Annotated in this window: 181 protein-coding genes, 1 tRNA gene and 1 pseudogene (1 of these 183 cut by a window edge); 36 read left to right on the forward strand and 147 right to left on the reverse strand. The window is 49.7% G+C overall.

Features of this window, described 5'->3' with window-relative positions; genetic code table 11:
* The 5 genes from ABC831_RS05070 to ABC831_RS05090 all read right to left on the reverse strand — a co-directional run.
* On the reverse strand, window positions 1-225 hold the 5' end (the start) of the coding sequence (locus ABC831_RS05070; protein ID WP_343247161.1) for an ATP-binding cassette domain-containing protein. The gene continues 1,269 nt to the left of window position 1, outside the view; only the first 225 of its 1,494 coding nucleotides appear in the window; it begins with the start codon at window positions 223-225; its stop codon lies off the left edge, out of view.
* Window positions 215-1,264 carry a sensor histidine kinase gene (locus ABC831_RS05075; protein ID WP_343247162.1) on the reverse strand — a complete coding sequence of 350 codons (1,050 nt, stop codon included), beginning with the start codon at window positions 1,262-1,264 and terminating at the stop codon, window positions 215-217. Before ABC831_RS05075 ends, ABC831_RS05070 begins: the two co-directional genes overlap by 11 nt.
* A 124-nt stretch (window positions 1,265-1,388) precedes the next feature.
* A complete protein-coding gene (locus tag ABC831_RS05080; RefSeq protein WP_343247163.1) occupies window positions 1,389-3,020 on the reverse strand; it encodes a response regulator transcription factor in 1,632 nt (543 codons plus the stop codon).
* 224 nt (window positions 3,021-3,244) lie between these two features.
* On the reverse strand, window positions 3,245-4,408 hold the full coding sequence (locus ABC831_RS05085; RefSeq protein ID WP_343247164.1) for a D-alanyl-D-alanine carboxypeptidase family protein: 1,164 nt from the start codon (window positions 4,406-4,408) through the stop codon (window positions 3,245-3,247).
* Between the two features lie 165 nt (window positions 4,409-4,573).
* A complete protein-coding gene (locus ABC831_RS05090) occupies window positions 4,574-5,317 on the reverse strand; it encodes a 4'-phosphopantetheinyl transferase family protein (RefSeq protein ID WP_343247165.1) in 744 nt (247 codons plus the stop codon).
* A gap of 265 nt (window positions 5,318-5,582) precedes the next feature.
* On the opposite strand from ABC831_RS05090, the gene ABC831_RS05095 reads away from it, so the two are divergent.
* The gene (locus ABC831_RS05095) at window positions 5,583-6,185 is read left to right on the forward strand and encodes a TetR/AcrR family transcriptional regulator (protein ID WP_343247166.1); all 603 of its coding nucleotides are present in this window, start codon (window positions 5,583-5,585) and stop codon (window positions 6,183-6,185) included.
* A 19-nt stretch (window positions 6,186-6,204) separates the two neighbouring features.
* Window positions 6,205-7,167 (forward strand): D-2-hydroxyacid dehydrogenase, encoded by a 963-nt coding sequence (locus ABC831_RS05100; RefSeq protein WP_343247167.1) that lies wholly within the window; start codon window positions 6,205-6,207, stop codon window positions 7,165-7,167.
* Window positions 7,168-7,287: 120 nt separating this feature from the next.
* On the opposite strand, the gene ABC831_RS05105 is transcribed toward ABC831_RS05100, so the two are convergent.
* The 10 genes from ABC831_RS05105 to ABC831_RS05150 form a co-directional block, all read right to left on the reverse strand.
* Entirely contained in the window at window positions 7,288-8,172 is an 885-nt protein-coding gene (locus ABC831_RS05105) for a DMT family transporter (protein ID WP_343247168.1), read from the reverse strand.
* The gene (locus ABC831_RS05110) at window positions 8,162-9,016 is read right to left on the reverse strand and encodes a helix-turn-helix domain-containing protein (protein WP_343247169.1); all 855 of its coding nucleotides are present in this window, start codon (window positions 9,014-9,016) and stop codon (window positions 8,162-8,164) included. The genes ABC831_RS05105 and ABC831_RS05110 overlap by 11 nt, the downstream gene beginning before the upstream one ends.
* A 332-nt stretch (window positions 9,017-9,348) precedes the next feature.
* A complete protein-coding gene (locus ABC831_RS05115) occupies window positions 9,349-10,083 on the reverse strand; it encodes a DNA alkylation repair protein (protein ID WP_343247170.1) in 735 nt (244 codons plus the stop codon).
* A complete protein-coding gene (locus tag ABC831_RS05120) occupies window positions 10,076-12,064 on the reverse strand; it encodes a fructose-1,6-bisphosphatase (RefSeq protein WP_343247171.1) in 1,989 nt (662 codons plus the stop codon). The genes ABC831_RS05115 and ABC831_RS05120 overlap by 8 nt, the downstream gene beginning before the upstream one ends.
* Before the next feature lie 66 nt (window positions 12,065-12,130).
* Window positions 12,131-12,754: a phosphate-starvation-inducible PsiE family protein gene (locus tag ABC831_RS05125; RefSeq protein ID WP_343247172.1), complete on the reverse strand. Its 624-nt coding sequence runs from the start codon at window positions 12,752-12,754 to the stop codon at window positions 12,131-12,133.
* Window positions 12,755-12,838: 84 nt separating this feature from the next.
* Window positions 12,839-13,789 carry an ABC transporter permease gene (locus tag ABC831_RS05130; protein WP_343247173.1) on the reverse strand — a complete coding sequence of 317 codons (951 nt, stop codon included), beginning with the start codon at window positions 13,787-13,789 and terminating at the stop codon, window positions 12,839-12,841.
* Window positions 13,786-14,883: an ABC transporter permease gene (locus ABC831_RS05135; protein WP_425524566.1), complete on the reverse strand. Its 1,098-nt coding sequence runs from the start codon at window positions 14,881-14,883 to the stop codon at window positions 13,786-13,788. Before ABC831_RS05135 ends, ABC831_RS05130 begins: the two co-directional genes overlap by 4 nt.
* Entirely contained in the window at window positions 14,876-16,405 is a 1,530-nt protein-coding gene (locus ABC831_RS05140) for an ABC transporter ATP-binding protein (RefSeq protein WP_343247174.1), read from the reverse strand. Before ABC831_RS05140 ends, ABC831_RS05135 begins: the two co-directional genes overlap by 8 nt.
* A 144-nt stretch (window positions 16,406-16,549) precedes the next feature.
* Window positions 16,550-17,779 carry a BMP family ABC transporter substrate-binding protein gene (locus ABC831_RS05145; protein WP_343247175.1) on the reverse strand — a complete coding sequence of 410 codons (1,230 nt, stop codon included), beginning with the start codon at window positions 17,777-17,779 and terminating at the stop codon, window positions 16,550-16,552.
* A gap of 270 nt (window positions 17,780-18,049) precedes the next feature.
* Window positions 18,050-20,059 (reverse strand): ATP-dependent helicase, encoded by a 2,010-nt coding sequence (locus tag ABC831_RS05150; protein ID WP_343247176.1) that lies wholly within the window; start codon window positions 20,057-20,059, stop codon window positions 18,050-18,052.
* 194 nt (window positions 20,060-20,253) lie between these two features.
* Here ABC831_RS05150 and ABC831_RS05155 point away from each other — a divergent pair, with 194 nt between their 5' ends.
* The gene (locus ABC831_RS05155) at window positions 20,254-21,069 is read left to right on the forward strand and encodes a metallophosphoesterase (protein WP_343247177.1); all 816 of its coding nucleotides are present in this window, start codon (window positions 20,254-20,256) and stop codon (window positions 21,067-21,069) included.
* Window positions 21,070-21,188: 119 nt separating this feature from the next.
* Window positions 21,189-22,457, forward strand: coding sequence for an MFS transporter (locus ABC831_RS05160; protein ID WP_343247178.1), 1,269 nt, complete (start codon window positions 21,189-21,191; stop codon window positions 22,455-22,457).
* Window positions 22,458-22,519: 62 nt separating this feature from the next.
* Here ABC831_RS05160 and ABC831_RS05165 read toward each other — a convergent pair whose 3' ends face one another.
* From ABC831_RS05165 to ABC831_RS05180, 4 genes are all read right to left on the reverse strand, one after another.
* Window positions 22,520-24,943: a M56 family metallopeptidase gene (locus ABC831_RS05165; RefSeq protein WP_343247179.1), complete on the reverse strand. Its 2,424-nt coding sequence runs from the start codon at window positions 24,941-24,943 to the stop codon at window positions 22,520-22,522.
* Window positions 24,933-25,310 (reverse strand): BlaI/MecI/CopY family transcriptional regulator, encoded by a 378-nt coding sequence (locus ABC831_RS05170; RefSeq protein ID WP_343247180.1) that lies wholly within the window; start codon window positions 25,308-25,310, stop codon window positions 24,933-24,935. The genes ABC831_RS05165 and ABC831_RS05170 overlap by 11 nt, the downstream gene beginning before the upstream one ends.
* A 127-nt stretch (window positions 25,311-25,437) precedes the next feature.
* Window positions 25,438-26,409 (reverse strand): HAAS signaling domain-containing protein, encoded by a 972-nt coding sequence (locus tag ABC831_RS05175; protein WP_343247181.1) that lies wholly within the window; start codon window positions 26,407-26,409, stop codon window positions 25,438-25,440.
* The gene (locus ABC831_RS05180; protein ID WP_343247182.1) at window positions 26,409-26,729 is read right to left on the reverse strand and encodes a PadR family transcriptional regulator; all 321 of its coding nucleotides are present in this window, start codon (window positions 26,727-26,729) and stop codon (window positions 26,409-26,411) included. Before ABC831_RS05180 ends, ABC831_RS05175 begins: the two co-directional genes overlap by 1 nt.
* Before the next feature lie 382 nt (window positions 26,730-27,111).
* Between ABC831_RS05180 and ABC831_RS05185 the strand changes: the two genes are divergently transcribed.
* On the forward strand, window positions 27,112-27,936 hold the full coding sequence (locus ABC831_RS05185; protein WP_343247183.1) for a hypothetical protein: 825 nt from the start codon (window positions 27,112-27,114) through the stop codon (window positions 27,934-27,936).
* 182 nt (window positions 27,937-28,118) lie between these two features.
* Here the strand turns inward: ABC831_RS05185 and ABC831_RS05190 are convergent, their stop codons facing one another.
* Window positions 28,119-29,006, reverse strand: coding sequence for a CPBP family glutamic-type intramembrane protease (locus ABC831_RS05190; protein ID WP_343247184.1), 888 nt, complete (start codon window positions 29,004-29,006; stop codon window positions 28,119-28,121).
* 321 nt (window positions 29,007-29,327) lie between these two features.
* Here ABC831_RS05190 and ABC831_RS05195 point away from each other — a divergent pair, with 321 nt between their 5' ends.
* Complete coding sequence (locus tag ABC831_RS05195) at window positions 29,328-30,095, forward strand: MSCRAMM family protein (RefSeq protein WP_343247185.1); 768 nt, start codon at window positions 29,328-29,330, stop codon at window positions 30,093-30,095.
* On the opposite strand, the gene ABC831_RS05200 is transcribed toward ABC831_RS05195, so the two are convergent.
* From ABC831_RS05200 to ABC831_RS05240, 9 genes are all read right to left on the reverse strand, one after another.
* A complete protein-coding gene (locus tag ABC831_RS05200) occupies window positions 30,092-32,416 on the reverse strand; it encodes an alpha-L-rhamnosidase C-terminal domain-containing protein (RefSeq protein WP_343247186.1) in 2,325 nt (774 codons plus the stop codon). The two genes, ABC831_RS05195 and ABC831_RS05200, sit on opposite strands and share 4 nt — an antisense overlap.
* Window positions 32,373-33,689 (reverse strand): MFS transporter, encoded by a 1,317-nt coding sequence (locus tag ABC831_RS05205; protein ID WP_343247187.1) that lies wholly within the window; start codon window positions 33,687-33,689, stop codon window positions 32,373-32,375. Before ABC831_RS05205 ends, ABC831_RS05200 begins: the two co-directional genes overlap by 44 nt.
* A gap of 112 nt (window positions 33,690-33,801) precedes the next feature.
* Window positions 33,802-35,223 carry an ABC transporter substrate-binding protein gene (locus ABC831_RS05210; protein WP_343247188.1) on the reverse strand — a complete coding sequence of 474 codons (1,422 nt, stop codon included), beginning with the start codon at window positions 35,221-35,223 and terminating at the stop codon, window positions 33,802-33,804.
* Between the two features lie 84 nt (window positions 35,224-35,307).
* On the reverse strand, window positions 35,308-36,135 hold the full coding sequence (locus tag ABC831_RS05215; protein WP_343247189.1) for a carbohydrate ABC transporter permease: 828 nt from the start codon (window positions 36,133-36,135) through the stop codon (window positions 35,308-35,310).
* Between the two features lie 3 nt (window positions 36,136-36,138).
* Complete coding sequence (locus tag ABC831_RS05220) at window positions 36,139-37,050, reverse strand: carbohydrate ABC transporter permease (RefSeq protein ID WP_343247190.1); 912 nt, start codon at window positions 37,048-37,050, stop codon at window positions 36,139-36,141.
* Window positions 37,051-37,062: 12 nt separating this feature from the next.
* Window positions 37,063-40,173, reverse strand: a complete 3,111-nt coding sequence (locus tag ABC831_RS05225) for a glycosyl hydrolase (RefSeq protein ID WP_343247191.1) — start codon at window positions 40,171-40,173, stop codon at window positions 37,063-37,065.
* Window positions 40,170-41,273 (reverse strand): iron-containing alcohol dehydrogenase family protein, encoded by a 1,104-nt coding sequence (locus ABC831_RS05230; RefSeq protein ID WP_343247192.1) that lies wholly within the window; start codon window positions 41,271-41,273, stop codon window positions 40,170-40,172. Before ABC831_RS05230 ends, ABC831_RS05225 begins: the two co-directional genes overlap by 4 nt.
* A gap of 74 nt (window positions 41,274-41,347) precedes the next feature.
* Complete coding sequence (gene dapA / locus ABC831_RS05235) at window positions 41,348-42,271, reverse strand: 4-hydroxy-tetrahydrodipicolinate synthase (RefSeq protein ID WP_343247193.1); 924 nt, start codon at window positions 42,269-42,271, stop codon at window positions 41,348-41,350.
* Between the two features lie 54 nt (window positions 42,272-42,325).
* Window positions 42,326-43,201, reverse strand: coding sequence for a dihydrodipicolinate synthase family protein (locus tag ABC831_RS05240; RefSeq protein ID WP_343247194.1), 876 nt, complete (start codon window positions 43,199-43,201; stop codon window positions 42,326-42,328).
* A 567-nt stretch (window positions 43,202-43,768) separates the two neighbouring features.
* Here ABC831_RS05240 and ABC831_RS05245 point away from each other — a divergent pair.
* The 4 genes from ABC831_RS05245 (at window position 43,769) to ABC831_RS05260 (ending at window position 46,750) form a co-directional block, all read left to right on the forward strand.
* Window positions 43,769-44,842 carry an iron-containing alcohol dehydrogenase gene (locus ABC831_RS05245; RefSeq protein WP_343247195.1) on the forward strand — a complete coding sequence of 358 codons (1,074 nt, stop codon included), beginning with the start codon at window positions 43,769-43,771 and terminating at the stop codon, window positions 44,840-44,842.
* 5 nt (window positions 44,843-44,847) lie between these two features.
* Window positions 44,848-45,207 carry a CidA/LrgA family protein gene (locus ABC831_RS05250; RefSeq protein WP_343247196.1) on the forward strand — a complete coding sequence of 120 codons (360 nt, stop codon included), beginning with the start codon at window positions 44,848-44,850 and terminating at the stop codon, window positions 45,205-45,207.
* Window positions 45,204-45,893 carry an LrgB family protein gene (locus ABC831_RS05255; RefSeq protein ID WP_343247197.1) on the forward strand — a complete coding sequence of 230 codons (690 nt, stop codon included), beginning with the start codon at window positions 45,204-45,206 and terminating at the stop codon, window positions 45,891-45,893. The genes ABC831_RS05250 and ABC831_RS05255 overlap by 4 nt, the downstream gene beginning before the upstream one ends.
* Before the next feature lie 146 nt (window positions 45,894-46,039).
* On the forward strand, window positions 46,040-46,750 hold the full coding sequence (locus ABC831_RS05260) for a FadR/GntR family transcriptional regulator (protein ID WP_343247198.1): 711 nt from the start codon (window positions 46,040-46,042) through the stop codon (window positions 46,748-46,750).
* A 108-nt stretch (window positions 46,751-46,858) separates the two neighbouring features.
* Here ABC831_RS05260 and ABC831_RS05265 read toward each other — a convergent pair whose 3' ends face one another.
* The 22 genes from ABC831_RS05265 to ABC831_RS05370 all read right to left on the reverse strand — a co-directional run bounded on the left by ABC831_RS05265 (window position 46,859) and on the right by ABC831_RS05370 (window position 69,570).
* Window positions 46,859-47,179 (reverse strand): aldo/keto reductase, encoded by a 321-nt coding sequence (locus tag ABC831_RS05265; protein ID WP_343247327.1) that lies wholly within the window; start codon window positions 47,177-47,179, stop codon window positions 46,859-46,861.
* Window positions 47,180-47,300: 121 nt separating this feature from the next.
* Window positions 47,301-48,647, reverse strand: coding sequence for an RNA-binding domain-containing protein (locus ABC831_RS05270; protein WP_343247199.1), 1,347 nt, complete (start codon window positions 48,645-48,647; stop codon window positions 47,301-47,303).
* A 94-nt stretch (window positions 48,648-48,741) separates the two neighbouring features.
* Window positions 48,742-49,107, reverse strand: a complete 366-nt coding sequence (locus ABC831_RS05275; protein ID WP_343247200.1) for a hypothetical protein — start codon at window positions 49,105-49,107, stop codon at window positions 48,742-48,744.
* Window positions 49,108-49,118: 11 nt separating this feature from the next.
* Window positions 49,119-49,766 (reverse strand): hypothetical protein, encoded by a 648-nt coding sequence (locus ABC831_RS05280; RefSeq protein WP_343247201.1) that lies wholly within the window; start codon window positions 49,764-49,766, stop codon window positions 49,119-49,121.
* 218 nt (window positions 49,767-49,984) lie between these two features.
* Window positions 49,985-50,986, reverse strand: coding sequence for a TIR domain-containing protein (locus ABC831_RS05285; protein WP_343247202.1), 1,002 nt, complete (start codon window positions 50,984-50,986; stop codon window positions 49,985-49,987).
* Window positions 50,987-50,990: 4 nt separating this feature from the next.
* Complete coding sequence (locus ABC831_RS05290; protein ID WP_343247203.1) at window positions 50,991-54,101, reverse strand: ATP-binding protein; 3,111 nt, start codon at window positions 54,099-54,101, stop codon at window positions 50,991-50,993.
* 324 nt (window positions 54,102-54,425) lie between these two features.
* Window positions 54,426-54,659 carry an NADPH-dependent FMN reductase family protein gene (locus tag ABC831_RS05295; protein WP_343247204.1) on the reverse strand — a complete coding sequence of 78 codons (234 nt, stop codon included), beginning with the start codon at window positions 54,657-54,659 and terminating at the stop codon, window positions 54,426-54,428.
* A gap of 552 nt (window positions 54,660-55,211) precedes the next feature.
* Window positions 55,212-55,712 (reverse strand): lactoylglutathione lyase family protein, encoded by a 501-nt coding sequence (locus ABC831_RS05300; protein WP_343247205.1) that lies wholly within the window; start codon window positions 55,710-55,712, stop codon window positions 55,212-55,214.
* A 109-nt stretch (window positions 55,713-55,821) separates the two neighbouring features.
* On the reverse strand, window positions 55,822-56,814 hold the full coding sequence (locus ABC831_RS05305) for an ABC transporter permease (RefSeq protein ID WP_343247206.1): 993 nt from the start codon (window positions 56,812-56,814) through the stop codon (window positions 55,822-55,824).
* A gap of 1 nt (window position 56,815) precedes the next feature.
* Complete coding sequence (locus ABC831_RS05310; protein ID WP_343247207.1) at window positions 56,816-58,348, reverse strand: sugar ABC transporter ATP-binding protein; 1,533 nt, start codon at window positions 58,346-58,348, stop codon at window positions 56,816-56,818.
* A 65-nt stretch (window positions 58,349-58,413) separates the two neighbouring features.
* The gene (locus tag ABC831_RS05315) at window positions 58,414-59,586 is read right to left on the reverse strand and encodes a sugar ABC transporter substrate-binding protein (RefSeq protein WP_343247208.1); all 1,173 of its coding nucleotides are present in this window, start codon (window positions 59,584-59,586) and stop codon (window positions 58,414-58,416) included.
* A gap of 285 nt (window positions 59,587-59,871) precedes the next feature.
* On the reverse strand, window positions 59,872-60,216 hold the full coding sequence (locus ABC831_RS05320; RefSeq protein WP_343247209.1) for a winged helix-turn-helix transcriptional regulator: 345 nt from the start codon (window positions 60,214-60,216) through the stop codon (window positions 59,872-59,874).
* A gap of 37 nt (window positions 60,217-60,253) precedes the next feature.
* Window positions 60,254-60,958 carry a FadR/GntR family transcriptional regulator gene (locus ABC831_RS05325; protein ID WP_343247210.1) on the reverse strand — a complete coding sequence of 235 codons (705 nt, stop codon included), beginning with the start codon at window positions 60,956-60,958 and terminating at the stop codon, window positions 60,254-60,256.
* 44 nt (window positions 60,959-61,002) lie between these two features.
* Window positions 61,003-61,647: a cyclase family protein gene (locus ABC831_RS05330; RefSeq protein ID WP_343247211.1), complete on the reverse strand. Its 645-nt coding sequence runs from the start codon at window positions 61,645-61,647 to the stop codon at window positions 61,003-61,005.
* A 9-nt stretch (window positions 61,648-61,656) separates the two neighbouring features.
* A complete protein-coding gene (locus ABC831_RS05335) occupies window positions 61,657-62,313 on the reverse strand; it encodes a bifunctional 4-hydroxy-2-oxoglutarate aldolase/2-dehydro-3-deoxy-phosphogluconate aldolase (protein ID WP_343247212.1) in 657 nt (218 codons plus the stop codon).
* Between the two features lie 22 nt (window positions 62,314-62,335).
* The gene (locus tag ABC831_RS05340) at window positions 62,336-63,013 is read right to left on the reverse strand and encodes an RraA family protein (protein WP_343247213.1); all 678 of its coding nucleotides are present in this window, start codon (window positions 63,011-63,013) and stop codon (window positions 62,336-62,338) included.
* Between the two features lie 48 nt (window positions 63,014-63,061).
* Window positions 63,062-63,838 (reverse strand): IclR family transcriptional regulator, encoded by a 777-nt coding sequence (locus tag ABC831_RS05345; protein ID WP_343247214.1) that lies wholly within the window; start codon window positions 63,836-63,838, stop codon window positions 63,062-63,064.
* A 15-nt stretch (window positions 63,839-63,853) separates the two neighbouring features.
* Complete coding sequence (locus tag ABC831_RS05350) at window positions 63,854-64,900, reverse strand: substrate-binding domain-containing protein (protein ID WP_343247215.1); 1,047 nt, start codon at window positions 64,898-64,900, stop codon at window positions 63,854-63,856.
* Between the two features lie 72 nt (window positions 64,901-64,972).
* Window positions 64,973-66,049 (reverse strand): zinc-dependent alcohol dehydrogenase, encoded by a 1,077-nt coding sequence (locus ABC831_RS05355; protein ID WP_343247216.1) that lies wholly within the window; start codon window positions 66,047-66,049, stop codon window positions 64,973-64,975.
* 26 nt (window positions 66,050-66,075) lie between these two features.
* Window positions 66,076-67,038 (reverse strand): ABC transporter permease, encoded by a 963-nt coding sequence (locus tag ABC831_RS05360; protein ID WP_343247217.1) that lies wholly within the window; start codon window positions 67,036-67,038, stop codon window positions 66,076-66,078.
* 3 nt (window positions 67,039-67,041) lie between these two features.
* Complete coding sequence (locus ABC831_RS05365; protein ID WP_343247218.1) at window positions 67,042-68,553, reverse strand: sugar ABC transporter ATP-binding protein; 1,512 nt, start codon at window positions 68,551-68,553, stop codon at window positions 67,042-67,044.
* 18 nt (window positions 68,554-68,571) lie between these two features.
* Window positions 68,572-69,570, reverse strand: coding sequence for a 2-dehydro-3-deoxygalactonokinase (locus ABC831_RS05370; protein WP_343247219.1), 999 nt, complete (start codon window positions 69,568-69,570; stop codon window positions 68,572-68,574).
* A 323-nt stretch (window positions 69,571-69,893) separates the two neighbouring features.
* Here ABC831_RS05370 and ABC831_RS05375 point away from each other — a divergent pair, with 323 nt between their 5' ends.
* From ABC831_RS05375 to ABC831_RS26485, 3 genes are all read left to right on the forward strand, one after another.
* On the forward strand, window positions 69,894-70,868 hold the full coding sequence (locus ABC831_RS05375) for a C-terminal binding protein (RefSeq protein WP_343247220.1): 975 nt from the start codon (window positions 69,894-69,896) through the stop codon (window positions 70,866-70,868).
* A 616-nt stretch (window positions 70,869-71,484) separates the two neighbouring features.
* A complete protein-coding gene (locus ABC831_RS05380) occupies window positions 71,485-71,751 on the forward strand; it encodes a helix-turn-helix domain-containing protein (protein ID WP_343247221.1) in 267 nt (88 codons plus the stop codon).
* 52 nt (window positions 71,752-71,803) lie between these two features.
* Complete coding sequence (locus ABC831_RS26485) at window positions 71,804-72,010, forward strand: helix-turn-helix transcriptional regulator (RefSeq protein ID WP_425524567.1); 207 nt, start codon at window positions 71,804-71,806, stop codon at window positions 72,008-72,010.
* A gap of 107 nt (window positions 72,011-72,117) precedes the next feature.
* On the opposite strand, the gene ABC831_RS05385 is transcribed toward ABC831_RS26485, so the two are convergent.
* From ABC831_RS05385 to ABC831_RS05395, 3 genes are all read right to left on the reverse strand, one after another.
* Complete coding sequence (locus ABC831_RS05385; protein ID WP_343247222.1) at window positions 72,118-74,001, reverse strand: ABC-F family ATP-binding cassette domain-containing protein; 1,884 nt, start codon at window positions 73,999-74,001, stop codon at window positions 72,118-72,120.
* 17 nt (window positions 74,002-74,018) lie between these two features.
* A complete protein-coding gene (locus ABC831_RS05390) occupies window positions 74,019-74,621 on the reverse strand; it encodes a YbjQ family protein (protein ID WP_343247223.1) in 603 nt (200 codons plus the stop codon).
* Between the two features lie 730 nt (window positions 74,622-75,351).
* Window positions 75,352-77,712, reverse strand: coding sequence for an extracellular solute-binding protein (locus ABC831_RS05395; protein ID WP_343247224.1), 2,361 nt, complete (start codon window positions 77,710-77,712; stop codon window positions 75,352-75,354).
* A 514-nt stretch (window positions 77,713-78,226) separates the two neighbouring features.
* On the opposite strand from ABC831_RS05395, the gene ABC831_RS05400 reads away from it, so the two are divergent.
* Together ABC831_RS05400 and ABC831_RS05405 are read left to right on the forward strand one after the other, a co-directional pair.
* Window positions 78,227-78,910: a response regulator transcription factor gene (locus ABC831_RS05400; protein WP_343247225.1), complete on the forward strand. Its 684-nt coding sequence runs from the start codon at window positions 78,227-78,229 to the stop codon at window positions 78,908-78,910.
* The gene (locus ABC831_RS05405; RefSeq protein ID WP_343247226.1) at window positions 78,900-80,201 is read left to right on the forward strand and encodes a sensor histidine kinase; all 1,302 of its coding nucleotides are present in this window, start codon (window positions 78,900-78,902) and stop codon (window positions 80,199-80,201) included. The genes ABC831_RS05400 and ABC831_RS05405 overlap by 11 nt, the downstream gene beginning before the upstream one ends.
* On the opposite strand, the gene ABC831_RS05410 is transcribed toward ABC831_RS05405, so the two are convergent.
* The 20 genes from ABC831_RS05410 to ABC831_RS05505 all read right to left on the reverse strand — a co-directional run bounded on the left by ABC831_RS05410 (window position 80,142) and on the right by ABC831_RS05505 (window position 103,647).
* Window positions 80,142-81,437, reverse strand: a complete 1,296-nt coding sequence (locus tag ABC831_RS05410) for an ABC transporter permease (RefSeq protein WP_343247227.1) — start codon at window positions 81,435-81,437, stop codon at window positions 80,142-80,144. The two genes, ABC831_RS05405 and ABC831_RS05410, sit on opposite strands and share 60 nt — an antisense overlap.
* Before the next feature lie 54 nt (window positions 81,438-81,491).
* Complete coding sequence (locus ABC831_RS05415) at window positions 81,492-82,919, reverse strand: HlyD family secretion protein (RefSeq protein WP_343247228.1); 1,428 nt, start codon at window positions 82,917-82,919, stop codon at window positions 81,492-81,494.
* 53 nt (window positions 82,920-82,972) lie between these two features.
* Window positions 82,973-83,836: a carbohydrate ABC transporter permease gene (locus ABC831_RS05420; protein ID WP_343247229.1), complete on the reverse strand. Its 864-nt coding sequence runs from the start codon at window positions 83,834-83,836 to the stop codon at window positions 82,973-82,975.
* The gene (locus ABC831_RS05425; RefSeq protein ID WP_343247230.1) at window positions 83,833-84,696 is read right to left on the reverse strand and encodes a carbohydrate ABC transporter permease; all 864 of its coding nucleotides are present in this window, start codon (window positions 84,694-84,696) and stop codon (window positions 83,833-83,835) included. The genes ABC831_RS05420 and ABC831_RS05425 overlap by 4 nt, the downstream gene beginning before the upstream one ends.
* Window positions 84,697-84,854: 158 nt before the next feature.
* A complete protein-coding gene (locus tag ABC831_RS05430) occupies window positions 84,855-86,213 on the reverse strand; it encodes a glycoside hydrolase family 5 protein (RefSeq protein ID WP_343247231.1) in 1,359 nt (452 codons plus the stop codon).
* Window positions 86,200-87,102 carry a class II fructose-bisphosphate aldolase gene (locus ABC831_RS05435; RefSeq protein WP_343247232.1) on the reverse strand — a complete coding sequence of 301 codons (903 nt, stop codon included), beginning with the start codon at window positions 87,100-87,102 and terminating at the stop codon, window positions 86,200-86,202. The genes ABC831_RS05430 and ABC831_RS05435 overlap by 14 nt, the downstream gene beginning before the upstream one ends.
* A 42-nt stretch (window positions 87,103-87,144) precedes the next feature.
* A complete protein-coding gene (locus ABC831_RS05440) occupies window positions 87,145-88,554 on the reverse strand; it encodes an L-fucose/L-arabinose isomerase family protein (RefSeq protein WP_343247233.1) in 1,410 nt (469 codons plus the stop codon).
* A 6-nt stretch (window positions 88,555-88,560) separates the two neighbouring features.
* A complete protein-coding gene (locus tag ABC831_RS05445; protein WP_343247234.1) occupies window positions 88,561-89,343 on the reverse strand; it encodes a TIM barrel protein in 783 nt (260 codons plus the stop codon).
* The gene (locus tag ABC831_RS05450; RefSeq protein WP_343247235.1) at window positions 89,336-89,995 is read right to left on the reverse strand and encodes an aspartate/glutamate racemase family protein; all 660 of its coding nucleotides are present in this window, start codon (window positions 89,993-89,995) and stop codon (window positions 89,336-89,338) included. The genes ABC831_RS05445 and ABC831_RS05450 overlap by 8 nt, the downstream gene beginning before the upstream one ends.
* A 17-nt stretch (window positions 89,996-90,012) precedes the next feature.
* Window positions 90,013-91,440: a four-carbon acid sugar kinase family protein gene (locus tag ABC831_RS05455; protein WP_343247236.1), complete on the reverse strand. Its 1,428-nt coding sequence runs from the start codon at window positions 91,438-91,440 to the stop codon at window positions 90,013-90,015.
* The gene (locus ABC831_RS05460; protein WP_343247237.1) at window positions 91,440-92,948 is read right to left on the reverse strand and encodes an FGGY-family carbohydrate kinase; all 1,509 of its coding nucleotides are present in this window, start codon (window positions 92,946-92,948) and stop codon (window positions 91,440-91,442) included. The genes ABC831_RS05455 and ABC831_RS05460 overlap by 1 nt, the downstream gene beginning before the upstream one ends.
* Before the next feature lie 15 nt (window positions 92,949-92,963).
* On the reverse strand, window positions 92,964-93,716 hold the full coding sequence (locus ABC831_RS05465; protein ID WP_343247238.1) for a LytR/AlgR family response regulator transcription factor: 753 nt from the start codon (window positions 93,714-93,716) through the stop codon (window positions 92,964-92,966).
* Complete coding sequence (locus ABC831_RS05470; RefSeq protein WP_343247239.1) at window positions 93,709-96,291, reverse strand: sensor histidine kinase; 2,583 nt, start codon at window positions 96,289-96,291, stop codon at window positions 93,709-93,711. Before ABC831_RS05470 ends, ABC831_RS05465 begins: the two co-directional genes overlap by 8 nt.
* Before the next feature lie 25 nt (window positions 96,292-96,316).
* A complete protein-coding gene (locus tag ABC831_RS05475) occupies window positions 96,317-97,684 on the reverse strand; it encodes an ABC transporter substrate-binding protein (RefSeq protein ID WP_343247240.1) in 1,368 nt (455 codons plus the stop codon).
* A 78-nt stretch (window positions 97,685-97,762) separates the two neighbouring features.
* Complete coding sequence (locus ABC831_RS05480) at window positions 97,763-98,614, reverse strand: carbohydrate ABC transporter permease (RefSeq protein ID WP_343247241.1); 852 nt, start codon at window positions 98,612-98,614, stop codon at window positions 97,763-97,765.
* Window positions 98,611-99,480 carry a carbohydrate ABC transporter permease gene (locus ABC831_RS05485; RefSeq protein ID WP_343247242.1) on the reverse strand — a complete coding sequence of 290 codons (870 nt, stop codon included), beginning with the start codon at window positions 99,478-99,480 and terminating at the stop codon, window positions 98,611-98,613. The genes ABC831_RS05480 and ABC831_RS05485 overlap by 4 nt, the downstream gene beginning before the upstream one ends.
* A 401-nt stretch (window positions 99,481-99,881) precedes the next feature.
* On the reverse strand, window positions 99,882-100,373 hold the full coding sequence (rpiB, locus tag ABC831_RS05490) for a ribose 5-phosphate isomerase B (RefSeq protein ID WP_343247243.1): 492 nt from the start codon (window positions 100,371-100,373) through the stop codon (window positions 99,882-99,884).
* Window positions 100,370-101,068, reverse strand: a complete 699-nt coding sequence (locus ABC831_RS05495; RefSeq protein ID WP_343247244.1) for a dihydroxyacetone kinase family protein — start codon at window positions 101,066-101,068, stop codon at window positions 100,370-100,372. The genes rpiB and ABC831_RS05495 overlap by 4 nt, the downstream gene beginning before the upstream one ends.
* Window positions 101,069-101,200: 132 nt before the next feature.
* Window positions 101,201-102,208, reverse strand: coding sequence for a dihydroxyacetone kinase subunit DhaK (locus ABC831_RS05500; RefSeq protein ID WP_343247245.1), 1,008 nt, complete (start codon window positions 102,206-102,208; stop codon window positions 101,201-101,203).
* 20 nt (window positions 102,209-102,228) lie between these two features.
* Window positions 102,229-103,647 (reverse strand): L-fucose/L-arabinose isomerase family protein, encoded by a 1,419-nt coding sequence (locus ABC831_RS05505; protein WP_343247246.1) that lies wholly within the window; start codon window positions 103,645-103,647, stop codon window positions 102,229-102,231.
* Window positions 103,648-104,067: 420 nt separating this feature from the next.
* Here ABC831_RS05505 and ABC831_RS05510 point away from each other — a divergent pair, with 420 nt between their 5' ends.
* On the forward strand, window positions 104,068-104,883 hold the full coding sequence (locus ABC831_RS05510) for an IclR family transcriptional regulator (RefSeq protein ID WP_343247247.1): 816 nt from the start codon (window positions 104,068-104,070) through the stop codon (window positions 104,881-104,883).
* A 186-nt stretch (window positions 104,884-105,069) separates the two neighbouring features.
* Here the strand turns inward: ABC831_RS05510 and ABC831_RS05515 are convergent, their stop codons facing one another.
* The 5 genes from ABC831_RS05515 to ABC831_RS05535 form a co-directional block, all read right to left on the reverse strand.
* Entirely contained in the window at window positions 105,070-109,656 is a 4,587-nt protein-coding gene (locus ABC831_RS05515; protein WP_343247248.1) for a 3-keto-alpha-glucoside-1,2-lyase-like domain-containing protein, read from the reverse strand.
* Window positions 109,657-109,670: 14 nt separating this feature from the next.
* Window positions 109,671-110,750, reverse strand: coding sequence for a peptidylprolyl isomerase (locus ABC831_RS05520; RefSeq protein ID WP_343247249.1), 1,080 nt, complete (start codon window positions 110,748-110,750; stop codon window positions 109,671-109,673).
* Window positions 110,751-110,767: 17 nt separating this feature from the next.
* The gene (locus ABC831_RS05525) at window positions 110,768-111,598 is read right to left on the reverse strand and encodes a carbohydrate ABC transporter permease (RefSeq protein ID WP_343247250.1); all 831 of its coding nucleotides are present in this window, start codon (window positions 111,596-111,598) and stop codon (window positions 110,768-110,770) included.
* Window positions 111,598-112,479, reverse strand: coding sequence for a carbohydrate ABC transporter permease (locus tag ABC831_RS05530; protein WP_343247251.1), 882 nt, complete (start codon window positions 112,477-112,479; stop codon window positions 111,598-111,600). Before ABC831_RS05530 ends, ABC831_RS05525 begins: the two co-directional genes overlap by 1 nt.
* A gap of 100 nt (window positions 112,480-112,579) precedes the next feature.
* Window positions 112,580-113,965, reverse strand: a complete 1,386-nt coding sequence (locus tag ABC831_RS05535) for an ABC transporter substrate-binding protein (protein ID WP_343247252.1) — start codon at window positions 113,963-113,965, stop codon at window positions 112,580-112,582.
* A gap of 265 nt (window positions 113,966-114,230) precedes the next feature.
* On the opposite strand from ABC831_RS05535, the gene ABC831_RS05540 reads away from it, so the two are divergent.
* The 8 genes from ABC831_RS05540 to ABC831_RS26490 all read left to right on the forward strand — a co-directional run bounded on the left by ABC831_RS05540 (window position 114,231) and on the right by ABC831_RS26490 (window position 122,036).
* Window positions 114,231-115,985: a sensor histidine kinase gene (locus tag ABC831_RS05540; protein WP_343247253.1), complete on the forward strand. Its 1,755-nt coding sequence runs from the start codon at window positions 114,231-114,233 to the stop codon at window positions 115,983-115,985.
* On the forward strand, window positions 115,957-117,498 hold the full coding sequence (locus tag ABC831_RS05545) for a response regulator transcription factor (protein WP_343247254.1): 1,542 nt from the start codon (window positions 115,957-115,959) through the stop codon (window positions 117,496-117,498). Before ABC831_RS05540 ends, ABC831_RS05545 begins: the two co-directional genes overlap by 29 nt.
* Window positions 117,499-117,597: 99 nt before the next feature.
* The gene (locus tag ABC831_RS05550; RefSeq protein ID WP_343247255.1) at window positions 117,598-118,284 is read left to right on the forward strand and encodes a response regulator transcription factor; all 687 of its coding nucleotides are present in this window, start codon (window positions 117,598-117,600) and stop codon (window positions 118,282-118,284) included.
* Window positions 118,285-118,405: 121 nt separating this feature from the next.
* A complete protein-coding gene (locus ABC831_RS05555) occupies window positions 118,406-119,329 on the forward strand; it encodes an ATP-binding cassette domain-containing protein (RefSeq protein WP_343247256.1) in 924 nt (307 codons plus the stop codon).
* Entirely contained in the window at window positions 119,322-120,017 is a 696-nt protein-coding gene (locus ABC831_RS05560) for an ABC transporter permease (protein ID WP_343247257.1), read from the forward strand. The genes ABC831_RS05555 and ABC831_RS05560 overlap by 8 nt, the downstream gene beginning before the upstream one ends.
* Window positions 120,018-120,030: 13 nt before the next feature.
* On the forward strand, window positions 120,031-120,768 hold the full coding sequence (locus ABC831_RS05565) for an ABC transporter permease (protein WP_343247258.1): 738 nt from the start codon (window positions 120,031-120,033) through the stop codon (window positions 120,766-120,768).
* Window positions 120,769-121,683: a sensor histidine kinase gene (locus ABC831_RS05570; protein ID WP_343247259.1), complete on the forward strand. Its 915-nt coding sequence runs from the start codon at window positions 120,769-120,771 to the stop codon at window positions 121,681-121,683.
* 107 nt (window positions 121,684-121,790) lie between these two features.
* Complete coding sequence (locus tag ABC831_RS26490; RefSeq protein ID WP_425524568.1) at window positions 121,791-122,036, forward strand: IclR family transcriptional regulator domain-containing protein; 246 nt, start codon at window positions 121,791-121,793, stop codon at window positions 122,034-122,036.
* 164 nt (window positions 122,037-122,200) lie between these two features.
* Here the strand turns inward: ABC831_RS26490 and ABC831_RS05575 are convergent, their stop codons facing one another.
* The 32 genes from ABC831_RS05575 to ABC831_RS05730 form a co-directional block, all read right to left on the reverse strand.
* On the reverse strand, window positions 122,201-123,352 hold the full coding sequence (locus ABC831_RS05575; protein ID WP_343247260.1) for a GGDEF domain-containing protein: 1,152 nt from the start codon (window positions 123,350-123,352) through the stop codon (window positions 122,201-122,203).
* A 235-nt stretch (window positions 123,353-123,587) separates the two neighbouring features.
* Window positions 123,588-125,075 carry a response regulator transcription factor gene (locus tag ABC831_RS05580; RefSeq protein ID WP_343247261.1) on the reverse strand — a complete coding sequence of 496 codons (1,488 nt, stop codon included), beginning with the start codon at window positions 125,073-125,075 and terminating at the stop codon, window positions 123,588-123,590.
* Window positions 125,047-126,828: a sensor histidine kinase gene (locus tag ABC831_RS05585; protein WP_343247262.1), complete on the reverse strand. Its 1,782-nt coding sequence runs from the start codon at window positions 126,826-126,828 to the stop codon at window positions 125,047-125,049. Before ABC831_RS05585 ends, ABC831_RS05580 begins: the two co-directional genes overlap by 29 nt.
* 24 nt (window positions 126,829-126,852) lie before the next feature.
* Window positions 126,853-127,689 carry a carbohydrate ABC transporter permease gene (locus ABC831_RS05590; RefSeq protein WP_343247263.1) on the reverse strand — a complete coding sequence of 279 codons (837 nt, stop codon included), beginning with the start codon at window positions 127,687-127,689 and terminating at the stop codon, window positions 126,853-126,855.
* Window position 127,690: 1 nt separating this feature from the next.
* A complete protein-coding gene (locus tag ABC831_RS05595; RefSeq protein ID WP_343247264.1) occupies window positions 127,691-128,551 on the reverse strand; it encodes a carbohydrate ABC transporter permease in 861 nt (286 codons plus the stop codon).
* Between the two features lie 91 nt (window positions 128,552-128,642).
* Window positions 128,643-130,040 carry an ABC transporter substrate-binding protein gene (locus ABC831_RS05600; protein WP_343247265.1) on the reverse strand — a complete coding sequence of 466 codons (1,398 nt, stop codon included), beginning with the start codon at window positions 130,038-130,040 and terminating at the stop codon, window positions 128,643-128,645.
* A gap of 2 nt (window positions 130,041-130,042) precedes the next feature.
* On the reverse strand, window positions 130,043-132,703 hold the full coding sequence (locus tag ABC831_RS05605; RefSeq protein ID WP_343247266.1) for a family 78 glycoside hydrolase catalytic domain: 2,661 nt from the start codon (window positions 132,701-132,703) through the stop codon (window positions 130,043-130,045).
* A gap of 327 nt (window positions 132,704-133,030) precedes the next feature.
* The gene (locus ABC831_RS05610; protein ID WP_343247267.1) at window positions 133,031-134,551 is read right to left on the reverse strand and encodes a sulfatase family protein; all 1,521 of its coding nucleotides are present in this window, start codon (window positions 134,549-134,551) and stop codon (window positions 133,031-133,033) included.
* 92 nt (window positions 134,552-134,643) lie between these two features.
* Complete coding sequence (locus ABC831_RS05615) at window positions 134,644-136,104, reverse strand: alpha-L-fucosidase (RefSeq protein WP_343247268.1); 1,461 nt, start codon at window positions 136,102-136,104, stop codon at window positions 134,644-134,646.
* 12 nt (window positions 136,105-136,116) lie between these two features.
* Entirely contained in the window at window positions 136,117-136,938 is an 822-nt protein-coding gene (locus tag ABC831_RS05620; RefSeq protein ID WP_343247269.1) for a carbohydrate ABC transporter permease, read from the reverse strand.
* Window positions 136,938-137,825, reverse strand: a complete 888-nt coding sequence (locus tag ABC831_RS05625) for a carbohydrate ABC transporter permease (RefSeq protein WP_343247270.1) — start codon at window positions 137,823-137,825, stop codon at window positions 136,938-136,940. Before ABC831_RS05625 ends, ABC831_RS05620 begins: the two co-directional genes overlap by 1 nt.
* 124 nt (window positions 137,826-137,949) lie before the next feature.
* Window positions 137,950-139,350 (reverse strand): ABC transporter substrate-binding protein, encoded by a 1,401-nt coding sequence (locus tag ABC831_RS05630; protein WP_343247271.1) that lies wholly within the window; start codon window positions 139,348-139,350, stop codon window positions 137,950-137,952.
* 78 nt (window positions 139,351-139,428) lie between these two features.
* Window positions 139,429-140,931 carry a response regulator transcription factor gene (locus ABC831_RS05635; protein WP_343247272.1) on the reverse strand — a complete coding sequence of 501 codons (1,503 nt, stop codon included), beginning with the start codon at window positions 140,929-140,931 and terminating at the stop codon, window positions 139,429-139,431.
* A complete protein-coding gene (locus ABC831_RS05640) occupies window positions 140,924-142,678 on the reverse strand; it encodes a sensor histidine kinase (protein WP_343247273.1) in 1,755 nt (584 codons plus the stop codon). Before ABC831_RS05640 ends, ABC831_RS05635 begins: the two co-directional genes overlap by 8 nt.
* Before the next feature lie 397 nt (window positions 142,679-143,075).
* On the reverse strand, window positions 143,076-144,434 hold the full coding sequence (locus ABC831_RS05645) for an ADP-ribosylglycohydrolase family protein (protein WP_343247274.1): 1,359 nt from the start codon (window positions 144,432-144,434) through the stop codon (window positions 143,076-143,078).
* Window positions 144,431-146,101, reverse strand: coding sequence for a hypothetical protein (locus ABC831_RS05650; protein WP_343247275.1), 1,671 nt, complete (start codon window positions 146,099-146,101; stop codon window positions 144,431-144,433). Before ABC831_RS05650 ends, ABC831_RS05645 begins: the two co-directional genes overlap by 4 nt.
* A 27-nt stretch (window positions 146,102-146,128) precedes the next feature.
* Entirely contained in the window at window positions 146,129-146,965 is an 837-nt protein-coding gene (locus ABC831_RS05655) for a carbohydrate ABC transporter permease (RefSeq protein WP_343247276.1), read from the reverse strand.
* Window positions 146,962-147,843 (reverse strand): carbohydrate ABC transporter permease, encoded by an 882-nt coding sequence (locus ABC831_RS05660; RefSeq protein WP_343247277.1) that lies wholly within the window; start codon window positions 147,841-147,843, stop codon window positions 146,962-146,964. The genes ABC831_RS05655 and ABC831_RS05660 overlap by 4 nt, the downstream gene beginning before the upstream one ends.
* A 123-nt stretch (window positions 147,844-147,966) precedes the next feature.
* The gene (locus tag ABC831_RS05665) at window positions 147,967-149,229 is read right to left on the reverse strand and encodes an ABC transporter substrate-binding protein (RefSeq protein WP_343247278.1); all 1,263 of its coding nucleotides are present in this window, start codon (window positions 149,227-149,229) and stop codon (window positions 147,967-147,969) included.
* A 21-nt stretch (window positions 149,230-149,250) separates the two neighbouring features.
* Window positions 149,251-150,861 (reverse strand): recombinase family protein, encoded by a 1,611-nt coding sequence (locus ABC831_RS05670; RefSeq protein WP_002569232.1) that lies wholly within the window; start codon window positions 150,859-150,861, stop codon window positions 149,251-149,253.
* 111 nt (window positions 150,862-150,972) lie between these two features.
* A complete protein-coding gene (locus ABC831_RS05675; RefSeq protein ID WP_002569233.1) occupies window positions 150,973-151,161 on the reverse strand; it encodes a transposon-encoded TnpW family protein in 189 nt (62 codons plus the stop codon).
* The gene (locus ABC831_RS05680; protein ID WP_002569234.1) at window positions 151,158-152,012 is read right to left on the reverse strand and encodes an ATP-binding protein; all 855 of its coding nucleotides are present in this window, start codon (window positions 152,010-152,012) and stop codon (window positions 151,158-151,160) included. The genes ABC831_RS05675 and ABC831_RS05680 overlap by 4 nt, the downstream gene beginning before the upstream one ends.
* Window positions 152,009-152,758 (reverse strand): phage replisome organizer N-terminal domain-containing protein, encoded by a 750-nt coding sequence (locus ABC831_RS05685; protein WP_002569235.1) that lies wholly within the window; start codon window positions 152,756-152,758, stop codon window positions 152,009-152,011. Before ABC831_RS05685 ends, ABC831_RS05680 begins: the two co-directional genes overlap by 4 nt.
* Window positions 152,748-152,960, reverse strand: a complete 213-nt coding sequence (locus ABC831_RS05690; protein ID WP_002569236.1) for a hypothetical protein — start codon at window positions 152,958-152,960, stop codon at window positions 152,748-152,750. The genes ABC831_RS05685 and ABC831_RS05690 overlap by 11 nt, the downstream gene beginning before the upstream one ends.
* 185 nt (window positions 152,961-153,145) lie before the next feature.
* A complete protein-coding gene (locus ABC831_RS05695; RefSeq protein WP_002569237.1) occupies window positions 153,146-154,768 on the reverse strand; it encodes a relaxase/mobilization nuclease domain-containing protein in 1,623 nt (540 codons plus the stop codon).
* Complete coding sequence (locus ABC831_RS05700) at window positions 154,740-155,138, reverse strand: plasmid mobilization protein (protein ID WP_002569238.1); 399 nt, start codon at window positions 155,136-155,138, stop codon at window positions 154,740-154,742. The genes ABC831_RS05695 and ABC831_RS05700 overlap by 29 nt, the downstream gene beginning before the upstream one ends.
* Before the next feature lie 624 nt (window positions 155,139-155,762).
* Window positions 155,763-155,966 (reverse strand): helix-turn-helix domain-containing protein, encoded by a 204-nt coding sequence (locus ABC831_RS05705; protein ID WP_003505336.1) that lies wholly within the window; start codon window positions 155,964-155,966, stop codon window positions 155,763-155,765.
* Window positions 155,956-156,402, reverse strand: coding sequence for an RNA polymerase sigma factor (locus ABC831_RS05710; RefSeq protein WP_003505338.1), 447 nt, complete (start codon window positions 156,400-156,402; stop codon window positions 155,956-155,958). The genes ABC831_RS05705 and ABC831_RS05710 overlap by 11 nt, the downstream gene beginning before the upstream one ends.
* Window positions 156,403-156,606: 204 nt before the next feature.
* The gene (locus ABC831_RS05715; RefSeq protein WP_102732903.1) at window positions 156,607-157,374 is read right to left on the reverse strand and encodes a class I SAM-dependent methyltransferase; all 768 of its coding nucleotides are present in this window, start codon (window positions 157,372-157,374) and stop codon (window positions 156,607-156,609) included.
* Between the two features lie 50 nt (window positions 157,375-157,424).
* Window positions 157,425-159,344 carry a tetracycline resistance ribosomal protection protein Tet(W) gene (gene tet(W) / locus ABC831_RS05720; RefSeq protein ID WP_002586627.1) on the reverse strand — a complete coding sequence of 640 codons (1,920 nt, stop codon included), beginning with the start codon at window positions 159,342-159,344 and terminating at the stop codon, window positions 157,425-157,427.
* Window positions 159,345-159,705: 361 nt separating this feature from the next.
* The gene (locus tag ABC831_RS05725) at window positions 159,706-160,227 is read right to left on the reverse strand and encodes a P-loop nucleotide/nucleoside kinase family protein (RefSeq protein ID WP_102732904.1); all 522 of its coding nucleotides are present in this window, start codon (window positions 160,225-160,227) and stop codon (window positions 159,706-159,708) included.
* Window positions 160,228-160,489: 262 nt separating this feature from the next.
* On the reverse strand, window positions 160,490-160,693 hold the full coding sequence (locus ABC831_RS05730) for a hypothetical protein (protein ID WP_343247279.1): 204 nt from the start codon (window positions 160,691-160,693) through the stop codon (window positions 160,490-160,492).
* Between the two features lie 313 nt (window positions 160,694-161,006).
* On the opposite strand from ABC831_RS05730, the gene ABC831_RS05735 reads away from it, so the two are divergent.
* Window positions 161,007-162,791: a sensor histidine kinase gene (locus tag ABC831_RS05735; RefSeq protein WP_343247280.1), complete on the forward strand. Its 1,785-nt coding sequence runs from the start codon at window positions 161,007-161,009 to the stop codon at window positions 162,789-162,791.
* 2 nt (window positions 162,792-162,793) lie between these two features.
* Complete coding sequence (locus ABC831_RS05740) at window positions 162,794-164,341, forward strand: response regulator (protein WP_343247281.1); 1,548 nt, start codon at window positions 162,794-162,796, stop codon at window positions 164,339-164,341.
* A gap of 90 nt (window positions 164,342-164,431) precedes the next feature.
* Here the strand turns inward: ABC831_RS05740 and ABC831_RS05745 are convergent, their stop codons facing one another.
* A complete protein-coding gene (locus ABC831_RS05745) occupies window positions 164,432-165,346 on the reverse strand; it encodes an RpnC/YadD family protein (protein WP_343247282.1) in 915 nt (304 codons plus the stop codon).
* A 173-nt stretch (window positions 165,347-165,519) separates the two neighbouring features.
* Between ABC831_RS05745 and ABC831_RS05750 the strand changes: the two genes are divergently transcribed.
* Window positions 165,520-166,332, forward strand: a complete 813-nt coding sequence (locus tag ABC831_RS05750; RefSeq protein ID WP_343247283.1) for a class I SAM-dependent methyltransferase — start codon at window positions 165,520-165,522, stop codon at window positions 166,330-166,332.
* Window positions 166,333-166,492: 160 nt separating this feature from the next.
* Here ABC831_RS05750 and ABC831_RS05755 read toward each other — a convergent pair whose 3' ends face one another.
* The 6 genes from ABC831_RS05755 to ABC831_RS05780 form a co-directional block, all read right to left on the reverse strand.
* Entirely contained in the window at window positions 166,493-169,930 is a 3,438-nt protein-coding gene (locus tag ABC831_RS05755; RefSeq protein ID WP_343247284.1) for a dockerin type I domain-containing protein, read from the reverse strand.
* A gap of 105 nt (window positions 169,931-170,035) precedes the next feature.
* A complete protein-coding gene (locus tag ABC831_RS05760; RefSeq protein ID WP_343247285.1) occupies window positions 170,036-171,091 on the reverse strand; it encodes a glycoside hydrolase family 130 protein in 1,056 nt (351 codons plus the stop codon).
* On the reverse strand, window positions 171,085-173,418 hold the full coding sequence (locus ABC831_RS05765; protein WP_343247286.1) for a glycosyl hydrolase 2 galactose-binding domain-containing protein: 2,334 nt from the start codon (window positions 173,416-173,418) through the stop codon (window positions 171,085-171,087). Before ABC831_RS05765 ends, ABC831_RS05760 begins: the two co-directional genes overlap by 7 nt.
* 29 nt (window positions 173,419-173,447) lie before the next feature.
* On the reverse strand, window positions 173,448-174,317 hold the full coding sequence (locus ABC831_RS05770; RefSeq protein ID WP_343247287.1) for a carbohydrate ABC transporter permease: 870 nt from the start codon (window positions 174,315-174,317) through the stop codon (window positions 173,448-173,450).
* Window positions 174,318-174,330: 13 nt separating this feature from the next.
* Window positions 174,331-175,266, reverse strand: coding sequence for a carbohydrate ABC transporter permease (locus ABC831_RS05775; protein WP_343247288.1), 936 nt, complete (start codon window positions 175,264-175,266; stop codon window positions 174,331-174,333).
* A 98-nt stretch (window positions 175,267-175,364) separates the two neighbouring features.
* Window positions 175,365-176,681, reverse strand: coding sequence for an ABC transporter substrate-binding protein (locus ABC831_RS05780; protein ID WP_343247289.1), 1,317 nt, complete (start codon window positions 176,679-176,681; stop codon window positions 175,365-175,367).
* Window positions 176,682-176,950: 269 nt separating this feature from the next.
* Between ABC831_RS05780 and ABC831_RS05785 the strand changes: the two genes are divergently transcribed.
* A complete protein-coding gene (locus ABC831_RS05785) occupies window positions 176,951-177,973 on the forward strand; it encodes a LacI family DNA-binding transcriptional regulator (protein ID WP_343247290.1) in 1,023 nt (340 codons plus the stop codon).
* A 202-nt stretch (window positions 177,974-178,175) separates the two neighbouring features.
* Here ABC831_RS05785 and ABC831_RS05790 read toward each other — a convergent pair whose 3' ends face one another.
* The 17 genes from ABC831_RS05790 to ABC831_RS05870 all read right to left on the reverse strand — a co-directional run bounded on the left by ABC831_RS05790 (window position 178,176) and on the right by ABC831_RS05870 (window position 200,895).
* Window positions 178,176-178,382 carry a hypothetical protein gene (locus ABC831_RS05790; protein WP_343247291.1) on the reverse strand — a complete coding sequence of 69 codons (207 nt, stop codon included), beginning with the start codon at window positions 178,380-178,382 and terminating at the stop codon, window positions 178,176-178,178.
* Between the two features lie 49 nt (window positions 178,383-178,431).
* On the reverse strand, window positions 178,432-179,385 hold the full coding sequence (locus ABC831_RS05795) for a phosphoglycerate dehydrogenase (protein ID WP_343247292.1): 954 nt from the start codon (window positions 179,383-179,385) through the stop codon (window positions 178,432-178,434).
* 24 nt (window positions 179,386-179,409) lie between these two features.
* Window positions 179,410-180,342 carry a dihydrodipicolinate synthase family protein gene (locus tag ABC831_RS05800; protein WP_343247293.1) on the reverse strand — a complete coding sequence of 311 codons (933 nt, stop codon included), beginning with the start codon at window positions 180,340-180,342 and terminating at the stop codon, window positions 179,410-179,412.
* Complete coding sequence (locus ABC831_RS05805) at window positions 180,335-183,505, reverse strand: hypothetical protein (RefSeq protein WP_343247294.1); 3,171 nt, start codon at window positions 183,503-183,505, stop codon at window positions 180,335-180,337. The genes ABC831_RS05800 and ABC831_RS05805 overlap by 8 nt, the downstream gene beginning before the upstream one ends.
* Window positions 183,506-183,512: 7 nt before the next feature.
* Window positions 183,513-185,048 carry a response regulator transcription factor gene (locus ABC831_RS05810; RefSeq protein ID WP_343247295.1) on the reverse strand — a complete coding sequence of 512 codons (1,536 nt, stop codon included), beginning with the start codon at window positions 185,046-185,048 and terminating at the stop codon, window positions 183,513-183,515.
* A 51-nt stretch (window positions 185,049-185,099) separates the two neighbouring features.
* A complete protein-coding gene (locus ABC831_RS05815; protein ID WP_343247296.1) occupies window positions 185,100-186,215 on the reverse strand; it encodes a mannitol dehydrogenase family protein in 1,116 nt (371 codons plus the stop codon).
* Window positions 186,205-187,380: a mannitol dehydrogenase family protein gene (locus tag ABC831_RS05820; protein WP_343247297.1), complete on the reverse strand. Its 1,176-nt coding sequence runs from the start codon at window positions 187,378-187,380 to the stop codon at window positions 186,205-186,207. The genes ABC831_RS05815 and ABC831_RS05820 overlap by 11 nt, the downstream gene beginning before the upstream one ends.
* Before the next feature lie 72 nt (window positions 187,381-187,452).
* Window positions 187,453-188,868, reverse strand: a complete 1,416-nt coding sequence (locus tag ABC831_RS05825) for a xylulokinase (RefSeq protein WP_343247298.1) — start codon at window positions 188,866-188,868, stop codon at window positions 187,453-187,455.
* A 13-nt stretch (window positions 188,869-188,881) separates the two neighbouring features.
* A complete protein-coding gene (locus ABC831_RS05830) occupies window positions 188,882-190,642 on the reverse strand; it encodes a sensor histidine kinase (RefSeq protein ID WP_343247299.1) in 1,761 nt (586 codons plus the stop codon).
* A 69-nt stretch (window positions 190,643-190,711) separates the two neighbouring features.
* Window positions 190,712-191,557 carry a carbohydrate ABC transporter permease gene (locus tag ABC831_RS05835; protein WP_343247300.1) on the reverse strand — a complete coding sequence of 282 codons (846 nt, stop codon included), beginning with the start codon at window positions 191,555-191,557 and terminating at the stop codon, window positions 190,712-190,714.
* A complete protein-coding gene (locus tag ABC831_RS05840) occupies window positions 191,554-192,432 on the reverse strand; it encodes a carbohydrate ABC transporter permease (protein WP_343247301.1) in 879 nt (292 codons plus the stop codon). Before ABC831_RS05840 ends, ABC831_RS05835 begins: the two co-directional genes overlap by 4 nt.
* Before the next feature lie 93 nt (window positions 192,433-192,525).
* Window positions 192,526-193,899, reverse strand: a complete 1,374-nt coding sequence (locus ABC831_RS05845) for an ABC transporter substrate-binding protein (RefSeq protein WP_343247302.1) — start codon at window positions 193,897-193,899, stop codon at window positions 192,526-192,528.
* A gap of 240 nt (window positions 193,900-194,139) precedes the next feature.
* Window positions 194,140-196,782: an alpha-L-rhamnosidase gene (locus ABC831_RS05850; protein WP_343247303.1), complete on the reverse strand. Its 2,643-nt coding sequence runs from the start codon at window positions 196,780-196,782 to the stop codon at window positions 194,140-194,142.
* Between the two features lie 24 nt (window positions 196,783-196,806).
* The gene (locus tag ABC831_RS05855) at window positions 196,807-197,640 is read right to left on the reverse strand and encodes a carbohydrate ABC transporter permease (RefSeq protein ID WP_343247304.1); all 834 of its coding nucleotides are present in this window, start codon (window positions 197,638-197,640) and stop codon (window positions 196,807-196,809) included.
* A 3-nt stretch (window positions 197,641-197,643) separates the two neighbouring features.
* Entirely contained in the window at window positions 197,644-198,501 is an 858-nt protein-coding gene (locus ABC831_RS05860; protein WP_343247305.1) for a carbohydrate ABC transporter permease, read from the reverse strand.
* A 74-nt stretch (window positions 198,502-198,575) separates the two neighbouring features.
* Window positions 198,576-199,946 (reverse strand): ABC transporter substrate-binding protein, encoded by a 1,371-nt coding sequence (locus tag ABC831_RS05865; RefSeq protein ID WP_343247306.1) that lies wholly within the window; start codon window positions 199,944-199,946, stop codon window positions 198,576-198,578.
* A 61-nt stretch (window positions 199,947-200,007) separates the two neighbouring features.
* Complete coding sequence (locus tag ABC831_RS05870; RefSeq protein ID WP_343247307.1) at window positions 200,008-200,895, reverse strand: sugar phosphate isomerase/epimerase family protein; 888 nt, start codon at window positions 200,893-200,895, stop codon at window positions 200,008-200,010.
* Window positions 200,896-201,153: 258 nt separating this feature from the next.
* On the opposite strand from ABC831_RS05870, the gene ABC831_RS05875 reads away from it, so the two are divergent.
* From ABC831_RS05875 to ABC831_RS05900, 6 genes are all read left to right on the forward strand, one after another.
* A complete protein-coding gene (locus ABC831_RS05875; RefSeq protein ID WP_343247308.1) occupies window positions 201,154-202,164 on the forward strand; it encodes a LacI family DNA-binding transcriptional regulator in 1,011 nt (336 codons plus the stop codon).
* Window positions 202,165-202,187: 23 nt separating this feature from the next.
* A complete protein-coding gene (locus ABC831_RS05880; RefSeq protein ID WP_343247309.1) occupies window positions 202,188-203,186 on the forward strand; it encodes a zinc-dependent alcohol dehydrogenase in 999 nt (332 codons plus the stop codon).
* 73 nt (window positions 203,187-203,259) lie between these two features.
* Window positions 203,260-204,204, forward strand: coding sequence for a Gfo/Idh/MocA family protein (locus tag ABC831_RS05885; protein WP_343247310.1), 945 nt, complete (start codon window positions 203,260-203,262; stop codon window positions 204,202-204,204).
* An 11-nt stretch (window positions 204,205-204,215) separates the two neighbouring features.
* On the forward strand, window positions 204,216-205,109 hold the full coding sequence (locus ABC831_RS05890; protein WP_343247311.1) for a sugar phosphate isomerase/epimerase family protein: 894 nt from the start codon (window positions 204,216-204,218) through the stop codon (window positions 205,107-205,109).
* A 26-nt stretch (window positions 205,110-205,135) separates the two neighbouring features.
* Window positions 205,136-206,116, forward strand: coding sequence for a Gfo/Idh/MocA family protein (locus ABC831_RS05895; RefSeq protein WP_343247312.1), 981 nt, complete (start codon window positions 205,136-205,138; stop codon window positions 206,114-206,116).
* A gap of 94 nt (window positions 206,117-206,210) precedes the next feature.
* On the forward strand, window positions 206,211-207,122 hold the full coding sequence (locus ABC831_RS05900; protein ID WP_343247313.1) for a dihydrodipicolinate synthase family protein: 912 nt from the start codon (window positions 206,211-206,213) through the stop codon (window positions 207,120-207,122).
* Window positions 207,123-207,190: 68 nt separating this feature from the next.
* On the opposite strand, the gene ABC831_RS05905 is transcribed toward ABC831_RS05900, so the two are convergent.
* The 9 genes from ABC831_RS05905 to ABC831_RS05945 all read right to left on the reverse strand — a co-directional run bounded on the left by ABC831_RS05905 (window position 207,191) and on the right by ABC831_RS05945 (window position 217,087).
* Window positions 207,191-208,147 (reverse strand): sugar phosphate isomerase family, encoded by a 957-nt coding sequence (locus ABC831_RS05905; RefSeq protein ID WP_343247314.1) that lies wholly within the window; start codon window positions 208,145-208,147, stop codon window positions 207,191-207,193.
* A 16-nt stretch (window positions 208,148-208,163) separates the two neighbouring features.
* The gene (locus ABC831_RS05910; RefSeq protein ID WP_343247315.1) at window positions 208,164-209,042 is read right to left on the reverse strand and encodes a D-psicose 3-epimerase; all 879 of its coding nucleotides are present in this window, start codon (window positions 209,040-209,042) and stop codon (window positions 208,164-208,166) included.
* Window positions 209,043-209,098: 56 nt separating this feature from the next.
* On the reverse strand, window positions 209,099-210,205 hold the full coding sequence (locus tag ABC831_RS05915) for a sugar ABC transporter substrate-binding protein (protein WP_343247316.1): 1,107 nt from the start codon (window positions 210,203-210,205) through the stop codon (window positions 209,099-209,101).
* Between the two features lie 67 nt (window positions 210,206-210,272).
* A complete protein-coding gene (locus tag ABC831_RS05920; protein WP_343247317.1) occupies window positions 210,273-211,751 on the reverse strand; it encodes a sugar ABC transporter ATP-binding protein in 1,479 nt (492 codons plus the stop codon).
* A gap of 9 nt (window positions 211,752-211,760) precedes the next feature.
* Entirely contained in the window at window positions 211,761-212,750 is a 990-nt protein-coding gene (locus ABC831_RS05925; protein WP_343247318.1) for an ABC transporter permease, read from the reverse strand.
* 20 nt (window positions 212,751-212,770) lie between these two features.
* Window positions 212,771-213,790 (reverse strand): zinc-dependent alcohol dehydrogenase, encoded by a 1,020-nt coding sequence (locus tag ABC831_RS05930; protein WP_343247328.1) that lies wholly within the window; start codon window positions 213,788-213,790, stop codon window positions 212,771-212,773.
* 9 nt (window positions 213,791-213,799) lie between these two features.
* A complete protein-coding gene (locus ABC831_RS05935) occupies window positions 213,800-214,624 on the reverse strand; it encodes an aldose epimerase family protein (protein ID WP_343247319.1) in 825 nt (274 codons plus the stop codon).
* A 30-nt stretch (window positions 214,625-214,654) separates the two neighbouring features.
* Entirely contained in the window at window positions 214,655-215,887 is a 1,233-nt protein-coding gene (locus ABC831_RS05940; RefSeq protein ID WP_343247320.1) for a M20 family metallopeptidase, read from the reverse strand.
* Between the two features lie 21 nt (window positions 215,888-215,908).
* On the reverse strand, window positions 215,909-217,087 hold the full coding sequence (locus tag ABC831_RS05945; protein WP_343247321.1) for a M24 family metallopeptidase: 1,179 nt from the start codon (window positions 217,085-217,087) through the stop codon (window positions 215,909-215,911).
* A 307-nt stretch (window positions 217,088-217,394) separates the two neighbouring features.
* On the opposite strand from ABC831_RS05945, the gene ABC831_RS05950 reads away from it, so the two are divergent.
* Together ABC831_RS05950 and ABC831_RS05955 are read left to right on the forward strand one after the other, a co-directional pair.
* Window positions 217,395-218,111, forward strand: a complete 717-nt coding sequence (locus tag ABC831_RS05950; RefSeq protein WP_343247322.1) for a PIG-L deacetylase family protein — start codon at window positions 217,395-217,397, stop codon at window positions 218,109-218,111.
* A 109-nt stretch (window positions 218,112-218,220) separates the two neighbouring features.
* The gene (locus tag ABC831_RS05955) at window positions 218,221-219,267 is read left to right on the forward strand and encodes a Gfo/Idh/MocA family protein (protein WP_343247323.1); all 1,047 of its coding nucleotides are present in this window, start codon (window positions 218,221-218,223) and stop codon (window positions 219,265-219,267) included.
* Window positions 219,268-219,317: 50 nt separating this feature from the next.
* Here ABC831_RS05955 and ABC831_RS05960 read toward each other — a convergent pair whose 3' ends face one another.
* From ABC831_RS05960 to ABC831_RS05970, 3 genes and pseudogenes are all read right to left on the reverse strand, one after another.
* Complete coding sequence (locus ABC831_RS05960) at window positions 219,318-220,562, reverse strand: ROK family transcriptional regulator (RefSeq protein ID WP_343247324.1); 1,245 nt, start codon at window positions 220,560-220,562, stop codon at window positions 219,318-219,320.
* Window positions 220,563-220,723: 161 nt separating this feature from the next.
* Window positions 220,724-220,996 (reverse strand): annotated as a pseudogene (gene tnpA / locus ABC831_RS05965) (IS200/IS605 family transposase); the annotation flags it as partial.
* A gap of 33 nt (window positions 220,997-221,029) precedes the next feature.
* Window positions 221,030-221,100 (reverse strand) — tRNA-Trp (locus ABC831_RS05970).
* Window positions 221,101-221,415: the final 315 nt, after the last annotated feature.

Consider the following 221,415-nt stretch of genomic DNA (forward strand, 5'->3'; position numbering starts at 1 on the left):
ATCACGTCTTGAGGGTGAGATCTTTGCACCCTCAAAGTAAATATCCCCGCCATCGAAACCAAGCTGCCCTGCCAAGATGCGCATAAATGTTGTCTTGCCTGAATGATCAAGCCCCACAATCCCCACGGTCTGCCCTTCCAGCACATACAGCCAGGCATCCAGCAGCACCTGATTCCGGTCAAACATCTTTTGTATATGTTCTGCTCTAATAATTTCATGAACCATAATTTTTTTCCTGACTCCTGCTCTGGTGGATGACCTCATCCAGGGTAATCTCCTTTTGTCCCGCATCCACCACGGGCAGTGTGATCACCACGTCGGTACCGTTGTCCAGCATACTATACACGTGAATTCCATATTCATCACCGAAACACAGCTTAATCCTTTGATTTACATTATATAGCGCAATCCCGCTGCCCCCATCCTCGGTTCTCTCGGAAAAGTCGACCCCTTTTTGCAGCCGCTCATTCATTTCCAGCAGTTTATCCTCACGGATGCCACTGCCGTCATCTGAGATTACCAGCACCAGACGCTGATCCGTAACCGCAATAGATATGGTGATCGTCCCTTTTCCGATCTTGTTCTCCAGCCCATGAAAGATCGCATTTTCCACTATCGGCTGAATGATCAGTTTGGGCATACGAAAACCGATGATCGCGTCCTGATCCTCCATATCCACTTTGAGATTGATCCTCTCCCCAAAGCGGAACTTCTGGATCAGATAATAGTTCTGTATATTATTCAGCTCATCCTCAAGAGTTACCAGGCTTCCTTTCCTGCTGATACTATAACGGAAAAAATTCCCCAGTGCCTCCGTCATATCCGCGATCTCATCCATCCCCTCGATCAGTGCCTCCCCCCGGATGGATTCCAGTGTATTATACAGAAAATGCGGGTTAATCTGGCTTTGCAGCGCATTCAGTTCCGCCTGTTTTTTCAGCACCTTCGCCCGGTATTCCCGGTTCATGCTCTCCTGCAGATATTGGAATACGTATTCCATCTTATCGTTGATCTCCATCGTCTGTGTATCGTGGCCGCCGGAATCCTCCAGACTCTTCTGATACAGTTTTTCTAACGACTGGTCTGCCTTACAGACCGGCACATGCACCAGAATCATCTGCAGCAAAAAGAAAATCCCCAATGCCCCCAGCAGGCACCATCCGGTAATCCCCATATGCAATTGCCAGAACAGCATCCCAAAAGCCACTGCAAACAAAACCATCAGAGCATTCGACACCAATATCTTTCTTTTCACATTTCTCATGTTTTCCTCCTGTGTGCGATTTCCAGCACATATAGGTATGGGTGAACATCCCTTACAAAAGGGGACATACAAAAGGGGACATGTCCATTTCGGTTTGGGACATGTCCATTTTGATCAGCAGCCCTTACGAATGCAATTTGCGGTATACCGTAGGATTTATGCCTACCACTTTAGAAAACAACTGGCTGAAATATTTTGCATTGGCATATCCTACGCCCTCCGCGATTGCCGCTATGGTTTCATTGGTATCTTTCAGCATTGATTTAGCCTTCGTGATGCGGATGTTCGTCAGATAATCATTGAAATTCTCCCCTGTACTGCGCTTAAACAGGACGCTGAGATAGACCGGATTCAAATCTACCAGCTTGGCCATCTCTTCCAGGCTGATGTTCTCCTTATAATGTTCCCTGATATGATCTTTTACGATCCGCACCGGCTTTTTCTCCTGATTCCGCTTACTGGCTTCGTATTTTTTCAGGAATGCATTCAAATATTCAAGCACATAATTGCGGATAGATGATTTATCTGCATATTTTCTGATCTGTGCATACAAATCTTCTTTTTCTGTTTCCAGTTCCGTATCACTGATTTCATCGAAATCCACCGCTTCAAAAACAACCCGTATCAGCTGTTCGACATTTTTATAGTACAACCTATAACTCTCCGGCTTCTCATCGCCAATCATTCGAAAGCAGTCCCGAAGCAAATAATCGAACTTTTTCAAATCCAAAGCTTCCACAGCCGCCTTGATGGAGTCTTCACATTTCATATTGACAGTCAGGGCCGAGTCTTCCTTTGACAGACCGGTTCCGGTGATCCGAATTAGCTGGTTTGCTCCCAGAACCAGCCTGCTGCCCAGGTACTCAAAGGTATCACGCAGCCTGTCCGCACTTTCCTTAAAATCACAAAATGGCGCAGACACCGTCATGGTCACTGCGTATCCGCTGAATGAACTGCTATACTTTTGGATAACCTCAAATAATTGATTCCACAGTTCCTGTTGTAATACTCCCTCTTTGATATCTTCGTCCCGGAACTCACAGATTCCAGCGACCACATTATGGATCAGTCCATTCACATTCTGGCCTGCCGCTTCTGCTTCCTCCAAAAACTTCCTTATCTTCTTCAGTACGCTCCGATAGAGTCCCTCGGCCGTCTCTTTCTCTACGTCCTCTACTCTCTCATAATCTACACTCAGCGCGTAACACTGATATACCGGTCCAGAGAATGAAAAATGATACTTTTCATTCACAATTGCCGGCTCAACTACCTCCCGATTCTCTTGTGACAGTAATGTGGCAATAAATTTATTCTGTATAATTTCCTGGCTTAATTTGTGCTCCTTCTCCATCTGTTCATGATCCGATACTTGTTTTTCCTTTTCCAGCCGGGCCATACAGATCTTTGACAGAATCTTATTCAGTTCTTCCTTATGTATCGGCTTTAACAGATAGTCCTCCACCCCGTATTTTAAGGCATTATAGGCATACTCAAACTGTTTGTAGCCGCTCACCACAATAAAGTTCACGGGCAGCTCCAGCTGAACAACCCGCTCAATTACCTGCAGCCCGTCCATTCCCGGCATCCGGATATCTGTGATCACAATATCCGGCTCATACTTTTGAATCAATTCCAGCTCCTCTATGCCATTGGCCGCTGTGGCCACCAAACTGATGTCCAGATGCTCCCAGTCGATCAGTTTTTCAATCAGTCTGCACACTCTGTCCTCATCATCTGCAATTAGTATCTTCAGCACCGTTCTCCACCCTTTCAACCGCTCTGCCACCCGGCATACCAGCCGCTATATCCGCTCCGGCCATAATACCGCCGCGGGATGCGCACTCCACTCTCTGAAGCGCGCTCCTGCGCAGATCTAATATCTGTCGACATTATATCATACCGTATCGAACAGCTACAATCTTTAATTAATTAAACCGGGGCGGCCTTTCGAATATATGGCGCGCTCCTCAGGATTTTCCGCTAGAGCGGCAATAATTCCCCGCCACAGTACAAAAATTTATGTAAAACCTTTTCCAGGCACCACCGGAAATCGATCTTACTTACAGACCCCGCCGCATAAATCGGAGTTACCTGGTACAGTTCCCCCGCCACATAATACTGCACATTACCCACGATGGCCCCTTCCTCCACCGGTGCTTTCAGCACATCTGGTATCTCATACTCCACATTCACCTGTTCATCCGGGCGCATCAGCAGATTCAGATCCTGCTTTTCCATCCGCAGGTCCACGGTCGGGATCTGCCCATCCTCCACACTTACGGGATCGAATGTTTTCCCATCCTCGGATATATGCCGGTACTCATAATTATCCAGTCCATAATTCATCAACTTCTGGGTATCCGCCCATTTCCATGTCTTATGAGGCGGCCAGCCGCAGGCCAGTACCACCGAAATAAAAGTCCTGTCATCCCTCTTTAACGCTCCCACAAAGCAATAACCCGCTTTGCCGGTAAATCCCGTCTTAATCCCGATGGCCCCGTCCATCTGAGTCAAAAACGCGTCCTTATTATTAACCGTAAAACTTCTCGCCCCGTCGATATCTGAAAAAGAATAACTGGGTGTATTTGTAATCTCGATAAACTTCTCATTTTTAATCGCATATCGGGCAATCAGCGCCAAATCCGATGCCGTCGTATAATGCTCATCCGAATCCAGGCCATTAGGGGTAACAAAGTGTGTATGAAAAGCGCCGATATCCCTGGCCTTCTGGTTCATCATATCAGCGAAGCCTTCCACGCTGCCGCCAATATGCTCCGCCACCGCCACCGCCACGTCATTATGGGATTCCAGCATCAGGGAATACAGCAGGTCCCTTAACAGATACTTCTCCCCGGTCCGTATATTCAGCTGGACATCCGGCTGAGAAGCAGCCAGCTTAGACACTTCCACCACATCATCCGGATTCCCGGATTCCAGCGCCACAGTCAGCGTCATAATCTTAGTCGTACTCGCCATGGGAAGCTTCGCGCTCCCGTCCTTTTCATATAAAATACGCCCCGAATCAGCATCCATCAGTACTGCCGACTGGGCGTACAAATCAATGTCCTCCGCCAGGACAAGCCCCCGCCCCTGAACGCAGACACTGCATACGATAAATAAAAAAGCCAGAATCTTTCTCCACATATCCGATTCCCATATCCGTCTTTTCTATAATCTATTATAAATCCCTACAGTTTATACCTACTTCCTCTCTCCATTCCCACCTACATTCCGCGTCATACGTTCCTCTCCATCCTCCTCTCTTTATCTGTCCCGTACACACTCCACATCCGTTCTCCCAGCACTTTTTCACTCATTACCGTCCATACATGCCGCTCCCCTCACATTCATGAGCTCCACCCAGATCACACTGATTCGCGCCGCTCCTTTCGTACACACCGCCATCTGATACTCCTGATCCAAACGCTTAAGCCAAAACTCAAACTCCCCATCCACGGCCTCTTGTTCCACCCATATCTTCTCCCCCCTATGAATAATGAACTCCTCAATCGGCAGATGGAACCCCATTCCAACCGCCTTCACAAAGCTCTCCTTTAGCACCCACTGTTCACAAAACGCAGCCCCTCTGTCCGTCTCCGTTTTCTCCTCCACGAACCGCCACTCCTCCTCCCTAAAAAACCTCCTGGCCACCTTACCGTCGTACCCCTTTATTTTCTCAATATCCAGTCCAACCTCCACATCACCCACCGCACACCCCGCCACATTCCCCGAATGCGTCAGGCTAATACACACACGCCTCCCCCTTGTATCCTCCCGTCCCTCCAAACCATTACTTGATAAATCCCAATCCCTGACCACTTCCGGCTTACCAAATTCATTCTCCCGTGTCCGCACCTCCCCAACATATTCAGGGTCCCAAGCCCGCACCGCGTACTCCAGCAAAATCCCCGCCCCCAGCGAGAGCCTCTGCCCATCCCGAGTCCGTATTCTCTTTGCCTTAGCCCTTCGTTCTTCAGAAACACTCTCCCAATATCCCCTGTCCTTTAAATCCATTTGATCAACCCGCATCAGATATATTTTAACTTCATTCATATCCCGATCTCCTTACCTTCCGTCAACCCGCCAGTTTCCAAACTCCAATCATTCCTATATTCCCCGCAGAATCAACTAACACCAACCATATATCTAACTATAACCAAAAATCCCCCTCAACGCAAATCCCCAATACAAATCGTCAGCACAATTCCTGCTACAACCCCAATCCCCCCTCCGAACAGTTCCCTTGTTCTTTTTCCCATAATATGCTAATATGAAAACGGATCAAAGGTTGACCAATATTCAGTCGGAGGCATACCACATGGGCAAGATCGAAGATAAAAAAAAGCAGAAAAAAGAAGCTCTGTTCCACACATCCTTTGATTTATTTACCACCAAAGGGTTCTCCAAAACATCCATCGCAGATATCGTAGAAAAAGCAGGTGTGGCCAAAGGCACTTTTTATCTGTATTTCAAAGACAAATACGACATCCGCAACCGGCTGATTACCACCAAAGCAGGCAAAGTATTTGAGAACGCCTATTACGCCCTGGAGCAGACCGAACTGACCGATTTTACAGAGCGGCTTCTCTTTATTATCGATGACATCATCGATCAGCTGACGATGGACAGCAAACTGCTCAGTTTCATCGCCAAAAATCTGAGCTGGGGAGTTTTCAAATCCGCACTGGTACAGCAGGAAGAGGAAACCAATCTGGATTTTTATGCCCTTTATCTGAAGATGATCGAGGACAGTCCACATAAATTCCGCAATCCTGAAGTACTGCTGTTCATGATCGTGGAGCTGGTCAGCGGCAGTTGTTATAACGCGATCTTATATAAGGAACCAATGGCAATTGATGAATATAAATCCTATTTATACGAGGCAATTCGCAGTATGATTCAAACACAAATGATAAAGTAAGTACCGAGGAGGAACGATTATGGAGCAAAAGAACATATTGGTTACATTTCCCGTCACGGACAAACAAAAACACAGTCTGGAAATGTACGCACCCGGTTCCCACTTCCTCTACCGTCAAAGAGAAGAAGTAACAACAGAAGATGTCCACAACGCCAATGTCATTATCGGCAATGTCAATCCCTCACAGTTGGTTGGTGCCACCAAATTAGAATGGCTTCAGCTGGATTCTGCAGGCACGAACGGTTATCTGGACCCCGGTGTTCTGCCGTCAGGAACCAGGCTCACAAACGCTACCGGCGCCTATGGACTGGCTATCTCCGAGTATATGATCGGTGTGGTGCTGGAACTTATGAAAAAGCTGCATTATTACCGGGACAACCAAAGTCAGTGCCTCTGGAAGGACGAGGGACATGTAACCTCGATACAGGATTCCCGCACACTGGTTGTGGGCCTGGGTGATATCGGAAATGAATTTGCCAGGAAAATGAACGCGCTGGGCAGCCAAGTCATCGCAGTCAAACGCCGTCCTTCTGACAAACCGGAGTATATTGAGGAATTATATCTGTTAAAAGATCTCGATAAATTATTGCCGGAGGCGGATATTGTGGCACTGTGCCTTCCCGGTACGGAACAGACCCGCCATTTATTCAACGCCAAACGAATCAGACTGATGAAGGACTCCGCTATCCTGCTCAATGTAGGCCGCGGTACCGTGCTGGACACCGAGGCTCTCTGCGATGCGCTGGAAAAAGGGCACCTGTATGGGGCCGCCCTGGATGTCACGGAGCCGGAACCTCTGCCGGCCGATCACCGTCTGTGGAAATTCCGGAATGTGGTGATTACCCCTCACACTTCCGGCCAGTATCATCTGCCGGAGACCCTGAACAGGATCGTCCGGATCTCTGCGGAGAATCTAATGCGCTTTATGAATAACAAAGAACTGAGAAATGAAGTTGATTTTACAACTGGTTACAAAAGATAACCTTTCCAAAGAAGGGGCTTACGGGCAGATACTAGTCAGGTATCTGCCCATAAGCCCCTTCTTTGGAAATTATCTCGTCACTTTAATATTTCCGTGTTTTGCCTCTATACTGATCACACCTCAGGCTTTTGTACCCCGCTCTCCTAACAGTAATCCGGCCAGGGTCAGCGCCATCCCGGCTACGGTTATCCAGGTAACCGTTTCCTTCAGAACCAGAACAGAAGTCCCCACTGTGATAACCGGAACCAGATAGATATAGATGCTGGTCTTAACCGCCCCCAGCTTCCGTACCGCGAAATTCCAGGTCACGAAACACAGAGCGGACGCTCCCAGTCCCAGAAACAGCATATTGAGAAGATTCACCGGATCTGCGAATTTACTATAATCCGGGTGAAAGTCGAACAACAGGAGGGCCGGAAGCATAAAAATAATTCCGTAGCCAAATACCCGCCTGGTAGTCTGAATCGTATGATACCCAAACCCCGCAATTTTTCTGGTGAGAACGGAATAGCATGCCCATAAAAGCGCAGCCAGCAGCGCCAAAAAATCTCCCAATGGATTAAACTCCAATAACGTTCCCTGAAAGCTGATCAGGCAGATTCCAATCATAGCCGCCACAAAGCCCACGAAAAAACCCTTCTTCAGCTTGTCTTCCCCTTTCATAAATATATGGGAGAGAATCGCTGTAAAAAATGGGGCAGCTGAAATAATCACACCCACATTGGAAGCCAGCGTATAGGTAAGGGCAATATTTTCCAACAGATAATACAGACAGACACCGCAAAGGCCGGCCAGTGCGAAATATCCCTCCTGCCGAATTCCGGTACTTTTTAACCGGTGGGGATAGACGGCCGCCAGGGCCAGAAATCCCATCACAAAGCGGATCAGAAGAATTTCAACCGGCTGAAAACTGTTCAGCAGTACTTTTGTGGAAATAAAAGTGGTTCCCCATATCAAAATAGTAACCAGGGCCGCCGTATGTCCCGCTGCGCTCTTATTCTGCATTTCGGCTGCCTCCCCCGTTGGGGCTGCTGCTCTTCCCCATAAAGATCTCACGGTACGCTCCCGGAGTCAGCCCGATGAACATATTGAAAAAATTCGTAAAATGGCTCTGATCCGAAAATCCGGTCCGCATGGCAGATTCCAGCACAGATACGCCCTGCTCCAGCAGTTTCTTAGCCTCGTTGACCCGGTATGCCTGCAGATACCGGTAGGGCGTCATTCCCCTGGATTTTGTGAACGCACGCAGCAGAGTGGATTTGCTGAGTCCAGTCGCCCTGCAGATCTGTTCCAGGCAGATATGTTCTTGATAATACTGCTCCATATAACGGCAGGCATCTTCGATCTCCTCCCGGTATTCCGGCAGTATGCTGTCAAAAGGCTGTCCGTAATGGCTGATCAAATGGGAAATCAATAATAACAGATTTTCCTCTTTCTCAAATTCACCAGATCCTTCCATGATCCTCTGGTGCAGAGGACGCAGGTAATTGGCGGGCTCTTCCTCACAGATTACATTCGCGCTGAAACCAGGCAGTTCTTTCTTCCCTGTCACCTCTTCTGCCAGTTCCAGCATCACGTCCTTCGTAATGTGTATCGCCCGGTAATCCAGTGTTCCTCCATCCCGCTGTACACACTCATGGGTGTCACCGGGATGAAACAGGATAATATTGCCCGGGCCAATGATATAATCTTTGTTCCTGCAGGTCAGAGAGCGTTCCCCTTCCTCGATAAAACCAATCACATAAAAATCGTGAAAATGATTCGGGAAAGCCTGCGCGATTCCCTGGAAACGGTATGCCTCAATTTTTAACTCCTCGTCATAACAGACGGTGCGAATCTCTTTTTTCATTGTATGTCCTCCTGCCAATGAACTGTATTTTACACCTTTTTTTTAATTATGGCTTGTAAAATATCGTCAATCTTCCTGTTCAGATAATAGGGCTATCCGGTACGGACCGGTGAAAGGACAGCCGTTACTCTTTTTATTCCCAAAAAACAGAACCTGATTCTACCAAATCGTAGAATCAGGTTCTGTATCATTGGATATTAAATTGAATAGAAACTGAATGGTAAGATTCAGTCTTTTACGCATAATTTCTTCAGCATCCCATTACTTTTCAACAATCAGCCGATATTATATCTTACGTTCACCGATGATATCTTACGTTCCTCCGTGTAGGCTTAACGCTTCATCTGCTTTAATAATTCTTTCCTCTCAGCGCTGACCCTGTAAGATTCCCTGGCCTTTTGAAGAGCCTTATTATACGTCCAGTCATCCAGATTGCACCGCATCAGATAGTCATGGGTCAGTTCCGGGTATTTCGCATAGGCCGTGGACACCAGCCAGGCCTGAGCCATACGCACATAATAATGCGGGCTTAACACCTGGTCACACCTTTCCAGCACCTGTTCCGCATAGGAATCCTGAAGATAGTGATCCAGCATCAGAACCAGCCCGACCCGAATCGTCCAGGGATCCCCGCTGTTGATATAGGCGTCAATCTGCTGCCAGAACGGCTCCTGATACTGTTTTACCTGCTTTAATCCGCTGCAGAAGCAGTCGCAGACAGCCCAGTTATCCACATAGGGCAGAAACGCCCTTATCTGCCTGATCCATTCCTCATAATCCATTCTGCCCAGTCCCAGTACGATCCCGTGCAGCATGGATTCCTCATAAAAGTGATGGGTATTTTCCTTCAGGAATTCTCTCCAGTTTCCCCTGGCGATCCAGCGTCCGATTTCCCGCAGCTTCGGCATACGGACGCCCAGGATCAGTTCCTGCTCTTTTCCCGGTACCAGATTGGAATGGAACTCCCGGTATCCGCTGTCTGCCTGTTCCTGTATGTATTCCAGAAAGCACTGGTATGAATTTTCATCCCAGTGTTCCAGATTCCATTCTTTTATCTCTTTAAACATCGTTTACTCCGGTTTCCCTGATCAGGCCGGACCGATAGGCCCGCAGCAGTTTCTCCAGATCCTGAATAGAATCCTTCAGATTCCGGCCGATGTCCGTGTCCGCCACTTGTCTTCGCCGGTTCGCATATTCCACTACCACTGCCTCCGAAAATATATCGCTCTCATTGAGTACAGCGTCTTCCACCGATTTGAAAGGCTCATGGGACACCAGGCGCAGCCCGTAAGAATTGTAAATCAGCGTATATCCCGCGATCCCGGTCTGGCTCTGATAGGCTTTACAGAAGCCTCCGTCGATGATCAGCAGCTTGCCGCCGCATTTTACCGGGGATTCCCCTCTCTTGGAGCGGACCGGCACGTGGCCGTTGATGATGTGGGAATCTTCCGTGGACAGGCCAAACTCTGTCAGAATCCGGTTTACCACTTCCTCCTGTTCGATCAGCGTATAGTAATTATTTTTCTTTTCACTGCGCAGCTTTTCATCATCCAGAAAATACCGCTCAAAGGTCGCCATCTTTTCTTTTCCGAATACCGGGGAGTTCTCGTTTGTCCAGATAAACCAGAGGATGTCCTGGCCGTAGAACTTCTCTTCCATGGACTCGGGCTCCCACCGCAGATAATAGCCCTTCCTGGCGTACTGCTCCAGAATATCATAGAGAGCTTTCCCGCTGTACATCTTTCCGTGAATCTCCACCTGCCGGAAGCTTCCGTCCTCATTGAGCGGGACACAGCCATGGTACAGCAGGTTGGAATTATATACCAGATAAAGACTTCCGTTGTTCATCAGGAACCGCACGTGCTTCTGGAGTTTGTCGCAGTTCAAAAATGCCGTCTGCAGCCGCTCCATCACCATCTTTTCCTCCGGGGTCAGCGTATATGGATCCTCCTTGCATATGGTGGGGAAGGAATGGTCCTTAAGCTTATAGGTCTGTCCTTCGATAAAGACATTCCCCTCCGCCTGATCGATCTTGTCCAGCAGCATACGGCTCTCCATATGGAATTCCGGTCGTCTCCTGATCAGCTGTCCCTCCAGCTTTAACTGGATGATCGTGATCGCTTTATGCATCTTGCGTTCCAGCTTCGCCGATTTTACACCGGTTAATCCGGGATTGTCCGTCACCTGGAAGCAGTCGCAGTTATCTTCCCCGTAAGTCTCCAGCGCAAAAGTGGCCAGAGGCAGCAGATTGATTCCGTAATCTTCTTCCAGGGTGTCCAGATTGCCATACTTCGCGCACAGGCGCACCACGTTCGCGATACAGGCCAGATGGCCGGACGCCGCGCCCATCCAGACCGCGTCGTGGTTCCCCCACTGCACATCCACCGAGTGATAATTCATCAGCGTATCCATCACCTGGACTGCTCCGGCTCCACGGTCGTAGATATCGCCCACCACATGCAGATGATCCACCACCAGCCGCTGGATCAGATTGGAGAGCGTCACGATGGTCTCTTTCGCCCGGCCGATCCGGATAATGGTCTGAATAATTTCATTATAATAAGCTTCCTTGTCCAGCACTTCTTCCTTCTCATGCAGCAATTCCTCGATAATATAGACGAAGTCCTTGGGAAGGGCTTTCCGCACCTTTGATCTGGTATATTTGGAGGACACTCTCCTGGCGATCTGGATCAAACGGTGCATCGTAACCTTGTACCAGTCCTCCAGACTCTCCTCGTCCCCCTCCTGCTTCATCACCAGTTCCAGCTTCTGTTCCGGATAATAGATTAATGTCGCCAGGCTCTGCTTATCCCGTTTGCTCAAAGTCTTTCCGAATTCATCATCAATTTTCCGTTTCACGGCGCCGGAACCATTGCGCAGCACGTGGCTGAACTGCTCATATGCCCCGTGGACATCCGAGACAAAATGTTCCGTGCCCTTGGGCAGGTTTAATATGGCCTGAAGGTTGACAATTTCGGTAGCTGCCGACGCGATGGTCGGATACTGCTTCGCAATACTTTTCAGATATTTCAGCTCTATCTTTTCCATGAAATTCCTCCCTTTTGAAGCTGCACGTATCCATGCATGACTCTGCGCCTGAATGCGCTCTGTCTTCTAATCCAGATGCTGTCCGGACTGGATCAGCTCCACCCTGGTAATGACATCATCTTTGATCTTGGCGATCCGAAGCGCATGACCCTGGAAATAGACACAGGCTCCCGTGCCGATCTGGTCCCCGTTCTCTTCCAGCATCCTGCGCACCAGATGTTCCAGCGTCTCATCTTTCTCACAGGGAATATGTATATGATTCACCGCATTGACCACACGTACCTTCTGGTTTCCCCGATACACTGTCCTCTCGATTTCATCGAAACTGCTGAACAGAAACTTTCTGGTGGCAAATAACAGCGCGATGGCAATCGCTCCGGCCAGAATCTCCCACGCGTTCAGATGTTCCACGATCATCTGCCGGGCCGTGGCGAACAAGAGTACCTCGATGACGGTTCCGGGCGTATGCTTGCAGAGCATCTTCACAAACTCTACCCCAATCACCAGGTTCATCGTCCACGCCAGAAAATTGTTAAAGCTTCCATTATCCTCCAGAAAATTGATGCTGGTTCCAATCTCCCCAACCAGCCGTACCGCCAGCACGGCCACCACCACCAGTATAAAAGCTCCGATCACCGTCTCGACCACCGTCGCCACTTCAAAAATACCCTTCTGAAAAACTTTTTTCACACAGGACCTCCTTCATTTTTGGTATCGTCTTACCTAATGCAATTATACCTACCAGCTCATCCATGTGCAAGCTGTTTATTCTCTCTATCGTTCTTCCCTGAAGTAATTCACCCCGCAGCTCTCCGGCTGGGAATTTTCTTTCTTCTCCCGGATGGAATTTACCACGAGAACTACCGCTGTCACCAGGAACGGCAGCATATCATAGAAGGCGTTGGGAATCGGAAAGCTTTTCGGGACATAGTATTTCAGGATTCGGAATGCTCCGAATACAAAGGAACCATATATGGCATATACAGGCTTCCAGTTGGCGAAGATAACCAAAGCCACTGCGATCCAGCCTAAGCCGCCCACGCAGTTAGTGATCCATACGCCCCCGTTGGTAATCATGATCGTATAGGCGCCGCCGATCCCGCAGATTCCGCCTCCAATGATCATATTGATGTATTTCCATTTCGTGACCCTGATTCCGGCCGCGTCCGCTGCCGCAGGATTTTCCCCGATGCTTCGGATATTGAGTCCGGTCTTGGTGCGGAACAGGTAAATACTTAAAATAACCGCGATGAGAATGCCCAGATAGACAAAAGGGTTGTAGGAAAAGAGCAGGTCTCCCAATACCGGAATGGAACTCAGACCGGGGATCTTTACCCCTCTCATCTGAGCGGTGATCTGTTCCGGCAGCTTTAGGGTTCCGGTCTCTGATTTTCCAAGCATGTAAAATCCGATAAAATTAGCCAGGCCGATGCCGAAAATGGTGAGCGTAAGCCCGGTTACATTCTGATTCGCCATAAAAGTCACGGTCAAAACAGCGTAGATTAGTGCACCAAAAGCGCCGCCGGCAAATGCGGCCAGCATAGCGATCCAGAAATTATCGGTCATATAGCCGACCATGAATCCGGAACAGGCTCCGATGGACATCATTCCCTCTACGCCCAGGTTTAAATGACCCACCCGCTCGTGGAGAATCTCCCCGACCGTTCCGAACAGAAGCGGTGTACCGGCCAGTACGGCCGCTACCAGAAAATTTATGATATTCATTTGTTCGCACCTCCTTTTTTCCGGGTAACAAATCGATAGCGGATAAAGAATTCACAGCCCAGCACGAAGAACAGGATGATTCCCTGCAGGACATCGGAACAGTCCGCGGAAAGTCCTATGGAGGATTCCACTACACTACTTCCTTTTTCCAGTATGCTGAACAGTGCGGTGACGACCAGGATGGAGACCGGATTCAACTGTCCCAGCCATGCCACGATGATGGCGGTAAAACCCACACCCCCGGCCACTCCGGTGGCCAGCGTGGTATCGGAACCGGCAGCCTGTACCATACCGGCGATACCGCAGATGGCGCCGCTTAAGAACATGGTCCTCAGTACGATTTTTTTCACGTTCATCCCGGCATAGCGGGCCGTTGGTTTACTGATCCCCACCACACTGATCTCATAGCCCTGCTTGGTATATCTCAGATAAATATATACTGCAGCTACCAGCACCAGGCCGATGATCCAGCCTGCCTGTACACCGAATACTTTGTTCAGCTGAGCATTGGCATCAAAAGTGGCGATCTTCGGGAAGCCCCCGGACTTAGGGTCTGCCCATGGACCGTCCCGGAAAAAGACAATCATATTTAACGCGATGTAATTTAACATCAGGGTAAACAGGGTCTCATTTGTATTGAATTTCACCTTAAAGAACGCGGGAAGCAGTGCCCACAGCCCACCGCCCGCCATACCAGCCAGAAGCATGACGGCAAGCAGCAGCCAGTGAGGCCAGTCCGCGTGAAACAGGGCGAAATAGGTGGCAAATATAGCCCCCATTATGATCTGTCCTTCCGCACCGATGTTCCAGAACTGCATTTTAAATGCCAGCGCCACACCCAGGGAAGTGATCAGCAGCGGTATCATAATCTTCACCGTGGCCTGGATCGCCATCCCGCTTCGGAAGGCTCCGTAGATAATTGTTCCATACACCTGAAAAGGATTATATCCGATGCACAGCAGGAACAGGCCCCCGGCCACGACAGCCAGAAGCAGCGCCACGATCCGCAGCAGAAATATCCTGTTTTTCGTAAGCTCCGCCCGTTTCACCGTGCGGATCAGCGGTTCTTTCCTTACTCCGGTCAAACTACTCACCTACGGCCACCTCCTTTGCCATTCCTGTCATCATAAGCCCTACCTGTTCTTTGGTCGTATGCTCAGCCTCCACGATTCCGGTAACCTCCCCATGGCACAGTACCAGAATCCGGTCCGCCAGTTCTAACATCACATCCAGATCCTCTCCGATCAGCAGCACAGCCACCTGTTTCTTCTTCTGCTCGTTGAGCAGGTCGTAGATCAGATAGGATGAATTGATATCCAGCCCACGGACCGGATAGGCCGTGATCAAAACATTGGGCCCGGAACCTATCTCCCTGCCCAGCAGAACCTTCTGTACATTTCCACCGGAGAGCATCCGAACCGGGGTCTCCACATTGGGGGTCATGATCTCCAGATCCTGCACCAGCTGTTCCGCCAGTTCTTTTGCCGGTCTCCGGTCTACAAATATTCCCTTTTTCTTCCGATAAGTCTTCAGCAGCATGTTGTCCACCATCCCCATCGTCGATACCAGCCCCATTCCCAGCCGGTCCTCCGGTACGAAACTCATTCGGATTCCCATCTCCTGAATCTGCGCGGGAGTTTTTCCTATGATATTTTCCTGCTGGTAGCTGATCTCCCCGCTGACCGGACGGATCAGACCGGCCAGAGCCTCACACAGCTCCTTCTGCCCGCTGCCGGCGATTCCCACGACACCCAGGATCTCACCGGATTTCATATCAAAGCTTATATTTTTTAACGCCTTTGTCTTATCAGACCGGTCCACATTCAGGTCCCGGATCTTAAGCACGCAGCTCTTCTCCTCCACCTTCGGACGGCGGATCGATAACTCAACCGGCCGGCCGACCATCAGCTCCGTCAGCTTCTTTTCATCCGTCTGTGAAGTCATGACCGTATCGATACTCTTTCCCTTGCGCAGGATCGTCACACGGTCGCTGATCGCAAGCACCTCGTTGAGTTTGTGGGTGATGATAATGATCGCCCGGCCCTGCGCCCTCATTTCCCGCAGGATGGCGAACAGCTTTTCCGTCTCCTGGGGGGTGCGCACAGCTGTGGGCTCGTCCAGTATCAGGATGTCCGCTCCCCGATAGAGGACTTTCATGATCTCCACCGTCTGTTTTTCACTGACTGACATATTATAAACTTTCTTCTCCGGGTCGATCTCCAGACCGAATTTCCGGCTGATTTCCTCAACCTTTTCCCGAAGGACTTTCGTCTTTAACAATTTTTCCTGCGTTCCCAGCACGATATTATCCATCGCACTGAATATATTCACCAGCTTGAAATGCTGATGGATCATACCGATTCCCAGGGATGCGGCATCCGTGGGGGAATTAATCAGGGCCTCTTTCCCTGCCACCCGGATCGTCCCCTCGTCCGGGTGATAGATACCCGACAGCATGTTCATAAGCGTCGTCTTGCCGGAACCGTTTTCTCCCAGCAGAGCCAGTATCTCCCCGTATTTCAGGTTCAGATTAATTCCGTCATTTGCCTTCACCGTGCCGAAGGATTTTGATATCCCCTGCAGCTCGATGGCGTATTTTTCTTCTGACTGAGCCATAGAATCACCTCTCTTTTGGTTGTTAAAAAACATTGCAAAACCCAAGGCTCACGCTTGAAGCTTTGCAATATATTTTATGTCCTGAATGCAAGTATGGGCGACCTAACGGTCGCCCGTACCCATATCTGATTCAATTCTGCCTGCTTATTCTTCCACTACGTTCTTAAAGTACCAGTGGATATCACCGGTGATCGTCGCATCGTCCAGCGTCCCGCCCTCGGTTCCGACTGTGGAACCGTCGTTGGTCTCGATCACTCCGTCAAACACATTGAAGGAACCGTCTAACATCTTAGCTTCCGCCTCTTCGATCTTCGCTTTCGCTTCCGGATCATTCAGGCCGGACAGCTCGGAAAGTGTTACCAGTCCTTCCTTCATTCCGCCGTAGTAGTTTTCACCGGTCCAGGTTCCGTCGATGACAGACTGGACCGCCGTGGTATAATATTTACTCCAGTCCCACATAACAGAGCACAGCACCGCATCGGGAGCATCCTTGCTCATATCGGAATTATACCCAACGCCCCATGCGCCTGCTTCTTCCGCAGCCAGCTGAGGGTTCGGGGTGTCACAGTGCTGTCCGATCACATCGCAGCCTTTGGCGATCAGCGCTTCCGCCGCCTGCTTCTCCCCTTCCGGATCATACCAGCTGTTGGTCACCTTTACATAAACTTCCGCGTCCGGATTCACGGAGTAGATACCCATGGCAAATGCATCCAGGCCGCCGGTAACTTCTGTGTTTTCTTTATCCATAGCCGCCACATAACCGATCTTATTGGATTCGGTCTTTAAACCGGCCGCGATACCGGATAAATATCTGGACTGATAGATTCTTCCGAAATAGTTATTGAAATTCGTTCCATTGCTCTTATAGCCGGTACCGTGGGAGAAAATGATATCCGGATATTCGGCTGCCAGTTTCTCGCAGGTATCCATATAGTTAAAGCTGGTCGCAAAAATGATATTACATCCCTCTTCAATACATTCTCTGATCGCGTTCTCAGTCGCTGTGGGATCTGTATCCGGGATCTTATTCTTGCGGATGATCTGGCTGTCTTCCAGGCCGATGGCTTTCTGCATTCCCTGAATCCCCAGGTCATGGGTGTAAGTATATCCGGAACCCTCCGCCGGATCTGTGATATGTATAACGCCTACTTTGATCTCTTCCTTGGGGATCGCCTTGAAGATTCCTTCCCCTGCGGCTGCCTCTGCGGGAGCGGCTGATTCCTGGGCGGGAGCGGCTGTCTCCTCCGCCGCCTGGGGGGCTTCGGATGCTGCCGGAGCCTCATTTGCCGCGGGTTCTTCCTTGCTGCCGCAGCCTGTCATCATAGCCGCTGTCATCGCTACACACAACAGAACACCTAATACTTTCTTTTTCATAACGTTCCTCCTAATGTTGTTTTTATTATAAATGATGTCTCTCAAAAGACTTCACTCACAATCTTACAGTCCAACCTGACTTTCGCCCTCATTTTACTACAAATAAAATTAAGCGTCTACAGGGCAGCCCCCGTAAACGCCTACTTTTTTTACAAATATTACCAATTTTACTTATGTTTTATTAGTATAACTTATTAATAGCTTGGGGCAATTATAACAATTGCTTATTGTTAATGCAACTGGTATATTATGGGATTTCTATGGAACCATTTAGCCGTCCTGGCCTTTTGAAGCAGCTCGTCTGAGCAGCTGATTGGACATACAGTAATTGATATCCAGCAGCAGCTCTTTGCCGGGCTTAGGGAAATAGATCTTTACCTTGTTATTCTGTACCGCCCGTATCACTCCATCCCCGTATTTTACATGGTTGACCGGCGCTCCTTCCACCAGTCCGGCCAGATCCAGATGGTACTCTCCGATGAAGCGGGACGGAGTCAGCTTCTTTCCATACTGTTCCTTCAAAGAATAGATATGGAGATAGGTTTTGGCCCTGGTCATGGCGACATAGAACATGCGCCGTTCCTCCTCCAGATCCGCTTCCAGCACCGCCTTCCGGTAGGGGGTGATTCCCTCGTTGGCATCGATCAGGATCACCAGCTGATATTCCAGCCCCTTCGAGGCATGCATGGTGGAAAGCGTGACCCCGTCCGGTACATGGCTGCGGGCCTGTACCTGCTCTCTTAGTTCCAATGTGTATGCTTCCATATGCCGGAACCATTCTTCATAGCTGCGGAAGGGACGCGCGCTTTCCTGAAGCTGGTTCAGGGTATCATAGAGGTCTTCTGCCGACAAGCGGCGGAAGTCCGCGTACTCTTTTATGTACTCTTCGTAGCCGATGCCGTGACGGATATAATTTACCGCGGAATAGGGCGGCATATTTTTAAGGAGGCTGAGATCATATTCAATCTTGCCGATGCGCTCCTGCATCCAGTTTTTCCCCTCATAGAAGCTTCTCAGGCTATTGAATTCCACGATCGGGGTGTCAAAAGCCTCCCGGCTTAAGTAACGCTTGGGACGGTTCATGATCTGAAAAAAGTCCTGGCGGGTCAGTTCTTTGGTCAAACGGATATAGGCTAAGATATCCCGGGTAATCCAATGGTCATACAGATTGGGTATCCGGTCTTTGGCCCGGAAGGGAATATTATATTCCAGCAGCCTTTCCATCAGACGGCCCGGCTGGGTATTTGTGCGGAATAGGATGGCCATCTGATTCCATTCGATTCCCTGCTCATGATAGTGCTTTAATTGCCGGATGACTTCCAGATATTCTTCCTGAGGGCTTACAAATTCCCCGAACTCGATATCCTTCCCTTTTTCACGGGCCGTATGGATCTCTTTTGGGAAACGGGCCTTATTATTCGCGATGATGCGCAAAGCCCCCTCGACGATATTCGCCGTGGACCGGTAGTTGGTGTCCAGCAGCACTCTTTGGGCCTTTGGATAATCCTTCATGAAGTTCAGCATTATTTCCGGTTTTGCACCCCGGAAACGGTATATGGACTGATCGTCATCCCCCACGATAAACAGATTATCTTCCGGCGCCGCCAGAAGCCTCACGATATCATACTGAATCTGATTGATGTCCTGGAACTCGTCTATCAGAATGTACCGGTATTTGTTCTGCCAGGCTTTCAGAATATCCGGCCGGCTCTCAAATAACTCCAGGCAGTACACCATCATGTCGTCAAAGTCCAGCAGCCTGGCCTTTTGCAGCTTTTGCCGGTAGGAGGAATAGATCTTTTGGAATATCTGATCCGGACAATTTTTGGCGTGATAGGCTTGCAGGGTAATCCGTTCGTTTTTTACGCTGCTGATCTCTGAGAGAATTCCTGTGAGGAAATCGGCTTCGTCATCGATCTCCAACTCGATGTGATCCAAGATCTCCCTTAAATAGGTAAACTTCTGATCTTCCTTTAAGATATTTGCCGCAGTATACCCATAGGCATATTTCAGAATAGAGAAGAATATGGCGTGAAAAGTGCCGAAGGATACACTGGCCGTGCCTCCCATCAGTTTTTGGAACCGTTCCTGCATTTCCCTGGCGGCAGCTTTCGTAAAGGTTATGACCAGAATGGCGGATGGATCTGCCCCGTATTCCTCGATCAGATATTTCGTTCGCTGCGTAATCACAAGGGTTTTCCCCGAGCCCGGTCCGGCCAGGACTAACATGGGGCCTTCCTTATGACGGATCGCCTGATTCTGGGATTCATTAAAGCTCATTCTTTCCTCCGATACCGCAGGTTTTTTGCGGTGTTCTCTTCTTTCCTATAAGGTTCTTTTCAATCATAAAAGTTTATTTTTTCATAAAAGTTTATTTTGACGCGGATATGTGAATATAGTAAGATAGTATAAATGTTTATTTTCAATTTGTATACAAGCGTTTTTTCAATAGAAAAGGAAAAGGATTACCGTCCATGTCGAAATTCAAAACGACTTTTTATACCATAGAAACAGAAAAAATACGGGATCTCAAACGGCCGTGGCGGCTGGCTCTGCTGGCTGATCTGCACAACAAAAGCTACGGGCCGGATAACCGGCTTCTTCTGGAAGAAATCCGTAAAAACCGTCCGGATGGTATTCTCATAGCCGGTGATTTGATCATTTCGGACCGGAAAAACCAAGAAGTCCACAAGGATGCAGCTTATCCGCTGTTGATCACCCTGGCGGCAGAATATCCGGTATACCTGGGAAACGGGAACCACGAACACCGGATGCGGGAATTTCCCGATGCATTTGCCGGGGAATATGAATCGTATATCCGGCTTCTGAAAAGCTGCGGCATCCATACTCTGGTCAACGGGCATTTGACTCTGCAAATCGGCGGAGCGCCGGTCACCATCTACGGTTTTGAACTGGATTTCAGCTATTATAAGAGATTTACCCGCAAGCCCTTTTATGACACGTGTCTGACGGACGTACTGGGCACTCCTGATCCGGAACACTATAATATCCTCATCGCCCACAATCCGGTCTATTTTCCGCAGTATGCCAAATGGGGCGCGGATCTGACCGTCTCCGGCCATCTTCACGGCGGTATTATCTGCATACCGGGAATCGGCGGCCTGATCACTCCCCAGGCCAAGCTTTTTCCAAAATACGACGCCGGATATTTTGAAGAACAGGGCCGCTCCATGATCGTCAGCCGGGGTCTCGGTTCTCATACAGTCAATTTTCGTATCTTCAATCCGGCCGAGCTGATCTTTATCGATATTACAGCTAAAACGAGCTGACTGTTTCCGATATTCCGAATAAACAGGCTGGCCGGCATTGGATTCACTAAGGAACTGATTCAGAAAGAAAAAGACGAACAGATTCAGAAAAATATACTTCCAGACAAGAGGATAACAAAATGAAACTGCAATATAAACATACAGTATATGCAAGCTATTTAGGATACATCACACAGGCGATCGTCAACAACCTGCCGCCCCTGCTGTTTATCACCTTTCAGAAAACTATGGGCATCTCACTGAGTGAACTGGGATTTTTGGTATCCCTGAACTTTGGGGTGCAGATGCTGGTGGATCTCATCTCCGCCAAGTTCGTCGACCGGATCGGATACCGCATCTGTATCGTGGCCGCTCACATCTGCAGTACGGTCGGGCTGGTCGGGCTGGGCCTGTTTCCCATGCTGCTGCCAAGCCCATACCTGGGCCTTATGATCGCCGTAGTCATCAACGCCATCGGCGGCGGGCTGATCGAGGTGCTGGTCAGTCCCATCGTTCAGGCCCTGCCCGGAGACGAAAAAGCCAGTGCCATGAGCATGCTGCACTCCTTCTACTGCTGGGGACATGTCACCGTAGTTCTGCTCTCCACACTGTATTTTGTCACCATCGGCCTTTCCCACTGGTACTTCCTTCCGCTGATCTGGGCTGTTCTTCCGCTCTTTAACACCTTCTTCTATGCGAAGGTACCGCTGCTTACGCTGACAGAGGAACACAGCGCGACACCTCTGCGGAAACTGTTTTCCATGAAGATCTTCTGGCTGTTCCTGATCCTGATGATCTGCTCCGCCGCATCCGAGCAGGCTATGGCGCAGTGGGCTTCGCTGTTCGCCGAATCCGGCCTGAATGTGTCCAAAACCATGGGCGACCTTCTGGGCCCCTGCGCCTTTGCCGTCTGCATGGGGCTGTCCAGAACCTATTACGGCAAAAATGGTTCCAGAATCGATCTGAAAAAATTCATTCTGGCCAGCAGTATTCTCTGCATGATCAGTTATCTGCTAGCGACTCTGTCCCCGATTCCTCTTTTGTCACTGGCCGGCTGCGCGCTGTGCGGCCTGTCCGTTGGAATCATGTGGCCCGGTTCATTTTCGCTGGCTTCGGAATACTGTCCTGCCGGCGGAACGGGTATGTTCGCTCTGCTGGCTCTGGCAGGAGATATCGGCTGTTCGATAGGTCCGGGGATGGTGGGTGTTATCTCCAACTCCGCGGCCAATCACAACGGTTCCCTGTCGAATCTTTTGTTCAGCCATTTATCCCCAGCAGAGGCCGGGCTGAAAACAGGACTGTTGTGCGCGATCCTCTTCCCGGTGCTGATGTTCTTTGCGGTTTCCGTCCTCTCCCGCCTCCGCAGGCCCCAGGATGCAAAAAACCGGCAAACCGGAGGGAACTCCTGATTTATTTTTACTCTATTTGAATTCTTTTTACTCTAATTGGATTTTTATTATTTACTATATATTTACTCTATCTGGGTGATTTTAAAACTTTGATCGTATTCTACTGCCGCGGTCAGGTCCGCATCTTCTGCGTATTGAGGCGCGGCCCAGTCTCCGATCTGCAGAGCCGGTGTGAACAGCATATGGATCGTCTCTCCCAGTTCAAAGTCTACGATGGTTCCCCAATAGATGTCCATTACCGGTTCTCCTGCCCAGGAGGTGTCTAAATTTCTGAGAATATGTTCCTGGGTATACAAGGTTACGCTCTGCTGATCGGGGTCGTATGTATATGATATCTTTTGTTCCAGTTGGCTCGTGTAATCCTCCGGCTGGAACATTGTTTTTATTAAAGAGCCGTCTTGGCTTTTCTCAAATATGTACAGGTTCCAAATGTTCAACCCTGTTCCGGATGCGCCCAGTATCTTCATCTGCAGCTGTTCTTTGACCGAATCCCAGTAGATCTCGGGCGGGAGAGCCCTCGGTGAAGTCCCATATTCGATGTCAAAACGACTGATCTCTTCCCCGTTCCGAATGAGAATTCCCCGGTCGGAATATTCGGTGTCGTTGTATCCATACAGGGTGATTTGATCCTCCGGCAGCTCTGCCAGAATGATAACCTCCTCCGTTTCTGATCCGTCATATGTTTTTTGAATCTGATCTAACTGCTGGACTGTGACGGCATTTAGCCTGTCCATCAACTGCTCCCGGTCCTCTGCTTCCGTTCTTCCGGAACCGTTCTCCAGCGCCCATTCCTGGTTGGCTGTTTTTAACAGATGTGACTGGAGCTTATCTATCCGTTCCCTGAGGCTGCCGCTGTTTCCAAAGATTGACCCGAACCGCTGATCCATCCACTGGAACTCTTCCGTCAGCTTAATGGGCTGTTCCGCTGTACTGTATAACGCCTGTCCGTTCTCGGTCTTTAACAGGAGAATGCTGTGTTCCAGATAGCCGTTAAGCTCTTGTAAGAACTGCTGAACCGCTTCCGAATCAAACAGATACCGGTCTTTCTCTGCCGCATAGTCTATCTCGTTTTCCGCTCTGACCTGCTGCTGTCCGGCCTCGCCCAGAGAGAACAGCTGGTAGGACATCATCCCCTCTTCCGGCTGCACCCGCGCTGTGTATCTCAACAGAAGATCTTCCTCCTTCGTCTGGTATAGGTAATAGGAAATACCGGTCTGTCCGGAAAGGGGAAACTGCGACTCCCAAAGCTCATCCCCCCGTCTGTTTTTTACCACCAGTGCTGCCATGCTGTTTTCCTGCGGGTTTTCCGGTATCTCTGCCAGTATGGATTCCTCTGTGCCGTCCTGCGTCAGATCGGCGGTTATCCCCTCCCGGCTTGCGGATAATGGATCTGCCAGAAAGAAAAATGCGACGGCAGCGGCAAGAACGATGGCCGCTGCTTTAACCCAGGCGGCGGGCCTTCTATAATTTAATATATTTTTCACCCGCTGCGTTGTATTGCTCTCACCAAAGGCCAACGGACGCGCCGTCCGGGGCTGTCCCCGAAGCGCCAGATTTAATAGGGAACGGCAATAGTCTGTTCTCTTATTCTCTCCCAGTTTTCTCATTACCGCCTCATCACAGGCCATCTCCATATCTTTCGACATCAGGTGATAAGAAAACCACACAAGCGGATTAAACCAGTGAATCACCAAAGCCAGATAAAATACCGGTTTAAAAACCGTATCCCCTCTGCGGATGTGCATCCGTTCATGCAGCAGCACATGTTCCTTCTCCTCCGGTGACAGATCCACAGGCAGGTATATCTTCGTCCGAAACATGCCAAGTACAAAAGGGGTTCTGATTCGACCGCTGATATAACAGCCTTCCCCATCCGGTATGGCTGTCCCTAATCTTCTTCTCAATCCGAAGTAACTGCCTAAGCTATATAGGAGCAGCAGTACGATACCGCTTCCCCATACCACACAGCCCGCACCCGCCAGGTTATTAGGAACAGCCGCGGCAGCCGTCCCGATCGTCCCGGCTTCTCCCTTAGCCGGATTCTCAAGCGCATCCGCCTCTTCGCCTACACTGCCTGTCTGCTGCTTGTCCATGGACAGTCCCGCGCCCCCGGCATCCAGCTCCCAGGATGCGTCTTTCTTACCAACACCCGTCCCGGAAAGGTTCTCCAGCGCTTCACCCGTCTGTGCTGCTCTCCCGGCTATCACCGCCGCCTGTCCCTGATCCCTGTCCTGATTCCCCTGCCGATGCGTCTCCCCCTCTTCCATAAGCCGGACAGGGTCAAACCCAGTGCCGGGAACCAGACTGAATGAGCTTTCAAAAGCCACCGGGCAAACCAGGCGTATGAACACGATCACCCACAACAGACTGCAAAATGCCTTCGGCAGCTTCTTCATCAGCAGCCGGACAGCGAGCATACAGATAATCACATAACCAGCCACAAGGCTCATACGAAGTACCGTCAGGAAAAGAATCTCAGGTTTCATCCGCTGTCCCCCCGTTCTTATCCTCGATCAGTTTCCGTATTTCCCGCACCTCCTCAGCAGACAAAGGCCTGTCCTTTAAAAATGCCGCTAAAAACAGAGGCAGAGAGCCCCCGAACGTCCGTTTCACGAACTCCTCGCTCTCTTGCCGCTGTATTTCCTCTCTGGGAATCCTGGAGATCACCACCGAATGATCCACTTGAAAGATTCCCCTGTCACACAACCTTTTCAGTACCGTATAAGTCGTCGTGCGCTTCCACTCCAGTCTCTCTGCGCACAGTTTCACCAATTCCCTGGTCGTAACCGGCTCACGCTCCCACACAATACATGCTAACCGATACTCACTATCAAAAATTTTGGGAATTTCCATATAACCCACCCCTCTCCAAATCGTCTACTGTATTAGACAACTTTAGTCTAATCCATTAGACATCATTTGTCAAGGACGAAAGGGGATGGCCGGCGGGGCCTTTCTCCCGGATGATCTCCGGTTTCCGCTACGGTATCCTGAATTCGACCATAATTTTGCCGTTGCTGGTCTTAGCCTTCAGATATTTACGCTGGTCCGGATACCGGTAATTCGGCAGATTGTTTGATGAATTGCTGGTCTTGCTCTCGATACCGTAGTCTCTCATATCTCCCAGGATATACCCGGTGATCGAAGCGTTGCAGGTGGTCAGCACGATATTGTCCCCGATGATGTCCTGGAGGGAGATGGAACCGTTCTTTGTAGACAGAAGCAGTGTGCCGGGAAAGCTTAAGTTGGCAGCGTTGACCTTGTCGTTGCAGGTAATCGCTTCTAACCGCATTCCGCTTAAATCTCTTAAGAGAATCCCTCCATTGCTGGTCTGCAGCAGCATGGTGTCGGCGGACATATGCTCCGCCGTGATTTTTGCATTGCAGGTGATCAGCTGGACGTCCGACATCTTCGGCAGTGACGCAGCGTTAATCTGGCTGTTGGAGGTCTTGACCCTCATGCTTCCGTGGAAGTTCTCGGGGATCTCCACGATCACGCGCTGGGGAAAACGGAACCAATTGGCTATATTTAACGGAAACATCCGCATCCGGTGCCGGAAAATAAATTCTCCGTTCTCTACTGTGTGTATGACCTCATCCACACCTTCCCGGGGCTGGAACAGTACTCTGACCGTTCCTGAGGGCACCGGATGGATCTCAATTCTTAAATTCTGGGCCTCCACGAATACTTTTGTGATCGGTGACTGGGTCGTGTAGTCCTGCTCTGCTTTTGGCGGTGTGAGAATCTGCCCGTATTCTTTGTACTCGTTTTTTATCTGGCTGGCGATATCCTCCGGTTTTCCAAAACCTTCGATAATATTTTCCTCCGATCTTCCCTGTTCCAGGCCGTCACAGATCAATTCCTGGTAATATTCTCTCAGCTGGTCTATGTCACTTTGTTTTAACTGCGGAAGCTGCTCTGTTAATCGGTTCAGAAATTCGTTCTTATTCATCATTTACCCTCCTGGCTGTTTTTTTCCACAAAATTATAAATCTGTTTCATTTCTTCCCATTCGCCTAAAAATTCATTGATTTTTCCGATTCCCATTTCTGTGATCTCATAATATTTTCTGGTTCTGCCATTGTGTTCCTGTTTATAGGTGGTCACAAAACCAGTGCTCTCCAATCGCTTCAGAATGGGATACAGGGTTGATTCTGATATTTCAATGCATTGGGATACATCACCTATGATCATATAGCCATAGGATGGCCCCCTCTTCAAAACTGACAGGACACATACATCCAATACTCCTTTTTTTCTCTGGGTATCCATTTTCCACCTCCTTTTCGCTATAAGCATGTAAAATAGTCAGCGGTAAACCGGCGCCTTCTAGTGGGACAGGGTATCCCCAAGAGGAAACAACAGCATCGTACACTCCACTGGTTTGCCACATGCTATGTTATACATACTATGTATTGCATACTATGTATAATATAGTATAAATCAAAAGATGTCAACAGAAGATTATATTTTCTTTTACAACCTGCAACATTTCTATTATAATGTGACACTAGAGTTATATACCTTGAGTATCTGATACTGTAACACGAAATGGATAGACAAAACATTACGGACAGATGCACGGATGAGGGATCTTTCCAATGGCTTAACCCCCCGGCAAGGTGTAATACTAACATATAAGGAGTATTTTATTATGAAGAAAAAGAACATACTTTTCATTCTGGCATCAGTCGTTATTCTCATTCTGATAGCCCTGGCTGTTCTCTTTACCATCCGCAGGAGGGAAGAAGATAAGAACGCCATTCAGGCTATGTACATACCCTATGGCGAAGACTCCCATATTATGGTGAGTGATGAGAGCGGTGTTTTTACTGTTCATTTTCCGGAGGATATCTATGATAAAAACGGGGATAAAATCACCCGGGATCAACTGGAGAAGGGCAATATTTTAAAAATCTACGGGAACGGAATCATGATGCAGTCCTATCCCGGCCAATACCCGGGCGTCACCAAAATCAAAGTAATGGAACAGGGAACTCCAGCCGACGCGGACCGCTATCAGGAGCTCATTGATACGATCTATCAGGAGCCTGACCTGGCCGAGCCGCCCAGTCTGGATGTAAACTACCGGACGGATCAGGCCGTGGTCACAGCTATGACTACCCGCGGTGGATTTCACTGGGAATATAAGGATAAGGATGGCGCCATGCAGTCGGTAGTGACGGACGCCCCCAGCATGCTGGCTGCCTCGGAACTGGCAGATATATCCCTACCTGAGCCGGCAGATCTCACCCTGCTGTTTACGAAAAAACCAGATAACGTAACGGTAACCCGCCATTCTGCCGGTCATTATCAGGATCAGGCGTACATCGGTACGGACCCGCAGGGGGAACCGGTGGAGGTAACCGTCTCGGAAGACGGGCAAATTCTCATCCCACAGGCTGATGCCGGTTATATCTACGTGGTCCAGGGCGTCTGGGGAACAAGTGATGTGGTATTCGGTTTTATGACGAAATAGTGAAAGAGAGTTTCGCTTGCGAAACTCTCCGCCTGCGGCGGGCCGCGTAAGCGGCATCTTCCTTTCCGCCGTAGTGCGATCCCCGCGGAGCGTTTTATTTCATAGGAGCACTTTCCTATGAAATAATAACAAAAACCCGGTCATCAAACCGGGTTTTTGTACGCTTATTATAATATCGAAACTCAAAATGTCAAATGATCATCAACCGCCGCTGCCCTCTTAATCCTAATACTCTTATCTCTCTTAAACAAGTACCAGGAAAGACCGACAAACAGAACGCCGACGGCCGCCATTCCCACATAAACTCCGATGACATCCGGCAGGAAGCCAAGTGCCTCCGCAAGATAGGTACCGCAGAAGTTAAACAAAGCATGCAGCAGAATCGACGCGTACAAGGAGCTGTAGCGCTCGTTGACGAAACCTAAAAGCAGGCCCAGGCAGAAGGCATATGTCCCCTGTATCCAGTTCATATGTATAATCCCAAACAGCAGAGCCTGTAAGATATTGGCCAGCAGAAAATTCAATCCTGCCCTCCTGGCAAACTTATAGGTCAGTCCCCGGAATATCAATTCCTCACAGACCGGCGCCAAAATGATCGTGGAGATGGTGGAGAGAACGGTGCGGTCAGCGATACCGGTCTGTTCCATCAATAAATTATAATCTTCCATCAAATCCGGAAACGCGAATCCCGCCAATGACAAATAAAGGGTAATGATAAAATAAAAACCGACGGCCAGACAGATCTCTGCTGAAATGGATCTTACGCTGAATACCTGTACAAGCTTCAGCCGTTCTTTTTTCCGAACGAAGCCGAAATAATACCATAGGCCAAACCCAATAAGCCAGCTGATCTGTATCATGATCAAAAGCAGCATATAGTGATCCATTATCATCTGCGGAAGTGAATTCATGATATCCGTCATTGACATCGGCATACCGTTTGCGTTGGCGGACGTTAACTCCATCAGCACGATACCCAGAATCAACACAACTTCTATCAAAAGCTCGAGCGCTATCATGGACACGGCCGGAACCAGAGCCAACAGAAAATTCCCAACTTTTTTCAACATCTTATGTGTCTCCTTTTCTTTCTCAAGATTAGATATTGCCGGCTTTATTATATCATACCCCATATTAAAATGGGGATTTATTTCATGAAATACCGGACAGCGCAGTTCCCCACATGCTAAGGCCTGTATAGGATAACGCAAGCGAACAATTGCCGTAAAAAGAACATATAAATAAAGTGTAATAATGTATGTAAGGTGATTTTAATGGAATTTTGTAATAGATGCAGCCGCTTACGCCGCTGCTGTCCCGTATGTCATTGCTGCCGGCGCTGCTGCCGCTGCTCAGAGTGTTGTCCCGGGCCCGCGGAAGGTTCTTTTCAGGTGATAAAGAGGGATCTGGCTACCGGCGCCCCGCTGGCAGGCGCTTCCTATACCCTGTACCAAAACGGGCAGCAGATCATGACCGGCTTGTCCGGCGCATCCGGGATACTTTCCTTCTCCGGATTGGAACCTGGAATATATGAATTGGAAGAAACGGCCGCTCCGGACGGATACCGTCCCGAGACCGCTGTGCATCAGATCATCGTCGATGCGGATGGAAATGTGACGATAGACGGCCAGGAGGCCGATGAGGTTTCATTTTATAATGAAGCCCGAAATACTCCCTATCCGAATTTTGCTTTCCGAAAATATGACGAGGAAAGTAACATGCCGCTTGGCGGCGCCACATTTATGTTGTCCAACGGAAGCACTGCGGTATCCGACAGCGGCGGGCTGGTGGATTTCGGCTCCCTGGCTCCGGGAATCTATACTATGACGGAAACTGCAGCGCCGGAAGGCTATCTGGCCAACACACATTCCTATACGGTTGAAGTATCCGAAGACGGGGATATTACCATCGACGGACTTCCCCAGTACGCATTCTCCGTAAGAAATTTACCGGCGCGTTCCCTAAGCCCCAGACCTGTAATCTACTCCGTGACTGATGCGGATACCTCCATCACCGGCTCCGGCGTTCCCGGCGCTCAGATTACGGTAACTCTGCCCGATGGAACGAGACTTACAACTACGGCCGACGCATCCGGTAACTGGCAGGCTGCCCTGCCGGCCGGAACCACGCTACCGGCCGGGGAGATCGTTCCTGTCTAGGTTTCATCCGCGATCTCCACCCCTTCGGGCAGTTCCATCCGTACTTTCACTTCTCCGGACAGCCGGGTCAGTTCCACACGAATCTCCCCTTTCGGGGTCGGGATACTTCCAGACGCGTAATCCAGCCCGGACGGCAGACAGGGCCGAAACCGGATCTTACGGAATCCCGGTTCTACCGGAACCACGCCCAGTATTCTGGTTGGCAGCTGGTATGTGGGAGTGCCTCCCCATGCGTGGGAATAGTCACAGTCGAATCCATACCACACCTCTTTTAAAGCATCCGGATTCTCATCCAGCAGGCTTTCCCAACGGCGGATCTGTGCCAGTCCGTAGGTTTCAAACAGCCCGGTCTGCTCCAGCGCTTCAAATATAAAGTGCATAAAATACGGCTGGGCCTGGCTGAGCGCGGAATCTTCCATTACGCGTACCATCAGCTCCCTCTCCCGCTCGATTGGCACGATATGATAGAGTACCGCTAAAGTGTTCATGTGCTGACTGTAAAATCTCCGGTCCACATCTGCCGGCAACCATCTGGTGGATTCCCGGGCTTCAGGATCATACCGGCCGTCTGCATACAGCTGTTTCTCCTCATCCCATAATTCCCGCTGTATGCTTCCAATCACCTGACAGCGCAATGCCTCATACCTGCTGATCTTCTCTTCCCGGTTCCCGAGTATACGCAGTATCACGCACGCACGCTCCAGAGCCCCTGCGAACATGGCGGTCAGATACCCCTGCCCCATACATTTTGGCGGGTGGTGTCTGTTATAACCGCCGTCCTCCACCCAATCCATGAACATATAGTTGGGCGCCTTTTCCATCAGACCGCTTCCCCCCAGATAGGAGGTAAACAAACGGAGGATTCCATCTATGGTCTCTTCCGTGCGGGATATCAGATCCGTATCTCCTGTGTACATGACATAGTCCAGGATCATTCCGATATACAGCAGGCAGTAACTGGGATGGAACATCCGATAGTCCCGATCCTTCAGATAGGCGGCTATCTTCAAAATATCAAACCTGGTGAGATAGGAATCCCCGAACGTGACATAATTCATCAGGCTCTCTATCATATAATCCCCCATACACCCCAAAGGCTCCTGGTGGATCGGGGAGTCCATGTGGTAAGTCTGCCGGCAGATCTGATTGGTCCTGCACCCGGACAGATAGATTTTCTCCAGCAGAGGATCGCTGCAGCGGAAGCTCCCCCTTAACTCTGACGGGTAGGCGCTTATATTGATTCCCGCTTCATGGATCACGCAGTCCTGCCAGACATTGGCCAGCGTAACCTGCACGCAGCGGATGCTCTGCATCCTGAGGGTTTCCAGGCTGGCCTCCTCTTCCCCCAGTATCAGTGTCAGTGTCGTCCCGTCCCGTTCTATTTTTCCCGGGAACTCCTGCATGTGAAGCACGACTTTTATCCCTTTGGCTCCTTTGATTTTCAGGAAAAAGAAGGCCGCATAGATCCTGCCGAAATCCAGCCAGAACGTCACAGGCGCTCCCTTTGTAATCCGGATACTTCCGGAACCTTTTTCCTGTATAACCCGATTCCCCTCCGGATCAAACGGGTTCATTACTTTTTCCGGCCGCCGTTCCAGATACACCAGGTCCGGGATCGGTGTGGCATATACAGGAGGAAATATCTCCTGGTTCTTCACTGTCTGCGCCCAGGTCCAGGTCTCATCCCGGTATCCCTCATCCTCCTCTTCCAGGGAAAAAGCCCCGTCCCAGCAGGACCGTGCCGTGTAAGCCCTGTCCCGGATACATTTCCATGAACCATCCGTGGCAGTCAGAGTTGTCTCCCGGCCGCCCACCGTAACCTCCGCCAGCAGGCCGCCATGTCCGCAGGAGATCTCCGACTGTACCACCGCTCCCAAGCATACGCGAACCGTAATCACATTTTCCCCTGCTCTGAGAAAATCCTGCACCGGATATTTCTCATAGAATTTATACGGTACGCTTTCGCAATTCGCGTAATCCCCTCCCGGCTGCGCGCTTCCCCTTCCAACGGGCTGACCGTTTACATATACTTTATAGGAAGAATCCGATGTTATATACAAGTTTGCCAGGTCCGGCTTTTTATCGCACAAAAATCTTTTCTGAAAAAGAAAAACAGCAAAGGGGCCGTCTATTCTCTGAAACATGGTGTAGTCACAGGTCTGATACTCCGGATATGCTTCAGCCGGTGCCCAGATCCACTTTGCCTCCCACCTTCTCTGTTCCTGCGGCAGTTCAAACCCTTGTGCCTCTTTGCTATATATCATTCCATCCCGAAACTCAATCTTCCTTTTTCCATCGTACGGTATCTTTGTCTGTTCCATTTCGATTCTCCTTTTGAAGTTCCTGATTCAACAGTTTCCATAAGACCAGAGCAAACATGCTTATCCCTATCATAACACAAAACGCGGCCTTATAGGAACCGGTCCTTTCGTATATCACACCGCTGCCCCAGGAACCCAGGACACTGGTAACCATACCGTTGGCATTGAGGATTCCCAGGTTAATACTCCGGTAGCGGGTTCCGTACTGCCTGGTACAATAATAAGTGATCAGCACCGGAAGACTTCCGTACGCCAGACCGGTAAACAGATAGGCGCCGGTCAGGATCGCACTGTTACCAAACAGCTGTGCAAGCAGCAGACCAAGCGACGCGATTCCGACACCGGCGGCGGCAGTCCCCATTCCAAAGCTTCGGCCCTTCCGATCGCACAGCCGGCCATACAGAAGCCTTCCGGCAGCATTTCCCACGCTCAGCACCCCGGCGATCCACGCGGCTTTTGACGGGGACACTCCCATCTCCAGCGGAAGGACCGCTCCGCTGCCGATCACCCCTAGACCTATGGTACCGATACAGATCAGCCATCCAAAAAACAGATAAAAGGACTGCCTGCGCAGCATTTGGCCAGGAGATACCTCTTTATCTTCCCTGTCCCCAGCTGTCCCGCTTTGCCGGGCTGCCGGCGGCTTCCGGATCAGTATGCAGGCGCCCAGGATCAGACCGCAGAACATCCAGCCCATTATATCGAAAGTATCCCGCCAGCCGGCTCCTTCATACAGCATCCAGTTAATCACCGGCCCCAGCAGGAAACTGCTGATCCCATACCCTGCCAGCAGCAGGCCGGACACAGTACCTGTGTCATCCGGGAACCAGGTGAGCACAGTGCTCACCACCGTATTATAAGCAATGCCGATCCCAAGGCCGCAGATCACTCCGTAGAATACATATATTTCGATCAGGGAGTCAAGCCGGGATGCCCCCAGGAAGCCCAGCAGCAATAAAAAAGCGGATATGGACAGCGTAATTCTGTGGGAATACTTGCAGATTATGACTCCGCTGATCAAACTGCCGATATTGTACCCAGCCATGGAAAGTACAAAAACCACAGAAGTCTGCGAGCGGTCCCAGCCAAATTCTATCTCCAGCGGTGCGACAAATATCGACCAGGAGTATATCACCCCGATGAACAGTAACAGCAGTCCTGCGTAGAACAGGCTTATATATTTCGTGACGCTGCCTGCTTTGCTGCCAGTGCTGTAGTTCTTGCGATTGTTCGTGCCGCTGTTTTCCATAGTGCTGATTATTTTGCCGTCCATCTTGTCTTATTCTCCCAATCGTTCTATACCCTGTTTATTTTCAGAATGAAAAGGCAGAGATCCGGAGAAAATCCCTCTTTCCGCAGATCTCTGCCCTTACCGGTTGCCGGTTTTATTCTTCGCTATATTCATCCAGCAGTGCCTGGCACGCTTCGTTTAATTCATCCAGTCCCTCCTGGACCGAAGGATATTTGCCCTGGATAATGCCGATCAGATATTCTGCCATGGTAGTCTGGATCTCGGTCACGCCGCCATAGCTGGGTTTCGGTTTTACACCGTCCATCAGTGTACCGGCCTCATACATTCTCACCAGGTCGGGTTGTACTTCGATGGTTTCCGCTTTCAGAGCTTCCTCTTCATAGGAAGCGATATCAATAGGTGCTCTCGCTTTGACATCAGTTACCCATTTATGCCAGAAATTATTGTCGATCAGATACTGTAAGAATACGCCGCAGGCATCCGCTTTGTCCGTAATGGACGAGACGCTGATCTCCATGTTGGAGCTGACCATGCGGTAAAAAGCCTTGTCCTCATCAATCTTCATACCGTCATCAGGTATCGGCATATCCGCCATAATGTAGTTGAAATCTTCCGGGACTTCCATATCGGTTAAGATACCATTAATATAGGTGTAACCGATGTTCGTTGCGATGGCGCCGCCAAAGAACTGCTCATGACGGTCCATATAAGTCTCGTTGGCCGCATTATCCGAGAAGGTTCCGGCGTCATACATGGACTTGAGGAATTCCACCGTCGTCACCGCGTGCTCATCGTTCATGGTCATTTCCGTGGCTTCGTCATTCATGGGAGCGCCGCCTAACTGCCAGTTCCAATAATTGAATTCATTATTTACATCGGAGTAATTCTCCATACTCAAGGGAACGGAATATCCGGTATAGCCCGCGTCCTTCATAGCGATCGCGGCGTCCTTGAACTCACTCCAGGTTTTCGGCACATTATTTTCATCCCGCCCGATCGCTTTCAAAGCGTCGATGTTGTACATCATATAAGGGGAAAGGTCTACCCAGGCCGGTATGGTCCACAGCTTGCCGTCACGGGAAGCCACTCCTTCCACAACCTCCGGCAGCATCAGTTCTTTTACCTGGCTGGCGATCTCTGGCAGCACATCTTCCAGCGGAGAGATAATTCCTAACTTCTTGCCATAGTCATCGATACAGGGGCCAAACGCATACAGGTCGGGAGCGGTATCATTTCCCCCCTGATAGGCCGTTACTATTTTTTCCTGACGGCTTCCCCACTCCTGGGCGGTAACGGTTACATGGACCTTATCCTGGGAGGCGTTAAACTGTTCCGCCATCTCCTGGAACACCACTGGCTCTGCGGACAATCCTCCGAACACCCACATGTCAATCTCCACTGTCCCTTCCGCCGCTTTGCCCTCATCTGAGGCAGCGGAACTGCTGCCCTGATCCGAGGCTGACGGCTCTTTCGCTTCCGGGGAACCACCGCACCCGCTCAGCAACGACATGGTCATGACACTGGCCAGTAACAATGAAATAAGTTTCTTTTTCATGAAATACTTCCTCCTTTTAATTAAAAATGTGTTATGAATTTCATTCCGGATTTTCTTTTCCATTTTTCCGGAAATAGTTCCCTTTTATCCCTTTACCGCACCCGCCGTCAAGCCTGCGATCAGGTTCTTGCCCAGCAGGATAAAGATCAATAATGTGGGGATGGTTACGATAATCGACGCCGCCCCCATCTGGTTCCAGTAAGTCCCGAATTCCGTTATAAAACTGGAGAGGCCAAGGGATATGGTATATTTGCTTTCGGTTGTCAGCAGGATCAGGCTGTAAAGATATTCATTCCAGGAGCACATGAAGGCGTATACCCCCACAGCCGCGATTCCCGGCTTGGATATGGGCAGGATCACATGTACGAAAGTTTTTAACGCACTGCAGCCATCGATACGGGCCGCCTCCTCTAGTTCCGAGGGCACCGACCGGAAATACCCGTACATCATCCAGATCGAGAACGCCAGGCTTATGGTCGCGTACAGCAGCATCAGCCCGAAGTGGGAATCATACAGTCCATATGACTTATAGGTAGAGAATAACGGTATAATCACCGAGGTTCCAGGGAACATCTGGGCGACCAGAACGAACATCAGCAGCCCCTTTTTGAACGGAAACCGGAACTTGGCAAACCCGTAGGCCGCAAGGCTTGACACGATCATCCCCAGCAATGTGGCCACGGCCGAAATCTTCAGGGAATTCCATATGTAGCGCGGAAACGGTTTCTGTACCCAGACCTCATAGTAGGAATCCAGCGTGAAATTCTCTGGTAAGATCGTTACCGGGATTTTCAGCAGTTCCGTCATACTCTTACAGGAGGTGATCACCATCCAGGCCAGCGGGAATAAAGCCACAAAAAGCACGGCAATGATACCCAGAATTCTCAGGACGGATAATATTTTGCTTTTCATCGTTTATACGCCCTCCTCATCTGTTGCTTTCGTCAGTTTGAGATAAACCACCGCAAATATCATAATGATAATAAACTGGATCACCGAGTAGGATGAGGCCAATCCAAACCGGAACTTCTGGAACGCGGTCTTATAGATGATCACCGGCAGGGTCGTACTGGATACACCAGGCCCGCCCGCAGTCAGGATGTTCAGGATACCGAATCCGTTCATCGTCCAGATCATAGCCATCAAAGAGCAGATGGAAAGTACGTATTTCAAATTCGGCAGGGTAATATACCAGAATTTTTTCCAGCCGTTGCAGCCGTCGATGGACGCTGCCTCATACTGTTCCTTATCGATCCCCTGTAATCCGGCGGATAGCATGATGGTCACGTAAGGATAGGTTCTCCAGATGTACACCAGGGAAACCGAGACCAGCGACAAAGCCTCCGAAAAGAACTGTATATGTTCCGGCAGCAGGTGCAGGTAGTCCACCAGCACTCCGTTGACCAGGCCCTTCTCCCCATTCAGCAGCCAGCGCCAGATCGCGCCGACCACCACTTCCGGCAGTACCCAGGGCATAAACACCAGCGCCCGGGTCAGGTTCTTTAAGTGCTTTACGCCGTTTAACAAAAGAGCGATCAGCATGGAGATGACTACAGTGATCACCGTTACCGATATGGCAAACTGTGCCTCGTTCCCGAGAATCTCTCCGAAATTCGCGCTGGAAAATACTTTTTTAAAATTGTCCAGCGCAATAAAATTTTTATCCCAGCTTTTCAGGATGTTAAAGTCCGTAAAGCTGTACCAGAACCCATTCAACATGGGTATAAACAGCAGGCCGGCCAGCAGCACGATGGCGGGCAGGATAAACAGGTATCCCCGCATGGCCTCGCTGAATGCCAGCTTTGAAATCTTTTTCTTTTTATTCATCCGATCTCCTCCCTATAGGCCAAACTTTACAAAATGATAATCATCTGACCATACATTTCTGTGATCCGCTTTAAAGGGACTCGGCTCCCCGGTAAAGTCCGCCGGCCAGACGGCATAGAGCTCGCCGTCCACGTGATGGTGGGGGCCCAGCAGGTTCCGGTTGGAAGAATACAGTTCCCATACGATTTCGTTTTTTCCATACTTCAGATAGTTTGTGATATCACATTCGTATGGCTGCCAAAGAAATTTTTTAACCGGCTTTCCATTGATGCTGAGCTTTGCAACAGCTGCGTTGGGTTTTGGAAAACGGTAGAGGATACGGCTGCCCTGCAGGCTTTGAATCTTTACCCCCAGCGAATCGTCATATTCATGGAGGATCAGATCCTGGCTGATCTTAAGCTTGCCGGAGAAAAAGCAGAAGCCCTGGGATGTGAAATCATCCCCATATACCGACGCAGGCATTTTCACAATCGAGAATTCCGGATCACATATCAGTTCCTTTCTCCAGGAATAGGAAAAGCCATTGCGGTTTATCACTCCAAAATCCCCCAGCAGATAGATATTTTCGATCTCTGTCTCCAATGTCAGCTTGTTCTTCTCCGTCTCCAGCACATTTTCCCCGAACAGTACATCATACACGTTCTGGGGCTGTCTGAAGTCTATTTTCAGTATGATTTCGTTATCCCCTCTGCGGATATAAGGGCGGATGTCATAGGTCCGAAACCCTTTATCCCTCCACCAGCCCTGTTCACTCAGTACCACATCCTTCCCATTGATGCATGCCCTCAGCCGGTCCGTGATCTCGGCAGCCAGATAGAATTCTTTCATGTCCTCCGGTCCGATATCCATCCGGAAGGAAAATAAAAGCTCTGTCTGTACCGGGCGCTTCTCCTGCAGTAAAATGTCCATCAGCCGGATGGTATGGATTTCATCCTGCCACGCACCGCCATCGATCCGGTACCGGCAGCGGTCCAGCGCCATGGCGTTTAGGTCCGCATGCCGGATCTTCCAGCTTCCGCCATTGCTCAGGATTATAGTCTTTGATGAGTCTCTGTCTTTGGGTTTTCGGCTATGGGCTGTCTGATTACCAGCCGAATCTTCTGTCTGAACAGCTGCCGCCCAAACGGCGTCCGGTCTGCGGATAAAGAACACCTTGCTCTCCCTCGCTGCCAACCGCACGCTGAAAGCAGTCTCATCCGCCCGCACCCGGTCTGTATCCAACGGAACTTTACTGTCATCCAGCGGAACATATTCCGTAATCTGCCAGTTACCGCTAAGACGGAACTGGGCGTTCCGCTCCATTCCCGTATCCAGATTCACCACATACAGAATCCGTCCGGTGTCTGTTTTCCTCAGTTGGTAGTGCAGATTGGGGATTTCCTCCCCATTTTCTGTTATAGAAACCGGGAAATCTGCCAGCCCATTCATGTCCTTTTTTAATTCACTGATCCCAACCGGCCGCGCATAATCCCGCAGGTACGAGAGTTGTTCCCGGGCTTTCGGGCTCGTGTATTCCGGGAATTCCCCCATCCGGTAGATACGGCCTTTCTTTTGCGCAAACTGTACCAATAACTCTACAGTTGGCTGATCCATACAGCGCATATCCGGAATGACCACAGCCCGATAACCGCACTCTCCTATATAAAACCGGTCCCCTTCCACTTTACCGTACCGGGCGATCAGTGTCTCATCCCCGTAATGGTGATCGATATGGTAGTCGGCCAGCAGCTGTGAGAGATCCTCGAACTTCTGTCCGAATGAGACGATCTCTCCCTCCTCCTGCCCATCGTACAGCATCCAGCCGCTGTGCATCGGGTGCAGCACCAAAAGCTCCACTTCCACACGGCCCCTTGTCAGCAGCAGGCCCAGCCTGGCAAAATATTCATTAAAGTCTCCATATTCTTCCCACCAGGGCTGCTGGTAAAATTGAGATGCGGGAAAATCCCTCTTTCTGATTCCCCGTATGCTGTAAGCCTCCAGGTGCTGGCACATCCGGTTGACTCCGTTCACATACTGCCACTCGGCGATCCATTTTAATTCTTCCGGGCTGCAGTCCCAGCCCACCATCGCGAACATCTCCGAAAGTACAAACTTCCTGCCCAGCTGGGCCGCAGCACTTCCTGCCTGTTTCGGCGTCAGCGGGGAAGATATCCGTCTCCGCAGCCAGTCAATCCCCGGCACATGCATATATTCATAGGACGGCATGACACCGGCCGTGGCCTGCATCTGCATCAGCAGGGAATCCTCCCGCATCAGATGGCCGGTCAGCTGGCAGTGGTTTTCCTGGCACCAGTCATAGATCGTTTTGCAGAAACCTTCCGTGAACATCCTGGATACGACCTTCCAGAAATCATAGCGGTACGAACCGCAGCCCGGCAGATCCAGGAACAGAGCGGGAAGGTGATCTCTTAGTTCATATCCGTTTGCTTTCTTAAATTCTTCGGGAAGCAGGTAGGAATACGGGATTTTCAGCTTCGAAAACTGCGGTTCATCGGTAAAAAACCCAGGAATTATAGTCCCCAGCTCCGAAGGGAACTCTTTTTTATATTTTTCATGGGTAACCTCCAGAAACTTGCGGATGACATCCGGATTTAATACATCTACATAATAGGGGTTTGATTTCTCACTGACCACATAGACAGTTTCCTGCACTTTCCCCCGGATAAGCTTCCGTTTTTCAGCATTTACCGCTTCATCCCCGGAGCCGCACAGATAGTGCCCGTCAAGAGAGTATATCCCCAGGATGGAAAGATTCCAGTCTATGTCCGCGGGAGTACACTTACACAGCTCCATCCATCTGGTGTGACAGCGGTCTCCCAGTTTCGTAACCTCTCCTCCCGCAAAACCGCTGGGCCAGCCCTCCTCATCATACAGCCACGGGTCCATCCCGCACTTTTTCGCCTCTTCCACGCAGGCACGCACGCAGGCCATCCACTTTTCACCCATATAAGGGGTTTTCAGACCGCCCCTGGCGTGCATAAAGAACCCGCCGATCCCCTTTTCCTTCATCTGCCGTATCTGCCAGATCAGCTCTTCCGGCTCTAACTCGTCATTCCAGGACCAAAAAGGAACACTGCGGTATTCCCCTGCAGGATTTTTCAATTGGGATTCCATCTCCATCATTTGCCGCATCCTCCGCTGCAGACCGCTTCAACCGCCTTTTTCAAAATCCGGCGGTTTTCTGCGGTATCTTCCACAAAATCCGTACTTGCCAGATACTGGTATATTTTCTGCCTGTTCTGTGCCGTCTCAGGTATTCCAAGCTGTCCAAGGGTAACCGGCATATTCATACGTCTCATAAACTCTTTGAACATTGGAATCCGCTCTTCTGTCCGGTTATAACTAAGCTGCAGGATCAGTGATGTACCGACAATCTCCCCGTGAAGATACGACTGCGCCTCTTCCGTAAAGAACATCCGGGCGGCATAATACATCTCATGGGCCAGTGCCGTCTGTCCCAGCGCTTTGGAACTTCCGCTGATGAAACCGGTCAGCACAAAATTAATATATAAGAAATCATGGACTTCCTTTGTCAGCCTGTGATTCTGGATATCTGCGTATATCTTCAGGCAGTTTCGCTCCAGAATACGGTAAATATAGGCAGCCAGCGTATAGGCGGTATCCATCTCCAGGCTGAACGTATTCTCATCTACCTTCGCATGGCCGTTCTGGATCTCGATAAATTTGGCCATGCTGTCCAGCATTCCGGCGGCCGCATATCTGGGAGGCTGCCGGATCATAATCTCTTCATCCACCAGAACCGCGCTCACCTCATAATCATGGTAAAAGTTTCCGCCGGCCGTGCCCAAGGCGGCTCCCTCTTTCGTATACATCACGCTCATAGGCGTGTAGGCCGCGCAGGTAGCCGCAGATGTGGGAATCGTAACGACCGGGGTTTTGGCCAGATGCGCCACAGCCTTCGCCAGATCCATAATACGGCCGCCTCCGGCTCCTGCCACTACCTCAAATCCCTGCTCCCTCACATATTGTGCCAGTGCGGCAGCTGTTTCCCTGTCCGTATAACCGTTATAAGTCCTGAATTCATACTCCAGACGGCTCTCATCCAACTTCTCCCGCAGCGTATCTTCCACGATAGATAGCGCAGTCGGCCCTCCGATGATAAACACCCTGGTTCCATATCTGCCAATCTCCTTACCGGCCAGTTTAAGTGCTCCCGGCATCTGGATATACCGTCCGGCTCCCAGTTTATATGCTGCATCCATTTTTATGTACCCTCTCAGGAACGACGCTTATTAAATCTGTCGTTTCCCTTTATTCTTTGTTTTCTGCCGAAATTTTACTGGATTTTACCGATCTCTTTTAATACGTTCACGGTTACATCCATTTCTTCCTTTGTAGCGGGGGCCAGAGGGCTTCTGGCAGGCCCCAGGTGTATTCCGCTCACCATCTCGATCGCCGGCCGCATGATGGAGTTCGGAAGGATTCTTCCGTTCTGCCCGGTTGTCTTGCAGAACCGGTAGATCGGTACGAACAGCTCTTTTGCCTCCTCGTTCCTACCCTCGGCAAACGCCTGGAAGATCCGGCGGATCTCATGTCCGAAGATATGTGCGCCGCCGCTGACCAGCCCCATGGCTCCCTGCACAATGGTGGGCAGCAGCATAACATCGTCGCCGTTGTAGATAGCAAAATCCGGGTCCACCTTTTCGGTCGCCAGGAAAAAGTCGGTAACCTGCGTGGGATTGATGCCCGCCTCATCTTTGATGCCGATAATGTTGGGAATCTCAGCCAGGCGGGCTACCGTACCGGCTTCCATGTTTACTCCCACAAAGATCGGGATATTGTATAACATGATGTCACAGGTGGTGTTCTTCGCCACTTCTTCGAAATGGTTATAGATACCGTCCTGGGTGGGCTTATTATAGAAGGGGCATACGATCAGGCAGGTCTTGATCCCCAGCCTTTGCGCTTCCTTTGTCAGTGCGATGGTCTCTTTTGTGGAAGCGCAGCCGGTTCCGGCAATGACCGGTTTTCTACCGTCCGCCGCCTTTACTGCTGTCTCCATCAGTTTCACCCGCTCGTCAAAGGTCAGAAGGCTTGCCTCCCCGGTCGTACCTGTCACGATCAGAGAATCGCACAGGTCGTTGTTTACCACATAATCGATCAGTTCCGCATAAGCTTCATAGTTGACATTTTCCTCCTCGTCATAGGGGGTAATCAGCGGAAGTAAAATCTGTCCGTATTTCTCCACAAATTTGTTCATTTTTAATTCTCCTCCATAATAAATTAGTTTTTTATGATAAATCTTGTGAGAGATTTATTTCAATAACGCTTCCCGAATCCTTGTTTTCTCATCATCGGGCAGATATGTAATCGGGCTTCTGCAATATCCTGTTTCCCGGCCCATCACACGCAGCGCATACTTCAGACGGATCGGGAACTGGTTTCCTCCCATACACTGCCAGGTCTGATACAGGGAGTTCTGAATAGCCAGACCCCGCTCATGCTCCTTCTTCTGTGCACATTCCCACATCTGCAGGCACTGTGTGGGGAACAATGAGAGAATCGCGCTGATCGCCCCTGCGGCCCCCAGTTCAAAACAGGAAAAAATCATATCGTCCGTGGCCGCGTACACCCGGCCTTTTTGGTCCGCCGACATGATATCCGCATACAGCGCCTGTATCCCGCCGACACTCTGTTTGATGCCCATCACATAATCCGTGGTATCCAGCAGGCGCTTAAATAACCCCGGTGAAATAGTATTCTGGGGAATCACATTATAAATTATGATGGGAAGCTTTACTTCCCGGGAAATGGTCCGGTAAAACTCATACATCCCCTCTTCATTGGGTACCAGTACATTATAGGCAGGCGGAGTAACCATGACTGCATCTGCCCCGGCTTCTTTTGCCGCCAGGCCGGCCTTAACCGCATCCCTGGTGCAGGTTCTCATGATTCCGCAGACGATGGGCTGTTCTCCGGATATGTAATCTTTTGCAGCCCTTATCAGCGTCCCGTATTCTTCGTCCCGTATCGTAGGGCCCTCTCCGGTGCTGCCCGCCACACTGAGTCCGTCCGCTCCCGCATCCATGCAGGTCTTCATTTCGCTGCGGAGCAGTGTTTCATTAATGGTACCGTCCTCGTCAAACGGAGTTACAATCGGCGGGATGATTCCCTCAAATTTCTTTTCCATAAGACTTCTTTTCTCCTTACCTTTCTTCGTTAATGGAGTATTTCCGTGAAACAGTTTTTCAGAAATATGTGTTTGAAATTTTCACACGTAATATTGTATGATGTCATTTCATGCACCTAGCATATATCGTTTTTCATCTGGTTGTCAATATATTCTTTCCATTTTTTAATTTATTGTTAATTTTTTATAATTTTAGGATATATTTATTGTGATTATCGCTGCAAAACAATATTTTTGCTCCAAATTCCCGTTATTTTGCACAAAGCAGTCATCGTACAATCGTCAAATAGTAGATTTAAAAAGCACTCTTCTTATATGCTTGACAAAATAATATTCCTAGATTATTCTATAGTCATCCATTTATTATTGTATGATGTCGTAATTCATTCAGTATATAGCGATATAACGACGGTTTCCGCCTGCGAACTTTCAGACTGCGTCGAGCCGCGGATAACGGTATCTTCCTTTTTACAAAGTGGTTCCATATGTGTTATACCCATTGGGTTAAGATGTCAGGAAAAACAACAGCAATATTAAATTCATGATCAAAGAGATAAAGGAGAAATTATGAAAACAGAAATGTCACCACTAAAAGTCGGATGCGGTAAATTTTTTCATGGCAGGGGGGCCATTCAATATCTCCCCGGAGAAATCCGCCGCTTGGGAGGAAAAGCACTGATCATCGGAGGCAGGACATCCCTGGAACACTTTTGGGATTGTGCCGGTCCCCTGTTTCAGGCAGACGGCACCCCCTATGTTACACTCACCCACACCGGCTCCTGTACCGCAGACCGGGCAATGGAATTTGTGAATATTGCAAAAGAAAATACCTGTAACGTACTGGTGGCGGTAGGCGGCGGTAAATGTATCGATAACGTAAAATGTGCCTCCGTATTTTCCGGGCTCCCGGTTATCACCGTGCCTGCTTCCATCGCCACCTGCGCGGCCACCTCCATGGTAGCCATCATGTATAATGAAAAAGGACAGCGTTCCCCGGCCGTTAATCTGAAAAAGGAAGTCGACGTCTGTATCGCAGACCATGATTTAATCGCAACCGCGCCCAGGCGCACATTGGCTGCGGGTATTCTGGATTCCATGGCAAAATATCCGGAGTCCCTGCACAAAAAGCAGGTTACCGGCTACCAGAGCTGTGATCTGAAGGAATATATTCAGATCATCAATGCCAAAGCGATCTATGAGTTCCTATCCGGCGAGTATGAAGATCTGTATAGAAATAACGGATCGGCCGGACGCTTTGACGATGCGATCCTGACAAATCTTCTTCACACCTCCATAGTCAGCGGATTCGCAGACGGTTCCGGCCAGCTGGCCGTCGCCCACGCCACCTACGATTTTATCCGGAATTATCACACGTCTAAAGGCAGCGCTTTCCTTCACGGTGAGCTGGTCGCCATCGGGCTTCTCATACAGATGGCCTTCAATCGGTGCCCTGCATCCGAAATAGACCAGATCCGCCGGATCATGCGCGAAATGGACATGCCGCTGACACTAAATGAGATCGGATATGATACCTCAAAGGAGAGCCTGGATTTCTTCACAAAACATCTGGCTGCGGATTCTGATATTACCTCAGAGGCGGAAATCCTCCGGCTGAATAATGCTGTCCTGGAGGCGCTTTGATCCATATGAAATACGTCAAGCAGATCCTCATAATCCTGGGAATCGCCCTTGCCGGAGAACTCCTGCGGGTGCTGATCCCGCTTCCCATACCGGGCAGTATCTATGGACTGGCCATCCTGTTCTTTCTCTTATTCCGTAAAATCCTGAAACCGGAGCAAATACAGGATGTCGGAAAGCTGCTCATCGACCTCATGCCGCTGATGTTCATTCCCGCGGGTGTTGGCCTTATGGAAGACTGGCAGGCGTTTTATCCTCTCCTTCTCCCTGCCTCGTTTATTACTGTTATCTCCACCCTGGCTGTGACAGCCGTCAGCGCGGGGACGACCCGGTTTTTCCGTCACAGAAGGGAGCACAGAACCTTATGAGTTTCTTCCATACTTCCGTTTATTTCAGCCTTTTTCTCAGTATCGCCGCCTATGAGACCGGCTGTATGATCAAGAAAAGATGCCGGACCGCTCTGTGCAATCCACTGCTGATTGCCATCCTCTTAGTGATTTTCTGTCTAAAAGTGTTGGATATGGATTATGAAAACTACGAGGCGGGCAGCCGGTATCTGAGTTATCTGCTGACACCGGCCACCATATGTCTGGCCATTCCTCTTTATGAAAAAATTATGCTGCTGAGAGACAACCTGAAGGCGATTATTGCCGGAGTGTTAAGCGGGGTGGTGACGAACATGCTGATCGTGCTTCTGTTTTCCTCACTTTTCAAACTGAATCATCAGCAATATGTGACTCTGCTTCCGAAATCCATAACCACCGCAATCGGCATCAGTGTCTCTCAGGAACTGGGCGGTATCGTTACCATAACGGCGGTTGTGATTATCCTTACCGGCATCCTTGGCAATATAACCGCAGAATGGGTCTGCAGGCTCTTCGGCATCGACGATCCCATCAGCCAGGGAGTCGGTATCGGTACCGCGTCCCATGTAATCGGAACGGCCAGGGCTATGGAAATGGGTGAAATCCAGGGTGCGGTCAGCAGCCTTTCCCTTGTCCTCACCGGTATCCTGTCCGTATTATTTATCCTGATCTTTTCGGCTGTGTATTGACGCCCGGTGAATTTCGCTTTGGAACATTTTTCACTATAAATCTTTATCAAAATATGCTAGCATACAAGTATGGTTTCAGTTTTGATCAAATATGACATCAGACAGTTCCGCTAGTTTAAACAAAAATCGAGGGAGAGGAATTGCTTATGAAAGAAATAAGGAGGATATCGGTTACCGATACCGTCGTGGAAAGGATCCAGGAACTCATCGATTCCGGTGAATATGAACCCGGTCAAAAGCTCCCGACAGAATCGAACCTTTGTGAAAATCTGAAAGTAAGCCGTACCAGTGTCCGGGAGGCCATGCGTATGCTGCAGGCGCTGGGTTATGTCGATATATTGCCGGGAAAGGGCGCCTATGTGGCGGAATATCAGAAGATACCCAATCATTCCAACTGGTATGATATTGAAAATGCCCGCTTTAACGACTTCATGGAAGTCCGGATGGCCATCGAGACCCTGGCCGTACGTTTATCCGTGGAACGGGCTACCAAGAAGCAGGTAGGCGAACTGGAGAGTATCAACCAGTCGTTTCTGGAGGCAGTAAACAATCATGACGGGCCGCAGATGATTATGCTGGATGAATTATATCACTCCAAAATCATCGAATTCACAGATAATAACTTATTAATCAATATCAACAAGCAGCTGCTGGCCAGCTTCCGCAAATACCGCGGTGATTCCTTTATGAACACCAGCGTGTATGCCAACGCGGTGGAGCCCCACACCAGAATTCTGCAGTGCTTCCAGATCCGCGCTCCTCTGCAGGCGGTGGAGGAGATGAAAAACCATCTGAACATAACTGCAAAAGATATGGAGATTATCCATACGAAATCGGATGAACAGGAAGGGCAGTAATATGCAAAAGTCAGGCAGGAAACCCGTATGGGATGCACCATACGGGTTTCCTGCCTGGAAAATAAATGTTTCCTTTCTGAATTTTATTCTAATATAGTCAAGACTCTGTTATTTTGCCATGCCTGTTAAGAACTCCACGGTTTCCGGATCATAATGAGAAAAGAACGCGCTCTCCTGCTCATCCAGCGCAGCAATCGCTTGTATATCAGAGCTGTCCAGAACGAAATCAAACACATCGAAATTCTGTGCCATCCGTTCCTTATGAACAGACTTTGGAATTACAACAATATTCTTTTGTATCAGATAACGAAGTGCTACCTGCGCCGTTGTTTTCCCATATATGGCGCCGATATCATTCAGGATCGGATTTGTAAAGAAATCCTTCCCGCCTTCCGCAAAGGTCCCCAGGATTCTTGCTGTACGCGGTATTTTTCCATCGTTTCATGCGCTCTGACCTGTTGGTTAAACACATGGGTTTCCATACTTTCCGACAAAACAGGCGGTTTAGTGGGAGCAAGTGCCTGTTTTGCCTATCTTCTTTGGTTAAAGGCTATTTTACAATCCATTGTCCTGATTTTCGGCTGCCAATACGCTCAATTATTCCCTTTTCTCTCAGTTCTTTTATAACTCTTCTTGTCTGTCTATCAGAACGGTCCAATTTTGTGGCTAGTTGTGCCTGTGTTATATGAGGATTCTCTCTTATTGCTGATAATATTATTTTCTCTAAAGAATCATCTATTAGGACATTTAATGGGTCATTTATTAGGACATTTTGATCTTTTAAAAAGTTCTTTTGTCCTAAAGGCGTAAATTTCACCATGATATCTTCTAAATGAAGTGTATATTCCGGCATCGGAACATCGTGTTTTTTACATGCCTCACATATTTTTTCTATCCCACGTCCCCATGTTTCTACATATCCTGCCCGGAAAAATCCATTGGCTATATTCGGATTATAAGGCTGTGAGCGATGGCGCTCCATCAATGTTTCGATCGTCCATCCTACCGGAAATACACAGTCATTACTGATATACACCGCATCCTCATGAATCCGGATCTGTATCGGCACTAATGCTGCATAATTGGAATGAATAATCGCATTATATACTGCCTCCCTGACAGCCGCCTTTGGGAGCGGATACGTCTCGATTCTAGTGACATTGTCATAAGATATGATTGCTTTCATGTACTTCAGGTAAATCAATTCTATAACCCTGTCCGCCTGTATAAATAATGAACCATGAATCTCGTCATGATATCGCAGATCGGAGCCTTCTCCAAAATATCCGATTTTGATATACGCACCTGTAACCCATTTCTCCGGATTGCGGTGAAACAGAAGAATTGCCGCTCGTTTTAACCTGCCCTGTTCAAAAAGACCAAGACTGTCCAAAAGCTGTTCATTGCTCATATTCAGGTCTTCCTCTGTCATACGTCCGCTCCGTAGGGCCTCTCGCCGAAAAATATCAAAACTCTCTTTGTCTAAATCCTCAACAGTAGCACCATCGACTGGAACAGCATCCCATTTATACCCTGTTTTAGACAGTAAAAACTCTGTCAAAGATGCTCCTCTGAGAAGCTGCTTTGTACTGCCGCTGCGATAATGATACTCTCCTTTATAATTTACTGGATAGCTGCTGGGATTCACACAAATTTCAATATAGTCCTTTCCGTCTTGTGTCAACAGATTCACATCCACAATAATGCCAAGGATATCCCTTACTTTATTCGGAATATCTTCAAGCAGCTTTTTGCTGTCTGGCACCCCAATCACAGTACCATCATCAGCAGTTCCAATATATATCTTGCCGCCTTGAGCATTAGCAAAACCACAAATCCACTTTAAATACTCATCACGCCAGGATTCTTTCCATTCTGTGTTTTGGTTTTCTGCCATTCACTTTCCTCCCACCTCAATTTAGAAGTCATAATGCTTTAACACTTTGTGCCTATTTTTGAATTTAAGGATTTCACCTGTTATATCGCTTCCTTCATAGATGAATACATTGAGTCAAATTCGTATCAAAAGCAGAGCGCCCCTTTTTCACGCACTGGGAGAGTTCATCCGCCTGCTCTGGACTGACAAAATAAGCATATAACCAGCACCATACCAGCAACTTATCTATATCCAGATCTTCACGTCCTGTGTCACAATACTTCGTCAAGCATATCCACTTTGTCCCATTATGGTCAGTCAGAATCAAAGTATCCTTCAATTTATCCAGAAAGATTCCCTTCGTTCCAAGCCACGTTTTCTGTGCATCCGCTGTGGAAATATCAACAGCTTTGTTTTCCTCTTTTCCCTTGGTTAAAAATTCATCCAGTATAGTAAATCTGGGGGCATCCTTACAAATCATAAAGCTTTGATTCAAAGTTGGATCAAAATCTCTAACATAAGGTTCCCACGCCCCCTCAAATTTAACATCTTCTTTCTCGGGAAAGTTCCAACGGTCAACCATCTTACAATGATCTGAAATACGAGCCAGCATATTATAATCCATTGATACTTTTTTCCAATCCTTTCAGTCTTTATGCTCTGATGCCTATCGTAGCTGCCGCAGTGCTGATCATGATCTCCAAAGTATTCTTCGGAGAACCCAAGTTCCTTCTGAATGTAATATACAGCGTAGTTGAACATCTTCTTGTCATCCACGTCAAAACTATGAAGAGCGCTTTGGAAAACATAGCGGCCAAAATCTCCATACATTCCCATGCCTTCAAAACGCATGGAGTGTATCAGCCAAAACATCGCTCCGTCGTAATGCTTCTCCAGATAACGTTGGTCTTCTATCTCTGGAATAGGATCTGAATTGTACGGAGGTACGATTTTCTTTCGTTCTATCATACCTGTATATTCCGGATGCTCATAAAGGAATCGCTCAATAATCAGCCGTGCATAATCTCTAAGCAAGATATCCAGATATACTTTTTCCTGTTCAAACACTGTATGATAAACATATTCTGCCAAAGCCTGCATGCCTTCGTCATCCGTCCGCTTACAGCAAGCACCAAACATATCTGATTTACTTTTTTCTCAGTCTATATTCTCGTTGAATGTCCTGACCAATAAGATAGTCTGAAGTCTTCTCGGCTGTTGTTTAAATTCAATAGTAGCATTCCCAGTAGCGGTCAAATTCTCAAAATCCTGCTCAAATTTACTCCCATTTTTAATTCTTTTAAATGTTAATTCTATTTTCTCGCTATACCTTTCCATACCTTTTTATCAAGAATCTATCACTGTACTTTCATCCATTCAATAATCTCTTCAAATCCATTCGCATACAATCTCTGAAAACTCTTCCCATTTGCATCTGACAAAAAATCCAGGAATTCTCCCATATCCTTTCTATAAATCTGTCCTATAATCTGAAGATCTTTTGTAGTTTTTCCGATTGCCTCAAGATCATCAATCACACGCATTCGCTTTTCCAGCTTCTCATACTTTTCTTTCCAGAATCCTATGTACTCCAATTTTGCCTCTGGCCCATCATAAACATCAGGACCAATCTTTATAGGGGCATTGTCTCCATAATAACCCCGCTCTTTTTCACTTAATACAATAAACAGAAGCCTGTCCTTGTAATGCCTGTCTTTTATAATTTCACCCACCTCATACATACAAGGCTGTTTTCTTAAATAAGTGTCACTTATCACTGCTAATACAAAATCGTGATCTTGTATCGTATCCATAAACTCTTTAAAGCTTGCTTTGTACTTAAGTTCGGTATATCTGGAAATCTTTATCTTACCCTGAAGCTTTTCGCAAATTGTTTTTTCTACAATATCAACAATTGGCGCATCGCATTCCGTATAAGAAATAAACAAAGTAGATGGACCTTTCCACTCCTTTTGCTCCATTATCTTCGCATCATTATTTACAAAAATATATTGTGTTCCCTCTGCAAGAACCAAATCATCCGACTGTTCCACTCTAATCACAAAAATATTTCTATCAAAAAGAAGAAAACTTCCATACTGGCATTTGACTTCATGGGACAATTTTCCATATGCAGCTTTCATAATATTCTCTATATTGGATGTGAGATAAAAACCTGTTAATTTATAACTTCCATTATCCTTCTCTGCCCCAATTAAAATGTATCCACCCGCTTTGTTTGCTAGGGCACAAATATATTTTGCTAACTCCCCCGGGCGAGATTCTAATGCTCTGCAAATTACATTATCGAAATTATTATTGCTCAGTACAGCTTCTACTTTGTCCCTGCTTAAGCTCATTCTTCTACAATCCTCTCAATGGTATTCTGTTTAACCCTGTCAGTTTGATAATCTTTCCAAATGTAAGCTTCTTTGGCTCTGATTTACCGTCCTCAACCCACAATTCCCAGTCCCTGGAATAATCCAGGATATCTTGTTCCTCTCTGTAATAAATACGCACTTCCCCACCATCCGAAGGGCGAGCCAGCAAATATATCTCTTTTCCATTCTTTTTTATGATAAATATTGTATCTGATGCCGGATGTATTTCAGATAAATCATAGTCTTCTCTTTGCCTCAGGTACGAAAAAATATTAGTTCTGGAACGCTCTAAGATGGATTTTACGTATTCATAGGTCTCTTGATTATGCTTTGTAGGTCTGTAAAACTGCTCCGCAAAATCATCATCAGTAAATGCTTGATTCAGCGCTTCTTCGGACTCAATCCCATACTGTAACAACACCGCTGGCGTTATCTCACTTCTTACATTTGCTTCCGGTGAACCAACTTGTCCTATTCTTATTATTTCCTCTAAGTTTTTTGCACTAGTAATTGAATATTTATCCATGATATCATCTAATATTTCTGCCTTTCGGATGTTTGAAGTAATCTCTTCATCATCATAGAGATAATGTTTGTTTTTATACAACTCTGGAAAAATCTCTTTCGCTTTATCACTATTATCCGTCATCCAAAGTAACAGTTTCTTAAAATTAGTCCGCACCTTATCATCCTTAGAAGTTCTGTTTGCATTCACATACTGTGATATAGCCGGTACTATATCACAATCTTTTTTCACACGATTATCGGGCATCTTTAAATAAACTTGCTTCATTAGCAGCTCTGCTTTAATATCATAACCCGCACTAACTGCAAGTTCCTTTAAAGTCTCATCCATATCACTATCCAAAAAGATATCATCTTTTATCACAAATATCCCATTTTGGTTCGGAAGAATCGGTCTTTTCGATTTATTGATTAAGTTTTCATAACCTGTTTGAACTATAAATTCTATAAATTCCGCTAGGAATCCTGTCGTATCTTCCATAGATTTACTCATATACAGTGATAAATGTTTCAAATCGGCGCACTCACTAATCTTATCTGCCACACAAGTAAGCGTATATTTTAATGCTTCTTGTAATATTTTTTTTGATATCAAAGGAACTTCCAGCATAAGAGCATTTGTTTTGAAAATATCACTTGCGTATCTGCATATCTTTTGTTGTATATCCAGATTTTCATTATCTTTTTCATAGTAGAAAACCATTAGAAATAAAATTCTACTCCTTATTCCCCCATCTGCTTCCTCTAGTCTGTCTTCAATTAATCTAAGCATTTGTCCATTTTCTACATTTTCTGCCTGAAACCACTCCCGATTCGTAAGATCTGAATCAAGCAACCAGCTTCTGCAATCAGCACCCAATTTATCCAAGATATTTTTATATTCTTCCAAAATATCCTTATCATAATGAAGTTCTGAAACACAATGAAATTTCCCTCTTTGATCTGGAAGGATTCTGATTTTATTTGCAAATATATATTCTTGCAATTTTTTATTTTTCTCGACTAGATCATAGTACCTTAAAAGCCAATCTTGCCAATTATAGTATGGCATCGCTTCCTGCAATTGTTCAATCCCACCATACTCCTGTAATTGTCCTGTCAAATTTTTTAATGTATATCTATTACAGCCACTCCATAAGGAAAAATACCAATCATGAATATTTGCTTTACAAGGAATACGTTCTGGCATTATTGGATAAAGTAATTCCCATATTTCTTCTCGAATTTCCGTGTTGGCATCTGAAATAATATATACCTGTTCTTCCCCTAACCAGTCCTGTAACGCCATCATCTCATTCTTACTGGTTTGTATAATTTCAGTATTTAAAATCGTATCTTTACAATTATTAATAATCGCTTTAATCCATTCTTCATCATACCAATCCTTTTTTTCATAAGTATCGATATGTGTAATGTGATAGATTCCACCCCAACAACGCTTTGCCGCATATGCCAATAGTTTTGTATACAAACCACACGCTTTTTCTATAATCTTACGATTCAGCTCAATTTCATCATCAATTCTATTCTTTGACTTGCAGGACAGATATATGCCATCTCTCGGTTCCGTTGGATTAAAATCACTTGAATTAATTACAACTGGAAACGGAAAATCCTCTGTACCTATTAATGGAAAATCACAGAATAATTTTGGCTGTCCTTTTGCAAATGATATAAAGTTCACTGAATTGTTATTGCTTTCCAACCCTGCAGATATGGTGAGCCCATCTTCGGTCAAATTTAAAATATATATGTTCTTTTTTGTGATTTTAGATTCATACTGGATTTCATGAACTAATGCATTTTCTTCCTGACTAGTATGACTTTGATTGTATCGGAACACCTCTCCTGTTGATTCCAAAAAAATCTCTTCAATATCCTCTATCATAGATAAAACAAATGGTGCAGTTACTCTCAAGTTTTCAATTCCCTGCTTTGCCACTTCTATACCATCTTCATCCAATGCATATTCAAAGATTGTATTATAAGCCTCCCAGTCTGGTACATCCCGCAAAGGTGTACATTCCATAAGCTGCTGTACAGCCGTTTCCATGGCTCTTACAATTTCCTTTTGCTCATGCCCCGTCCGATCCAAAGTAAAATGGAAGTTTGAAAAACTACCTGCCTCTGTTTCCAATATACCAGACAAATCCACAATTTCTGACAACAAATGTGTTGTCAAAAACCCTGTTCCAAATTTTCCACTTGTTCTCTGAACCCCATCATTTCTGTCTTTGGATGAGGATTGATTAATAAGCGACATCACGTTCGTTATGGAAAAAGCCTTTCCATTATGCTTAAATGCAACCTTTTTGTTTCCTTCATCAAAAGCAATTGCAATTTTAACCTTACCAGTGTTATTACATATATCCTTTGCATTCTGACATAATTCCCATACCCACCGTTTTGCACTATTTTCATTATTGCTATAACGTAGTTTCTGAAGCAGCTGCAGAACACGATTGGCCGCTCCTATACGTAATGAATTGCTATCTGCCTGTTCTATATTTTTTTGAAATCTTTCTGTATCCATTGTTTCCCCCGTAAAAACTCTTGAATCAAGTTTCATCACCATTTACATACAACATTTTTCTTTTGTAATAATCATTGATTCCATACATGACCTCTTCCTTAATCTGTCTTAAATATACCATATTTTTTTAATCATTACATCACTTTTGACCGTTACTCTCATAAAATCAAAAAAGACCTGCAAAACACTTTTCTGCAAGTCCATAAATATCAACGCTATACACATTTCAGTCTATCATCTGTGTATGCAGTTCCTTTTTTCCTCATATTTTTAACGCTATATACTCAATATACAATCAAAACCATACTCCATTTTAGGATACCCCAGGTAAATCTCATTATACCTCTCAAGTTTTTCCGGTTATGCAGCCAGTTCCGGCCTGGCATCCCGTTTCTGATCCTGCCGCGCTTCCTCAATACATTCATTATAATGATACGAGTACTCCACTACCGGTTCTATTTTAAAAAGATCCGCTCCGGTTAACTTCTGTATCATTTCCGCCGCGATTTCCGTATTTCCTTTTGTGAGATTCCGTATCGCGCCGCTGACATAATTTTCCCCCGTACGAGAAAAATAAAGAATTATGGATGACATATAAATTCCTCCTTCCCAATCCATCTATGCATTCCTGAGTAATTACGTTTTCATTATAACCGCAAAGGATTTGACCCGGAATCTCCGGTGTGTTAATATCGTATTAAGGAACAAGCAATAAAAAGAGCAGGGAAGCTGGCCCATACAGAAAACCAAACGCTGCGTGTCGGAACTTCCATGCTGAATCCCTGTAAAGAGTTTATGGATCTGTGGTATCAGGTCAGCGACCGGTTCCCTCAGTTTAAGATACAGATCGTTACTTTTGAGGACAATCTCCGCAGATACGCATAGAAGACACACCTTATTTTTATGATATCCATGTGTTTAACCGCTGTGAAGAGACAAACCAGCTTTTATTAAATTTGGAATGTTGGAAGGATTATCCATCCTTCCCTTGTCACTCTTCCCGTGGAATGGAACTACACGATTCCCTATGGATTACTGTATCCTGCAAATAACAAAAACGGCTCAACTGTCGGAGATTCAGGGACATTCTCGGGCAGCTAAGCCGTTTTTTATAATCTTTTTATACCGTTTTCCTATCCTGTTCTCTTATTCCGGATTCTCGTATGCTCCCGAGGAATAAGTCAGCTCGTAACTGTGGCTGTACACCTCGAAAATGATCCCAAACGGATCTTCCACATAACACATCCGGTAAGGCTTGGAGCCCTTATAATAATATCGGATGGGCATCCTCTGTTTCCCTCCGTGTTTGACGATATTCTCCACAAACCCCTCCAGGTCCGGATCCTGTACGGCGAAATGGAACAGGGAGGTTCTCCAGTATTTAAACTCCTTCTCATGAGGTTCGTTCTGCGGGAACTCGAACATTTCAAATCCTATGCCGTCTGAGGTGGACAGGTGCGCAATCCGGAACTTATCCCACCCTTTCCCGAACACATCGTCGCACATGACCCCGATATCCGAGTCATCCCTCTCGATCACCGACGGGGGCATGATCTCATATAATCCCATTACCTCCGTATAAAATTTAACTGCTGCGTCCAGGTCCGGTACAGACAGACCAATGTGTGAAAAAGCCTTAGGGTACATAGTTATCTCTCCTTTATTATTTTTTATAACGGCTTTCGCCGCCAATTTCCTGTCTACGGAGCTTCTTAAGCTCCTTGTTTAAAATGTGTCTGCCGCAGCCAGCGCTCAGTTACTGCCCTTCCTGCGCCCGCTTGATTCCGGTTTTGGCTATTCCCCGTCCAAACGCCCGCCCGATGGGCGTCCTCCACACATCCAGCAATACCGCAAGCAGGATCATCAGACCATTTACCACCTGCTGTATCGCCGTGGAGATTGAATTCAGGTTCAGTACGTTTTGAACGATCAATACAGTTCCCGCACCGATCAGGGTAGCCACTACCTTGCCCTTTCCCCCGGTCATGCTGGTCCCGCCGATCACCGCCGCCGCTATGGCGCTCATCTCCATACCGGGGCCAAAATTCTGGGACCCGGAATTCAGTCTGCAGGCATACAGCACTGCCGCGATCCCTGTGCACAGCCCCGCCAGAGAATAAGTCAGCATCAACGTATGCTTCACATGAATGCCGGACAGCTGTGCCGCTTCCATATTTCCGCCGACAGCATAGATTTTACGTCCGCTGCGGGTGTAGGTAAGGAAGATATGGGCCAGCGCGAAAAATACGACGATATAAATCAGGGTGATCGGAAGCCCGAAAACGGTTGTATAAAAGATCTTTTCCGTATCTGCCGACAGGGACTGCAGGGCGGATCCGTTGTTCATCATGTAGGATACCCCCCGGAACATGCTCTGGGAGGACAGGGTGGCTATAAAGGCGGGGATTTTCAGATAAGATACCAGAAAACCATTGAATGCGCCCATGATGATCCCCACGATTACCAGCAGCAGCGCTCCTGCCCACACGGATAATCCCCAAGACTTTATCATCGTGGCAAACAGCATGGTCTGTAATGCCACCGCGCTGCCGCAGGAGATATCGATTCCTCCTGTCAGGATCACGAAGGTGGCCCCTACCGCCAGGAATGCGGTGACGCAGATCTGCAGTACCAGATTTCTCAGATTGCTCAACACGAGGAAACGTTCCGTACTGATGCAGGCCAGCAGGAAAACGACTAAAAATGCGATAAACGGCCCGATTACCTCTGATTTTAATAATTTTTTCATATTAGGATCTCACTCTCCCGCTCTCTTGACTATTTTGCCGGCCCATGGTAATCTCCATCAGTTCTGTCCGTGTGATCTTTCCCACAGGGATCGTCTCCGTGATTGTCCCACCCCGCACGATTGCCAGCCGGTCGCTCATAGCGATCAGCTCCGGAAAATCCGAACTGATGAGTATCACTGCCTTCCCGGCGGCAGTCAGCCGGTTCATGAGCTGGTATACCTCCACCTTGGCCTGCACATCGATCCCCTGGGTCGGTTCATCCATAAGAAAGATATCCGCCTGTGAAAAGAGCCATCGGGCGATAACTACCTTCTGCTGATTACCGCCGGACAGAAACCGAACTGATTTTTCCATAGCTGTGGGGGTGATTTTCAGCTTATGTACATATTCCCTGCCGCTGTTTCCCTCTTTTTTCAGACTAAGCAGACCGGCCTGCAATAGTTTCTCTAGCTTTACGACAGATATGTTTGGTCCTGCGTTGAAATTCATAAACAGGCCGTCGGATTTCCGGTTCTCCGTGACAAAGGCAATTCCCGCCCGAATAGCGTCCTGCGGCCGCCTGATCCGCACCTTTCTGCCGCCGATCTTAAGGCTTCCCTCCAAAAGAGCGTCTGCCCCGAATATCCCCCGGGCAATCTGCGTCCGGCCGGAACCGATGAGGCCCGCGAATCCCAGCACCTCCCCCCTGTGAAGTTCGAATCCCGCATGGCGCGCTCCCTGCCGGGTAGTCAGATTTTCAGCCCGAAGGATGACTTCATCTGTTGCATTGTGTTCCTTGGGGTAATGGTTTTCGATATCAGAGCCGATCATGATACGCACGATCTCGCTCACACTGATCTCCTGCCGCCCACATTCTCCGGTCACCACACCGTCTTTCAACACTGTCACCCGATCCACCAGGCTCTCCATCTCGTCCAGCCTGTGGGAAATATAGATGATGGCATACCCCTGATCTCTCAGTTTGCGGGTCAGCAGATGCAGGCGCTGGATTTCCGACTGGCCCAACGCCGCCGTCGGCTCATCCATGATCAGCAAAGAAGCATGGATACTGAGGGCCTTCGCGATCTCTACCAGCTGCTGCTGTGCCACCGACAGGTTTTTTACCACCACAGACGGATCGATATCGATATCCAGTCCGTTCAATAATTCTCCGGCTTCTGAACGCATCCGGTTCCAGTCAATCAGCCGGTTCTTTTCCTTATATAATAACCGGCCCAGGAAAATATTTTCCACAACGCTCAGGGTGGGTACCAGGGAAAATTCCTGGAAGATCGTGGCCACTCCCATCTTTCTGGCCGCAATAGGACTTGTAACGTGGACTAATTTTCCCTGGTGATAAATCTCTCCTTCCTCCGGTTCATATACACCGGAAAGACATTTTATCAGTGTGGATTTTCCACTTCCATTTTCCCCGATCAACCCGTGAATTTCTCCCCTGTGAAACTGCATGGATACATCATCCAGCGCTTTTACACCAGGGAATAATTTCGTCAGGTGTTTTACTTCCCAAAGCACTTCGCCGCGTTCACTCATATGATCCTCCCATCGCCGCGGAATTGTCCTGTGTCCAAACGGGCAGTTCCGCCGGCAAACTTTTTCTAATACTCTTTGGAAGGCTGCGGGCTCAGCCGTTCGGGCTGCTGCAGGAATTCCAGTACATTATCTTTGGTGGTGACATAGCCGGGAGTCTGCACCCATCCTCCCTCAAACTTTCCATATAGGATATCCACAGCCGCCTGGCAGGCGTACAGGCCCATCTCATAGGGAACCGTGTTCAGAGTGGAATATCCGTTTCCGTCATAGATCATCTCCAGGAATTCGGTGTCCCCATCGTTGGCAACCAGAGTGATATCTGTACGGTTCAGCATTTTGAGCGCCATATAGGCCCCTTCCGCCTCCTGGTCATTGGCGCAGTAGATCATATTGATCTCCGGATTCGCCTGAACCATATCCATACAGGCCGTGTTTCCGCCGTCTACCGTCCAACTGCCGTTGACCCGGGACACGATCTCATAATCCGGATGGTCCTTGATTCCCTCCTCGAAGCCTCCGCAGCGCTGTCCTGTGTGATAACCGGGAAGTCCTTCGATTATGCCGATCTTCAGTTCCTCTCCCTGGAATTGCTCCGCGATCATCTTCCCCTGATCCAGGTTCCCATTGTACTGGTCATAGCCAACCACTCCGCTCAGCGGCACTTCAAAATCCAGGCTGTCCGAATTCAGGTTAAAAACCGCCACGCCCGCGTCGATCGCTTCCGTGATCACAGGAGCAAGAGCGGCGTCATCGTGTGGATTCAGCAAAATAACATTGACACCCATGGTAATGGCATCCTGCACCATTCCGACCTGAGTATTAATATCACTGCCGCTCATGGGGGCCAGGGTTACCACTTCCGCTCCAAGTTCCTTCGCCGCGGCCTCCACGCCTACGCCCACAGCCTGATAATAAGTATACTCCAGTCCGGCAGGCATAAAAGCGATCTTCGGAACCGTCCCTTCCACATAATTCAGATTATCGACCGGTGCCTGCGAATTCAGCATGGTAGGTTCCGGATATTCATAAATCTTTTTGTATTCAAATCCGCCGGATGCGGCGGCCTGTTCTGCATCCGCCGGGGCTGTTGTCACGGCTGCCGGTTCCGCTGTATCTTCCGCCGGCTCTTTGGCACCCGCCGCATCGGCCGGCTCTTCCTGTCCCTTCCCGGGCGAACCGCACGCGATTAGTCCGAAGCACAAAATCCCCACCAAAATGAAACTCCATATTTTTTTCATACATGCCTCCTGTGTTGCACTCCCTGCGCTTTCCTTCTGCGGAAAAAGGTACACGGTACCTTTTTAGCACGCAGCGCAAAGGGATGTGTGAACTTTTCTTTGTTCTGCCTTACCTCATACCTTTTAACCAGATTTCGTCCGAACTCCCCGGCGTCCCGGGAATGCCCCTGCAAGGATTTTCATTTCGGCTTGTTCCTGTAGTTTCTAGTATAAAAGGGACAAAAGAAAAAGTAAATAACGTACTTTTTTGTAAGTATCCTACAAAAAAATACGTTATTTCAGGGATCACGATGGGATATAAATTTTATTTTTCTCAGCGAATTCTTTTGTGAATTTACACAGATCATCAATAATGGGAATAATGGAACCATATTCTCCCGACACCGAGTATTCCACCTTGACCGGCACCTCGCCCCGGTCGGTCCGGCGCGCGATCATGCCGCTGTTCTCCAGCTCTTTTAACTGGGTCGTCAGCATCTTCTCAGTGATTTCCGGAATCGCCCGCCGCAGCAGGGAAAAACGATTGTCGCCGTGAATGATATGCCAAAGCAGCCGCAGCTTCCATTTACCGCCTATGAGATCAATCGTCAGAAGCAGAGCACATTTGTATTCTGATTTCAGTTCTGCCATCCATTCACCTCTCTTCGGGATATAAACTGCTGACAGATTATATATAACCGTTTGCCTTCTCTTTCTTCATAATAATATAGTCTTCCACCTGGCGCACCGTCTCTTCCAGATGTCTGCGCATCATAATGGACGCCAGCTCGCAGTCATGCTGCCGGATATATTTGATTATCTGCGGATGGTATTCCAGAGCAACCTCAGGGCCTACGATCTTGTGCAGCCGCTCCTGATTGCTCAGCAGGCTTTCCATCAGCATGGTATAAATCTGCTTTACATAAAAATTGCCGGTGCCGTCTGCAATCGCACGATGAAATTCAAAATCATATTTATAGAAATCGTCTGACTCACGGTCACAATTCATAAGCCGTTCATGAACCTGTTCCAGATGCCTGTAATCTTCTTCCCCCGCGAATTTTAAAAACTGCTCCACGTTGGTTGAGTCAAAGTAAACCCGAAAGCGGATAATATCCAGCAGTTCCTCATCCGTGATAATATGCGTGGGAACGGCAATGAGAGCAATCGGGTTGCTCTCCTGCACATAGGTACCGGAACCCTGAATTTTTTTCAGGGTAGACGTAGCGACGAGTTTATCGATAGCCTGGCGCACAGCCACCCTGCTGACGCCCAACTCCTCGCAGAACTTCTGCTCTGTCCAGATCTTATCTCCCTCCTGCCACTCCATATCGCGAATCTTATCGCAGATAAAATCGTAAACCAGTTCTGTTGCATTCATTGTGTAAGCCATGAAAAACCCCTCGCTTATCTATTCTTTGTCCGATTTCTTCCGTCTCAATCTTCTAAATCGATAACTGCGGCACGGACTGGAAAACCGTCCGCCTCCGCGATTCCAACAGGCGCTCCGCTAAAAAACATTACCTCTCCGGGAAGCTGCTCCAGATTAGCCAATGCCTCTACTACCGCCACACCATTTTTCAGAAAAATCTTATGGACTTCCATCGCCTTGTCGGGATTCAGGGAGGGCGCTTCCACTCCCACCATATGAATCCCCAGCTCTACCAGATATTCAGCCAGTTTCTCGGTGATCACCGGGTAATCCGTAAAAAAGCGCTCTTCCCTGAAATACCTGGACCATCCCGTCTTCAATATCACTTTCTTATGCTTTCTGATCTGTTCCTCGTAAGGCCTGACGTCCTCCACCGACATCTCATCGAAGGCTCCCCGGTGGGTGCAGTCCACGATGACTGCATATCCGATATAGTTTCCGATATCCACCTGGTCCAGACAGCATCCGGAATTCAGAAAATGCCTGGGGGCATCCGTATGAGTCCCCGCATGGCTGTTTATAGATGCGATTCCCAAATTATAGTTGTCCTTTGCGACCGTGTGGGACAGCTGATAATCCATAGGCGGCGTCCCCGGGAATACCTGCGTGGTTTTAACCGAAAACGGCAGCGTCAAATCATATATTTTCATAGGAACCTCCTATTCCGCTTGTTTTATTTTATCACAAAAGGCTTTTGCCTGTAACTGCATTTCCAGGAATTTTTTATTTTCCGCCAAACGGCGGTTCACCAGATTTCCGCCTATTCCCACGCAGAGTGCGCCGCTGTCCAGAAATTCACGGACATTCCCAGGGGTAACTCCACCCACAGCCGACATCGGGATGTGCTTTAAGGGTCCTTTCACCGCTTTTATATATCCGGTGCCCAGGATATCGACGGGATAAAGCTTAACAATGTCCGCCCCCGCCCCGTAGGCGGCTGTGATCTCCGAAGGCGTCAGCGCGCCGGGCATGGACAGCATTCCCGCTTCCTTCGCAGCCCGAATGACGGTTGGGTCTGTATTGGGGGAGATGATGAACCTGGCGTTATGCTTTTCGGCCAGCTCCACTTCCCCGGCGCTCAGTACCGTTCCCGCTCCCAGAATGACCTGCTCCGCAAAACGTTCCCGAACCGCATCCAGGCAGTCCAGGGTATTTTGGATACCCGCGCTTCCCGTATGGTCGAAAGTGACCTCCACGCAGGAAATCCCTCCCTCTAACAGCGCGGCCACAGTCTCCACGATATCTTTTCTGTCCACTTCCCGGATAATGGCGATCAGTTTCCTCTCCTGAAAAGTATCAAATAATGGATGTTTCATGGGTCTCCTCTCTTTTTCCGCTTCAGATACGGCCGAATTTTGCCAGCAGTTCTTCTACCGAAGCCCCTTTTAAGATCTCTTCTCTGGTAGCGATCTCCTTATCCGCCTGTTCCCTGGCCCTTTGATAAACTTCCGCCAGTTGTTCATAGGGAACCACAGCCACACCGATTTCGTCGGCCACTACCAGATCACCGGGGCGGACGATCACGCCGCCGCAGACGATGGGTGTGTTAATCTCAATCGGTTCTTTTCTCCCGGAATACGCTGTGTGGGAAGCCCGGGGGCCTACGGATTTCGCGGAAATCGGAAAGCCCAGCATTCTGGACTCGTCCGTGTCACGGCAGCTGCCGTCTATAACCGCGCCGGCCACCCCGGCATTCCTGGCCAGGCCTGACATAAGTCCGCCCCAGATAGATGTCTGCGTCTCACCGAACGCATCGACCACAACCACATCCCCCGGCTTCGCGATCTCAAATACCCCCAGGCAGTCCACGATATCCCCGGCCGTCAGTTTTACCGTGACTGCCGGTCCGATTATTTTCTTTTCTATACTTCTGGGTTTGATATCCGGGCGCATCACATTGTCCCGTTCCATGGCATCTCCCACCACACAGGACAAAGAGAGCACATCCTCCATATCCCGGAAAGGCTTTATCAGTGTTTCATCAATCTGAGGTCTTGGATTTATTATTTTTTTCACTTCATTTCTTCCTTTCTTTTAACGGCGCAGACCCGCCGGAGTGTTTTTTCATTCCCTGTAATACAGATCCTTTCCCGTATATCCCATTTGGCCTGATATCCGGCAGGCGCTGTCCAGCAGGAGGCGCACATGTTCCGCATTTTCCGCCTGCTGAGTGTTCCCCTTAAAGTTTGCTATGCTGACCGCGGCAATCACATTCCCCTCATAATTGCGGATCGGGGCAGCGATGCAATACACTGTGTTTTCCCCCTCGCAGTCGTCGATAGCATATCCTCTCTGCCGGGTCTGAAACAGATCTCTTTTCAGACTCTCTATATCCCGTATGGTATTGGATGTCTGGGGAATGAATTCCCTGTTCTCGTATATCCTCTCCACCTCTGCCACCGGCATGGAAGCCAGAATTGCTTTTCCCAGCCCGGTATTATACATATCCTTGCTGGAGCCCAGCTGAGCGGTAGTGATCACCGCTCCGCCCCCCTCCACTTTATCCAGGTATACAATCTTATCTTTATTTCTGACCGCCAGGAATGCCGTGGCTTTGGTTTCCCGGGACATTTTCTTAAGATACGGTTTCGCCGCTTTTAACAGGTCCGCCCCCTGTATGTAGGCCGCTCCTGCTTCAAAAGCCCTGATTCCCACGGCAAACGCTCTGGTATCCTTGTCCGGCTGCATCAGATATTCCATCTGTACCATGGTATCGAGGATATCATTGGCGCCGGCAAGCGGAATATCCAGTGCCTCGCTTATGGCTTTTGGCGTCACCGGACGCCTGGATCCACTGACATAAGTCAGGATATCCAGCGTCCTCATGGCCGCTTTGTTCAAGGCCCTCCCTCCTCTCTAGAAACTATTCCCGGCATACCACTCGTTGGCTTCCAGATAGTAATCGGCTGTCTCAGCCGTAACCAGATTCACGGAAGTATAGATATTGTTGGGCGCGGTCTTAACTCCGGCTGCCGCATCATCGCTGGTAAGCGCAAGGTTGGTCCCGCCGTATTTGGCCGTGATCAGGGATACCATAGACCAATATCCCATAGATACGTCGTTCTGTACGATGGATGCGGTGATCAGTCCGTCCTTGATCTGGTTTAAAATATCGGAGTTTCTGTCCATGCCCAGCACATCGATCTGTCCTGCCTTGTTCGCTTCCTGTACCGCTGTCGATGCCCCTGCCGCACCTGTGGAATCAGTGCAGACAAACCCGGTGATCTCACTGTGGCTGTTGATGATATCCGTAGCGGCACTGACTGCTGTCACCGTATCAGCTTTGGTATCCCCGTAGGCCACGATCTCGATGCCAGGATACTCGGCGAACGCCGCCTCGAAGCCTGCCTGCCGTTCTTCAAACATGGTATTCCCAGGCAGCGTCATGATTGCTATCTTACCTTCCCCGCCGACTGAATCCGCATACAGCCGGCCGCCGTCATAGCCCATGTCATACTGGGAAGAACCGATATAGCTAAGTCTGTCGCTGGTGGCTACATCACCGCAGAAGGTCACCACATGGATTCCTTTTTCTATCGCGCCGTTGATGCTGGCTTCCAGGGCAGGATCATATCCCCATACGGCTATTCCCGCGGGATTTTTTGCCACCGCGGAATCCAAGGCGCTGACCATGGCACTCATATCATCATCCGTGGGGCCGACCCAGCTTGTCTTCACGCCGAAGAGTTCCCCCGCCTTCTCCCAACCGTATTTGTGGGCGTTAAAATATTCCAGGTTATTCAGGCAGCAGACTGCTATGTACTCATCGGCGGTATCGATCTGGCTTTGCAGGGTGCCGTCACCTGCCACAGCGTCCGAGGCTGTTTCTTTGCTGCCGGAGCATCCTGCCAGCATGGTGGTCAGCATTAACACGGTTAAAATGACAGCTATCATTTTTTTCATAAAATTTCTTCTCCTTTTCTTATACATTTTCCAATTAAATTTACAGGTACCGCTTCTACTGAATAAAATGTCCTACTGTTCTTCTTTCTCCTCCTCCTTATCGTCATGGACTATCAATACTTTTATCTTATCGCGCGCGGCTTTCGTGCGTACAAACTCCAAAGCCCCGACGGACTGATCAAAGGGAAACCGGTGGGATATGCAGCCTGCCGCGTCCACTTTTTTTGCGGCAATCAATCGAAGAGCCGGAGCAAAGGAGTTGGGGCTGGCCAGCATGCCCACTACCGTGATATCTCTGGTAACGATATAGTCCATATCCATCGGAATCTTTTCTTTCCCGGTGATACTCATAGCGCAGATCTTCCCTCCGGGCCTCACCAGCCTCACCGCATCTTCGTATGCGGCGGCATTGCCGGAGGCTTCGAATATGGCGTCCACCGGACCTCCAAGCGCCGTTTCCACCTGCTGTTTCAGATCCTCCTGCCCATGTACGACCAGTTCAATCCCCCAGCCGTTTACTTTCTCACGGTGCAGCTCTTTCCTGGCCACCAGGCAAACCCGGCCCGCTCCCGAACAGTTGGCGATCTGGGCTGCCAGCATACCGATGGAACCATCACCGATCACAGCTACCCGGTCTCCCGGATTCAGTCCGGTTTTTCTGATCCCGTAGAGCGCTGTGGCTGTAGGCTCTGTAACCGCGGCTTCCTCCGGAGTTACCCCTTCCGGCACTTTATACAGATTCTTCCCTTCCGTTTTCAGATATTCCGCCATACTTCCGTCATAGCGGATCACTCCCAGTTCCGTTCTATGGGAGCACAGGTGATACATTCCCCTCAGACAGTTTTCACATTTTCCGCATCCGATACTGATATCTCCGACCACCAGGTCTCCGACATTGAAGCCTGTCACCCTGCTTCCCATGGCCGCCACATAACCCGACCATTCATGCCCGATGGTAATCGGCATATGGGACAGGCCTTCCCGGTAATAGGGCATGCTTCCGTCGTACAGTTCAATATCCGTGGTGCAGATTCCCATGGCTTTTACCCGGACCAGCACCTCATCATCGTTCAATTCCGGTACGGGGACTTCCTTCAGCTCCATCTGCAAAGGAGCGGTAACCCGATAAGCTTTCATTGTTTTCTTCATATTCTTCCTCCAGTAAATGATTTCCGTTATGCAATTACCTTTTTACCCGACTTACGTTTTCCGTTTACGGCGTCGATCAGAATGGCAATGATCAAAATAGCTCCGGTAACAAAATTCTGCCAGTACATATTTACATTGAGCATGTTCAAAGAAGTGGAGATCAGCTGCATAAACACCGCCCCCAGAAATGCTCCCAATACCGTTCCCTGTCCGCCGTTTAAACTGGCTCCTCCGATAATGGCCGCCGTGATGACATTCATTGCGGTGTTATCCCCCAGTGTGACGGAGGCGTTTCCAAAACGGGCAGTGATCAGAACTCCGGCCAGACCGGCGAAAAAGGAGGACAGGCAATACATCAGCATCTTGATCTTTTTCACATGAATCCCATTTAACTGGGAGGCCAGCTCGCTGCTGCCGATGTAATAGGTCTGGCGCATAAACCGGGTATGCCGGACCAGAAGATCCATCACAATCACCAGCGTGATCATGATAATAATCGGATACTGGATTCCCGCAATCTTCCCCTGCCCGATGGCCTTAAACGAGGCCGGCATATTCAGAACCGCCTTTCCCTGGGAGATGACCAGCATCAGTCCTTTCACCACCATCATCATCCCCAGTGTGGTGATAAAGGAATTCAGACCGATCTCCGAGATGAGAAACCCATTCAGTAGCCCGATCGCCAGGGCCAGCAGCAGGGCCGCGAGAATCGCCAGAAAAACCGGTATCCCTTTATTGATCATCATGGCAACCGACACACCGGTAAATGCCATCACCGCGCCCACAGACAGATCAAGACCCGCGATTATCAGCAGCAGCACCATGCCGAGTACTATGATTCCCTCCACGGTCAGGGCCACAAACATCGATATGATATTCGTCCCCGACAGAAAGTGGGGAGAAAAGATGGATATGATCAGTGACAAAGCAATGATGATAATCAATAGAGCCGGTTCCCGGCGGGAAAAAATCTTCTTAATCATTTGCATACTTTATACTCCTCCTTGTTTCTTAATACCGGTTGCGTATTTAATAATATTGTCCTCGCTGAACTCATCTCTCCCGATCAGTCCATTGACTCTGCCGTTATGCATGATCAGGATCTCATCGCTCATACCGATCAGTTCCGGCATTTCCGAAGAAATCATAATGACGCATTTCCCCTGCCGGGCGTATTGTTTGATGATTTGATAAATCTCCGCTTTGGCGCCCACATCCACGCCTCGGGTAGGTTCATCAAAGATGATCACATCCGGATCAATTCCCATCCACATGGCGATCAGTACCTTCTGCTGATTGCCTCCGGAGAGGTTCCCAACCGTCTGCTGTACCGACGGGGTGGCGATGGAATATTTTTCCTTCTGTTCCATTGCATTTTTCTGGATCAGGGATTCCCGCATAAGCCCTTTGGGGGCAAACTTTCTTAACATGGCCGCCACCAGGTTTGTCCTGACCGGCAGGTTCAGATATAGTCCCAGCCCCTTCCGGTCTTCTGTCAGATAGGCAATCTTGTTTGCAATGGCGTCACCCGGGGAATGAATCTGTATCTTTTTCCCATTTATGAGAACCTTGCCCCTGTCCGGTCTGTGCGCTCCGATCACTCCAAGTGCCAATTCTGTCCGGCCTGCGCCGATCAGGCCGCTTATTCCGAGGATCTCACCCTTACGCACACCAAAGGATACATTTTCATAAAGGCCCGGGCAGGTAAGACCTTTCACCTCAAAGTATAAGGGTTCCGTTTTATTAAGCGGTTTGCCGGCTGCTCCATATACGTCTTTGATTTCCCTGCCCACCATCATAGTGACGATCTCATTTTCCGTGGTTTCCGCCACATTCTTTCTTCCTATATACTGTCCGTCCCTCATGACAACCGCACAGTCCGCCAGCTCAAATATTTCGGAGAGCTTATGGGAAATATAGATAAAGGAGACCCCTTCCTTCTTTAACAAGCGCACGGTCTTGAACATCAGTTTTGTCTCCGTCTCTGTTAGCGAGCTGGTGGGCTCATCCAGGATAATGACCCTGGGATTCATGGAGATGGCCTTCAGGATCTCCAGCAGCTGGCAGGTGCCTACGGACAGGTTTTTCACCATTGTTCCCGGATCCACTCCGATGTCAAATTTTTGCAGAAGTTCATTTGTATCCGCGTAGAGCTGCTTCCACCGGATCGCCCCGCTCTTGTTGACAGGCTGTCTGTTCATAAAAATATTCTCAGCCACCGACATATTGCCGACCATAGACAACTCCTGATATACCATTGCGACTCCCCTGGCCATGGCTTCACTGGGCGAATTAAAATCCTGGGGTTCTCCTTCTATATATACGGTTCCGGAATCCGGCTTCACAGCCCCGCATATGATCTTCGTTATGGTGGATTTACCGGCCCCATTCTCGCCCAGCAGGGCAAGGACTTCCCCTCTTTTCAGGCTGAAGCTGACATCACTTACCGCCTTCACTCCGGGATAGGTCTTAACTATGTGTTCCACCCTCAATACTTCATCCAAATTTGATTCCCTCCTGTCCTATTGCGTCATCCGCTTTTCCATTATTCCGATCGCTCCATATCCCGCCACATTTTCCTGATTTTCCTTTTCTGCGAATCGTATGGTTCCCCGGAATCCTTCTCTTTCCCGCAGAAGCACCGCAAATCCTCTGGCGTATGCAGAGTCCCCTCCGATCAGAACCGTACTGTCCTGCGTCATCTCATACACCGGGCTGTGGAACAGCGCCTGCAGGTCTGTCTCTATGACGGCTCCCAACAGATAGTTCGCCCTCTGGCTGCGGGTACACCCGGAGAACAGATCCAGAATCCGTACAGAAAATGCGCATCTGTTCAAACCTTCCCGGGCCGCGGCGGCAGCTCCCGCCCTGAGCCATCTCTCCTCAATCTCCTCCACATATCCGGCCTGCAGCGAAGAAGAGAGGATGGAGGACCTGGTCAGCTCCATCAGGATCTCACCGGCCATTGTGGTGGTACAGCCCTGAATCTCATCCTTTTCATTCACATAGACATATTTCGTATGGGAACCGGGCAAAACCAGAACCACCGGACCTTTTATTTTTTCCCGGCTCAGAAGGCCAAATGTCTCAACCTCCTCTCCCCTCATAATATCCATAGAAGAACAATTCTCAGCTTCCACCTCCGCAACCTGGTTCTGTACCCCGGGAATAAAGAATACCGGATGGAGCATGCTCACCTCGGGGATGTCTTTTTTCACACACAGTCCCGCCAGCTTTTCAGCGCAGACAGGAGCGGTTGCCCTGGGGATCTCGCAAAGTCCTAACTCAGAGCTGATCATTCCGCTCGCTATGATCGTTTCTACTTCCTGTTCGGTGATCCTGCATATACGAAGGGCCGCTTCCAGACATTCGCGGACCGCTGCTGTTAATTTCCGGTTTGTCCCTTCTATTGAAGTAATCCGCACGCCTATCTCTCTTTTTTCCGTATGTATGGCCTTTTTGTCCTGCCAAACAGTTACCCTCGTATTCGTCGTCCCTGTATCAATGGTAACTCTGTACATTCAGTAATTCTCCTTCCATTTTGTAAAATACCTCTCAAATTGGTATTATCTTTCTAGTGATAATTCCTGTTAGCGTTTACCTTTAATTGCATTTTACTCAATTTGTATTATCTTTGCAATTGGAAATATCGCAAAAATTATATGATGATTTTTGTGTATTTTTCTTAATTTTTTTGTTATTTTCTTGACAATTAGCCGTTTTAGCCAATTTTTACTTAAAATTCATATTATCTTTTCGGTGTGATCGGCCTTGACTTTTCATCCCTCATCTTTTAATATTGGTATTATCAATTTGATTTTATTTTGAAAGGAGTGCAGGTATTTTGGCAAAATTTAAGGTCTACATAAGCGACTATGACTATCCGGATATTTCCATTGAGAAGGAAATTCTGGAACCCATAGGCGCAGAAGTTATCGGTTTGAAGTGCAAGACAGGGGAACATCTGGCCGAACAGGCAGCAGATGCCGACGCTATTATCCAGCAGTACGCTAAAATCCCCCGGGCCACGATCGAACGGCTATCCAACTGCAGGATTATCGCCCGTTATGGGATCGGGGTGGATATTCTAGATGTAGCAGCCTGCAAAGAACATGGAATCATCGTAACCAATGTGCCGGACTACTGTATCGATGAGGTGGCGGATCATGCGATCAGCTTTTCCTTCATGCTCATGAGGAACCTTCCTTTTTATGACCGGAAGATTCATCAGGGAAGTTACCGCTGGCAGGACTGGCGCGCTCCGCTACCCAGATTCCGCGGGGCTGTATACGGCCTGATCGGATTTGGCCGCATCGCCCAGAATCTGGCCCGGAAGCTTCTGGCCTTCGGCTTTCGTGTGATTAGTTATGATCCATACGTATCGGTAGAATTCATGGCTACTTATGGAGTTGAGAAGGTCCGCTGTGAAGAGTTATTCCAAAGCTCCACCGTCATCAATGTGCTCTGCCCCTACACCCAGGATACCCATCACATCGCTGGACGGGATACCATCGCGCTGATGAGGCCCGACAGTTATCTCGTAGGGGTGTCACGGGGAAAATGCATCGACAATGCGGCGCTTTATGAGGCTTTGAAAGACCGGCGGATCGTAGCGGCAGCGCTGGATGATCCGGAAGAAGAACCCATGAAGACAGAAGACTGGAAACCGGTCAATCCGTTGTTTTCGCTGGACAATTGCTTTTTTACTCCGCACAGCGCTTACGCCACCAAGGAATCTCTGGAATCCTGCAGGCATGTGGCGGCAGAGAATGTAAAACAGGTGCTCACCGGCAAAAAGCCGCTGAATCCGGTGAAATAGAAGAAAATCCATTAAAAAAGAGGATGTTCAACACTGTGTATGATATGTCCCTGTCAAGTAGATAGGGGGCATATCAATCAGTACATCCTCTTTTTTGTGTTTTCCATTTCAGCTATCGGGCGCATCTCTTTATAGTTCTGCCTCGATATGGCTCCTCCGCAACCGACTAACACAAATGCCAAGGGCATTCCTAAAACCTGCACTATAACCTTCTATAATTTATTAGCAACATCATTTAAAACCTTAAATAGAGCCTTTTCGTATCATTTAAGGGACAGCTATCATCCACTCTATCGCTATATGTTAAAATATTCACCAACTCGAATCGAACTGATATGTGTAAGCCTTTTAAAAATCCTTCATTCAGGTTATAGGTAAAATATCTTTAAAATCAGACTGCTGGCATAGCGGTCTTTTTTAGCATACTCTGTTATTTACCGTATTCGGTATATATTTCTAACAACTTTTCTCTTCTTAATTTTATGATACCTGTAATCGGCAAAAAGCTTCATTTTGCTTCCCTTTTTATCGGCCGCAGACTGAGGTGTACCTCATGGTCGCACATATCATCGGTTGGTAAAATTTACCTAGTTGTCGAAATAAGGGAGGTTGTATGATGCGCCAATACAAATTGCTGCTTCAGGGCTTTCTTATGGACCGGATTCTGTTATACAGATCCGCTAATCAATTCACCCAGGAACAAATGGCTGAATTGCTGCATATTTCTCCTCGTTCTTACTTTGATCTGGAACATGGAAAATATGGTTTATCCGCACTGACATTGATCTTTTTTCTGCTGATTTTATCAAAGACCGATGTATTGAATCTTTTGGATGAATTTCAGAACCTCGTAGATCGTGCGGGAAAAGATGACGTTGCCTGACAATAGACCTGCGGCGCCATTAGAAATGATAAATGAAAGAAGTACAAGTGTTATGGATTTAGGGGAAAAATTATCACACTACAGGCATGCAAAGGGGCTTACCCAATGTGAAGCCGCTGAAATACTGCACGTATCACGCCAATGTCTGGGTAACTGGGAGGCTGGCCGCAGGGAACCATGTATTGCAGCATTCGCCCGTATATGCCGGTTATACGGAATAACGGCTGAACAATTGTTTCCGGATGATCTTAATTACTGACATCAGAAATAATTATAGAATAACTATAGATGCATGAAAATAATATGAGGTGCAGTCCATCGGGTCGTTCCGTTTCGTCGGGACGGCCCCTGTTGATTTACCATTTTTCAAAGACCTACTTCCAGCGCCGTATCCAGCCATTCCATACAGGTACAGTGCCACTGCTCAAACGCATCCTCATATTGACTCTTTAACGATTCATACTCCACTTTTTGCGGCCAGGGCGCACCCCTCCAGAATCCTTCCGAGCAGATCCAGGCGTCCCATATCGTTCTCATCTGCCTGTCCAGACGGCCGCACACTTGTGAGGCTTCCTCCAGCTGCTCTCTGACCAGACGCATTTTCCAATCCGCATAGGCTTCCTCAGCCGGTATCTCTTTGAGTCTGTGGCGTTCCGCTTTTGGCACCGAGCGCATACCCGCGATCAGCGCCTGCTCCTCAGCCTTGATCTGGGCGGCCAGGGCGGGTCCATCGGACATTTTCCTTCTGCGCTCCAGATAGTGCTCATAGCCAAAGGGGTAGTACATCACCGACTGGTCTTCAAAGATCAGCACCGCATCCGCCACCTGCCGGACAAAATACCGGTCATGGGAGACAAAGAGGATCGTCCCGGTATAGGCCCGGAATGCGGACTCCAAAGTCTCCTTCGCCTGAATGTCCATATGATTCGTAGGCTCGTCCAGGATCAGGAAATTCGGACGGCTCTGCAGCAGTTCCGCCAGAACCAGACGGGCCTTTTCACCGCCGGACAGCGCACGCACCTGTTTTTGCGCCTCCCTGCCGCCAAACAGGTAAGCGCCGAGAATGCCCCTGGCCTCCTTCTGGGTCAACGCCGGGAAATAACTGCTGAAATGCTCAAAAACGGTTTGTGTGGATTCAATGGCCGCGCTGTGCTGGTCAAAATAACCCATCGTGATATGGCTGCCCAGAGAGTATTCCCCGTCAAGAGGCGGCAGATAGCCCGCCACGGTCTTCAGGAAAGCAGTCTTACCGGCGCCGTTCGGTCCCAAAAGCGCGATCTTCTGTCCCCGGCGGATCCGCATGGTAATCTCCAGCAGCGGCCGGTCATAGCCGATCTTTAAATGCTCCGAGTCAAAGACCCATTTTCCGCCCGGTACCAGCGGATTGATCTCCCCGGTAAAGATATGGGCGTCATCTTCTGCCGGCTTTTCCACCCGCTCCATCCGCTCCATGCTTTTCTTCTTGGATCTGGCGAAAGATGCCTTGTTCGGTTTATGCTTAAACCGCTCCACCAGCGCTTCCAGCCGGGCCAGTTCCTCCTGCTGCCGCTCATAAGCTTTGCTCTGGATCCGGATTCTTTTCAGCTTTTCCTGCCGGTAGTGGGTATAATTTCCCGGATACCGCGTCAATTTCCCGTCCGAAAGCTCGTAGACCACATCGGCCACCTGGTCCAGAAAGAACCGGTCATGGGACACCATCACCACAGCATTCGGGTAGCTTTTCATATATTCTTCCAGCCACTCCGATGTCTTTGTATCCAGGTGATTCGTAGGCTCATCCAACAGCAGGATATCCGGCTTACAAAGCAGCAGCCGGATCAGCGCGATCTTCGTCTGTTCCCCGCCGGAAAACTGGTTCAGCCTCTTTTTCTTTTGCTCCTTATCAAATCCAAATCCGGTGAACAGGATATCATACTCCCGCTCGTAGTCAAAACGCTCCCGCTCAAAAGTATCCCGGCACGGACAGGAATCCAGGAGTTCTTCCTCTACGGTCCGGTTGTCGTCCTGGTAATTATGCTGGGAAAGCAGCCCTACCGTCAGCTGGCGGGAGCCGCGGATTCCCGGTCCCTCGCGCCTGTCATCCCGGTCCAGGGGCAGCTGCCCGGCGATCAGTCTGAGCAGCGTGGTCTTACCGGCGCCATTCTTTCCCACCACGGCGATCTTCTCCGTGCCGTGGATCTCAAAATCGATGTGGGCAAGGATTGTTTCCCCGCCCAGTGATACGGTTCCATTTGTTATCTGGTATAGCATTGGTCTGCACTCTTTTCTTACCTGCCGTTATTTTCTGCCGTCAAAGTAATTTTCTCAAGTTTTACAGCTGTCCCTGTGGCAGCCACACCTACCATATTTCCTGAGAATGTTATATAATCAAAATCAATTCCAATAATTCCATCTGCTTCCACTTTACATGCACTTTTTTTAAGTTTTTCCTGCGCAGCTCCTTTTGCCATCTCTAACTTCTCTGCAAAAAGTTCGGATTTTTCTCCAAACAGATCAGATATCGATGCGCTGAATTCAGACAAAAATCCTGTACCCAAGACCACGGATCCGCTAATTACAGATATATATTTTGTAATTTTGTACCCTTCCAGATTATATCCTGTTGTCAGGATTAATTGTCTCATATTTTGGTATATATTATCAAATAAAGGAGATTTTTCTTTTGCTTCTAACCTCCACTTATTTTTTATTTCTTCTTTCTGAGCAGGACTTTTTGTCTGCCATTCGTCAATCGATATATTTTTACATATCATTTTGGTACCACAAACATTACAATTTGGCGGGTTATTTGGTGATCTTTCCGCGCTGCCCACGAAACCACACTTCTCACAGAAAAAAAACAATCTTTCTTTTTCATTAAACAATCCCATATCTTAATCTCCTCACTACTATACATTTTCTATTTATATTATGACTGTTTAATTATCTCTACTAAATCACTTTAGAATCTCAAAGCCTAAAGCCTTGATACTGATACATTTATTGTAGCATATCAAGTTTAATTTTACACCACATAATATCCTGCAAATATGAAACAGAAAATGCCTGTTCGATATACTTATCTAAAGAAGCGTCCCTTTCATTGGTAAGCTCTCTCACCTTACCGGTGCCGATGCCACCATGCAGATCAAGAACATGTACGATTGGCTGAATGCTGTCCGGCTCCAAATCGTGCAGACGCACACTCCCGATATCATAAAAGTGTGATTAAATTCCCCCAAACTCCAATAAAAATGTGAGGAGTGAACCTATGGAACGATTTGAAGCTGGACAATGATGTGCTGAACATCCCTCTGTTTATGGCAGACCAGACTGATATCGGAACAATACGAAAAAGTACAGAAAACGAAATTCCAATTGATGAAAAATCACACTGCGAGATAAACATCCTTCTAATAATAGTAAAACCATTTCTAAGAGATCCACACATCTAACTGAAAAATATACCCCGCAATGAAACTACGGGGTATATTCACTATTATTATTTCAATTCTGCTGCCAACGCAGTCTTGGACAAATCAGCATAAAAATCATGATGAATAGTGCGGGAAATAGTGTGCATAACTGCTTCAGGAATTCCTGCCGCCTATTTCTCAGACGTTATTCCGACAAGTACAAATTCACCTTTTTCATCACCTCACCTGCGGCCGCCTCCGGTGTAATCTCCCCTTTTAAGCAGGGCCCGGCCTGTTCCGCTACCGCCTCAAAAATAACACTGTCCATCAGGGTAGGTGTCTTCAGCTTTTCAATGATTTGTTTCAATGCTTCTACCTGCTCCGGGGTAGGTTCCGTGACTTCCAGCGAGATTGCCTCTGAATTTTCACCATCTATCACCATGGAGAAGCTGTTATAATCCGCCGCGCTTAACTGGGCGGACGCGTCAAATGCCTTTCGATTCACCGGGAACCCGTCATACGTCAGCAGTTCCTGAATGTCCTGGGATAACAGCTGTTTTACCACTTCCCTGGCAGCTGCTGCGTCATTGCATTTTGAGCTGACGCCGACAATAGATGCCGGTATAAATATATCCTGAGCCTGGCTTTGCTGTGCCTGCATAGTAAGCTCCGGTATTTTATTTATGAGAGATATCATAAGCCCGTATCCGCCTGCCACATCTGCGATATATCCCAATTCCATCTTTGCCCCGCCTGTGAGGAAGCCAATGGGCGAGATCTCAGGAGTTCGGAACGTGATCTTGTTCGTGTCGGAGGTTACGAAATAATTCGAAGTACCAGACAGGTCTTGTTCACTCAACGCGGCTGTCTGATCCTCATACATCTGTTTTACCAGTTGATAGAACTGCGTCAATACCTCTTCCTTCAGCGTTCCATCCTCATTTAACCAGGCCGGGGAGGCGGAATCGTAAAAATATTTCAGGAACTGTTCCGGGTCCGTCGTATTCCGATCCAGAACCGTACCTTCCGGATTCTCTTCCCGGATTTTATGAAAAGCATCGGCGTATGCCTCAAGATCCGTCAGCCCTTCTACGATATCCTTCGGCCCCTGCACGACAGGGATCAGGAATTTCGTGGGAACAGCACAGATCTTCCCATCCTCCTCGTAGGTCCTGGCAATATTATCAAACAAGGTGCCCTGAGGATAATCCGCATCCAACAGGTCTTTCAAATCCATCAACAGCCCTTTCTGCGCATAAGTTTCGATAGGCATTCCATCCAGGATCAGGATATCCGGGCCTTTACCGGCCATAATCTCCGTGTTCAGGGTACGCAGCGCGTCCGATACGGTAATAGCGTCCTCTCCTGTCATGCCTGCCTGATAGTTGATCTGCATACCAGGATTATCTTTCTGTATCCTGGCAATTGCCTGGCGCAGCCCCTGATTGTCGTACAGACTGTATATCTTTACGATTTGATCCGGTACCGCCGGCGTGTCTGCGGAATAATAATAATGCATCAGATGCGATCCGTTCTCACCGCTGTACGCAGCCAGGAATTCATTATTGGCGATGGGAATCAGATTCAGAAACAGGTAGGTGGGATCTCCCATGGAGGTCAGGCTGCCTTCGCTGATCTGTTCCATCATGGAGCCTCCGAATATATGCCGGTACAGCCCTTGCCTGCCGGCCAGGAATACTCCTTCTCCTTTGTCATCCGCGACCATCAGATACGGGGCCCCCTCCATGAAAAATTGGCTGCTCACCATATTTTGTTCTGTTTCCACCATTTTTTGAAGTGCTTCGTCCACAGGCAGGACAGCTCCCGTCTCCAAAGAAAACATCTCTATACCGGAGTGCGTGACAGCGATGAGCTTATCCCCGGCCAGGCTTATTCTCATAAGGAGATTCTGGGTCTCCCATGTCTGTACAACCTCTCCGGTTTTCACATCCAGCTGATAGACCGTTCCATTGACTCCCGCCGCCAGCAGCCGGTTATCACCGCTGAATATATATTGGATCAAAGGGTCTTTCGGATCGGTCTGCGGGGTAAAGGCGGATACATTTCCTTCGGGGTCCACATATAAGTATTCATTGCCGGAAGAATCCATCGAAACCTGTTCTCCATCCGCTTCTGTGGAAGAAGACGCGATCGCGGTTGCTCCCTCGTCACTTTGCGCACCGTTTTGCATAAATTCCAGAACCATGCTTTGATCGGGACTAATAGCCGCCCGCCACAGTATTTTCCCTGTCACCTGTTCCTCCCACCAGGGAGTTTCCACCTGCTGCCACGTTTTTCCCTGATCCTGTGATTCGAAGATTCCTTTCTCCTCTATGATCATACGGATATTCCCATCCGCCAGCTTCTCTATGGCTTTTATCTGGTTTGGCTTTTCTCCGGCGGCATCCTCCAGGGAGTACTCTTCTTCCACATATCTGCCCATCACGGGATTCTTTCCATCGTCTGCGGTCTTGTTGTCTGTTCCATCCCCGCCTTTTCCACAGCCTGAAGCTGTAATAAGTAATAGACATAGAATCGCAGCCAGGATTCTCTTTGATGCTTTCATAAATACCTCCGTTTTCTTCCGTCTGATACGGATTCATTTTACTATTTTTACTTCTATGAAACCGTACCATACGTTTCTCTAAGGAATCTCTAAGGGGATAGCAGATATACCTTTTCTGGCACCCCTAATGCATTCCTGCGGGCGGGGTCGCAGCATAATTGCTCTAAAAGGTATAAATGTAATTGTATTTTTCCGGATATCTATCGGATTCTGCTTTTTTGGTCTTTTCAATAATATAACACTTTCCGGCGCAGTCAAACACCGACAAATCTTTCCTCTACGGGCATTGTATGTTATCTTATACTTAACAGCATCCCATAACACATGCCCTGCGGGCGGGTTCGCAGCATTCGCTGCTCTGCAATGTATACTTAACAGCATCCCATAATGCATGCCCTGCGGGCGGGTTCGCAGCATTCGCTGCTCTTCAATGCATATTTTAGAGAGACTTTAAAGATAACTATGTTATCTTTCTATATAGTAACCCTACATTCGTAAAATTGAGGAAATTATAATGAGAATACTGATTGTAGAAGATGATAAGAAACTCTGCGGCTCGCTTTGTTTCCAGCTGGAAAAAGAGGGGTTTGCCGTGGACATCTGCCATGACGGGGCCGACGGACTGTGGCTGGCAGGACAGCAGGCCCATGATTTAATCTTATTGGACCGGATGCTCCCCTCGATGAGCGGTACCGAGATTCTGACGGAACTGCGCAAAGAACAAAACATCACGCCGGTCATCATGATTACCGCCCTGGGTGAAGTGCAGGACCGGGTTCACGGCCTGGACGCAGGCGCGGATGACTATATCGTCAAGCCCTTCGCGTTCGAGGAGCTGATGGCCAGAATCCGGAGTATATGCAGGCGCCCCAGGCGCTGGGAGGAAACGGAAGCCCTTATATGCGGGGACCTTTCGTTTTCCCCGGAAGCGAAGACACTGACCGGGCCGCTTAAGTCCTGTTCCCTTTCCCGGCGGGAGTCCGACCTGCTGGAGCTGCTGATGAAAAACGCCGGCCAGATCCTGCCCAGACAGCTGCTCATCGCCCGGGTATGGGGACCGGAAACGGAGATCGAAGATGGGAATCTGGATAACTATATCCATTTTCTCAGGCGTCGCCTCAAAAAAGTGGGAAGCAGCCAGCAGTTAAAAACGATCCGGGGAATCGGTTATCAATTGGAGAAAACAAATGTTTCGTAAACTACAGACCCGTCTGTCCTTCTTTTGTATCGCTGTCACCGCATCGATTCTGGTCGCCATGTCTTTGGGGGCTTTATTGATCTCGGAAAGCGGTATGAGAAAAAATGAATCCGTCACATTCCAAAACCATGTCAGCACCCTGCTCTCCTACCTGCGGGACCAATCGACGATCTCCCACACCTGGGCCGCTACTGCAGAACAGACCAATGACATCTGGCTTTACATTGAGGAAAACGGCATTCCTCTTTTTTTCAATACTTCCAATACATCCCAGCAGAGGCTGGATCTGTATCGGGAGCTCTTAGAGACCGCCTCCGATGATTACCAGTTCGATTTTTCCCAGATGTATGAAATCTCCAGAACCGTCGCCCAGGCAGATTTTACTTATCGGGCAAAAGACCGGCAGGAATATTATGTGGCATTGGGTATGATCCCTAAGGAAAACAGTTATATTGGAGTGCTGATGGTACATCCGTTAAGCACGCTGAAACGCTCGGTCATGACCCAGCGTTTCCTGTTTCTGCTGCTGGATATCATAGCGATTCTATTCCTCTCCGTTTTCGCCTTCGTTTTTACAAAACGTACGATCCGTCCTATTGAGGAAAGCCAGCGCAAGCAGCGGGAATTCGTGGCTGCCGCATCCCATGAACTGCGCTCCCCGTTAGCTGTTATTCTATCCGGCCTTTCCGCTATGAAAAAGGCAGATCCCCGGGAAGCGGCCCAGTTCGCTTTATCGATAGAAACAGAAGGGCTGCGCATGTCCCGTCTGGTGGATGACCTGTTAGCTCTGGCCAATGCGGATTCCGGAAACTGGTCCGTACAAATGGAGGATGTGGAGCTGGATACTCTGCTGCTGGATCTGTATGAGAGATACGAACCCCTGGCCAGACATAAGGATATTACATTTACGATCCTGCTTCCGGAGACCGGTTCCTTCAACTGCGTCTGCGACAGACAGAGGATCGAACAACTCCTGTCCATCTTAATTGACAATGCCCTTACTTATGTGGTCTGTGCGCATGCCCTTCCCCGCATCGAACTGTCTCTTACGCAATCCTTTGACCACCGTCTTCTGATCCGCGTGTCGGACAATGGTCCGGGAATCCCGGATGATAAAAAAGCCAGCGTCTTTGAACGGTTTTACCGCGCTGACCCTGCCCATGAGGACAGGGATCACTTTGGCCTGGGACTTTGTATCGCGGCGGAAATTGCCAGGCTTCATAAAGGGAGCTTAAGTGTCCTCGACACTCCCGGCGGCGGCGCCACTTTTGTTCTCGAGCTTCGGATGTGATTCCGGTGATGTTAATTTTCCGGTAAGCTGTCCTCTGACGAAGGCGGTGGTGAAACACAGGGGCAGCAAAAGCCAGATCATTCTGCTGTCGGTCTGCTGCAGCGTTGCATTCCCCATCCTGATCATGACGATAAACTCCAGAATAACGGTCGTCAGCAGCCACAGGTAAAAACTCCTGAGCGTTTCGGGCCTGCATACTTTCCGCCAGAGCAGATAGCAGATTCCGGTCAGCAGGCTTCCAACCACAACTGCCGCGGCACAGTCGGCATAGACTGCCTGGATTCCTGTCTTCTGCACGTATAAGAAACTTTTCCAGCTCTTTACACTTCTTCGGTACCACTCTCCCCAGAATTCAAAGTCGGACCAGCGGGTGGGAATCATGGATTCCGGAATCTTCAGTTCTATCCCCGACACTTTACCGAATATCAGGGAAATAAGAAGAATCAGGCCCAGGCAGAATACCGCCGCAAAAGGCTGCTTCCGGCAGCGGATCAGTTCAGCTAACCACGGAAGGATCATACTCCCCCCTATCAGAACCAGCAGCAGGCTGATGGCAGCACCGGCCAGATCCGAATACTTTTGCATAGGGACCATCTCGTCATCCAGACCCAGACGCATGGCGAACTCAGAGGCATTCTCATCGGTCTGTTCTTCACCGGCGGCGGCGCTGATCTGATCTGCTGTTATATTCTTATCCGCCTGCAGGACCGCCAGTTTCTCCCCGCCCGCTGATTTTCCCCCGCCCGCCAGTTTCTCCCCGCCTGTCAGGCTCTCTCCTTCTGTCAGAATCCCTTGTACCGTGTATTCAGACTCATCATCTGTCTTGATTTTTTCTCCAATGACCTGAGTACTTCCGAATAAATCCAGAGCCAGATCTTCGGACAGCAGGCAGCCATTTTTCATATCCTCTGTGAGAATATTCGTACCGGCTGTCAGAAGGTTGGAATCCCCGTTTATATACACCAGATCAGCGGTTGTCTCCCGGTTCAGTTCAGGATAGGCCAGAGTACCTTTTCGCTGGCTCCAGGCGGTAAAAAGTACCGGCATTTCCCTTTTATTCTCAGCTTCTCTCAGGTTGTCGATCTCCTGCTGCGTCAGAGGCTTCTCTCTCAGATCAAATACCACCGTCTGCGGCAGAGTTTTCAGACGGCTGGCCGTATCAAGCGTATACGTCAGGCAGATCAGGACGGCTGCCAGCAGAAGGCCGGCCATGATCTGCCGGCCAGCAGCTCTCATGATTTCCTCCGTTCGTGCGTTTTCCTGCACATAAAGGTTGGGTTAAACATTTGTTCAGCCTTCCTCCTTTCGCACGCGGTCGCCTGTACCCACAGGCTTGCTGGAATGGACAAGCACCTCGTTACTTTCCAGGAAAGCACCGCCCACCGCCGCGTATTTATCATTCTTGTCCAATACATCCACATCCACCCGTTCCACCACCATGATATTACCCAATACAGATTCTTTTACTGCAGGCATGTAGAGAAAGTACTTGCCGTTCTCAACTTTCAAAGCCTCGATGGGAACCACCGTCGGATATTTTTCCGTCGTCTGTGTTCCCTTTAACTCAGCTGCTGACGGTAATCTTTCCTTTTGCGGCGGTACATCCAGGGTAATAAGGCTAAGATCCGGGTCCTCTTCGGATACCTCGATCGATTCGATACCGAGTCCGCTTATTGGGTCATTGTGATCTCCGAAATCGAGGGTAACCTCATCTCCCACGGCCAGGTATTTGATCTCCTCCTTAGACGCCGTCGCTTCGAACCGATAGCCGTTGGATGTATCTGTCAGAAGCGCCGCCATGGTAGACGGGGTGATCTGCCCTATGGCTGCCTCCAGCTTTTTCACCACGCCGTCCATGGTGGCTCGAACCATTCCGCCGTCTGCCTTTAGCTGTTCTAATTTCTGAATTCTGCGCGTAATCTCTTTTTGATCCAGATCAGCGATCGCATTGCTGTGGTTGGAGGGCGGCGGGGCTGAAGAGTCCTCTACCTGACGCAGGGCATTTCTCACCCTCTCTTCTTTTTCTGCCACAGCCGCATCATAGGCCTGTTTCCTTGCGGCCGTCTCTTGTTCCAGCGCGCTTATCTCTTCTTGTTTCTGCTCCTGCGTATAGCCCTGACCGGTATCCCCGTCAGGTTCTGTCGTTACCGGCCTGTCACGGACGATTTCCAGCCTGGCCTGCGCGTCTGCCCAGTTGGCCTCCGCCTCCTGAATCTTCCGGTCGGATTCATCCACGGCGCGGTCATAATCTTCTCTGGCCCTCGCTTCTGCCTTTTGCCGCTCCTTCGCCTCCAGGGCATTGGCGCTGTTCGTATCTTTCTGCTGGTACTCAGACTTTTTCAGCTCGTCTCTGGCTTTCTCCAACTGTTCCTCCAGTACTTCCAGGTCCACCTGAAACAGGACATCTCCTTCCTTTACCATATCCCCCTCCTTTACCTGCACACTGCTCACCCTCTGGTCAGGCAGGGTAAACACCGCCTGCTCGTATTTCGGTGTCAGAGTCCCGTTCAGGCTGGTGTCATGTTTCAGGGACATGGGTCTTAACGCTTCCGTCTTGATCTTTGCCAGTGTCAAAGCATCAGCGGCACCGGATAACAGTGTGCACAGGACCATCAGTAACAAAAAGGCCGCCAGATACCTCAACGCTTTTTTCTGTATGGAGTTTTCACCGTTATGCCCCCATTTGATATGCCATAGTGATAGAGATTGTCTTTTCATCCGCTATTGACTCCTTTTCCTGTTCTTTTACCGCCGGCACAGCAATTCTCTTTTTATTCTTTTACCGCCGACGCCGCAATTCCCTGCTCCAGATATTCCCCACCCGCGAAAAATACCAGCAGGGAAGGAATCAGGGTAATAACCGAGGCCACAAATGCCATCCCCGCCTCCTCCAGCCCGATATTGGGCAGATATAACGACAGCGGCCACAGGCTCTTGTCCTTCAGAAAAACTAAGGGCTGTTCGATCAGATTCCAGTATTCCAAAAATCCCAGTACCATCGCAGAGACGATTCCGGAAGACCCCAGCGGGACACCGATCTTCCGGAATATGACCCACGTTCCGGCGCCGTCTACCCTGGCCGATTCCAGGATCGATTCCGGTATACTCTCGAAAAACCGATACATCAGAAATACCGGAAACGTGGAAAATACAGCGGGCAGGATAATAGCGGCATGGGTATCCAGCAAATGCAGCCGGTCCAGCGTAAGATAATTAGACAACATGGTAACCTGAAACGGCATCAGCATCAGGATCACATAGAGCTGAAATAATATCCTTTTCCCCGGGATGCGCAGCCTGGCGAATCCCCAGGCCGCCGGCACTCCTGCCGCTAACTGGCCGGCCAAAATAAACACCGTTAATTTCACTGAGTTCCAGAACATCACAAAAAATTCAGGTGAGTCCAGCAGCAATTCCACATAGGACCGAAGCGTGGGATACATCGGCAGCAGCCCAAAGGATGCGAATCCATTTTTGTTCTGCATAACCGGTGCCAGATAACCGGCCACTTCCTGATTTCCCATCAAAGAACCATCGATCAGAAAATACATAGGGATACAGATCACCCCCGCCAGCAGACATAACAGCAGCCATAGCAGCACTTTTTTCATCTGTTTTTTCATCTGCTTTTTCATCTGATTTTTTCCTCCTGATCCCAGAATTTTTCCAACAGCCGGATTCCCAGGAATATGATCATACTGACCACGACCGCAGCAGCGGATAATTTGTCCAGTGATAATTCCCGGAACCAGTTGTTAAACAGATGCTGAAGCAGATACATACTCTCATCCGGATAATCCCCCGCCACCAGATAGGCCTCACGGAACACTTTAAAGGAGTTCAAGAAGGCCAGCACACTGATCGTACACAGAACCGCCCGCAGATTTGGCAGTGTGATATACCGGAATTTCTTCCACCATCCGGCCCCGTCCACAGCAGCCGCTTCATACAGGGATCTGGGTATGGAGGTCAGTCCCGCGGTCCAGAGCACGATATTGTACCCCAGATTCTTCCATATATAGCTGCCCACCAGAATTACAAAAGCCGTGCTTTCATTCATCCAGTCGGTCCCGGGTATCCCAAACTGTGCCAGAATTCCATTCAGCAAACCCTGTTTGTCAAATACCACCCGCCAGAACAGTACGATGGAAGCCACCGGGATCGCCATGGGTATTAAGTAGGCGTGTTTCAGCCTGCTTTTATTCCCAAAGCTCTCCGTCAGAATCACCGCTATGATAAGGGACAGCAGCAATAACAGCGGGATGCAGATCAGTACGAATTTTAAGGTATTCGAGGAAGCCAGCAAAAAGGCGGATGTCTGAAATACGGTTTGGTAGTTTTGGAGCCCGACAAAATTCTCACCGATTACATCTGCAAAAGACCGCCGGATTACATCCAGAAAAGGGACGATCAAAAATGTACTCACTCCCAGGAGGCTGGGCAGCAGAAATAATACGCCGTCATATCGTTTTCTAAGTCTCATCTTTTTGTTCAACCTTCGGACCTCCCATCTGAAACAAAGGATAACAGGGTTGTCTCTAACTTTTCTCTAAATAACGGCGGCTTACGTTATATTGAAAATAAGCCTGCAGTAAAAACAGGAATGAGAACGGGGCCTCCTGCCCCTCTCTCATTCCTGATCTTTGAAAATAACTATTTCATAAATTTAGTAAATAGATCGATCCATGGTTCGTATATTTTACAGTTGCAGAACAGGAAAGAATCCGTCAGCTCATTGATTTCCTCTTCTGATAATTCCGCGAATAATTGTGCGAACCTCAGGGTCAGCTGATCCCCAAGAGTCTCTCTCATATTTCTGATTAATATTTCCCTTGTTTCGGAAAGTCCCAGAACAAAGTCCCCGTCTTCATATGCCCCAAAGACATCTGACAATTCCCAGGCATCGCCAAGCGGCATCGAGCGGTCGGTATGGTACTTATCTTTTAACGGCTGAATCTTTCTCAAGAATCTGCACCAGGCCGATTCTTCGTCGAGATAAATGGGACCGCGCAGGGACAGGTCTTTGAAGTTCCAGTAGCACCAGGAATGGCCGCGTTCTTCGAACACTGTCAGATAGTCCGCCAGGGACTGCCGCTTTCCATCCAGGTCGCCTAACCGTCTGGTTCCGAATTCACCGACCCAGCAGGGGATTTGATGTTTCTGCATAAACCAGTCCCTTTTGTCCATGTCGGACTCCATCTTATGAATATCTATGTATTCCCCGTTGATCCTGCCCGGATAATCGGCAGGAGTCACTGCCGCGTCGCAGTAATAATGATTCGAATATACGGTGTTGTCATCAAATGGGGCTTCCAAGTCTTCAAAATCCTGAGCCCAGGTGTTTCCTTCTATAAATATGATATGATCCCGGTCAACGGTCCGGATTTCTGCTGTCACCTTTCGGTATATTTCATTTAACACTTTTACTTCGAATGGGCCGTCCGCAACCGGTTCATTCATAATATCATAACCGGCCACCCAGCTTTCCTTACAGTACCGCCTGGCGATCTCTTTCCACAGCGCATAGTATCGGTCCTGGCACAGCGCGTCATAATAGATATTGACCTGCTCCGCGAAAATATTATCGCAATGCCAGTCCCCGCTTTGGCACCCCTGAACGGCATGCAGATCGATGACTGCGTAAATCTCGTATTTTCTGCAGTATCCAAGGATCCTGTCGATCAGCTGAAACCCCTCTTCCAGATAGTGGTATGGGTCCGCATCCGATTCAAAGTATCGGTAATTCAGCGGAATCCGCAATGAATTACACCCTAATCCCTTTAGAAAGGCGATATCGTCCTCGGTCACCCATTTATTATTTAACCCGCGGAAAAAGTAATCCGTCTTTTTTTCACCCGCGTATAATCTCATGGCTCTTCGCAGACGATGTTCCGTTCCGGGAGTGCCGAACATGTTTGGTTCAATCAAGGCCAGATTTCCCAGATTAAATCCTCTCAGCACTATTTTTTCACCATTGTCCCCGATCATATCCGTTCCCTTAACACTCAGCATAAGAAATCTCCTGCCCTATCCGGTCCGTCTTTGCCTTCCCGTCCGCCATACAGATCCTGATCCATGTTTTCGCCACTTCTTTGATCTCCTTTTTTGCCTCGGTCATTATATCAATGGTGTGTGTCACAGGGCCCTTTTCCTGTATCAGCCTGCATGCGCTCCGCATATAAGTATAGCGGATTTGGGTTCCGATATTTACTTTATTGATTCCCAGCCGGATCGCTTTTTTCACATCCTCTTCCGGGATTCCTGTTCCGCCGTGCAGGACCAGCGGGACCGCTATCGCTTCTTTCATTTCCTCCAGTCTTTTGAAATTTATTTCCGGTTTTCCGTCATAGAATCCGTGGGCCGTACCGATCCCGATGGCGAGAGAGTCGACCCCCGTCTCCTGAACCAGTCTGAGCGCGTCGTCCACCCTGGCCAGGAAATCGTCCCCTTCATATGCGGCTTCATAGTCCCGGCCTTTGATCCTGCCGATCTCGCCTTCGACGAATACACCCCGGGGATGCGCGTACTCTACCACTCTTTTGACTGCAGCTATATTGGTCTCCAGATCTTGGTCGGACGCATCAATCATCACGGAAGGATAACCGTTGTCTATGGCGGCCATGCATAGTTCCGCCGTTTTCGCATGATCCAGATGGTGGATGATGGGGGACGCCGCTTTTTTCATCTGCACTGTCCCCACCGCTCCTAATATCTCCGGGCTTATGGTATGTACCGTCTTAGGGATGGATGCAAACATGATCGGCGCATGCAGCTCCATCGCCGCTTCGATCACCGCCATCTGATCCCACAAATCCGTGTAATTAAACATAGGTACCGCGTATCCGCCCTGATCCGCATCTTTTAAAAGCTTTCGTAATGTATCACCATTGTATATGTCCATAGTTTCCTCCCTTTCGCGCGTTTCTACGCATATCGGTTTATTTCAGACCGGGTCGGCCGTCAGTCCCGGAATATATCTGCAGGCTTCTTTCAGAATCTCAACCACCTCCGCATGGATACCGACACAGTGATGGATATAAGGTCCGTAGATCAGTTTCCGCTCCCACTTGCCCCAGTCATCCACTTCGATCCACAGATAGGAGCCGACTGTTTTCGGCCCCTGTGTCCCTTTCGCGCTGCCGAGGAACAGGGAATATTCTCCATTACTGCCGTCAAACCGGATGATACTGAGATCACCGCCTTTTAATTCCCATTCCCCCACAGCGGGGCAAAGGCGGTTGTAGTGATGATTCAGAACTAATCCATTTGGATCTTTTGCCAGGCTTTTGGCGAACACCCCGCAGTGCCAGAGAAGTTCCGCATTTGGATTCTCCGGGTGGCGCATGGTCAGATCGGCCAAGAAGATCTGGGTGGAACAGCGGGCTGCCGCCATAGCCAAAACAGCGCTCACCGCTCCGTGGATATCCGATTCACAGATAAATGGAAAACCGTCGTCACAGACCTCGCTCAGAACAAAGCATGGTGCCACGCCGATGGTCTCAATCATCGGTCCCCAGCACATCGCCACAGCGGCGGAGAGATTTTCTTCCAGCGCCCATTGCTCCACCGTCAGCTTTAGAGCAGCGATCTTAAGGATCTGCCCCTCATCCGCACATTGATTCTGAAATCCGTGTTTGATCTCTTGCGCATAGTTATGAACATCCTCTTCCCGTTCCTTCAGGCATCTGTCGAATTTTTGTTTTAAATCGGTTAATGTTATGGGAAGGACCTCAATCCCGAATTTTTCCAACAATTCCATCTCATTGGATTTCACCGACGCAAACGGCGCGGGCCTGGTGCCGATCTGGCCGATCCGCAGGCTTCGGAATGCTTTGACTGCGCTTGTCACTCCCAGGAACTTGCGGAATCCTTCATCAAATACCGGATCTTCTATATCACAGTTTTCTATGTAGCTAAATTCTACCCCATACATTTTCAGATTCTTGGATGTCGCGAACAATCCACACTGGCTGTCCCGATACCGGTAGTAATCATCCGGATTAATATAGTCCTTCGGGCCCCACAAAAGAACCGGCCGGCCGACCTTTTTACACAATCTGGCCGCGGATTCCTCGCTGCCAAAATTACAGTGGGGTATAAAAACCGCGTCTACCTCCTGCTGGATAAACAGCTTCGCCGCCAGATCCGCATCCTCCACAGAATACAAAAGTCCGTCATCCGTGAGTTCATCCAGGGTAACCCATTCCACATCATATTGTTTTATAAATTCAAAGATCAATTTCTTATAGCGGACCGCCTCGTAAAGATTAAACGGTTTATGTGACCATGCTGCCCGCCTGACCGGCGCGAAACCGATCCTTAGCTTATTTAGTTTTGTAAAACATTCCAACATCCTTCTTTACCTCCATCCATATTTTTGGAACATTTTCTGCATAGTCCGATATCCAGAAGCGGTATCCTCTTCCATACAGCTGCTGACAGCCTCGATCGATAAGTATTCGCAGCCTGTTCTGTCCACCGCGTCTTTGAGTAACTCATACAGGCCGGCCGGACTGGATTCTTGAGGATACCGGCGTCTGTCAGGATCAGCAATGTGCAGATAACGGATGCTCCTGCTCAGTCCGTCAGTAAACACAGCCGAAGTTTCGCCGCTTTTTGCCATATGGTACAGGTCGCAGACCAATCCGGTATTTTCCTGATTTACCGAGCTGATTATTTCATATGCTTCGGACATGGTGTTGATAAAATTCGTTTCTTCCTTATTCAGACTCTCCAAAAGCACAAAGGCATCTGGCAGTTCTTCCGCAAAAATCCGGATGGAAAAACACAGTTGGGCCTTTGCCGTTTCCCGGCTTTCTTTGTCGTCCAGCTGCCTTGACCTGGGACTGCCGATACCCAGGAAACGGATATTCAGCCGCTTTACTTTTGCACACAGGGATTGGGCATATTCCTTTATCTTTTTTTCGCTGTATCCGCTGCCGCACAGCTTAATATCCGGCGGCACCGCGGCATGTATACCGATACAGGGCAGACGCATCTGCTGCAGCCGGTCCGCTACGCATTCCACGTCATAAAGCGGCAGTCCGGCCAACTCTGCTCCTGCCAGATCCACAAAATCAAAGCCTGCTTTCTTTACAGCTGTCAGTCCGCTGAGCGCGGTGCAGCATCCGAGCTTAATCATACAGTATCTTTTTCAGCCTTGCGATTCCGCTCTCAAGACTGTATAAGACGGGTTTCCCAATGCCGCCCAGCTTCGGTATAAGAATCGACATACTGGCCTGGGCCAGGACGATCACGTCATGCTCCCCATGTGTTTCGTTAATATGGTTTAACACCATTTCATTGTGTTTTGCGGGATTCTTCTCTTCCGACAGGACCTGAAACGCTCCCTCGATCAGGTATGGAGTTACCGAAACCTCTTTTCCTATTTTTTCAGCGCAATGTGCGATAAGCCTGCAGCTTGGTGCCAATGTGGTGGCTACCGTCCCATATACCGCGATCCTGGAGCCATTGCACACGGCAGCCTCTGCCATCGGTTCGTCGATCTTTAAGGCCGGTATGCCGGCAGACTTGACCGCTTCATCGAAAGCTTCCCCGACAGAGGAGCAGGCATTTAACACCACATCCGCCTGCATTTGCTCCGCTGCCTGCACATACAGGCACATCCGGTTGATGATGGAATCATAGATCCCATTATGATCGATCACGTCCTGAAGGAAGCGTTCGTCTATAATATTGTGAATATCCGCATCGGGGATCTTTGCCCGTATCTGCTGGTCGATGATTTCCCTAACGGCCAGACTTGTATGTATCACTGCTATTTTTTTCTGCATAATTTTCTCCTTATATTCTAATGATCCGTCAGTGCTTCCACTACATTCCTCAATGTATCGTTACTTCCTACATTTCCTGGAAATATCACATATGCCATCCCCGGATACCTGCTGCCTTCCCCAAGCCTCCAGACCGGTACCCCCTCCGCCGCCTGTCCCAGAATCCTGGCTTCGGTTACCCGATAGGCTTTCACCGCGATCTCACTGGAAGTAATCCCTCCTTTTACGACCACAAACCTGGGGTTCACACGAATTCGTGCTGCGATACCGGTCACTGAATCTGCGATTCGGCTGGTGATAGCCAGCTCCTCTTCGGCACCGCCCTTGTTCCAGTCCAGCCGTTCCCGTTTTGTATAGATAACCGCCGTCACGCCGGAGGCCATCGCAGATTCCGCCGCTTCCACCACCCTCTGGGCCTCCTGCGCAAGCCTGGCTGGCTCAAGCGCCGTATGCTGATTGAATTCTATGAATCTAAGCCCCGCTTTACTTTTCATCAATGTGTTTAACTGTTCCGTTGTCTTTTTTACATGTGACCCCACAATCACCAGACCGCCGTTTAGGTTCGATTTTTCAACGAGCCTCCCGGCTTCCATCAACGGGACAGAACTTATGCCTCCGGCTATCTTCGGCCACGACGACGCCGTGCGGGCGATAAAATTCATCCCTTTTTTCAGCATCTGGTAGTAACAGACGGCAAACACCTTAAGATCCATATCTGTGGCGGCGTTAACAATCACTTTGGGATACCTGCGCTCAGAAAGCACAGCGTTTATCCCCTCAAAATCCAGGTTGCGGAGCATCTCCAATGAAATGCTGCCGACCTGATCTGCTGTCACATTCCCTTTGGTCTTTTCCTCGATCCACTTTTTTAAATCTGAATTCTTATATCCAAAGGCTTTGTCCTGGCCAAACTCTGATTCGCCAACCGGGATAAGCCTCCCCTCATCCAGCAGATAATGGATGTCGTTTATCGTATAGCGCCTGCCCTCGTGAAAATAGGGAATCAGCAATTCTTTCCTGTCAGCCTGAGATAGCCCTGCTGCCAGCACCTGTGTTTCCTGTGGGTAATGTCCCCGCAGTGTGGAATCCCCTCTGCTGATCAGTTCAAACCTGCGGCCCGTTACTCCGGAAGCCCAGACCAGATTCTCCACGATTTCCCTCTGCACGGCTGCCGTCCTTGCACCCGTCATACTTCTGGAATTCGTCATGATATAGAACATGTTTTGGGGGGGTTGAAAAGCTTTCAGCAGGCTTTCCCGGTTCCAGCCGGTATAGACATTGATGTCATGGACCGTCTGTCCTCCTGTGGGATCGTCGTCGATTACGGCCAGCAGGCGGTCGTTTTCCATTAAGAGCTGATGTAACAGACTGTTTACCTTTTCTTCCTCGTCTTTTGGATATTTATACTTTAAAAAGCTTAGCAATACGTCCTGATCTTCTCCCATTATGCTTCTCCGATCCTGTTATAAAGTTCTTTAAATCCTTCCCGCAGTTTCAGATAGGACTGATATTCTTCTAAAAGTCCTTCCGCGTTTTCAGCCGGATATCTGCGCCCGCACCGGTAGATCTGCCCCAGCTCCTTAAGATTCTGCTTTCCCGCTCCCACAGCTCCCAGCAGTGCGGCTCCGCAGCACGCCGCCTGTACACAGGCCGGTACTTCTATGTCCGCTCCCTGTATTCTGCTTTTCTGCTTCATGATAAATTCAGAATTTGCCAATCCGCCGACTACCCGCACTTGGTCGAAGCTCTGATGGAACAGACGCTGATACCCTTCGACCTGCTTTTTTAACTCAAAACAGATTCCATTGATTACAGCCCTGATCAGATCTCCCTGCCGGTGGCTGTCGTCCATCCCCCACAGACAGGCCCTCCACTGGTTATTTTCAACCGATCCCCGCAGAAATGGCAGAAAATATACCTTATCCCCCTGCCTGGCATTATGTTCGGCCTCCTCCGCCATCCAGTCATATTCCGATTTCCCGGAGCTTAAGGCCCTGTATCTGCCCCCCTCTCCTATGGTATTCAGATACCATTCGACCGCCGCCCCGCAGGATTGGTTCGATGTGATAACCCGGTACAGCTTAGGCCCGCAGTGAGGATAAAAGGAATAGAACTTTTCCAAGGCTTCCCCATTCAGCAGCGGTTCCTCAACCGCCGCCATCGATACTTCCGCCGTACCCATCGAATCCAGCACAACGCCGGGCTCAAATATATTTACCGCGACTGCCGCGCAGGCGTGGTCATGTCCGCCCGCAGAAACAGGCATCCCTCCTGTCAAGCCGGTCTGCTCCGCCGCTTCCTGCGTCACTCCTCCCACAAAAGTTCCGCCCGGTAATACTTCCGGGAACAGCTCCCCTTTCATTCCCGCGGCGCCCAATATTTCTTCCGACCACTGCAGTTTTCCTATATCGAATGCCATCGTCCTGGAAGCGATCGAATAATCGGTCGCATAGTTTCCGGTAAGCTTATACAGTACCCAATCCTCAACCGACAGCCAGTGGCATGCCTCTGCGTATACTTCGGGAAAATGTCTCTTAATCCACAGCAGTTTACAGATCCCATACTTATCCGAAGGCGTCTGTCCCGTAATCGAATAAATCCTGTCCTTCCCCAATTTCTGCTTCAGCTCTTCTATTTCCTGCTTTGCACGCGGGTCATACCAGGCTATAAAGTTAGTCAGCGGATGTCCGCCGGCATCCGTCAGCACCCCTGATTCCCCCAGCGATGAGATGCCCGCCGAAACGATTTCTGACGCCCCGGTCTCTTTCACGACTTTTTGGATACAACGGCACAGGACTCTCCACAATTCTATTGGTTCAAATTCACTCCATCCCTCGATCGGGTGAATAATAGGCGTTGGCTCACTCCAAAATGCGGCCATGCTTGCGTCCGCCGTAAATAAGGCGGCCTTCACATTCGTGGTACCCATGTCGATACCCAGATAGTATTCCAATCCCATCCCTCCCAGCTACATATTAAGCGCCTTTTTGAATTTATTGATATAAGACCGGCTGACCGGAATCTCTTCTTTCCGGTCCGTCAGTGTAATATTAAAGGTCGAATTAAACATCGGCGCTATACTTTTGATATGATTCGTATTAATCAGGAAACTGCGGTGGCATCTGATCCAGCCCGCCCCCTTTAATTTGCCTTCCCAGTAATTCAGATTATTTTTTAATTTGAACTCTTCCTCCTTTGTATACAGAAAGACTTCCCGGTCCAGTGCCATAATGTAATAGGCATCATCTGAATCTATCACGTAATACTTCTTATCCTTCATTCCCGTCAGCTTCGAGATCGATGTGTCGATCTCTAATTCCGGCAGGGATTCCCTGTATTTTTCTTCTTCCCGGACCAGTCTTTCCAGCTTGGCAAGGGTACGGGCGACCCTTGCATGGGTTACCGGTTTCAGGATATAGTCCGCCGTATTCACACTGAAGGAATTCATCACATATTTGTCATATGCCGTCACAAAGACGATTTTTATATTCGGGTCGATATTAAATACACGGCCGGCGACTTCCAGTCCGCTTAAAATAGGCATGGAGATATCCACGAACATGACATCCACGTCCGTATTATCTTCCACATAATTCAGTACACGCATCGGATCTGTGGATTTATATATAATGTCGATATTCTCAAATTGGTTCAGTATATAGGTCAGATTATCCAGGATCAACTGTTCATCATCAATCAGGATCACTTTTAGCTTATTCATATCGGATGGCCCCCTTTGGTATGGTAAATTGTACCTCTGTACCGTTATTTGGTGAGCTTATGATGACCAGCTGCTGGTTATAATACATGGACAGCCGTTTTTTCACATTGCTGATCCCGATGGAGGAACCGGCCTGCTTCCCGGAATGCAGTATTTCTTCCAGCCGCTCCTCATCCATTCCCTTGCCGTCATCCTTTATACAGACCGCGAGATATCCGTCTGTTTCCCGGATTCTGATTTCTATATTCAGTTTTTTTATTCCTGTGATTCCATGTTTCACACAGTTTTCCACAATCGGTTCGATCAAAAGCGGCAGAATCAGATCGTTTTCATCCGCCTCCATCTGGATTTCATATTGGATCATATCGGCAAACCGTACTTTCTCGATGGCCAGATAGGCTTCCACCAGATCGATCTCTTTGTAGATCGGTATGCCATCCTGCAGGTCTTCCGTGTACAGTCTGCCCCGCAGGTATTCACTGAAATTGCTCAGCATTTCATATGCCTGAAGCGGCTGTTGCAGACACAGCGGCATAATCGTGCTCAGGGTATTGAAAATAAAATGCGGGTCCATCTGTGCCTGGAGAAAATCTAACCTTGCCCTCGTCTTTTCCTGTATGGACGTATGCAGTAAAATCAGGGACTGTATTTTTTGCAGCAGATCCGCCTGAACAAAAGGTTCCGTCATAATGTCATTGACACTGCGCAGTAATTCCTGGTCCACGTACCGGTATTTATCCCGGCAGATAATCAGAATCGGCAGCTGCTCCAGCGAATATTTTTCACGGATGGATTCACAGAACCGGTTGACATGGGCGCTGATGAATATGGTACCGATGATCACAACGCCGATATTGCCGGAAGTCTTAATATAGTTCAGCGCTTCCTTCTCCGTATAAAAACATTTCAGCACATAATCTTCAAACATCAGATAAGAACGGATTCTCTCGATCTGCTCTGCGTCTGTGCTGATCAGTATAATCTTCTTTCTGTTTTCCGCCTCAGCGGGCCCGGCCTGGTTCCTGGCTTCTCCCTCAACCATTGGGTTCCCGCAGCCTTCCAATTTATAATTGACGGCAAAGCGGACGGACGGCCCATTTTGACGGATGTGTGCCGTAAATGAATTCGTATGATTCCGAATATGGTTTTTCGCAAGGATCAGTCCGATTTCTTCGTCATTCATCAAAAGCTGGGTGTCGCGGGGTGAGGTCAGTATCCGCCTCATCTTTTTTGCGGCTTTTTTACGGCTCTGATTCAGATCGCCTGCCAGCTCGATGAGGATATCCCCTTTTTTATTTTTTTGAAATAAAATCCCAATCGTTTCCATTTCCAGAATCCCGCAGAAGGCCAGCAGAAAGGTTTGGTTTGCCTGGATCAGCAGATACGGATCTCCGGTTACATAATCGTTTTCTGTAATCTCCCCCCAGTCCGTATTTATCTTAAGGGTGCCGGCCTGTTTTTTCACCAGAGATATGGCGGCATGAAAAACTGATACCAGATTCGCGTTAATTTTATTGGCATAAGGTACCTGGGTGGAAAGATAATGGTAATTCCTTAGATTATACAGGTAATCCTGCATTTTATTGATTTCCCGCAGCATCCGGTCCAGGATGTATTTTTCTTTTTCCGAAGCATCTGGAGGCACTTCTTCGGCAAGCGTCTGCTGATAACAGGAAAGGTTATTGATCGGGTTCAGGCAATTGCTTATGATTAGCTGCGTCATATTGTCCTTATGCTTCGATAGCTCCATCAGCTTCCGGTTCACCTCTCCCCCAGCCAGATACCCGGTCCGGTGATATTGGAAAAAACACAGGAACAGGCAGACGACATAGATCAAAACGGCAGCCGGGAGTATATCTTTATAGATATCATAGCCTGCCGATAGTGTTAAATATTTATATCGGGAGCAGACGACGAGAAGGATACTGGGAATAAGATAAAAAATCAATAAAATGTAGTTTACAAAATCTGTTTTTATTTCTTTTTCTATACTATAAAGCAAGGCTGCCGTTATCATAAATACGATTTCCAGGATACATAAGAAACTCGTTATGCGTGTACCGGGATATAGAAAATTAAATGGAAGCAATAACAGGAGGTATCCTGCCCCGGCCCCTTCATTGATAAGCCTGAATCGTTTGAAACGGCGGAACCGAAACTGATTCAGCAGCGCCTGATTAATCGAATTCAGCAGCAGCAACAGACACAGCCCCTGGCTCACTCTCCAGACCACCGCCTGGGCAGCAGACGCATAGAATACTAATTCATAGTCCCAGATACTGATCACCAGCCCTGCCGCATACCAGAAAATCTTCGAATAGCTTAAGAAGTCGGCCTCCTCATAGGATATGAAAAACAAAAATATGCAGGATAATCCAAACGCATACAGGGCGACAGCCATGATTACCCGTCTTATCGTAATCAGAAAAATATGCTGCGTGGACAAAAGATTCGAATAGATATAGAGCGTCTCATGAAACCGTTTGGTCTGGCACAGTACGATAAATATAATCAACAGCGCCGATGCCACCGCAGCGATTAAAGTCCCCAGGTAATTAGCTGTCTTTCTGCCCATATGCGTCCACCCCCTGATTATTTGATTAATTTAACGAAGCAAATTGTTTATCCAGATCCGCGCAGTAAGCGTCCACATCAAAGCTTCCGTTCATGGCATGGCTCTGCAGCGTTTCGAACACGATGTCCTGATACTCGGAAGTAAATCCGTTCACACCCGACATCACATATAACTGATCCCCCTCGTATGCGGTAATATCATTCAGGGCGTCCAGCGTTTCAATATCAATATTACATCCCGTAATGCCGTGGGCATTCACAGCATAATATTCCGCTGATTCCTGGGAGCACATAAATTGGAAGAAATCTTTCGCCACAGCCAGCATATCCGCATCCTGGGAGTTATAGACGCAGAAACTGTTGCCTGGCTTCAGTTCCATAATTGCTCCGGAAGGGTCTTCCGACGTAGGAAGCGCGAATGCGCCCAGCTGTGCGTCCGGATTGATCCCTAATACGCCGTCGATGGTCCAGGAACCGCAGATCGCGATAGCCGCTTCCCCGGTAGCCACCTCATTCATAGCGTCGTTCCATTTTGTTCCATAGGGATCACTGCCCCAGTAATCCTGGTTGCTCATAAACATGTTCATGGCATCCTTAAATGCCTGGTCATCCGAGAATTTGCTGCTCAGGTTCATCTTATTGGTGAACCAGTCCTTATCCTTTGCCACGCAGGCCACATCCGTGTAGATATCGCTGTATCTTCTCATACACCACACTTCTGAAAAACCGACTGCGATGGGTGTTACCCCATTGTCCTTTAGTGTCTCACATACCTGTTTAAATTCCGATATTGTGGCAGGCACTTTCAGATCATATTTTTCGAACACTTCTTTATTGTAGAAAGCACAGAATCCATTGGCGTCCAGAGGGACTCCCACCTGTTTGCCCTCCCGCTGTCCTTCTACCAGCAGGTCTGCATCAAAATTCTCAAGCCCATCCACATCACTTACGTCCGCCAGGTGTCCGGCCATCTGGAATTCCGTCAGGTATACCGGTTCCAGGTCAAAGATCATGGGCGCGTCCCCGGAAGCCACTTTTGTTTTCAGCACGGTCATATAGTTATCCGTCGTCTGCAGCTCCACATTAATTTTTACATTGGGATGTTTCTGCTGGTATGTATCCACAAGATACTGTACCCAAGCCTGTTTCCCCTCCTCGCGCAGGTGGTGGAGCCAGGTAAAAGAGATTTCCTTATCGGTAATTTGGTTCTCACTGCCTGCGTCTGCGGCCGGTTCCCCGCTCTTGTCATCTGCGGCCGGAACTGCCTCTTCCGCCTTTTCCTGGGCCGCAGGCTCAGAAGCGTCCGTCCCTTTGCTCTGGCATCCGGCCAATGGAAGCGACATCACTATCATAGCTGTTAAGGCTAGTAACCCACATAATCTTTTTCGAATCATACTTTTCTCCTTTTCTATTCCTTTTCTCGATTCCTTTATTTTACAGTTTTGCTGTTATCCTGCCCAGAGAGATTCCGATCAGGTTTTCACAGCTCCGGAAGATATCCCTTCCACCAGATACCGCTGCATAGCCACAAAAAAGATTAAAACCGGAATCATGCAGATAATGGATGCCGCAAAAGCCATACCATAATCCGACACATGTTCCCCGAAGAAATAATACTGTTTGACGGTCAGCGTTCTGATCTCATCCTTCTGCAATAAAATAACTGCAATATTAAAATCATTCCAAAGCCACATGACATGCAGGGCGGCCACGGTTGCCGCTATGGGTTTCAACAGCGGGAATACGATGATAAAAAATGCCCGGTAAGGCCCGCACCCATCGATCAGCGCCGCTTCTTCCATATCCACCGGAACCGATTTGACGAACCCGACGAACAGGAAGGTCGCATAGGCGATACTGTATCCGGTCAGCATGATGATCATTCCTGTCAGCGAATTCAGAAGATTTAATCCTTTGAATATTTTATACACTGCAATCATGATGATCTGAAACGGGATCATCAGGGAGGATAAATATACTTTATCCATGAATTTTAAGAAGGGGTTGTTTTTGCCATTCCTAGCGATCGTATAGCCGCCCATGGCGGAGAACAGGACAATCATGGCCACCGATGGAAAGGTCACAATCACGCTGTTGAGCAATGATCTGGCAAAATTACTTTTCTTCATTCCTTCTATATAGTTTTCGATGTTCAGCGATTTTGGCAGGGCCATAATCGAATCCGCGATTTCCAACGGTGTCTTAAAGGAAGTAATGACAGCCAGGTAGATCGGGAACAAAAAAACTGCAGTGACCAATAACAGGCCAATCACGACGGGCATTTTCCCAATCAGTCTTTTTGAATGTCTCCGGTAACGTTTCAAAGCTCTACCTCCTTCCTTCTGAAGAACGATGCTACAAGATTTCCAATCAGAATCAGGAATACAGCGAACAGCAAGGCGATTGCCTGCCCGTAACCGGCTTTGTTGTAAGTATACAGATTTTCAAATATGTAGATAGACATTGTCTTCGACGCCCCTCCCGGTCCGCCTCTGGTGGCCGACAGCGTCATGGCGAACTCCCGCAGCCAGGAGGTCAGCGATAACGTCACACAAACGGAAAAGGCGGGCGCCAAAAGCGGCAGCGTCACTTTCCGGAACCGCTGGAATACAGTTGCCCCATCGATCTTTGCCGCTTCTACCAGTTCTACCGGTATATTTTTAATACCGGATAAATAGATCAGCATATTGATCCCGCAAGTGTTCCAAAGGCCCATGATTACGATAGCCGGAATTACCCAATCCGGATTGCCCAGTAAGCTTTTAATCTGGAATAGCTGCGAAAATACCTCTTTATATATAAAATTCCAGATAAATGCCGTAAGGATCGAACTAAAGCATACCGGCATAAAAAATATGACGCGGACAATATTACTGAGTTTCCCTGTTTTCTGGTTCACCAGCAGCGCGGTTCCCAGCGCTATCACATTATTCCCGATTGTCCCCAGGACCGCAAACTTTATGGAGTTGATCATCGGATCGATCAGCCGCTGATCACGGAATACACTGATAAAATTCTTAAATCCTACATAATTGTAATCCGTCGTGATTCCGTTCCAATCCGTAAATGCAATATGTATTCCGTTGAAAAGCGGTATCAGTACGGAAAACGAAAACATAAGAAACCCCGGCAGAAGAAATACATATTGTGACGTCTTTTTTCCATTTATCATTTTTCTATTACGTTTCATTATAATCCTCCGGAATACATAATTCCAACGCCATACGTTTCTTCCAGATATTTCCATTCATGTCTATCTGGAGTTTATAATGTCATACACAGCTTCTCACAGCAATCACCCCCATAACCTTTTTGAGTTACTTCTTAACCATTTTGTATCGGGTTATGGGTTTATTATAGGAACTGCAAAAGGAGTTGTAAATTTTTCCAGGATACAATACATTTTTCCCCACAACTTCAGCACATATGCACTACGAGCTACATACTCCTCCGTATGTTTCAATGCTTTATTTATAATAAACACGGTTTAATCCGAAATAATTTTGACAGATATTTTTTCATACAAAGAACCCCGGGGATACAGACCGTCCCGGGGTTCTCTTTCTGAATCAGCTTCAATTTTTCTTTCTATCATTCTACTATTTTTCCAGCGTTTCGATTTCCTTCCTCATACTGCCGGATGTGTTCCCTCTCAAGCGACATCATCCGTTCTACCTTTGGAGCGGAGCCGCCCCCCTGAAAATCGCAGTTCAGCCAGACATCCGTCAGATATTTCGCCAGTTCCTCCCCGATCACACGCTCACCCATGCACAGGATCTGTGCGTTATTGCTCTTGCGGGACCGTTCGGCGGAAAATGGGTCATGACATACCGCCGCCCGGATTCCCGGAACTTTGTTGGCACACATGGCCATACCGATCCCGGTTCCGCACAGAAGGATCCCTCTCTCGAAGCGGCCGGCCGCGACCGCGTCAGCCACAGCATAGGCGATATCCGGATAGAGCACCTTCTCCCCCTGAGCCGCTCCGAAATCTTCCACCTCTATCTCCTGTCTGCGCAGATGCTCCATCAGGATCATTTTCAGATGATATGCCGCCTCATCACATCCAATCGCCAGCTTCATGTTATCCCCCCTGAATCTAAAAGCTCCACAATTCCGTCCGCCATAGCCGACAGCAGCAGGCAGCAGGATACCGCCCCCGCGTCCGGCACGCCTCTGGAACGCTCGCCCAGACGGCTGGAACGCCCGTATCTGGCGATCATCTCCACGGTAGAATCCCGGCCCAGCTCAGCCGCTTTCTTCATAAGCCCGAGAGCTTCGCGAAAGGATAAATTTCCTTTCACGGAAGACCGAAGGCTTTCCACCGCCGGATACAGGGTATCCACTAAGGTCTTATCGCCCGTTCTGGCGTCGATGATGTCAAATAATTCCTCCATCCCTTTGGAGAGCATCCGGCTGAAACACTCCAGGTCAATCCTGCATTCCCCGGAACCGGCATCAAATATGGAATTCTTACCGGTATCGGCTTCCCCTGCCGCATCTGCCATGGCACTCAGCAGAGTACCATAGATGGGTCCCATGGAGCCCCCGATCTCATTGAACAGAACTCCTCCCAGATATTCCAGACCTTCTGTAAAGCTATAGTCCTGTTCCCGGTATCTCTCCTGGAATAAAGTGAAGCCTTTATTCATATTCATTCCATGGTCGCCATCCCCGATCAGCCCGTCCACTTCGCCCAGGTACTCTTTATTTTCCTGAATCACCCTTACCATTCCGGTCAGGATTCTTTTTCCGCTGCGATTGTCAAACGTATCCACATTTCCACTCCCTATTTGTTATAATCCTTCGCTTTGTCTTAATGCTTCTCATCATCTGTATTCTGCTTGTATTTTCAATCCTGTTATGTCATGCTGTACTTTTCGAAGATGCCTTTCCCATCGACATCCAATTCATCCCTGCAGCGCCGTCTGCTTCAATCCCACACTGACCGCTGGATAACCGATTAATTCCTTTAATTCTTCGTCCAGTTTCATCACGGTTAAGGTGGCGCCCATCATATCCAGGGATGTAAAATAATTTCCCACATATGCTTTGTGTACCCGATACCCCTCCTTCTTCAACCTGGCCTCTATCTCGTCGTACAGCACATATAATTCCATGACCGGGGTCGCCCCCAGCCCCGAGACCAGTACCGCCAGCTCGTCGCCCGGTACAAAAGGTCCGTCCGGAATGACCACATCCAGCATCCGCTGTGCCATCCGGTCCGCGCTCTCTAACGGACAGACCTCGATCCCCGGTTCTCCGTGGTGTCCGATTCCGACTTCCATCGTCCCCTCCCGGATCTCGAAATTCGGATGCCCCACAGCCGGCAGAGTACAGGGAGTCAGACCGATCCCGATACTCCTGGTGTGGTCGACCGCCTTGCGGGCCGCGGCCGCGACCTCGTCCAGGCTGCCTCCCATAGCCGCTTTCGCGCCTGCAGCCTTCCACATGAGCACTTCTCCCGCGACCCCTCTTCGCTTTTCCCGCTGATCCGCAGGCGCCGAAGCTGCATCGTCATTTGCCGCCACGGTCCGAACCTCGATTCCCTCCCGTCGGGCCATCTTAACAGCCATTTTCACGTTCATATTGTCGCCGGAATAATTTCCGTACAGGCAGACGACGCCCCGGCCCTGGTCCGCTTCCCGGAACGCATCCAGAAACGCGGATGCCGTGGGAGACGTACAGATCTCTCCCACTGCGGCCGCATCACACAGGTTTTCGCCCACATAACCGATAAATGCGGGCTTATGTCCTGAACCGCCGCCGGTCACGACTCCCACCTTTCCAGGTTTAATATTTTTGGCTTTCACTACCCTGGGGTTCGAAGTCTTCTCAACCAAATCGCCATGGGCCTTCAAAAATCCTCTCAGCATATCATCGACGATTTCGTCCGGATTCTTCATAATTCTCTGCATCTATGTACCATCCTTTCCGGTCAGCTTCCCTCTGTCAAAAGCTCCACATCCACATTCAGCATCCGGCAGATCATCTCAAGCTCATCCACATGGTCCCCATAAACCGCATGACAGTGGTTTGCGTCGAATTTCTCCAGGAAAATGCTGTGGTCAAAGGGCAGTCTGGCAAACACATGGGGCCACTCTTTTGTGGTTTCCGCCATTTTCTCCTCCGGCAGTTCCACGAAATCCGCCGTCATAAGTGTCATCCGATAGCGGCCCTGCGTCCGGTTCAGTCTGGCCAGCGTGGCCTTCCCCGCTTTCGTCATACAGTTTACATGACAGCCGCCGCCCGCATAGATGGGAAGGCAGGGATACAAGGTCACATGCTTCAGATTATCGGCCGGATCGTCCGAGGCCCCTGCGTACCAGGTGGACTGGGAACCGCAGTTGCAGAACACCATCACATCATTTTCTTTATCATAGTGCCTCACATCCATGAAAATCACCGGATCGCCTGTGAGCAATTTCAGAATCTGCATGGTGAGCGCGGCGTCGGAATCCGCCTCGCAGGCGTAGACCACCGGCTCTTTTTCGCCGTCCCAGTCATAGGGATCGTTCATAAATGCCGCGCTGATACATTCCGTGCAGTAGTGCCGGCTCATCTCATAATGGCATTTCACACCGACGAAATCATAGGCTTCTTTGTGAACAATCTTTTTCAGTGCCTCATAATGCCGGATCTGTGTTTTCAGTTTTTCCGGCGTCAATCTGTTTTGGTCATACTCGATCGCTTTCACATGGCTGCCCAGCCAGTCAAATGCCTTATCCACCTGCTCCTCCGGGATCTCCTCCGCCACCCGTAGAATCTCTGACTGATCCATATGATCCACATCCACACCGAACTGCTTCTGCCAGTCCTGCATACTAACGGTGGCGCTGTACATTCCCAGGCTTCTGCCGCCGATCAGTCCGTATTTCTGCCCATTTAAGCGGTTCACTACCATCGCGCATCTGGCAAAAGTCAGATACTTCTGAAGTACCTCCGGTTCTGATACATCGCCGGCCGCCCGGAAATGATCAATTCCCAGATGATGCAGCGCGCCGCCGCTGGCCAGCATGGCCACCATCCCGGGCCAGTCCGGATTCAGGTTCGCCGCCAACAGAAAAGGTCCCCTGCCGTTTTGGGCAGCAATTACGGAAAAATTTGGGAAGCTGAATACCCCATAGGAAAAAATCGTTCCATCCACACCCTGCCGTGCCAGCTTTTCCGCTTCTTCTTTCGCTGTTTTCACTGAATTGACCAGTCGTGCCGCCCGGATCACCTCCACCTCACCGCTTTCCTCCAGCGCGTTTGCGATGGCATCCAGCTGGGCCTGCACGATCTCTTTCAGGTCTTCATGTACCTCGGGCTCTCCGTCGGAGAATCCCAGGATTCCTATTTTAGGTTTTAAGTTCAATACGACTACCTCCTTCTATTTTAATGCACCCGGTTCCTTCAGCGAAATACCAATCTGTATTTTTACCGCTTCTGTCCCAGATAGACACCCGATGATTCTCATAATCCCTTAATATACCCATCTGGTCCAACATAGGATTTCCTTAACTCCCCATAGCAACACTCTCCTTTCACCTTACTTCCAGTTCCATTTTATTTCATATATGAAATATATTTTATTATATATGATATTATACTCCTGTTTCCAAACAAGGTCAATATTTCATATAAAAATTTTATATTTCATATATGATATAATAATTATCTTTCGCAAATTAAAAATCGTATATCAAATCACCGTAACTTCAACTTGCTACATTCCATCGTTATGGTATAATAAAAATCATGAGATATAGGGAAATAAATGTAAGGAGACAATCTGATGAATGAATCAAATATATATCCGCCGGCTGTGGACCGGGCCATTCAGATTCTGGATTACATGGCGCAAAACCATGAACCACAGACAATAAAGAATCTCTCTTCGATACTGGGTATCCCGAATGCGTCCCTCTTCCGTATCGTAAAATGTCTGACCGATCATAATTACCTGCGTCTGGAATCTGAACAGCCTGACCGCTATGTGTTGGGCTATAAGCTCTACTGTCTTGCCCAGACCGCTTATGACGGTTCCCCTTTGGGAAGAATCGCCATGCCCCACATGAAAAAATTGGCGGAACAGACCCAGCAGGCGGCCCAGTTATGCGTTCTGCAAAGCGGAACCATTATCACGATCGAACAAGTGATTCCCAGTAATGCAACCATTACCATAATCGCAAAATTAGGTGAGAAAATACCTGTCAACCTCAGCGCCAGCGGGAAAATCCTGTTTTCCTTACTGCCGGAGGCCAAACAAAAGGCTCTCATCCCGACAGTCACAAAATCACTGAAAAAGAGCACGGCAAAGACTGTCTGTGAGATTAATCCTCTGCTGGAAGAAATACGTGCCACCCGGGACCGGGGCTATGGTACAGACATCGAATGTTATGCCACCGGGATCGGCTGTATCGCCGTCCCACTTTTTGATTATACCAGTAATCCGGTTGCCGCATTGAATCTGACAGGTCCCATAGACCGCTATACCGACCCCGACAGTGCCCGCTTACTGCTGTCTAATCTGATCACCGCATGTCAAAAGATCTCATCCGCGCTGGGTTATTCACAAGCTGGAGACTCTTACTATCAGATATTAAAATAGGTTTCCTGGCCTAGTTTGGCTTTGCTATGGGGGGAAACAAATAAGTACAAAACAACTGCTGCAAAACCAAATCATAATAGTTTTGCAGCAGTTATCTGCCTCTAAGCTAACCTTACTTTTGAATTTTTAACGTTCTGGATTTTCAACTTTTCAACTCTTTACCATTCTTTATTTATCTTCTTTATTTTACTCCTTCCTTTTTCCACTATACTTCATATTCGTTCTCACGACCGCAAACAGCATGACTGCCGCTGCCAGCAGGAAGATCCAAAGTTCCATATTCCCCGTATCAGACGTTTCCGCGCTGTGGGCGCTCCTGTCCGCTTCATGACTGGAATCATTACTATTCCCGGAACCGTTATCCTGATTCCCGTCTTTTCCCGAATCTTCTTTTCCAGGTTCCACTTTTCCAGGTTCCTCTTTTCCAGGGTCAACTACATCCGGATCATTCGGATGATCCGGCCCGATCGGTTTCTCATCCTTAATACTGAAATTCAATACTGTCGTATTTCCTGCCTGGTCAATCGCTGTAATCTGATAAGTGTCCGGTTCGGTAACCACTGTACCGTTTTCAGCATCCACGCCGTTTATCTGCAGTGTCTTCAGATTCTCCTCCTGCACAGACACTTTTACGGATGCTTTATATTCGTTCCCGTCCGTAATCCCTGGTATTACAGGCGCTTTTCTATCTACCCTGAATTCCCGGATGAATTCTTCTCCGGACACAGTAGACGCTACGATTCTGTAATCCGCCATTTCCCCGTCAGGGAACTGCAGCTGGAACGCGCATGCGGTTCCTGCCTGGCTGTTAAGACTGCTATTCCCAGCTTGTACCATGTTTCTGTCATTTTCTGATACCACGGCAGCTGTCTGATCAGGATCTGTACTTTCACTATTTTTACTTTCTGACGTTACCGCTGCATTTTCTTCGGTATTAGGCGCAGTATCTGCCGGCCCAGATATCTCCTGAGATATCCCGGATATATTTTCTGTTTCCGGCTTGCTAACTTTGATATTGTCAAAATAAAGCTTCGTGGGATCCCAGGTCCGAATACCGATCCTGCCGGCTTGCGTCCTGACACCGGCCAGCGTCTCGTTAAAGAGCTCCGCCCCGTCAACCCATACCGTAATATGTTCTCCCTCGAACTGAACCTTCATCTGGTATGTCGTCCCCGCAGTCAGTTTCGGCGCATCAGCGAATACTTTATTACCGCTTACTCCGGTTCCTGACAGGAACCAATAACTGTCATTCAGGGCATCCGTCCCCACTTCCACGAACTGGGAGCCATCTTCACTGACCCGGAACATCATCGACCCTTTACCGCCGATCACACCATCGGGTTCAGCCGGGGTAAACTCATATTCAATCGTACCGTCCGCAAATTCCGGTGTCCTTCCGGAGAGATACCAGTCATTTCTTGCTCCAGAATGCAGGAACAGCTTACCATCCTGTACCGAAGCAGCGGATGTACTTCTCATTCCCTTCCATCCTGCCTGAGAATTCGTAAAATCATTCGTATAAGGCAGTTCGAAAGGCGTATCGATCATAACCAGGGCATTCATCGATTCTTCCAGCTCTGTCAGCGCATCCTCCACATTTCCCTGAGTGGCATTCACATTTCCTTCCACTCCAATCGCGGCGGTTAGCTTTTCTGACATGTCCGCCCAGCTGACCGGATCATAATCCCCTTCCAGATAGCTCTGCGCTTTTGCAATCGCGGCTCTCAGCTCCGTTTTATCCGCGCCTGCGATCTCCAGTTGATGCGTCAGCTTAGCCGTATCCTGATCCATGCTTGTCGTTACTTTTTGCTCCGGCAAGGATCCGGTAGGCGCATGTCCGGTAACCGTATACTCTTTTCCCCAAACCAGATTATAGAATGTGTAATTTCCCCTGGAGTCTGTCTGTGTTCCTCTTCCGTCATCCAGGGTGATGGTCACACCTTCCACTCCCACACCGTTGCTGCCGATTACTTGTCCGTTAAGGGTACCGCTGTTTACTTTCAGATTATCCAAAGAAGCATAGCCTCTGCTCCATTTATTGATTCCGACAGCGCCCGATGTGGTCTTTGCCCCCGGTACTTCCTGGTTAAATACTTCCTTATCATCGATCCAAACCGTAAAATGTTCTCCGACAAACTTCACTTTGATCCGGTAAGTCTGTCCGCTGGTAACAGCCGGACATTTTCCGGAAGGAAATACCTGGTTCGCTATACCCGTTCCGCCTAAGAACCAATAATTTCCAACATCCATTCCCACTTCGACGAAAGAGGACTCCAGGGTATCAAACCGGATCAGGATAGTAGTGCTGCCGTTTCCGCCGGCCGTGATTTCCCCTTCCACGATGCCATCCTTAACCAACGGGGATCTGTCCGGCAGAAACCGCTCCGGGTTATCCTTCGCCGTATACACCAGTTTCCCATCTTCCACCTGAACAAAACCGCTGCCGAGCGTTTTCCAGGTATCCACTCCATCCTCAAAGGTAAAGGTATATGGGATATCATAAGGTTTGCTGAGCTGGGTAAACGCGAACTGGTCCACCAGGGCCTCTTTGGCGCCGTCCCCGCTAAACTGTAACACGATCCTATGATCTCCCGGAGACAGCGGTGTGTCAAAGTGGAAGATCTGCTTGTCATAGTCATCGGAAGCTGCGATATCAAATGTTCCCAGTTCCTGACCGTCCGCCAGGACTTTCAATTGATAAGCTTGTTCCCCTTTCGAAGTCCATACAAAGCTCTGTGCCTCCTGATCAAAAACGACCTTTTCAAATACAAAACTGTCATCGGGACTGATCCCCTCAATCACTTCGTTTAAGGATTCCGGGCTGATCCGGCTGGTCCGCACATTAGCGGCATCGGTGCTGTCATAGGTCTCCATCTGAATATTAGCAGACGTATGCGCAGCCTTATCCACAGAACCATCTCCGGTATAATCCCCCTGGTATTCATGCATACCGATATCCGGCGCGCCATGATACAGGGGATTCCCCAGCATATCCTTCCCACCGTTGTTTTCTATCCCGATCCCCCGGTTAATCGCAGGAGAATCCGAAGAAAGCTGCCAGCCCCTGGCCGCGTCCATTCCATCCAGTGCATGGGGTACGGCCAGAACCGGGACAGAATTTACCGTCTCGCCGGTCGTGTCCGCTGCGGTGGTATCCGCAAATTTCGGATCTGCGATATAGGTATTGACTGCCTGGGCCGGAAGGGATACCTCGTTTCCATGTCCCCAGATCAGGTTATTTCGGAACGCAGAGATGGAATTGTCATAGGTAATCTCATCGGCTACAAAAATATTATTATAAAACTCATTCTTTAACCCGCTGGCTTCATGGATATAGATCCTCCCGCCACCAGGGGCGATATAGACCGTATTATTATAGAATTCCAGGTTTCCCCGGTTATGGGTCACGATGGTCCACTGGGTTCCCGGCTCATTGACGCTCAGATTATAGCGCATGATCCAGTTCTCGTAATTGGGCGAATTGAAATTACAGTCCATCAGCATACCGCCTTCATTTTCATGACTGTAATTATATTGATACAGAGAAGTTCCGCCGGAACCCCAGTCGGTATCCCATGCCATGCCATCCCCGCGGAAATAGCGGGTCCTGGCGCATTCATTATACTGGAATACCGGATTGCTGGTGTTGGACTGCCAGATCCCTGCGATTACGCTCGGTCTGTTGTCCTTCGTCATTTCACCGGCATTATATCCTACATTCCTCTCTACCAGGATGTTGTTGCAGTATTCCGTGACGATGGCGTCCGCCCCAGTCCTGGCGATGGAGTTGCCCCGGATGATCACGTCCTGGTGATACCTGTCATGTTGGAAATTATAATGTCCCGCATCTTCTACATTGAAATTGATCCCCTGGCAGCTCATATCCCGGATGATGTTGTTTTCGATCAGCAGCTGATCGAACTGCGCCGTTTCCCCTTCCGTCCCTTCTACCCACATATAGATACCGGCGTTATGATACATATCATAGGTACCCGCCGGCGGGTAGCGGTTGGAAGAACCTTTTACATTGTATATTTCATTGTCAACGACCTGTATCTGCTCCAGAACCGTGCTGGTCCCTCTGGTAGCCATCACTATGATACCGCTTCGAAGCCCTTCATTTTCACCCAGTTCTTTTATATCGTTGGGGGAACCGTCGGGTTTCTTCCCCAGATTCGTGATCGCCAGCCCTTTGACCCGTACATATTCTTTGTCCTTAATCAATACGGCGGCCGTACCAGATTTGGTCAGCCCGTCCTGGTCGTCACCGGTACCCATGATCAGCGGCCGGGCGCCTTCCCCATAAGAAGAGTACTCGATCAGTTTTCCTTCCTCCCCGGAAGAGCTCACGATCAGGTTCCCAGCCCAGGCGGAACCGCATTTGAACAGGATCTTGCTGCCCGGTTCGAACTTCGTATTATTGACCTTATCAAGGGATTTCCATGGTGTCTGTTCACTTCGTCCATCATTATCATCACTTCCGGTTACGGAGTCCACATAGTACCTGACGCTGTCCAGATCGGTCAGGCCCAGTTCCAGATTCTCTCCATCCTTATAGACCTGTACCTCCCGGACCGGGTCGGATTCCAGATGATCCACAGTCACCTCTACCTGATCCTCACTGCCTGGTAAAAATCCGGCGTCATTAACCTCCCTGCTAAGCCTGATCGGCTGATCCGCCGCAAAAGCCGGCTGGGAGATTCCCGTTAATACGGATACTGTCATGGCAGTACTTAAAAGACAGGCCATAACCCGGTTCTTCATACCTCTCATACCCTTCTCCTCCATTATATATAACGTTCCAGAATCCACTGGCGCAGATCCTGATTCACTTCGATTTCACTTGTCTCATTCCACTTTTTAAACTCTGCCTGATATAAGTCCTCCACCCACTCATGCTTTACCGCTGGATACACTTCTTCCAGCGTGTAAAACCCTGTTTCTTCTGTCTTATTGATAACCGCGATATCATAGGTTGCGGCGTTTTCCGTCACAGGAGTGATGTCGCCCTCCTGCAGGAGTAATATCTTTTCCCGGAGTGCAGGGTACACATTACTGTCATGGTGATAGCTCTCCTCATCGATGCGGATGTCTTCCTCTTTTACCAGACCATCCGCCTTCTCCAAAGCTTCCCCGACTGTGCCTCCTTTTGTTAGGACCTCCAGGCATTGGTGCAAGGCCTCATATCCGGGGCCGCCGTCCTGCGCCTCTGTATATAGCCGCGTTGCCTCCGCGCTTTTTGGCTTCCCATAGAGTTCCTTATGTTCCTGCATATATTGTTCCAGCTGCGGATGCGCCGGCTGCTCCTTATCCCATAAACCTTCTTTAATGATCCCTTTCAGTTCTTCCAGGAAGTAGTCATAATATTCATACATCTCAATATCCACCGGTCCATAGACCACCGCACCAGCATTTAGCCCCTGCTGCGTTTCCTGATTGGCTCCCTGTTTTCTGCGCTCCCGCTCTGCTATCCAGATATCCTTAAACTCACGGAAGCTGCCTTCCTTTAGTACTCCCATCTCTTTTGCTCTGGAAAATATAAACCGGTTCTGCATCAGCTGCTCAAACGTCCGTTCCATCAGCATATCCACCGGCACCTCTCCTCCATAAGACCGGTCCCAGGAAAGATCGCCCGGCTGTATTTTGTGCACCGCAGTAAAGTAGGCATACACGTCGGACTTCTGGCGTTCCAACAGCATCTGGTATTCCTCCATCTCTACAGGACCGCCAAAGATCTCAAGCGCTGCAATCATGTCTGATTCAGCATCCGCCGTCTGATCCGACGCAAATACATACCATCCCGCACAGGCAGTTATCCCGATTAACAGAAGAAAAACGATCATAAATAATTTCCCTCTTTTTTTCATACAGCTCTCCGTTTCCCCTAGCCTTTTACCGCGCCGGCCGTCATCCCGGAAACCACATATTTCTGACAATAGAGATACAGTAATGTGATCGGCAGTGCTGTGAGAACCAGATCCGCGAACACATAGTTCCAGTTGCTCTGATATTGGCCGAAGAAATTATAGACCGTAAGCGGCATCGTCCATTTTTCTGAAGTATTGAAGAAGTACAGCGGAATCATGAATTCATTCCAGGCTCCCATTGCCGTAGATACCACAGCAGTAGCCAATATCGGCTTCAGCAGCGGCAGGATGATCTGAAAAAACATCCGCAGCGGCGACGAACCATCGATAAATGCCGCTTCATCCAGTTCCCTCGGCACGTTCTTGATGAAACCGGTCAGCGTAAATATGGTCCACGGCAGCTGTACCGCTGTCATGATCAGGATAACACCGAGATAGGTTCCGGTCAGATTCAGGATTTTCAAGAGACCGAACGTGGTGACTACCTGAAGCGGGGACACCATGCCCACCAGGAACAGCGCGTAAACGCCTTTGGTATATCTGGAGGGCCGTCTGCTGACTACGAACGCGCAGCAGCTTCCGCAGAGTATGACGATCAGTGTTACCGCCGCCGTGATCACCGTGCTGTTAAAGAACGCTTTTGCGATTCCGCCGGAATGGATGACATGGGCATAATTATCAAAATGCCAGGCAGAAGGCAGTTTCAGATTAAACAACTGTGCCTCCGCCGCATCCTTGAATGATCCCAGGATCATGATGAACAGCGGAACCAGAATGATAAGGCTTAACAATGCCATAAAAACGGACAGCAGTACCGTTATAACCCGCTGTTTTGTCTTATAAGTCATCACATCTCAACCTCCCGCCGTTTTAATAATCCGTTGATGAGCAATGCAATCACCGTGATCATCAGGAATAAAATCAAACCCATCGCGGTGGAGCGTCCCAGGGAACCTTTGGAAAACTCCCGGTATATGTAGGTCCCCAGTACCTGGGAAGCATTTCCCGGACCTCCTCCGGTCATGACATAGACCTGTTCAAATACTTTGAAGCCTCCGATGGTATTCATCGTGACCACTACCGTGAATGCCGGTGCCAGCAGCGGAAATGTGATATTTCGGAACTGCTGCCACTTTCCCGCACCGTCGATGGTGGCCGCTTCATAAAAATCCTTCGGGATTCCCTGAAGTCCTGCCAAAAAAATCGCCATAGCGAAACCGGCCCATTTCCAGATCTGCACGAAGATTACACAGTTTAACGCTGTCTTCGGGTTCCCCAGCCAGTCCCGCTGAAGGCTCTCAAGCCCCAGTGCGCCCAGCAGCTGATTCAATACCCCATCCCCCATGCGCAGTACCGCCGTGAACATGATTCCCACTACGATCAGGCTCAATACCGCCGGCAGGTAAAACAACGTGCGGTAAAAACTCTTTCCGAATAATTTCTGATTCAGCAGCAGCGCCAGAAGCAGCCCTATCACGATGATCAGTACGGTTGATATAATTGCGAATTTAAATGTATTTTTCAAAGCCAGCAAAAAATACTCATCCTGTACCAGATAAACAAAATTATCGATTCCATTGAATTTGGGTGTAAACAGGCGGTTAATGTTCCAGTCTGTGAAGCTAAGAGCAAACGCGGCCGCCACCGGCACCGCGAAAAATATCACAAACAGAACGACAGCCGGAATCGTAAAATAATTTGGATAAAACTTTTTTAATTTTTTATCCATAACTTCCTCCATTTCTTTAAAAAAGAGAGTGCCCTTCTCTTATAAACAATCCAGACACTCTCTACATGCACATTCCTGTTTTTACTGACAGCGAAACGTATTAGAATCCTTCATGGCCCTGCTGCTGCATAAAGTCTACATACTGCTTCTGCCAGGTACTTAATACTTCCTCACTGGATTTCGTTCCGGCGATCATTTCATTATAGTAGTTCCACAGATCAGGCCATACGGTGCTGCACTCCGCCATCTGGTCGTTAATCTGATAGACATAATTCCCGCTGTTAATGTAGGTGTCAACCAGGTTCTGTACACAAGGTACCACATCTCCTCCGTCCACATCCGTGTAGGCCGGGAAGCCGGGCTGGGTTTTATAGTAGAGATCCTGATATTTCGGGTCGGACCAGATATTCAGGAATTCTTTTACTTTATCTACCTGTTTTCCTGCCTTGGGAACGAACAATCCCTGTACATAAGCGCCGGTCGCCATCTTATCCACATCGTTGTAGGGGATAATGAAGGACCCCAGTTCACAGTCCGGATACTTTCCATAGATATCAGCCGCAAATCCTTCCGTACTCAGATACATGGCCGCTTTACCGGTTGCGATCTTTTCTGCAGCGGTGTCATAAGTGGCTGATAAATAATCCTCATTTGTATATCCATTTTCAAATAAAGCTTGATAGTTATCCAGTACCAGTTTGAATTCCGGCACATCCGTCCATGAGATCTCATTGTTCAGCAGCTTCTGGAAGGTCTCCCCGCCTGCAGCGTCCAGGGCTACCGGATATCCGCATGTCATAAAGATCTGGGTTGTCCAGGAATCCTTATTTGTCATATATAATGGAATGACATCGCTGCTTTTCTCTTTTAACGTATCTAGGATCCCCAGGAATTCCTCGTAGGTCTTGGGTTTCGGATCGGTGATACCGGCGGCTGTCAGGACCTCTTTGTTATAATAGACGGCCATGTAGCCCGATGAGGATTCCTTCGGCAGACCGTAGATCTTGCCGTCGTTATAATCTTTGATCAGGTCCGGATTTGCCAGCCTGGACACCCAGGACTCACCGCTTAAATCCTCACAGAATTCAGCTGCGCCGATTTCTTCGTTGTTGGTCGGCAGATTGTATTCAAATACATCCGGCACCTCAGAGGTGGATAATTTTACTTTCAGCAGCGAATAGTACTCATTGTCCGGAACTACCTGGAAATCTATCTCGATTCCGTGATCTTTCTTGATCTCTGCCGCCATGGTCCGGTATTCTTCTTTGAATTTTCCCTGACAGGTCAGAAATGAGATCTTGGTTCCCGCAGCGCTGTCCGCACCGGTATCCGCCGCTTCACTGCCGCTGCCAGCACCCGCCTCTTTGCTGTCCTCCTGTGCCGGTTCTTTGTTTGCCGGCTCCTCCTGTTTTTTTTCCCCACATCCGATCAGTGATAAGGCAGCGATCGCAGCCAGTCCCAATGCTGTTAATTTTTTCAACTTCATTTTTTGTATCCTCCTTTCGATTTATCCTCATTATAATCATCCTGCTTTTCTGAAAACATGTAATATTCTAAACAAAACCCTGTAAAAAAGTGAAATCACATTGTCAAATATGTCACTTCCTGTATAATATAGGTAATTAATTTATTCAAATTGCACAGAACAGATCTGTAAAACACCTGATGAAATCACAATTTACGAGGAAAGGGAACCATCCATGAAACACCTTCGCTTCCGCAAAAAACTGTTTATTTATTATTCTCTTGTGATGATAATCTTTATCATAATCGTCATCTTTTTATTTACCACTTATGCGTATCAGAACCTGGTCAACAGCTCCACGGATTCCCTGGAAGAGCTGTCCTACAAAACAGCCAAGGAATTCGAGAGTTTATTATCCGACATGGATCAGATCGCGCTGTATGTGTCTACGAATCCCCAGGTCCGTGACAGTTTCCGCAAAGCGCGGTTCAGCGGTTATACCGCGCCTCAGGTAGAAAACGAGATCGGAGCCACTCTCACCTCTTTTTTAGTTCCGAACAAGACCTCCAAGTTCCGGATCAACCTGTTTAACGAGGACCGTGTATTTGTCTCCATCGGTACCCCCTTTGACCGTAAGGTGATAAACCAGTGGATCTCATCGTTAAACTACGCGGGCTGGTATCAATCGCTGCCGATCGTACACAATGAGCGCTCCATCAGCAATCTATATGATGATTACCTGACGGAAGAGGCGGCGCCTTCCCTGTCAGTCTACCGGGAGATCACTGATCCGAACAATATCCACCGCGTCCTGGGAATCGTAGAGATTCAATGCGCTTATTCGGAATTCCAGGAAATCCTGAAGATGAAGAATCCGAATTATGCAAGCTACGCCCTGAACCCGGACAGGGAGCAGATCTATCCGCTGGGAGACAATTACCCGCTTACGGAGGAAATGGAACAACATCGAAGCACCGGAACGGATACCTCTGTCATGAGCGGCCTGTATGAAGACGGCCTGTATGCCTCCTATTATTCCGACTACAGCGGTGTACTGATCACGGTCACTCAGTCCATGTCCAGCCTGACGGATTTTCTGAAGCCGGTGATCCTGACAATACTGGCCGTGGCCGCTGTCATGCTGATCATCAGCCTGGGACTGATCTTTCTGATCGCCAAGAAAACAACCGAGCCGCTGCTCTCGCTGACCCAGGCCGTGAACAGCGTATCCATGTCCAATCTGTCCCTCCAGGTATCCACCAAAGATAATAACGATGAATTCGTACATTTGAATGAGGCATTTCACAAAATGTTCCACCGGTTGGAGGATTCCATGCAGAGCATCGTGGAATTAAAATCCCACGAAATGCGCGCTCATATGATCGCGCTTCAGGCCCAGATGGACCCGCATTTTCTGTATAATATGCTGACTATTATCAAAACCATCAGCTGGGAACTGCCCGAGAATTCCATCGGGAATATCTGTGATTATCTGGCCAACATGCTCCGGTATAATTCAACCTACAAAGAGGATTACGTGCTGCTGGAAAAAGAAGTCCGGCACACCGAAGATTATCTGAAGCTGATGAAAATACGGTATGAGGACATGTTCGATTATGAAATTGAGATTGCTCCGGACCTGCTTCCCCTCTCGATCATGATCCCGAAGCTGTGCCTGCAGCCGCTGGCGGAGAACTGTTTCCAGCACGGATTCAAGCAGTCTCCCCCGCCCTGGAAGATCGAAATTAAATGCTGGCTCAATGAGGGAAAATGGTATTTGAGTGTCCTTGACAACGGAATCGGCATCCGTCCCGAAGAAATCGATGAGATCAGCCAAAAGGTGGAGGTGTTTCTGAAAAATCCGGCCGCGAACCTGTCGGAACTTCACCTGGGAGGGATGGGAATGGTCAACACCATTGTCCGCCTGAAATTACTTTATAAAGATAACATTGCCTGTGAAATCACCCGTCCTGAGTCTGGCGGAACCTGTATCCTGATAGGAGGTACCTGTGATGCTGAATATATTATTAGTGGAAGATGAACCCCCGATCCTGCGGGGAATCAAAAATGCGATCAACCGGAATACCGATCTGTTCGCCGTTACTTCCTGTGCGTATAACGGCCAGCAAGCCATGGAATATCTGGAAAATCACGCGCAGGAGGTCCACCTGGTGATCACCGATATCCAGATGCCGCTTGTCAACGGCCTGGATCTGATTCGGCATATTAAGACCAACTACCCTCATATTCCCTGTGTCATCCTGACCGGCTTCAGCGATTTCCATTATGCGCAGGAGGCGATCCGGCTGGGCGCCTTTGATTATCTGTTAAAACCTATCGACATTCCCGCCCTGCTGGATGTCTTAAAGAGGGTCTACCAGCAAAAAGGCGGTGACAGGATCCGTTATGAGCTGAAGAATTCCGCTTCGGCATCCGAAACGCCGGCGGACTCCGTAAGCCAGAAACATATCGTATCTTCCGTCTGCCTGGGAGCCTTTCCTATTATGTCAACCAGTTTCGCCTATCCGCCCTCCAGCCTCTGGCAGAAAATCCATCTGGAAGAAATCCTGCAGGAACTGCTGCCGCCGGAGGACTCCTATTGGCTCATAGACGAGAAGAGCGATGTGGTTCTAAATATAATCTATGATTTTAAGGATAAAACAGATTATGATATCCGGCAGTTCCAGAACCGCCTCTATACGTCGCTAACGTCCCATGGTGTTCCCGTGACACTGGTCTGGATTGAAGAAAAACAGAGCATACGTACCATTGGGAAATCCATACGGGAAATGCATCAGTTCTTAAGCACACAGGTCATCATCGGGAAATCCAGACTGCTGATCTGGCAGGAGAATCCTCCCGCACCATCTAAGGAACTGTGTCAGGCATTGGATCAAATGACCGCTTCCCTGGCGGAATTATTTGAGCAGTCACACATCACGTCATTCCGGAATAAGCTTCAAGAGCTGCTCCGATATATGGAAAAACACAACTGCCCACAGCATTTGGTCATCAAATACCTATATCTGCTGGCGGATACCTGTTATTCCAAAACCAGGCAGGCAAACGGCTTCCACCGGTACGCGGATGTACTGAATGATGCGGTTATGCTGTCGTCTGATTACTCCATGCTGCTGGAAAATGTGCTGTCCCTGTTCATGGATCTGTTTCCAAATGAGCAGGATTCGCAGCCTTCCGGCGGAGGCCGGGAACAGTTCGTCCTGATGGTGGATCATTATATCCGGACTAATTTCAACCAGCCGCTTACCACCCAGCTGCTGGCGGATCTGTTTAATTTTACCCCTGCTTATCTGAGCAAAATCTACCGGGAATTCAAGAACATGACCCCTTATGAATATATCACGTCTCTGCGTATCCAGAAAGCGGAAAATCTATTCCGCACGGAGCCCAATCTAAAGATCAAAGATGTCTCTGCGCTGGTCGGGTATGAGGATTCGTTTTATTTCAGTAAGGTGTTCAAAAAAGCCACCGGCCTGTCACCAAAACAGTATATTCAGAAATATGTTGGGGGAGAATCTGATGAGGACGTCTGATCACCGGGGAAACTCGATCAGGCATTGTGGAGAATGGAAATACAGAGTATAATCATGTTTATTGAGGAAGATTATTGATAAAGACAGGGGGGATGACAATTGAACCGGATTTTGATCGTGGAAGATGATCTGGAGATCAATCAGCTCCTGACAGATTTTCTAACGGAAAATGGTTATAAAACCCATTGTCTGTATGACGGGCTCCATGTACTAGAATATATGCGGGACACTCCGGTAGATTTGGTCCTGCTTGACCTTATGCTCCCGTATCGGAGCGGCGACAACGTTCTCGCCGGGATACGAGAGTGGTCAGCCGTTCCGGTCATTATTCTCTCCGCCAGAGAGACTACCCGCAGCAAGATCGATCTGCTGCGGCTGGGAGCCGATGACTATATAACGAAACCTTTCGACATGGAAGAGGTGCTTGCCCGGATCGAAAGCAACCTGCGGCGGGTTCATTATCAGGCCGAGCCTTTGAATCGCCTTACCTATAAAGATCTGCTGTTAGATGTCGGCAAAAACACAGCGTACCTTCAGGAGCAGGAACTGATCCTGACAGCCAAAGAATTTGCCATTCTGGAATTGCTGATGAAATATCCGGATAAAATCTTTTCCAAAGCAAATCTGTATCAGAGTGTATGGAAGGCTGAATATTACTGCGAGGACAATACGCTGAATGTACATATCAGCAATCTGCGCAATAAAATAAAAGAGATCTGCCCGGATGAAGAATATATCGATACGGTCTGGGGGATTGGTTACCGCATGCACAAGGCTAAGGGCTGAAGCCCTTAGTTTTCTTTTTTATTTAAACTGTATTTAATCCTTTCTTTATGGTTTTCCTGACGGATTTAAGAAATTCTTTAAGCTTACTGCTTAAACTTACGGATAGAAGGAGGATGATCCTATGAGCTCTGTTATCTTAGAAACACAGGCGTTAACAAAGACCTACAAACAGAACGTTGCCCTGGATCACATAGATCTGAGCATTGAGAGGGGAAACATATATGGTTTTATCGGCCAGAACGGCGCCGGCAAGACCACTCTTCTCAGGCTCGTGACCGGACTTGCGTTCCCCGACAGCGGCACCTTATCCCTATGGGGAAAATCAAACGTCTCCCAATTGCAGGAACAGCGGAAGCGGATCGGCTGTATGATCGAAACCCCAGCCCTGTTTCCGGGCCTGACTGCCAGACAGAATCTGGAAGTGCAGCGCATCCAGCGCGGGATACCGGATAAGACCATTCTGGAACAATGTCTGAATCTGGTGGGATTAAAGGAAACCGGCCAAAAGAGGGTCCGGAACTTTTCGCTGGGAATGCGGCAGCGGCTGGGCATTGCCTCTGCGCTTTTGCATATGCCGGAGTTTTTAATCCTGGACGAACCGATTAACGGCCTGGACCCTGCCGGTATCGTTAAGATCCGGAAGCTCCTGAAAACCTTAAACAAAGAATACGGCATGACCATACTGGTATCCAGCCATATACTGGAAGAACTCTATCAGACCGCATCTGAGTTTATTCTGATTGACAAAGGGAAAATTATCGAAGAAATATCTGACCGTGAACTGAATGAACGCTGCAGACGTCATATCGCCATACGGACAAAAGATGTGGAAAAAGCGCTGCTGGTACTGGAAGACCGGTTGAACACCGACCGTCTGCAGCTCATGCCGGATGGGACGATCCGTCTGTATGACTGCCTGGATGAGATGGAAAAGGTGGCAGCGGTCCTGTCAGACGCGCACCTGCTTGTCACCGGCCTGACATTGTCCGGCGATACCCTGGAGGACTATTTTCTGAGTAAAGTAGGTGGAAAAGTACATGACTGATCTATTGAAAGCAGAATTTTACAAACTATCGCGCAGCCGGAGCTTTTGGGGAATGGCCCTGTTTTCACTTATACTGAGCAGTATTCTGCTGCTGGACAGTAAACCGCTGGTCTTCGGCCTGTTTCATGCATCCCTCTATAATACCCCTCTGCTCTATTTCCTGGCCATTGTCTTTGCGGCGCTCTTCGTGGGCGAAGATTTCTCAGAACGGACCCTGCACGGCTTTGTCAGTGCAGGTCACAAACGAAGTACCGTGCTGTTGGCGAAAACCATCATATACCAGGCTTCCTGTGCATTCCTGCTGGTTCTCCCGCTGCTTGTACACGGCCTGGCCGGTTTGATCGGAAATGGGGGTCCCCGCTTTTCGTCCGGCATTCTGGCCGAAGGCGCGGTTATCCTTTCCTCGGTTTTTGCCATGTGTATGCTGCCTGTGTTCTGTGCTTTTATTTTCCAGGATGTCGCCAGAACCTTAGCAGTGCCTATGGCGGTCTACTTCCTGATGATTATCGCATTGAACAGTGGGCATTCGAAAGCCTTCGCCGCTGTTTTACCGATGGGGCAGCTCCGTCTGCTGGCAATGCGGGAGCCTATGATATCAAAAACGGCGTTTTTCTGTGTGGATGCCTTATGGATCGTTCTCTTATATACCGGTGCATACGTCAGTTTCCGCCGCTGTGATCTGAAATAAAGGAGGGACCCATATGAACAACTTACTCAAAATGGAACGGTACCAGCTGCTGCGCAATCGGGCCTACTGGTTTGGTATGCTGGGTGTATTTTTGATTGGCTTTTTGACCGCGGAAACTTATGTTCCGGAGGTGATGGGGCCTTCGGGCGGCGCAGCCACATCCCTCACCGATATTTTTATCGGGATGGTCTATGACTCTACCTTTCTGCTCATTTTCATCTCCAGTTTGATTGCACTGATTTTTGGTCAGGAATTTTCCTGCCGGACTCTGAGCCAGGAGGTTTGCGCAGGACATTCCCGCAGGCAGATTTTTATCAGTAAGATCGTTTCCTATCTGGCTGCATTTAACCTCATGGCGCTTGTCTATCCGGTTTCCGGCTGTATCCGTGAATTCGTAAGATTCGGGATTGCCGGTTCAGGTCTGTTCCTATACAATGTTAGCAAAGCGGTCCTTTATTCTTTTCTGCTGAACAGCGCGGTTTTTCTGATCCCCATACTTTTCTGCTGCTGTTTTCAGAATGCGGCAAAAGCTGTGGCGGTTACAGCTGTTGTCACTTTTGTGCTCAGCCTGTATTTGGGTTATGGATTGATGTTAAAGCTCCCGGTTTCCTTTTTACCTACTTTTCAAATCCGGGAAGCCATAAGCATGCCCGGTTTTCTTACCGTTCCCGCTTTCCTTGTAGCCGCCGTCTGGACAGCGGCACTGTTAAGCCTGTCCTGGGGGTTGTTTTGTAAATGTGATTTGAAATGATTGGGAAGGAAGGTGACCGGTATCGGCACATTTATAATCGTTGTTCTTTCTTTGCTGCTGCTGACTCTCTTGTTCAGGCATCTCATGCTGAAAAAACAAATCCGTCATCTGAACAGACAGCTATGTGATCTGGCCGGGGGCGTTTCGGATAAAATGCTGGATATTTCCCTGATGGACCGGGACTTAGAGAAACTGGCAGGCACATTAAACCGGTACCATACCCGGCAGCGCCATACGGTAGCCCGGGCCCTGCGCCATGAAGAACACCTGAAGGAATCGGTTGCCAATATTTCCCACGATCTGCGCACTCCGCTGACGGTCATTCTCGGGCACCTGCAGCTGCTGCATAAGTCCGGCTTGACACCAGAGCAAAATAACCGGGTGGAGACGCTCCTGCGTAAGGCGGAGCGGATGAAGGAATTCATCGGCGCTTTTTATGACCTTTCCGTACTGGATTCCGAGCAGACCATCCCCCGTAAGGAACGAATCAACCTTTCCAATCTGCTGATCGATCTGCTCACGGAAAATGCCCCCGCCATGGAGAGCAGGGGCATCCGTCCCGATCTGATACTGCCGGATCACTCCGTTTTTATTATTTCTGACCGCGATATGACAGAGCGGATTTTTCAAAACCTTCTGACAAATGCGATACGGTATTCCGCCGGCTATATAAGAATCCGTCTTTCCCAGGCTGAAAAGGGACGGATTCTTTTCTGCATTGAAAATTCGGTACCGGATGATATGGATCTGGATACGACGAGAATGTTTGAGCGATTCTATACAGGAGACACCTCCAGGCACAGCGGCGGCAGCGGGTTAGGACTTGCCGTTGTCAAATTATTGACGGAGAAGCTGGATGGCCGGATATCGGCGGAGGTGACGGCAGGGGTGCTGAGCATCCGCTTGATACTTTAAAGCACAACGTGTTGATCAGTCCCATACCTCCGATACCGGTCTGCAATTACCATAATCGCAAAATTAGGTGAGAAAATACCTGTCAACCTCAGCGCCAGCGGGAAATCCTGTTTTCCTTACTGCCGCAGGCCAAACAAAAGGCGCTCATCCCGGCAGTCACAAAATCACTGAAAAAGAGCACGGCAAAGACTGTCTGTGAGATTGATCCTCTGCCGGAAAAAATACGTGCCACCCGGGACCGGAGCTATGGTACAGACATCGAATGTTATGCCACCGGGATCGGCTGTATCGCCGTCCCGCTTTTTTATTATACCAGTAATCCGGTTGCCGCATTGAATCTACAGGTCCCATAGACCGCTATACCGACCCACAGTGCCCGCTTACTGCTGTCTAATCTGATCACCGCATGTCAAAAGATCTCATCCGCGCTGGGTTATTTGGCCATAATAGTCAATGCATGATCAGAATCTCTCAGGACAGTGTGTTGAACGCCATATTTTTATTTCCCTGCCTATGGTCAATCAATATGAAAATCTTTCTCCTTGACCGCCTGCGATGGTGTGTATAGAGGCGCTTGCCGAGCTTTATACTCATACATGCGCCTGTCTGCCAGATCCAATAATTCCGAAATGCCGGCTGCCTCATCCGGGAATCGGGCCATACCCACGGCAACCCCAAGGAAATCCATGTTGTCGATTCTGTCCGGCATCATCTTTCGGATTCTGCGATCCATCCCGGCCCGTTCGGCGATGCAGATAAACTCATCCCCCGACAGGCGGTAACAGGTTCCGTCCTTTCCGACGCAGTCTTTTAATGCACAGCTGAAGTGGTATAAATAACGGTCCCCGGCAGAATGGCCAAACCGGTCATTGATGGATTTAAAATGATTCAGATCCATGAAGATCAGGTAGAAAGGCTTTCTTTCCCCGAGAAGCTGATCCAGATGAATTCTCAGAGCCAGGCGGTTGCCCAGTTCCGTCAGACGGTCCATTCGAACCTGCTCATCCAATTCTTTCATATCGTCATTCGCTTTCAGATAAGACATACATAATCGGTAGGCAAGTGCGATAAAGTAGATCAGAAAAAGATACACCAACAGTTTACTCCCCATGGTAGAATCGGTCACCATGGTTTTGTTGAACGCAATGATTAAGATGAAACTGACAATGGTATACCGGATCAGAATATTTTTCTGTGTTCGGTTTGCTTTGCGGAAATTCGGTATCATATGGTTTTTGGAAAATTTAAGAAAAAACGGCAGCGTAATTGCGTATAAAACAGTCTGAACCAGAAGTACCATGATGTTAAAATCCAGCTTATCAATAAACAGATAGCTTGTCCGGACCGCTAATGCAAATCCTCCCAAACCGTAGGAAAAGGCATAAAACGCAATGATAATCCTGATCTTTTTGTCCCCGCCGTAATTTACAAGTGCGGGAATAAAATAGAGCGCCCCAAGCACCATAAAACGGCCGCTGCCGTCGCCATAGCCAGGCAGTTTCACCGCGCCCACACACATAAATAGCATCAGGGGAATCGTGATAGCCGCATACAGTCCCACCGAAGCGGCAAAGCAGTGTTTCTTGGCCGAAAGAACCCATATCACGATAAATTCTACCGCTATAATCTCCAGTACCGTCAATATATTAAAAAATAATCCCATATCCATTCCATTTGATTCCTCCACGCTTTTATTACGGCATCGCGGTATCATTATGCTGCCGATACCGTGCTGATGCTGAAAAGTCTATCTCAGTATAGCAAAATAAACTATAAGATACAAGCGCGTAGGACCTTTGCTGCGCGAAGGTACTTACATAATACATTTTATCATAATTCTTCTGTACGATTCGATTTTTCAAATCCAGGAAAACCCTGAGGCGCGCCGCGGCCTGTGGAGAACATCATAACCTGGGCTTCTCGGCATCCTCTCCCCATTCCGAGGGTGTCTTTCCTGTCACTGCCCGGAATATTTTACTGAAATAAAACTGATCCTTATATCCCACCATAGCCGCCACATCTTTCACAAGCATGCTTTTATCGGTTTCCAGAAGCTCCCTTGCCCTGGCAACACGCAGGCCCGTCAGATATTCATTAAAAGTCTGATTTTCATATTTTCTGAACAATCTGCTTAGATAAGACTGCGATACGGCGAATTTTTTACAGATCGACTGCAGTGTCACCTCTTCACTCATATGAAGCTTCAGATCCTTCTTTACAGTATACAGGAACTCCGGTGTATCGATTTTATAATTTTTATCATGGAAAATATAGTTCTGAAATATAAACTTCAGGCTTTCCATCAATTCATCCAGAGTCGTGGCATAGTAAAAAGCATCTTCCAAAGAATATTCCATACTATTATTCTTTCCATTCTCCCCTCCTTTTTGCAAATGAAAAATGATCTGTCTTACGATTTCCTCCAGGAATAGCTGCGGACATTTCTCTTCCCCGCATTTTTGTATGAACTGATCGATAGTCTGCTGGATTTTTCTGTCATTTCCTTCCTCCGCATAGTGATCCAGCATGTTGAAAAAATTCTGTTTTCCGACTTTTTCCCAACTCCACTCCCGTTTCTCGTCCTCCAGCCGGATGCACTGAGTCACCCCGACCACCGACTGATTGTCCAGTGCATAATATAATTTTTGTATCGTCTCCTGCAGCTTGGCAGTGTTAAACAGATTCGTGGACAAAACTTCCGTCACATAATCCCCATTTATAATCATCTTCTCCATATTTCTTTTCATCAATAAATAAAATTCTCCGGGGGATAATAAATCAGCCGGACATATATACAAAGCCTCCATCTCATCCCGGCCGTAAGCAAACATCATTTCTCCAACACCGCTGAACACTTCTATACCGGTCCCTTTACCGAATCTTCTCAGCAGACCGTTCCTGCGCATCAATGCCAGGTAATACCGGTCTTCCTCGAAATACTTGTGCAGACTCACACGGTCAATGCTGACTCCCTTTGAGATATCCCGGATTAGTTGATTTTTCTTTTGGCTCTGTCTTTCTTTCAGGCACAAAGTGATTTTCTCCATCACTTCCGCAATCGCCTGTGGAGTCACCGGTTTCAATATATAATCAACCGCACCTGATACCAGCGCCCCCCTGGCATATTCAAAATCCTGATATCCGCTGATCACCACTGCATACAGATCAGGCAGAATATCTTTCGCATTCTGTATCAGCTCTATTCCGTTTTTCAGGGGCATTTTCACGTCGGTGATTAATACGTCCGGCCGGTGTTCGGCTATCTTTTGAAGCCCTTCTCTTCCATTTTCCGCTGTGGCAACCACTTCATATTCCGGACATCTGTTTTTTATTATGTAACACATCTGCTGTAAAGCCGTCGGCTCATCGTCCGCTACCAATATCCGAAACATAGAATCCCCCCTCTTTCATCCTGCTTCCAATGATTACTTTTGTTCCAACCGCTGAACTGGATATCCGGAACACGGTATCCTCGCCGTAGGTCAGCAGCAGACGCGCATACGTGTTGATCAGTCCCATACCTCCGATACCGGTCTGCATATTCTTGTCCTGTTTCAGCAGCTTCTCCCTGATTGCCTCCATGTCCTGTTTTAATTTATCCAAAACCGGCTGTTCAAAACCGGTACCGTTATCCTCTATAGCGATATACCAGAATTCCCCCTCACACCAGCCGCGAACCGACAGCTCCATCCCCCCTACCGCATCCCGGAAACCGTGTATGACGGAATTCTCCGCAATCTGCTGCAGGGATACCTTTGGTATTTTCTGGTCCAGAATTTTTCCGTCTATCTTAATGGTATAATTTAATTTATAATCATATCTGGACTTCATCAGATAAAAATATGTTTCCAGATACTCGCTTTCTTCCCTGACCGTCGCTGATTTTGTCCTGGTATCGGTGGAATACCGAAGCATCGATGCCAGACTTCTGCATATCTCACAGATCGTTTCATCATTATCCATCACACCCCTGCCGGATATGACATTTAACACATTATAGATAAAATGCGGATTCACCTGGGCCTGCAGCAGGTCATACTGGGCTTCCAGCTGCAGCAGGGACAGTTTCTGCTCTTTTTGAATCATCTCGTTCAGACGTACCAGCATCTGCTGGTAGGACGCGCCCAGAGCGATGATCTCATCGTTGCTGCCGCCGATCTGTATTTTATCATTTAGGTTGGAGAGGTTCGTCTGCTCCATCTGAGCCTTCAGATCCCGGATCGGCCTGGTCAGAAATCGGGAGGCAAAAAAATTGAAAAACAGGGAAATCAATAAAAACACACCGATAACCGTAATCGTAATCGGCAGGATATAGGCATATTCCGATGCCATGATTTTCTCAGATTCGGATAGGATGATCGTGACACCATACTCTTCGGAAGTGTGAACCACAACTGCCTCTTTTTCCCCCGTGACCGGATTCGTGATCTCCTTTATCCCTTCATTGGTATCAACCGCGGTCTGACGTAAGAAATCATTACAGGTATCCGGATAGGTCGAATAAAGCACCTCTTCCCCCTCTTTAAAGACAATTACGTTCATGCCTGCCTTGGGCAGTGCAAAAATACTGGCTAACTTCTCCTCCAAAAGCTCCACTTCAATGAATCCCATGGACATGCCCTGTATCTCTTTCACAAGAGAGAATACCCTCTCCTGGCATCGCAGTCCCCACTCATCCGTATGCAGGCCGACCAGCATTGGTTTCCCATATCTGTTCTTCACCTGCGCAAGCCACGTAATCTCCCGGGGATCGAAATTCTTATCAATCACCATGGGGGCGTAATCATTGCTGGCTATTACATCCCCCGCTTCATTGAAAATGATGATCCGGTAGAAATTGTTCATTATATAGTAATTGACCAGTTTACTGTTAATGGTGTCCAGTGCTTCCCGCCGGATGGCCATATCGTTATCGACTACCGCAAGACTCAAAAGTCCGTCCAGAACATCCATATCCGATAACAGATATTCCATCATAAATTCCATTGACTGTATTTCGTCATTGAACTGTCTGGCCATCTGTTTGACACTGATCTCCATGTTGTGATATTCCGTTTTCTTATATTGTTTCACACTATACGCATGATAACTGGCCCCCAATATGAGAGCCAGTAAGATAGCCAGTATGGAATACATCAGAACCATTTTTGTCTGAAAACGCAAGATTCGTCACCCTTTCACTGAGCCGGCCACCATTCCGTCTACAATCTGCCTGTTAAAAAAGACAAAGAGCAGCAGCATTGGTAAGGTTATAATCACCACATCCGCAAATAGCAGATTGTAAGAATTGGCATATTGCCCCATGAAATTAAACAAGGTCAGCTGTACCGTCGAATTCTTTGTTCCGGGCAGGAAATACAAGGGGTTTGTGAAGTCATTAAATACATTTACCGCATTGATCAGGGTTACGGTCGCCGTAACTGGTTTCAGCAATGGAAAAATAATCTTTTGAAATAATTGGAGCCTGCTGCAGCCGTCTATATAGCCCGCCTCCTCCAGTTCCACCGGGATCGTACCGATGTAGCTTCTGTATAAGATAACGGTAAATGGTATCTGCAGCGCGGTTTCCACCATGATAAGCCCAAACAGCGTTTTGTAAATATGCAGTCCCTGAAGTACCCAGATCGTGGGGAGAATCGCCGGCGGAACCATGAGCCCGGACAAAATTATCATGTTCAGTACGTTCATCTTCTTGTCTCTTCTGCGCTGCAGGATATAGCCGCACATAGAACATACCAGAATCAGAATCAACACCGTTCCCACAGTAATCAGGATGGAGTTTTTAAATGCCCGGAGCAGTACATAATTTCCCGTCTTAAAAACTTCCAAATAATTTTCCAGATGGAATTCTGCCGGCAGGGTGATTCTCAGCAGGTTCGCCTCTTTTTTATCTTTCAGAGAATTCACGATCATGAAGAGGAACGGTACCACAAAGATCAGAATTCCGAATATCACCCCGAAAATATCGCCAAGCCAAACTGCCAGGTTTCGTTTTTTCTTTTTCATATCAGGTATCCGCCTCCTTACTCAGCAAGAATTTCTGAAGAGGAAACGCGATTACCGCGATTAACAGAAACATAATAACATTTCCTGCCGTGGATAGTCCATAAAAACCTGCCGCATACTGTTTATAGATAATGGATGACAATACGTCCGTGGCAAATCCCGGCCCGCCCCCTGTCATAGACCATATCAGATCGAAGGTTCTCATACCGCTTACAAACGCCAGGATAATAATGGAGTTCGTCGACGGTCTCACCAGAGGGATCGTAATATGCCTGAATTTCTGAAACCCCGTCGCCCCATCGATCGCCGCCGCTTCATAATAAGTTTTATCGATCGCCTGGATTCCTGCGATATGGATGACCGTGGAGATACTGACTCCTTTCCACACGTCCGTCATGATTACCGAGTACAGCGCCAGTTTGACATTACCCAGCCAGTCCACGCCGGGTAAGCCAATACCTTCCAATACCAGGTTGAACAATCCTTTCGTCGGATGCATCAGCGCGCAAAATGTGATGCCCACCGCGATCGTACTGATCAGATTCGGGAAGAAAACCAGGGACCTCAGGAAATTCTTCGTCCGGATGGCGCTTGTGAGAAAAACAGCCAGCACCAGAGACAGCACTACTTTCAGCCCACAGGTCAATACGGCGTAAATCAGGGTGTTTTTCACTCCGATATTCAATGATTTTTCCGTAAAGAACATGATAAAGTTATCTAATCCCACAAAGCGGAAATCCGTAAAATTCCAAACGGTTAAACTGAAGAATAAGGACAGCAGCATCGGAAGGATAAAAAACACACCGAAAATGACCAGGGCAGGCGCTGCATACCAGGTTGTATAAATTTTCTTTTTATTCATGCTTTCCTCCAGCAGTGCGTTTTCTCGCACCTTTAGGTATGGGTGAACTTCCTTTGTTCAGCCTTCCTCCGGATGTGTTTTTCTCACCGGATTAATTCTCCCAGTCCAGTCCCAGCTGAACAGCCTGTTTATAGCAGTCCTGGTCATAGGCCTTCGCCGCTTCCTCTCCCGTCGTCTGACCGGAACCGCATTCCTGGCAGAGAGCCGGGCAGTTCGCGCCTTTTACTGCGGTCAGGAATTCCAGGGCAACCTGGGTCTTACCGCTCTCAAAATAGGTTTCCATATCCTTTACCGCCGCATAAGCAGTATCCGGTACTTCATAACCTTTGATGCAGTAGGGGCCGTCCGGTAAAGCCTTGGAGGTGTAGGCATCTAAGGCCTCATCTGATATGTAAAATTCCATAAAACGTTTAATATCTTCCTCTTTGCCCGTATTTTTGTTGCCGTACAGGTTATTGATGGGCATCCATGCTGTCAGGCCATGGTCATCAGGATCATCTCCGGGTACGCCGAATGCTCCGATATTATTTACTTCATCTCCATACAACTCATAGATATTCGATAGTGCTTGTGTCAAAATGACCCAATGAGCTACATTCCCGCTGATCATCTGCTCAAAGCCATCTTCATGAGTAGCCGCCAGGTAATCTTCGTTATAGTACGGTGTTGTCTGAGCCAGTTTATTCCAGCTCTCAAGCGCTGCCGGGGTTGTGGCGTATTTCGCTGTTCCGGCCTCAAATTCCTTGGCAAAATCAGGTTCTTTCGCTAATACGTTATAGTTATCTCCTAAGAATAAGATCTGAGAGGTCCAGCTATCGGCGAAGGTCCCCAGCAGGGCAGTATAACCCGCTTCCTTTATCGTGTCACAATTGGCGATAAAATCATCCCAGGTATGTGGAATCTCAAGACCCAGTTTTTCATATAAAGGTTTATAATACAGGACACAGCCCGCCTGGGTAGATGACATCGGTACTCCATATACCGCATCCCCCACCTGTACAGAATTCCGGTAGGTGTCATCTAACCGCTCCTGCCATTCTTCCCCGGAAATATCGATAAAATATTCAGATGGGTTCAGGGCAAACAATAAAGAGCCTGAATTGTAAACACAAATATCAGCCATATCGCCGGATGCCAGTCTCGTTTTTACGATATTATCTCCTTCCGCTCCTCCGGGCCTGGTCTCCATTTCCACGGTAATCCCCAGTTTTTCCTTGGCCAGATTACAGACTTCCTGCAGACCGGCCATTGGGGCATCCGTAGCGATCAGCATCGTGAGGGTGGCTTCTTTGTATTCCCATTCTCCATCCGGCGCCGGTGTCTGGTCCTGCGTGCCGGGTTCAGCTTCCTGTGCCGCGTTCTGTTCCGTTTTCTGGTCTGGCTGTTGCCCTTCCTTTTCCGCCTCTTCTGCTTTACCTGCGCATCCCATAAGCATCACCGCGCTCATGATTCCCGCCATAATTAACGCTAACCATTTCTTCCTTCTCATTCCTAACATCCTCCCTGATTTTTTATTATATATGTAATTCTGTAACGACCTGATCCCACATGGCCTGTCATCTCAGAACCGTCCCCGTTAAATTCCACTCCATCGTCACAGAGAATCTTTGCTGCATCTGCCAGAACAATCGCTGCGGTAGTATTGGCCGGAATCTCCGTCTGCAGGGTCACCTGATTCCCACTGCGCTCCCATTGCACCTCCACCTTACCATACATCGTGCTGATGCCTGACCGGACATAGGTGAGACCGCCGCCTATATGCGGCTGTATCACCGTATGTTTATAGCCGGGTCTGTGTTCATCCAACTGAATGCCGGCTGCAACTGTGTACAGCCATTCCCCGATCGCCCCATACGCATAGTGGTTAAAGGAATTCATATCCGGACTCCACATGGTTCCATCCGGACGAATCCCATCCCAATGTTCCCATATGGTAGTTGCCCCCCGTTTCACCTGATACAGCCAGGACGGGAAATCATCTTTCAGCAGCAATTCATAGGCTTCTTTTGTATGACCGTTCTGACTGAGTGCGTGCGTAAAATACGGAGTGCCTACAAATCCGGTTACCAGATGCCCATCTTCTTTTTTTAATGCATCCAGCAGATGCTCCACCGTCTTTTCCCGGAACTTATCCGGAACCAGTCCAAAATACAGCGATATAATATAAGCGGTTTGGGTATGTATCTTCAGATTGCCTTCCCTGTCGAAGAATTTCTCAACAAACTCTTTTTGCAGAGACCTTTCCAACCGGGTATATTCCTCCCTATCCTCCTGTTTTCCAAGAACAGCGGCAGTCTTTGCCAGAAGCCGGGTGGAATAGATATAGTACACAGCACAGACAAACTCAGCCGGCGTAGCCCCAAAGTAACTCCCCTCCTCGGCATCCAGGGCCACCCAGTCCGCCAGCTGCAGCCGGTATTCCCATATCACGCCCTGGGAATGGCTGCGCATAAACTCTACCCATCCCTTCATGCTGTCATACTGGGTCTTCAGTACGTCTTCATCTGCATAAGCAAGATACAGGCTCCACGGGACAATGACAGCCGCGTCCGCCCAGGCGGTTCCGGAATGAGTCCCCATGTTCATCAGCCAGTTATCAATCGGACGTCCGTCGGTTGGAAATATATTGGGCACCACATGGGGTACTCCGCCTTCTGCCGTCTGATCCGCCGCCAGATCCTTCAGCCATTTCCGGTAAAAAGAATCGGCATTCATCAGAAAACACGCCGTGGGGCAGAAGATCTGTGCATCACCGGTCCAGCCCAGCCGTTCATCTCTTTGCGGACAGTCTGTGGGGACATCCAGGAAATTCCCTTTCATGCTCCACTCAATATTGTGCTGCAGCTGGTTCAGATCGGGATTCGAGCATACAAAGCTGCCGGTTTTCTCCATATCGGAATACAGCACACAGGCCGTAAAATCTTCCAATTCCGGTTTCCCGGGATATTCCGCGATTCTGGCATACTGGAATCCCTGGAATACAAAATAAGGTTCATACACCGCCATAGCGTCATCCCTGCAGTAGTATGTAAGTGTAGCCTTAGCGCCTCTTAGATTATCTATGTACATATTCCCCTGCTGGTCCAGAATCTCAAAACAATTTAGTTCCGCTTTGGCCCCCTCATACCCCTGGACACGGAACTTGATAAATCCGGTCAGATTTTGGCCGAAATCAAGTATGGTATCCCCGTTTGGCGCCTTGAAGATCCGCTTCGCCGGTATTTCTTCCATCACTTTGACCGTACAGCCGGACTGTGCTTCCACAACTTTTGCGGTCAGCGGCACCGTATCGACCGGGGTCCAGGAAGAGGCATCCGACGTATCCACGCACCAATCCGGGATTTCCCGTCTGGCGTCATAGGTCTCTCCGTCATAAATCTCCGAGAAGATAACCGGGGCGTCCGCGCCCTGCCAGGTGCTATCGCTTGAGATCAGCTGCCTGCTGCCGTCCCTGTACTTCAGAATGATACAGCAGGAAAAAGCGGTTCTGGTCCCATAGAGATTACGTTCCTTTAAAAATCCTACGGTTCCCTTATACCAGCCCGGGCCCAGTATCGCTCCCGCCGTATTCTCTCCCGGATGCAGCTCGTCCGTTATATCATACATTTGGTAGCATAATCTGTCCCGGTAGGATGTCCATCCCGGAGTCATATAATCATTTCCGATTCTGTGCCCATTACAGTAAAATTGATAAACTCCCAGGGCTGTGGCACAGACGTAGGCTTCCTGCAGTTCTTTTGATATGGAAAAATTTCCTCTGACATAAGTCCCTTTTGAATCTTTCCCATTTTCATCCACCGTTACAAAATCCGCATCCCACTTTCCCGCATTTCCCAGAGCCGTAACAAACCAACCAGACTCCCACGGTGAAGTCTCTTCGTAATTGTCCGTGACCCGGACCTGAAAGAAATATTTTGTGCACGATTCCGGTTCAAATCCATTGGGCTTTACATGTACCGATTGATCGGATTCCACTTCTTGGCTGTCATAGACCGTCTGTTCAAAATCGGCATCCAATGCAAGGACAAGGCGGTAAGATTTCTGAACCACATTTCTTCTCTCGCTGCTCAGTACCCAGGTAAATTCCGGAATCTTGTCGACTCCGACAGGTGTTTTCTGGTTATCCACTCTGAGCTTTCTTAATTTTAACATGTATGTCGACCTCCTTTCTATGACTTATCTTAATCGAATGTCTGTAGTTTTGACATGGAATAATTTGCTATAACACACTTACAAAGCAATACAAAAAACGTGCGCCGCCGGGCGCACTGCCAGAAAGAGACGCGGATTCGTTATTAAACGAAACCGCGTCTCTTTCTATTACATCTGATCATTCAATCGGCCAACAGCAAGCGGAAGATTACTCGCCAAAGCTGGCCCCGAATTATCCCTTACTTTCATTCCAAGGTTCAGTATAGCCAGGGCTGTAAGGCCGCCCGCCGTGACCGTTATTTACAGATGCACCTGCTGCCGGCTCACTCACGTCTGTTCCCAGTAGGCGCCATACGACCGTTCCAGTCTCCTGTTCCGGCAGAATTCATTATAGCTCCAGTTAAGCCCGGCCGCCCTCAGGTTCTCGATTTGTTTCCTGTTCTGTATGGGAAATGCCAGGGGAACCCGGGACTGATAACCAGGCAGTTTCTCACTCAGTCCTTCCTGTACGCCGGGCGTCAGATCCTGTGCTTCGATGCGCACCCCCTTCGCTATGACCATAAAGTCAATGATATGCTGCAGCATCCGCTGCGTCACCGGGGAATATTCCTGCTGTTCCTGAAGCGGACACATTTCCTCCGTGTTACGCACCAGTTCGCACTCTCCGGAAAAAGGATAGTAAACAAACCTATAATCCCGGTCCACTGCGATCTTCGCACTGTCGCAGAACTCACTGTAGATCACCTCTCTGCGCATCCCGGGTTCCCGGTACTGTACCGCTATATCTCTGGAATATCCAAAAGGCCTCTCATCTCCCATATAGGCCAGGATAGTAGCACCGATATCCATATTCCCGGTCAGCGTTTCACAGACCTTCCCCTGAGGCAGTTCCGGGTGATGTGCCACGATCAGCGGGATATCCAATTGCGCCCCGTACAGAAACGGCCCCTTCTGGCGCATCCCGTAGTCCCCGCACAGGTCACCGTGATCCGCCGAGAACAGGATCAGTGTATCATCATACAGCCCTCTCTCCTCCAGATGGCGGATCAGCCTCCCCACCTGAAAATCAATCTCTTCCACCAGGCAGCCATACTTTTTCCGGTAGTCCCGGTGGTCCTCCTCCGTAAACTGGCCGTCCAGCCGGTATTTCCGGTAACGGGCCACCTCACAGGGCGGATCATAATGAAGGTGAAGATTGGCCGTTGGCTGTTCTCTGTCTTCGTACGCTTGCGGATAAGGGTCCAGGGGTGTATGCGGCCCCTGGAAGGAAATCCAGGCAAAAAAGGGAGTATCGTTATCCTCCATGAATTCCATCGCCCGGTCCGCTATCCAGTTTTCATAATACAGTTGCCGTCCGAACGGGAAACAGCCGTCTTTTTCCGGAAATACATCCAGGTTAGCAAACTCCACCGCCTGCGCTGTCCCATCCATAGCTTTTATTTTTTCTTTCAGCCATACCAGATAATCCTCCTGCTCCCCCAGTCGGTTTTCTTCCATCTGATATGCCGTCTGGAATCCTTTGGTATCTCTGGCTGGATAATGATGCAGCTTTCCAAAGCATCCCGTCCGGTATCCCAGGGCGTTTACCCTGTCCGGGAGACACTCGATTCCCTCACGAAACGGAACGTCGTTGGTCCACACCTGATGGTCGCTGACATACCTGCCGGTCATCATAGAAGCCCTGGCCGGGGCACACACCGGAGAAGCGGTCACGGCGCTCGTAAACATCACCCCCTCCTTTGCCAGCCGGTCAATATTGGGGGTGTACGTGTCTTTTGCACCATAGCAGGATAAATGGTCCAGCCGCAGCTGATCGCACAGGATCACCGCCACATTTTTCTTCTTCATTACAATCTCCATTTCCGCAGCCTGATCTGGCTGCACAAATTTTCTCCGTTACTCTACTGAGCTGTCTTCCTCACACAAAACATCCTTCTCTATCACTCGATCTCGATCTTCAATACCACCGGCAGCTTTAATGTCTTAAGCCCGGTTGTGACTTCCAGCCAATCCCCGCGATATTCAAACAACGGACTGCATTCCTGCCCCAGTACCTGGATATTTCTTATAGCACTGACCAGATAACCGGCCCCGCGTCCCAGAGAATGGATCCTGACGATGCCGTCCACCGGCCATCTCATCACGATCGCATATATGTAGTTGGCTTTTGCGGTAAACCGTATATCTTCCGGCGTAAATAAGGGCGCCTGCTGGTCCTGGAAATGGCCTTCCTTCATCTGCGTCGGTCCTTCCCCGTAGGTCTTCCAGTAGGTTGTCCCGTAGACCGCCTCGCCGTTTATCGCAAGCCAGGCGCCGATATCCATCAGAATCTTCCGTTCCTCTGCTGCGATCGTGCCGTCGGCCTTGGGTCCTATATTCAGCAGCAGCGCGCCATTCTTACTGACCACGTCGATCAGGTCCCACAGGATTTCTTCAGCGGGTTTGTAAATATTGTCCTTTGTATAGCACCAGGAATTCCGCGCCGTAGAAGTATCGCTCTGCCAGAAATCCGGTGAAATGCCGCCGAGCTTCCCCCGTTCCACATCCTTTACCGCACTTTTGTGCACATAGCTGTCGAATTTTGCGGCGATGGCAGTCTGAAGGCCCCATTCATAACTTCTGTTATAATAATAGGCTGCGAACTTTCTAAGATAAGGTTTGAAGGCGCTCACCTGGATCCACCAGTCAAAATACAGCAGAGCGGGCTGATAGCGGTCCACCATCTCACAGGTCCGTAACAGCCAGTCTTCCAGGAAAGCTTCATCCGGCGGGTTATCATACAGGCTGTCCTGATCCCTGGTGATACCGGCCGCCGGACCGTACAGCTCCTGATACTCCGGATCACACACATCCGTGTCCCCGTGAAGCCTCCCATGGTTGAAAAACCACCAATGTTCCGCCCGGTGGGACGATACGCCGAACATCATTCCCCGTTTTCCGGCCTGCTCTTTTAATTCTTCCAGTATATCCCTTTTCGGCCCCATCTGAACCGCATTCCAGCGGGACAGTCCGCTGTCGTACATCTGGAATCCATCGTGGTGTTCTCCCACCGGAACAATAAATCGGGCCCCAGCAACCTGGAACAGCTCTCCCCACTCGTCCGCCTGAAAATTCTCAGCCCGGAACTCAGGAATAAAATCCTTATATCCAAATTGGTTTAATGCACCATATTTTTTCACATGGTATCTGTTTTCCCTGGAATTCTCCTTATACATATGCCGCGGGTACCACTCGCTGCCAAATTCGGGCACACTATACACGCCCCAATGGATAAAGATACCGAATTTCGCCTTCTGGTACCAGTCCGGTGCCGGGTGCTCACACAAAGATTCCCAGGAATCCCTGTACGGCCCCTGTGCGATCACTTTCTCGATTTGACGCAGATAACCTTTTCTGTCCATATTCTCTCCCTCCTATCCTTTCACGGCTCCCGCCGTCATACCTCCCACGATATATTTCTGCAGGCACAAAAACAAAATCAAAATGGGCAGAATCGTGAGTGTCAGCGCCGCGAACACGTAATTCCAGTCCCTGGCATACATGCCGAAGAAATTATAGATCGTGAGGGGGACGGTCCATTTGGCGGAGGAATTCACAAAGAACAGCGGTAGCATAAAATCATTCCACACGCTGATGGCCGTGATCACCACATTGGTCATCATGATCGGTTTCAGGATGGGCAGCAGTACCCGGAAAATCAGATTTCGGATGCTGCATCCATCGATGATGGCCGCTTCGTCGATTTCCTGGGGAACCCCCTTCACAAATCCGGAGAACGTCATGATCGTAAACGGCATCCTCATCCCCACATAGATACAGATAATGGCCATTCTGGTCCCGTAGATATGAAGCACCTTCAGCAACGCGAAGGTACTGGCCGTCTGCATGGTCATAGTCAGTCCCAGCAGGAAAAAATAATACAGGGAACGGGAACAACGGTCATTTCTTCTTCCTATGACGATGCCGGCCAGTGCGCCCGCCAGAATCGTAAGCAGAGTGGCTGTAACGGTTATTAGGATACTGTTTTTATAACCGCCCAGGATATTTCCCACCTCCAGCACGTGAACATAGTTTTCCCAATGGAACTGCTCCGGCCAGCTTAAATCAAAAAGGATCGCCTGGCTGTTATCTTTTACGGAACCCAAGAGCATCATAGCCACCGGCACCAGATACAGGCAAGCCAGTCCCGCAAGGAACACATATTTGATACTACTGTATAGTTTTCTGCGCTTCATTACAGCTCGACCTCCCTTCTTCGAAGTATTCTGTTAAGTATAAATGAGATGACCGTCACGATCATCATCAGCACAACCGCTGAGGCACTGGATTCTCCCAAAAGACCCAGGCCAAAGGCACGATAGGTAAAAGTACTTAATACCTGTGTGTCAAATCCAGGGCCCCCGTTGGTCAGCACATAGATCAGGTCGAATACTTTGAGGCTTCCGGTGATATTCAGAGTAATAATCACGGTAAAGGACGGCACCAGCAGCGGTAGAGTGATGTGGCGGAACTGATTCAGGCGGCTGATTCCCTCTGTCTCAGCAGCCTCGTAGTAATCCCTGGGGATGGCCTGGAGGCCGGATATAAAGATAAACATATTGAATCCCGACCACATCCAACCCTCAATCAGGATCACGGAGCCCATAGCCGTTCCGTAGGAAGCCAGCCAGTCCTGGGCCATAGGCGACAGATGCAGTACCTGCAGCAGATTGTTCAAAAGACCTTCCCGGGCCAGGATCGAGGTGAAGATAACCCCGATAATCAGCGGGCTTAACACACAGGGCACGTAAAATATGGTTCTCAGTACGCTGTTCAGCCTCGTGGCTTTCAGCAGTCCCAGCGCCAGCAGCAGGCCGAACAAGGTCTTCAGTATGGTGGTTGAGAAAGCAAATAACAAAGTATTGCCGAGGGACCTTATGAAGATCGGGTCCTGAAAAATCGTGGCATAGTTATCTATCCCGCGGAAAACCGGCTGAAACAGCCTATCGATATTCCAGTCCGTGAACGATAGTACCATACTCATCAGAAAGGGTACCACGATGAACAGACCGTAGAAAAAGAGGGCCGGAATGGAAAGCCTGGCCGTATAAAAACTTTTTTTGGTATTACTTTTCCTTCGCATCTATACTATTCCTCCTGTTTTTGGGCGCAAAAAGGGCTGCTGCACAAAGGGGAGCATTCAGCTTCTGACATGGTGCATCCTGAATACCTATTCCTGTGCAGCAGCCCCAACCCGTCCGGGACTGTTAGAATCCCGGCGCCTGTTTTTCCTTCATATATTTATCAACATCACCCTGGAACCGCTCCAGCAGCGCCTGTCCATCCATCTTCCCTTTCGAGGGCGCCTCCAGATAATATACCCACAGGGTACTGCTGAATAAGGGCTGCAGATCGTTGAGGATCGGGTTCATCTCCTCCACCAGCTTCCCGCTGTCCAGATATTCCTGATAGAGCTTGAGCACTTCCTCATTCATCTTCCCGCCGTCCACATCCGGGAATGCCGGGAATCCGGCGTTTTCCTCAAACCAGAGATTGCAGTATTCCGGGGTGGACCACAGATTGAAGATCTCTTTTACCGTATCCAGATTCTTAGAGTCTTTGTATGCGGAAAATCCGATGGAATTATACACTGCCCCCATGACATCATTCTTGTCAAAATCTGCCGGCATATTAAACATCCCGATCTGAGCATCCGGGAAAGTCCCCTCGATCGTACCGACCATCAGGGAGGTTCCGTACAGCATGGCCCCTTCCCCTTTTGACAGCCGCTCCAGACAGCTGTCATAGCTGACGGTCAGATAGTCCTCATTGACATAGCCCTTCGTAAAATTGGACAGGTAGTTATCGATCACCTGTGCGAGCTCCGGGTAATCCGTAAGCTTCGCCTGATTGCTGAGCACTGCATCGGCGAACTCGTAGCTCTTCTCATCGCTGCCGAAAGCGCGGCTGAAGCCTGATGTCATCCAGATCTGCGGTACCCAGGTGTCGGACGGGAGCAGTATCGGGGTAACACCCGCTGCTTTCAGCGTCTCACACATCTGGTCAAATTCCTCCGGTGTCTTGGGAAGATTCGTGATTCCGTTCTCTTCCAACACCTTCTTATTATAGATCATACCCTGTATTCCATTGAAGGACTTGAAGGTAAACGAATAGATTTTCCCGTCGTCATGGGTGGAGATATCCGGATTAACCAGACGTGACGTCCACGCTTCCCCTGTCAAATCCGCCAGGTACTTCGGCGCATCAATCAGGCCGTACAGCTGGGGCACACTGTAATCGATCATATCCGGGCATTCCCCGGATCCCAGTTTCATTTTCAGCAGGTTATCATACTGGTCGTCCGGTACTACCTGCAGATCCACCGTGATATTTTCTTCCTCTTTCAATTTGGTGATCATTTTCCCAAGTCCCGGATAATTTCTGGACTGCATCACCATGGCGGAGACTCTTCTCTCTTCCTTGTCCCCCGCATCCGCTGCCTGATTCTTATCCGCCTGACTCTCTTCTTTTACCGCAGGACTCTCCTCCGCCGTACTGCTGTCCGGCTTGGATGGCTGCGCCGCCTGGCCGCATCCCGCTAACCCTGATACCCCGACCATCACCGTACATAGCAGCGCACATAGCCGGTTCACACTTTTCTTTTTCATTAGTTAAATCCTCCTTTCTTTTATGTGCTCATGTTACCATTTCAAGCGCTTATGGAGAATGTAAGAAAGAAAAATTTTCTATGGATTATTGGAAACTCTTTTTCGATACTCCGAAGGTGCCATTCCCTCCTGTTTTTTAAATATCTTAGAAAAATACATGGAATCCTGATAACCGATCTCCTCTGCGATCTTCTTCAATGAGATCTCCGGCACCGCTGACAGCAGTTCCTTTGCTTTCTTCAAGCGCAGTCTCTGAAGGTATTCATTGGGCGTACATTCATAATGTTCCCGGAAAATAGACCGCAGATAGATCGGCACAAATCCGAACCGTTCCTGGAGGACGGCACTGGTAATCTGTGTGGCGAACTGTTCTTCCAGATACTTCTTCATCTCCCAGGCCAACGCCTTTTTATTGCCCCCCTCACTGACATTGAAGCGGAAGCAGTATAAAATCACTTCCTGCAGTCCTTCTTCGATTTCCTGCAGGTCATACCCCTGTTCCATCACCTTCAGAATGTCTTCCTCCAGATCGGCATAGGCGCACTCACAGTTGGCCCTTCCGCAGATATTCTGGAAAAAACGTTTGATGTTGTCCACCAGCACGCTTCTGATATCCCCCGTCAACTCTAACTCATGGCGCAGCGCACGGGAAATCCCTTCGATACTGTTATAAACCGCAACGAAACCGCTGTCCCTGGGCCTGCTTTGCAGGGCCTCAAAGTCCTCCCGCCGTTCACCAATATGCATAGGGAAAAAGCCGGAAGCCGATATCCGCATGTTTTTCTTAGCCAACCGTCCCAGTTCTTCATAGGCCCTGTGAATCTGACCCATAGCAACAGGTGTCTCCCCTAAGATAGCCGTCACAGGCACCCCCTCTTCCTGATCCAGCTGTTGTATGAGCGTCCTTATTCTCCTGCTCACACCCGTAACCGTTTCTTTAACCAGCAGGATCCACTCCGCCTGGTATCTCCCATTGATCAGCCAATAGCTTTCGGCTGGAAACTCCCGTCCCAGCAGCTCACGGATTCTTTTTACACGCTCTTTTTGCCGGACGGTCATAAAATAGCCTTCGTCTGTCATCTGGTAGGTCCCGGCCCAGAAAGCTCCGATATAATACTTTTCCCCGTCCAGTCCCAACCCGCTCTTCGCACTGTCCTCTCCTAACAACAGATGCTCATGAAGTTCCTGCATCCGTTTATAATCCCTGGCCTGAAACTCGTCCTCCAGTTTATCAAGCAGATCCGCCAGTTTTTCCTTGTTCAAAGGCTTTAGCAGGTATTCTTTCACCCCATAGCAGATCGCCTGCTGGGCATAGGCGAATTCCCGGTAACCGCTTACTATGACGGTTACCACCTGCAGCTTTTGATCCTGGATATATTTTAATACCTCCATACCGTCCAGCACCGGCATGTTGATGTCCAGAAACGCCAGCGAGATTTTGTGGTTTTTAAGCGCCTCGATCGCTTCCTGCCCGTCCGCAGCCCTGGCTGCCACGTGAAAAGCCACGTTCAGCTTCTCGATATTATTACTCAGGTTCCTCAACAGGGGAAGTTCATCTTCCGCCACCAATACTTCAATCATTCTTCAATCCTCCGATACACACCACTGCGCCCTCGCTCCCGATTCCAGGCATCTTAATTTCAAAAAGCATTGCATTTCCATAATTCATCCACAGACGCATCATCACATTGATCAGCGACAACCCGCCGATCTTCAGATTCTCCATCATTTCCTTGGGCTTCTTCGTCTGTATCAGGGAAAGCTGCCTGCTGATCTCTTCCATCTGCTCCTGATCCATGCCCACACCGTTATCCCGCACTTCCAGATACCAGTTCCTCTCGTCTTCATAGCATCGGATTTCGAGCTGCCATGGAAACCCCTTCTTCTTAAATCCATGCCGGAAACAATTCTCCACCAGAGGCTGCAGGACATACTTGGGAATCTGTATCCGGCAGTCGATCCCGGAAGAGATCCGGTACTCAAATTTGTCCTCGTAGCGCACTTTCATAAGATCCAGATAATTCTCGGCATGCCTGATCTCCTCCTGCACCTGTACCCGGGCATCGCCGTATTCGGTGTTGTACCGGATCATCTCCGACAGCTTCTGGCACATAAGGACCGCTTTTTCATTTTCCCCCTCATCTGCCAGCGCCCCGATGACAGCGATGGCATTGTGGATGAAATGAGGGTCCATCTGGGCCTGTAATGCCAGCAGCTGGGCGTTGAGCTCACTGGTCCTGGCGAGAACCACTTCGTCCATGGACTGGCGCAGATTTCCCATCATCTGATTAAATGCCGTTTCTATGTGGGCAAATTCATCATAACCGCCTTCCAGCACAAGTCCTTGTTCCGCTCCTCCACCCTCAATTTTCGTTACCGATTCACACAACTTTATGAGCGGGCTGGTCAGCCTGGTCAGAATCGATTTCTGTATGATAAACACTCCGCCGGTCAATACAATCAGCACGGCCAGGATGGTGAGCATCATATTCCGCATGAACACCGCCTGTCCGCTGTTATCCCGCTCCATCTCTATCTGAATACCATATTTCTCTATCGGAACGGCCCGGCGGATAATTGCCTTATCTTTCACCGACTCGGGAATCTCTCTGTCCGAGCCGAACAGAAACTCTTTGCTCTTAAGATCCTTCACGCAGAAATATTCGGTGTCGGCCCCGGTGTTGAGCATCCTGCCCAACACTGTTATGGATAACTGCACCTCCACATAACCAAGAGGGGTCCCCCTTAACATTGGGTCTTCCTGGATCGCGCGGATCACCGACACGTATCCCGGATTTGATTTCAATGTCAGCCGGTCCTCCCGGCAGTTTTCGTAAAGGCTGTATATCCCATCCTGCGCCAGTTCCTTCTCTATGTTGTCTATGCGATCCGATCCAAGGTATTCCACCACTTTTTCATTGTCCACCGCATTACCTGTATAGACAAAATCCCCGTACCGGTTATAGATACATACGCGGCTGGCCACATCTGTCTTCAGGATATAAGACCACATAAATTCATGGATACGCTTCGTCTCCACCACTTCACTCTGAAAATAATTGTCAGGATTCTGAACATCCAGATCTTTTAATACACCCACTATGTAATTGTTCGTGCTCAGCTGCAGGGCGATACTGTCCAGCATTTCGATAGAAGTCTCCATCCCGCTACTCACCTTCTGGATCGTGCGCTCCATCTCTTCCGCATTTTGGTCCGAACGGATATCCAGATAATACCAGAGAAAGGAAACCAGAAATACCATGATGATGGCTCCGATCACGCATACGTTGGTGAGAAGCAGTTTAAAGCGGAATTTGTATTTGCGCATCTTTCATCCTCCCTCATTGGACTTTATCCTGATATCTTCTGTATATGGCAGGCACTTTCCCATTTTATCATAAGCAGCCCTGTTTGGCGAAATAGTTCTGAATTTAAGTATAACAGATCTCTATAAAAAGTGGATATTTATTGCTTTGATTCCTGTGGATGTGTTTTGGGAGAGCTTAACCGCAGCGGACATTCCAGTATAAATAGAGTTCCGCTTGCGGAACTCTCCGCCTGCGGCGGGCCGCGTAAGCGGCATCTTCCTTTCCTCCGCAGTGCGATCCCCGCGGAGCGTTTTATTTCATAGGAGCACTTTCCCATGAAATAAAGAATATCCCACCCGTCCTTTTATGACTTGTGGGATACTCTCCATACATTCCTGTTCACTTATACATTCCTGCTCACTTATCAATTACCGCCATAGTCCTGTCCACCAGCTCCCTGATGCTGATCTGATGAAATCCTGACACTCCGGTTTTCAGCGAATCTCCAACCGGCTCCTTCCAATGATCCGGAATCCTCTCAAAGCCTGCGGCCAGGCCCACGATGGAGCCCACGGTCGCCCCGTTACAGTCCGTATCGAATCCGCATTCCATAGCGATTCCGAGACTCTTCTCAAAATCCAGCTCCCCATACAGTAGGGACAGAGCCACCACAACCGCGTTGCTGATGGTGTGGCACCAATCGTGGCTGCTGGTTTCATCAAACTGATTATGCAGCTTCTCAATGACGTCTCCCAGGCCAACTCCCATCCTGTAGTCCTTTCGCACCTGTTCGAGTGCGCTGTACAGACGGCTGGTGACCGGGATCTGCGCTGTGCCCGCCTCCAGGATCTTTTCCGGCTCCCGGACCGCATAAGCCGCAGCCAGCATGGCCGCTACGAACATTTCCCCATATATACCGTTCTTCACATGGGATATCCTGGCATCCTTCCAGGCAAGGGAAGCTGCCCGTTCCGGGTCCCCAGGGCATACATATCCGAAGATATCCGCCCGGATCTGCGCACCGATCCATTCCCGGTAGGGATTTTTCCACCAGCCGCACCTGGGAGCCTCTATCAGATTCCCGATATTGCGGTAAGCCACCCGCTCCGATGTGGAGACATGTCCCATCGGGAGGCTGGTAATCCATGTCCATGCCACATCATCACTGGTAAACTCATATCCGTATTCTTCCAGCACCTTTAATCCCAGAGCCGTGTAGTTGGTATCGTCATCTTCGGTCATCATGGTCACATTGTTGATCCAGTGTGTAATATTGTCGCAAAAAGCATTTTCCCCATCATTGGAAACCTGATATTTATCAATAATCTCCCGGGGTACATCGGAGGAAAGGAAATGCCGGACCGGATAATTATCCGTATCCGCCAAAAATCCCCTGATTCTGTCCCGATGCCATCCCTCGATCGGCTGTCCCAGCAGGCATCCGGCACAACGCCCCACCCACGCGCCATATATTTTATCGAAGAGCTGCTCTTTTGGGACGATCCATTTCTGAGGCCTTATCTTCTCCCTCAGCTTTCGGATCTCTTCCAATTCATCCGGTTCCTGATGGGGACAGGTTTCCCTGACCGGAAGGGCTTCGATCTCTTCCAGCAGCCGGTACGCCTTCTCCTCTCTTTCCTTCGTATATTCCGGAAGCTTTAAGATTTCAGCAGCCGGTTCTTTATACGCCGATACATCTTTCCCTTCTTCTTCGGACTGGATCAGTTCCACCGGCAGATACTCCGCATAGGTCATCCACTCTGTATTTTTAATCATAGCACTCTCTCCTCCTCTTTATAATCCTCTTCCTTAGTCCCGGTTACCCCCGGGGAATCCTCCGTCAAGTCCGGAAAAAAGCACAACCTTTTCCCGGAGCTGTCCATACCTGTAATCCGGTTGCCTTCATAGCGGACATGGAACCGATGATCCCGGAATTGGTATTGAATACGAACCGGGTCGAATGTCATCGGAATCCGGACCGGAACATGCAGCGGCAGATCATACAGATAAAGCCATCCGCCGCTCATATCCCAGCGGATCTTCTGCCGGTCAAGCGCAGCCGAAAGCGGCTCTTCCCGGATCCCCTGATGCAGACGGATACGCGCGCTGAGCGGTCTTTTCACCATGATTTCCGCATTTCCATCATGTTCGTAGGGACTCCGGAAGCGAAGCGACGGATCTTCCCTATCAAACAGCAGATTCACATCGGCGATTCCTTCCTGATAGCGGACCACATGGCCGTATGCCTGACATAACCCGCTCACACCGCCGCCCACGATATCCCAGTTAAAAGACATCTGGCTGCCTGGTTCGTATTCATGACCGTAAGGGCAGGGAAACCCAAATGCCCCCTGCATCCTGCTGCCGAACCGGTCGGTAGCAGGGTCTTGGGCAACTTCATCCGGAAGCCAGCTTACGTCCAGAAGCTGGGACGGCAGCACGTGTCCGCGGATCATGCGGTCGGCCATATCATAATATTCCGGATATCCCGCTCTGCCCAGACACAGACATGCCTCCATCAGATCACAGGTGTTATTGATCTCTCCCACCAGATCGTCGGGCCTCCCCGCATTTTCCAGGCACCAGCCGAAATCCAGGGCGATCTGACCGAATCCATTTTCAAAAAACGCCCGCACCCGGTCCAGGATCTGACTGTCATGCAGAAGATCTCCCAGCATCGCCACCCCGGATATGGTCGAGGTCGTCGAGTGGATATGTCTGGCAAACAGATCCGCATCAAAGGTTCCGTCCTGGCGCAGCATGACACAAAAACAGGTCTTTGTCAGACGGATGGCCTGACTTAACGCCTCCGGCAGCGGCCATTCCCGGTATAGGCGCACCAGAGCGCCGATATACCGCCCCAATGTGGACGAAAACCGGTATACCTCGGCAGAATCGCTGGCCCCGCACATCACTTTTCCACCGCGTTCCTTTTCATACTGCTCGGTTTTCCACATTCCGGTATCAAAATCTGCATAGGTATCCACCATTTGAATCAGGTGTACCGCCATTTTCTTCGCCTGCTCATCATCCGGATTTCTCTTTATCATAGAAGTAAAGGCATACATTGCTTCCCGAAGATTATGTAAATCACACAGAGGGACTTCTTCGAATGTATTCAGATCCAGATTGGCCGGCATACCTGTTTGATTATCAAATATGTGAAATGCCCAGTACCTCAGATGCTCATAGATTTCCTCCGGTACTGCCTCCCCGGTTATAAAAGATGCATTCACCAGAGCGTCCCACCATCTGCCCATGGTGTGCACCGCGCTGTAGCTTTCATGGTGGCTGTTTCCCAGGCGTTCCTCTTCGACATAATTATAGAAATAGGGCAGATACCGCCTGGCCGGATCATACCATGTCAGCATCGGCCGCATGCCCTGCCGGATCGCCAGCATGAGGTCAGAATCGTTACTCTTCACATACTTGGGATATTCCATTTGCTTTTCCTCCTTCTCTGCTTCTCTCTATCCCTTCACGCTTCCCGAGGTCATCCCCTCCACGAAAGAATCCTGCATCAGGAAATAGATGACCACAATCGGCAGGATTGAAATAATTGCCGCCGCGTAGATGAATCCGAAATCACTGCCGCTCTTTCCCACGAAATTATAAAATCTCAGCGAAACTGTCCGCATTGACTCCTGCTGCAAAAAGGTATTGGAGAACAGGAATTCATTCCACGTATTCACAAAAACGATCAGCAGGACACTGGTAAAGATCGGCTTGGCTAACGGCACCACATTGTATATAAAATTCTGCATTTCCCCGGCGCCGTCGATCCGGGCGGCTTCGTCCAGTTCTTTTGGCAGTCCCTCGAAAAATGCATACATGAACATAAAATTAAAACTGATATTGATTGCCGAGTAAATCAGTATCATCCCCAGATGGGTATTGACCAGATTGATTTTATAAAAGAAAAAGAATAAGGGTACGATAATGGCAAATGTGGGCACCGCCAGGCCTGCCACGAAGTATGTGTGAAAGAACCGCGGAAAGAAGCAGTGCATCTTGGTCAGTCCGTACACCGCAAATGCCACGATCAGGAGTACAATGACAGAGGAACCGATACCGATCACCAGACTGTTCCCGTATGCCTGCAGATATCCTCCCTGCACCCATGCCTGGACATAATTGGAGAAATCCAGGGATACAGGCAGGCCCACCAGCTGTCTGCCGATCTCTTCATTACTTCTCATGGAATTGAGCAAAACCACTGCCAGCGGTACAATCTGCAGCAGTGTGATGACTGCCGCTATGGTTAACTTCACCGCCTTTGACCGTTTCTTCTTCTGTGCTAATGTCATAGCCGCTCCCTCCCTCTTCTCTGTACCAGTTTCAGCAGGAAATACACGCCCAATGCCAGCAGACAGACGCTAAGGCTTAATGCGGAACCGTAGCCTGCTTCAAAATTGATGAAAGTCGTCTTATAGATTCTGGTGGAAAACACTTCGGTGGCTCCAGCCGGCCCGCCCTGTGTCATTATCCACACATAGTCAAAGGTCGTGAACGCAGCAATAATGACAAATACAAAATAAGATACGATCGTCGGTTTGATCTGGGGAAGCGTGACATTCTTAAGAATCTGCCAGGAGTTAGCCCCCTCCAGCTGCGCTGCCTCGTACAATGCCGCATCTACCTGATGCAGTGCCGACATCATCAGTACCAGCACGAATCCCCACCAGTGCCAGTTATCCACAAAGGCCGCCGCATAAAGCGCCTGGTGCTCATTCCCCAGGGGAGCGAAATCCGCCAGGCCTTTGATTCCAATCTGCTCAAAAAAGGAGCCGATTCCCGAATAAGGGCTGTAAAAGATGGAAAATATTTTGCCGGCCACCGTGGCGCTGACCACATAGGGCAAAAAACACAGGGAACGGAAAAACAGCTGGATTTTACCGATTTTCGTAAAAATCAAAGCCATACCTAACCCCAGAATCAGGGGAACAATCAGGAAAATAGACATCCATATCACATTGTTTTTAAGGGCGAAGAGAAAATCATAATCGGTAAGCATCCGCCGGAAATTATCCAATCCGTTAAATTGCGGCTCACTCAGGCCGTTCCACTGGGTAAACGCATAGTAAAACATCGAACAGGCCGGAATCAGAACGATGCTAAGGTGAACCAGAAACGCCGGCAGGATGAAGCAGGTACCTTTTATTTTCTTCTTGATGAGTCCGTTCATGAAATATCTCCTTTCATAAAACTGAAGTTTCGGGTTCTTCTTCCCTCAGAGCAAGAGCACCCTGTTTGGGAAGAAAAAAAGGCTGCGGTGTGTATCCGCCGCAGCCTCCCCGTATATGCCCTGTCATCCTGCAAACACATAACCATCCGCCAGATCCTGTTCCAGGCACTCTTGTGCTTTGAGCAGGAAGGTATCCAGATCCATCTGATCATAGAATACTTTATCCAGGTTATCGTTTAAGAACCACGCCGTCTTCGACGGATAGAACCCCCAGGGTGCATAGCCGACAGATTCCGCATTCATATTCTGATCCTGCACATCCAGTGTCGTGCGGATCTGATCCGGCATATCTTCGGGATAGTTGGATGCATCGATGGAGCGGGCGGGAGTGGAGAATCCAGCAGCCACTGCCTGCGCGCATTTCTCTTCATTCATATAAAAGTCCATCATCAGCTCCACACACAGGTCCGGATATTTGGTATCCGCATTGATTCCGATGGCTTCACCGAGGGTGATGGCGGAAGCCGCCGGCATACCATCCTTCATGGACGGCCACGCACATTGTCCCCATTCAAACTCCCAGGTCCCGGGAGGGGTGTCAACAAGAGTCAGCCAGGGTCCCTCAAAGTTAAACACTGCCTTCTGATTGGTAAACAACGTCCTTGCCTCATCATTTTTAATGGCCCCGCTCTTTTTGTCATTGATATAACCCGCATCCCAGTCCGCTTTTAACAGCGCGAACGCCCCTTTGATGTCCGGGTCATCGAATCCGATCTCTCCTTTTAACAGCTGCGCTGTCTTTTCGCCTCCCGCATAGCAGGTGATATAATGCTCATAGGGCCAGGTCAGCAGAATATTTTCTCCAGAATAGCCGAAAGATACCGGTATCAGACCGGCTGCCAATGCCGCATCACATATGTCCACAAACTCCTGCCTCGTTTTTGGTACATCCTTGCCGAGCTGGTCAAGGAGTGTTTTATTATAGGTCATGGCCGTCGCTTCCACCGAGTGGGGAAGGGCATACATTTCTCCCTTGTATTCCGTAGAATCGATCGCCCAGTCAAACATGAAATCATCCATCCCGTACTGCTCCCGGTAAGGCTCAATATTCAGCAGATGGCCCGTGGAGGCAAAATCCGGAATATCGATACTGTCCATATAGAACATGTCCGGTCCGGCTCCTGCCCCGATCTGTACCCGGATCGTATTCTGAAGGTCGGGAATCCCCTGGAAATTCACTTTCACATCCGGGTGTTTTTCCTCGAAGGGTTTGATTACATAATCCTGCCAGACCTGCTGCTGGCTCTCTTTAATATTTACTGATGTGCGATAAAGAAGTAATAGAAGTGTAAAAAATTTTGCCGTTCCTATCCGGCACTTGCGCATTGTGTCGGATAGGTCGGGCGGTTATTCGGGCAAGTCCACCTTGCCAACAAAAGAATAATAAATCTCAATGTCCTGTCTGCGGGTCTTGTTCTCGTCATAGCTGCACTCATGCACAACGATTTTCTCTACAAACTCCCGCAGCAGAGTAGGGGTAAGTTCTTCAAAGCTGGTATGCCGCCGGACAACATTCATAAACTTTTCTGCGTTCACGGTGGCTTCCTGTGCTTTGGAAAGCTCCGCTTGAATAGCAGCGGCTCTTTCTTTCAGCTCCCGTTGCTCTGCTTCATAGTCTGCCGACAGCTCTGTGAAACGCTCGTCTGATATGCGCCCGGTCACGCTGTCCTCATACAGCCGCTTGAAGATAGCGGATAACTCGGCTATGCGTTTCTCGGAGGCTTCCAGTTCCTTTTTCTTGGCGGCGTTCCTGCGTTTGCCCCCGTCCTCGTTCTGCTCAATCAAGAGTTTCATAAACCGGGCTTCATGCTTTGCCGCATAGCTGGTCACTTTCCGCAGATTGGAGAGTACACCAGCGGTCAAGAGGTCGGTGCGGATAAAGTGCGCCGTACAGTCATGGGTGCGTTTCTTGTAGTTGCCGCAGATATAACAGTCCTGCTTGCGCTTGTCCGTCTGGTATCGCTGCTGATACATCACGCTGCCGCAGTCCGCACAGAACAGTATGCCGGAGAACAAACCCACTTCATCATAGCGGTTTGGGCGTTTGCGCTGTTTGCGAAGCTCCTGCACCCGTTCCCATGTTTGGGTGTCTATGATAGGCTCGTGGTGGTTCTCGAAAATCACTTGCTTTTCCGGGGGATTTTCTACACTGTGCTTGACTTTGTAAGAAAGTTTTTCTGTCTTGAAATTTACCAGACAGCCTGTGTATTCCCGGTTTTCAAGGATATGCACTACGGTATTGGTCGCCCACTTGCACTCATAGCCGGGGTGGTAGCGGCGGGTGCTGCCCGTCCTGCGGTATTCAAGCGTTCCCGGCGTGGGGATTTGCTGCTCTGTGAGCATACGGGCTATCTTGGTCGGACCATTCCCGGCAAGACAGAGGTTGTATATCTGCTTGACTACGGGTGCAGCTTCCTCGTCAATAATGAAATTTTCATCCTCGTCCATGAGGTAGCCATACACAGGCTTGCTTGTGATGGGCTTGCCATTCATGCCTTTTGAGCGTTTTACTGCTTTGATTTTCTTGCTCGTATCTCTCACCAGCCATTCGTTAAAGATATTCCGCAGCGGGGCAAAGTCATTGTCGCCCTGTGCGCTGTCCACTCCGTCATTGATAGCGATGAAGCGGACACCTTTCTGTGGGAAAATCATTTCCGTGTACATTCCCACTTGCAGGTAGTTTCGCCCTAACCTCGACATATCCTTTACGATAACTGTCCCGACTTTTCCGGCTTCAATGTCCGCAAGCATGGCTTGAAAACCGGGTCTTTGAAAGTTCGCACCAGAATAACCGTCGTCCGTGTACCAGCGCAGATTGGAAAAGCCGTTCTGCTTTGCATAGGTTTCAAGGATACGCTTCTGATTGGAAATGGAATTGCTTTCGCCTTGCAGCTCGTCCTCATGGGATAGTCTTGGGTAAAGGGCGGTAATTGGTTGTTGGTTGGTCTGTCTTAACATAAAATCCTCCGTTTCCGACAGCCAGCCCCACTATTCCGTACCTTGATTGTACCACATGGGGCGGCTGTCTGTATAGCGGCAAAAGCGTCAAATCTGCTTCTTTATGGTCGGTCAAATCGCCGTTTTTTGTGTAGCAGCTTCCGCTTCCAGCACTTTCATCATCTTGTCGGCTGCGGTGTCGGTTGCGCCCTGCTTGAAGAAGCCGGAAACGGTAAGGACGGAGTTGCCCATGCGGATTTCCGTCACACAGTCCGGGCGGCGGTCTGTTTTGGTGGTGCTTGTCTGTTTCGTTTCTGTCATAGGCTCTCCTTTCGCTGCTTCATCAGTTGCTTTAAGCGTTCCAGCTTTTCCTGTGCGGTTTCCTTTCGGAAGTTGCTGCCCGTGAAGCGGACGGGGGCGCACATGGAAGTCAGCCTGTCATAGATACGGGCGTGGGGCGTGTCCTGCGGGTGCTGCAATTCCTCCAGCGTGAGGTTGGTCGTGGCGATCAGCGGCTTGCCGCTTCGGTAACGGCTGTCAATCACGCTGTAAACCTGTTCCAGCCCGTATTCTGTTCCTCGCTCCATACCGAAATCATCAAGTATCAGCAGAGGGTAGCTGCAAAGGCGGGAAATATATTCGTTCCTGCCCTCAAAGCTGGCGGCAAGGTCACCCAGTATCGTTGCAAAGTTTGTCATGCAGACGGCAACCTCTTTTTCCATAAGGGCGTTGGCGATACAGGCGGCAAGGTAGCTTTTTCCCGTCCCCACGCCGCCCCAAAACAGGTAGCCGATATTTTCAGCCTGCATGGTTTCCCAGCTCTCCACATAAAAGCGGGCGGTTTCGGTCTGCGGGTTTCTGCCGTTGTCATGCTCAAATGTCCAGTTCCGCATAGCAGGGTCGGTAAAGCCCCGGCGTTTCAAGTCCTCCACTTTTTCAAGGTGCTTCTGTCGGCTTTCGGCGGCTTGCTGCTTTTCACGGGCTGCCCGCTGGCAGTCGCACTCTGCCGGGTGGCGGTCACGCCCGAAACAAGTCTTTCCCTCTGCAAAATAGGCTTCTTTGGGCGTATGGCACTTACCGCAGTATAAAAGCCCGTCCTCGCCTGTGTAGTCCTCCGCTTCGGCGGTAGTGGCTGTAATGTCCGTAATCATAGCTTCAATTCCGTTTTTCATAAGCTCTCGCCCTCCTTGCATGAATAATCGGGTATGCCCTGTTTCGGGGCAGCCTTGCCTTTGGCAGCGTCCTCCTGCGCCCACTTGTAAATGGTGGCTGCATGGCTGTGGTACTGTTTCCCGGTGGAAGCGATATGGCAGGAAAGCCGGTCAATATAATACTCCCACTTGTCGGGCAACTCTGTTTTTAGCCCGGAAAGCTCTGTATCGGTCAGTATCACATTGTTGTATCTGCCATAAGCGGCGGGGGCGGGGTGTCCCGTTTCTCCCTCTCTCTCTTTTTCTATCTCTATCTCTTTCTCTAACTCTATCTCTATCTCTGGTGGACGAATGTCGGACAAATGTCCGCCTTTTGTCCGGGGCGGTAAAAGTGCCTTGTTTTCCAGTCTTGCAGCCCGTTTCCGCTCGGCTTCGGTAGAGGACTGTCCTATCATCAGCTCAATGTCGGTCATATAGAAAGCCCCGCTGTCAAGCTGCTCCACAAGCCCCAACTGCCGGAAAATCTCTAAAGCCCTCTCAACCGTCCCTATCTGGTGGCGGGTCAGTGTCGCTATCATCTGCGCTGTGTAGGGGATATGCTCGTCAAGCTGCAATTTCCCGCCGTTTTTCAGCGATTTTAAGTACAGCTTCAAGAGGATATTGGAGTATAAAATCCCGTCTTTCATATCTTCCAGCAGCACAATGGAGTCGCTGTCAAAAAAGTTCTCTTTCAGCTTGAGGTAGTAATACTTGCGGTTATCTGCCATTGTCCCTGTCCTCCTTTTTCCGGCGTTTGGAGTAGTAGTGGGGGCAGAGTATGATAACCGCCCGGAAGCTCTGCTTGCAGCTATGGGTACAGCCCCGGCAGAGGTCATTGTATGTGATACGATCGCAGGTGGAATTCCCGACTTTCACTTGCCGCAGGAAAAAAGACCATTCCAGCCGCCGTTTCTTGCTCATTCTTGGCATGGGTGCGCTCCTTTCTGCCGTTTCCGCTGGTGTGGCGGTATCGGCGGTAATTCTGTATCATCTCGGTATCATTTTCGGGTTTTTTCTGCCCTATAAGCCCGTTAAAAAATCCTTTGGTATTTGCGGATAGGGTACGGGGCAGCCCCCTTGTTCTGTATAGGTTCGGGTACATTTTGGGGCGGTTTTTATCGTTCCTGTTCCTGCCTTTTCACAGGCTTGCGCTCCCGGTGTAAAATCTGGTCGATATTGCCCTTGACAGTCTGTAAGCGGCGGTATTCCTCCCGTTTTGCCCGGTAATCGTTGTAGCCGCTGTTTTTCTCTTGGATAAGGGTTTCAATCTCTGCTTGCAGGGCTTTATAGCTCGGCAGCTTGGAAATGCCGTTTTCCCTGAAATAGCGGGCGGCTGCGTCTGCTATGATAAAGTCGCTTTCGTACTTCTGACGGTAGGCTGCTTTTGCTTTGGCGTTTTTCTGCTGTTTCAGCCCGTCCCGGACAGGGCGGGTCTTGGAATAGGCAAGCACCTGCCGTTGCAGCTCCTTTTTCCCGTTCAGCGTCTTTTCCATCTGCTTCAGCTCTGTAAGGCTTTCCCGCATGGCGGTATAGGCGGCAGAACAGGCTTCGTCCAGTTCCTCCGGGGAAGAAAAGCCGTACTGCTGATAGGCGGTAACGGTAGCTGCCATTTGCTTTAGGTTGTGCTTTGCCGCCCAGCGGTCATAGCCCACGCCCTTGCCCTCGGCTCGCTTGGCTTCCCGGTCAACCATGCGCTGCAAGGTGTTGTCTGCCGGGGTGGTTTTTGTGGTTTTTTCCCCTTGTGACAGCTTTTTAACCGCGGCAGGGTATTCGAGTATGGCTTTGCTCTGTTCGGCGGCTCTGTGGGCGTTCTGCGTAAGCAGGACAAGGACAGCAGCCTTGTCAAAATCGTCCCCCAGCTTCCGGGCTGTGATAGGCTTTGTCCTGTCCGGCGTGAGGTAGGAAAGCCGCCCCCGGCTCTCCTTGACGGTCACACCCTCCCGCAGCAAAAGGGAAGAAAATTCGTCAAAGCTGCCAGCTTGGGAAAGTGCCTGCCGTATCGTCCGGCGCAGCTTCGCCTTGTCCGTTTCAAACTTGGTGGGCTTGGTCGGCTGTCCTGCGGCTTCTCTGACAGCGTTCTCTTTATCAAGGGCAAGCTGTCCTTTCTTTGCCGCCCAGTATTCCCGTTCGGTTATCCGTTCCTTGCTGCCGCTTAGGAGGTCGATTTGGTAAAGCCCCTCCCGGTGGCACATCTCCATGACTTCACTCTTGAAATATTCCATAGCGGCGTTGGTGCAGCGGTGCTTGCAGCCCTCCCGTGTGTCGGCTGGTCTGTCCATGTAGGGCAGAAGCGGGACTTCATAAATCCGCAGGGAGTTGATGACGATATGCACATGGATATTGCCGCTGTGGTTATGCCCGTCCGGGTGGGTGCAGACTAAGGCTTGGTGTCCGGGGAAATGCTCTTTACAGAACTGCTCGCCCAGCTCCTGCGCCCGGTCTACGGTCAAGCCGTTGTCTGTCCCGTCCCGTGGGTCAAAGCTGATGATATAGTGGTGGCTTTTCACATCTTCCCGTTTTTGGTTTTTCTCATAGCGGAGATTAGCCCGCATACAGGCAACAGCGAAATCCTCGCCCCCACAGTTGAGGGAAGAAATGCGGTAATCCTCCCTCGGTATCAGCCGCCCGTTTTCATCAAGGGTGGGCTTCATGGTAAACTCGTCATGCTCAAATGTGAGATAGGCTTCCGCTGCGCCATAGTCCGCATTTTTAGAGCTGATATGTTTGAATGTTGCCAACAGCGTCACCCACTTTCTGCAAGACTTCAAACTTTAGGGCAGCAAGGTCGGAAACCGCCGCCCGTACCTCCCCGGCAAGCTGCGGGTAGGGGCTGTGCCACTCGTTCAGCGTCCGGGCTATCTGGTTTAAGTTGCCGCCGATCCTGCCGTATTCGGCGGTCAGCTTCCCGACAGCGGCAAGCAACTCGTCATTGACGGGGGAAACGGTTATGATGGGGCGTATGGCTGCCCCGGTTATGGCTTGCCGGATAAACTCGGCTTGGCTCATGTTGTAAGCAGAAAGCCTTTCCGCAAACTCGGCGTATTCTTCCTCGGTCATGCGTGTCTTGACTACCCGGCTGCGGTGCGGCGTGTTATATCGTTTTCGCATGGTAAAACCTCCTTCGGCTGTGCGTGGTGTCCTCTCACTAATAGGAGAAAAACAGGGTGTAAAGCGGAACTGTTTTTGAAAAATCCGAAAAATTATTTTGAGGGATTTTCCAGCGGCGTAAGCCGCATAAGCAGGGTTTGGGGAAGGCACTCCCCAACAAGATTCCCGCAGGGGCAAAATGAGCGATAAGCGAATTTTGGTACTGCGGTAGAATCTTGCTCTGAAAAACTCCGGCGTTCCCCGGCTTCCGTACTTTCCGCTAACAAGACGTTTCAAAAGGGCTTTGCTACCCGCTATTCCGGCATATCTTGAAAATTTTCCTTTCACTACCTACAACACCACGCAAAGCAAAATGGACGGAGATTTTTAGAATTTCCCCTTATTCCCTACAACACCACGCAAGCCGAAAAAGGCGGACAATGGCAGTATTTTTTTCTTTGATACCCTCCACGGATAAGTAAGGGATTTTGCCAACTGCGGCGGCAATTTTCCCTTTTGTTTTTTCATACTGGGGATTTTCAAAAATGCCAAACAGGAACGAAAAAAAGCAGCAAATCTGTTGAATAGATTTACTGCTTTCTGGTTGCCGGCGAAGCGGCGGTTATTCAGTTGTAGGCGGTAGGGCTATCTCCCAAAGCGGAACTTGAAAATAGCTGTGAGAAGCGTCTGGGTGATGTAGTCCTCTGTATCTTGGTCTACCCGTCCATTCACACGGGCGGCACATTGTATGCGGCGGCGGTAATACTGCAATACAGTTCCCACCGCTTCCGGCTCCCCGCTGGTGGCTTGGACGATTGTTTCATAGGGGAGAAGCCTATTATTTCTCATATGCCATTCCCTCCATTTCCGCTTGGAGCTGCCGTAGGACTTTTCGGATATGGTAGCCCGCTGTGCTGCGGCTGCGCCCGTACTGTCTGCCAATTTCGTGCTGTGGAATACGCTTGAAAAAGGACAGGTAAATCATTTCCCGCTCCCGTTCGTCCAGCCGTGACAGGGCTTCCGCAAGTAAGCCGCTGCTGAAAATGACCGTATCGCCGCAAAGGGTAAGTATGTATTCCTCGTCCGGCTCCGGGGCTTGGAAATATTCATCTGTCGTGCCTAAAGGGTAGTGCTTTTCGTCTGTGAGGTATTCAAGGGATATTTCTCTTTTGTGCTTCCTGCTCCGTGTCCTCGCTGCGTTGATCGTTGCATTTCGGATAACGACTTTGCAAAAGGCATGGAAAGTGTACTCGATATGTTCCCGATATTCTTCTGTACAGGTCATGGAAAATCCCCCTTTCCTCCCAAAAGGGCTGTGGCTGGTTAGTAGTTGCTTTTTATGATAGTAAGGGGCGGCAGCACTTTAGGCTGTCGCTCCTTGACTGCCTAACTGCAAAACCGGGCGGGGCTGTCAACGGCGGGCGAAGCCCGTTCATCTTGACCGTTGACTGGCTCGGCCAGGTTTGCTATTTATCCGGCAAACTTGAATTTATTTTAAGCTATCACGTTTTACCTTTTTAAGCCTTACTATCATTACCATAGGAATTTCTTTGTTGTTTTTGAAACATTCTTCATAAAATCCATCAATGACAAATCCAGCTCTAAAACAAAGGTTAAAAATATCTTGTATGGAACGATGATAATAAATCTGCTCCTCCGGTTGCCCTTCAATCGCTATACCATAGTAACTGTGCGGTGTCATATATTTTTCAGTCAACGTGATAAAACAAGGGTGTTGCGTTGCAAAGACAAAAATTCCGCTTTCCTGCAACAGTTCATAAACAGCCATAAGAAGTGGTTCAATATCCGTAATATCCATAATTGCCATATTAGAAACTGCTTTCGTAAAGGCTCGATTTCTTTTTAATTCTAATATACTTTTTCTATCGGTCGCATCCGCCACACAAAATTCAATTTGTTTTGCATATTGTGATTGCCGTCTTTTAGCCAATTCTATCATTTTTTTGCTGTAATCAAAAGCGACAACCGAAGCGCCTCTTTGTGCAAGATACGAAGAATAATTTCCATTGCCACACGCAATATCCAAAATGTAATCCGCAGGATTAGGAGATAGAAGTTCCGTTACTTTGGGACGCACTACCTCTCTGTGAAATTCATTAGATTCGTCACCCATTGCATTATCCCAAAATTGTGCGTTCTCCTCCCAGATTTTTTTACTTTCCTCTGTTCCCATGTTCTCTCCCACTCCCCAAATTTGCTTTTTTGCTTCCATTAAATCTTCCTTACTATATTCCATTGTTACCCTCCATAACTTCTGATTGTTGCCGTCTTGACGATTATGTATCTTTACATTACCTTCTGAAACATATGGCGCACCTTGTCCAGGCGGCTGTTTGGACGGCGGGGCTGGATGACCGGCTGACCGACAGCGGCCTGATATCCTTTCAGCTCTGTAAGGCATACGCTCCGCCCGTTGGTGTAAAAGGCCAGATCAGTACGGTATGCCTGTATACAGCGGGCGGGAATCTCGCCAGTAAAGACAACTTCATCCTTTTTTACCTGGGCCGTTTCGATGGTGGCACAGTATTTCGGTGCATCATGATAAGCCCTGGAAAGGTATTCCTGGGGCGCATAGAGGATGAAGGAGAGATAAGGTTCCAGCAGCTGCGTCCCCGATTCCTTCAATGCCTGTTCCAATACAATCGGGGCCAATGAGCGGAAGTCCGCCGGCGTGCTGACCGGACTGTAATAAAGCCCGTATTCAAAGCAAATCTTACAGTCCGTTACGTTCCAGCCGAACAAGCCCTGCTCCAGCCCGTAACGGATACCATCCCTGACAGCGTTTTGAAAACTCTGGTTCAAGTATCCCAGCGAAACCCGGCTCTCGTATTGTACACCGGAGCCAAGCGAGAGTGGTGTAACAGACAGTCCTATGGATGCCCAAAACGGGTTGGGCGGCACCTCGATATGGATGGTGTGGCTGGCTGCTTTGAGCGGCCGCTCCATATAAATGACGGAGGGTTCCTTTACCACTGTTTCAAGCTTGTATTTTTCCGACAGCAAAGCGGAAACAACCTCCAACTGCACCCGGCCCAAAAAAGAAAGAATGATCTCATGGGTGATGGAATCCACTTCGCAACGCAAAAGCGGGTCAGTATCCGCAAGTTGCGTAAGAGCGTCCAGCAGCCGTTCTCTTTGCGCTGCCGTTTTCGGCGCAATCGTCGTCCGCAGCATGGGGAGGGGGTCCTCGCGCCACCTTTTACGAGGGAGCCGGGTTTGGTCCCCTAATACATCGTTTAACCTCACGCTGTCGCTGGGAAGGATAACAATTTCACCCTGATAAGCGGTGTCTGTCCGAACAATTTCCCCTTTGGATGGAATACGCATCTCTGTGATTTTCAGCTTTTCTCTCCCGGCCAGGGCCACCGTATCCCGCAGGCGCAGCGTTCCGCTGTATAACCGTAGATAGACACGCCGCTGGCCGCAATCGGTGTACTCAACCTTGAAAACGCTGCCGCATAGGGCGGCGCCCCCCTGTTCCCCAATCGGTTGGAACAGCCCTGTCACCGCATCCATCAACGGTTGAATGCCAAGGCCATTTTTGGCGCTGCCATGATAGACTGGGAACAGGGAGGCGTCTTGAACCCGCTGCTGTTCCTCCCGCGCAAGTTTTTCCCGGCTGATTGGTTCTCCTGCGATATACTTTTCCAATAATTCATCGTTATTTTCGATGACCGCATCCCATGCTTCTATGTCGGTATTTTCCTCCAGGACTATTTCCGGGGACAGCGACACCGTCTGCTTGATGATAATATCGGCGGAGAGCTTATCCCGAACAGACTGAACCACGCTCTGCAAATCAACGCCAGCCTGGTCGATCTTGTTGATAAAGATAACGGTGGGAATGTTCATTTTCCGCAGGGCATGGAACAGAATACGGGTCTGGGCCTGCACGCCATCTTTAGCGGAGATCACCAAGATGGCCCCATCTAAAACAGCCAAAGAGCGGTACACCTCCGCCAAAAAATCCATGTGGCCGGGCGTATCCACAATGTTAACTTTACATCTGTGCCACTGGAAGGAAGTGACTGCCGCTTGAATGGTAATCCCACGCTGCCGCTCCAAAAACATGGTGTCCGTCCTCGTTGTCCCTTTTTCGACGCTCCCCGGTTCTGAAATGGCTCCGCTGGCATATAGCAGGCTCTCCGTCAAGGTCGTCTTTCCAGCGTCTACATGGGCAAGAATTCCAATATTGATTATTTTCATGTGATTGTCCTCCCTTTACAGCCCCAAAGGGCATAAAAATCCCCAGCAGTAAAATACTTTTACCACTGGGGATTCTAATTTGCGGACATACACATATACAGCATACACCTATTTGTGATTGCTGTTTTTTGAATATGTCAAAATTGATAAGGCAAAAGTATTCTTAAATTGGGTACAAAAAACCAAGCCCCCACAAAAGGAGCTATCATAATTCTTTGTTCCCACTATTTGATTATAGTTTTATTTAAGAATACCTTGCCGCATATTTTTTACTCCTTTTCTGGAATGAAGCTATTATATCACATCAGTTTTAGGAAAGCAAGTACCTAAAAGAAATTTTTCTTCCCCTTATATGTAACAATCATACCGGCTTCCTAGCGTTCAGAATGTTTTCTGCTGTCTGCTGTGGTGTTTGGTTGGAATTGTCCAACCAAAAGCCGATCCGTGGTGTTGTCTGCATAAATGTATCGTATAAGGTTTCAACCGTAAAGCCGGAATAGCCTGTTTTCTCCCTGTATCGTTCCCTTTCTTTTATTGTTTCCACATCTGGACAAAGAACGACAACCTCAACAGGGTATTTATGCAGATAATTTATCATTCGGTTTAATTCATCACCGTAGTAGTTATCTTGGATCACTACAGAAAAGCCGTTGTCAAAGTATGACCTTGCCGCATCAGCAGTCAATTTGTATCGAAGGTACAGCTGGCGGACTGCTTCCGCTGATGGGGTAGCTGACATATTTTCTCTGCCTGAAATAATCATTTTTCGGAACACATCACCACGAAGATGGACGCATTTTTCTATTGATTTTGCCAGTAAATCGGAAACTGTAGATTTTCCAGAAGCCATTAAGCCTGTAATGAGATAAATTTTTTGTTTCATTTCACTTCCTCCGGCACAAAAAATATGTACATGTAACTAATTCAACACATTTATAATTTGAATAGGGACATTATAGCATTTACTAAATACAAATTCAATGTATACGGAAAGAAAGATATAAGGAGTGGGAGGGATTCCGCCGTAGTCGGCATTGTAGGAAAATCCAAAAGTTTAGATTTTCCCACAATGCTTATCTTTTGGTCTTTGGTTCGGAATAGTGTAGTGCTGGCGGTCTATCTCTTGTTTTCGGTTGCTTGCTTCCTTACCGTACATGAGCATTCGTCCAGGTAATGTTGATCTCTTTCTTTTCCCCATCGGACTGCACCTTTGGGCTTTGTGTTTCCTGTCCGGCCTGCGCCTGTGAGGAATCCCCTTTGTCCCCGCTGCTATCCGCCTGTGTCCCGCACCCTGCCGCCAGGCTTAAGGTTAACATTGCCGATAGCGCTACACTGATCCATTTTTTCATGACATCGCCTCCGTTTTGATTTTTCTTTGTGGTGTGTTGCTGATTTTTATTATACGGGGATAAATAATAAAATAAATTCAGTAATTATGGTTCCTTCTTTATAATATTTTTCTATTTCACCCCAAACGAATATTTTTATAAATATGGGTATACACTTTGTACAAATCTACTAATTCCCGTCCGATTTCTGTCCATAACTTATGGATCTTTTACAGTTTCTCATGTTATAATATCATTGTTTTATAAAAACGTCGATTCATGTCGAACAGAATTTGTTGCCACAGGAATTTTCCTTCTCATTCGGAGGACAGTTATGAAAAGGATAAGAATTTTAAAACAAAAACAGGGGATTTCCTTCCAGCCGCTTCTGATTCTCTGCATCTCAGGGCTTTTGTCCGCCACGGCCCTTTTGCTGCTGGCCGTTCCCGCCCGCCTCTATGCGTCGCTGTACGAAGAGCAGGCAAAGGGGTATTGCGGCAATATTGTATACCAGACCAGTGTCGGAATCTCCCAGGCCATCACCACATTTGACGCCAAGATCAACCGTCTGTCGGACGACCCTGTGATCCGTTCGCTCTTAAGTTCTCCCTTAACAGCCGCCGACCGGTGGTATGAATACAAGACCGCTGTCTCAGACCAGTTCGTACCGCAGACCATGGATGACTATTACCTGCAGGAGCTGGATCTGTATATCAAAGGGGCCGGCTCTGCGCTCCAGTACGGAAGCAAACCCGTGAACCTGCCCGACCCCTTCGACAGCTCCTATTACCGCCATTCGCTGATCTATCCCGTGGAGATGAATTGGCTGGGCTACCATACCGGGGATGACTGTATCGACATCGCGAAGGTGTTATATGACTACTCCACATATGAAGTGCAGGGTTTTTTCGTTATCCGGCTGTCCAAGGACTTTCTGCTGGACAAATTCGAGGCTTTCAACACCATTGATCCGGAACAGCTGTATATCCTGGACGACAAGGGAACCGTGCTTTGTTCCAACAGTACCGCCTTTCTGGGACGGCCGTTTCCCTATCCTTACGAACAGTTGACCCAGGATCAGGGATCGGTCAGGGCAAAGGACCATCTGATCGTTTATTCCGGATTCCGGAATATTTCCACGGATTTCCCTTACCGGAACTGGACTGCCGCCATCACTCTGGACCAGAATAAGCTGCTAAAGGATTTCCGGCAGATCCTGTACCTGTTCATCGTCATTACCGCCGGTATCATCACGGCCGGCGTCTTTCTCACCGTGCGTCTCTCCCGCTATCTGACGCATCCCATCGAACACGTGGTCCTGGCCATGAATGAGGTGGAGCACGAGAATCTGCAGGTCAGCCTCCCAGATACCCACCATATCCGCGAGATCCAGTCCATCAATCATGGCTTCAACCGGATGACGGCCCGTCTGGATACGCTGATCAACACCGTATATAAGACACAGCTGGCCCAGAAGGAAGCGCAGCTCAAGATCCTGCGTTCCCAGATCAACCCTCATTTTCTGTTTAATACCCTGCAGCTCATCAGCTGGAAAGCGTATGAGTACGAGGCTGACCAGGTATGCGACATGATCGGAAGTTTAAGCTATATGCTGCAGGCAGACCTGGAGGCAGGCGATGACAACTGGTACACGCTTCGGGATGAGCTTACATACATCCGCCACTATGAGCGGATCATCCACTGCAAATACGAAAATAAAATCACCTTCAGCATCCAGGTACCCGAGGAACTTCTGGATTGCAGAATTCCAAAGCTGATCCTTCAGCCGTTTCTGGAGAACTCGGTCTCCCACGGTCTGGCGCCCAAAGACGGGACCGGCCAGGTCTCGCTGCGCGTATCCAGTGACGGACAGATTCTGACCGCGGTCATCTTAGATGACGGTGTGGGGATGCGTGACGGGCTGTTGACTGCCCTGCAGGATTCTGCCCCCTCCCATCCGGAAGAGGCGGACGCTAAGGGACATCATATTGCGCTCATGAATATTCAGAACCGGATTCACATTTTATATGGGGAACGATACGGCTTTACCATCGAAAGCCGGCTGTATGCGGGGACGGCCGTTACTTTACGGATTCCCTGCGAGAAAGGAGACAGATAAACATGCTGAAAGTATTAATCGTCGAAGATGAGGCCGGTATCCGCAACAGCATCGCCAACGCCTTTTCCTGGGAAGAGATGGGCTGTGAACTGTTCGGTGCGGCCGGTTCGGGCCTCCAGGCCCTGGAGCTGTGTCTGAATACACCGCCTGATCTGGTGATCTCGGATATCGTTATGCCCGGGATCGATGGACTGACTTTTTTAAAATACATCCGTGAAAAATACCCGTTCACCCAATTTATCATTCTGACCGGGCACCGGAATTTTGATTATGCCAAGGACGCTCTGAACCTGGGCGCGGCATTTTTCATGTTAAAACCCATCAACTTCATGGAGCTGGAGGACTCGATTCGCAAACTTATCGCCAAGATCATGCAGGAAAGGGAAAACAAAAAAATAGAGACTCAGCAGGAGCATATCCTGAGAAGCCTCCTAAACGGCCGGATCTATCACAATACTTCGCTGCTCCCCCAGGTAAAAAATCTCCTGAACCGAATCCGCGATTACCGGGTCTGTGTATTGAAATTCGATGACGATATCGAGAACGATCCGTTCCGCCTGCAGAACCTCATGGTGTTCTGCGAGAATCTGACAGCCCGGGAAAACCTGTTGATGGTAAAGGCAGACAATGCCCATCTGGTATTTATCCTGCTGCTGTCACAAAAGGACTCTTCCTTTGAGGAAATGAGAAGCTATCTGCTAAAGCTGCTGCAACGGGTCTATGATTTCTTCCACATCACCGTCTCCGCCGGGGTCAGCGAGGTCCGCCACGGTTATGACACCCTGCACGAGGCCTACATCCAGGGACTTCGGGCGCTGAGCCAGAAATTCTTTACCGGGAACGGGAGTGTCCATATGTTTCACGCGCCGGGATCCCTCCCTTTGGTTACGGACTATAATCAGCTGCTGGGATTCTGTCAGGATATCTTAACCTGGCTTAGCAGCGGAAATCCCGACAGCTTAAGCCTGTTCACAGACCGCCTGTTTTCCGAGTTCCTGTCCTCTTTCGGAAGCGACGCCAGCCTGCTCAAAAGTTCGTTCGTGGTCCTCTTTTCCCTTTGTATCCAGAAAACCATCGGGGAGGATGCCAGACAGCTGGCCATCCTGCTGGAGCGCTATTCAAACTTCCAGAAAGTGATCCGGTGTGAGAGCATCGAGGTCCTCAAAGACCTTCTGCTGAATCTCATTATGGATCTCGGAGATTATCATACCGTAAAATCCGGTACCAAACAGGTAATCGTACAAAAGATCACCGATTTTATCGACCGGAATTATCAGGACAATATATCACTAAACGACGCCGCCAGGATCGTATACCTGTCCCCCTCCTATTTAAGCACGCTGATCACCAGCGAGACCGGTAAAAATTTTACAGAGATCCTGAATGAAGTGCGGATCAAAAAAGCAATCGGGCTGCTGAAAGATCCATCCCGCAAAATTACCGAGATCGCCTATGCCGTGGGTTTTCACGAGCCCCAGTATTTCTCGATTATTTTCAAAAAGCTGACGGACCTGACCCCCAGGGATTACCGGAAGCTCTATTTATCCTGATTCTTTTCATTAAAATTAATCCATGATAGTGTCCGAAACCCAGGGTGCAAATCTGGTTTTCGGACACTATCATTGGAGGGGCGGATATTCCTATGTAGCCTGTAATCCGGCCAGGTTCTCGAATTCGGGCAGCGTTGACGCCTTTTTGGCCGCTTTCAGCCATTCCGCAAGCACCGCCGGATTCTTTTCCTCCCGTATTCTGTCGGCCAGCGCAGCCGGAATACCATAATCCTCCAACAACAAAAATATATCTTCTCTTCTTCCTTCGATTATCCCATCCTCTTTTGCCTCACTGCATTTCACCTCGATATCCAGTTCCCGGCTGTATTCTGTCATCAGCATATTTTCCACCTCCGAACCATGTTCCTCAAGATAATCCTTTAATACGTTCTCCTCTTTGCTTTTCATTATAGCCTGGCGGATGGCTTCCTGCAATGGGAAACTTTGCTGATAGGACCGTACCAGTTCCACAAAATAACTGTAATCCTTAAGAGCTGCACATTTCTCCAAAAATTCCGGATTCTCTTTATAATTGATATTGATCACCCGGACCCGGAATTCTAATTCCACTTCCCCTCCTTTTTGCATATAAGCATCCGAAAGTCTCATAACCGAATCCGGAGGCAGCTTCTTCAAACCATTGTAAAAAACTACAAACTGTGGATTTGGCAGGGGGATCTGTCTGGTAGAATAAATCCCCGCACCTTTCGTTAACTTTTCATATAATCTGGCGATATACATGAGGCCCCGTAAAGGCATATTGGGATTATAGCTGCTCTGATGCTCATACAGGGATAATTCCTCCTGGCACAGTAAAAATGATACATCATTTTTCATATTCATATATAATACATTCTCCAGGGTATTCACCCGAAGATCCTCCGGATTCTCATAATTCGTATCCCGGACAGCATTATACAATTGAAGCAGACGGGTACGATCGGAAAACAGATGAATAAACATTCGGTCCTTATAGGTTACAGCAGGACCCGGATAATCATCCATAAGCACAAACCTCCAAATAAAAATAAAGTCAATCATTCTAACACAAGCCGTGGCAATCCCAGAATACAGCTCACGGGTACATCACAGCAAATCACTGATCAATGTATTGAAAAATTTCCTATTCCTATGCTATACTAATCACTATTATATCTGGCGGAGGTGGAAATACAGAGATGGAAAATAAGATCGACGAGAACGCAATCGTAAAAGAATATTACGACGGGAATCCGGAAATGGAATGGGAACGGCTTAACGGCTTTCATTTTGAATTCGAAATAACCAGGCAAATGCTGCACCGGCATCTGAAAAAGGGAAGCGTTTTGGATATAGGCGGCGGCCCCGGCAGATACAGCCTCTATTTAGCTTCGCTTGGCTATGATGTCACGCTTCTGGATCTGAGCGATGGAAATATCCAGCTGGCAAAAGAGAAAGCCCGGGAACTTGGCGTAAAGATCAAAGCTTTTCCCTGTGACGCCAGAGACCTTTCCGGACTTAACCTGGGAGAATATGACAATGTCTTACTGATGGGGCCTCTTTACCACCTGTTCCAGGAGTCAGACAGGGAAACTTGTGTCTTAGAAGCCAAAAAACATATGAAAAAAGATGGGCATTTTTTTGCGTCTTTTATAACCATCGCCGCAGGACTGCTTTTTTATTTAGATGAATGCCCTTATGAGCTGATTCACGAACCTGCGCTGGATCTGTTTCATTATATGGAAAATGATAAATCCTGGAGCGGTACCGCATTTACCGAGGCCACCTTTATCAACAACCTGGAAATCACTCCGTTTTTCCGCCGGCTCGGTTTTGAGAAAATCACGTTATTCGGACAGGAGGGGATAACCGGCCCCCGTTTGTCGGCTTTAGAAAAGGCACCGGAAAACGTACGGGATTTATATTTAGACCTGTCCCTCCGGCTCTGTGAAAATCCCCAGTATTTTCCATACAGCCCCCATTTGATGTATGTCGGCAGACAGATGCCCTGATGCCAGACTGAACCTGGCTTAAGATGCAGGTATCATGAACTGAGAGAACCATCCCAATGAAACGGTTAAAACCGGAGATGCCGCGAAAGAGCGACTTTAACTCCCCGCAGCATCTCCGGTTATTATTCCCGCCCTGCATATGGTCCGTGCTTTGAATCATTTATAACCCGCTGTCCCGCTCCATACGTACCGCTGCTCCGGAAGGCGTTTGATATTGCACATAGGTTATTTTAGGATATAAGATAACCGCATCCAGATTTACCGCTTCGTCCCCACTGTTGCTGATTACGAAACTTCTGTTTCCCTCTGCTAATTCCATTCTGCCCAGACGCTTGATCTGTACACCGCTGTTTTTCTGTAAAGCTGCGTGTATCTCGTTGGGATTGTCTTCTTCCCCAAAGGAAAGAACCCCGCTGTCTTCGGAAACCGCACCGATACTGATGTACACGTCGTAGGTACCGGGACCGGCGATCATCTGCCCGAAACTCTTGCTGCTTCCGGCCTCCATAACCGCATAGCTTCCCTTGGAATAAGCGGAGCCGCCCGACTGAATTTCCGGGGACGCCATTTTGAACAGCCCCGCCTGAACAATCGTCCCGTAGGCCTTGGCATACTCCGCCTCACCGGCGGTCGTGGTTACAGAAAACCGGATTTTCAGATGGGTTGTTCCTTCCGGGATCGCGCGGACCGCCTTGGTCTTCACCGAATTGTCTCCTGAGTACCAGGTACGGGCGCTGTAGATCATCTGGCTGTCATCTGCGATAAGGGTTTCCCGATCCTTATCATCCACGGCAAAAACCTGGGCGGAAAGATTCGTGTCAAACTGTACCAATGCCATGAAATCAAGCTTCACATAGTCTCCCGGCTGCAGTTGTCCTTCACCGCCCACCCCGACTGCGGAAACCAGTTCGCCGCCGTTATACAGGCGGATATTGTTATGTCCGACACCTTCGCAGAAAAACGCGTTACGCCCCTGCCAGTTGGAATATACTTCCTGCCATTGGCCGTTTTGCATAGCATCCGGCAGTACAGTCTGTTCCGTCTGTACCTGGTTTTCATCCAGGCCCGGATCAGAAGAAGCTTTTTTGACCAGCGCCGCATTGGAATCATTCAGGCTCCCATAGGGCAGTGGATACTCTGTATCCGGTCCGGTACGGTATAGATCTTCCGCTTCGATCACAATGGCTGTGGATTCGTCTGTTTTTACCGCATACAGGTATTGCCTCGCGGTATCGTCCTGAAGCACCCTGGCCAGTACCCGGACTGCTTCCACTACAGATTCCGCGCCGGAGTTAAGATTCACATTGTCTGCTGATACGATGCCGTCAAATGCATATCCATAATCCTGGTTAAACATAGCCGTTCCCTCTGCACTTGCATTGTCTCCCGTCCACCAGGCGGCGGCTAAGCCGGCCCACTGGGCATATTTCTTTTCTCCTGTAATCCCGGAGAGTTTCAGCAGATTATCTACATAGCTGGCCGTACCATAATTGATCTGGGGGTAAGTCTGTTTGTTCGGTGTCAGCGCGTACGCTCTGCCGGATATCAGCAGATCCGCCAGGAAGCTGTCCGCTGCCAGCCGTGCCGTGTGAATCCAGGACTCCATCCCGCAGATATCGCCGGCCATAGCCAGGGCGGCTACCTGCGTGCTGCCCCACTCATCCCAAAGATCGATACTATTGCCATAAAAATGCATGATACCGCCCAGCGGATACTCCGTCCGACCACCAAACGCGCTGGCTTCGAGCGCCTCGCCTAACCGGTATAGTTCCTGTTTTACCAGGGTGTTGTCGGGAAACAGCTCATAGTGCTTGGCCAGCGCGCCTATCGCAGCAGAGGAGACCCAGTTATCCCCGCTTAAATTCCAGGCAGGCATAGAATAGCCGGACACTGTCAGATAATCCCCATACTTTTGGCTGATTTCTGAGTCAATCCGTTGGACACACAGATCCATTGCCGACTTTACCCGGGCTTTCAGGGCCGGGTTACTGTCCCCCAAAGCCTCATACCCATAAGCGAGCGCCGTATAGCCGCGGCTTCCCCAATATCCAAAGGTTTTGTAGGAAGAAGCGCTGTCCTTTTTATAATAATTACCGGCTTCGTCTTTTGCCAGGAAGTTTTTAAATTCGCCGTCCTCTTCCTGCATATAAAGGACGAATTCCAGCATTTTCCCGATCTCCTGCAGGCTGTGGCTGTCCTGATACAGCCGGTAGTGTTCCGCCAGCGCCACAACCGCGCGGGCCGTGTCATCCAGACAGGCAAACCCCTCCTGGGCGTCCCCCACATAGTGGTACCCTTTGGAGAGATCGCTTCTGTCATTGGGCTCCGCGTATAGATTCATCACCGTCATCTGCTGTCCGTCTATGGTGATATCTTCACTCATAAAATCCAGATGGTTCAGATTCAGATAGAATTCATCCGCGTCCTGAAGGATAAACTTGCGGAAACAGCTGATATCCTTAGCGGTAAACTGGCCATCCTGATCCAGGTCAAACCCAAGGTCCGTACTTCCCTGTGCTAAAGCCTGTTCCATAAACTCAGCGTCCCTTTCGTCCACACTTCCGTTCCCATCAAAATCCAAAGGACGTGTTCCCGTCAGACCGTAAGCTTTTACACGGACAGCCTCCTGGCTGTCATTGGCCAGGGTGATCAGAATACGCTCAGACTCCCCGCTGATCTGCCCCTCTTCGGGCATCCCCCCGAAGGAAACTGTGTCCCAGCCTCCCCAGGGCTGTTCCTCATTGGAGGCCGTGAGTAGTGTGCCGTGATCACTGGAAACATTCACGGTTATCTTACTGTCATCCGCACATCGGTACGAGGTCAGAGAACCGCCTATGATATCCCCTGCATGAGGCGCGCTGTCCACAGCCCCGTCCACGTCCAGCGTTCTGGATACGGATGAGCCTGCTTCCAGACGTAACACGTTCCGGACATAAGGGGCCACGCCGCTGTTGGCGGATTTATCCCAGTCCGTATAATTCCCGGCCGGAAATACCACAGAACTTCCGTCCCGTGTAGCCCAGATCTCCAGACCGACGATCTCAACCGTGCCTGCGATCATGTCATTGTGCAGCTCAATCTGAAGATTGCCGCCATCGGCGCCGTCCTGAATCGTGCGGGACCAGTGTTGTGTCAGGCTGCCGTCAAACCCGGGCTCATCACATACCGTCACCAGTTTTCCTCTCGTTATGTTCTGCATACCGGCGCTGTCCAGGTGAAGCAGATCCCATCCTCCGGAAGCCCCGAAAGCGGCAATCTTCAGGACCGGAGCTCCATCGGCAGGAACCGCATCGGCGCTGATGTACATCTGAAGCTTCGCATGCAGCACATCCCCTTCATGAGGAGCTGCCGGGTCGGTGTTATCGATGGGGATCGCTTTCCAGGCCGCCCCGCCGCTGTTCGCAAAGCCCTGGCCCTTCTCCAATACCAGTGACTGCTCCATTTCTGCTGTGCCGGTAACTGTGTAAGTATCCGGAATCCCTGTCATACTGCTGAAATCACTATCTGCCATAGAATAGTCGACCACATTACCTCCCGCTCCCACCGCCAGCATGGAACATATCAAAGCCAGCGCGGTTGACCTGAATATATTCTGCATATTATCCGCCATTCCTTTCCAATGTACATTTAAGATACATTCATCAATTCTTTCACCTTCTCCCCCATCCGTACGTATACCGGCACAGACAGGATTTGTCCCCCATTACTCTTCTTCATATAGATACATCTCTTCCGTTCCATCCACCGCATCCCAGCCCTGGGCGAACGTAAGCTTACCGTTATAGCGCAGAATACCGCCCCAGCTTAAGGAAGCTCCTTCATGCAGTTCTAACTGCCTAAACGGCTCCTTTTTGCTGTAGAGCGCCTGCCCGCCCCCGTTCCTGCCGTCCGGACGCCGGTAATAAAAGTCCAGCAGAAGCGCATCGTCCTCTGCCCCATAGTCCGTAACGGCGCATGCCACCTCGTATAACTGTCCAAACTCGCTGACATCCAGAAACTGTCTTGGTTCAAAACTCCAGGTCAGCAGGTCATCCGACAGGCCGATATGCTGTACGCCGCCGCAGCCTTCGCTGATATACATGATATATTTCCCATTGAGCTTCACCGGCTCACCCTGAGTGTTACGCGGAATCACAGCGGATTTTGCCCAATATTTTGATACGGTTAGCGGCACCACCAGACCTCTTTTTTCCCAATGAAACAGATCCTTTGATACCGCCATCTTTACATGGCAGGCCACCTCCATGGGCATGTCGCCCAGCATGGCCCGCTCCACGTCTTTCGGCAGCATTGCCACACCGATATAGAACATGACATACTGGTCCTTTAATCTATAGATCTTGGGATCTTCACAGCTTAAGATCTCGTCCTCTTCTTCCGGAAATATAATCGGATTCTCTGCATAATCCTGCCAGCCCGTTTCAGGATTATAGACCGCCAGGCCGATCCGGGAACACAGCGTCTCTTTTTTCGGTGCGGCCCGATAGAACAGATAGAGTTTGCCATCCTGTTCGATCATGGTAGGATTAAAGATAAATCCGGATCTCCAGCCTACGTTCGTCGGATCTTTCCACAACGCCTTTTTTCTGTATGTCATGGCCTCATTCTTCTGAAAGGGACCGATAGCCCAGCCAGGTTTCGTGGCTTTCTCACATCCGAATTCTTCCACGGAAATCTCCGATATTACTCCCGGGACCGATCTGTTAATGGCCTCCTCAAAGCACTTGCGGTGTCTGGCCAGCTGTTCCTGATTCAGCATTTGAATTCCTCCTTATCCCATATATGGATCTGCTCCTTCACCTCCAAAAGAGGGGCAAAGGGCGCTTCCTTCCTTCCATTTGCGAAGCAGTAGACATTCTTCGAAACCGTCTGTGCCTGTACGTTTTGCCAGGCCAGCTCTGCGAGGATCACGGGTTCTTTTTCCGCTTCTATGGAAAATGACTGTAGCAAACAGGGCTCCTGCGTCGTCGTCAGTGCAGGGAATGCCCCCTGCCGGATCACACTGCCGTCCAGACGGTAAAACTTCCAGTTCAGCGTAAGGGGCTTGGGTGCGTCGGCCAGCTCCACCCACATCCCGCAGGTAAGTGTATCTTCATATAACACATGGTCATAGCGCAGACTGGCAAGATTCCTGCGGAAGCTTTGTTTCATGGCGTAATATGCCGCTTTTGGCTTCAGGTCATAATTCAGCAGGCTTAAACTGGCCGCGTTGGGCCACGTCTCATTGACCGCCCAGATCATGACGCCGCTGCAGTCCGGTTTCTTCCTTCTGCACTCTTCAATGATATAGCGGATACCCTCCGCCTGCAAAAACTGGCTGGCCCAGATCATATCCGGCAGGGACCCGGTCCGTCCGAAGAACCGCTCCACCATCTGTACATCCAGCCATTGATCCTGGCTGCCCCAGGCAGCCCCAAAGGCATTATGGAACCATAGGGAGGGTGAGCTTTTCTGAACCGGCCACTGCTGATCAGCCGGGATCACCGAACGGTATTGGTCCTCATTTGCCATACCGCTGCACCCCGCCTCACTGTATAAGACAGCCCGGAACGTGTTCCAGAACTCATAGAAACTCCCATCAAAGGTCCGGTAACGCTGATCCCCTTTGCGAAGATCATATCCCCAGGGGCCGTGTACCTCCCCCTCTCCCTCCAGCGGGGAGGATATATGATAAATCCTCGTATCGTCCAATTCCCTGCAGATATCAGCCAGAAGCTTCAGCGCCATTTCATCGTATCCATCGGCTCCGGCCATATAAGTATCCGTATGGAACGGCGTGAGCAGGTCTTTGATCTCGCAAGCCAAAGCTTCCCCCTTCTCACCGCCGTCCTTCAGCCGTGACCAGTCCACATAGAGCTCGTTTCCCCCGCAGTACAGCAGCACGCTGCAGTGATTGCGCAGGCGCAGCACAATCCTCCTGGCCTGATCCTCAAGCAGACGCAGATACTCTCCGGTCTCCGGGGGATTCTCACAGCATTGCGGGAAATCCTGCCACACCAGGATTCCCATTTGATCACATAAATCATAAAAGCAGTCCTTCTCCGTCAGGCCTCCTCCCCATATGCGTACCAGGTTCACCCCGCCTTCACAAAGCAGCTGCAGGAAACTTTCATAGCGTTCTCTGTCGATGGTGGCCGGAAATACATCCAGCGGTACCATATTAACCCCTTTTATAAACACAGGCGTACCATTGCATGATACCTGCAAAGGCGCAAGCTGTGCGTCAGAGCCTTTGCTGTGCATCATCTGCAGGCTGCGGATCCCATGGTGGGTATGGATATGATCCAGTTCCCGTCCGTCCTGATCCCTGAGAATGATCTCCACCTCGTAGAGATATGGCTCTCCCAGGTCATGCGGATACCAAAGCCTTGGCCTCTCTATCAGAAAGCTTACACATTCTTTTGCTTTTTCTCCCAATTCAAAGAAAAATTCCCTCTGTGCGAACCGCACGGCCAGACTGCCGGCCCCGACCGCGCCTGCGCGTTCCAGCCGGATCTGAATTTTAGCGTTATCTTCCACGATCCGGGAGGTGATATGATAGTCTTTCACATAACTGCTTTCCTTTTCCAGCAAAGATACCGAATCCCAGATTCCCATAGTCAGCATCCGCGGTGCCGCGTCCCACTTATAGCTGTTGGGACACTTCAGTCCGTAATGCCGTTTGGCCGGATCCCGCATTTCCTCCGTCAGATAAAACACAACCCAGATCCTGTTCTTACCCGAATGAAGGTGCGGGGTGACCGCAATATTGACTGTGCCGTACATACCGATATGGCTGCAAACCCGGGTGCCATTGACATATACTTCACAGCAGTAATCCAGGCCGTCAAATGACAAGATATAATTCCTGCCCCCGTCTTTCTCTATCTCTGCCTCTGTGTAATAGATCCAGGCCTTTTCTTCCGTCCAGAGAATGGTATCCAGATGATCTGCATAGAACAGCTCCTCTCTGCTTTTAAAAGCAGCCTGCTGTACATTGTACGGGACAGTTACCTCCCGGAAATTTTCTGCCCTTCCTAACCGGAGCGACGCGATCGATTCTATGTCGCTCCATCCCACTTTCCACGTTTTTAGTGGTAAATTCATAGCTCTTTCCTCATTCCAGCAAAATTTGTTTATCCTTTGATTCCGGACGTCGCCATCCCTTCTATGAACTGCTTTTGGCCAAACGCGAACAGGATGATCACCGGAACTATCGCGACTAACGTAGCAGCCGATAAGACGTTCCAGGGAATCAGATAATCATGGCCGCCGTTATTAAACAGGTTTTCAACCATCTGAAGCCCCTGGGCCAGTGTATATTTATTTTCTGACAACAGATAGAGGTTTGCTTCATAGACATCATTATAGGTACCAACAAAATACAGCAGGAACAAAGTTACAAACACCGGCTTGGAGAGCGGTACCATAATGGAGCGAAACATCTGGAATTCACCGCATCCGTCGATCTTAGCCGCTTCAAACAGGGAACCCGGTACTTTGGCAAAGAACTGGCGAAGCAGAAAAATGGCGAAAATATCTGTTCCAAAAAATTTTGATACTGTCATCGGGAGATAGGAATCCATCCAGCCCAGATTAATATAGACCTCATAACAGGGGATCGTAAGCAATTCCCCCGGAATCATCAACGCGCACATAAGAATGCCGAATATTAATTCTTTATATTTAAACTGATACCTGGCGAACCCGTACGCCGCCAGACTGCAGGTAAATATCGTCCCCAGGGATTTTACCAGGATCAAAAAAATTGTGTTAAAAAAGAAACGGACGATATGAAACTGCTCCATCTGAAATACTTCCCGGAAATTATTAAGGGTCCGTGTCTGCGGCCACCAGTGAAACGGACCGATCGCTTCCTGCATGGTCTTAAAAGAGGTCACCACCAGATAGTACAAAGGCAGCATCAAAACCACCGCAGTCAGGATCAGAATCCCTGTTATCATCCACCGGAACGCCTTGCTGCCTTTTGGCTCATTACGTTTCATGTTTTGTTCCACCTCACTCCCCGTCATCACTGACATAAAACTTTTTCAATCCGAAATTAATCACCGTGAATCCCAGGATAATCATAAAGAATAACCACGACAGTGTTGACGCGTACCCCAGCTTGAACGGCGTTTTAAAAGCCGTATTATACAGGTAAATCGGGAACAGGAGCGTGGAATTCGCGGGATACCCCTCGCCGTTCCCCATAAAATAAGCGATATTGAAGCTCTTAAAGCAGTCTATGGTGGTCATCACCACATTGAAGAAGAAAACATGGGAAATCTCCGGAAACGTCACATGCCAGAATTGCTGAAAGCGGCCAGCGCCATCCAGCCTGGCTACTTCATACAGCGACTCCGGTACCTCCTGCAGTCCGGCCAGAAATATAATCATTTTCACGCCGAATCCCCAGGCGCTGACGATCACCAGTGTCAGCAGCGCTGTCTTGGAACTCATGTACCAGCCCGGCCCCTCTATCCCAAAATAATCCAGAATCATATTCACCACGCCGCTGCTGGGGTGAAACAAGCCCTTGAACGCGGCGGCCACAGCAAAGGTCGGTATAATACAGGGAATAAAAAATATAGTTCGGAATACTCCCCGCGCACGGATTTTTGCATTGAGCAGCAGTGCCGTCAGCAGCGCCAGCAGCAGAATCAGCGGCCCTGTCGTGAGGGCATAGATCAGGGACTGCTTTACCGCTTTCAGGAAGAGCTTATCCTTTGTCAGTACATCGATATAATTTCCCAGTCCGACAAATTCCGTACCGGAAGAACCGATTCTTGTGTTGGTTAAACTGAGATAGAAAGTTCTTCCAATGGGATACACATAGAAGATCAGAAAACCGATCAGCGCGATTCCGGTAAAAGCAAAAAAATATCTCCGTTCTCTTTTGGCGAGGCATTTTGATTTTCGCTGCCCGCTATTCTTATTATCTTTCTTAAACACAGCACCTGCTCCTTTTCTTAAAATAGAGTCCGCTTGTGAAACTTATCGATTGTATTTAAGAGAGAACGGCGGTGTACGCCACACCGCCGTCCTGAAGGTTAACGATTCGATTCCAGATAATCATTGGCCTGTGCCGTGGCTTCTTTCGCCGCTTCTTCAGGCGAAAGTTCACCTTCCAGCATCAGATCGATGACCGGCTGTACCACGGTCTGAGTGCAGTTATTGAATTCCGGGTCCCTTGGCAGGGTCATAGCGTCATCCATGGCCGCGTACAGGGCTTCCAGATTCTGGGGACAGCCGCGCTCTTCCTTTTGCACCGCCAGCTTTTCATCCACCACGGACTGCCTGCAGCAGGGATATCCCAGCTCATTCATAAGCTTCGCACCCTCTTTACCGGTGAAATATTTCAAAAACGTCCAGGCCGCCTCCGGATTTTTCGTATCCTTGCTGATGGCGTAGCCCTCTACCGCGAACTCGCTGCCGGCTTTCTGCGCGCTGCCAGAAGGCAGTGCTGCGATATCCCAGTCCAGGCCCTCCACCGCGTTATAAGCCACCCACATACCGGTATGGCCGCCGTATTCCATCGCGGACAGGCCGCCTGCGAAACCGCCCAGGGCGTCATCCGTGCTGGAAGGTGCGAACTTGTACGTGCCCTTCGTAGTCTTGTCAAAGAAGAACTGAAGTCCCTTAACCGCTTCCGGGGTATCTAAGGCGCAGAGATTATCAACCATCCAGTCGCCTCCCGCCTGGCGCACATGAACCAGCCACTCGCCCCACCAGCCAAGGACCGTCGTGCAGCCCCACTGGGAATATTTTCCATCCTCCTGTTTGGTCAATGCCTGCCCGGCCTTGATAAAATCCTCCTGGCTCCAGTCATCCGTGGGATATGTAACACCGGCCTCGTCAAATAACGTCTTATTATAGTAGAGAAGGCCGACATTGAAAGAAGTGGGCATAGCCAGTAATTTTCCGTCTACCTTCAGGCTTTCCAGCGTAGCGGGGAAAAAGTCATCCGCATTGACCTCTTGTGCGTCCCGTTCCATATAAGGAGTCAGGTCCAATAACAGATCCCTGGAGCTGGAGACATGGATATCCCCGGATTTGATCAGATCCGGCGCCTGGTTGGCTGCAATCAGGGTATTATCATCTTTGTCCCAGAGAACTTCCACATGGATTCCGGGATATTCTTTTTCAAAGGCCTCAATAAATGGCTCAAACGCTGTTTTCTTCGCTGACTCCAGGCAAAAGGTAACGGTACCTTCCACAGCACCGCTGTCCGCAGCCGGCGCCACGCTTCCCGCAGGCTCATTGGCAGGCGTATCCGGCGTCTTGTTTTCCTGACCGCATGCCGTCAGCAGCGTAAACAGCATGATCATCGTCAGCGTTAACGATAAGATGGTTCTCATTTTTTTCATATTCTTCACCCTCCGGTTTTAGTTAAGTTACAAATTTATCTATTTCTTAATTTGTAACTTTATAAATTAAGTATATTCGATAGGGATGATTGTTGTCAATGGAATTTTGTCTCTCGGCCAGAAACCGTCAGATCGTACAAGATTAGCTGTTTCAATTTGTGCACCTTCACAATAGTACTGCGTTTTTCACAGCATTTTATAAGAAACCTTGCATTTTTCAGAAGAATCATTTATAGTGTTAAGTAGTTAAGTAAATTCGAGGTGATAATATGGACAATAATAAAGTTACAATGCAGCAGATCGCAGATAAACTCGGTATCAGTAAAGTCTCTGTCTCCAAAGCGATTAACAATCAGGAGGGGATCAGCCAGGAATTGCGGAAAAAAATTCTCAGCGTCGCTGTGGAAATGGGCTACATGCCGAAAAAGAAATTTACAACCGCGGACAAACAGGATTACAAGCTTGCCTTTTTCACACCGAAACGCTATTTTTTTGAAAATGAAAATTTTTATTCTCAGATTTTCTACTATCTCAATAAAGAATGTTCAGACGCCCATTATACGCTTTCCGTTTTTATCATCAACGCGGAGGATGAACACGCCGGTATCCTTCCGTCTATCTACCTGAACGATGATTTTGACGGTGTATTCGTCGGCGGAGAGATGGAATCTTCCTATATACAGAATCTGCTGCGTTTCCAGAAACCGGTGATCCTGATCGATTTCTATAAGCCCGGCCTGGATCTGGATTGTATTCTGGTGGATAACTTTTATATCGGATATGAAGCGACCACCTATCTGATTCAAAACGGCCATACGCGGATCGGGTTTGTCGGCAATATCGAACAGGCATCCAGCATAGCCGACCGATTTTACGGTTACCAAAAAGCCCTGGCCGAGAACCAGCTCACCTATTCCAAAGAATGGAACATCGTCAACAACGAACCCCTGACCGGGCTGTACACGGAGAATATTTCATTGCCCGGCGAGATGCCCACCGCTTTCCTCTGTTATTGTGACATGGCGGCTTTTTATCTGATCAAAACACTCAGCAGCAGGAATCTGCATGTCCCGCAGGATATTTCGATTATCAGTTTCGACAATACAGAAATCAGCAAAAGCAGCATACCGCCGCTGACCACCGTGGATATCAGCAAAAAGCAGCTGGCAAACCACGCTTTCCAGCAGATGCTTCTGCGGCTGGATAATCCGGACAGCAACACGCAGCGGGTGATTGTCAGCACGAAATTAGTGATCCGCTCTTCTGTTCGTCATATATCATGTGATGGTTAACTGGAGCTGAGAGGTGGGGTTCTTCCCTGGGGGGCGGGTTCTTCCCCGGGTATGGGTCCCCCCTCCGCCTGCTGGTGTCCGGTCCGAATCCCGGAGCTGCCCCAGACAACGGCGGGTGTTTGTGTCACCCTGGACGAGCGGAGGGCTTGCGCTGGCAGCAGCTAGGTGAGAAAGAGGCACCGGATTCAGGAACCGGGCCGATTCACCAGGAACGCATGACGCGTTCCCGGTTCAGCGGCCCTTGCAGGTCGGCCGTGAAGGCCGCCCCGCATCCTGAATCCGGTGCCTCTTTCTCACCAAGCTGCTGCTCAGCCGCCCTATGCTCGTCCAGGGTGACACAAACACCCGCCGTTGTCTGGGGCAGCTCCGGGATTCGGACCGGACACCAGCGGGCGGAGGGGGGACCCATACCCGGGGAAGAACCCTTAGCAGGTGAAAATTTTTTATACAGATTATACTTAAACCAAACGAAACTGCGGAGCGCGTCCTTCGAAAATGTCGATCAGTGCACGGGCCGTCACCTGCGAGGTGGCGGCACAGTTCTCGTAGGTTTCCGCAGAGGTATGGGGGGTAGCCAGATACTGCTCAAAGGCGAACAGCGGATGGTCCGGCAGGACCGGTTCTGCGGCAAAGACGTCCGTGCCCATACCGGCTATCTTTCCGCTGGCTAAAGCCCGGCACAACGCCTGCTCGTCCACGATGCTGCCCCGTGCGGTATTGATCAGCAGCACTCCGTCTTTCATGAGGCGGATGGTGTCCGCGTTGATCAGTTTCTCTGTCTCCTGAGTGGCGGGCAGATGGATGGAGATGAGATCGCTCTCTTTTAACACCTCTTCCAGGCTTACCAGGGACACGCCTAACTTTTCGGCCGCCTCTTTGTCTGGATATTTGTCGTAGGCGATCATGCGCGGATGAAAGCCCTGAAGCTTCTCAGAGACGTCCCGCGCGATGGCCCCGAAGCCCAGGAAGCCTATGGTACGGCTTTTCAGTTCGTGGGACATGGGCCGCAGCCAGCTGCCTTTTCTGACGGCTGCATTTAACACCGGGATCTGCCTGGTCAGGCTTAGCATCAGGCCAACCGCCTGCTCCGCCACTGCAGTGGTGTTGATGCCCGGGCTGTTGCACACGATGATCCCCCGCTTCTTCGCGGCTTCCAGATCGATATTATCCACACCGACTCCGAAGCGGGCGATCCCTAACAGGCGGGGAGCCTTAGCGAAGATCTCCTCATCCCAAGTGTCGACGCCTGCCACCACACCATCGATGCTGCCCACGATCTCTTTTAACTCTTCCGCCGTGCAGGGCCGGCCATGCGGATTTTCGATGATTTCGCATCCGTAATCCTCAAGAATTCTTTTGCCCTCCAGGCAGTATTTTGAATAATTCGTCACGGTGACGAGTACTTTTTTCATGGAGTTCTTCCTTTCCTGATCCTGCTATAAATTTTTTGTACTTAGATGGTCCCTGATCCAGTCCGTCATGCGTATGAACTGGTCCGTCTCCAGGATGCAGGTCTCGTTCAGGAGTGCCGCATCCTTGGTTCTGGTCCGTATCGTTTTAAAATTCCCGATCTGCTTCTGATAATATTTCGCGTTGACCGGGTAGACCTGGCGCTCGATGAAGGAGGCCATGGTCAGGAAGTCCGCCAGTGTCCTGGAAGTATCCGGTTCCTGCTTATATTCACGGATCAGCCGCACGTACAGCTCCGGGTGAAAATTCGCCATGACGCCGCTGAAACCGGATGCGCCCAGCCGCAGGGTCTCCAGAAGGGTGGAGGTGTTGGCGTTGAACAGCTTCAGATTCGTTCCGCGTATCACGTCAAGCTTCGCTTTCATGACCCCGATATCACAGCTGGTATCTTTGATGAAATAAAATCTCCCGGTGTTGGCACACCATTTTAACAATGCGGGGGAGAGCACCCGCTTATAGGGATAAGGGCATTCATAGAATCCCAAAGGCAGGTCCGAAGGCAGTTTTTCCAGAAGCGTCTGCAGATTCTGAAGCCAGATCTCGTCGCTCTCCTCCTCCCCGGCCAGCCGGTTGGTGATCAGGATCACCGCGTCCACTCCGGTGGCCGCCACGGCATTTAATTCCGCCGCCTGATCCTTAAGGCTGTCGGAGATATGGCCTGAAGCCACCACCGGTACGCGGCCGGCCGCTTTTTCCTTTACAAAGGATGCGATGTCTACTCTCTCCTTAAGGGACAGATAAAACATCTCGCTGGACTGGCAGTCGGCGAACAAACCGGCCACCCCCGCTTCGATATACCAGTCTACCAGCCTGCCCAGCGACTCATAGTCCACTTCATTTTCCCCGGTAAACGGCGTCAGCATCACCGGCCATACGCCGTCCGCAAATTGTCTATTCATTCTGATCTCCTTTCGTCTGTACCGCCATAGGTTCCACCCAGTATTTCGGAGCGGTTAAAACGCCCATGGGCTCTAATTGATATTCGTAGCACCACTTACATCCTTGCGTCCGCCAGATATCCGGCCCGTACCAGGTCTCAGAGGCGTCTGCGTTGTGGACGGGTCCAAACGCGTTGGCCCGGTTGCCAAAGCAGGTCAGTTCGATCCGGTGGCGGCCGGCCTCTACCGGTCCGCAGTTCAGCCGATAGGGAGCAAAAGCAGTATTTCCCTTCCTCCGTCCATCTACCGCTATCTGGACCAGCGCACCGCGATATTGTGAGGTCTCCACCCAGAGATTCCCTTCCCCGCATTGGATCTCTGCCTCATATGTGAGATTACCGGCATAGAAGGGCAGGCCCTGCACGGTGATATCCCCGTAACAGATCTTCTCCGGCTTTTTAATAATGCAGCTTTGGCTTCCCCGCACCTGTACGCCGAATTCGCCCAGCAGGTAACACCACTCCACATTGGTCTTTCTGCCAAAGGGAATGTGAAGCTCCAGCGTATTAAGGCCTTTCTTAAGCGGCGGCAGCGGTATGGTACGGATATGTTCATCCACAAACCACCCCTCCGGCTTCTGCTCCACAGGCTCCGCGTTCCATGTAATCCGCATCTCTTCCGGCCGCTCTAAGGCCAGGCGCAGGTTAGGTACTTCTGTCTCGCTATGTATCGTAAACCGCAGATGCAGCATGTGTTCCGGTACCGCTTCACCGGATTGTGTCCATGGCTGCGCCAGCGCCTCCATCCGCAGCGGATATCCCAGCTTTTCCCGGAACCGGTTGTCGATCCGCAGGATTTCCTCCTCCGGCTGCCATGGGCCGTCGTCAAAAGCATACGCAGCCATATCGAAAAGCAGTACATTCGGCTCTTCCAGCCGATAGCTCATTGGCTGAGGAAGATATTTTTGATTTTCCGGTTTCCGGTAACAGGGCACAAGCATAGCTCCTGCCACAGGCCGTGGCTCCAGTCTTACCAACAGGCTGTCGTGCTGGGACGCGTACCAGGTTATGCAGGTAATCCCCTGCTCCCTCTTCGCATCCAGCGGATGGATCGATCCGTCCAGTGTATCATAGAGCACCGGATACCACTGGCCTTTCACGCGGATACTCCACTCTTCAGTGAAGGCGATCTGCTCATTCACCGGCTTTTTGCCGTGACACAGGAACAGCCAGCGGGCATCCCCGTCCTGTCTCATCTGGCAGAGCAGGTTCGAGGCTCTCACTCCTGTCTCGAATCTGGTCAGCTTCGTGGGATCCGTACCGTCTACGGCGCGCATATCCACATCCACCTGGCGGTACGGCTCTAACTCTTTGAGCAGATTCGTTTCAAAGAAGGGAATGCGGACACAGCGCCCGGCCAGTCTGGACGGCTCCGGACTGGGCCTGGCGTCCTGATATGCAGCCGGTTCTCCCAGAAAGATTACCTTACCGCCGGCACCGGCGAAGCGGGATAACCGCTCCAGCGTGGAACGGCGAAGTGTCAGGCAGCCGGGCACGATTACCACGTCGTAAGCCATCCGGCCCATGCGGAATCTGCTTTCGCCGGGCTGCTCCTTCTCTTTTGCGAGCAGGGACTCCGAGATGAAATCAAAGTCGATCAGACCGAACAGCAGCCATTCGATCACCTGGGCAAACCCGGTCTCCAGACTTTTGCGCACTTGTGCAGTCTGGCTTCGCGGTCCCCAGTGAAGCCAGTAGGATTCGATTGGATGGATAACCCCCACCCGGACCGATGGTTCCCCTCTGGTAAGCGCTGTATTCAGCCGGGCAAAATGATTCTCAATATAAGGATATTCCCGGTACCACGGAGACTGATAACCGATGCTGGCGGGATAATCCCGCTTGGCTTCCCCTTCCATGGACAGCCAGCATAGATGCGGCACCCGTACCGTTACGCCCAGGGCGGCCTGCCAGTCTCCGGCCAGCTTATGCCCACGGAAATCAAAGCCCCATCCGGTAACTCCGTACAACTCGCTCATCACGCCTTCCCGCCCGAACTGGTGGGCGACACTCTGGGCCTGCTTGGCCGTGGAATACTCCCTGCGGTCGCAGAGCATATCGATGCCGGGAAGTCCGAAGTATTTCAACGGGCGCATGACCTCCCCCACCGCCACCGTCTGCATGTAGAGCGTCCATTCACTCATCATATGGCCGGTCAGCGCGATGTGGTGCGCGCCGCACCATTTCCCGATCTGGTCGCAGAAACTCTGCGCAAACCGTTCGCTCAGATGCCGGTGGTACAGATAGCGGACCCAAGACACCTGATCCCCGCGTTCCCAGAACAGCTCCGGCAGATGCTCCATCAGCGATATCCCGTATTGTTCCCGGAACGTCTCTTCAAAATCGTCGGTGAACGGCAGGATAACCGCCTTTCTCTCAAAAGGGTCCTGCAGCGCTTCTTTATGTCCGGTCTGGGGTTCGTCGGTAAATATAGCAGGGATCGCTTTCCCGAACTCCTCCCCGCACTCCTGTTCATATTTCTCATGGGTGAGGTCCAGGAATCTTCTCACCGCGGACGCATCCAGCGTGTTCAAATAGGCCTGGTTGTTGTACCAGGGGGTGTCACCGGAGATTTCCAGCCATGCGTCCCAGATCTGCGGGCCGTCCGGGGATTCCCCGGGTAGCATCCGGTAACTTTCAAGACAGCCCTCCTGATCCAGTTCCACACGGTACCTCGCCAGATGAACCCGGTCGCTGCTGCGGACCGCCCTGGCCGTCGCCATGAACGCCCGCTGTCCATCCTCCCGTTTAAGCTGCGAAGGTTCAAAGACCAGAAACCGGGAACGGTACTGTTTATCCTTCGTGACCATTCCTCCTGCGCTGCCCGAAGGCCATCGGTCCTCGTCGTACAGCCAGCAGAGCAGATCCTCCCGCTTCGCCTCATTCAGACAATACTTCACATCATCAAAAAATTCTTCCCCCAGGTATTCCGTATCCAGCCCTACCCGGCAGTGGATATGGAACCCTCCCATCCCCATCTCTTTGAGCTTCAGAATCTGCCGTCCCATCAGCTCCTGATCCAGGCTGCAGTTCCAGGCCCAGAACGGCGCCGCGCGGTATTCCTTTGTCGGTGATCGAAATAATTCCGGGTCCAAAGACCCGGTGCGGCTTTTCTCATATAACATGGCTTCTTCAGCCTCCTTTGCTGCGGTTGCGGTACTCTAAAGGAGTACAGCCGGTTTCTTTTTTAAAGATTTTGAAAAAATATTTCGGATTCGCATAACCCACTTCATCGGAGATGCGCTCCACGCTCAGAGCGGAATTCTCCAACAGCTGCCTGGCCTTCTCGATGCGGATATCCGTGACATATTCGTTGAATCCCACTTCGCAGTTTTTCTTAAACAGATTGCTCAGATAGGCGGCGGAGATATAGAATTCCCCGGCCACCGACTGCAGCGTCAGCTTATGCCCGCAGTGGGACCGGATATATTCCAGCACCTGCTCATAGATATCCTCGCTGCGGTACACCGGTCTGCCGATGGAGTGCAGGATCAGGATTACATAGCCCGAGAGCTCCCGCTTCATCTGCTCGATGCTGCTGCAAAAGAGATAGCGGTTGTCGAACACGGCCATGACATCGTCCGTCTCAGTACCTGTGGCCACGGCATACTGGTTAACCCGGTCGATCAGATATCCGCAGGTCTTACCGATATCCCCGATGGTGAACTCTCCCACATCCATATGGGCAAAAAAGCTTTCCAGAATCTGCGGCGCTTTGTCCGGGTGGTATTTCATCTCCAGGAACCAGTCGTCCAGACAGTTCTCGGAGTAAATCAGCTTATTTTTCTCGGCCGGCTCCTGGGCGTTTAAAATCCTGCGCATATCCGTGAGCCTGGCCCGCTTCAGAAGTTTTTCATTCTTCAGCATCAGGCCGTGAAGCTCCATCAGGTTTTCTTTGCAGCGGGAGACACACAGGAACAGCTTCCCCTCCGGCAGGCATTTCAGCAGATACCCGCAGATATGATCAGCCTTGTTCTTCATCTTGGCCTCTCCGATCGGTCCGTATAGGATGATAAAGAACTGGTGTTTTTGCAGCGGATTGGCTACTAAGGCCGCCTGGATATCCGTCAGGATCTCATCGCACAGTTTTCTGGCCGCCGTCATCGCCGAAGGAATCTTCGTGTGTACCGTCACCAGCAGACACCGCTGGTCCAGCCGGCAGCCATACTGGGACAGTTCATCCCTCACACCGTCATCCCAGTGGTTCATCACCGCATTGCGCATCGCGTCCTGCGCTTTTTCATATTCGAAACTGTCTACCTTCTCCTCCAGATGGGATACGCTTTTCCGGTACTCGATCTGGTCCACCGCTTTTTTCAGCTGTTTTTCGATCTCCTCCGTGGAAAATGGTTTCAGGACGTACCCGATCACCCGGCTTTCTATGGCCTGGTTCAGATAGTCGAAGTCCTTATAACTGCTGATCACGATGACCACCTTATCCGGATAATGACGGCCGATCTGGTCCAGGAACTCCACCCCGTCCATCTTGCGCATACGCATGTCCGTGATAATGATATCCGGATCGGTTTTCCCGATCAGCTCCAGGCCTTCCACGCCATTGGCGGCTTCCCCCACGCAGGTCAGCTCCATGGATGTGATGCCGCCTATTTTTTTCAGCAGTCCTTTTCTGATTATGACTTCGTCATCCACGATGATATATCGGTACATGGAAATTGCCTCCTTTGGGTGTCCCTGTTGGGTGTCTCTGTATAAATGCGATTATAAGCCCGTTGCCCCGCTGACAGCCGACTGATAAAAGTCCATAATCTGCCGGTGCAGAGGATCGGAACATGGAATCCGGCACACTTCCTTGAGAATCCGTCCGGCTCCCTGTAAAGCCACCTCCCGCTTCCATTCTTCATCATACGGATACAGCAAAGCGGCGGCGATGGTCTTGGACAATATCCGGGTGTCGCCCCCGTACTTTTGGATGAGTCTGGCCGGACCTGCCAGCCGTTCGTCCACTCCCAGCTTTACCCTGGGATTCCTGGCATTTCTTATAATAGAATCCCGGATAGCCCGGTTCGTGAATTTTTTGAGGGAAGCGGCGGCGAATTCTATCTGGCTCTGCCGGGAATAGCCGTACTCCCGGCAGAGCGCTTCGCCGATCTGCGGATAATACTCCGAAAGCATCTGAAGGATCTGCGGATCGTTGGCCGCATCGGCCATATCCCCGTATCCCATCCGGCTGCCCGGATAGCAGATGATGGCGGAGGCCGCGTTATAGGTGTAGAGTTTCCGGGTCATCAGTGCAGGAAAATCATCCGTATATTCCAGAAAGGGAGCCCAGGGCTCTGTGCCCGTTCTCTGTGTCTGCCCCTCACATATTTGTGTCCCCCGCGGCCGGCCGCAGAACAAGCGGTCGTATTCTTCTGAGCAGATGCCGGCGCCTTCCCCCTCGATCGTGGTGCAAAAAACCGCGGACGGATATAATTCCACCGGATTGCTCCCGCCCAGCGCTTCCTCCATAACCTGCCGGGCACGGCTGCCGTTCTCGCACAGATACAGCCGGGCCCCGGGACTTACCTGTCCGGACAGCCAGCGGCCGGCCGCTTCCAGATTAGCGATGCCTACAGAAACGAAAATGTTCTGCGCTTTTCTTGCGTAATCAGCCGCTTTCGGGTCCTCCAACGTTACCGCGTCGGCCGGGATTATTTCACGGGGACTGCGGCTGCCGTAGTAGGTAATGCGGTAACCGTTCCGGATCTGCCGGATCAATTCCGTATCCCGGTCGATTAAAACGACCGGGAACCCCTGTTCATCCAGCAGTCTCGCCAGGAACCCCCTTCCGGTCTTTCCGGCTCCGAATATCACTACCGGGTTCTCATTCTCCATCCTGAATCAGTCCTTTCTCTCTTAGAACCTCCACCTGCCTTAGGATCATCCCGAACAATTCGTGACTCTGATCCAGGCCGCAGACATCCTGAAGCACCCGTTTGGGGCCGCCTTCCCGCCGCATAGCCTTTAACCGGGCTGCGCTTTCATCTTCCGCAGACGGGCTTTCATAATAGATCGCCGCAGCGATGGACAGACACAAATGTTCCGGTTTTATCCCGTATTCATATCCCATCAGGGCCGGTCCCAGCAGGCGGTCGGATGGGCTTAGCTTGCGGATGGGATCTCTGGCATTGCGCTCCAGCGTATCCACCAGTGTCTCGTTTTGCAGCTTTGCCAGGGAGGTACCCACGAACTCGTACTGCTTTTCCAATGGAAACTGCTGTTTATGGCAGAGCGCCAGGGAGGTCTCCTCGTAGACCCCATGAAGATTTTTTAGAATCCACGGATCGTGGGCAGCCTCACAGATATGCTGGTACCCCATCAGCGTCCCCATATAAGATACAGTTCCGTTGGCCGCGTTATAAGTATAAAATTTCCGTTCCAGAAAACCGTCGAAATCATTCATCAATTCAAATTCCGGAAGCTCCGGCAGCTTCCCTTTGATCTTCGCCGCGTTGACCGGCAGCTTCCAGTAATCCTGGGCGTTGACCGCCAGGGGATCGCCCGGGCATTCGATTCCCGAACGTAAGATCACGGACTCAGCAAATCCCACCCGCTCCTCAAATTCTTTTTCCAGCCCCTGCATCTCTTCCCTGATCGAATTTCTGAGAAGTTCTGCCGGCTGCTGCCAGTTTTCACAGGTGATGACATTGAATACCTGTGTATTTCCGCTCTCCAGGCGGCTTCGAATGGCCACAGCCAGCAGACCGGCCACCTCATGCAGATTCTTTCCGCCCACACAAGTGTAGATCACGTCCGCTTCCCCCACCTTCTCCCGGATGCGTTCCGTCTGGTCATAGCCCAGCACCGGAATTCCCCGGATCGTGGAATCCTTGGCCGGATCACCCAGCACATGGACATGATAGTATCCCGCTTCGTTCAGCATCCTGCCAAACTCCGGGGACTTTTCGATAAAACAGAACTCCTCCCCTCTGCGGTACAAAAGCTGCGCAATGAATCCACGGCCGATCTTGCCGGCCCCTATGATGATATGTTTTCCCATATCTTCCTCCTCAATTCCTTAACAACTGTAACCGGTTCCCTTTCTTTTCATAACACCAGTAACCCGTTTTCTTTATTTCCATAACACCTGTAACCGTTCTATTAATTCCAGATAGATCCCGTAACGGCTTTTCAGCTGCTTGTGTAAATCCAGTTCCGGCTCCACATAATCCATGATCCGTATCTGTTCCTGCGCCGCCTGTTCATAGCTGCCGTAACGGCCGCTGCCGACGGCGGCGCAGAATACGGCCCCCAGAGCCGAAGTATTTTTTTCCTCCACCGTCTCGACCGGGGTATCCAGCATCGACGCTTTCATCCGGTTCAGCTGCCTGTTCACAGACGCACCCCCGGAAGTCCGCAGCGCGCCGGTTCCCCAGGCGTTCATATGGCTTCGGATATGGTACAGGCTGAACACGACTCCCTCGTATACGGCATAAGCCAGATCCTCTGCGGTATGTCTGCTGTGGATACCGTAAAACGTCCCGCTGGCGTTAGGATTCCAGACCGGCGCCCGTTCCCCTTCCAGATAGGGCAGATAGATCGGAGGGTTCCCCTTCAGGTATTCCTCCGCCTTAAGCTCCTGCCGGATATCAAAGGTCCGGAAAGACCAGGCGAGAGAGCGGCCGCTGCCGCTGGTGACTCCGTAGAGTACGTTCCCGTTCACATATGGACTGCTGATCAGCCTGGGGCTTATGTAAAGTTCCTCTGTTATGGTCCCCAGATGCTCCGAGGTCCCTGTAATATCATAATTCTGCCCGGGTCCGGTAATCCCCATCCCGATCAGGGAGGCAAAATAATCGTTCAACCCCGCATATACCGGCGTCCCCTCCCGTAATCCCAGCCTGGACGCGGCGTCCGGGGTTATATGCCCCGCCACCCCAGCGGGATCTGTCAGACGCGGAAGCTGTTCCTCCGGCAGTTGTAAGCGTTTGAGAAGCTCCGGTTCAAAAGCTCCTCTCTTTATATTCGCCAATCCCCTCCACAGATAGGGATCAGAAGTCCATGCACCGGTCAGCCGGTAACAGATATAGTCCTTGGGCTGCAGAAGCTTCCTCATCCGTTTCCATTCTTCTTTTCGGGCATCCTGAAACCATAGGATCCGGGGGACAGGATAAGAGTGCATCCTGGGGCAGGGCATGGATAGATATCGGAGGAATTCCTCCTGCGTACACAGTCCCTGAGCCTTCTCCACCATCTCCCCGCCCTGGGGATAATCCCAGCCGTAGAACGGACTGCGGCTGTTTCCATCGTAAAGGATATAAGAGCAGCTCTGGGATGAGAGTCCCACCGCCTCCACCTGCTTAAGGTCAAGCCTCGCGCCGGCCTGGCCGAAGGCCGCCTCCACCGCCAGCCAGAATCCTTCCGGACTGTTTTCCCGGTATTCTCCGTAATAGGTGCCGCCGTTTCCCTGTAAATCGGTGATCAGCAGCTTCACCGCAGAGGTTCCCAGATCGATTCCTGCAAACATCGGTTCCTCCTGTTCTGTCATGTCACTCTGATGTCTATGCCGGCAGCCGTATGATGACAGCCACTCCCCTGTCCGGCGTACTCTCAATCTCCAGACCGTATTTTTCCGAATAGAGCAGCTGGAGCCGCTTATGGATATTCAGCAGTCCGATGCTGTCGGATTTCTTATCGTCACCGGAGCCCGCCTGATAGATATGGCTGCGGATCCGATCCAATTCCTCTGGTTCCATACCCGCTCCGTCATCCTTGACCGTGATAACCAGCTCCTCATGCTTCAGACGGGCCCCGATCTTAACGGTCCACGGCAGTTCCGTGCCCATTAACCCGTGCTCAATGGCATTTTCCACGATGGGCTGCAGCATGAATTTGAGTACCCGGTGGCTGTAAAGCTCATCCGGGATGTCAAGCTCCAGGGAAATCGCATTGTCGAACCGGATCTCCTGGATTTTGATATATTTGGATATATGGGTGACCTCTTCCTTAAGAGTGGTCTCATCCTCCTCATAATCGATGCTGTAGCGCAGCATGTCTCCCAGAGACTTTGACATCACGGCGATGCTTTGATTCCCCTCGATCTCCGCCAGGCAGTTCATATTTTCCAGTGTATTGAATACAAAATGCGAATTGATCTGCGACATCAGATTTTTCATTTTTGATTTTAAATATTTTATTTCGCCAACATATTTTTCCTGTATCAGCCGGTTGATCTCTTTCATCATGCTCTCAAACCGGTTGTAGAGCACTCCGATCTCATCCTGGCGGTTACAGTATTTCTTCTCCAGATTCACGGTCCCAACCGGGACCTTCTTCATCACATAAGATAATTTTTCAATGGGCCCTACCAGTATCTTCGAGGCGATCACGGAGATTCCCACCGTCAGGACCACCGCCCCCAAAATGATAGCGATCAGATATTTGGTCATCTGGTTATAAAAACCGTAGTATGCTTCCAGGGATATCTCGGATATGATCTTCCATCCGTTAAATGGAATCGTCCCGAACACATAGGCATCCTGCGAAGCGTCTTTATATAAAACCCCCTGTTTCTCACTCTTGATGGTTTCCATCTGCGTATCGCCAAGTACCTGTATATCTCCGGTCCCGTACACCCGGTTCCCCAACCCGTCCAGCACGAAAGTGTCGCTGTTGGGAATGGCCGTATCCTCAATGTCCTCAAAGACATTATCGTTGCAGACGACAGCCAGAATCCCCGTGTCTTTTCCATTCAGGGTGCTGAAGCGCCTGGCCGCCAGCAGCTGCTCTTTCGTGATCCGGGTGTTCTTCGGCTGGAAGGTCTCAAGGATCTGATACTCATCCAGATCCATCAGCCGCTGATACCAGGATTGTTCCTGATAATCCTGTTCCAGGAAATATTCCCTGCTCTTCACGTAGGAATAGACATACCCGCCCTCGGTAAACAGGTAGACTCCCTCCGCATAGCGGTTGTTCTGGATCAGGTTGCTGGATATATAGATGAATTTACGGTAATTCTCCAGCCGTTCGTAATCGTTTAACAGCCGGTCCCCGTTTTCCGTCTCACAGATCGTGAGCACACAGCTGCTGTTGTCGAGTTTGCTGAATATCAGGGAATCCATCAGGGACTGAATGTCCGACAGGATGCTGTCCAGCTTCTCCGTAGCTTTGTCCACCTCGTTCTCCGCGATGATGGAGATCTGCCGGTTGTGAAACTCTTTGTTGCTGTTCAGCGTAAAGAGGAACAGGCAGAGCATCGGGATCAGAAACACCAGCAGCAGACAGGCAAATACTTTTATTCGGATACTATTTCGAAATTTCACGGTCATCCCTCCTTAGGGCACCATTATACCGAATAATTGTTCCCAAAGGAACCGCTGCCTATCCTTTGCCTATCCTTTGATCGCTCCCGCGGTCAGTCCGTCCACAAAATATCTCTGCAGGAATGCATAGATGATCAGAACGGGCAGCGCACTTAAGAAGCAGGCAGCGAACAGCATCGTCCACTGGGTGGCTTTCTGCATATCCCCCAGGAAGGTTAGCATCACTAACGGCAGTGTCTTCTTCTGCGGCGAGGACAGGAAAAGCATCGCCAGGAAAAAATCATTCCAGATCGGCACGCCCTGGGTGATCAGGATGGAGACCAGCACCGGTTTCGTCAGCGGCAGCACCACCCTGCTGTAGGTTTTAAAAGTTCCGGCCCCGTCGATCCGCGCAGCTTCCTCCAGTTCCAGCGGCACGCCGGCTTTTACAAAGTTCGTATACACGAAGATGGAAAATGGGATGCTGATGGTCACGTACAGCAGGATCGGCGCCAGATAGCTGTTGGTCAGGCCCAGTCCCCGCACGATGCTGTAGATCGGAACAATGGACATCTGCGCGGAGATCATCATTCCGGCCAGGAAAAAGATCTGCAGGAAACTGCCCAGGCGGTTGCGCAGCCTGGCGATGGCATATCCGGCCAGAGACGCTACCACCAGCAGAATCGCCGTACTGCTGACCGTAGTGATAATGCTGTTCTTTAAGGAACGGAAATAGTTCATTTTCTTAAATGCAGCCTGATAGCTCTTCAGTGTGAATTCATTGAACAGCTGGAGGTATGAGGTGGAATTATCCGGTGAGCGAAAGGAGCCAGACAGGGCAATCAATAGCGGTGAGAGCATAATCACAAAGAACACAATGACGCAGATGCTGACGATGATTTCCTTTCGGATTGCTTTTTTTCTACTCTTTGTCATGCCTCTGTCTCCTTTCGTTTAAATAAGCACAATACAATCACGGATATAATCAGTATCAATAGGAAGGCTGACGCCGCCAGAGCCTCCGCCAGACCATACTGGCTGTCGATAAACGCGATTTTGTATACCGTATACATCAGCGTGCTGGTGGCCGAACCCGGTCCGCCTCCCGTCAGGGTGAATACGTAGTCAAAGGATTTGAAACCGCTTATCATGCCCAGAATCACGTTGATCATGATGGTATTGGCCAGCATCGGGATCTTGATACGGAATATTTCCTGATACCACTTGCAGCCGTCCATCTTCGCGGATTCCAGCACCTCGCCGGGAATATTCTGAAGACCTGCCAGATAGATCAGCGTCATGGTCCCGCAGTTCTTCCACTGCTCCACGAAGGCCACCGCGATCAGGGCCGTGGCTGAGCTTCCCAGAAAGTTCGGGGCGCTCTCGGCCGCACCGAATATGTCGAAAATATTGTAGATCATCCCGTAATAGGGTGCGAACACATAGCTCCACACAAAGCCCACCACGATCGTGCTGAACAGGGCAGGTATGTAGAATACGGTACGGAAAGCCCCTTTGAGCTTTAACTTCATATTAATGATCATGGCCAGTGTCAGCGCACTGACATTGCCGAACACCACGATAAAAAACGCATAGATAAAGGTATTCTTGATGGCGTTGACCAGCGTCCCGTCCTTGAACAGGTATTTAAAATTCTCAAATCCCACGAAGCTGTAATCACCGACACCGTTCCAGTCGGTAAATCCATAGAAGAACGACATCAGTACAGGCAGAATCCAAAAAGTCACATATAACAGTAATGCCGGAATGACGAAACACAGCAGGACACGGTTTCGTTTGGATTTTAACATCCGGTAATTCCCTCCTTCCCATAGAAAGGGCATTTACGAAGTATGACTTCCTTTCTTCATAGCTTCCATAAATGCCCTTGTTCCCTTATCGCTCTATTTGTTTACCTGCTCGAATTTGCTCTGCATTGCTTCCGCTACATCCGCAGCGCTCAGTTTACCGGAAATCACTTCCTGGAACTTCGCCGCCATCTCATCGCTGACGCCGTCCGGCCATGCATTGTTCAAATTATAGATACTGTTATAATCTTTATACCGCTCCAGGTATTCCTGAATCATCGGGCGGTTGTCCGCCAGGGAATTATGGGCCGGGATATTATCGTTTTTCTCCGCCCAGGCATCAAACAGTTCGGTCCCCTCGGTAAACCAGTAGTTAAGAACCGCTTCGATGGCTGCCTGATGGTCCTCGTTGGCGCTTGCAAAGATTCCTTCCGCCGGTGTCAGGTTGTAGACGAAATCTTTTCCGGCTTCGTTGGACGGAACACAGAACATACCTCTCTTAAAGTTCTCATCCGTAGTCAGGGCTTCGAACCCAAAGCTTCCGTCGAAAATCATGGCCGCTTTGCCGTCGATGAACGCTTGGCGTGCCTGGTCTCTGGAAAGACCCAGGGTATCTTTCATCACATATCCGTCTTTGTAGAGCTGCTCATATTTGCTCAAGGTCTCCACCCAGCAGTCGTCGTTAAAATGGGTCTCCCCGGTGTATAACTGGTCGTCAAAGTCCGGATTGTCCGCATAGATACAGGAAGCACCGATCTGATAGATACCAAACTGGGTTACATAAGACTGCTTGTCACCCATGACGATGGGCGTATAGCCTTTTGCTTTCAGTTTCTCACAGGCATCGATGAATTCGTCCCAGTTCTGAGGAATCCCTTCGATCCCCGCATCGGTAAACATGTCCTGATTATACCAGGTGGTCAAAAAGCTGAGTCCCAGGGGAACCGCATAGGGTTTGCCGTCAAAGGAGAAGGAGTCCACCATATCCTCTCTGAAATCCTTTATGAAATCCATACCGCTCATATCCTTTAAGTAACCGGCTTCCACCAGGGTCTTGCCCTGCTCGCCGGCCCACCACTCGAAGATGTCCGGGCCTTCGCCGCTGGCAAATTTCATCTTGACCGTAGATTTATAGTTGTCGCTGGGAAGCTCTTCCACTTCCACCGTAATGTTCGGGAACTGTTTATGTACCAATTCCGGAAGGATATCTACATAGAAATTCTCTCCCTCAGCCTCACCGCCGGTGATGGTCATCATCGAGAGCGTGACTTCCTCTCCGTCATAGGTAAATCCGCTGTCTGTTCCTGCTGTTTCATCTTCCTTGGGCGTCTCCCCTTTTGCATCGTCTGGGGTGCTCTGGGCCTGCGGAGTCGCTTCCGGCGCCGCGGGCTCTTCCTCTTTGCCGCCGCAGGCCGTCATGGAAACCACCATCGTTAATGTCAATAATACCGCCAACAGTTTCTTCTTCACTTACTTTTCCTCCTTTTGGATGTCATTTCTAACCGGTTATCTGCAGATTTCCTTTGGTGAGATTATATTATCATAACCAATGGTAACTTTTTTTATATACAAAGTAACTTTTTAAAGTTCCCTTTTCCGGATATTTTTCGGTCTCAGTTTTCTCAAAAAGGAAAGAGGATGCCTCCAGGATCTTGAACTCCCGGAGAAACATCCTCTTGTTTTTTACATAGGTTTTCATTTTCACCAAACTCATCCAAACCGCAGCCCGTACCTTCCCGATCCCAAACACAAAGGGGAATCCGACCCGGTCAGGTCCGAATATCTCTCCGGAAGCTCCACCCAGCGCTTCAGACACAAGGGGGAGACGGTGGCGGTGGTATTCGTAGGAATCTCTAGATTCAGAACCACCTCACCCGCCGTGCGTCGCCAATGCACAAACAGCGGGCCGTACATCGTATCCAGTCGGGCGCTGACTTCAGCCAGGGACGGTGGTGTATAAGGGTTAATCAGAATATGCTTATACCCGGGTGCGTCTTCATCAATCCCGATTCCGGCCAGCACGCGGTACATCCAGTCCCCGATGGCTCCATAGGCATAATGGTTAAAGGAATTCATATGCGGATCCCACAGAGTCCCGTTCGGTTTCAGGCCATCCCAGTGTTCCCATATGGTGGTGGCACCCATTTTCACCTGATAAAGCCAGGAGGGGAGATCTTCCTTCATGAGAAGCGCAAAAGCCTCCTCCTCATACCCATTCTGACTCAAAGCATGACAGATATAAGGGGTACCCAGGAAACCAGTAACCAGATGGCCGTCCTCCCGCCGGATCAGATCCGCCAGACAGGCAGCGGCCCTCTCACGGGAAGACACGGGCAGTAATCTGAAATACAGAGCCAGAACATACGCAGTCTGTGTATGGACCTTCAGGTCCCCGAAAGCATCCAAGTAGCGTTCACAGAATCCGGTACTGACAGACTGGTACAGCGCCTGATAAATCCCGGCGTCCGCCCGGTATTCTAACAGGCCAGCGGTCCTCGCCAGAATTCCGGTCGAATAAGCATAGTAAGCGGAGCATACATAATCATTGGGCGTCGCACCGAAATAGCTTCCCTCCTCGGCATCCAGCGCTACCCAGTCGCCGAACTGAAGTCGATAGCTCCAGGAAGGCCCGTCTGCATGGCTTCGCATAAATTCCACCCAGGCTTTCATGCTGTCGTACTGACGGATAAGGATATCAGTATCCCCGTAGACTAGATAGAGAGTCCAGGGTATAATAACGGCAGCGTCCGCCCACCCGGCGGCCGAATGAGTCCCCTGCTTTAAAAAACCCTGGACCGGATATCCGGTGATGATATCCGGTACCACATGGGGTATGCCCCCCTCCGGTGTCTGATCGGCGTACAGATCCAAGAGCCATTTGGCATAAAAAGTATGCGTATCCATAAGAAAACAAGCAGTCCGGCTAAATACCTGAGCGTCGCAGGTCCATCCCAGCCGTTCATCCCGCTGGGGGCAGTCCGTAGGGACATCGAGAAAATTCCCCTTTAATCCCCAGAGAATGTTGTGCTGGAGCTGGTTTAGCATTGGATTGGAACAGGTAAAGGAACCGGTCGGCCTCATATGGGTATGCAATACCTGGGCTTTAAAATTTTCCTTAAGAATCGGACCAGGATAGGACGCCACCCAGATATACCGAAATCCCTGGAAGGAAAAGGACGGGTGGAACCAAACGCCTGTTTCGTCTCGGCAGATATAGGTAATGGTCTGCTTCGCCGTCCGCAGATTATCTGTATAAACATTTCCCAGGGGATCCAGGATCTCGAAGCACTGAAGTTCCACCCGTTCCCCCGGTCTGCCCTTGATATAGAAATGAACCCGCCCGGTCAGATTCTGACCAAAATCGATGACCGTGTCCCCGGCCGGAGTAGTCAAAATTTCCCTGGCTGGAAGCTCTTCCATCACCCGGATTCTGCCGCCACCCTGGGGGGTTAGCCCCTCTTTAGGGAACTTCACAGTACTGACGTTTTTCCAACGACTGTCAGCAGCGAATACTGGCCGGCACCAACCGTCCTGCTCAAGCCTTGCATCGTATGTCTCCCCGTCATAGATATCAGCAGCCGTTACCGGAGATGGGCAGCCCCGCCAATCCGGACCGGTTGCAAACTGCTGGATGGTACCATCCTCATAACGGATTCGCAGTTGACAAAGAAATGCAGTCCTATCTCCATAGATATGAGTCCGGCCGTAGGAGCCCATTCGTCCTTTGAACCAACCGCTTCCCAACATGGCTCCGATCACATTATCCCCCTGTATCAGCAGCGATGTCACATCGTAAGTCTGGCACAGGAGATGCTGGCGGTAGGAAGTCCATCCCGGCGCCATCTCATCTTCTCCGGCTCTTTGACCGTTGATATACAAATGGTACAGGCCAAGCGCAGTGGCACATACATAGGCCTGAACCGGCTTTTTTGTAATACGGAAGCCTCCATGCACATATGTCCCCATAAATTTGGGCACATCCTCCGGCTGCTCCGCGGTGATAAAATCACCGTTCCACTCACCGGCCATTAGGATACCGGTGACAAAGCAGGACGAGGGGCTGAAACCACTATCCTCCCCGCGCTGGCTATACACCCTCACCCGAACAAAATACTTTGTCAGAGATTCCGGGGTAAACCCATCGGCCTTCCGGTTGGCGGAGGCATCCGTCCAAATCTCACCGCTGTCAAAGACCATATGGTAAAAATCCTGATCAAGGGCGATCTGCAGCCAATAGGAGCGCTGCATGGTATCGGGACTATCCGACTCCAGGTACCAGTGAAAGGACAGATCGGAACCGGTACCCACAGGATCGGTGTCGTGATTGATGAATAACTGTTTGATTCGAAACATGGCATTCTCCTTGATTGATGAGATTTATCCCTTAACCGAGCCGGCTACCATACCGTTCACAATCTGCTTATTAAACAGTAGAAACAAAAACAGCATCGGCAGCGTGATCAAAACCACATCGGCAAAAACCAGGTTATAGGAATTTGAAAACATCCCCATGAAAGTATAGAGGGTCAGCTGAATTGTGGAATTCTCCGCTCCCGGCAAAAAATAGAGTGGATTCATAAAATCATTGAAAACTGCCACTGCATTCAGGATGATCACCGTAGAGGTCACCGGTTTAAGCAGCGGGAAAATAATATTGAAAAACATTCGGAGCTTGCCGCATCCGTCGATATGAGCAGCCTCTTCAAGCTCCAGCGGGATACCTGCCATGAACCCCCTGTAAAGCATAACCGTAAAAGGTGTGTGTATAGCCGTCTCAATAAGAATCATGCTGAAAAGCGATTTGTATATATGCAGTGCCTGCATGATCCAGATGGTGGGTAGGATTGCGGGCGGGATCATAAGGCCGGACATAATCAGAAAGTTGATTACGCTCATAGCGCGGCCACGCCGGCGCTGCAGGATATAGCCGGCCATCGAGGCCGTCAGAATCAGCAGGATCACACTGCCAAAGGTCAGAATCAGGCTGTTTTTTAAGGAGGTCAGGAAGAGATAGTCATAGGCCTTTAGGACCTCCAGATAGTTTCTCCATTGGAACACATCCGGGAGTGTAAAATTTAACAGGTTTGCCGCCCGCTGATCCTTCAGAGAGTTCAGGAGGATGAATAGGAAGGGTATGATAAACAGAAAGAACACCGCGATACATCCGATCACATCCCCCAGGAGGCATCTGGTTTTTGCTTTTTTATTCATTCACTACTCCTCCTCACTCTTCATTAGGAATTTCTGCAGCGGGAATGCGATCACGGCGATCAGCAGATACATAATCACATTCCCTGTTGTGGATAATCCGTAATAACCAGCAGCATACTGCTTATAAATAATGGACGATATCACGTCCGTGGCATAACCGGGTCCGCCCCCGGTCATGGCCCAGATAAGTTCAAAGCTTTTCAGCCCGCCGATCAGGGATAATATAATTACGGAGTTCAGGGCGGGCCGGCAAAGCGGGAAAGTAATGTGTTTCAGCAGTTGTAATCCACCTGCGCCGTCGATCTGGGCCGCTTCATAGTAGGTTCGGTCTATAGACTGTATCCCTGCGATAAAAATCACTGTAGCTATACTGATACCTTTCCACACATCCACCCCGATGACGGAGAACAGGGCAATCCTGGTATTACCCAGCCAATCCACAGCCTGGATGCCGAAAAGTCCAAGCACCTGATTGATCAAACCCTTGGAAGGGTGCATTAATGCTTTAAAGGTCAGGCCAACCGCTACCATACTGACCAGATTCGGAAAGAAGATTACGGAGCGCAGAAAGTCCTTTGTCTTAATCCGGCTGGTCAGGAATACGGCCAGCAAAAAAGCGATAACCACCTTGAGTCCGCTGGTCAGGAACGCATAGAGAAATGTATTCTTTAACCCGATATTCAATGATTTTTCCGTAAAAAACAGCTTAAAATTGTCCAGGCCGGTAAAGTTCCAGCTGTCAAAGCTCCAGGTTGTGAAGCTGAAGAAAAAGGACATTAGAACAGGCAGGATAAACATAACCAGGAAAATCACCAGCGAGGGCGCCATAAACCATAGGGAATACTGTTTCTTCTTATTCATCGGTCCCGTTTTCCTCCTTCCTTATTTAAGATTCTTGAACTGGTAAATATATTGGCCGAAGAGGCAGACGGGGATTACTCCCAGTTAAGTCCCAGCTGCTGTGCCTGTTTTTTACAATCTTCATCGTAGGATGCAGCAGCCTCTTTGTAATCAATCTGGCCGGTCACCAATTCTGTACAAATTTCCGTACACTGAGAACCCTTTACCTGCGTAAGGAATTCGGCGGCCAGGCCGGTTTTTCCCGAGTCAAAATAGGACTGCATATCGATCTTAACAGCATCAAACGTATTTTCCGGATATTCATAGTCCTTCACACAATAGGGACCGCTTGGGGGAACCTGCGCGGCATAGGCGTTCAACGCTTCGTCAGAGAGAAAGAATTCCATGAAACGAAGGATTGCATCCTTCTTGTCGGAATTGATATTTCCGTATATGGAATTCGGCATCCAGACTGTCAGGCCATTATCGTCTGCCTGATCGCCGGGGACGGCAAAGACACCGATATCATTGACTTTATCACCATAAAGTTTATAAATGTTGGTCAGCGCCGAAGTTAACATAATCCAATGGCCAGCCTCCCCGTTCGCCATGATTTCACAAGCGTCGTCGTAGGTAGTAGCCAGATAATCTTCGTTATAGTATTTAGCCGTTTCAGCAAGCTTTTCGAAGCTTCGAAGTCCCGCGTCATTGTCCGCGTATTTAGTGGTTCCCGCCTCATAATCTTTGATGAAGTCAGGATCAGCCGCCATCAGATTATACTGATCGCCAAGAAACGGAACCTGAACGGTATAACCGGTTCCCAGAGAACAAAGAACCGCGGTTTTACCGGAAGTCTTTATGGTGTCGCAGTTTTTCATAAACTCATCCCAGGTTTTCGGCACAGTCAAACCCAGCTCCTGATACATAGATTTGGAGTACATTACGGCTCCTGCCTGAGACGGTGCCATGGGGACCCCGAAAACCTTATCGTCGAAGGTGACACTGCTCAGATACGTGCCATCCAGCTTTTCGATGAACGGCTGATCAGAAATATCGATAAAATATTTGGATGGGTTCAAAGAGGCGAACAGGGCTCCTGGGGTATAAACCAGGATATCTGCCAGCTCGTCCGTAGCCAATCGCGTCTTGACGATATTGTCCGTGTCGGTTCCCGCTACAGTATATTCGATTTTCACTGAGATTCCCAACTTCTCCCTGGCCAGATCACAGACAGCCTCCAGACCTTCCAGTGCGCTGTTGCTTCCCACCTGCAAGGTAAGCTCGGTTTCTTGTGCAGCGCCGGTATCCCCCTTCTCGCCGGAAGCCTGCTCATCGGAAGTAGCAGCGGTCTGCGCCGGTTCCTTGTTCTCCTGCGGCAGAGCGGTGTCCTGGCCGGAACAGCCGATCAGCAGACCGGCGGCCATGGTAAATGTGAGACATAATGCGGTAAGTTTCTTGATTTTCATGTTGTGACCTCCTTTAAATTGTATACGTTATCATTTTACTATTCAGGGAAAAACGCCCGGATTATTTGGCGTCCAGCACCCCTTCTCCGGCAATCCTTAAGATTCTCCGGAGTGTATCATAAACACTTTGGACCTTCGGCCTGCAATGTGTTTCGATTGATACATACCCGTCGTAGCCGTCGTGTATCAGGCTCTTCAACTGGCTCTCCCAATCAAGCTCTCCGCGTACGACGTATTCCTTTGATCCATCGGAATGTGTGACGGCATCCTTCATATGTACATGTCCGATCAGATCCCGGATCTGCTCATATCCGGATGGATACGGCTGTTCACCGGCGAAATACGCATTCCCCGGATCCCAGTTAAGCTTCAAATTGTCCGCCCCCACCGATTCGATCAGCTTCCGGGTTCGGGCCGCGGTATCTCCATAACAGATGTGTTCGTTTTCAATCAATAATGTAATATCATAAGGCTTTGCCAGCTCACAGGCCATGGTAAAATATGGGAACAGATAATTCGGAATCTCGGCCCGTGATGCCGCTCCGCCCGGTTTGTTAAAGCTAAAGAGGATGATCTTCCTGCATCCGGTACCCGCGCAGAATTCCAGAGTTCTTGGAAGCACTTCCCGCACCTGATGTTCGATGAACTGTTTCTGCCGTTCTTGCTGTTCAAATTCACAGCGGTCCTGCCATTTCAGAACCGTCCAGCCGTCAAAAACCGGCCTGTGATGATCTGCCTTAAAAATACCTGGGGACACGCATGCCACCTGCAGGCCGTAATCTTCAATCACTTTTTTTACATGGTGCAGGGCATAAGGGCTCAGACTGCCGATGCGCTCCTCTCCCACGCCCCGGATTTCTATGGAAGAAATCCCCCAACCGGCCGCCAATTCCGCAGCGGTTTCGAAATCACTGCTCAATTCGTCTGTAACGACGGATACTTTAAACATTCGCACACTCCTTTCTAAGCCGAACGAGCAAAATGTATACGTTATCATTTTTATATCTGCATTTTATACTCGTTTTCTCATTTTGTCAAACAGAACTTTGATTTTTGACTATAATATCCAAATTTTATTCAAATAATTTGTGCAATTATACGATAATCTACGAAAAATAAGGGTTTTCATATTGACAAAAGAAAAAAATAATGATATCGTTTACATTAAGAGGCGGATTTTTCTGTCTATACAAAGGAGATGAGAAGTATGGCTACAATCAAAGATGTCGCCAGGCACGCGGGTGTTTCCAATGCTACGGTATCCAGGGTAATCCGCAATGAAAATACAGTTACTGATAAAACAAGGGAACTGGTTAACCAAGCAATCCGGGAATTGAATTACCAGCCCAACGCACTAGCCAGACAATTGAAAACACAGTCCACGGGTTTTATCATTGTGGTGGTCCCAGATATCGGAAATACCTTTTTCCATGAAATATTATTCGGAATTGAGGAAAAAGCGGTAAAAAGTGATGCCCATGTTCTGATTGCAGACATGCACAACGAACTGGATATCGAGACCTATTACTTCAATGCGTTGCTTCAAAGGCAGGTGGACGGTGTTATCTCTCTGTCGGCCAACGCTGCCAGGAGTCTGATGGAGAAAGCGGCGTCCAATTATCCGATGGTGGTAGCCTGTCAGTATCTGGAGAACAGCGCAGTACCTAATGTTACCATCGATAATGCATCGGCGTCGCGGGACATTGTACGCCATCTGATCGGCCAGGGCCGCAGAAAAATCGCCCATCTCACCGCAGACCCGAATTTTGTGCTGTACAGAGACCGTCTGAATGGATATCTGACAGCTCTCACAGAGGCAGGACTGCCTATGGCTTTGGAACTGATACGGTACGGAAAGTCCAGTATCCAGTCCGGGTATGAGCAGACTATGAATCTGCTGGACTCCGGCGCACAGTTCGACGCCATATTTGCGGCAGGGGATACGATGGCCATCGGAGCCGTAAAAGCTTTGAAGGCGGCAGGACTTCAGGTGCCGAAGGACTGCGCGGTGGTCGGATTTGACGACATCGAGATGTCTTCAGTAATGGAGCCGGCCCTGACCACGATCCGGCAGCCAAAATACCAGATGGGACAGACAGCGATGGGAATACTGCTGGATCTGATACACGGACGACCGGTGAAAAATCCAAAGGTGATCATGGATTATGAGTTAGTAGTACGGGAGAGTTGCGGAGCGAAGGACCGTACCAGAAGCTGACATGCAGAAAGGATGAAAGACGAATGAAATGTAAAGGAATCGTAGCGCTGTCAAAAGGAGATCCGCAATGGTGTGACGTGCCGGTAACTCCCCCCGGTCCAGGGGAGATCCAGGTCCGCATGGCAGCGACCCTGGTTAGTACAGGAACGGAACGCGCCTGGGTTAACGGTCTGCCCAATGCAATCCCGGAATATCCCTACATACCTGGCTATTGTTGCGCGGGGTGGGTGGAAAAAACCGGAATCCGGACCACCGGATTTCAGGAAGGCGACCGGGTGGCATGTTATGCGGTGGGTGTCGGTCATCGGGAGATTGGTAATGTCCCGGATTACCGGGTAGTGAAAATTCCCGACGGAGTCTCCTTTTCAGAGGCGGCGTTTACCAGTCTCGGTCAGACTTCTTTACAGGGCGTTCGAAAATGTGGGATTGAGCTGGGAGAAACCGTGGTGTCCCTGGGACTTGGAATCGTCGGAATCCTGGCGCTTGCGCTCGCCCGTTTAAACGGAGCAGTATCTGCCGTGGGGATCGACCGGCAGGAAAGCCGGCTTTTTACTGCTCTCCAGTGCGGAGCCGACGAAGTGTTGTGGAACGAAGGAAAAGACTGGGAGGAACATTACTGGTCCCTGACGGACGGCCGCGGCGCTGAGGTAGTGATTGAGAATACCGGCGTACCCGCGGTGATGGCACAGGCATGCCGGATCGCCGCTGATTATGGAAGGGTTTGTATTTTGGGCTGTCCCAGAGGAAGTACTTCCTTTGATTTTTACCAGCTGGTGCAAAAGAAGAGCATCACAGTGTTGGGAGCCCATGCGGTGGATTCCATTCCAACCGTGCAATCTTATCCGCGCCACTGGACTTTTTCGGATGACGCTGCTTGTTTTTTAAAATTTCTTAAAAAGGGCGCTTTGACAGTCGGCCCTCTCATCGGTGAAGAGGTCTCAAAGGAAAACGCCATATCTGCCTATAAGGGCTTGATGAACCAGGAACGAGAGGTTCTCGGGATGATCATCCATTGGGAATAATCTGCATTTTTCCATAAAACCGGGGGTACCCGCGAAACTCTCCCACTATAATTGGAAAGGAGCCAGTTTAGTTATGAACGCACAACTGAATATCGGAATTATCGGAACAGGTGCAATCGCTGAGATTGCGCATCTGCCTGTGTTGTCAAAAATCGAAGGTGCAAACCTCAAAGGGATCCTATCGGGCCATCTGGAAAACGCCGTCAGGGCGAAAGAGCGATACGCGGTCGATTACGCAGTGGAGACGATCGAGGACCTGATAGACCTGGGGATCGACTGCGCCTTTGTGCTGTCACCCAAACAGGAGCACCCTGGACAGGTATTAAAGCTTCTGCGGGCAGGAATCGACGTCTACTGTGAAAAACCGCTGGCCATGAGCCTGCGGGAGGCGGATGCGATGGCAGAGGCGGCCGAGGCCAGCGGCCAAAAACTGATGGCCGGATTCAACCGTAGATTTGCCCCGGTCTACCAAAAGGTTAAAGAGGTTTATGCCGGCGAAGTTCCCCAGGTCATCATCGCCCAGAAAAACAGACCGGCCAGCGAATACCGTGCAACTTTGGAAAACGCCATACATATGGTGGATCTGATGCGTTTTCTCTGCGGAGAATGCGTGGAAGTACATGCATCCTCGCAGTTTACGGATCCCTACTACGAAACCTTGGCCACTGCTTATCTGCAGTTCGAACAGGGAACCACGGGCATCCTGGTCGCGGACCGTGCTTCCGGCCAATGGGAGGAAACTATGGAGCTGCACGGAGGAAATAAGAGTGTATGTGTCAACGCGCCGGATTCCGTCACAATCATCGATTCCGAACAGTCTCATACCACACGGATGACACCATTGGCCATGGGCTGGGCAAGAGTGGAGGATAAACTGGGTTTTCGCTTCGCCATCGAGCACTTCCTTCAATGTGTCCGGGAAGACCTGGAACCTCTGACCAACGCGCAGGATGCCGTAAAAACTCATGAACTCATGCATCGCATTCTGAAAGCTGCCGGATTGCCGGCCCTGGAATAGGAGGTGTCCATATGTATCGTATCGCAGGACATACCATGGGAACACCGGAATATACGCTGATCCGGGCCTTGGAATTATTCAAAGCCATCGGACTGGATGGGGCGGAAATCGTGGTCCAGGACGGATATCAAAGCGGAATCCCTTTGAAGGCGGGGAAACAGGAACTCACAGCTATCCGAGAAGCCGCCCATGATCAAGGGCTTGAGATTGTCTGCTTGACGCCTTATTTCTGCAGATTCAATGACCCGGACCCGCAGATCCGGGAACAAGAGACAGAAGGAATCAAACGGGTACTGGATTACGCTGTCTATCTCGGCGCCCGTTATATCCGGATATATGGGGGAAATGCGCAGTGCCCGGACGATATGCAGGGCGATCGGCGCAGGTATATGATAGAGAGTATGCAAACGCTGGGGGAAGCGGCTCAGCAGGCCGGGAAGGATCTGGTGATTGAGAACCATTTTAACACCATGACAGTGTCGGCCGCAGATACCATCCGTCTGATCCGTGAGATCGGCCACCCCTGTGTCAATATCCTCTATGATCAAGCGAATCTGGACTTTATGGGAAAGGAATCATACGGAGAGGCGATCGGCCTACAGGGGGAACAGATCCACTATGTCCATGTAAAAGACCATATCTATAAAAAACACACAGCCGAATGTACCGCCTCCAAAGATGTGAGCCATCAAACCGAAGAAGAGCGCAATGTCACAACCCGCATTGTCGGTGAAGGGATCCTACCCTGGCCGGATATCTTACAAGCACTGAGATCCGCCGGATATGAGGGATGGCTGTCATTGGAATACGAACGCCGCTGGCACGCCATGGATATTCCGGATGCCAGTATTGGTATGAAGCAAAGCGCGCGGTATCTGCGCAGTTATATCCAGAACCTGAAATGAGCAAACCCGGAAAGGGGATACCGAAAATGCCAGACTTACATCATTCATTGAAAATCGGTCTCATCGGCGTCAGCCACTGGCACATGCCTTTTTATATGCCTGGCCTTACTGGGCATACGGTGGTGGGAGTGTGCGATGAACAGCTCCCTCTAACAGCGGATTCCTACGCGCGCCGGTTCTCCTGTCCCAGCTATGTCAGTTCGCAGGAGCTTCTTACGCAGGCAAAACCCGACTTTGTACTGGCATTCGCGCCGCACAGCCGGATGAAGGAGCTGGCGATGATACTAATACAGCGCCGGATTGGTTTTTCCATGGAAAAACCAATAGGGCTGGATGCCAGCGAAGTGGCGCAGGTAGCCACAGCCGCCCGCCAAGCTGGCGTCTTTGTATCGATCCCGCTGGTTTGGCGCTGCAGTCAATGGCTGAGAGACTGGAAGCAGCGGCTGAAAACGGAGGAGATTATCCATCTCTCCTTTCGTTTCATCGCAGGAGCGCCGGACCGCTATCTGCAAAGTTCGCCCTGGATGCTGGATCGTGCTTCGGCGGGAAGTGGCTGTATGACGAACCTGGGGCCTCATTTTCTGGACATGGCTCTATACCTGACCGATTCTCAAAAAGCCCATGTCGTTGGAAGTCGTTTCCAGTATGCTTCGAATTATAACGTGGAGACTTATGCCAGCGTGCTGCTTGAATTCCCGGGCGGCGCCACCATGTCTCTGGAGACTGGCTATGCTTTTCCCATGGAGGATGGCGTCAAACGCGAAAACCGTTGGAATGCGGTGACAAAGAAGGGATATCACACCCTGGCAGATGGATATCTGGAGGAACGGCGTTTTGGCGAGCCGGTCGTTCGTATGGCAGTGGATACCGACAGTGATGTCTATTATGCTTCCTACATCCGAAAAACACTGTCTGCTTATGCCGCCTGTCTCCCTCCTGCAGTATCAATCGATGACATGCTCCGGGTCCGCATACTTCTCGACCAGATCCTGCAGTCATCACGATAATGCCGGTCAGACCTGAAATGGGAACTCAGTATGAATAAAAAAGCTTTATCAACACCTAAAAGTGCGGATACCCGCACGTACGGAGGATAAGACAATGAAAAAACTATTCGGCATTACTGCCGCTATCGTCACACCCATGACTGCCGCCGGCGAAATAGACCGGAAAGGCATACAAATACTAACCAGTTTTCTGATCGAAAAAGGCATCCATTGCCTTTATCCCTGCGGCACCACCGGAGAAATGCTCCGGCTCTCTGTCGAAGAGCGGGAACGGATAGCGGAAATCGTCCTTGAAACCGCTTCGGGGAAGGTGCCCGTCTACATCCATTGCGGGGCTGCCAGGCAGGACGACACTCTTCGTCTGCTCCGCCACGCTCAGCAGGCAGGCGCCGACGGGGCCGGGATCGTCACCCCCCAATTTTTCGGAATCAACGAGCAGGAAATGGAATCATATTATGTGAATCTGGCGGAGCTGGTTCCTGATTTCCCCCTCTATCTGTACAACATCCCGCAGTGCTCTGCCAATGATCTAAGCGCAGAGACCGCCTCCCGCATAGCCGCCCGCTGCCCCAATGTCATCGGCGTCAAGTATAGCTATGCCGACATCAACCGGACCATCGATTACCTTCAAATCCAGAATGGAGCCTTCTCCGTTCTCCACGGCTGTGACCGTGCCCTTCCCGCTTTCTTGGCCTTAGGATGTGACGGGACCGTATCCGGCGTGGCCGGCGTATTCCCGGAACTCTTCGTATGTGTTTACGAAGCTTTCCAGGCCGGTTCTCTCGGTGAAATGCAGCGTCTTCAAAAGCACTGCATCGCCGCCTGTGATATTCTGAAATGCGGCAGCAATATGTCCTATTTCAAAGAAGCGTTAAAGCTGCGCGGCATCCCCGCCGGCCACATGCGTCTCCCCCAACAGGATCTCCCGAATGCTGAGACCGCTCTTTTGAAAACCCGACTGGATGCTCTCTGTCGGGACGCCCAAATCCAGTTATCAATGACATGATAGAGGCCGTCTCAACAAAAGAGGCGGCCTTAAGGTTAGGAAAAGCTTTCAGTTTTTCTATGTCTTCTTCAATTACACTCTGCGACCAGCGGACCGGCCAGCTCCTGTAAAAAGAACAGCTTCCCGGGGATCGTAGGAACGAAGGATGAGGGTACCGCTTTGTCCGGCCCATACCGGAGCGTCATCCACAGGGACATTCCCTGCCACTGCATCCCCCGGCTAAAGATGCCGTCCGCCCCGCCGATCATCAGATCCGACTGGAGGAACAGGCCCGGCCCGACCGTGTTGGCGCGGCACGGCACCAGCGTGGTGCGGCTCTTGAAGCTGGTCAGCGCGTTCTGCTCGATGGTCAGCGGATGCAGCTTTGCGCCCAGACGGTAAGGCTGGCTTCTCCAGTCCTCCACCGACTGGAACTCCCGCCCGAAATGGGGTTCCCAGAAGGCGATATGGCACATCCTGCCGATCCCGTAGACGGTGATCAATTTTGCCCCCTGGGATTTCAGCTCTTTGATCTTCTCCGGGTAAGTGACCAGATTCTCCCTGGTGGCAAAATTCCTCTGGCTCTCCGGAACCGTCAGCTCTCCCAAGGGTTCATAGAACGCTTCTCTCATGGCATGTTCAAAGGAACCCGGGTTCGTCTTGTCCAGCGTATTCCCCTCCGCGTCAGACCATTCATCCATATTAAACCCGTAGACATGGTCACAACAGATGTTCCACTCCTTCAGGAAATAAACCGCCCACCGGTACATGCCCATAGGCCCTACCGGAAGGATAAAGGCCGCTTTTCTGCCTTCTTCCCTGGCCTTCCTGATCTCCAGCGCGATCTCATGGCCCAGCATCATATTAAACTCCGTCACATCTTCACAGGCGACGGGCCTAAAAGCCGGATTCCAGAATTCCTGGGGCAAGCCAACCTCCCCCGGCGCATGGCCGCAGCACCTGTCAATCCTGTCAAAATCCCATTCCTGCGGATAAAATTCCTCCAGCAGAGAACCTTTCACTGTAGACATAAAATTCAGATCCATCCTATTTCCTCCGATCTCACATATATTTTCTCAGCATCTCTCTTTCGAATTCCAGGAGGAACTTAGCCTCCCCGTCAATGGTCTCTTCGTTGGGCTCTAAAACCAGGTCCCGCCAGACTTTGATATCTCTGCCGACTTCCCCGCCCTGCATAACAAAAGGTTCTGAAATGATCCGCCCTTCATAATGGATGTCAGCCAGCGCCTGAAAGATCTCGTCCCAGTCCAGATGGCCGCGCCCCGGCGCCAGCCGGTTATTCTCCCCTGTGTGGAAACTGGTCAGCCGATCCCCCGCCAGGCGGATCGCATCGCCGATATTCGTCTCCTCGATATTCATATGATAAGTATCCAGAAGTACGCCGATGTTCCTGCTGTCCACCCGTTTTACATAGTCCAACGCCTCCTGGGCCGTGTTGATCACCGCAGCCTCAAAACGGTTCACTGCTTCCACACAGTAGATCACGCCATAGTCCTCCGCTGTCTTTACGATCTCTTTCATACTGGCCACGCTGCGTTCCACCTGTGCCTCCTTGGTGTCCCCGATTCCCGGGCCGGCTCCCCAACCCTGATAGCTGACACCTGAGATGATCTTCCCTCCCATAAATGCCACTTTCTCCACTATTCGCTTGAGATAGTCGATTCCGCCCAGCCGGATCTTCTCATCCGCGCTGGATACATCATAGGCCGGGTTAAGTCCCAGACTGTATGTCAGCTCGATCCCCCTGTCATCTGCCGCCTTTTTGATGGCCCGCATACGCGCTTCGCTCATTTCGAGCAGCGGCTGCGCCTGGAATTCCAGGATATCGAACCCGATATCGGCAGCCTTATTTACATATTTTATATGATCGGCATCCCAGTTCTTCTCCCAGAAATTCATAAAAATCCCTAACCGGTTCATTTATTGTCCTCCTGACATACTCATTATCGCATCCTAATTCCACAAAGGGTCCGATCCTATTTTGCGTCAGCGTCCTTTACATACTTCATGTAATCGGCAATGTTCGTCTCATCGACTATTTTCAGCTCGATATTCTGGGTCTTTTCGATATCCGCCGCGCCGTTAAAGTAGTCCGCCAGGGTGTTATAGCAGTACGATACGATTCCTTCCGGCGGCACTGCGACTGCCGCTTTGTAATAGGGGTCCTTGTTGTTGATCGTGGTAAAGGTCTCTGTTCCCCAGCCGCCTGCGCTGACTACGATCGTACCCTCTACCCCGCCGTTTTCCAGGGCTACTTTGGCCCCGAAGGCTCCATTGTCCACCGGCGCCCAGATTACATCCATCGGTTTCGCGATGTTGTTGGTGACGATATTGGAAGCTCCCTCTCTGGTCTGGTCAAAGTCCTGGGTAAATACATACTCGATATTTTCCTTTCCAAGCTCTTTCTCCAGCTCTTCTACAAATGCCTCGCCCCGCACTTTGGTGTGGGGAAGGGTCGTAAAGGTCAGCAGACCCATTTTGACTTTACCGCCCAGGTTCGCTTTGGCATAATCGGCTACCCATTTTGCCGTCAGACGTCCGGTCTCGGCGTGATCCCATGCGATATGGGAGATCAGGTGTTCCCAGTCGGTCCCGGAGTCAAAGGCCACCACCGGGATTCCCGCATCATACGCTTTGTCCAGTGTGGACTTGATCGCCTCGGAGTCGGCCACGTCAATCAGAATCGCGTCATAGCCCTGGCTGATAAAGTCCTCCACATTTTTTTGCTGGGTTTCGATACTGAAGTTGGCATCCTGCACGTTTACTTCCGCGATACCGTATTTGTCCTTCTGGGCCATCAGCTCATCATATACTCCGGTACACCATTCGTCATACATGGAGATATGTGCGACAGCAATCCGTTTTCCCTTTAACGGCATATCCGTATCCGCAGCGGCATCCTGATCTGCCGCGTCCTTTGCAGGCGACGCATCAGGCGCCTTTGCGGGCGCCGCAGATTCCTCCGCTTCAGGAGCAGCCGGCGCGGGGGACCCGGTGTCCTGCGTCTGATCCCCGCATCCTGCCAGCATCCCTGTCACCATCACTGCCGTCAATAACAATCCCAAACATTTTTTCATCTTCATACCTTTTCCTCCTTTTATTTGTTTCATCCTTTGTGGAATTAAGATTACCATGCTTCAGATACCGAATTTATACACACAGCGCCAGAATCTTTTCCTGCGTGGCTTCCTCTCTGGCCAGCTCGCCCACCAGGTCACCGTCATGCATGACAAAGATGCGGTCGCTCATTCCCAGGATCTCGGGAAGCTCCGACGAGATCATGATCACTGCCTTGCCTTCCCGGATCATTTCGTTCATCAGCTCGTAGATCTCCGCCTTGGCACCCACATCGACTCCGCGGGTGGGCTCATCCAGTATAATGACATCGCTGTTCTGCATCATCCATCTGGCTATGATGACCTTTTGCTGATTGCCGCCGGACAGATACTGCACCTCCGTCTCCGGACCGGGAGTGGAGATATTCAGCTTCCCGATATAGTCCCGGGCATACTGGTCCTCCAGTTTTTCCCGGATGACACCGCCCTTTATGATCCGGCCGATATTTACAATACTGATATTGTTTTTTACAGACATGATCGGCAGGATTCCCTGCACCTTCCGGTCCTCCGGCACGAGTCCCAGTCCTCTGCGGATCGCCTCCGCGAAGCTGTGGTTGACTATTTTTTTGCCATAGAGGTACACTTCGCCGGAATCCATCTTGTCAATCCCCAGGATCGCCCTGGCCGTCTCTGTCCTTCCGGCTCCCACCAGGCCTGCGATCCCTACGATCTCCCCTTTCCGGACATTGATGCTGACATGATTGAGCACCCCTTTCCGGCAAATATCCCTGGCCTCCAGGGCCATATCCGTGATCCGGGCCTCGATCTTGGGGTATTCATTTACCAGTTCCCGGCCCACCATCAGGGAGATCAGCCCTTTGCGGTCCACGTCAGCTACAGGGAGTGTCCGGATATGCTTTCCGTCCCGGAGCACCGTGACATCGTCCGCCAGGTCGAAGATCTCTTCCAGCCGGTGGGAGATATATATGATACTGACCCCCTGGTCCCTCAGCTTCCGGACGATCTGGAACATGATCTCCTGTTCTTTCAGCGTGATCGTCGCCGACGGTTCATCCATGATCAGGACCTTGCACTCCCCGTTGATCGCCTTGCAGATCTCCACGATCTGCTGCTTAGCCACGCTTAAGTTATCGACGATCTCATTCACGTCGATCGTAACCCCCATGGAGCCGAGCATTTCTCGGGCCGCTTGTTCCATCCCTTTCCAGTCCACCAGATGATTTTTGTATTTTAAATTGCCCAGAAAAATATTTTCCGTCACCGTGAGGGTATTCACCAGCTTCAGCTCCTGGTGCACCACGCGGATGCCGGCCATCTGGGATTCATGGGGGCTTTTCAATACCGCTTTATGCCCGTCCAGAACCAGCTCCCCTTGTTCCGGGTGGTAGATTCCGGCCAGCACCTTGATCAGGGTCGATTTCCCGGCGCCGTTTTCGCCCACCAGCGCGTGGATATTGCCTTTTGTCACGGAGAAGGTGACGTCATCCAGCGCCTTCACCCCCGGAAAGCTCTTGGTGATATGTTGTATTTCCAGAATTTTTTCAGCCATTTCCGCCACCTACCTTTTCCTGTTTCGGAAGATATCAAGCAATACCGCCCCGATCAGAATGGCTCCCTTTAAGACGTCCTGGATAAAAGAATTTACATTCAGCATACTCATGCCGTTGAAGAAGAGGGTCAGGAATACCGCCCCGAAGAACGCCTGCCAGATCTTCCCCTTACCGCCCGTCATGCTGATCCCGCCGATTACACAGGAGATCATCGTGTCGAACTCGTACAGGTTGCCGTTGGTCACGGCCGCAGAATTCAGCCGGGAGAGCAGCACGATTCCGCCGAAGGATGCCAGCAGACCGGCCAGGGTAAACACGATGGTGGTGTGCATTTTTACATTGATCCCCGCAAAATAGGCAGCTTCCTTGTTGCCTCCGGCCGCGTATGTCCTTCTGCCGAACTTGGTCTTTTTCAGCACGAAGGCAAACAAAAAGAACAGTAACAGCATGATCACGATACAGATGGGCAGGCCGTTGGAGCCGCCGATATTCCCCCTACCGATCCAGGAGATGCTCTCCGGCATGGACGGGATGGGAGACGCGTTGGTGATCAGTTTCGCGGAGCCTTTGCAGATCATCTGGGTACCCAGGGTCGCCACGAACGGGGCTACCCCCAGGTAAGAGATCAGCGTCCCGTTGACAAAACCGATGAAAGCGCCCAGGGCCAGGGCCGCCAGGATGGCAAGCCACGGATTCCAACCGCACATTTTCATCAGAAAGGCGGCCAGACAGCTGGTCAGACATACATTCTGCCCAAGAGACATGTCGAAGGCCCCGCAGATCAGCACCATGGCCTGGCCGATCGCCACGATAGCCAGCGCGCTGGTCTGGGTCAGTATGTTTCGTATATTGGTTATCGTCAGAAAATACGGCGATACGATCGTGAAGATGAGTCCGAGAATCAGGATTGCAAATACCAACATGTATTCTTTTGTGAATTTCGACAGAAACAGCCGAAGAGAATCCGGTGTTTCTTCCACCTTAACTTTTTCCTGCATTTGATTTCCTCCCTTTTGTACTAATGAATCGTAAGCACTGCCTTTATTACCCCATTATCCTGTTCAAACAATTCTTTTAAGCCGGCCGCGTCTGTAAAAGCAATCCGGTGGGTGATCAGTTTCTGCGCATCGATCACCTGTCTGCGCAGCATTTCCACACTGAGCGGAAACTTATTCGCCGGTTCCGCCAGGAACGGCAGAATCGGGTTCTTGTTCATAATCAGCCGGTCCACATCGATCACCGCTTCGGAGCGGCAGCCCATGTCGAGGCCGATGGGAACAATCTTCGTTCCATAATCAGCCAGCTTAAGGGCTGCCGGCAGTGTACCAGGCGGCGATGTGACGATGATACTGTGGATGGGCCCCCTCATCTTCCCCTTCAGGCGCTCTTCCCAACCGGGTGCCGACATATACAGAACCGCATCCGCCCCAAAGGCCAGCGCGGCATCTTCCCGCACCTGATTCCGGAACGTCCCCTGCCTGGAGCCGACACACACCACGTCCCCCGCGCCGTAATGCCTGGCCAGGGCAGCCGTCATAACGGCCAGAGGGCCCAGTCCGAAGATGACTACATTGCCTTCCATGGGGACCCCGGCGGTCAGATATGTATTGATGCATACCGCCAGGGGCTCCGTCAGTGTGGCCGCCGCCGCAGAGATCCCTTCATATTTGTTAAGCATCCTCTCATGAACACAGACATACTCCCCCATACCGGACTGCCCGTTCAGACCGATCTTACCTGTACAGAGCTGCGGATACCCGTTTTTACAGTTGATACATCTGCCGCATCCGGTCACATCTTCCACAACGACATGATCCTGCATCCCAAGCCCGGTCACCCCAGGTCCAATCGCCGCCACTTCCCCGGAAAACTCGTGCCCCAGGGGCGTCCACTCACGGCTTTCCTGCAGCAGATGCAGATCTGATCCGCACACCCCGCAGGCCGACACCCGTACCAGAACTTCCTGGTACCCGGGTACCGGAATTTCCTTCTCCCCAAAGGTGATCTCCATCCCTCTTCGTCCCAGCAGATACTTCATTTTCACGCGCTACACCTCCTTTAGTGTAATCGTCATGGGATATTCCCGGTAATCCCCGGGGTTGACATACTCGGGATACCCTTCCTGGTGAACCGCATCGGGCGGGCCGATCCACGGCTCCACACATACCCTCTCAGCAAAGGCCGTGCAGACCACCAGGGATTTGTAGGCGGGAGACGTCTCGATCAGAGCCTCATATCCATCCGCAGGGTTGCTGATTTTTAAATTCCCCTCCTTTCTTCCCGTAAACACATAATCCGCTGTCTTTTTACAGTCCATGCAGCCCGGGCTCCGATATTGTTTCCCGGTCTCCCAATCCATATATTCAGACATGTTTACGTTCAGCCCAAACGCCGCCTTGTCGGTCGCCTTGAAGAACGGATGCCAGCCGAAGGAATGCACCAGCCGCTGGTTCGAGCGGTTGATCACCCTGGCGGAACAGCGTACCTGGTTCGCGGCCAGCTCATAGGTGATTTCCAGCCGGCAGTCGAAGGGATAGTGCTGTGAACGGTTTGCCGCGCTGTTGTCGATCCACAGGACCGCCCGGCTTCCGGTAACCTCCCTGACTCCGAACGCGGCTTCCTTCACCAGCCCGTGAAAAGGCATATAATATTCTCTTCCATCGATCTGATAACAGTCCCCGGCCGTCCTCCCCGCGAAGGGGAACAGGATGGGATTCCCGCAGGAGAGCACCGCGGACAGATGGACCTTATCCTCGTGGTAGGAGATGATCTCCTTACCCCGGAAGATCAGTCTCGCCATCATCCCTCCATAGTCAGGCAGGATCAGGGCCTTCATATCCCCCGCCCCATTGTGAAGTTCAATCTTTCTCATTTACCCACTCCTCTTTTATCCGCACCCTTCTTACCCGCACCACTCGATCATAAAATCCTTTAATGTCTCCGTGACCTGAACCTGACTGTCGATATCCACCCATTCATCCGGGCCGTGCAGCCGTTCCCCCACCGGCCCGAACACGACGCCGGGCATGCGGCCGTACTCATTCAGCACATACAGATCACAGGAGAACATCGCTCCGCAGGTAACAGGATCATCGATAAATTTCCCTGCTGACTTTTGAAGGACCCCGATACCGGGAGCCTCCAGGTCCGATTGGGCGGCCTTGCAGTAATGATACATGGCCTCGATCTTCAGGTGATCCATATGGGCATAGTGCTCCTGAATATAATCCAGGAAATAGGAGACCGCTTCCTCCTCCGTCTCATTGGGATAGGTCTGGATGACAAATTCCGTCCAGGCATCAATCGGCGCCGCCAGCTGTCCGCTATGCTCCACCTCTCCGGCCTTTAACTTCATCATGACCAGCTGCGGATCCTGTACGGTCTTTTCCCACAGTTTTGGTTTCTTTAACAGCTTCATCCGGGTGGCATCATACTCTTTGAGTACCTGCAAAAGCTCCATCATCTCAAATACAGGGCTGGAGATCGCCTCACCTGTATACGGCATTCCCGCATTCCCCTGTATGGTCAGGCGGTAAACCAAGCTTCCCACACATCCGGGACAAATCGTAAGTCCCGTGGGTTCCAGGATGATCCCGAAGTCGGCGTTGATCCCGGATATCCTGGCCGCCAGTGTCCCGCTTGACCCGGAGTATTCTTCATCCACCACCGTCTCGAAGATAATGTCTCCTTTGGGCTTGAAGCCACTCTCCTTCAAAGACCTGACCGCGGTCAGGGCACACGCCAGACCGCCCTTCATATCCGCGCTGCCGCGCCCGTATACCCGGTTGTCTTTGACCACGCTCTTATAGGGATCGCACACGCTCCAGCACATGGGTTCCTTCGGGGCCACATCCATGTGGCCGGTCAGGAGGACGGATCTGCCGCCTCCGCTGCCTCTCCAGATACCGATGACATCCCTGCGGTCCGTAAAATCCCGGTCGTGGTCGAATGCGGGGTGTTGTTGAAATCCCGGCACATCGTAAGGGCCGATCTCCATCACTTCCAGCCCCAGATTGCTCAGCTCTTTTTTTATGTATTCCTGACCTTGTTTTTCGTATCCCACAGGCGGTTTGTTTTCGGTCGGAATATTTACCAAATCCTGCGTATATTTGATTACCTGATCTTTTATGTCCATTTTATTGTCTGCTCCAGTTTTTTATAGATAGATTGCTTCCGGCTGGAAAGTGGTAAATTTCTCCACGCCGGTTTCCGTGATGACGATTCCGTCCTCGAATCTGACTCCGTACTGCTCATCCGCGATCCAGATATCAATATTGAAGGCCATGTCCGGTTCCAGGACCAGCCCGCTGCGGTTATCGACCCATGGCCCTTCGCACTCCTGCATACCGGTTCCGTGTGCAGGCCCATACAGGTTCAGTCCGTCGAATCCTTCCCGTTTCAGCTGTGCCTGGAACTTGTCATACACCTCGGCGAACGCCACACCCGGCCCCATCGTCTCACATGTGTTGACCAGGCATTCAGAGGCCACACGGATCATATTTTTATGCTTCTTAGGGAGATCCCCGATGACCACCGGACGGCAAAGGTTCCCGCAGTAGCCGACATATTTGGCTCCTAGGGTCAGCTGGACCATCTCATTGTTCCCGATGATGCGTTCTGTAGAACGGCACAGGCTCTGGAAGGTGGTGGGTCCGGACGTCACCCAGATCGGATATCCCACTCCCTCCGCTCCCATCTCATAGGCATTTGCTCTCCAGCGGGCCTCGATCTCCCACTCGCGGACACCGGGCTTTACGAGCGGCAGTGTATTTCTCACCGCTTCATCCGTGATCCGGTAAGCTTCCCTCAACAGCCTTATTTCGTTTGCGCTCTTTTTCCAGCGCACCTTCATCACCAGGTCATCCGCATTGACGCAGGAGGCATCCGGTGCTGCCTTTCGGATATCATCCATGATCGCGTTTGGTATGGTGTTCGTATTGGCGATACCGATCCTGCGGATCGGGAACCTTTGTCTGATTTCATCAAAAATCATCGTGTAATCATAAGCGTTCGTGGGCTTATCCCATTCCGGCGCGCTGGTTTCCACATACAGCGGATGGACCCGCACATCTTTTACATGGGACATCTGCCGGACCAGGTCATAGGACTCCGGACCTCCGGTCAGCAGGATCGCATCCCCCTCCCGCGGAATGATCCCTCCGATAAAATCAAATACTGTCCAGATACTTGCCAGATAGCGGATATTCGCCGATTCACATTCGCAGCTGTGCATAATCAGGACATCCAGATCCTCTTTCGCCATCGCCTCCTGGATCTTTCTGACCCGTTGGCCGTACTCCTCATGGGGAATCGACATTCGCTCTTTCCCTGCCATAACTTGTGCTCCTTTCCGTCTGAAACAGACAATGGAATTATTTTTTTATTGATTTTAATTATAGTGATGTGATAATTTAACGTCAACATTATTTTAATTATTTAATTAATTTTTCCCTATTAAATAAAAATTTCGCTATTTTATCACTTGTTTTTTGTATATTATTTCTATTTTTAGTATTAATTATATGTTTTTATAAACATTTTTGTGAATATTTTAATATTGTATATTTTTATACCCGATGATATTATTTAATTATTAAATTATATTTTTCATATTAATAAAATAATCAGAGGAGGATATGCAAATGAACATTTTAGCAATCGGATGCCATCCCGATGATCTGGAGATCGGGTGCGGAGGCACGCTGGCCGCTTATGCCGCCAAAGGACATACCGTAATCATGTGTCATGTCGCTAACGGGAACATGGGGCATGCCGAGATCATGCCGGACGAGCTGAACCGGATCCGCACAAAAGAAGCCGAGGACGCCGGAAAAATCCTCGGAGCAAAAGAAGTGATCAGTCTGGATGTTCCGGATCTGTACCCGAACTACCATCAGGATGAGGTGCGCAAAGAACTGACCCGGATCATCCGTTACGCGAAGCCCGACTTCATCATCGCCCACGACCCGCAGGACTACATGCAGGACCACCGGGAGGCCGGCACGCTGGCCTTTGACACCAGCTTTTCCTCCAGCATCGTCCATTACGCACAGGACGACCATACATACGGAGATATCGTGCCGATTTACTATATGGATACCCTGGCAGGAATCAATTTCATCCCTACCATGTATGTGGATATCACCGATACCATCGACCGGAAGCTGGAGGCTTTAAACTGCCACCAATCCCAGATCCGCTGGATGGCGGATCACGACCATATCGATTTCCTGGATTTTGTCAGGACCTGTTCCAAATACAGGGGCCTCCAGTCCAACTGCGGGTTCGCAGAGGGTTTCCGCCAATGTCTGACCTGGCCCAGAATCCAGCCTACCCTGCTTCCGCCGGTTCAGAGATAAGATTATGATTCAGAGATAAGATTATAATTCAGAGATAAGGTTAAGATTCAGAAATAAGATTTGTTTTGAGGAAAAAGAAAAAGAGATGAAATCAGGAAAGGAGAAACTTATGGATAAAGTACGTTATGGAATCATCGGTGCCGGCGGAATCGCCGACCGCAGAATGATACCCGGTATGTTAAAATCCGGGCACTCAGAGGTCGTGGCCGCCATGGCGCCGGACCCTGGTATCGTTCAAAAGACCTGCGAGGACTTTCAAATCCCGCATGGCTGTCTCACCGTAGAAGAATTGCTGCAGGACCCTTCGGTGGATGCCGTATATGTGGCGTCCCCAGTAGGCTTTCACACCGAACAGATCCTAAAAGCCGCAAAAGCCGGAAAACACATCCTCTCTGAAAAGCCCATGGCCCTCACAAGCGCGGAATGCGCTACCATCGTATCCGCATGCCGGGCTGCCGAAGTCAAATTACTCGTAGGTTTCCACATGCGTTTCCACAACCTGCACCAAAAAATGAGGGAAATCCTGCAAAATGGCGGAATCGGCCAGATCGTCTCCTGCAGGGCGCAGCTTAGCTGCTGGTACCCCGATCAGCCAAATGCCTGGAGACTGAACCGGTCATTAAGCGGAGGAGGCGCCTTCATGGACATGGGACTTCACTGCCTGGATCTGTTGGAGTACCTGGGCGGCTCCGCGATCACCCAGGTATCCGCCCTGGCCGGCACCACGACCTTTCAATACGAAGTGGAAGACTGTGCCAATGTGATGGTAAAATTCAAAAACAAAGCAACCGGCTACGTCGATGTATACTTCAATGTCCCCGAGCACGTAACCAGCTGCTTCCTGGAATTCTACGGCACCAAAGGCAGTCTGATCGCCGAACACACCATCGGCCAGAACGAAGCCGGTACCCTAAGTTACCGCAGGATCGACCAGGATCTCTCCTATACCGCCCAGCAGTCCCTGACCACCGTCGACCCGATCCTCTACACCGGAGCAGGCAAAGACCTGTACGAAAAAGAAGCAGAAAGCTTCTCCCAATCCATACTCTCCAACGCCCCGCCGATAACTTCCGCCGAACAAGGCCTGCACATGGCCCAGGTAGCAGAATCCGTCTACAAATCCGCCGCCCTCGGCCGCCTGATCGACATTAATTGACAACCTCGCAGAATCCGTGCAGGGCCTGACGGCTCCGTCAGGCCCGACTCTTACTCACCATTCTTATCCCCCGTAACGGGCAGTGTAAAATCCAGATTCTTGATATAATACTCGACCGCATAGTGGCACATGGCGCCGACCAGATCCGCCTGGCGGGTTTTCGCGCGCTCGATGTGGATCACTCTGGCGTCCGCGTTCACGATCGCCGTTTTCATCTCCTGGACCGCCATCTCATACACAAAATCCGACAGCTCCAGCAGTTCTCCTGCCAGAATCACACAGTCAGGGTCCATCACATTATACAGGAACGCCAGCGTCTTCCCGATATAGAGCGCCGTTCTCATGAACAGGCCGTGGACTTTCGCGCTTCCCAGTTCCTCCGCTTTTATCAGTGTCTCTATCGTCAGGGGCATCTTCATATCATTCACCAGATATTTCAAGATCTTGCATCCATCCTGGCCTTCCAAAAACTTTTCCGCATCTTCCAGCACGTAATTCTCACCGCAGAGTCGTTCCACGCATCCCCGGTTGCCGCAGTGGCAGATCTGTGCGTAGGGGTCCAGGCAGACATGTCCGATCTCGCCCCCCGCCCCATTGATCCCTTCCACGATTTTTCCTCCGAAGAACTGCACGCAGCCCACGCCAATGCCCACATAGAGATAGATCACGTTCATCATGTCCTGGCCGATCATACGGATCTCCTGCCTCGCCTTGTATCTGGTGATATTGTCACAGTAGATCGGGAATTCATACCGGCGTTCCAGCTCATCCAGGATCGGAATGTTGTACCACTGATAATAGGATGCATATACTTTTTTATCCCGGGATACGATTCCGGTAACAGCGATAGCCATACAGGCAATCTTCTGCCGTACATCCCCCTCCAGACCATCCACATACCCCGTAATGATATCGGTGAAGGTCTGGCGGATCACCTCGCCCTGTGCATTTCTGCCGGTAGGGATGCTGAATTCTTCCATCTGCTTGACCACGGTACCGTTAAAATCCACTGTGGTGATCAGAAGGGATTGGATATGCATACTGACGATCACGATATATTTCCCTTCACCCTCAAACTTCAGAATAGTTGCCTTGCGCCCCAGATTCCCGCTGATCTTGTCGCCCGCCGTCACCAGCTTTAACCCGATGAGATCATTGATATTATTCGTTACCGTAGCCACACTCAAATCCAGCTGCTGGGCAATGTTGATCCTGGTCACGCCCTCGTGATCCACAATATATTGTAAGATTCTCTTCATATTCTTCTTTTTTGCCGCAGAGGCTGCTGGATTCATGGGTACGCTCCTTATCTTAACTAATTATTTTATGAATAAACATAATGTTATTTTAACATTCGTTTTCTTTTATGGCAATGCTTATAGACGTGAACACCATTTCTGCATTTTCACTTGATAGCTGTGACTCGTTGCTGTCCCTAAAGGGACGTTTGTACTACTCAGCCTTGACCCTTAATAAGGTATTCATACTCTTTCACACTGAGTTTATCCTGCAGGATGTCCGCGTTCTCCTGCTCTTGAATATACTTTTTTATCGTGGCTTCATTGAGTCCTACGGTACTGACATAATATCCTTCTGACCAAAAGTGGCGATTTCCAAACTTGTACTTCAAGTTTGCATGTTTGTCAAACATCATCCATGCACTTTTTCCCTTTAGATACCCCATAAATGAGGATACACCGATTTTGGGCGGTATACTTACCAACATATTAAAAAAACTTCATCTTTCGATGAAGTTTCAGACCAGGGGATGAGGGAATCGAACCCCCACCAAAGGTTTTGGAGACCCCTATCATACCATTTGACCAATCCCCTATATATCATATATGATTTTTACCGACTGAATATTTATATCATATTCAAATGAATTTGTCAACAAAAGCTTTAGCACAAATTTTATAAAAACATTAGATATAATATAAGTGACTATCTCTAGTCACTTTCCCTATAAATATATGAGATGCATATACCTTCAAAACTACACACTGTAAAAATCATTACCATCCGTTCGGCTCTTTTCAAAGCCTCTTATCTTGAACCTTCAGACCATTCTGGTCAAGCCCTCGACCTATTAGTAGCAGTCAGCTCCGTACATTGCTGCACTTCCACCTCTGCCCTATCCACCTTGTC

This window comes from Diplocloster hominis (assembly GCF_032380655.1).
GTDB classification, from domain to species: domain Bacteria; phylum Bacillota; class Clostridia; order Lachnospirales; family Lachnospiraceae; genus Diplocloster; species Diplocloster hominis.

Coding starts and splice junctions, on each gene's coding strand:
- ABC831_RS05075 (WP_343247162.1), bottom strand. CDS start 1,264: ATGAGAAATGTGAAAAGAAAGATATTGGTGTCGAATGCTCTGATGGTT.
- ABC831_RS05085 (WP_343247164.1), bottom strand. CDS start 4,408: ATGTGGAGAAAGATTCTGGCTTTTTTATTTATCGTATGCAGTGTCTGC.
- ABC831_RS05090 (WP_343247165.1), bottom strand. CDS start 5,317: ATGAATGAAGTTAAAATATATCTGATGCGGGTTGATCAAATGGATTTA.
- ABC831_RS05095 (WP_343247166.1), top strand. CDS start 5,583: ATGGGCAAGATCGAAGATAAAAAAAAGCAGAAAAAAGAAGCTCTGTTC.
- ABC831_RS05100 (WP_343247167.1), top strand. CDS start 6,205: ATGGAGCAAAAGAACATATTGGTTACATTTCCCGTCACGGACAAACAA.
- ABC831_RS05105 (WP_343247168.1), bottom strand. CDS start 8,172: ATGCAGAATAAGAGCGCAGCGGGACATACGGCGGCCCTGGTTACTATT.
- ABC831_RS05110 (WP_343247169.1), bottom strand. CDS start 9,016: ATGAAAAAAGAGATTCGCACCGTCTGTTATGACGAGGAGTTAAAAATT.
- ABC831_RS05115 (WP_343247170.1), bottom strand. CDS start 10,083: ATGTTTAAAGAGATAAAAGAATGGAATCTGGAACACTGGGATGAAAAT.
- ABC831_RS05120 (WP_343247171.1), bottom strand. CDS start 12,064: ATGGAAAAGATAGAGCTGAAATATCTGAAAAGTATTGCGAAGCAGTAT.
- ABC831_RS05130 (WP_343247173.1), bottom strand. CDS start 13,789: ATGAATATCATAAATTTTCTGGTAGCGGCCGTACTGGCCGGTACACCG.
- ABC831_RS05140 (WP_343247174.1), bottom strand. CDS start 16,405: ATGGCTCAGTCAGAAGAAAAATACGCCATCGAGCTGCAGGGGATATCA.
- ABC831_RS05145 (WP_343247175.1), bottom strand. CDS start 17,779: ATGAAAAAGAAAGTATTAGGTGTTCTGTTGTGTGTAGCGATGACAGCG.
- ABC831_RS05150 (WP_343247176.1), bottom strand. CDS start 20,059: ATGAGCTTTAATGAATCCCAGAATCAGGCGATCCGTCATAAGGAAGGC.
- ABC831_RS05155 (WP_343247177.1), top strand. CDS start 20,254: ATGTCGAAATTCAAAACGACTTTTTATACCATAGAAACAGAAAAAATA.
- ABC831_RS05160 (WP_343247178.1), top strand. CDS start 21,189: ATGAAACTGCAATATAAACATACAGTATATGCAAGCTATTTAGGATAC.
- ABC831_RS05165 (WP_343247179.1), bottom strand. CDS start 24,943: ATGAAACCTGAGATTCTTTTCCTGACGGTACTTCGTATGAGCCTTGTG.
- ABC831_RS05170 (WP_343247180.1), bottom strand. CDS start 25,310: ATGGAAATTCCCAAAATTTTTGATAGTGAGTATCGGTTAGCATGTATT.
- ABC831_RS05175 (WP_343247181.1), bottom strand. CDS start 26,409: ATGAATAAGAACGAATTTCTGAACCGATTAACAGAGCAGCTTCCGCAG.
- ABC831_RS05180 (WP_343247182.1), bottom strand. CDS start 26,729: ATGGATACCCAGAGAAAAAAAGGAGTATTGGATGTATGTGTCCTGTCA.
- ABC831_RS05185 (WP_343247183.1), top strand. CDS start 27,112: ATGAAGAAAAAGAACATACTTTTCATTCTGGCATCAGTCGTTATTCTC.
- ABC831_RS05190 (WP_343247184.1), bottom strand. CDS start 29,006: ATGTTGAAAAAAGTTGGGAATTTTCTGTTGGCTCTGGTTCCGGCCGTG.
- ABC831_RS05200 (WP_343247186.1), bottom strand. CDS start 32,416: ATGGAACAGACAAAGATACCGTACGATGGAAAAAGGAAGATTGAGTTT.
- ABC831_RS05205 (WP_343247187.1), bottom strand. CDS start 33,689: ATGGACGGCAAAATAATCAGCACTATGGAAAACAGCGGCACGAACAAT.
- ABC831_RS05210 (WP_343247188.1), bottom strand. CDS start 35,223: ATGAAAAAGAAACTTATTTCATTGTTACTGGCCAGTGTCATGACCATG.
- ABC831_RS05215 (WP_343247189.1), bottom strand. CDS start 36,135: ATGAAAAGCAAAATATTATCCGTCCTGAGAATTCTGGGTATCATTGCC.
- ABC831_RS05220 (WP_343247190.1), bottom strand. CDS start 37,050: ATGAATAAAAAGAAAAAGATTTCAAAGCTGGCATTCAGCGAGGCCATG.
- ABC831_RS05225 (WP_343247191.1), bottom strand. CDS start 40,173: ATGATGGAGATGGAATCCCAATTGAAAAATCCTGCAGGGGAATACCGC.
- ABC831_RS05230 (WP_343247192.1), bottom strand. CDS start 41,273: ATGGATGCAGCATATAAACTGGGAGCCGGACGGTATATCCAGATGCCG.
- dapA (WP_343247193.1), bottom strand. CDS start 42,271: ATGAACAAATTTGTGGAGAAATACGGACAGATTTTACTTCCGCTGATT.
- ABC831_RS05240 (WP_343247194.1), bottom strand. CDS start 43,201: ATGGAAAAGAAATTTGAGGGAATCATCCCGCCGATTGTAACTCCGTTT.
- ABC831_RS05245 (WP_343247195.1), top strand. CDS start 43,769: ATGAAAACAGAAATGTCACCACTAAAAGTCGGATGCGGTAAATTTTTT.
- ABC831_RS05250 (WP_343247196.1), top strand. CDS start 44,848: ATGAAATACGTCAAGCAGATCCTCATAATCCTGGGAATCGCCCTTGCC.
- ABC831_RS05255 (WP_343247197.1), top strand. CDS start 45,204: ATGAGTTTCTTCCATACTTCCGTTTATTTCAGCCTTTTTCTCAGTATC.
- ABC831_RS05260 (WP_343247198.1), top strand. CDS start 46,040: ATGAAAGAAATAAGGAGGATATCGGTTACCGATACCGTCGTGGAAAGG.
- ABC831_RS05270 (WP_343247199.1), bottom strand. CDS start 48,647: ATGGCAGAAAACCAAAACACAGAATGGAAAGAATCCTGGCGTGATGAG.
- ABC831_RS05275 (WP_343247200.1), bottom strand. CDS start 49,107: ATGATTTGTAAGGATGCCCCCAGATTTACTATACTGGATGAATTTTTA.
- ABC831_RS05280 (WP_343247201.1), bottom strand. CDS start 49,766: ATGTTTGGTGCTTGCTGTAAGCGGACGGATGACGAAGGCATGCAGGCT.
- ABC831_RS05285 (WP_343247202.1), bottom strand. CDS start 50,986: ATGAGCTTAAGCAGGGACAAAGTAGAAGCTGTACTGAGCAATAATAAT.
- ABC831_RS05290 (WP_343247203.1), bottom strand. CDS start 54,101: ATGAAACTTGATTCAAGAGTTTTTACGGGGGAAACAATGGATACAGAA.
- ABC831_RS05295 (WP_343247204.1), bottom strand. CDS start 54,659: ATGTCATCCATAATTCTTTATTTTTCTCGTACGGGGGAAAATTATGTC.
- ABC831_RS05300 (WP_343247205.1), bottom strand. CDS start 55,712: ATGTACCCTAAGGCTTTTTCACACATTGGTCTGTCTGTACCGGACCTG.
- ABC831_RS05305 (WP_343247206.1), bottom strand. CDS start 56,814: ATGAAAAAATTATTAAAATCAGAGGTAATCGGGCCGTTTATCGCATTT.
- ABC831_RS05310 (WP_343247207.1), bottom strand. CDS start 58,348: ATGAGTGAACGCGGCGAAGTGCTTTGGGAAGTAAAACACCTGACGAAA.
- ABC831_RS05315 (WP_343247208.1), bottom strand. CDS start 59,586: ATGAAAAAAATATGGAGTTTCATTTTGGTGGGGATTTTGTGCTTCGGA.
- ABC831_RS05320 (WP_343247209.1), bottom strand. CDS start 60,216: ATGGCAGAACTGAAATCAGAATACAAATGTGCTCTGCTTCTGACGATT.
- ABC831_RS05325 (WP_343247210.1), bottom strand. CDS start 60,958: ATGGCTTACACAATGAATGCAACAGAACTGGTTTACGATTTTATCTGC.
- ABC831_RS05330 (WP_343247211.1), bottom strand. CDS start 61,647: ATGAAAATATATGATTTGACGCTGCCGTTTTCGGTTAAAACCACGCAG.
- ABC831_RS05335 (WP_343247212.1), bottom strand. CDS start 62,313: ATGAAACATCCATTATTTGATACTTTTCAGGAGAGGAAACTGATCGCC.
- ABC831_RS05350 (WP_343247215.1), bottom strand. CDS start 64,900: ATGAAAAAAATGATAGCTGTCATTTTAACCGTGTTAATGCTGACCACC.
- ABC831_RS05355 (WP_343247216.1), bottom strand. CDS start 66,049: ATGAAGAAAACAATGAAAGCTTATCGGGTTACCGCTCCTTTGCAGATG.
- ABC831_RS05360 (WP_343247217.1), bottom strand. CDS start 67,038: ATGCAAATGATTAAGAAGATTTTTTCCCGCCGGGAACCGGCTCTATTG.
- ABC831_RS05370 (WP_343247219.1), bottom strand. CDS start 69,570: ATGTACAGAGTTACCATTGATACAGGGACGACGAATACGAGGGTAACT.
- ABC831_RS05380 (WP_343247221.1), top strand. CDS start 71,485: ATGCGCCAATACAAATTGCTGCTTCAGGGCTTTCTTATGGACCGGATT.
- ABC831_RS26485 (WP_425524567.1), top strand. CDS start 71,804: ATGGATTTAGGGGAAAAATTATCACACTACAGGCATGCAAAGGGGCTT.
- ABC831_RS05385 (WP_343247222.1), bottom strand. CDS start 74,001: ATGCTATACCAGATAACAAATGGAACCGTATCACTGGGCGGGGAAACA.
- ABC831_RS05390 (WP_343247223.1), bottom strand. CDS start 74,621: ATGGGATTGTTTAATGAAAAAGAAAGATTGTTTTTTTTCTGTGAGAAG.
- ABC831_RS05395 (WP_343247224.1), bottom strand. CDS start 77,712: ATGAAAGCATCAAAGAGAATCCTGGCTGCGATTCTATGTCTATTACTT.
- ABC831_RS05400 (WP_343247225.1), top strand. CDS start 78,227: ATGAGAATACTGATTGTAGAAGATGATAAGAAACTCTGCGGCTCGCTT.
- ABC831_RS05405 (WP_343247226.1), top strand. CDS start 78,900: ATGTTTCGTAAACTACAGACCCGTCTGTCCTTCTTTTGTATCGCTGTC.
- ABC831_RS05410 (WP_343247227.1), bottom strand. CDS start 81,437: ATGAGAGCTGCTGGCCGGCAGATCATGGCCGGCCTTCTGCTGGCAGCC.
- ABC831_RS05415 (WP_343247228.1), bottom strand. CDS start 82,919: ATGAAAAGACAATCTCTATCACTATGGCATATCAAATGGGGGCATAAC.
- ABC831_RS05420 (WP_343247229.1), bottom strand. CDS start 83,836: ATGAAAAAGCAGATGAAAAAACAGATGAAAAAAGTGCTGCTATGGCTG.
- ABC831_RS05430 (WP_343247231.1), bottom strand. CDS start 86,213: ATGCTGAGTGTTAAGGGAACGGATATGATCGGGGACAATGGTGAAAAA.
- ABC831_RS05435 (WP_343247232.1), bottom strand. CDS start 87,102: ATGGACATATACAATGGTGATACATTACGAAAGCTTTTAAAAGATGCG.
- ABC831_RS05440 (WP_343247233.1), bottom strand. CDS start 88,554: ATGTTGGAATGTTTTACAAAACTAAATAAGCTAAGGATCGGTTTCGCG.
- ABC831_RS05445 (WP_343247234.1), bottom strand. CDS start 89,343: ATGATTAAGCTCGGATGCTGCACCGCGCTCAGCGGACTGACAGCTGTA.
- ABC831_RS05450 (WP_343247235.1), bottom strand. CDS start 89,995: ATGCAGAAAAAAATAGCAGTGATACATACAAGTCTGGCCGTTAGGGAA.
- ABC831_RS05455 (WP_343247236.1), bottom strand. CDS start 91,440: ATGGGAGAAGATCAGGACGTATTGCTAAGCTTTTTAAAGTATAAATAT.
- ABC831_RS05465 (WP_343247238.1), bottom strand. CDS start 93,716: ATGAATAAGCTAAAAGTGATCCTGATTGATGATGAACAGTTGATCCTG.
- ABC831_RS05470 (WP_343247239.1), bottom strand. CDS start 96,291: ATGGGCAGAAAGACAGCTAATTACCTGGGGACTTTAATCGCTGCGGTG.
- ABC831_RS05475 (WP_343247240.1), bottom strand. CDS start 97,684: ATGATTCGAAAAAGATTATGTGGGTTACTAGCCTTAACAGCTATGATA.
- ABC831_RS05485 (WP_343247242.1), bottom strand. CDS start 99,480: ATGAAACGTAATAGAAAAATGATAAATGGAAAAAAGACGTCACAATAT.
- rpiB (WP_343247243.1), bottom strand. CDS start 100,373: ATGAAGCTGGCGATTGGATGTGATGAGGCGGCATATCATCTGAAAATG.
- ABC831_RS05500 (WP_343247245.1), bottom strand. CDS start 102,208: ATGCAGAGAATTATGAAGAATCCGGACGAAATCGTCGATGATATGCTG.
- ABC831_RS05510 (WP_343247247.1), top strand. CDS start 104,068: ATGAATGAATCAAATATATATCCGCCGGCTGTGGACCGGGCCATTCAG.
- ABC831_RS05515 (WP_343247248.1), bottom strand. CDS start 109,656: ATGAGAGGTATGAAGAACCGGGTTATGGCCTGTCTTTTAAGTACTGCC.
- ABC831_RS05520 (WP_343247249.1), bottom strand. CDS start 110,750: ATGAAAAAAAGAGGGAAATTATTTATGATCGTTTTTCTTCTGTTAATC.
- ABC831_RS05525 (WP_343247250.1), bottom strand. CDS start 111,598: ATGACTTATAAGACAAAACAGCGGGTTATAACGGTACTGCTGTCCGTT.
- ABC831_RS05530 (WP_343247251.1), bottom strand. CDS start 112,479: ATGGATAAAAAATTAAAAAAGTTTTATCCAAATTATTTTACGATTCCG.
- ABC831_RS05535 (WP_343247252.1), bottom strand. CDS start 113,965: ATGAAGTTGAAAAAATTAACAGCATTGGGACTGGCTGCGATCGCTGCC.
- ABC831_RS05540 (WP_343247253.1), top strand. CDS start 114,231: ATGATAATCTTTATCATAATCGTCATCTTTTTATTTACCACTTATGCG.
- ABC831_RS05545 (WP_343247254.1), top strand. CDS start 115,957: ATGCTGAATATATTATTAGTGGAAGATGAACCCCCGATCCTGCGGGGA.
- ABC831_RS05555 (WP_343247256.1), top strand. CDS start 118,406: ATGAGCTCTGTTATCTTAGAAACACAGGCGTTAACAAAGACCTACAAA.
- ABC831_RS05560 (WP_343247257.1), top strand. CDS start 119,322: ATGACTGATCTATTGAAAGCAGAATTTTACAAACTATCGCGCAGCCGG.
- ABC831_RS05565 (WP_343247258.1), top strand. CDS start 120,031: ATGAACAACTTACTCAAAATGGAACGGTACCAGCTGCTGCGCAATCGG.
- ABC831_RS05575 (WP_343247260.1), bottom strand. CDS start 123,352: ATGGATATGGGATTATTTTTTAATATATTGACGGTACTGGAGATTATA.
- ABC831_RS05580 (WP_343247261.1), bottom strand. CDS start 125,075: ATGTTTCGGATATTGGTAGCGGACGATGAGCCGACGGCTTTACAGCAG.
- ABC831_RS05585 (WP_343247262.1), bottom strand. CDS start 126,828: ATGGTTCTGATGTATTCCATACTGGCTATCTTACTGGCTCTCATATTG.
- ABC831_RS05590 (WP_343247263.1), bottom strand. CDS start 127,689: ATGAAAAAGAAAAAACGAAACCTGGCAGTTTGGCTTGGCGATATTTTC.
- ABC831_RS05595 (WP_343247264.1), bottom strand. CDS start 128,551: ATGAATAAAAAGAAAATTTATACAACCTGGTATGCAGCGCCTGCCCTG.
- ABC831_RS05600 (WP_343247265.1), bottom strand. CDS start 130,040: ATGAGAAGGAAGAAATGGTTAGCGTTAATTATGGCGGGAATCATGAGC.
- ABC831_RS05605 (WP_343247266.1), bottom strand. CDS start 132,703: ATGTTAAAATTAAGAAAGCTCAGAGTGGATAACCAGAAAACACCTGTC.
- ABC831_RS05610 (WP_343247267.1), bottom strand. CDS start 134,551: ATGAAGAAGAAAAATGTGGCGGTGATCCTGTGCGATCAGCTGCGGCTG.
- ABC831_RS05615 (WP_343247268.1), bottom strand. CDS start 136,104: ATGGACAGAAAAGGTTATCTGCGTCAAATCGAGAAAGTGATCGCACAG.
- ABC831_RS05620 (WP_343247269.1), bottom strand. CDS start 136,938: ATGAAGCGCAGAAAACTATACAGTAGTATCAAATATGTGTTCCTTGCG.
- ABC831_RS05625 (WP_343247270.1), bottom strand. CDS start 137,825: ATGCGAAGGAAAAGTAATACCAAAAAAAGTTTTTATACGGCCAGGCTT.
- ABC831_RS05630 (WP_343247271.1), bottom strand. CDS start 139,350: ATGAAAAAGAAAAGTGTGAACCGGCTATGTGCGCTGCTATGTACGGTG.
- ABC831_RS05635 (WP_343247272.1), bottom strand. CDS start 140,931: ATGATTGAAGTATTGGTGGCGGAAGATGAACTTCCCCTGTTGAGGAAC.
- ABC831_RS05640 (WP_343247273.1), bottom strand. CDS start 142,678: ATGCGCAAATACAAATTCCGCTTTAAACTGCTTCTCACCAACGTATGC.
- ABC831_RS05645 (WP_343247274.1), bottom strand. CDS start 144,434: ATGATTAAAAATACAGAGTGGATGACCTATGCGGAGTATCTGCCGGTG.
- ABC831_RS05650 (WP_343247275.1), bottom strand. CDS start 146,101: ATGGAATATCCCAAGTATGTGAAGAGTAACGATTCTGACCTCATGCTG.
- ABC831_RS05655 (WP_343247276.1), bottom strand. CDS start 146,965: ATGACATTAGCACAGAAGAAGAAACGGTCAAAGGCGGTGAAGTTAACC.
- ABC831_RS05660 (WP_343247277.1), bottom strand. CDS start 147,843: ATGAACGGACTCATCAAGAAGAAAATAAAAGGTACCTGCTTCATCCTG.
- ABC831_RS05665 (WP_343247278.1), bottom strand. CDS start 149,229: ATGCGCAAGTGCCGGATAGGAACGGCAAAATTTTTTACACTTCTATTA.
- ABC831_RS05670 (WP_002569232.1), bottom strand. CDS start 150,861: ATGTTAAGACAGACCAACCAACAACCAATTACCGCCCTTTACCCAAGA.
- ABC831_RS05675 (WP_002569233.1), bottom strand. CDS start 151,161: ATGACAGAAACGAAACAGACAAGCACCACCAAAACAGACCGCCGCCCG.
- ABC831_RS05680 (WP_002569234.1), bottom strand. CDS start 152,012: ATGAAAAACGGAATTGAAGCTATGATTACGGACATTACAGCCACTACC.
- ABC831_RS05685 (WP_002569235.1), bottom strand. CDS start 152,758: ATGGCAGATAACCGCAAGTATTACTACCTCAAGCTGAAAGAGAACTTT.
- ABC831_RS05690 (WP_002569236.1), bottom strand. CDS start 152,960: ATGCCAAGAATGAGCAAGAAACGGCGGCTGGAATGGTCTTTTTTCCTG.
- ABC831_RS05700 (WP_002569238.1), bottom strand. CDS start 155,138: ATGCGAAAACGATATAACACGCCGCACCGCAGCCGGGTAGTCAAGACA.
- ABC831_RS05705 (WP_003505336.1), bottom strand. CDS start 155,966: ATGAGAAATAATAGGCTTCTCCCCTATGAAACAATCGTCCAAGCCACC.
- ABC831_RS05710 (WP_003505338.1), bottom strand. CDS start 156,402: ATGACCTGTACAGAAGAATATCGGGAACATATCGAGTACACTTTCCAT.
- ABC831_RS05715 (WP_102732903.1), bottom strand. CDS start 157,374: ATGGAATATAGTAAGGAAGATTTAATGGAAGCAAAAAAGCAAATTTGG.
- ABC831_RS05725 (WP_102732904.1), bottom strand. CDS start 160,227: ATGAAACAAAAAATTTATCTCATTACAGGCTTAATGGCTTCTGGAAAA.
- ABC831_RS05730 (WP_343247279.1), bottom strand. CDS start 160,693: ATGAAAAAATGGATCAGTGTAGCGCTATCGGCAATGTTAACCTTAAGC.
- ABC831_RS05735 (WP_343247280.1), top strand. CDS start 161,007: ATGAAAAGGATAAGAATTTTAAAACAAAAACAGGGGATTTCCTTCCAG.
- ABC831_RS05740 (WP_343247281.1), top strand. CDS start 162,794: ATGCTGAAAGTATTAATCGTCGAAGATGAGGCCGGTATCCGCAACAGC.
- ABC831_RS05745 (WP_343247282.1), bottom strand. CDS start 165,346: ATGGATGATTATCCGGGTCCTGCTGTAACCTATAAGGACCGAATGTTT.
- ABC831_RS05750 (WP_343247283.1), top strand. CDS start 165,520: ATGGAAAATAAGATCGACGAGAACGCAATCGTAAAAGAATATTACGAC.
- ABC831_RS05755 (WP_343247284.1), bottom strand. CDS start 169,930: ATGCAGAATATATTCAGGTCAACCGCGCTGGCTTTGATATGTTCCATG.
- ABC831_RS05760 (WP_343247285.1), bottom strand. CDS start 171,091: ATGCTGAATCAGGAACAGCTGGCCAGACACCGCAAGTGCTTTGAGGAG.
- ABC831_RS05765 (WP_343247286.1), bottom strand. CDS start 173,418: ATGAATTTACCACTAAAAACGTGGAAAGTGGGATGGAGCGACATAGAA.
- ABC831_RS05770 (WP_343247287.1), bottom strand. CDS start 174,317: ATGAAACGTAATGAGCCAAAAGGCAGCAAGGCGTTCCGGTGGATGATA.
- ABC831_RS05780 (WP_343247289.1), bottom strand. CDS start 176,681: ATGAAAAAAATGAGAACCATCTTATCGTTAACGCTGACGATGATCATG.
- ABC831_RS05785 (WP_343247290.1), top strand. CDS start 176,951: ATGGACAATAATAAAGTTACAATGCAGCAGATCGCAGATAAACTCGGT.
- ABC831_RS05790 (WP_343247291.1), bottom strand. CDS start 178,382: ATGGGTCCCCCCTCCGCCCGCTGGTGTCCGGTCCGAATCCCGGAGCTG.
- ABC831_RS05795 (WP_343247292.1), bottom strand. CDS start 179,385: ATGAAAAAAGTACTCGTCACCGTGACGAATTATTCAAAATACTGCCTG.
- ABC831_RS05800 (WP_343247293.1), bottom strand. CDS start 180,342: ATGAATAGACAATTTGCGGACGGCGTATGGCCGGTGATGCTGACGCCG.
- ABC831_RS05805 (WP_343247294.1), bottom strand. CDS start 183,505: ATGTTATATGAGAAAAGCCGCACCGGGTCTTTGGACCCGGAATTATTT.
- ABC831_RS05810 (WP_343247295.1), bottom strand. CDS start 185,048: ATGTACCGATATATCATCGTGGATGACGAAGTCATAATCAGAAAAGGA.
- ABC831_RS05815 (WP_343247296.1), bottom strand. CDS start 186,215: ATGGAGAATGAGAACCCGGTAGTGATATTCGGAGCCGGAAAGACCGGA.
- ABC831_RS05820 (WP_343247297.1), bottom strand. CDS start 187,380: ATGGGAAAACATATCATCATAGGGGCCGGCAAGATCGGCCGTGGATTC.
- ABC831_RS05825 (WP_343247298.1), bottom strand. CDS start 188,868: ATGACAGAACAGGAGGAACCGATGTTTGCAGGAATCGATCTGGGAACC.
- ABC831_RS05835 (WP_343247300.1), bottom strand. CDS start 191,557: ATGACAAAGAGTAGAAAAAAAGCAATCCGAAAGGAAATCATCGTCAGC.
- ABC831_RS05840 (WP_343247301.1), bottom strand. CDS start 192,432: ATGTTAAAATCCAAACGAAACCGTGTCCTGCTGTGTTTCGTCATTCCG.
- ABC831_RS05850 (WP_343247303.1), bottom strand. CDS start 196,782: ATGTTTCGAATCAAACAGTTATTCATCAATCACGACACCGATCCTGTG.
- ABC831_RS05855 (WP_343247304.1), bottom strand. CDS start 197,640: ATGAATAAAAAAGCAAAAACCAGATGCCTCCTGGGGGATGTGATCGGA.
- ABC831_RS05860 (WP_343247305.1), bottom strand. CDS start 198,501: ATGAATAAGAAGAAACAGTATTCCCTATGGTTTATGGCGCCCTCGCTG.
- ABC831_RS05865 (WP_343247306.1), bottom strand. CDS start 199,946: ATGAAAATCAAGAAACTTACCGCATTATGTCTCACATTTACCATGGCC.
- ABC831_RS05870 (WP_343247307.1), bottom strand. CDS start 200,895: ATGTTTAAAGTATCCGTCGTTACAGACGAATTGAGCAGTGATTTCGAA.
- ABC831_RS05875 (WP_343247308.1), top strand. CDS start 201,154: ATGGCTACAATCAAAGATGTCGCCAGGCACGCGGGTGTTTCCAATGCT.
- ABC831_RS05880 (WP_343247309.1), top strand. CDS start 202,188: ATGAAATGTAAAGGAATCGTAGCGCTGTCAAAAGGAGATCCGCAATGG.
- ABC831_RS05885 (WP_343247310.1), top strand. CDS start 203,260: ATGAACGCACAACTGAATATCGGAATTATCGGAACAGGTGCAATCGCT.
- ABC831_RS05890 (WP_343247311.1), top strand. CDS start 204,216: ATGTATCGTATCGCAGGACATACCATGGGAACACCGGAATATACGCTG.
- ABC831_RS05895 (WP_343247312.1), top strand. CDS start 205,136: ATGCCAGACTTACATCATTCATTGAAAATCGGTCTCATCGGCGTCAGC.
- ABC831_RS05900 (WP_343247313.1), top strand. CDS start 206,211: ATGAAAAAACTATTCGGCATTACTGCCGCTATCGTCACACCCATGACT.
- ABC831_RS05905 (WP_343247314.1), bottom strand. CDS start 208,147: ATGGATCTGAATTTTATGTCTACAGTGAAAGGTTCTCTGCTGGAGGAA.
- ABC831_RS05910 (WP_343247315.1), bottom strand. CDS start 209,042: ATGAACCGGTTAGGGATTTTTATGAATTTCTGGGAGAAGAACTGGGAT.
- ABC831_RS05915 (WP_343247316.1), bottom strand. CDS start 210,205: ATGAAGATGAAAAAATGTTTGGGATTGTTATTGACGGCAGTGATGGTG.
- ABC831_RS05920 (WP_343247317.1), bottom strand. CDS start 211,751: ATGGCTGAAAAAATTCTGGAAATACAACATATCACCAAGAGCTTTCCG.
- ABC831_RS05925 (WP_343247318.1), bottom strand. CDS start 212,750: ATGCAGGAAAAAGTTAAGGTGGAAGAAACACCGGATTCTCTTCGGCTG.
- ABC831_RS05930 (WP_343247328.1), bottom strand. CDS start 213,790: ATGAAGTATCTGCTGGGACGAAGAGGGATGGAGATCACCTTTGGGGAG.
- ABC831_RS05935 (WP_343247319.1), bottom strand. CDS start 214,624: ATGAGAAAGATTGAACTTCACAATGGGGCGGGGGATATGAAGGCCCTG.
- ABC831_RS05940 (WP_343247320.1), bottom strand. CDS start 215,887: ATGGACATAAAAGATCAGGTAATCAAATATACGCAGGATTTGGTAAAT.
- ABC831_RS05945 (WP_343247321.1), bottom strand. CDS start 217,087: ATGGCAGGGAAAGAGCGAATGTCGATTCCCCATGAGGAGTACGGCCAA.
- ABC831_RS05950 (WP_343247322.1), top strand. CDS start 217,395: ATGAACATTTTAGCAATCGGATGCCATCCCGATGATCTGGAGATCGGG.
- ABC831_RS05955 (WP_343247323.1), top strand. CDS start 218,221: ATGGATAAAGTACGTTATGGAATCATCGGTGCCGGCGGAATCGCCGAC.
- ABC831_RS05960 (WP_343247324.1), bottom strand. CDS start 220,562: ATGAATCCAGCAGCCTCTGCGGCAAAAAAGAAGAATATGAAGAGAATC.